General features: G+C 41.6%; 207 protein-coding genes, 5 pseudogenes, 2 riboswitches and 1 other annotated feature (2 of these 215 cut by a window edge). Of the genes and pseudogenes, 189 read left to right on the plus strand and 23 right to left on the minus strand.

Annotated features, from left to right (window positions below; genetic code table 11):
* The 57 genes from rlmN to ACDD58_RS12085 form a co-directional block, all read left to right on the plus strand.
* Positions 1–596: the 3' portion of a 23S rRNA (adenine(2503)-C(2))-methyltransferase RlmN gene (rlmN, locus tag ACDD58_RS11805; protein ID WP_370777588.1), read on the plus strand. Its footprint begins 454 nt before the window's first position; 596 of the gene's 1,050 nt are visible here — the last part of the coding sequence; its start codon lies beyond the left edge, outside the window; its stop codon occupies positions 594–596.
* Between the two features lie 12 nt (positions 597–608).
* Positions 609–1,355 carry a Stp1/IreP family PP2C-type Ser/Thr phosphatase gene (locus ACDD58_RS11810; RefSeq protein WP_117918661.1) on the plus strand — a complete coding sequence of 249 codons (747 nt, stop codon included), beginning with the start codon at positions 609–611 and terminating at the stop codon, positions 1,353–1,355.
* Positions 1,349–3,457, plus strand: a complete 2,109-nt coding sequence (gene pknB, locus ACDD58_RS11815) for a Stk1 family PASTA domain-containing Ser/Thr kinase (RefSeq protein WP_186899494.1) — start codon at positions 1,349–1,351, stop codon at positions 3,455–3,457. Before ACDD58_RS11810 ends, pknB begins: the two co-directional genes overlap by 7 nt.
* Positions 3,458–3,465: 8 nt before the next feature.
* On the plus strand, positions 3,466–4,344 hold the full coding sequence (gene rsgA / locus ACDD58_RS11820) for a ribosome small subunit-dependent GTPase A (protein WP_118209108.1): 879 nt from the start codon (positions 3,466–3,468) through the stop codon (positions 4,342–4,344).
* 27 nt (positions 4,345–4,371) lie between these two features.
* Positions 4,372–5,025, plus strand: a complete 654-nt coding sequence (gene rpe / locus ACDD58_RS11825; protein ID WP_117918655.1) for a ribulose-phosphate 3-epimerase — start codon at positions 4,372–4,374, stop codon at positions 5,023–5,025.
* A gap of 14 nt (positions 5,026–5,039) precedes the next feature.
* Positions 5,040–5,714: a thiamine diphosphokinase gene (locus ACDD58_RS11830; RefSeq protein ID WP_370777590.1), complete on the plus strand. Its 675-nt coding sequence runs from the start codon at positions 5,040–5,042 to the stop codon at positions 5,712–5,714.
* Positions 5,715–5,851: 137 nt separating this feature from the next.
* Complete coding sequence (locus tag ACDD58_RS11835) at positions 5,852–6,211, plus strand: Hpt domain-containing protein (RefSeq protein ID WP_118590951.1); 360 nt, start codon at positions 5,852–5,854, stop codon at positions 6,209–6,211.
* A gap of 126 nt (positions 6,212–6,337) precedes the next feature.
* Positions 6,338–7,036 (plus strand): FapA family protein, encoded by a 699-nt coding sequence (locus ACDD58_RS11840; RefSeq protein WP_118590949.1) that lies wholly within the window; start codon positions 6,338–6,340, stop codon positions 7,034–7,036.
* The gene (locus ACDD58_RS11845) at positions 7,026–8,114 is read left to right on the plus strand and encodes an HD domain-containing phosphohydrolase (protein ID WP_370777592.1); all 1,089 of its coding nucleotides are present in this window, start codon (positions 7,026–7,028) and stop codon (positions 8,112–8,114) included. Before ACDD58_RS11840 ends, ACDD58_RS11845 begins: the two co-directional genes overlap by 11 nt.
* 135 nt (positions 8,115–8,249) lie before the next feature.
* Positions 8,250–8,660: a hypothetical protein gene (locus tag ACDD58_RS11850; protein WP_118209103.1), complete on the plus strand. Its 411-nt coding sequence runs from the start codon at positions 8,250–8,252 to the stop codon at positions 8,658–8,660.
* A 200-nt stretch (positions 8,661–8,860) separates the two neighbouring features.
* Positions 8,861–9,694: a hypothetical protein gene (locus ACDD58_RS11855; RefSeq protein WP_370777594.1), complete on the plus strand. Its 834-nt coding sequence runs from the start codon at positions 8,861–8,863 to the stop codon at positions 9,692–9,694.
* Positions 9,691–10,791 (plus strand): redox-regulated ATPase YchF, encoded by a 1,101-nt coding sequence (ychF, locus tag ACDD58_RS11860; RefSeq protein WP_117918645.1) that lies wholly within the window; start codon positions 9,691–9,693, stop codon positions 10,789–10,791. Before ACDD58_RS11855 ends, ychF begins: the two co-directional genes overlap by 4 nt.
* A gap of 64 nt (positions 10,792–10,855) precedes the next feature.
* Positions 10,856–11,116 carry a YlmC/YmxH family sporulation protein gene (locus tag ACDD58_RS11865; RefSeq protein WP_117918643.1) on the plus strand — a complete coding sequence of 87 codons (261 nt, stop codon included), beginning with the start codon at positions 10,856–10,858 and terminating at the stop codon, positions 11,114–11,116.
* A gap of 169 nt (positions 11,117–11,285) precedes the next feature.
* A complete protein-coding gene (nrdR, locus tag ACDD58_RS11870) occupies positions 11,286–11,738 on the plus strand; it encodes a transcriptional regulator NrdR (RefSeq protein WP_006858655.1) in 453 nt (150 codons plus the stop codon).
* Positions 11,739–11,827: 89 nt separating this feature from the next.
* A complete protein-coding gene (locus ACDD58_RS11875) occupies positions 11,828–12,202 on the plus strand; it encodes a hypothetical protein (RefSeq protein ID WP_370777598.1) in 375 nt (124 codons plus the stop codon).
* 174 nt (positions 12,203–12,376) lie between these two features.
* Positions 12,377–12,895: a YqeG family HAD IIIA-type phosphatase gene (locus ACDD58_RS11880; RefSeq protein WP_117918639.1), complete on the plus strand. Its 519-nt coding sequence runs from the start codon at positions 12,377–12,379 to the stop codon at positions 12,893–12,895.
* A gap of 82 nt (positions 12,896–12,977) precedes the next feature.
* The gene (rpiB, locus tag ACDD58_RS11885) at positions 12,978–13,424 is read left to right on the plus strand and encodes a ribose 5-phosphate isomerase B (RefSeq protein ID WP_117918637.1); all 447 of its coding nucleotides are present in this window, start codon (positions 12,978–12,980) and stop codon (positions 13,422–13,424) included.
* A gap of 126 nt (positions 13,425–13,550) precedes the next feature.
* On the plus strand, positions 13,551–14,108 hold the full coding sequence (efp, locus tag ACDD58_RS11890; protein WP_015560810.1) for an elongation factor P: 558 nt from the start codon (positions 13,551–13,553) through the stop codon (positions 14,106–14,108).
* A 105-nt stretch (positions 14,109–14,213) separates the two neighbouring features.
* The gene (locus ACDD58_RS11895; RefSeq protein WP_370777601.1) at positions 14,214–16,136 is read left to right on the plus strand and encodes a diguanylate cyclase domain-containing protein; all 1,923 of its coding nucleotides are present in this window, start codon (positions 14,214–14,216) and stop codon (positions 16,134–16,136) included.
* Between the two features lie 3 nt (positions 16,137–16,139).
* Positions 16,140–18,299 carry an alpha/beta hydrolase family protein gene (locus ACDD58_RS11900; protein ID WP_370777603.1) on the plus strand — a complete coding sequence of 720 codons (2,160 nt, stop codon included), beginning with the start codon at positions 16,140–16,142 and terminating at the stop codon, positions 18,297–18,299.
* Between the two features lie 63 nt (positions 18,300–18,362).
* Entirely contained in the window at positions 18,363–19,685 is a 1,323-nt protein-coding gene (locus ACDD58_RS11905) for a M14 family metallopeptidase (protein WP_117918631.1), read from the plus strand.
* A 135-nt stretch (positions 19,686–19,820) separates the two neighbouring features.
* Positions 19,821–20,789 carry a GTP-binding protein gene (locus ACDD58_RS11910; RefSeq protein ID WP_117918629.1) on the plus strand — a complete coding sequence of 323 codons (969 nt, stop codon included), beginning with the start codon at positions 19,821–19,823 and terminating at the stop codon, positions 20,787–20,789.
* Between the two features lie 8 nt (positions 20,790–20,797).
* A complete protein-coding gene (locus tag ACDD58_RS11915) occupies positions 20,798–21,817 on the plus strand; it encodes a leucine-rich repeat domain-containing protein (RefSeq protein ID WP_117918628.1) in 1,020 nt (339 codons plus the stop codon).
* Between the two features lie 53 nt (positions 21,818–21,870).
* Positions 21,871–23,190 (plus strand): VWA-like domain-containing protein, encoded by a 1,320-nt coding sequence (locus ACDD58_RS11920; RefSeq protein WP_370777611.1) that lies wholly within the window; start codon positions 21,871–21,873, stop codon positions 23,188–23,190.
* Positions 23,180–23,608 (plus strand): hypothetical protein, encoded by a 429-nt coding sequence (locus tag ACDD58_RS11925; RefSeq protein ID WP_370777614.1) that lies wholly within the window; start codon positions 23,180–23,182, stop codon positions 23,606–23,608. Before ACDD58_RS11920 ends, ACDD58_RS11925 begins: the two co-directional genes overlap by 11 nt.
* 584 nt (positions 23,609–24,192) lie before the next feature.
* Positions 24,193–27,162, plus strand: a complete 2,970-nt coding sequence (locus ACDD58_RS11930) for an extracellular solute-binding protein (protein WP_370778741.1) — start codon at positions 24,193–24,195, stop codon at positions 27,160–27,162.
* Positions 27,163–27,194: 32 nt separating this feature from the next.
* A complete protein-coding gene (locus ACDD58_RS11935; RefSeq protein WP_241070948.1) occupies positions 27,195–28,127 on the plus strand; it encodes a carbohydrate ABC transporter permease in 933 nt (310 codons plus the stop codon).
* On the plus strand, positions 28,120–29,025 hold the full coding sequence (locus tag ACDD58_RS11940; protein WP_182432249.1) for a carbohydrate ABC transporter permease: 906 nt from the start codon (positions 28,120–28,122) through the stop codon (positions 29,023–29,025). Before ACDD58_RS11935 ends, ACDD58_RS11940 begins: the two co-directional genes overlap by 8 nt.
* A 15-nt stretch (positions 29,026–29,040) precedes the next feature.
* Positions 29,041–30,519: a gluconolactonase gene (locus ACDD58_RS11945; RefSeq protein ID WP_370777619.1), complete on the plus strand. Its 1,479-nt coding sequence runs from the start codon at positions 29,041–29,043 to the stop codon at positions 30,517–30,519.
* Positions 30,512–31,132, plus strand: a complete 621-nt coding sequence (locus ACDD58_RS11950; RefSeq protein ID WP_370777623.1) for a Yip1 family protein — start codon at positions 30,512–30,514, stop codon at positions 31,130–31,132. The genes ACDD58_RS11945 and ACDD58_RS11950 overlap by 8 nt, the downstream gene beginning before the upstream one ends.
* Positions 31,133–31,159: 27 nt before the next feature.
* Entirely contained in the window at positions 31,160–33,724 is a 2,565-nt protein-coding gene (locus ACDD58_RS11955) for a DUF5696 domain-containing protein (protein WP_370777626.1), read from the plus strand.
* Positions 33,724–34,632 carry a carbohydrate ABC transporter permease gene (locus tag ACDD58_RS11960; protein WP_370777628.1) on the plus strand — a complete coding sequence of 303 codons (909 nt, stop codon included), beginning with the start codon at positions 33,724–33,726 and terminating at the stop codon, positions 34,630–34,632. Before ACDD58_RS11955 ends, ACDD58_RS11960 begins: the two co-directional genes overlap by 1 nt.
* A gap of 15 nt (positions 34,633–34,647) precedes the next feature.
* The gene (locus ACDD58_RS11965) at positions 34,648–35,616 is read left to right on the plus strand and encodes a carbohydrate ABC transporter permease (RefSeq protein WP_117918610.1); all 969 of its coding nucleotides are present in this window, start codon (positions 34,648–34,650) and stop codon (positions 35,614–35,616) included.
* A 51-nt stretch (positions 35,617–35,667) separates the two neighbouring features.
* Complete coding sequence (locus tag ACDD58_RS11970; RefSeq protein WP_370777632.1) at positions 35,668–37,155, plus strand: ABC transporter substrate-binding protein; 1,488 nt, start codon at positions 35,668–35,670, stop codon at positions 37,153–37,155.
* A 419-nt stretch (positions 37,156–37,574) separates the two neighbouring features.
* Positions 37,575–38,219 (plus strand): YesL family protein, encoded by a 645-nt coding sequence (locus tag ACDD58_RS11975; protein WP_147350137.1) that lies wholly within the window; start codon positions 37,575–37,577, stop codon positions 38,217–38,219.
* A gap of 22 nt (positions 38,220–38,241) precedes the next feature.
* Positions 38,242–39,255: a LacI family DNA-binding transcriptional regulator gene (locus ACDD58_RS11980; RefSeq protein WP_117918604.1), complete on the plus strand. Its 1,014-nt coding sequence runs from the start codon at positions 38,242–38,244 to the stop codon at positions 39,253–39,255.
* A gap of 205 nt (positions 39,256–39,460) precedes the next feature.
* Positions 39,461–40,483, plus strand: coding sequence for a glycoside hydrolase family 130 protein (locus ACDD58_RS11985; protein WP_186899480.1), 1,023 nt, complete (start codon positions 39,461–39,463; stop codon positions 40,481–40,483).
* Between the two features lie 23 nt (positions 40,484–40,506).
* The gene (locus tag ACDD58_RS11990; protein ID WP_243006709.1) at positions 40,507–41,859 is read left to right on the plus strand and encodes a glycoside hydrolase family 5 protein; all 1,353 of its coding nucleotides are present in this window, start codon (positions 40,507–40,509) and stop codon (positions 41,857–41,859) included.
* Between the two features lie 263 nt (positions 41,860–42,122).
* On the plus strand, positions 42,123–43,610 hold the full coding sequence (locus ACDD58_RS11995; protein ID WP_370777641.1) for an AAA family ATPase: 1,488 nt from the start codon (positions 42,123–42,125) through the stop codon (positions 43,608–43,610).
* Between the two features lie 43 nt (positions 43,611–43,653).
* Positions 43,654–45,105 (plus strand): nicotinate phosphoribosyltransferase, encoded by a 1,452-nt coding sequence (locus ACDD58_RS12000; RefSeq protein ID WP_186899477.1) that lies wholly within the window; start codon positions 43,654–43,656, stop codon positions 45,103–45,105.
* Between the two features lie 111 nt (positions 45,106–45,216).
* Positions 45,217–46,680 (plus strand): Wadjet anti-phage system protein JetA family protein, encoded by a 1,464-nt coding sequence (locus tag ACDD58_RS12005; RefSeq protein ID WP_370777646.1) that lies wholly within the window; start codon positions 45,217–45,219, stop codon positions 46,678–46,680.
* Positions 46,680–47,432: a DUF4194 domain-containing protein gene (locus ACDD58_RS12010; protein WP_370777650.1), complete on the plus strand. Its 753-nt coding sequence runs from the start codon at positions 46,680–46,682 to the stop codon at positions 47,430–47,432. Before ACDD58_RS12005 ends, ACDD58_RS12010 begins: the two co-directional genes overlap by 1 nt.
* Positions 47,407–50,763, plus strand: coding sequence for an ATP-binding protein (locus tag ACDD58_RS12015; protein WP_370777651.1), 3,357 nt, complete (start codon positions 47,407–47,409; stop codon positions 50,761–50,763). The genes ACDD58_RS12010 and ACDD58_RS12015 overlap by 26 nt, the downstream gene beginning before the upstream one ends.
* Before the next feature lie 4 nt (positions 50,764–50,767).
* Positions 50,768–52,471 carry an ABC-ATPase domain-containing protein gene (locus ACDD58_RS12020; protein ID WP_370777654.1) on the plus strand — a complete coding sequence of 568 codons (1,704 nt, stop codon included), beginning with the start codon at positions 50,768–50,770 and terminating at the stop codon, positions 52,469–52,471.
* A gap of 130 nt (positions 52,472–52,601) precedes the next feature.
* The gene (locus tag ACDD58_RS12025) at positions 52,602–53,282 is read left to right on the plus strand and encodes a DUF3990 domain-containing protein (protein ID WP_117918584.1); all 681 of its coding nucleotides are present in this window, start codon (positions 52,602–52,604) and stop codon (positions 53,280–53,282) included.
* Complete coding sequence (locus ACDD58_RS12030; RefSeq protein ID WP_117918582.1) at positions 53,257–53,898, plus strand: helix-turn-helix domain-containing protein; 642 nt, start codon at positions 53,257–53,259, stop codon at positions 53,896–53,898. The genes ACDD58_RS12025 and ACDD58_RS12030 overlap by 26 nt, the downstream gene beginning before the upstream one ends.
* Before the next feature lie 257 nt (positions 53,899–54,155).
* On the plus strand, positions 54,156–55,181 hold the full coding sequence (locus ACDD58_RS12035) for an AraC family transcriptional regulator (RefSeq protein WP_186899474.1): 1,026 nt from the start codon (positions 54,156–54,158) through the stop codon (positions 55,179–55,181).
* A 113-nt stretch (positions 55,182–55,294) separates the two neighbouring features.
* Positions 55,295–56,167, plus strand: a complete 873-nt coding sequence (locus ACDD58_RS12040) for a hypothetical protein (protein WP_241070950.1) — start codon at positions 55,295–55,297, stop codon at positions 56,165–56,167.
* A gap of 83 nt (positions 56,168–56,250) precedes the next feature.
* Positions 56,251–58,044 (plus strand): ABC transporter ATP-binding protein, encoded by a 1,794-nt coding sequence (locus tag ACDD58_RS12045; RefSeq protein WP_370777659.1) that lies wholly within the window; start codon positions 56,251–56,253, stop codon positions 58,042–58,044.
* Positions 58,044–59,795, plus strand: coding sequence for an ABC transporter ATP-binding protein (locus tag ACDD58_RS12050; protein ID WP_186899472.1), 1,752 nt, complete (start codon positions 58,044–58,046; stop codon positions 59,793–59,795). Before ACDD58_RS12045 ends, ACDD58_RS12050 begins: the two co-directional genes overlap by 1 nt.
* A 640-nt stretch (positions 59,796–60,435) precedes the next feature.
* Positions 60,436–62,931, plus strand: a complete 2,496-nt coding sequence (locus ACDD58_RS12055; protein WP_370777662.1) for an excinuclease ABC subunit UvrA — start codon at positions 60,436–60,438, stop codon at positions 62,929–62,931.
* 262 nt (positions 62,932–63,193) lie between these two features.
* Entirely contained in the window at positions 63,194–64,615 is a 1,422-nt protein-coding gene (gene mgtE, locus ACDD58_RS12060; RefSeq protein WP_186899470.1) for a magnesium transporter, read from the plus strand.
* Between the two features lie 16 nt (positions 64,616–64,631).
* The gene (locus tag ACDD58_RS12065) at positions 64,632–65,663 is read left to right on the plus strand and encodes a hypothetical protein (RefSeq protein WP_370777663.1); all 1,032 of its coding nucleotides are present in this window, start codon (positions 64,632–64,634) and stop codon (positions 65,661–65,663) included.
* Between the two features lie 56 nt (positions 65,664–65,719).
* Positions 65,720–68,431 carry a translation factor GTPase family protein gene (locus tag ACDD58_RS12070; protein ID WP_186899468.1) on the plus strand — a complete coding sequence of 904 codons (2,712 nt, stop codon included), beginning with the start codon at positions 65,720–65,722 and terminating at the stop codon, positions 68,429–68,431.
* 64 nt (positions 68,432–68,495) lie between these two features.
* Positions 68,496–68,744, plus strand: coding sequence for a hypothetical protein (locus tag ACDD58_RS12075; RefSeq protein ID WP_117918567.1), 249 nt, complete (start codon positions 68,496–68,498; stop codon positions 68,742–68,744).
* Between the two features lie 76 nt (positions 68,745–68,820).
* A complete protein-coding gene (locus ACDD58_RS12080; protein ID WP_243096641.1) occupies positions 68,821–69,147 on the plus strand; it encodes a hypothetical protein in 327 nt (108 codons plus the stop codon).
* 35 nt (positions 69,148–69,182) lie between these two features.
* Positions 69,183–69,326 (plus strand): hypothetical protein, encoded by a 144-nt coding sequence (locus ACDD58_RS12085; protein WP_006858593.1) that lies wholly within the window; start codon positions 69,183–69,185, stop codon positions 69,324–69,326.
* Positions 69,327–69,495: 169 nt separating this feature from the next.
* Here the strand turns inward: ACDD58_RS12085 and ACDD58_RS12090 are convergent, their stop codons facing one another.
* Positions 69,496–70,179, minus strand: coding sequence for a transcriptional regulator (locus ACDD58_RS12090; protein WP_022112282.1), 684 nt, complete (start codon positions 70,177–70,179; stop codon positions 69,496–69,498).
* Between the two features lie 243 nt (positions 70,180–70,422).
* Between ACDD58_RS12090 and ACDD58_RS12095 the strand changes: the two genes are divergently transcribed.
* The 8 genes from ACDD58_RS12095 to ACDD58_RS12130 all read left to right on the plus strand — a co-directional run bounded on the left by ACDD58_RS12095 (position 70,423) and on the right by ACDD58_RS12130 (position 78,329).
* Positions 70,423–70,800, plus strand: a complete 378-nt coding sequence (locus ACDD58_RS12095; RefSeq protein WP_370777668.1) for a RidA family protein — start codon at positions 70,423–70,425, stop codon at positions 70,798–70,800.
* Between the two features lie 59 nt (positions 70,801–70,859).
* Positions 70,860–72,344, plus strand: coding sequence for a Na+/H+ antiporter NhaC (gene nhaC, locus ACDD58_RS12100; protein WP_370777669.1), 1,485 nt, complete (start codon positions 70,860–70,862; stop codon positions 72,342–72,344).
* Positions 72,345–72,367: 23 nt separating this feature from the next.
* Positions 72,368–73,546, plus strand: a complete 1,179-nt coding sequence (locus tag ACDD58_RS12105; RefSeq protein ID WP_015522323.1) for a MalY/PatB family protein — start codon at positions 72,368–72,370, stop codon at positions 73,544–73,546.
* The gene (locus ACDD58_RS12110; protein WP_006858626.1) at positions 73,547–73,681 is read left to right on the plus strand and encodes a hypothetical protein; all 135 of its coding nucleotides are present in this window, start codon (positions 73,547–73,549) and stop codon (positions 73,679–73,681) included. It begins immediately after the preceding gene.
* A gap of 105 nt (positions 73,682–73,786) precedes the next feature.
* Positions 73,787–74,941, plus strand: a complete 1,155-nt coding sequence (locus tag ACDD58_RS12115) for a YhcG family protein (protein WP_370777671.1) — start codon at positions 73,787–73,789, stop codon at positions 74,939–74,941.
* A 1-nt stretch (position 74,942) separates the two neighbouring features.
* Positions 74,943–76,424: an RsmF rRNA methyltransferase first C-terminal domain-containing protein gene (locus ACDD58_RS12120; protein WP_370777673.1), complete on the plus strand. Its 1,482-nt coding sequence runs from the start codon at positions 74,943–74,945 to the stop codon at positions 76,422–76,424.
* Positions 76,425–76,574: 150 nt separating this feature from the next.
* On the plus strand, positions 76,575–76,976 hold the full coding sequence (locus ACDD58_RS12125) for a hypothetical protein (RefSeq protein ID WP_370777675.1): 402 nt from the start codon (positions 76,575–76,577) through the stop codon (positions 76,974–76,976).
* On the plus strand, positions 76,977–78,329 hold the full coding sequence (locus tag ACDD58_RS12130) for a diguanylate cyclase domain-containing protein (protein WP_370777677.1): 1,353 nt from the start codon (positions 76,977–76,979) through the stop codon (positions 78,327–78,329).
* A 223-nt stretch (positions 78,330–78,552) separates the two neighbouring features.
* Here the strand turns inward: ACDD58_RS12130 and ACDD58_RS12135 are convergent, their stop codons facing one another.
* Positions 78,553–79,134, minus strand: coding sequence for a folate family ECF transporter S component (locus tag ACDD58_RS12135; protein ID WP_370777679.1), 582 nt, complete (start codon positions 79,132–79,134; stop codon positions 78,553–78,555).
* A gap of 63 nt (positions 79,135–79,197) precedes the next feature.
* Positions 79,198–79,307: riboswitch (THF riboswitch) on the minus strand.
* Between the two features lie 188 nt (positions 79,308–79,495).
* On the opposite strand from ACDD58_RS12135, the gene ACDD58_RS12140 reads away from it, so the two are divergent.
* The 4 genes from ACDD58_RS12140 (at position 79,496) to ACDD58_RS12155 (ending at position 85,018) form a co-directional block, all read left to right on the plus strand.
* Entirely contained in the window at positions 79,496–81,382 is a 1,887-nt protein-coding gene (locus tag ACDD58_RS12140; RefSeq protein WP_117918555.1) for an ATP-dependent endonuclease, read from the plus strand.
* Between the two features lie 138 nt (positions 81,383–81,520).
* Positions 81,521–82,867, plus strand: coding sequence for an MATE family efflux transporter (locus ACDD58_RS12145; RefSeq protein ID WP_117918553.1), 1,347 nt, complete (start codon positions 81,521–81,523; stop codon positions 82,865–82,867).
* A gap of 80 nt (positions 82,868–82,947) precedes the next feature.
* Complete coding sequence (locus tag ACDD58_RS12150) at positions 82,948–83,802, plus strand: YitT family protein (protein WP_117918550.1); 855 nt, start codon at positions 82,948–82,950, stop codon at positions 83,800–83,802.
* A 10-nt stretch (positions 83,803–83,812) separates the two neighbouring features.
* Positions 83,813–85,018 carry a GGDEF domain-containing protein gene (locus ACDD58_RS12155; protein ID WP_370777682.1) on the plus strand — a complete coding sequence of 402 codons (1,206 nt, stop codon included), beginning with the start codon at positions 83,813–83,815 and terminating at the stop codon, positions 85,016–85,018.
* Here ACDD58_RS12155 and ACDD58_RS12160 read toward each other — a convergent pair.
* The gene (locus ACDD58_RS12160) at positions 84,966–86,069 is read right to left on the minus strand and encodes a transposase (RefSeq protein WP_370778743.1); all 1,104 of its coding nucleotides are present in this window, start codon (positions 86,067–86,069) and stop codon (positions 84,966–84,968) included. The genes ACDD58_RS12155 and ACDD58_RS12160 overlap by 53 nt on opposite strands.
* Positions 86,070–86,697: 628 nt before the next feature.
* Here ACDD58_RS12160 and ACDD58_RS12165 point away from each other — a divergent pair.
* Positions 86,698–87,051 carry a TnpV protein gene (locus ACDD58_RS12165; RefSeq protein WP_370777684.1) on the plus strand — a complete coding sequence of 118 codons (354 nt, stop codon included), beginning with the start codon at positions 86,698–86,700 and terminating at the stop codon, positions 87,049–87,051.
* A 166-nt stretch (positions 87,052–87,217) separates the two neighbouring features.
* Positions 87,218–88,196 (plus strand): annotated as a pseudogene (locus tag ACDD58_RS12170) (hypothetical protein).
* Positions 88,197–88,275: 79 nt separating this feature from the next.
* On the opposite strand, the gene ACDD58_RS12175 reads toward ACDD58_RS12170, so the two are convergent.
* The 3 genes from ACDD58_RS12175 to ACDD58_RS12185 form a co-directional block, all read right to left on the minus strand.
* A complete protein-coding gene (locus ACDD58_RS12175; protein ID WP_370777686.1) occupies positions 88,276–89,178 on the minus strand; it encodes a hypothetical protein in 903 nt (300 codons plus the stop codon).
* A gap of 215 nt (positions 89,179–89,393) precedes the next feature.
* Positions 89,394–89,654, minus strand: coding sequence for a hypothetical protein (locus ACDD58_RS12180; protein ID WP_370777688.1), 261 nt, complete (start codon positions 89,652–89,654; stop codon positions 89,394–89,396).
* A gap of 99 nt (positions 89,655–89,753) precedes the next feature.
* Positions 89,754–90,059 carry a hypothetical protein gene (locus tag ACDD58_RS12185; RefSeq protein WP_370777690.1) on the minus strand — a complete coding sequence of 102 codons (306 nt, stop codon included), beginning with the start codon at positions 90,057–90,059 and terminating at the stop codon, positions 89,754–89,756.
* Positions 90,060–90,283: 224 nt separating this feature from the next.
* Between ACDD58_RS12185 and ACDD58_RS12190 the strand changes: the two genes are divergently transcribed.
* From ACDD58_RS12190 to ACDD58_RS12300, 23 genes and pseudogenes are all read left to right on the plus strand, one after another.
* A complete protein-coding gene (locus ACDD58_RS12190) occupies positions 90,284–90,526 on the plus strand; it encodes a transposon-encoded TnpW family protein (protein ID WP_118096732.1) in 243 nt (80 codons plus the stop codon).
* A complete protein-coding gene (locus tag ACDD58_RS12195; RefSeq protein ID WP_370777691.1) occupies positions 90,523–91,779 on the plus strand; it encodes a recombinase family protein in 1,257 nt (418 codons plus the stop codon). The genes ACDD58_RS12190 and ACDD58_RS12195 overlap by 4 nt, the downstream gene beginning before the upstream one ends.
* 102 nt (positions 91,780–91,881) lie before the next feature.
* Positions 91,882–92,349 (plus strand): DUF4368 domain-containing protein, encoded by a 468-nt coding sequence (locus ACDD58_RS12200; RefSeq protein ID WP_370778744.1) that lies wholly within the window; start codon positions 91,882–91,884, stop codon positions 92,347–92,349.
* A gap of 546 nt (positions 92,350–92,895) precedes the next feature.
* On the plus strand, positions 92,896–93,249 hold the full coding sequence (locus tag ACDD58_RS12205) for a hypothetical protein (protein ID WP_208888369.1): 354 nt from the start codon (positions 92,896–92,898) through the stop codon (positions 93,247–93,249).
* 94 nt (positions 93,250–93,343) lie between these two features.
* Complete coding sequence (locus ACDD58_RS12210) at positions 93,344–94,084, plus strand: LytR/AlgR family response regulator transcription factor (protein ID WP_370777693.1); 741 nt, start codon at positions 93,344–93,346, stop codon at positions 94,082–94,084.
* A gap of 3 nt (positions 94,085–94,087) precedes the next feature.
* A complete protein-coding gene (locus tag ACDD58_RS12215) occupies positions 94,088–95,380 on the plus strand; it encodes a sensor histidine kinase (protein ID WP_118590885.1) in 1,293 nt (430 codons plus the stop codon).
* 114 nt (positions 95,381–95,494) lie between these two features.
* The gene (locus tag ACDD58_RS12220; protein ID WP_243096639.1) at positions 95,495–95,872 is read left to right on the plus strand and encodes a hypothetical protein; all 378 of its coding nucleotides are present in this window, start codon (positions 95,495–95,497) and stop codon (positions 95,870–95,872) included.
* Positions 95,869–96,633 carry a hypothetical protein gene (locus ACDD58_RS12225; protein WP_055231197.1) on the plus strand — a complete coding sequence of 255 codons (765 nt, stop codon included), beginning with the start codon at positions 95,869–95,871 and terminating at the stop codon, positions 96,631–96,633. The genes ACDD58_RS12220 and ACDD58_RS12225 overlap by 4 nt, the downstream gene beginning before the upstream one ends.
* Before the next feature lie 43 nt (positions 96,634–96,676).
* Positions 96,677–97,261 (plus strand): hypothetical protein, encoded by a 585-nt coding sequence (locus ACDD58_RS12230; RefSeq protein ID WP_370777694.1) that lies wholly within the window; start codon positions 96,677–96,679, stop codon positions 97,259–97,261.
* Positions 97,262–97,270: 9 nt separating this feature from the next.
* A complete protein-coding gene (locus ACDD58_RS12235; protein ID WP_055231201.1) occupies positions 97,271–97,858 on the plus strand; it encodes a hypothetical protein in 588 nt (195 codons plus the stop codon).
* A 40-nt stretch (positions 97,859–97,898) separates the two neighbouring features.
* Positions 97,899–97,988: a DUF3879 family protein gene (locus ACDD58_RS12240; RefSeq protein ID WP_118096728.1), complete on the plus strand. Its 90-nt coding sequence runs from the start codon at positions 97,899–97,901 to the stop codon at positions 97,986–97,988.
* A gap of 17 nt (positions 97,989–98,005) precedes the next feature.
* On the plus strand, positions 98,006–98,518 hold the full coding sequence (locus ACDD58_RS12245; RefSeq protein WP_370777697.1) for a hypothetical protein: 513 nt from the start codon (positions 98,006–98,008) through the stop codon (positions 98,516–98,518).
* A 19-nt stretch (positions 98,519–98,537) separates the two neighbouring features.
* Positions 98,538–99,614, plus strand: coding sequence for a hypothetical protein (locus tag ACDD58_RS12250; RefSeq protein ID WP_055231202.1), 1,077 nt, complete (start codon positions 98,538–98,540; stop codon positions 99,612–99,614).
* Entirely contained in the window at positions 99,614–100,279 is a 666-nt protein-coding gene (locus ACDD58_RS12255; RefSeq protein WP_055231204.1) for a hypothetical protein, read from the plus strand. The genes ACDD58_RS12250 and ACDD58_RS12255 overlap by 1 nt, the downstream gene beginning before the upstream one ends.
* Before the next feature lie 164 nt (positions 100,280–100,443).
* A complete protein-coding gene (locus ACDD58_RS12260) occupies positions 100,444–101,157 on the plus strand; it encodes a LytR/AlgR family response regulator transcription factor (protein ID WP_370777699.1) in 714 nt (237 codons plus the stop codon).
* Positions 101,154–102,524, plus strand: a complete 1,371-nt coding sequence (locus ACDD58_RS12265; RefSeq protein ID WP_370777701.1) for a GHKL domain-containing protein — start codon at positions 101,154–101,156, stop codon at positions 102,522–102,524. The genes ACDD58_RS12260 and ACDD58_RS12265 overlap by 4 nt, the downstream gene beginning before the upstream one ends.
* A 334-nt stretch (positions 102,525–102,858) precedes the next feature.
* Positions 102,859–103,659 (plus strand): FlxA-like family protein, encoded by an 801-nt coding sequence (locus tag ACDD58_RS12270; RefSeq protein ID WP_370777703.1) that lies wholly within the window; start codon positions 102,859–102,861, stop codon positions 103,657–103,659.
* Between the two features lie 21 nt (positions 103,660–103,680).
* On the plus strand, positions 103,681–104,436 hold the full coding sequence (locus tag ACDD58_RS12275; protein WP_227061396.1) for a hypothetical protein: 756 nt from the start codon (positions 103,681–103,683) through the stop codon (positions 104,434–104,436).
* A 65-nt stretch (positions 104,437–104,501) separates the two neighbouring features.
* Entirely contained in the window at positions 104,502–105,098 is a 597-nt protein-coding gene (locus tag ACDD58_RS12280) for a hypothetical protein (protein ID WP_006859435.1), read from the plus strand.
* Between the two features lie 27 nt (positions 105,099–105,125).
* Complete coding sequence (locus tag ACDD58_RS12285; protein ID WP_155219730.1) at positions 105,126–105,884, plus strand: hypothetical protein; 759 nt, start codon at positions 105,126–105,128, stop codon at positions 105,882–105,884.
* Between the two features lie 33 nt (positions 105,885–105,917).
* Complete coding sequence (locus ACDD58_RS12290; protein WP_370777704.1) at positions 105,918–106,103, plus strand: hypothetical protein; 186 nt, start codon at positions 105,918–105,920, stop codon at positions 106,101–106,103.
* 37 nt (positions 106,104–106,140) lie between these two features.
* Positions 106,141–106,533, plus strand: a complete 393-nt coding sequence (locus ACDD58_RS12295; protein ID WP_182002540.1) for a DUF6033 family protein — start codon at positions 106,141–106,143, stop codon at positions 106,531–106,533.
* A gap of 4 nt (positions 106,534–106,537) precedes the next feature.
* Positions 106,538–106,963: pseudogene (locus ACDD58_RS12300) on the plus strand (DUF6033 family protein); the annotation flags it as partial.
* Between the two features lie 279 nt (positions 106,964–107,242).
* Here ACDD58_RS12300 and ACDD58_RS12305 read toward each other — a convergent pair.
* A complete protein-coding gene (locus ACDD58_RS12305) occupies positions 107,243–107,869 on the minus strand; it encodes a DUF3879 family protein (RefSeq protein WP_117918782.1) in 627 nt (208 codons plus the stop codon).
* A 305-nt stretch (positions 107,870–108,174) separates the two neighbouring features.
* Between ACDD58_RS12305 and ACDD58_RS12310 the strand changes: the two genes are divergently transcribed.
* A complete protein-coding gene (locus tag ACDD58_RS12310) occupies positions 108,175–109,533 on the plus strand; it encodes an ATP-binding protein (RefSeq protein ID WP_370777706.1) in 1,359 nt (452 codons plus the stop codon).
* Between the two features lie 118 nt (positions 109,534–109,651).
* Here ACDD58_RS12310 and ACDD58_RS12315 read toward each other — a convergent pair whose 3' ends face one another.
* Positions 109,652–110,527 (minus strand): helix-turn-helix domain-containing protein, encoded by an 876-nt coding sequence (locus ACDD58_RS12315; RefSeq protein WP_370777707.1) that lies wholly within the window; start codon positions 110,525–110,527, stop codon positions 109,652–109,654.
* Between the two features lie 198 nt (positions 110,528–110,725).
* Here ACDD58_RS12315 and ACDD58_RS12320 point away from each other — a divergent pair, with 198 nt between their 5' ends.
* Both ACDD58_RS12320 and ACDD58_RS12325 read left to right on the plus strand, forming a co-directional pair.
* Positions 110,726–112,480, plus strand: coding sequence for an ABC transporter ATP-binding protein (locus ACDD58_RS12320; RefSeq protein ID WP_117918488.1), 1,755 nt, complete (start codon positions 110,726–110,728; stop codon positions 112,478–112,480).
* A 1-nt stretch (position 112,481) separates the two neighbouring features.
* The gene (locus ACDD58_RS12325) at positions 112,482–114,266 is read left to right on the plus strand and encodes an ABC transporter ATP-binding protein (protein ID WP_118209064.1); all 1,785 of its coding nucleotides are present in this window, start codon (positions 112,482–112,484) and stop codon (positions 114,264–114,266) included.
* Between the two features lie 167 nt (positions 114,267–114,433).
* On the opposite strand, the gene ACDD58_RS12330 is transcribed toward ACDD58_RS12325, so the two are convergent.
* The gene (locus tag ACDD58_RS12330; protein ID WP_370777710.1) at positions 114,434–115,987 is read right to left on the minus strand and encodes a response regulator; all 1,554 of its coding nucleotides are present in this window, start codon (positions 115,985–115,987) and stop codon (positions 114,434–114,436) included.
* A 243-nt stretch (positions 115,988–116,230) separates the two neighbouring features.
* Here ACDD58_RS12330 and yicI point away from each other — a divergent pair, with 243 nt between their 5' ends.
* From yicI to ACDD58_RS12375, 9 genes are all read left to right on the plus strand, one after another.
* Positions 116,231–118,570: an alpha-xylosidase gene (gene yicI / locus ACDD58_RS12335; protein ID WP_370777711.1), complete on the plus strand. Its 2,340-nt coding sequence runs from the start codon at positions 116,231–116,233 to the stop codon at positions 118,568–118,570.
* On the plus strand, positions 118,570–120,747 hold the full coding sequence (locus ACDD58_RS12340) for a beta-glucosidase (protein ID WP_370777712.1): 2,178 nt from the start codon (positions 118,570–118,572) through the stop codon (positions 120,745–120,747). Before yicI ends, ACDD58_RS12340 begins: the two co-directional genes overlap by 1 nt.
* A 93-nt stretch (positions 120,748–120,840) precedes the next feature.
* The gene (locus tag ACDD58_RS12345; RefSeq protein ID WP_370777714.1) at positions 120,841–123,027 is read left to right on the plus strand and encodes an EAL domain-containing protein; all 2,187 of its coding nucleotides are present in this window, start codon (positions 120,841–120,843) and stop codon (positions 123,025–123,027) included.
* 6 nt (positions 123,028–123,033) lie between these two features.
* Complete coding sequence (locus ACDD58_RS12350) at positions 123,034–123,390, plus strand: Hpt domain-containing protein (RefSeq protein ID WP_117918476.1); 357 nt, start codon at positions 123,034–123,036, stop codon at positions 123,388–123,390.
* A gap of 5 nt (positions 123,391–123,395) precedes the next feature.
* On the plus strand, positions 123,396–124,082 hold the full coding sequence (locus tag ACDD58_RS12355) for a 4'-phosphopantetheinyl transferase superfamily protein (protein ID WP_243006704.1): 687 nt from the start codon (positions 123,396–123,398) through the stop codon (positions 124,080–124,082).
* A gap of 58 nt (positions 124,083–124,140) precedes the next feature.
* Positions 124,141–124,644, plus strand: a complete 504-nt coding sequence (gene greA, locus ACDD58_RS12360) for a transcription elongation factor GreA (protein ID WP_015560761.1) — start codon at positions 124,141–124,143, stop codon at positions 124,642–124,644.
* A gap of 15 nt (positions 124,645–124,659) precedes the next feature.
* Positions 124,660–125,532, plus strand: coding sequence for a methylenetetrahydrofolate reductase [NAD(P)H] (gene metF, locus ACDD58_RS12365; protein WP_006859631.1), 873 nt, complete (start codon positions 124,660–124,662; stop codon positions 125,530–125,532).
* Between the two features lie 81 nt (positions 125,533–125,613).
* The gene (locus ACDD58_RS12370; protein ID WP_022113237.1) at positions 125,614–126,090 is read left to right on the plus strand and encodes a hypothetical protein; all 477 of its coding nucleotides are present in this window, start codon (positions 125,614–125,616) and stop codon (positions 126,088–126,090) included.
* A 75-nt stretch (positions 126,091–126,165) separates the two neighbouring features.
* Positions 126,166–127,005 (plus strand): DUF4300 family protein, encoded by an 840-nt coding sequence (locus ACDD58_RS12375; protein ID WP_370778747.1) that lies wholly within the window; start codon positions 126,166–126,168, stop codon positions 127,003–127,005.
* Between the two features lie 158 nt (positions 127,006–127,163).
* On the opposite strand, the gene ACDD58_RS12380 is transcribed toward ACDD58_RS12375, so the two are convergent.
* From ACDD58_RS12380 to ACDD58_RS12390, 3 genes are read right to left on the minus strand one after another with little or no spacing between them, the layout of a single operon-like run.
* The gene (locus ACDD58_RS12380; RefSeq protein ID WP_370777717.1) at positions 127,164–128,072 is read right to left on the minus strand and encodes a TlpA disulfide reductase family protein; all 909 of its coding nucleotides are present in this window, start codon (positions 128,070–128,072) and stop codon (positions 127,164–127,166) included.
* Between the two features lie 48 nt (positions 128,073–128,120).
* Positions 128,121–129,020 (minus strand): 4Fe-4S binding protein, encoded by a 900-nt coding sequence (locus tag ACDD58_RS12385; RefSeq protein WP_022113240.1) that lies wholly within the window; start codon positions 129,018–129,020, stop codon positions 128,121–128,123.
* Positions 129,013–129,153 carry a CD1871A family CXXC motif-containing protein gene (locus ACDD58_RS12390; protein WP_006859626.1) on the minus strand — a complete coding sequence of 47 codons (141 nt, stop codon included), beginning with the start codon at positions 129,151–129,153 and terminating at the stop codon, positions 129,013–129,015. The genes ACDD58_RS12385 and ACDD58_RS12390 overlap by 8 nt, the downstream gene beginning before the upstream one ends.
* A 134-nt stretch (positions 129,154–129,287) precedes the next feature.
* On the opposite strand from ACDD58_RS12390, the gene ACDD58_RS12395 reads away from it, so the two are divergent.
* From ACDD58_RS12395 to ACDD58_RS12405, 3 genes are all read left to right on the plus strand, one after another.
* Positions 129,288–129,935, plus strand: coding sequence for a response regulator transcription factor (locus tag ACDD58_RS12395; protein ID WP_015520501.1), 648 nt, complete (start codon positions 129,288–129,290; stop codon positions 129,933–129,935).
* A complete protein-coding gene (locus tag ACDD58_RS12400) occupies positions 129,932–131,080 on the plus strand; it encodes a cell wall metabolism sensor histidine kinase WalK (protein ID WP_118209058.1) in 1,149 nt (382 codons plus the stop codon). Before ACDD58_RS12395 ends, ACDD58_RS12400 begins: the two co-directional genes overlap by 4 nt.
* A gap of 127 nt (positions 131,081–131,207) precedes the next feature.
* Complete coding sequence (locus ACDD58_RS12405) at positions 131,208–131,387, plus strand: hypothetical protein (protein WP_147345366.1); 180 nt, start codon at positions 131,208–131,210, stop codon at positions 131,385–131,387.
* Between the two features lie 177 nt (positions 131,388–131,564).
* Here ACDD58_RS12405 and ACDD58_RS12410 read toward each other — a convergent pair.
* Positions 131,565–132,395: pseudogene (locus ACDD58_RS12410) on the minus strand (transposase); the annotation flags it as partial.
* Positions 132,396–132,699: 304 nt separating this feature from the next.
* Here ACDD58_RS12410 and ACDD58_RS12415 point away from each other — a divergent pair.
* The 15 genes from ACDD58_RS12415 to ACDD58_RS12485 all read left to right on the plus strand — a co-directional run bounded on the left by ACDD58_RS12415 (position 132,700) and on the right by ACDD58_RS12485 (position 148,941).
* Positions 132,700–133,707, plus strand: coding sequence for a DUF5692 family protein (locus tag ACDD58_RS12415; RefSeq protein WP_330418356.1), 1,008 nt, complete (start codon positions 132,700–132,702; stop codon positions 133,705–133,707).
* A 172-nt stretch (positions 133,708–133,879) separates the two neighbouring features.
* Positions 133,880–134,542 carry a response regulator transcription factor gene (locus tag ACDD58_RS12420; RefSeq protein ID WP_117918772.1) on the plus strand — a complete coding sequence of 221 codons (663 nt, stop codon included), beginning with the start codon at positions 133,880–133,882 and terminating at the stop codon, positions 134,540–134,542.
* Positions 134,532–135,356, plus strand: a complete 825-nt coding sequence (locus ACDD58_RS12425; RefSeq protein ID WP_117918467.1) for a sensor histidine kinase KdpD — start codon at positions 134,532–134,534, stop codon at positions 135,354–135,356. Before ACDD58_RS12420 ends, ACDD58_RS12425 begins: the two co-directional genes overlap by 11 nt.
* An 86-nt stretch (positions 135,357–135,442) precedes the next feature.
* Positions 135,443–136,126: an ABC transporter ATP-binding protein gene (locus ACDD58_RS12430; RefSeq protein ID WP_117918465.1), complete on the plus strand. Its 684-nt coding sequence runs from the start codon at positions 135,443–135,445 to the stop codon at positions 136,124–136,126.
* A complete protein-coding gene (locus ACDD58_RS12435; protein ID WP_370777721.1) occupies positions 136,123–138,114 on the plus strand; it encodes an FtsX-like permease family protein in 1,992 nt (663 codons plus the stop codon). The genes ACDD58_RS12430 and ACDD58_RS12435 overlap by 4 nt, the downstream gene beginning before the upstream one ends.
* Before the next feature lie 124 nt (positions 138,115–138,238).
* Positions 138,239–138,847 carry a TetR/AcrR family transcriptional regulator gene (locus ACDD58_RS12440; RefSeq protein ID WP_117918461.1) on the plus strand — a complete coding sequence of 203 codons (609 nt, stop codon included), beginning with the start codon at positions 138,239–138,241 and terminating at the stop codon, positions 138,845–138,847.
* Between the two features lie 89 nt (positions 138,848–138,936).
* Positions 138,937–139,725 carry a class I SAM-dependent methyltransferase gene (locus tag ACDD58_RS12445; protein WP_117918459.1) on the plus strand — a complete coding sequence of 263 codons (789 nt, stop codon included), beginning with the start codon at positions 138,937–138,939 and terminating at the stop codon, positions 139,723–139,725.
* A 335-nt stretch (positions 139,726–140,060) separates the two neighbouring features.
* Positions 140,061–141,749, plus strand: a complete 1,689-nt coding sequence (locus ACDD58_RS12450; RefSeq protein WP_370777723.1) for an ABC transporter ATP-binding protein — start codon at positions 140,061–140,063, stop codon at positions 141,747–141,749.
* Positions 141,750–142,311: 562 nt separating this feature from the next.
* A riboswitch (TPP riboswitch) is annotated at positions 142,312–142,418 on the plus strand.
* A gap of 1,382 nt (positions 142,419–143,800) precedes the next feature.
* Positions 143,801–144,601, plus strand: a complete 801-nt coding sequence (gene thiD, locus ACDD58_RS12455; RefSeq protein ID WP_370777724.1) for a bifunctional hydroxymethylpyrimidine kinase/phosphomethylpyrimidine kinase — start codon at positions 143,801–143,803, stop codon at positions 144,599–144,601.
* Entirely contained in the window at positions 144,598–145,782 is a 1,185-nt protein-coding gene (gene cytX, locus ACDD58_RS12460; protein WP_370777726.1) for a putative hydroxymethylpyrimidine transporter CytX, read from the plus strand. Before thiD ends, cytX begins: the two co-directional genes overlap by 4 nt.
* 36 nt (positions 145,783–145,818) lie before the next feature.
* Positions 145,819–146,364 (plus strand): energy coupling factor transporter S component ThiW, encoded by a 546-nt coding sequence (gene thiW, locus ACDD58_RS12465; protein WP_370777728.1) that lies wholly within the window; start codon positions 145,819–145,821, stop codon positions 146,362–146,364.
* Between the two features lie 96 nt (positions 146,365–146,460).
* Positions 146,461–147,174 carry a hypothetical protein gene (locus tag ACDD58_RS12470; RefSeq protein ID WP_370777730.1) on the plus strand — a complete coding sequence of 238 codons (714 nt, stop codon included), beginning with the start codon at positions 146,461–146,463 and terminating at the stop codon, positions 147,172–147,174.
* A 154-nt stretch (positions 147,175–147,328) separates the two neighbouring features.
* On the plus strand, positions 147,329–147,766 hold the full coding sequence (locus ACDD58_RS12475) for a MarR family winged helix-turn-helix transcriptional regulator (RefSeq protein WP_370777732.1): 438 nt from the start codon (positions 147,329–147,331) through the stop codon (positions 147,764–147,766).
* Between the two features lie 12 nt (positions 147,767–147,778).
* The gene (locus ACDD58_RS12480) at positions 147,779–148,231 is read left to right on the plus strand and encodes an MATE family efflux transporter (RefSeq protein ID WP_330414572.1); all 453 of its coding nucleotides are present in this window, start codon (positions 147,779–147,781) and stop codon (positions 148,229–148,231) included.
* A gap of 5 nt (positions 148,232–148,236) precedes the next feature.
* On the plus strand, positions 148,237–148,941 hold the full coding sequence (locus tag ACDD58_RS12485) for an MATE family efflux transporter (RefSeq protein ID WP_370777734.1): 705 nt from the start codon (positions 148,237–148,239) through the stop codon (positions 148,939–148,941).
* Positions 148,942–149,201: 260 nt separating this feature from the next.
* Here the strand turns inward: ACDD58_RS12485 and ACDD58_RS12490 are convergent, their stop codons facing one another.
* A complete protein-coding gene (locus ACDD58_RS12490) occupies positions 149,202–149,396 on the minus strand; it encodes a TetR-like C-terminal domain-containing protein (protein ID WP_370778749.1) in 195 nt (64 codons plus the stop codon).
* Here ACDD58_RS12490 and ACDD58_RS12495 point away from each other — a divergent pair.
* The 7 genes and pseudogenes from ACDD58_RS12495 (at position 149,380) to ACDD58_RS12525 (ending at position 153,774) form a co-directional block, all read left to right on the plus strand.
* Positions 149,380–150,066 carry a reverse transcriptase domain-containing protein gene (locus ACDD58_RS12495; RefSeq protein WP_370777736.1) on the plus strand — a complete coding sequence of 229 codons (687 nt, stop codon included), beginning with the start codon at positions 149,380–149,382 and terminating at the stop codon, positions 150,064–150,066. The two genes, ACDD58_RS12490 and ACDD58_RS12495, sit on opposite strands and share 17 nt — an antisense overlap.
* Positions 150,053–150,412: pseudogene (locus ACDD58_RS12500) on the plus strand (helicase); the annotation flags it as partial. The gene ACDD58_RS12495 and the pseudogene ACDD58_RS12500, both read left to right, overlap by 14 nt.
* Before the next feature lie 107 nt (positions 150,413–150,519).
* A complete protein-coding gene (locus ACDD58_RS12505; RefSeq protein ID WP_117922566.1) occupies positions 150,520–150,921 on the plus strand; it encodes a Fur family transcriptional regulator in 402 nt (133 codons plus the stop codon).
* A 17-nt stretch (positions 150,922–150,938) separates the two neighbouring features.
* Positions 150,939–151,219 (plus strand): annotated as a pseudogene (locus ACDD58_RS12510) (peroxiredoxin).
* Positions 151,219–151,971 carry a peroxide stress protein YaaA gene (gene yaaA / locus ACDD58_RS12515; RefSeq protein ID WP_117922567.1) on the plus strand — a complete coding sequence of 251 codons (753 nt, stop codon included), beginning with the start codon at positions 151,219–151,221 and terminating at the stop codon, positions 151,969–151,971. Before ACDD58_RS12510 ends, yaaA begins: the two are co-directional and overlap by 1 nt.
* Before the next feature lie 37 nt (positions 151,972–152,008).
* Positions 152,009–153,058, plus strand: a complete 1,050-nt coding sequence (locus ACDD58_RS12520; RefSeq protein ID WP_370777738.1) for a diguanylate cyclase — start codon at positions 152,009–152,011, stop codon at positions 153,056–153,058.
* Positions 153,059–153,105: 47 nt separating this feature from the next.
* Positions 153,106–153,774, plus strand: a complete 669-nt coding sequence (locus ACDD58_RS12525) for a SulP family inorganic anion transporter (RefSeq protein ID WP_118209045.1) — start codon at positions 153,106–153,108, stop codon at positions 153,772–153,774.
* A gap of 903 nt (positions 153,775–154,677) precedes the next feature.
* Here ACDD58_RS12525 and larC read toward each other — a convergent pair.
* Positions 154,678–156,021 (minus strand): nickel pincer cofactor biosynthesis protein LarC, encoded by a 1,344-nt coding sequence (larC, locus tag ACDD58_RS12530; RefSeq protein ID WP_370777740.1) that lies wholly within the window; start codon positions 156,019–156,021, stop codon positions 154,678–154,680.
* 108 nt (positions 156,022–156,129) lie between these two features.
* Positions 156,130–156,882 carry a nickel pincer cofactor biosynthesis protein LarB gene (larB, locus tag ACDD58_RS12535; RefSeq protein ID WP_117919046.1) on the minus strand — a complete coding sequence of 251 codons (753 nt, stop codon included), beginning with the start codon at positions 156,880–156,882 and terminating at the stop codon, positions 156,130–156,132.
* 286 nt (positions 156,883–157,168) lie between these two features.
* On the opposite strand from larB, the gene ACDD58_RS12540 reads away from it, so the two are divergent.
* The 21 genes from ACDD58_RS12540 to ACDD58_RS12640 all read left to right on the plus strand — a co-directional run bounded on the left by ACDD58_RS12540 (position 157,169) and on the right by ACDD58_RS12640 (position 181,883).
* Entirely contained in the window at positions 157,169–157,738 is a 570-nt protein-coding gene (locus ACDD58_RS12540) for a TetR/AcrR family transcriptional regulator (RefSeq protein WP_117919048.1), read from the plus strand.
* Positions 157,739–157,759: 21 nt separating this feature from the next.
* Positions 157,760–160,198 (plus strand): glycoside hydrolase family 2 TIM barrel-domain containing protein, encoded by a 2,439-nt coding sequence (locus ACDD58_RS12545; protein ID WP_370777742.1) that lies wholly within the window; start codon positions 157,760–157,762, stop codon positions 160,196–160,198.
* Positions 160,199–160,252: 54 nt separating this feature from the next.
* Positions 160,253–161,722, plus strand: coding sequence for a hypothetical protein (locus ACDD58_RS12550; RefSeq protein ID WP_370777744.1), 1,470 nt, complete (start codon positions 160,253–160,255; stop codon positions 161,720–161,722).
* A 117-nt stretch (positions 161,723–161,839) separates the two neighbouring features.
* Complete coding sequence (locus ACDD58_RS12555) at positions 161,840–163,213, plus strand: glycoside-pentoside-hexuronide (GPH):cation symporter (protein ID WP_370777746.1); 1,374 nt, start codon at positions 161,840–161,842, stop codon at positions 163,211–163,213.
* Positions 163,210–165,624: an alpha-galactosidase gene (locus ACDD58_RS12560; protein ID WP_370777747.1), complete on the plus strand. Its 2,415-nt coding sequence runs from the start codon at positions 163,210–163,212 to the stop codon at positions 165,622–165,624. Before ACDD58_RS12555 ends, ACDD58_RS12560 begins: the two co-directional genes overlap by 4 nt.
* Positions 165,625–167,242: 1,618 nt before the next feature.
* The gene (locus ACDD58_RS12565) at positions 167,243–167,848 is read left to right on the plus strand and encodes an aldo/keto reductase (RefSeq protein ID WP_370777748.1); all 606 of its coding nucleotides are present in this window, start codon (positions 167,243–167,245) and stop codon (positions 167,846–167,848) included.
* A gap of 101 nt (positions 167,849–167,949) precedes the next feature.
* Positions 167,950–169,332 carry an AAA family ATPase gene (locus ACDD58_RS12570; protein WP_370777750.1) on the plus strand — a complete coding sequence of 461 codons (1,383 nt, stop codon included), beginning with the start codon at positions 167,950–167,952 and terminating at the stop codon, positions 169,330–169,332.
* The gene (locus ACDD58_RS12575) at positions 169,333–170,058 is read left to right on the plus strand and encodes a hypothetical protein (protein WP_370777752.1); all 726 of its coding nucleotides are present in this window, start codon (positions 169,333–169,335) and stop codon (positions 170,056–170,058) included.
* Positions 170,059–170,101: 43 nt separating this feature from the next.
* A complete protein-coding gene (yqeC, locus tag ACDD58_RS12580) occupies positions 170,102–170,761 on the plus strand; it encodes a selenium cofactor biosynthesis protein YqeC (protein ID WP_370777753.1) in 660 nt (219 codons plus the stop codon).
* A 682-nt stretch (positions 170,762–171,443) separates the two neighbouring features.
* Entirely contained in the window at positions 171,444–172,865 is a 1,422-nt protein-coding gene (gene trpE, locus ACDD58_RS12585; protein ID WP_370777755.1) for an anthranilate synthase component I, read from the plus strand.
* Positions 172,862–173,431: an aminodeoxychorismate/anthranilate synthase component II gene (locus ACDD58_RS12590; protein WP_370777757.1), complete on the plus strand. Its 570-nt coding sequence runs from the start codon at positions 172,862–172,864 to the stop codon at positions 173,429–173,431. Before trpE ends, ACDD58_RS12590 begins: the two co-directional genes overlap by 4 nt.
* A 12-nt stretch (positions 173,432–173,443) precedes the next feature.
* Entirely contained in the window at positions 173,444–174,214 is a 771-nt protein-coding gene (trpC, locus tag ACDD58_RS12595) for an indole-3-glycerol phosphate synthase TrpC (RefSeq protein WP_117919062.1), read from the plus strand.
* Between the two features lie 88 nt (positions 174,215–174,302).
* Positions 174,303–175,034 carry a hypothetical protein gene (locus ACDD58_RS12600; RefSeq protein ID WP_370777758.1) on the plus strand — a complete coding sequence of 244 codons (732 nt, stop codon included), beginning with the start codon at positions 174,303–174,305 and terminating at the stop codon, positions 175,032–175,034.
* Between the two features lie 31 nt (positions 175,035–175,065).
* The gene (trpB, locus tag ACDD58_RS12605; RefSeq protein WP_370777760.1) at positions 175,066–176,277 is read left to right on the plus strand and encodes a tryptophan synthase subunit beta; all 1,212 of its coding nucleotides are present in this window, start codon (positions 175,066–175,068) and stop codon (positions 176,275–176,277) included.
* A 108-nt stretch (positions 176,278–176,385) separates the two neighbouring features.
* Complete coding sequence (trpA, locus tag ACDD58_RS12610; protein ID WP_370777761.1) at positions 176,386–177,180, plus strand: tryptophan synthase subunit alpha; 795 nt, start codon at positions 176,386–176,388, stop codon at positions 177,178–177,180.
* A gap of 166 nt (positions 177,181–177,346) precedes the next feature.
* Entirely contained in the window at positions 177,347–178,357 is a 1,011-nt protein-coding gene (gene trpD, locus ACDD58_RS12615) for an anthranilate phosphoribosyltransferase (RefSeq protein ID WP_370777763.1), read from the plus strand.
* An 18-nt stretch (positions 178,358–178,375) separates the two neighbouring features.
* Entirely contained in the window at positions 178,376–179,413 is a 1,038-nt protein-coding gene (locus ACDD58_RS12620; protein ID WP_118209013.1) for a low specificity L-threonine aldolase, read from the plus strand.
* A gap of 17 nt (positions 179,414–179,430) precedes the next feature.
* Positions 179,431–180,450, plus strand: coding sequence for an asparaginase (locus tag ACDD58_RS12625; RefSeq protein ID WP_370777764.1), 1,020 nt, complete (start codon positions 179,431–179,433; stop codon positions 180,448–180,450).
* A 186-nt stretch (positions 180,451–180,636) separates the two neighbouring features.
* Entirely contained in the window at positions 180,637–181,188 is a 552-nt protein-coding gene (locus ACDD58_RS12630) for a biotin transporter BioY (RefSeq protein ID WP_370777766.1), read from the plus strand.
* A gap of 13 nt (positions 181,189–181,201) precedes the next feature.
* Positions 181,202–181,624 carry a DUF1284 domain-containing protein gene (locus ACDD58_RS12635; RefSeq protein WP_370777768.1) on the plus strand — a complete coding sequence of 141 codons (423 nt, stop codon included), beginning with the start codon at positions 181,202–181,204 and terminating at the stop codon, positions 181,622–181,624.
* Positions 181,596–181,883, plus strand: a complete 288-nt coding sequence (locus tag ACDD58_RS12640) for an Ig domain-containing protein (RefSeq protein ID WP_370777770.1) — start codon at positions 181,596–181,598, stop codon at positions 181,881–181,883. The genes ACDD58_RS12635 and ACDD58_RS12640 overlap by 29 nt, the downstream gene beginning before the upstream one ends.
* A 183-nt stretch (positions 181,884–182,066) precedes the next feature.
* Here the strand turns inward: ACDD58_RS12640 and ACDD58_RS12645 are convergent, their stop codons facing one another.
* The gene (locus ACDD58_RS12645) at positions 182,067–183,326 is read right to left on the minus strand and encodes a chloride channel protein (protein WP_370777772.1); all 1,260 of its coding nucleotides are present in this window, start codon (positions 183,324–183,326) and stop codon (positions 182,067–182,069) included.
* Between the two features lie 312 nt (positions 183,327–183,638).
* On the opposite strand from ACDD58_RS12645, the gene ACDD58_RS12650 reads away from it, so the two are divergent.
* The 8 genes from ACDD58_RS12650 to ACDD58_RS12685 all read left to right on the plus strand — a co-directional run bounded on the left by ACDD58_RS12650 (position 183,639) and on the right by ACDD58_RS12685 (position 193,220).
* The gene (locus ACDD58_RS12650) at positions 183,639–185,084 is read left to right on the plus strand and encodes an ABC transporter substrate-binding protein (protein ID WP_370777774.1); all 1,446 of its coding nucleotides are present in this window, start codon (positions 183,639–183,641) and stop codon (positions 185,082–185,084) included.
* A gap of 286 nt (positions 185,085–185,370) precedes the next feature.
* Positions 185,371–186,213 (plus strand): carbohydrate ABC transporter permease, encoded by an 843-nt coding sequence (locus ACDD58_RS12655; protein WP_117919294.1) that lies wholly within the window; start codon positions 185,371–185,373, stop codon positions 186,211–186,213.
* The gene (locus tag ACDD58_RS12660) at positions 186,213–187,079 is read left to right on the plus strand and encodes a carbohydrate ABC transporter permease (RefSeq protein WP_015520530.1); all 867 of its coding nucleotides are present in this window, start codon (positions 186,213–186,215) and stop codon (positions 187,077–187,079) included. The genes ACDD58_RS12655 and ACDD58_RS12660 overlap by 1 nt, the downstream gene beginning before the upstream one ends.
* A gap of 86 nt (positions 187,080–187,165) precedes the next feature.
* Entirely contained in the window at positions 187,166–188,185 is a 1,020-nt protein-coding gene (locus ACDD58_RS12665) for a LacI family DNA-binding transcriptional regulator (protein ID WP_186899527.1), read from the plus strand.
* Between the two features lie 30 nt (positions 188,186–188,215).
* Positions 188,216–189,745 carry a 4-alpha-glucanotransferase gene (malQ, locus tag ACDD58_RS12670; protein ID WP_370777777.1) on the plus strand — a complete coding sequence of 510 codons (1,530 nt, stop codon included), beginning with the start codon at positions 188,216–188,218 and terminating at the stop codon, positions 189,743–189,745.
* A 162-nt stretch (positions 189,746–189,907) separates the two neighbouring features.
* Entirely contained in the window at positions 189,908–190,840 is a 933-nt protein-coding gene (locus ACDD58_RS12675; RefSeq protein ID WP_118209009.1) for a diacylglycerol kinase family protein, read from the plus strand.
* A 76-nt stretch (positions 190,841–190,916) separates the two neighbouring features.
* Positions 190,917–192,488, plus strand: a complete 1,572-nt coding sequence (locus tag ACDD58_RS12680; RefSeq protein ID WP_370777779.1) for a stage IV sporulation protein A — start codon at positions 190,917–190,919, stop codon at positions 192,486–192,488.
* An 84-nt stretch (positions 192,489–192,572) separates the two neighbouring features.
* A complete protein-coding gene (locus tag ACDD58_RS12685) occupies positions 192,573–193,220 on the plus strand; it encodes a YitT family protein (protein WP_118209007.1) in 648 nt (215 codons plus the stop codon).
* Here ACDD58_RS12685 and ACDD58_RS12690 read toward each other — a convergent pair.
* On the minus strand, positions 193,113–193,784 hold the full coding sequence (locus ACDD58_RS12690) for a hypothetical protein (protein ID WP_370777781.1): 672 nt from the start codon (positions 193,782–193,784) through the stop codon (positions 193,113–193,115). The two genes, ACDD58_RS12685 and ACDD58_RS12690, sit on opposite strands and share 108 nt — an antisense overlap.
* A 203-nt stretch (positions 193,785–193,987) precedes the next feature.
* Between ACDD58_RS12690 and ACDD58_RS12695 the strand changes: the two genes are divergently transcribed.
* From ACDD58_RS12695 to ACDD58_RS12735, 9 genes are all read left to right on the plus strand, one after another.
* Positions 193,988–194,824, plus strand: a complete 837-nt coding sequence (locus ACDD58_RS12695) for a purine-nucleoside phosphorylase (RefSeq protein WP_117919093.1) — start codon at positions 193,988–193,990, stop codon at positions 194,822–194,824.
* A 68-nt stretch (positions 194,825–194,892) separates the two neighbouring features.
* Positions 194,893–196,194 carry an amidohydrolase family protein gene (locus ACDD58_RS12700; protein WP_370777783.1) on the plus strand — a complete coding sequence of 434 codons (1,302 nt, stop codon included), beginning with the start codon at positions 194,893–194,895 and terminating at the stop codon, positions 196,192–196,194.
* Between the two features lie 56 nt (positions 196,195–196,250).
* Positions 196,251–197,006: an MBL fold metallo-hydrolase gene (locus ACDD58_RS12705; protein ID WP_186899530.1), complete on the plus strand. Its 756-nt coding sequence runs from the start codon at positions 196,251–196,253 to the stop codon at positions 197,004–197,006.
* Positions 197,007–197,223: 217 nt separating this feature from the next.
* Positions 197,224–197,376 carry a vanadium nitrogenase gene (locus tag ACDD58_RS12710; RefSeq protein WP_370777785.1) on the plus strand — a complete coding sequence of 51 codons (153 nt, stop codon included), beginning with the start codon at positions 197,224–197,226 and terminating at the stop codon, positions 197,374–197,376.
* 65 nt (positions 197,377–197,441) lie between these two features.
* The gene (alaS, locus tag ACDD58_RS12715) at positions 197,442–200,102 is read left to right on the plus strand and encodes an alanine--tRNA ligase (protein ID WP_370777787.1); all 2,661 of its coding nucleotides are present in this window, start codon (positions 197,442–197,444) and stop codon (positions 200,100–200,102) included.
* Between the two features lie 74 nt (positions 200,103–200,176).
* Complete coding sequence (locus tag ACDD58_RS12720) at positions 200,177–201,466, plus strand: methyl-accepting chemotaxis protein (RefSeq protein WP_006856187.1); 1,290 nt, start codon at positions 200,177–200,179, stop codon at positions 201,464–201,466.
* A gap of 33 nt (positions 201,467–201,499) precedes the next feature.
* On the plus strand, positions 201,500–202,384 hold the full coding sequence (locus tag ACDD58_RS12725) for an Ig-like domain-containing protein (protein ID WP_370777790.1): 885 nt from the start codon (positions 201,500–201,502) through the stop codon (positions 202,382–202,384).
* A 142-nt stretch (positions 202,385–202,526) separates the two neighbouring features.
* Complete coding sequence (gene rpsU / locus ACDD58_RS12730) at positions 202,527–202,703, plus strand: 30S ribosomal protein S21 (protein WP_006856185.1); 177 nt, start codon at positions 202,527–202,529, stop codon at positions 202,701–202,703.
* A gap of 257 nt (positions 202,704–202,960) precedes the next feature.
* A complete protein-coding gene (locus ACDD58_RS12735) occupies positions 202,961–203,515 on the plus strand; it encodes a PilZ domain-containing protein (protein ID WP_006856184.1) in 555 nt (184 codons plus the stop codon).
* 171 nt (positions 203,516–203,686) lie between these two features.
* Here the strand turns inward: ACDD58_RS12735 and ACDD58_RS12740 are convergent, their stop codons facing one another.
* Positions 203,687–204,328, minus strand: coding sequence for a lactate utilization protein (locus ACDD58_RS12740; RefSeq protein WP_117919105.1), 642 nt, complete (start codon positions 204,326–204,328; stop codon positions 203,687–203,689).
* 207 nt (positions 204,329–204,535) lie between these two features.
* Between ACDD58_RS12740 and ACDD58_RS12745 the strand changes: the two genes are divergently transcribed.
* The 3 genes from ACDD58_RS12745 (at position 204,536) to ACDD58_RS12755 (ending at position 208,662) form a co-directional block, all read left to right on the plus strand.
* On the plus strand, positions 204,536–206,272 hold the full coding sequence (locus ACDD58_RS12745) for an ABC transporter ATP-binding protein (protein WP_186899536.1): 1,737 nt from the start codon (positions 204,536–204,538) through the stop codon (positions 206,270–206,272).
* A 153-nt stretch (positions 206,273–206,425) separates the two neighbouring features.
* On the plus strand, positions 206,426–207,610 hold the full coding sequence (locus ACDD58_RS12750) for a CobW family GTP-binding protein (protein WP_117919109.1): 1,185 nt from the start codon (positions 206,426–206,428) through the stop codon (positions 207,608–207,610).
* Positions 207,611–207,720: 110 nt separating this feature from the next.
* Positions 207,721–208,662, plus strand: a complete 942-nt coding sequence (locus ACDD58_RS12755) for a GTP-binding protein (protein ID WP_370777795.1) — start codon at positions 207,721–207,723, stop codon at positions 208,660–208,662.
* Between the two features lie 174 nt (positions 208,663–208,836).
* On the opposite strand, the gene ACDD58_RS12760 is transcribed toward ACDD58_RS12755, so the two are convergent.
* Entirely contained in the window at positions 208,837–209,679 is an 843-nt protein-coding gene (locus tag ACDD58_RS12760) for a bacteriohemerythrin (protein ID WP_370777796.1), read from the minus strand.
* Positions 209,680–209,852: 173 nt separating this feature from the next.
* Positions 209,853–210,094: a binding site (T-box leader), on the plus strand.
* Positions 210,095–210,206: 112 nt separating this feature from the next.
* On the opposite strand from ACDD58_RS12760, the gene ACDD58_RS12765 reads away from it, so the two are divergent.
* The 6 genes from ACDD58_RS12765 to ACDD58_RS12790 all read left to right on the plus strand — a co-directional run bounded on the left by ACDD58_RS12765 (position 210,207) and on the right by ACDD58_RS12790 (position 218,409).
* A complete protein-coding gene (locus ACDD58_RS12765) occupies positions 210,207–211,322 on the plus strand; it encodes an ABC transporter substrate-binding protein (RefSeq protein ID WP_370777798.1) in 1,116 nt (371 codons plus the stop codon).
* 36 nt (positions 211,323–211,358) lie between these two features.
* Entirely contained in the window at positions 211,359–212,321 is a 963-nt protein-coding gene (locus ACDD58_RS12770; RefSeq protein WP_370777800.1) for an ABC transporter permease, read from the plus strand.
* On the plus strand, positions 212,321–213,130 hold the full coding sequence (locus ACDD58_RS12775) for an ABC transporter ATP-binding protein (protein WP_117919121.1): 810 nt from the start codon (positions 212,321–212,323) through the stop codon (positions 213,128–213,130). Before ACDD58_RS12770 ends, ACDD58_RS12775 begins: the two co-directional genes overlap by 1 nt.
* A gap of 188 nt (positions 213,131–213,318) precedes the next feature.
* Positions 213,319–214,197 (plus strand): sulfide/dihydroorotate dehydrogenase-like FAD/NAD-binding protein, encoded by an 879-nt coding sequence (locus ACDD58_RS12780; protein WP_117919123.1) that lies wholly within the window; start codon positions 213,319–213,321, stop codon positions 214,195–214,197.
* Positions 214,198–214,227: 30 nt separating this feature from the next.
* Positions 214,228–215,613: an NADPH-dependent glutamate synthase gene (gene gltA / locus ACDD58_RS12785; protein ID WP_118208999.1), complete on the plus strand. Its 1,386-nt coding sequence runs from the start codon at positions 214,228–214,230 to the stop codon at positions 215,611–215,613.
* Positions 215,614–215,871: 258 nt separating this feature from the next.
* Positions 215,872–218,409 (plus strand): cation-translocating P-type ATPase, encoded by a 2,538-nt coding sequence (locus ACDD58_RS12790; RefSeq protein ID WP_370777802.1) that lies wholly within the window; start codon positions 215,872–215,874, stop codon positions 218,407–218,409.
* 106 nt (positions 218,410–218,515) lie between these two features.
* Here the strand turns inward: ACDD58_RS12790 and ACDD58_RS12795 are convergent, their stop codons facing one another.
* Genes ACDD58_RS12795 through ACDD58_RS12805 form a run of 3 tightly spaced genes read right to left on the minus strand, consistent with a single transcriptional unit; the run spans position 218,516 to position 220,409 of the window.
* Positions 218,516–219,349, minus strand: coding sequence for a hypothetical protein (locus ACDD58_RS12795; protein WP_370777803.1), 834 nt, complete (start codon positions 219,347–219,349; stop codon positions 218,516–218,518).
* Entirely contained in the window at positions 219,343–220,041 is a 699-nt protein-coding gene (locus tag ACDD58_RS12800) for an ABC transporter ATP-binding protein (protein ID WP_199536174.1), read from the minus strand. Before ACDD58_RS12800 ends, ACDD58_RS12795 begins: the two co-directional genes overlap by 7 nt.
* Positions 220,041–220,409 carry a GntR family transcriptional regulator gene (locus ACDD58_RS12805; RefSeq protein WP_117919133.1) on the minus strand — a complete coding sequence of 123 codons (369 nt, stop codon included), beginning with the start codon at positions 220,407–220,409 and terminating at the stop codon, positions 220,041–220,043. The genes ACDD58_RS12800 and ACDD58_RS12805 overlap by 1 nt, the downstream gene beginning before the upstream one ends.
* A 310-nt stretch (positions 220,410–220,719) precedes the next feature.
* Between ACDD58_RS12805 and ACDD58_RS12810 the strand changes: the two genes are divergently transcribed.
* The 11 genes from ACDD58_RS12810 to ACDD58_RS12860 all read left to right on the plus strand — a co-directional run.
* Positions 220,720–221,481 carry a hypothetical protein gene (locus tag ACDD58_RS12810; protein ID WP_370777805.1) on the plus strand — a complete coding sequence of 254 codons (762 nt, stop codon included), beginning with the start codon at positions 220,720–220,722 and terminating at the stop codon, positions 221,479–221,481.
* On the plus strand, positions 221,481–222,191 hold the full coding sequence (locus tag ACDD58_RS12815; RefSeq protein ID WP_370777806.1) for a hypothetical protein: 711 nt from the start codon (positions 221,481–221,483) through the stop codon (positions 222,189–222,191). The genes ACDD58_RS12810 and ACDD58_RS12815 overlap by 1 nt, the downstream gene beginning before the upstream one ends.
* Before the next feature lie 311 nt (positions 222,192–222,502).
* The gene (locus ACDD58_RS12820) at positions 222,503–223,402 is read left to right on the plus strand and encodes a hypothetical protein (RefSeq protein ID WP_370777808.1); all 900 of its coding nucleotides are present in this window, start codon (positions 222,503–222,505) and stop codon (positions 223,400–223,402) included.
* 430 nt (positions 223,403–223,832) lie between these two features.
* Positions 223,833–224,312, plus strand: coding sequence for a DUF2975 domain-containing protein (locus ACDD58_RS12825; RefSeq protein ID WP_117919139.1), 480 nt, complete (start codon positions 223,833–223,835; stop codon positions 224,310–224,312).
* Between the two features lie 93 nt (positions 224,313–224,405).
* Positions 224,406–224,624, plus strand: coding sequence for a helix-turn-helix transcriptional regulator (locus tag ACDD58_RS12830; RefSeq protein WP_117919141.1), 219 nt, complete (start codon positions 224,406–224,408; stop codon positions 224,622–224,624).
* A gap of 101 nt (positions 224,625–224,725) precedes the next feature.
* Positions 224,726–226,237: a DUF4153 domain-containing protein gene (locus ACDD58_RS12835; RefSeq protein WP_241070968.1), complete on the plus strand. Its 1,512-nt coding sequence runs from the start codon at positions 224,726–224,728 to the stop codon at positions 226,235–226,237.
* Between the two features lie 111 nt (positions 226,238–226,348).
* Complete coding sequence (locus ACDD58_RS12840; protein WP_370777810.1) at positions 226,349–227,566, plus strand: BMP family ABC transporter substrate-binding protein; 1,218 nt, start codon at positions 226,349–226,351, stop codon at positions 227,564–227,566.
* A 14-nt stretch (positions 227,567–227,580) separates the two neighbouring features.
* Positions 227,581–229,287, plus strand: coding sequence for a methyl-accepting chemotaxis protein (locus tag ACDD58_RS12845; RefSeq protein ID WP_370777812.1), 1,707 nt, complete (start codon positions 227,581–227,583; stop codon positions 229,285–229,287).
* 42 nt (positions 229,288–229,329) lie between these two features.
* Entirely contained in the window at positions 229,330–229,839 is a 510-nt protein-coding gene (locus tag ACDD58_RS12850; RefSeq protein ID WP_186899542.1) for an NUDIX domain-containing protein, read from the plus strand.
* A gap of 192 nt (positions 229,840–230,031) precedes the next feature.
* Complete coding sequence (locus ACDD58_RS12855) at positions 230,032–230,511, plus strand: methylglyoxal synthase (RefSeq protein ID WP_117919149.1); 480 nt, start codon at positions 230,032–230,034, stop codon at positions 230,509–230,511.
* 15 nt (positions 230,512–230,526) lie between these two features.
* Positions 230,527–230,686: the beginning of a DegV family protein gene (locus ACDD58_RS12860; protein ID WP_370777814.1), read on the plus strand. Its footprint extends 716 nt past the window's final position; 160 of the gene's 876 nt are visible here — the first part of the coding sequence; its start codon is at positions 230,527–230,529; the stop codon falls past the right edge of the window.

The following is a 230,686-nucleotide window of genomic DNA, read 5'->3' on the forward strand; positions in this document are numbered from 1 at the left end:
GAGTTTCTAATGTTGTTGTGATGGGAACCGGAGAACCAATGGATAATTTTGACAACCTGCTCAGATTTATTGAACTTCTGACGGATGAAAACGGTCTGAATATCAGCCAGCGGAACGTGACAGTTTCGACATGCGGCATTGTTCCAAAGATGAGAGAACTGGCAGATAAAAAGCTGCAGATCACACTGGCACTTTCACTGCATGCATCTTCACAGGAGAAGAGGTTAGAACTGATGCCGGTTGCCAATAAATATGAGATTCATGAGGTGATCGAGGCGTGCCGGTATTATTTTGAACAGACCGGAAGGCGCGTTACATTTGAATATAGTCTGGTTGGCGGTGTCAATGATACCGAGGAGGACGTAAAAAGGCTTGTGGAGCTGATCCACGGTATGAATTGTCATGTAAACCTGATTCCGGTCAATCCGATCAAAGAGCGTTCTTATGTGCAGCCGGATCATGAAGCAATTCTTAAATTTAAAAATAGGCTTGAAAAAAATGCAATTCAAGTTACAATTAGAAGGGAAATGGGCAGGGATATAGACGGTGCATGCGGACAATTGCGCAAACGTTATATCAGTCATGCAGAAAGGTAGGAAGTAGAGAAGATGAAGACGTTTTCCATGACGCACATCGGGCAGCGACGGGAAATGAATCAGGATTATATGTTTACATCAGAGACTGCTGTGGGAAATCTGCCGAATCTTTTTTTAGTAGCGGATGGAATGGGTGGTCACGCTGCAGGTGATTATGCTTCCAGATTTACAGTAGAAAAACTGGTTGAATTGATTGGTAAATCAGTAGAGAACGAGCCGGTGGCAATTATGAAGAGTGCTGTTTCAATGGCAAACAGTCTGCTTTTGACAGAGGCACAGGCAGATCCGGCAAAAAATGGAATGGGAACAACGATTGTCGCAGCAACGGTGATTGGGAATACACTTTATGCCGCAAATGTTGGAGACAGCAGACTGTATGTGATCAATCAGGAAGATATTACACAGATTACAAGGGATCATTCCCTGGTTGAGGAAATGGTCCGCTTAGGTGAAGTAAGAAAAGAAGATGCAAAAGATCATCCGGATAAAAATATCATTACACGGGCAGTTGGTGTATTGCCGGAGGTAATAGCTGATTTCTTTGAGATCAGTCTGAAACCGGGAGATGAGATTTTGATGTGTTCCGATGGACTGACAAATATGATTGAAGATGATGAGATCAGACAGATTGTGCTGGGACAGAGGGATATTGTTGAGAAAGCAGAAAAGCTAGTTGAGACTGCCAATCGAAATGGTGGCAAGGATAATATTACGGTTGTATTGATAGAACCATTTTCTGATGAGGTGAAAGAATGTTGACAGAGGGTATGTACATAGCAGACCGCTATGAGATTTTAGGTAAAGTTGGCGCTGGCGGAATGTCAGATGTATATAAAGCAAAAGATCTTACACTGGGAAGATTTGTAGCGATTAAAGTATTAAAGGCAGAGTTTTCCGAGGATATTAATTTTGTAACGAAATTCCGTTCCGAGGCACAGGCAGCTGCAGGGTTAGAACACCCGAATATTGTAAATATTTACGATGTCGGCAGTGAGAATGGTCTGCATTATATCGTGATGGAATATGTGGAAGGAATTACATTAAAGACATACATTGAGAAAAAGGGACAGCTTTCTTTTAAGGAAGCAGTCAGTATTGCAATCCAGGTGGGCAGAGGTATAGAAGCTGCACACAATAAAAACATCGTTCATCGTGACATCAAACCGCAGAATATCATGATCTCTACAGAGGGAAAGGTAAAAGTAACGGATTTTGGTATTGCGAGGGCAGCGACATCTAATACGATCAGTTCAGATGTGATGGGATCTGTGCATTATTCATCTCCGGAACAGGCGAGAAATGGATTTGTGGATGGCAAGAGTGATATCTATTCACTGGGTATCGTGATGTATGAGATGGTGACAGGACGGGTTCCGTTTGATGGTGATACGACGGTTGCAGTTGCAATCCAGCATCTTCAGGAAGAAATGGTGCCGCCAAGTGTCTATGCGCCGAATCTTCCGATCAGCATGGAAAAGATCATCTTAAAATGTACACAGAAGAATCCTGACAGAAGATATTCTTCCATGACGGCTCTTTTGGCAGATCTGCGAAAAGCACTGATCAGCCCGAATGAAGATTTTGTTGTAATGGTTCCACTTGCAAATCAGGATAAAACCAGAGTGATCGGAGCAGATGATTTAAACCAGATTAAAAAGCAGACTGCAAATGTTTATGTGGATCCTGCGTCTATCAAGATTCAGGAACCGGTTATTGATGATGACGACGATGACGATGATGATATTGATGATGAGGATGGCGATATCAATCCGAAGATGGAAAAGGCGATCACGATCATGGGAATCGCAGCAGGTGTGGTGATCATTATCATTATTATTTATCTGTGTATTACGTTAGCAGGCGGTATGAAATCCGGTAAGAATACTTCTTCGAATACAGAGACCACAAAGACGGAGACACAGACAGGGGACAGCCAGAGTACCCAGATCAAGGATGGCGTGGTAGTACCATCCCTGACCGGAAAGACTATGGATCAGGCAAAGCAGGAGTTGAACGGAACAGGACTCGGTATCAGACAGGCAGGAACTGCATCGTCAGATACGGTAGAAAAAGGACAGATCATCAGCCAGGATCCGGCAGATGGAAAGACTGTGGAAAAGAATACAACGATCGAGGTTATCATAAGCAGCGGAGCTGCTGACGGCAGCAGTAAAAATACGGTCGATATACCAAATGTTGTCGGACAGAGTGAAACAGATGCAAGTGCGGCATTAACGGCAAAGGGATTTAATGTTACAAAGACAACGTCCTATAGTTCTTCTGTTGCGGAAGGATATGTGATTTCCCAGACACCAAATGGAGACACACAGGGAAAAGAAGGCGATACGATCACACTTGAGATCAGTCTTGGATCTGAGAAGATTACAGTGCCGGATGTATCGACAAGCTATAAGTCTGAAGAACAGGCGCGGGAAATGTTATCACAGTTTAATGTTTCAACAACGACAAAATACAGTGACACGGATGCCGGAATCGTAATCGGACAGTCTCTTGCAGTAGGAACACAGGCTGATCCGGGTGCGTCCATCACGATCACCGTCAGTCTTGGACCGGAGCCGGCACAGCAGATTACAACAAAGACCTATAAATTGAATGTCAGTCTGCAGCTACCGTCGGATACATCTAATATTTCCGGGGCAGACATTGTTTTATATGATGATCAGGGCAATGTTTTACAGACCTGGTATGGAAAGACACTTGCAGATTTTGGTACCGGAGGATTGCTTTTATCAAAGACAGGTATCCTTTCGGACAGCGGTAAGATTGTAGTTACCTGGCTGGATCTAAACGGTAATGATTTAAAAGATCAGACCATTGATGTACAGTTTCAGGAAGAGTAAAAGTATTTATGCGGGGAAAGATTATCAAAGGAATTTCCGGATTCTACTACATTCATGTAGCAGAATCCGGAATTTATGAGTGTAAGGCAAAAGGCATATTCCGAAATCAGAATATCAAGCCTCTGGTTGGGGATAATGTTGAGATTGCCGTGTTGGATGAGGAGAACAAAAAAGGAAATATTGAAAAGATCCTGACACGGGAAAATGAACTGGTACGTCCGGCTGTTGCAAATATTGATCTTGCACTGATCATTTTTGCTGCTGCAAAACCGCAGCCTAATTTTAATCTGTTAGACCGTTTCCTTGTTATGATGGAATATCAGAAGGTACCAGTTGCGATCTGCTTTAACAAAACAGATCTGGTTACAGAAGAGGAACTCCATGCGTTTGCAGATATCTATACAGCATGCGGTTATCATACTCTTTTTGTGAGTGCAAAAGAGGAACAGGGTGTGAATGGACTGTTAGAACTTCTGAAAGGGAAAACAGCAGCGGTGGCAGGCCCATCCGGGGTTGGTAAGTCTTCACTTGTGAACCGTCTGCAGCCAAATATCACGATGCAGACAGGGGAAGTCAGCCGTAAGATTGAGCGCGGAAGGCATACAACACGGCATTCTGAAATCATACCGATCGGTGGGGATACTTATATTATGGATACTCCCGGTTTTTCCACACTCTATATTCCGGGTATGGAAAAGGAAGATTTAAAAGAATTTTATCCGGAGTTTGGCAGATGGGAGCCATACTGCAGATTTAAGGGATGTAATCATATCAGTGAGCCGGACTGTGGCGTCAAGCAGGGATTAGAAGAAGGAAGCATCAGCCTGCTGCGGTATGAAAATTATAAATTGCTGTATGAGGAATTAAAGTCAGTCCGGAAATATTAAATAAACAACAAAATTACGGAGGAAGAAATGAATTGTTTATCACCATCTATATTATCTGCTGATTTCAGCCGGCTTGGAGAACAGATACGAGAACTTGATGAGGCGGGAGCACAGTATGTGCATATTGATGTTATGGACGGAATGTTTGTTCCGAGCATTTCATTTGGAATGCCGGTTATCCGTTCTATCAGAGGATGTACAGACCGTATTTTTGATGTCCATCTGATGATCGAAGAACCGGGACGTTATATTGATGAGTTCGCTGAGGCGGGGGCAGATCTGATCACTGTCCATGCAGAGAGCTGCAGACACCTTGACCGCACGATAGAAAAAATCAAAGAAAAGGGACTTTTGGCGGGAGTTGCGTTAAATCCTGCAACACCTGTGTCAGCAATATCCTGTGTACTTGAAAAAGTGGATATGGTTCTTATTATGACGGTAAATCCGGGATTCGGAGGACAGAAGCTGATTCCTTATACAGTGGAGAAAGTCCGTGAATTAAGAAAAATCGTAGATGAGCAGGGATTAAAGACAGATATCGAAGTAGATGGAGGCGTTAATCTTTCAAACGTTGGGGAATTGATGGATGCAGGAGCAAACATCATTGTTGCCGGCAGTGCCGTTTTCTCCGGAGATGTGACTGAGAACACGATCCGCTTCTTAAATATTATAAATGCATGATGGGAGCAGAATGTATGAAACGTTTTTTTATCATATCGGGTGGAAAAATTGAGGATGCATTTGCGAAAGCAGTTTTAAATGGCGTTGCTGAAAAAACGGTGATCGCAGCAGATTCAGGAATGGAATTTCTGCGGAGAAACGAGATCATTCCCCAGATTATTATCGGTGACTTTGATTCAGTGAGCAGCGGGACTTTGGAGTGGTTTCAGAAGAAAGATGATATTATCTGGCATAAATTAAATCCGGTAAAAGATGATACCGATACGGAGTCTGCAATTCGCCTTGCGATTTCAATGGGGGCAGAGCTCATTACAGTACTAGGTGGAACCGGTTCGAGATTAGACCATGTGCTTGGAAATATTGAGCTTTTGGGCATAGGTCTGGAAGCGGGCGTTAAAATTGAGCTGCTGGATGCAAATAACCGTATCCGCATGACAGACTGTGGCATGATTTTAAAGAAAGAGGAGCAGTTTGGAAAATATGTTTCACTGATCCCGTATACTGCGAAGGTGGAACATCTTTGTCTGACAGGATTTAAATATCCGCTGGATGATTATTGCTTAAAGGGTTTCTGTTCGCTTGGAGTAAGCAATGAGATTACAGAAAAGCAGGCAGAAATTACATTTGAAAAAGGGATATTGATCGTCATTGAGTCGAGGGATGATGCGGCAATGACATATGAAATATAAAAAAAGACGGAATCTGTAAATTTTACGACAGATTCCGTCTTTTTGGTAAAAAAGTACTAAAAAAATGGTAGACATTTACTGTAAAAATACTTAAGATAAATATAATAGGTAAAAGGTACTTTGAGAAGAGGATGGACATGACAATTAAAGAATGTTATGAACAGTTAGGACAGAACTATGAGGAAGTGCTTGACAGACTGGGAAGTGAAGTAATTTTAAAAAAATTTGTGATTAAATTTTTAGATGACCCGAGTTTTCAGATGCTGGAGGATGGTTTAAAAGAAAAAAATGCAGACCAGGCATTTCGGGCGGCACATACCATAAAAGGAATTTGCCTGAATCTTGGATTTGACAAACTGTATCAGGCAAGTTCAGATCTGACTGAACAGCTGCGGGGAAAAGATACAGTAGAGGAAACAGATGACCTGTTTTTGAAAGTGAAAGAGCAGTACACCAAACTTGTAGAAGTCGTTCGTAAGATGGCAATGGAGGGGTAAATTACTGAATATAGAAGAACTTACTTTTACGCAGGATCAGAAACATGAGATTGAACTGGGGCACCGTCTTGGAATCGAGATGAGTCTTCCGGTGGAACAGTATTCAAGTCTGATGTATACTGCGAGATGGAAGCATATATACTGTTAACCGATGAGAACGCAGTACTTACAAGAGAGCAGATACTTTCATCGTTAAAAGAAAAAGGTGTTGTGTCAGGAATCAATGAGGAGGCAATTAAGGAACTCGGAAATGGAAAGGTTGAAGTGACCAATATCATTCTGCGAAAAGGAAACAATTCGCGAAACAGAGGACATATCAGTGCCGGAAAAATGGGAAAGATCGTCGGAGGCATTACACAGGCGGGGCAGAACTTAGAGGTGTATGATCTTGGTAATAAAGCAAGGTTACATACCGAGGTTTGTGTCGGCAGGGAAGATAAATATATCAATGATAAAAATCAGCTTGTATTGCAGATGAAATCAGTAGGAAAAGAATTATCGCTGCTAAGAAGTGCTTATCAGAATTTTCAGAAAAGATATATGCCGGAGGAGCGGAATGTAAATCCGATGTATCTGAAGGTTGAAGATACGATTTACACAAAGGAACTTGAAATGAAAGAGATACAGAAAAAAGATGTGTATCTGGATGAAGAGATTGAAAAGAGCAGACATGCGAAGCTGATCGTAAAAGGAACCATATATCAGGGTGTAAAGATAGATGTAAATGGTGCAAGATGGTTTTCTGATGAAGTTACAAATGTTACGGTCCGAAAAACAGATGAACGTGTAGCGTTATATACGAGGAGGAGCAGATATGAGATATAAAATTCTCATTGTAGATGATGCATATATAAACAGGGAACTTCTGAAAGAAATATTAAGAGATGATTATGATGTTTTAGAAGTCGAGAACGGCAAAGAAGCATTAGAGGTCATTGAGAAAGAAAAAGGAAATATCAATGCAGTGCTTCTTGACCTTATTATGCCGGTCATGGATGGATTTGAAGTATTAGAGCATATGCAGAGTAAAAAAATCTTAGATAAAATACCGGTTATCGTAATCAGCGGTGAGACGAGCATGCAGATCGAGAAAAAATGCTTTGATTACGGTGTTTCTGATTTTATCGGCAGACCATATAAAACAGCACTGGTACAGAAACGTGTACAGAATATGGTAAATCAGTATGTATACAAAAACCAGCTTGAAGAGAAAGTGGCAGATCAGACAGCCGTATTGCGCAAGGCATATGATAAACTGCAGCAGCAGACGAAGATGCTTGAAAAGCGCAACCAGGATATCATCGATATGCTTGGTACGATCGTTGAGTACCGTAATTTAGAGAGTGGAGAACATATCCAGCGGGTAAAAGGTTATACGAGGATACTTGCAGAGGATTTTGCAAAAAATTATCCGGAGTATGAACTGACACCGGATATGATCAATACGATCGTGTCAGCGAGTGCATTGCATGACCTTGGAAAAATCGCCATTCCGGACAGCATTTTATTAAAACCGGGAAAACTGACCAAAGATGAATTTGAGTATATGAAATCTCATACATTGCGTGGATGTGAGATCTTAGATTCCATGAAAGATGACTGGGATCCAGTCACACAGAGGGTAACTTATGAGATCGCAAGATCCCACCATGAACGTTATGACGGAAAAGGATATCCGGATGGATTAAAAGGAGAAGAGATTCCGGTATCTGCACAGTTGGTATCAGTAGCAGATGTATATGATGCACTGATCAATAAGCGTTGTTATAAAGATGCCTTTTCGAAGGAAGATGCATTCCATATGATCGTAAATGGAGAATGTGGGGTGTTTTCACCGAAACTGATGCAGACATTCCGCAATGTAAGAACAAAATTTGAACAATTTGCAGACGGACTGGAATAATTAAGAAACAATAGTACACGTTTCCCAGACTGATCTGTTGAGAGAACATAAGAGGTGCAAACGTGATTACAAGTAGCAATATAGCCGATTTCTTTGAAAAGTATACGAAAAACCTGGAGCGGGAAGCATATTTAAATGAGACGGCACTCAAGGCCTTTTATCGAACATGAAGACAGATTAAATGATGAACTTGCGGATGAGTTTTATAAGCAGCTGGACAGAATGAATGCGTCAGGGTATTGTGACAGGCTGATATGTATTGGTATGGCGCAGGTTGTTCAGAAATATTATCAGAAAACAGGAGTCTGGGAAAAGTATCTTCTGACCACACATATACTTGGCGGTTTTTACAGCCGTTACAGTGAAGTGGAAGATGCAAAGAAAAGTATTGCATGCTTTGAGATTGAACGGGAGGCGTTTGACCGGTATTTTGAAATAGAAGACTGGGAAATCCGAAAAAAGATACTGTTTGCCTATTATAATTATGTTGTGGTTCAGGTAAACATGCGTGCTGGTTTTGGACACGGTGAAAAAACGAGAGTGTAGAATTTCAGAAACATCTGATCGAACAGACAGACCGTGCGATCGCTGTTTATGATGATCCAAAAGTACGGGCATTAGATGGGGATAAATATGACTTTGACGGTTTAAAGGAAGAACTGGAATATGATGTTTACGGCAACTGGATCTGCGGTACGGATGAGAGGGAAGATTTAAGCGAGGATATGTTCTGCCGGTCACAGGATGTGATCGAAAAGCTTTATAATAACGTATTAAAGGAAAACGAAAATCCGCTGGATATGGAGGACGAGATCTACTGTAATTACTGGCGGGGCATGTATTTTGCAGGAAAAGTGGAGCTTAGGGAATATGTAGAAAAAATGATAGAGTATTTTGACTACGTATTAGAGCACTCGGATTTAGATGACGCTGAACAATATGTAGATGGAAAACTTTACCAGATACATATGTTTCAGATGCCGACGCTGGCAAGTGTGAAAGAATTAAACGAGGCACCGGAGTTAAAAAAGAGATATATCTTTCTGAAGGTGCTTAATTTGTTACTATTTTTCACTATTAATATGTTGGGAAAAAACCAAAGTGAAATTTTGTGGTTACAAAATTGCAAGACTTATGATATAATACTAGACTGTATCAAACTCTTTATGCTTACACAGCAGAAAGGAGTTGATTTTACGGGCAAAGATTTAAAAGGAAGAGAGCTTGGCGTAGGAATATGCCAAAGAAAAGACGGATTGTATACAGCGGGATTTGTCAGCAAGCGTACAGGAAAGTCCGTTCAAAGATATTTTCCGAAACTTCAAGAATGCCGTAATTGGTACGCAGACGCTAGGTTCGAGGATGAACATGGTGGAATCAATGCTTGTGGTGATATGACAGTCAAAGCATGGTTTGAGTATTGGATTGAAAATATAAAGGGGGATAGTATTAGACCTAACACAATAACAAATTACAGAGAAAGCCTTAAAAATTGTGTAGTAATTTGTGTAGTAAAAAACAATAGAAAGGCGAAAATCCCTACAAATCAAGGATTTTCGGACAGGTATAAGATAAAATGAAACTAGGAATCGTTGGACTTCCGAACGTCGGAAAGTCTACATTGTTTAATTCACTCACAAAGGCGGGAGCACTCTCCGCAAACTATCCATTTGCAACGATTGATCCAAATATCGGAATCGTATCCGTTCCGGATGAGAGAATCGTAAAGCTTGGTGAACTCTATCACACAAAGAAAGTTACACCTGCTACGATCGAGTTTGTAGATATTGCGGGTCTTGTAAAGGGCGCAAGCAAAGGAGAGGGACTTGGAAACCAGTTTCTTGCCAATATCCGTGAAGTAGATGCGATCGTACATGTAGTACGTTGCTTTGAAGACACGAATATCATTCATGTTGATGGATCGGTTGATCCGGCAAGGGATATTGAGACGATCAACCTGGAACTTATTTTCTCAGATGTAGAGATTCTCGACAGAAGAATTGCGAAAATTGCAAAACAGGCGAGAATGGATAAAACTCTTGCAAAAGAACTTGAACTTGTAGAGGCAGTAAAGGCACATCTTGAAGAAGGTAAAATGGCAAGAACATTTGAAGTGCCTGATGATGAGGATGCACAGATCTGGTTTAAGGGCTATAATCTTCTTACTGCAAAACCTACGATTTATGCTGCAAATGTATCTGAAGATGATCTTGCAGATGACGGAGCTTCAAATCCACATGTTGCCAAAGTAAGAGAAATGGCAAAAGAAGAAGGGGCAGAAGTATTTGTTATCTGTGCACAGATAGAGCAGGAACTGGCAGAACTCGACGAGGATGAAAAGAAAGAATATCTTGAGGATCTTGGTGTAGAGTCAAGTGGTCTCGATAAGCTTGTGGCAGCAAGCTACAGCCTGCTTGGATTAATCAGTTTCCTTACTGCAGGGGAGGATGAGTGTCGTGCATGGACGATCAAAAAAGGCACAAAAGCTCCGCAGGCGGCAGGAAAGATTCACACCGATTTTGAACGTGGATTTATCAAGGCAGAAGTAGTAAACTATCAGGATCTTTTAGATAATGGAAGCCTTTCCGCAGCACGTGAAAAAGGAATCGTGGGCATGGAAGGAAAAGATTATGTCGTCAAAGATGGGGATGTGATCTTATTCCGCTTTAATGTATAAAATATAGTCTAAAAATATGCAAAGACGCATATGGTTTTCTAAACGAACTGGTTTGGAAGACTGTATGCGTTTTTGTGAATTTCAGAAAAAAGAAGTGATCAATGTCTGTGACTGCAAGTGCCTTGGAAATGTATGTGATCTGGAGTTTGATGAACATGACGGATGTATCCGGACGATCATCATTCCGGGGCCGGCTAAATTTTTTGGATGTGTGGGACGAGAATTTGAACTGCACATTCCGTGGTGTAAGATCGTAAAGATCGGGCCGGATATCATACTGGTTGAGGTAGAAGAAAAGGAAGTCCGTAAGAAAATACAACAATAGAATATAGGACATATAGGAATTTTATTGTCAAAATAAAACGAAAACGTTTCGAAAAATTTCGTTGAAATGACCAAAAACAGGCGTATCTGACAGGGAAAATTATGTTGACAATTACAAAAACAATGGATATACTTTTAATAAATGGGGATCTGTGCATAGGAGGTAGCTTATGAAGTGTCCGTTTTGCAGCAGTGAAAATACAAGAGTTATTGATTCGAGACCGGCAGACGATAATAATTCGATTCGCCGCAGACGGTTATGCGATGAATGTGGGAAGCGTTTCACGACTTATGAGAAAGTAGAGACCATACCACTTATCGTTATTAAAAAGGACAATAACAGGGAACAGTATGACCGTTCTAAGATCGAGGCAGGTGTATTGCGTGCATGTCATAAGAGACCGATTTCCGTAAATCAGATCAATCAGTTAGTTGATGAGGTTGAGACGGAGATATTTAACCGTGAAGAGAAGGAAATACCAAGCAGCCTGATCGGAGAGCTTGTGATGGATAAGCTAAAGGATCTTGAGGCAGTTGCTTATGTGAGATTTGCTTCGGTATATCGGGAGTTCAAAGACGTGAATACATTTATGAGTGAATTGAAAAAGATGTTAGACAAGTAACAGAACATTAAAATTGTGCTAAAGTATTTACAAAGGCAGACCGATATATTTTTTATCAAGTAGAAGATGCAGATAGATGGGGTAGTGGTATGAATATTTCAGGTATCCGCATACAGGCGGGATTTTATGATTACAATACCATAAAGAATACTCAGATTCAGGAGGAGACGGTACCGAATACCATAGATGAGGTGGTAAAAGACACCCGAGTGGCGGAGGTTACGGAAAGAGAGAGAGATAACAAACCGGATCATGGTGCCACGGAGTATGCGAAACAGTATCAGCCGGATGCCGAATATGAGTTGAAAGGAATGGCGAGTGATATTGCAAGTCTCGATGTTGAGAAGGCTGTTTCTGAAATGAAGAAAGATCAGGTATTGCAGCAGTATCAGTTCTTTGTTGGAGAGCGCATGAGCCAGACCGGATTATTATATATCCGTCCGAATGAGAATTTTTCATTATAATTATAGAATATAAATGATGATAAAAAGAGGATTGCAGGTGAGCGATTCTCTTTTTTACTGGATATTTTTTTCAAAGTATAGTACACTGTATCTCGTATAAAAAATATCAATGAGCATGTATGCAGTATCATGCGGCAGATATGAACTTAACTGAAAATGAAAAAGAGGAAAAATATGATGGAAAAGTTCTATCCGGATGAATATCTGGATTCAACCTATGAGATAGATTTTGATCAATTATATGCGAAAGGGTACCGGGGGGTGATATTTGACATTGACAATACACTGGTACGGCATGGAGCACCGGCAGATGAGCGTGCATGTGCCCTGTTTGCACATTTAAAGGAACTGGGATTTTCGTGTATGCTTTTATCGAATAATAAAGAGCCACGTGTGAAAATGTTTAACGATGCAGTGAACGTTTCATATATTTACAAGGCAGGCAAACCGAATCCGGCAAATTATAAAAAAGCAATGGAAGAGTTAGGTACAGATACCGGCAATACCATTTTTGTCGGGGATCAGATCTTTACAGACGTATACGGTGCAAAGCGTGCCGGTATCCGTTCCATTCTGGTAAAACCGATTCATCCGAAAGAAGAGATACAGATCGTGTTAAAACGCTATCTGGAAAAAATCGTGCTGTTTTTTTACAGAAGGGATCTGGCAAAGAAAAACAAAGCAAAACAATAGATTGCATGTTTTTGGGCAAATTTATTGTTTGGAATAAAATGTTTCTATAAGAGCAAATAAATAAAAGGAAATGAGGAGAACAATGAAAATCGCTATTGGAAATGATCATGCAGCAACTGAGTTAAAATTTGTTATTATGGACTATCTGAAAGAATTAGGACATGAGGTTATTAATTTTGGAACAGATACGTCAGATAGCTGCAACTATCCGGAGTATGGAGAAAAAGTCGGACGCGCTGTTGTGGCAGGTGAGGCAGACTGTGGAGTGCTGATCTGTGGAACAGGTGTCGGTATTTCAATCGCAGCAAATAAAGTAAAAGGCGTGCGTGCAGCTGTATGCTCGGATTGTGCAACGGCAAGACTTGTAAAAGAGCATAATAATGCGAATATTATTGCATTCGGTGCAAGAATCGTTGGAACAGAGCTGGCAAAAGATATTGTAAAAGCGTATTTAGATGCTGAATTTTTAGGTGGAAGACATCAGACCAGAATTGATATGATCCATGAGATTGAGGAACGAAATTCATAAATATAAGTCTTTTTTGTCAATTTGATGGAGCAAAACGAAAAAAAACTTGAAATGTACAGGCATTTATTATAAAATAGAAAAATCAGAGAGTCCAAAACTCGGGCGTATGTTTAAGGAGGAAGTTACATGATTTCAGCAGGAGATTTCAGAAATGGTATTACCATCGAGTTAGAGGGGAACATTTACCAGATTATTGAATTCCAGCACGTTAAACCAGGTAAAGGTGCAGCGTTTGTTAGAACTAAGTTAAAAAATATTAAGAGTGGCGGTGTTGTTGAGAAAACATTCCGTCCTACAGAGAAATGCCCACAGGCACGTATTGACAGAAAAGATTATCAGTATCTGTATGCAGATGGTGATTTATTCTACTTCATGGATGTTGAGACATATGACCAGATCGCTTTATCCAAAGACGATATCGGTGATGCCTTAAAATTCGTAAAAGAGAACGAAATGGTAAAAATGTGCTCTCACAACGGAAGCGTATTCGCAGTAGAGCCGCCTCTGTTCGTAGAGTTAAGAATTACTGACACAGAGCCAGGTTTCAAAGGTGATACAGCAACAGGTGCTACAAAACCGGCAGTTGTTGAGACTGGTGCAACTGTATCTGTTCCATTGTTCGTTGAGCAGGATGATGTGATCAAGATTGATACAAGAACAGGTGAGTACTTATCCAGAGTTTAATGGGTGCGAGTGCTGATTTGGCATAAAAGGCCCCGGAAGCATTTTGTTTCCGGGGTTTTTCGTCTAATATAGTGCTTTTAGGATTAAGATGGACAGGAGAGAATCATGAAGAAAATTGCGCTGATCATGGATGGCTGGAAAAGGTGGTTTACTTTTGCATGGCCGGCAGGTATTCTTCAGAGAATCAGGCAGACTGGCGAAGAAGTGAGTCTGTATATCTTTAACAGTTCCGGTGGATGGAGCTGCGATAATGAATACAATATCGGGGAATATAATATTTACCGGCTTCCGGAATTGTGCGAATTTGACGGTGTTATTCTTGATCTGAATAATATTGCTTATCCGAAGGTACGGGAAGAAGTGATACAGCGGGCAAAAGAGTCCGGTGTACCGGTTATTTCCATTGCAAATGAGATCGAAGATTTTTATTATGTCGGGATCAATAATGAAAAAGCAATGCGGATGATGATCGAACATCTCCATGAGAAACACGGATGTAAAAAATACTGGTTTGTCATGGGATCGGAAGATAATTATGAGAATGTAAAAAGAATATCTGCCTTAAAGACATATATGGATGAAAAACAGCTTGTATATTCGGAATCTGATTTTTATTGCGAGAGTTTTGAATATCAGTGTGGGGTAAATGGCTTTGAGAGGTTGCTTGAAACGCATGATGCACTGCCAGAGGCGATCATCTGTGGAAATGACAATATCGCCGTCGGTGTATGTGAGGCGGCAGCGGCACATGGATATCAGGTTCCAGAGGATTTCTGTGTGACAGGTTTTGATAATTTTGACAAGGCAGCATATTATGAGCCGAGGATTTCAACGATCGGTCATATCCGGGAAAATGTTGGAATTGCATGTGCAGATTTATTCTTACGCATCTGGAAAGGGGAAGATTCAGAAAGGTTTTATTATACGGATACAGAAGGCATTTTCTGGGACAGTTGCGGCTGTAAGGCGGCGAAAGTGCCGGATCAGGCAAATTATCTCAAAGGGCAGATCATGTACGGAATTGAAACTGCCCGGTTTGAGGATGAGGTATTTTCACTGGAATACGAACTGCTCAAATGTAATACGGTCCGTGAGATGATGTACTGTATCCCACAGTGTATTCCTTCCCTGAAATGTGACGCAATGTATCTGATCCTTGATTCACACATGGATGCGTATAAGGAGCAGGTAAAAGCACACCGGAGTCTTCGTTTTTTTGATGAAGAAGATTTTCATGTAGAAGGCTATCCGAAATGTATGCAGGTGAAATTTGCATATAAAAATGGCAGGATGATTGATACAGACCAGATGGAGATTGAAGGTATTTTTCCATTTTTTGAACCACAGGCGGGTGGCACGGATTTCTTATTCCTTCCGATGCATTTCAGAAATCGTACAGTCGGTTATCTGGTCATTGAAAATGCTGTTTATCTGATGGAAAAACAGTATCTGTTCCAGGTGGTAAAAACGCTGACGAATGCGATGGAGAACCTGCATAAAAAAGAAAAATTAGAATACATGAACCAGATTTTATCGGGTCTGTATATCAAAGATTCCATGACAGGGCTTTATAACCGTATGGGATATCAGAAGCTGTCGGAGAGCTACTTTTCTATTATGAGAGAGAAGAAGATACCCGTGTTAGTCATGTTTGTTGACCTGGATCGTTTGAAATATATTAACGATACCTTTGGACATGAATATGGTGACTTTGCGATTGTTTCTATTGCAAAGGCTATGCAAAAACACTGCGATGCAGATGCGATCACAGCGCGGACGGGCGGCGATGAATTTATTGTGCTGGAAAGTGCGAAAGATGAGGAAGCCGGCATGCTGTTAGCAGATAAGATCAGGGCAGAACTGAGTGCGCTGCGGAAAAAAATGCAGCTACCGTTTGACTTAAGTGCAAGTATTGGTGTTGTTGTTGCACAACCTGGCGGGGAAAATGCGCTGGAAAGCTATGTCAAACGGGCTGAGATGCTGATGTATGAAGAGAAAACGGAGAAAAAAGTAAGCAGGGACAGTTGACAGATGAAAAAAAATTTGTGCGGCAGACTGCTCGAATATGGCAGAGCGTGCCGGTGTGAATTGAAAGATACCGGATGGGGAATGAAATTAGTGGTGCTGGTGATCACAGGCTTTTTCTGTGGTGCACTGGCAACCGAGTATTTTGGCAACAGGATATATTTTTTTTCCGGTGGCGTGATATTAAGTGACATGCTGCTTGTGGGTATAGTATGTCTGTTTTCACGTATCGGTGACCGCATCTGGCATAGGAATATTAGAAATATTCTGTATGGGATTGCAGGAGCTTTGATATTCGTCTTTAGCTGTGTATATGGAAGTGTTGGCAATGAACATATGGTCAGCACTTTTTTTGCTACATTGATTTATATTTTACTGCTCTTATCGGGACGCTTCATCTGGGCGTGGCTGGTAAAACGCCATCATACGCCGTTTTGTGGAATCCACTTTGCGGCAGGATGTGTTATCTGGTGTGTATTTCTGGTATTTCTGTTCGGGCAGGGATTTGTGGATGATTATATTTCGGAGTATCGGAATCATAACACTTATGTGACGCAGGCAGGCGAGGTGGATGGGTTTGTGGATTACATTGCACAGGGAGAATATACACCGGTCTGTGTGACTTATGGTCCGGATGGTGAAACAGATATGGCAACCGGCACTGTGGATTTAAGTCCATATGTGGCAAAAGAGAAGAAGTGGCACAGAATCTACCGGAATTTTTTTACGAAGCATACCAGAAAAGATGCGCCGGTTGCGGGAAAGATCTGGTATCCTGCGGAGGCAGAAAACTGTCCTGTTGTGTTTATGGCGCATGGCAACCACAGCATTACAGCAGAATCTTATCTGGGATACGATTATCTCGGTGAATACTTAGCATCGCACGGCTATGTATTTGTGTCAGTGGATGAAAATATCTTAAACGAGAGAAGCGGGGAAAATGATGCGCGTGCCGTCCTGCTGCTGGAAAATATCGGGGAAATCTTAAAGAAAAATAAAGATGAGTCACTGCCGGTATACGGTAAGATCGATGAAAATCATATTGCACTGATGGGACACTCAAGGGGCGGAGAAATGATCGCAGATGCTTACCTGTTCAATGAGTATGATGCATATCCAGGCAATGGGATGTTTACATTTGATTATCATTATTCGATCCAGGCACTTATTGCAGTGGCACCCTCGGTCAACCAGTATCTGCCTGCAGGACATGAGACGGAACTCTCAGATGTTGATTATCTGGTTTTACAGGGAGCAAATGATCAGGATATCAGTGTTTTCCTTGGAAATGAGCAGTATGAAAATGTTTCCTTTTCAAAAGACGGGGCTTACATTGCATCTTCACTCTATATTGCCGGGGCAAATCATGGACAGTTTAATACGGAATGGGGCGGGTATGATATCGGAAGACCGTTTTCGCTGTGGCTGAATGTAAAAAATTTCATTACAGCGGAAGATCAGCAGGAAATCTTAAAGATCGCATCGCTTGTTTTTTTAGATAAGAGTTTAAAAGAAAATAATACTTATGCGGATTTTCTGACTGATTATGCAAAGTATGCGGCATATCTGCCCAAAACGCTTTATGTGCAGCAATATGAGACTTCAGATGCTTCGTTTATTACCGACTACGAGGAGGATTCTGATTTAGAGACAGCGCCGGGGGGAAGCATATCTGCAGAACATTTTACGATGTGGACGGAGGAAGAATTGGCGGATTCTGAATCGGCGATGGGAAAGAGGGAGAACCATGCCGTGCGGCTGAAATGGAAAGATACGAATGATGCATATTATGAGATCATGTCAGATGGACAGATGGCGATGGAAGATGGAGGAATCTGTTTTGATGCCATGGATTTGAGGGAGAAAGCGGAGAATGAACCGATTGATTTTTCTGTGGTGCTGACAGATATCCATGGAAATCATGCAGTCAGTTCTGTGAGTGATTCTGTGATCCTTTATCCGGCATTTCCAGTAAAACTTTCCAAAATCCAGTATCTCACAGGAAAAAGTGAATATAAAAGACAGCTTCAGACCGTGCATATCACAGCAGATCAGTTTGTGGCGGAAGATGGATTTAACCGGGAACAGATCAAAAGTATCCGGTTTGTATTTGACAGGATAGAAAATGGTGCCATAAACTTAGATAACATCGCTTTTGTGAAGTAGGGAAAGAAAATTTTTACTGTAAGCTGCATATAATAGCAGAAAGAATGATACAAAGGGGAGTTCATGCAATTTTTAATACAGGGGGACCGCGGCGTATGGGTGGAATATTTACAGCTTGCACTGACCAGAGCGGGATATCCGGCTAGAATCGACGGAATTTTCGGGGAGCGTACCTGTCAGGCACTGAAAGATTTTACCGGGGATACTGATAATTGTACGGTAAACCGTGTGGTATGGGAAAATTTAAAACCTTATCTGACCGGATACCGTATGCATACGATTAAAAAAGGAGATACGGTTTTTGGACTGGCGCGCAGATATGGGACAACGGAGGAAGCGATTCTTACTGCGAATCCGCTGATTGATCCGGATGAGCTTGTGATCGATGCCATTTTAGCGATTCCACTTGGATTTCCGCTAGTTCCGCAGATGGTAAAATATACTTCGGTTCTGACAAGGTGGATCGTAGAAGGTCTTGTAGTGCGCTATCCGTTTTTATCTGCCGGTGTCATAGGAAAAAGTGTGATGGGAAAAGATATCTGGAGCATCTGGATCGGAACTGGTGCAAAACAGGTATTTTACAGTGCATCCTACCATGCAAATGAGAGTATTACAACCCCGGTGCTGTTAGCATTTGCGGAGGAATATGCGGCATCTTACGCTTCAGGTGGAAACATTGTTTTTTCATCTGCTGCCGGTGCGGAAAATGATGGACAGACGGATATGGGACAGGAGTCGGTGGATGCGCGTACTCTATATAATGAATTTCAGTTATGCATGGTGCCGCTTGTGAATCCGGATGGTGTGGATTTAGTCAATGGTTTGTTAAACAGTGGTGTTTATTACCGCAGGGCGAGACTGATCGCAGAGGATTATCCTGCAATTCCGTTCCCGGACGGATGGAAGGCAAATATTGAGGGGGTGGATCTGAACCTGCAGTTTCCGGCAGGATGGGAGATGGCAAAACAGATCAAGTTTTCGCAGGGGTATGACAAACCTGCACCGCGGGACTATGTGGGGGAAGCACCGCTTACGGCGCCGGAGAGTGTAGCAGTGTATGAGCTGACAAGAGAAAATGACTTTCTGCTGATCCTGGCATATCACACACAGGGTGAGGTTATTTACTGGAAATATCTGGATTACGAACCGGCAAGGTCAAAAGAGATCGCAGACTACTTCGGGCGTGTGAGCGGATATGCGGTGGAAGAAACACCTGGTGCGTCAGGTTATGCCGGATATAAAGACTGGTTTATTAAGGAATATGACAGACCAGGTTATACGATCGAGGCTGGCATGGGAGAAAATCCGCTTCCGATGACACAGTTTGAGAGAATTTATCACGATAATAAAGGAATTTTAGTTGGCGGCATGATGCAGCTGCGGTAAAATCAGAAGAAAAGAATGGCAGATGCAGAAAAAGTTGCAGTTCACAGATTACCCTGTGAACTGTAACTTCGCAGCCCCATATAAAGTTTTGCGCATGCTGCCAGCAGAGATTTACATGGAAAAGGGGAGAATGCAATGGTGAAAATAGATCTGATCACCGGATTTTTAGGCTCCGGGAAAACAACTTTTTTAAGAAAATATGCTTCTTATCTGATCACACAGGGACAGAATATCGGAATTTTGGAAAACGATTTCGGTGCAGTCAATGTGGATATGATGCTGCTTGGTGATCTAAGGGGAGATAACTGTGAACTTGAGATGATATCGGGCGGCTGTGATGCTGACACGCACAGGAGACGTTTTAAGACGAAACTGATATCCATGGGCATGTGCGGATATGACCGTGTGATCGTGGAGCCTTCCGGGATCTATGATGTGGACGAGTTTTTTGACACACTGCATGAGGAGCCGTTAGACGGATGGTATGAAATCGGAAATGTGATCACAGTTTTAGATTCGAATCTGGAAGAAAATCTGCCGGAAAGCGCAGAATTTCTGCTGGCATCACAGGCGGCAGATGCAGGATGTATTGTTTTAAGTAAGACACAGGAAACAACCGAAGAGGAACAGAAAAAAGCAGTTTCCCATCTAAACAGAGCATTGAAAAATATTAGGTGTAAAAGACAGTTTGAGGAGGTCTTTTCTAAAGACTGGGAGCAGATGACAGATGAGGACTTCAGGCAGATCGTATCCTGTGGCTACCGTATGGAAAATTACCGCAAACCGGATTTGACACAGGAGGAAACGTTTCAGTCTCTCTACTTTATGAATATGCATATGACAGAAGAACGATTACAGGAAGTAACCCAAAAACTGTTCTTAGACAAATCCTGTGGAAAAGTTTTTCGTATCAAGGGATTTATGAAAAATGAAAACGAACAGTGGATCGAGCTGAATGCGACAAAAAACAATCTGGTGGTTTCACCGATCGGGATGGGACAGGAAGTCATTATCGTCATAGGAGAACAACTGTCGGAGGATGCGATACGCAGTTGTCTGGAAGAGAAGCAGGGTGAAAAAAATATTTTTCACACACAGGAATAAGGAGCAATATGCAGACATATTATCAGTTTTACTGGGAAAAAAAAGATGGGGAAAACATAAAGATTCTGCGCGTTTTTGGTGAGTCAGAAGAAGCTGTCATACCGGATACGATAGAGGGATATGCAGTGACGGAAACTGGCGATTATTGTTTTGCTGCGTCAGCGCATTTGAAAACGGAGTATGAGCACACAGTCTGTATCTATGACACGGAGAAAAAAACATGGCAGAAAATGCCGGCAGATAGTGCGGACTGGAGCATGCGCCTTGTGGAACTTGGCGGGGAAAGATTAAAAAAACTGACACTGCCGGATACAGTGCATAAAATTGGAAATTATGCATTTTATAATTGTAATGCATTAGAAACACTTGAGATCGGGAAATATCTTGAGGAGATCGGAAGCGACGCTTTTATGAACTGTAAAAAGTTTCATTTTCTGATGATACGCTGTGATGTTTTTGAAGGCAGTGGGGCAAAACAGATCTTAAGCCGGATTTCGGCAGATATGGAAGTGACGTTTGCGGGAGAGAGCAGACAGACGGCGGTATTTTATCCGGAATATTATGAGAGCTATGATGAGATCGCACCGGCTCATATTTTTGGACGGAGCATTGAGGGAGAAGGCTTCCGGGCAAGGCAGTGTTTTAAGGAGGGAATCCCGGACTTAAGTCAGTATGACCTCATTTTTCCAAAAGCATGTGCAGAAGAAAAGAAAAGCACACTGCTTCACATATTAAGCCTGCGGTTACGGTATCCGGTCAGTCTCACAGAGGAGGCCAAAGAACGCTATGTAAAATATTTAAAAGAGCAGGAATCATATATGATACCGAAACTTGTGGAGCAGAAAAATATGGAAATGATCACTTTTTTCTGTGAAAATGGCTGGATCACGCAGGGGGCAGTGAAGGCAGGATTAGAACAGGCTTCCCGGATGGAGTGGGCAGAAGGAACGGCGGAGCTTTTGCGTCTAAAGAGTCAATATTTTACGGAACCCAAAAAAGAACGATATACATTTGATGAGTTATGGTAACAGCGCGTCATGTTTCGCATGGCATATAGTTTATTGTATCAGAGGAGAAAAACGTGGCACATATACAGACGGAGTCAGAATGGCAGGAAGAGATGTCGGCAAAGATCATGGAGTTTGTACGGCATGAATTATATATGGAACTGCGGTATTTAAAACTGGCATTGTCGCAGTTACAGTTAAAAATTGATCCGAATCTGCGGGCATTTGCAACAGACGGTGCATATCTTTATGTAGCACCGGAATGGCTGATCGGGATTTTTGAAAAGAATGCGCTGTATTTAGACCGTGCATATCTGCATACGGTACTGCACTGCATTTTTTCGCATTTGTGGATTGGAGGAAGCAGGGACAGAAGGACATGGAATTTAGCATGTGATATCGCAGTGGAATATACGATCGACCAGATGCAGGCGGAATGTACAAAACGTATTTTAAGCTGGACGAGAAAACAGATGTATGACAGATTAAAAGAGCAGAAACAGGGGATCTCTGCAGCTGTGATATACCGGATGATCGAGGGGGATGAGTTAGAACAAAAGATTCTGCTGCAAAAGGAATTTTACACGGATGACCATTGTTACTGGCCGAAAAAAGAGGATGGACAGGCAAAGCAGGAACAGGCGGTAAGAAACCAGGATCAGTGGAATAAGATCGCAAGACAGACGAAGATGGAGCAGGAACTGCGTGGCGGTGAGACAACGGACGGTGAGGATTTATTTTTGGCACAGGCAACAGCAGAAAAGAGCAGAAGAAGTTATAAGGACTTTTTACAGCGTTTTTCGGTACTGCGTGAGGAAATTGGTGTAAACCAGGATGAGTTTGATCTGAATTATTATACATATGGATTGAAATTGTATGGAAATATGCCGTTAATGGAGCCGCTTGAGAGCCGGGAAGTCAAAAAGATCCGGGAGTTTGTGATCGCTATTGATACCAGCTATTCCACAAGCGGCACACTGGTGGAACAGTTTTTAAAGGAGACATTTTCGATACTGACACAGAAAAACAGTTTTTTTTCGCAGTCTAGGATACGTGTCATCCAATGTGATAACCAGATCCGGTCGGATATTGAATTAAAAAGTGAACGTGATATTACGGCACTGATGCAGAAGTTTACAGTTGCAGGAGGCGGCAGTACGGATTTCCGGCCGGTATTTTCCTATGTCAATGACCTGATCGAATGTGGGGAGTTAAAAAATATTGGCGGTTTATTGTATTTTACAGATGGCAGGGGGACTTATCCGAAAGCAAGACCGGACTATCAGACAGCATTTTTATTTTTGGAGGACTATGATGATGCGGTGGTTCCGCCCTGGGCAATCCGGCTAAGACTTGAGCCGGAAGAATTTAAAGAAAAACGCAGTGCATCATGAAAATTGTGAAACAGGAAGCGGCATAGAGAATAAGTATGAGAAATTAAAACATGCGGTGGCAGAGGGCAGAAAAGTTCTGTTCTTCGGTACCGGAATCCGGGAAAAGTATACGATTCCCGAAACTTACTGCACGGATTTCTGGTGTTATCCGATGTTTGCGTCAATCTCCGAGAGCATGAACAGATCAAAACCGGTAGGAACGATGGGACTTTATATTCAGTCAGAACATCCGGCACTGGCAGAGTTTGTGACAGAAGAATATGAGACACCGCAGTGGTGGGATATCATAACGGATGCAAAAGCTGCAATTTTAGACGGAACAGATATCGAACCGATCGTCTGGGTGATCGATAATTTTAGATTGAAAAATTGTATGGATGATAAAATCAAGAATCTTGAAGAAAGACACAAAAAATAATTAAAAGCATGCGGTTTTTATAATTTTAGAAGCTGCATGTTTTTTTGTGACAGGAAATTTTACAATCTGATAAAAATGTATTTTCGCAGAAAATTCATGCAAAAAAAGTCCAGAAATTACAGTATTTGAGAAAAACGACAACTGTTATAATAAATTCTGCGTCAACAAATTAAAAATTATATGTTGTAATGCATAAAATTTTTTAAATTTAATTGTCAGACAACATGTGAAATACAACGAAAATAAGCGAAAATACATAGAGTAGTACTTATTTACCACACAACAGTTTCTGTGGATATTGCCCGAAAAGCAGCGTGGAAATAACTTAAAAAATTAAAAATTAAGTAAATATAAACAAAATGTGAAAATTTGGTGAAATATATTCTACAAAAAAAGAAGTAGAAAAATGTGCAGATTATACAAAAATAATTGAAAATATTGACGCAAAATAGTACAATATATATAATAAAAATTAAGTTAACGATAACTTAAATATTAACAAAGTTATCAAAGCTAACAAAGTTATCTTGGAGGGTTCGAAGGTTAGAAACACTGTTATAAATAAGAGGGGGATAGCTGTGAAGATGGGATTTTTGAAACAGGGGGTTTCGGGTGCACTGGCGGCAGTGATGATTTTTACATCCGGAGGGCTTTGTATAGGGCAGAGTGTGACACTTCATGCACAGACAAAGGCAAAGACATATGAGGATTATAAAAAGATCCTCAATTATACGGCGGAATATCAGGGGTATGAAGCCTATAAGGAAGGGCTTGAAAATATAAAAAAGCCGGAAAAGTCTTATGAGATCAACGGTGCCGATTATATTGACTGTGCAGGTATGGAGCCGGAAGTTCTTACCGATTACGAGGGGATGGAAGGAACTTCTGTTTATACCGGAGAGAGCGGGATGCTTACCTATGAGGTAGACATTGCTGATGAGGGAATGTATGAATTTGGTATCTCTTATTATCCGGTAGAGGGAAATGGTTCTTCCATCCAGCGAAGTTTTTTTGTTGATGGAGAGCTGCCTTACCGGGAACTTTCACTGATCGAATTTTCCAGAGTCTGGGTAAATACCTCAGATATCTGGGATGAGGACAATCAGGGAAATGATTTAAAACCTACGCAGGTGGGGGCACCTGAATGGCTTTTTTCACGGTTTTATGATCAGGATGGGTATGTGACGGAGCCGCTTTCAGTTTTCCTTACAAAGGGAAAACATGAGATTACCATCGTTTCACGCAGAGAGCCGATGATCCTTCATTCGATCTGCTTACAGAATGAAGAAAATCTTTTAGATTATCAGACGGTATATGAGCAGCAGCAAAAGGACGGAGCAGCCGATACCAGTGGACAGTCCATTGAGATTCAGGCAGAACATGCGACAAAGAAATCATCCAGAATGCTCTATCCGGTACAGGATCAATCCTCACCGGCGATCACACCGTACAGTGCAAAAGTATTGAAAAATAACTCCATCGGTGGTAACAGCTGGAGACTGACAGGTCAGTGGATCGAATGGGAATTTGATGTGGAGGAGAATGGTTTTTACAATATCACTTTACATTCTAAACAGAATTTCGTTAAAGGAATCTATGTTTCCCGTAAGATCATGATCGATGGAGAAGTACCTTTTGAGGAATTAAACCATTATGGTTTTACTTATGACAGTACCTGGAAAATGACAACGCTCTCTGATCATGCAGGAGATGCATACCGGTTTTATCTGGATAAAGGACATCACACACTGCGCATGCAGGTGGTACTTGGAGATTTCGCCGGAGTTATCAGCGATGTGCAGAGCATTGTGACGGAGTTAAACAGTGAATACCGCAAGATCATAAGAATTACTGGTGTTTCACCGGATGAGTACCGTGATTATCAGATAGAAAAACGTCTGCCGGAGCTGGAGGGAGAACTGAAAGTGATCCGTGATGAACTTGATGAGGTGTTAGATACACTTGATACATTAGGAGTTGCCGGAAGCGAGGAGACAGTCATCATTACCATGAGGGATCAGCTAAATGAGATCCTGCGTGATACAGAAAAGATCACGAAAATGGTGAAGGCATTTAAAACAAATGTCAGTGCACTTGGAACCTGGATCACAAATGCACAGCAGCAGCCACTGCAGTTAGATGCCATCTATATTACTTCACCGGACCAGAAAGTGACGGAAGATAAGGGTTCCGTGGCAGCAGGTGTCGTGCACGAGTTTAAGAAATTATTTTATTCTTTTATCGTAGATTACAATGCAATCGGAAATGTTGCAGAGGAGGGCGAGGACAGCCGGACGATCACTGTGTGGATCGGAAGCGGACGTGACCAGGCGAATGTTATAAAAGCACTGATCGATGAGACATTTACGCCGGAGACAAATATTAATGTCAATGTACAGCTTGTAGATATGAATACATTGCTGCAGGCAACGTTAGCCGGACAGGGACCGGATGTGGCACTTCAGGTAGCCAATGGCACGAATGGAACGGTAGCGACATCATCCACTGGAACGACTGCATCATCAAATGATCTTCCAGTCAACTATGGACTCAGAAGTGCAGTTGTGGATCTGACACAGTTTCCAGATTATAAGGATGTGGTGAAGCGCTTCCGTGAAAGTGCAGTGGAGTCGTTTATGTATGATGGGGCATTATACGCACTGCCGGAGACACAGTCATTTGAGATGATGTTCTACCGGAAAGATATTCTGAATGAACTTGGAATTGAGATACCAAAGACATGGGATGATATGAAGGTTGTATTATCCGAGCTTTCCAAAAATCAGATGTCACTTGGCATGCTGCCAACGGAGCTGACATTCACCAGTCTTTTATATCAGCACGATGGAGAACTTTACAATGAAGATGCGACAGCATCTGCATTAGATTCGGATGAGGCAGTCAATGCATTTAAGACATACTGTGAGTTCTATACAGATTACAAATTAGACCGTGAGACTTCTGTGGAACAGCGTTTCCGTACCGGAGAATCACCGATCATCATTGCTGACTATACGACTTACAACGTACTTGAAGTATCAGCACCGGATATCAAAGGTTTATGGGGATTTACGGCACTGCCGGGTGTAAAAGAGGAAGACGGAACCATCAATAATACCTCTGCAAGCACAGGACTTGCATGTATGATGATGAGCGGAACAAAGGATAAGGAAGCTTCCTGGGAGTTTATGAAATGGTGGCTTTCTTCAGAGATACAGACTTCTTATGGCGAAGAGATGGAGGGGCTGATGGGTGAGGCAGCGCGTTATCCGACAGCAAACATTGAGGCATTTGCAAATCTGCCGTGGCCGACGGATGACTATGAAGCCTTAGAAGCCCAGTTTGCAAATGTAAAAGGAATCCGTCAGGTTCCGGGAAGCTATTTTACATGGCGAAATGTAAACAATGCGTTCTATACAGTTGTAGCTGCAGATGAAGATAAGAGGATGCAGCCAAGAGAAGCACTTTATGAATATCTCGAATACATCAATGCTGAGATCACAAGTAAACGCGAGGAGTTTGGTATGAAAACCGCGTCCGATACGAAACAGTAAATGTATATCGGACAAAGGGAATGGAGATTGGGATGGGAGAAACAAAGAAAATGCAAAAAAGGAGTAAGTGGCAGCAGACAAAACTGGAAATGAAAAAATACAAAATGTCCTATGTGATGATCGCACCGTATTTTATTCTTTTCTTCTTATTCACAGTTTTGCCGGTACTTGCCTCGATCGGGATCAGTTTTACCGATTTCAACATGTTAGAGACACCGAATTTTGTCGGCTGGAGAAATTACATCAAACTGCTTTTGGATGATGATGTTTTTAAGAAAGCATTCAAAAACACAATCATTTTTGCGGTGGTAACAGGACCGTTAAGTTATATCATGTGTTTCCTGTTTGCGTGGATCATCAATGAGTTTAAAGGAAAACTAAGAGCATTCCTGACATTGATCTTTTATGCACCGTCGATTTCAGGCAACGCCTTTATGGTATGGTCGATCATTATCTCCGGTGACCGTTACGGTTACTTAAATGGATGGCTGATGAAATGGTCATTTCTCTACGAGCCGATCCAGTGGATGAAAACAGAAAAATACGTACTGCCGATCCTCATTATCGTACAGCTATGGCTGAGTCTTGGAACCGGATTCTTAACCTTTATCGCAGGTTTACAGACCGTTGACAAGAGCCTTTATGAGGCGGGAGCGATGGATGGAATCAAAAACCGCTGGCAGGAATTGTGGTATATCACGATCCCGTCCATGCGGCCGCAGCTCATGTTTGGTGCAGTTATGCAGATCACACAGTCATTTGCAGTGGCGGATATTTCCATCAATCTTGCAGGAAATCCGAGTGTGAATTATTCCGGTGCGACGATCGTGACACATCTGATCGATTACGGCAGTGGTACCCGTTATGAGATGGGTTATGCATGTGCAATCGCAACTGTCCTGTTTGCATTGATGGTTGGAACGAACCAGCTTGTACAAAAAGCAATCAGAAGGGTGGGTGAATAGTTTGAAGCGTAAAAAAGATTACTATAAAAAACCATCCCGGTGGAAAATAAAACACACGAAACAGTTAAACCGTTCCATGGCGGGAAACACGATATTGTTTGTGATCATGGGAATCTGTGGTGTGTTCATGGCACTGCCGTTAGTAATGATCTTAAACAATGCATTAAAACCGTTAGATGAATTATTCCGCTATCCGCCGCAGATCTTTGTGCGGAACCCGTCACTGGATAACTTCAGTGATCTGTATGTACTGATGTCAAGTTCCTGGGTGCCTTTTACCAGATACGTGTTAAATACCCTGATCATTACAGGACTTGGAACCGTAGGACATGTGCTGTTTGCATCTTTGGCAGCATATCCGCTTGCAAAACACGATTTTCCGGGAAAGAAATTTTTATTCTCGATGGTCGTATTATCATTGATGTTTTCCTACAATGTTACCGCCATCCCGAACTACATGATCATTTCCTGGCTGGGGATCAACAATACATATTTAGCGGTAATCTTACCGGCATTTGCATATGGACTCGGACTTTACCTGATGAAACAGTTCATGGAGCAGATCCCGGATTCACTGATCGAATCGGCAAGACTTGACGGAGCCGGAGAGTTCCGGATCTTCTTTTCCATTATCATGCCGAATGTAAAGCCTGCATGGCTGACACTTGCGATCTTCCAGTTCCAGACATTATGGGCAAATACAGGAAGCGGATTTTTAAGAAGTGAGCAGTTAAAGCCTCTTCAGTATGCACTGTATCAGATCGTTGCAGGAGGGCCGGCAAGACAGGGAGCTGGTGCGGTAGTACAGCTTATTATTGCTGCAATACCGATCACGTTCTTTATCATATGCCAGAGTAACGTCATCGAGACGATGACCACGTCCGGTATGAAGGACTAACAGGGGGAGAAGAAAATGCCAGAAAAAGGAATGCGAAAGTGCATATTTGCGGCGGCAGCAGCAGTTGCAGTACTTCTTTCCGATATCGGGGGGACGGCTGTTTATGCCGGAGAGAATGTGCCTTATGAAACTTATAATTACGACTATTACGAAGATATCAAATACACACCGGCAGCTTATGTGCCGGATGGCACGGTAACGGGGGATGCCATCGGGTGCGGGAATTTTTCCAGTCCGCAGGACTTAAATACCGATGCAGACGGAAATGTCTATATCGCAGATACCGGAAATAACAGGATCGTTGTGACAGATGCCGGTTTCCGGTTAAAGACGGTGATCGAAGGGTTCTTAAATGATGGAAAGGAAGATACTTTTTCCTCTCCGAATGGAGTTTATATTTCAGAAAACGGATATCTGTATGTTGCAGATACCGGAAATTACCGTGTGGTAGAGTTAGGTAAAGATGGAAATCTGATCCAGATCATTGAAAATCCACAGTCAGATATCCTTGGAGAAAATTATGTGTTTTCTCCGCTCAAGGTGGCTGTTGATTATGCAGACAGAATTTATGTCATAGCACAGAATCAGTTTGAGGGAATCATGGCATTTGATGCAGAGGGAAACTTTACCGGTTTTACCGGAACCATCAATGTGCAGATCACAACAGCAGAGATCATCTGGAGAAAGCTGTCCACAAAAGCACAGCGTGCCAAACAGCAGCTTTTTATTCCGACAGAATTTACCGGAATGGAGATCGACTCTGACGGTTTCGTTTATGCAACGAACGTGGACGCAGAGGGAGAACAGTCTGTACGCCGATTAAATCCAAGTGGTGAGGATGTGATCCAGAAAGGGGCTGCCGGAGTATCCGGAGATCTTACATGGCGGCTTACCGGAGACTATTCAGGAGCATCCCGCATCACTGATGTCGTGGTCAGGGATAAGGGAATCTATTCAATCATTGATTCCACGAGAGGAAGGATCTTCACCTACGACCACGAAGGCAATCTTCTCTATGTTTTTGGCGGTATCGGAAGCCAGGAGGGAACTTTTGACACACCGACTGCGATCGATACGATCGGAGATGAGATCATTGTATTAGATGGTTCAAAAAACCTTGTGGATAAATACAGAGCAACAAATTATGGCTCCCTGATCAATCAGGCGGTCGGTCTCCGTTACGACGGTGACGAGGTAAGTGCTGTGGAGTGCTGGAAGGAAGTTTTAAAATTAGATTCCAACTTTGAGCTTGCCTATGTCGGAATCGGAAAAAGTTACCTTGCCGCAGGGGAAAACAAAAAAGCAATGGAGTGCTTTAAGACCGGAAACAACAGACAGTATTATTCCATCGCATATAAGCGTTACCGGAATGAAATCTTAAAGGAAAACCTGGCAGGTTATCTGACCGGAGCACTGATCCTTATTATTCTTTTGATACTCTGGAATAAGATAGGAAAGAAGAAATGGAAAGAGAGGAGGGCGTCTCATGTTTAAGGAAAAAGTAAAGTATGCATTTTATACACTGGGGCATCCGTCCGATGGTTTTTACGAGATCAGACACCGTGGCAGAGGAAGCGTGGGACTCTCTATTCTGTTTGTTTTTCTGTTTGCAGTCTGTTTTTCGGCAAACAGACAGTATGCGGGGTTTGTGGTCAATCATGTGAATCCGATGGAGATCAACAGCCTTGCTGAGATCTGTGCAGTATTTCTTTTATTCCTTTTATTCTGTGTCGGAAACTGGTCGATCACCTGTCTGATGGATGGGGAAGGAAGATTTAAGGATATCGTTACAGTGTGCGGTTACGCAATGCTTCCAATGATACTTACATTTATTCCGGCAATCCTGTTTTCACAGGTAGTGGCAGAAGATGAAGACGCATTTTATTATCTGCTCTTAGCAGTCGGGATCGCATGGTTTTTGTTCCTGGTGCTGGTGGGTATCATGACGGTACATAATTATACACTTGGAAAAACACTTGCAACCATGATACTGACTTTTATTGCAATGCTGATCATTATTTTTGTGGTAATGCTTTTATTTTCACTGATCGGTCAGGTGGTCGCATTTGTAGAGAGTCTCTATAACGAGATCATGCTGCGTATATAGAAAATGGGGGCAGAAATGGAGTTTACTATGAAACGGAAAATAAAATGGAAAGTGGTTGTAGCCGCAGGGGCAGCGGTCATAGCCGTGGGAGTGATCGCAAATGTCGTATTCCGTTATTTCAGATATGATGCGTACAAACAGTATCTTTCTTCCTATGAAGTGGAAAGCGGAAGCGAATTTCAGGCAGCAAAAGATGATAAAACATGTGTACCTGGTATGGTCTTAGTTGCAGAAAACGATACGTTAAAACTTTATACCAACACAGAGACGACAGAGATCGCGGTTTATGAAAAAGAATCCGGTAATATTACTTATTCCAATCCGGTGGGACGTGATTCTGATGCGATCGTTTCCGGGGTAAATGCGGCAGAACTGAACGCAACACTGACACTTACCTATTACAATGCGGCAAGGAACAGTGCTACGATGAACAATTATGATATGAGCATCGAAAAAGGACAGTTCACAGCAGAGAGCATTGAAGACGGTATCCGCTATACATATACACTTGCGGATCTTGATTCGGCAACCGGAATCGTGCCGTTACAGATCACAGAGGAACGTCTGCAGACACTGGTGTTAGATAAGCTGGATAAGAAAGATGCCAGGACGGTAAAAGCAAAGTTCCGTCTGAAAGACGGGGTATATAAACTGAATGAAAAGGCGCAGTCCTCAAAAGTCGGAATGGGAAAATTAAATAAATTATTCGAACAGGCAGGATACACTGCAGATGACTATGCAGTAGATATGGCAGAGACGGATGAGAAAGAGAATATTTCCTTTACCATTCCACTTGAGTACCGCCTGACAGACAATGGACTTAGCGTATCTGTTCCGACAAAAGAGATCGAGGAAAAAGGCGGAGCTGTAATTTCAAGAATAAGGGTTCTGCCATTCTTCGGGGCAGCGGGAACAGATGCGGATGGTTATATGTTTGTGCCGGACGGATCAGGAGCACTGATCAATTTAAATAATGGATGTAAAAATGCGGCATACAGCCAGAACATCTATGGAATCGATCCGGTTGTGCAGAGTTACGTTGTGACAGAATACACGGAGGATGCAAGGATTCCGGTATTCGGAATGAAAAACGGTGACAGCGCATTTTTAGGCAGGATCACAGGTGGTGATGCACTTGCGATCGTAAATGCAGATGTATCCGGAAAACTCAACAGTTACAATTATGTTTATCCGGAGTTCTGCGTCAGAGAGATTGAGCTTTTAAATATGTTTGGCGTCAGCGGAAACCAGGCAGACGTACCGGTACTTGAAAATAATATTTACGATGAAAATCTTACCGTATGTTATTCCTTCCTTTCCGGAAATGAGGCAGATTATTCCGGCATGGCAAAATGTTACCGGGATCAGCTCATCAAAGAGGGTACCTTAAAAGAGACAAACGAAACCGGAGATATTCCATTGTACTTAGATGTTCTTGGCGGAGTGGAAACGAAAAAGCATGTGATGGGAGTTCCTTACACCGGAATTTCGGCAATGACCACATACGGGGAAGCAGAAAAGATCTTAGAGGAGTTTTACGGAGAGGATATCACAAAGATCCGCATGAATTATGAGGGCTGGTTTAACGGCGGTATCTATCATGATGTGGCAGATAAGATCAGGCTGGTTAAGAAAGTCGGAAGTAAAAAAGAACTTGAACATTTAAGTGATGTTTTAGAGGAAAACGGCGGAGCTTTATATGGAAATGTTTCATTCCAGAAAGTACCTTATACTTCGAAACGTTTTAATGATGTGCTTGAGGCATCCAAATATTATTCCGGTTATGTGGTAGAACTCGGAGCCGTAAACCCGGCGACAATGCGTCAGACAAGTACCTTAGAATGGTATGATGAGCTTGCATATTATATGATCTCACCGAAGTTTTTAAACCGTTATGTAGATCAATTTACAGGTAAGATCACAAATTACGATATCAGCGGTATCTGTTTAAGGGATCTTTCCAATGTTCTTGCCTCTGACAAAAAGAGAACAGAACTGATCGACAGACAGGCAGCGAAACAGATTGTGGAAGCACAATATGGAAAACTTGCGGCGACAGAAAAGACACTGATGGAAGAGGGCGGCAACGCATACACATTTGGTTATGTATCCGACATCATTGACGCGCCGGTAGAATACAGCCAGTTTTATATCATTGACGAGCAGATCCCATTTTACCAGATGGTCATTCATGGAAGTATTGATTACTCCGGGGAGGCACTGAACCTTCGGGATGAAGATATTGATGATGCGCTTCTTCTTACTTATATCGAGTATGGATGTGCACCGAGATTTACATTTTCCTGGGAAGATTCCAGCATTATGAAATATACTTCCTCGGCAGACCAGTATTCCACTTGTTATCAGACCTGGATGGAAGATGCCATAAATGCATACCAGACGATCAATGGGGCATTAAAACAGGTGCAGGGAGCAGCAATGGTTCATCACGAAGTGACAGATGACGGTCTTGTTAAGACAGAATATGACAACGGCGTTTCTATTTACATTAATAAAACAGATAAGAGTATCACAGAGGGCGGTGTGACCGTAGATGCAATGAGTTATCAGGTAAAGGGAGGTAAGGCATAATGAAGAAAAAGAAAAAGTTATCGTTATTGCAGAAACGTGCCCTGACAGGTTTTGCATTTATCACACCGTGGCTGATCGGATTTTTATGGTTTTATGTAAAAAGCCTGATCCAGGCAGTGCGGTTTAGTTTAAGCAAAATGGAGATGCTTGAATCCGGTGGATATACGTTAAAGTTTACCGGACTTGATAATTTCAAATATGCACTGTTTCAGGACCCGACTTACAACCAGATCTTAGCAACTTCCATTCGGAATATCATCATTGATGTTCCGTTGATCATCTTTTTCAGTCTGTTCATCGCGATGATCTGTAATGGAAAGCTTAAGGGGAGAACACTTGTCCGTGCAATCTTATTTTTGCCTATCATCATGAATGCCGGAGCGATCAATAATGCAATCGAGATGGCAAGGGAGGCAGTTACCGGCGGTGTTGCAGCAGTATCTGCGGAGGCGGCAGTTGCATCGGGCGTAAATGTAGATTATTTTATGAGCCTGTTTATGGATCTTGGATTTCCGGTCGCATTGCTCGACTACATCACAGCGGCAGTCGGAAGGATTTTCGATATCGTGCAGGCATCCGGTGTGCAGATCATCATCTTTATTGCAGCATTGCAGTCAGTGCCGGGAGCGTTATATGAGGTTGCAAAGATCGAGGGTGCAACAGGATATGAGACATTCTGGAAAGTAACTTTCCCGATGGTATCTCCTCTTATCATCACAAATGTTGTGTATACGATCGTTGATTCTTTCGTAGACAGTGATGTTGTGGAAAAAGCATATGATATGGCATTTGTCAACTTTGACTGGGGTGTGAGTGTAGCGATGAGTTTACTTAGCTCCGTGATCGTCATCACATTGCTGATCATTGTATGTAAGCTGATTTCAAAGAAAGTATTTTACTATAATTAGGGGGTGGCAGAGTATATGAATATCAGAAATTTAAAAGACCAGCCTCTCGACGAGATTCAGGTAAAAAAAGCAGGAAGACAGATCAAAGGTTTTCTGATCGGGCTGCTTAAAGTTGTGATCATTATCGGTATTTCCTACATTATATTAGGACCGCTGATCACGATCATTGCAAATTCATTTTTTACGGCAAATGACCTCTACAATCCGGTCGTCATGCTGCTTCCGGCAGAGGGTACGCTGCAGAATTACATCACTTCTTTTACAAGAATGACGTATCCGAGAACACTTGCGACAACATTTGCATATGTGATCTCACTGACACTGATCCAGATTCTGATCTGTTCCATGGCAGGGTATGGATTTGCAAGATATGAGTTTCCGTTTAAAAAAGTATTGTTCGGCTGTGTGATCTTAACGATCGTCATTCCAAATGATACATTGATGCTTCCGCTATACACACAGTTCCGTAACTTTGATATCTTTGGAATATTACATCTTGTGACAGGACATGGCATCAATCTTTTAAGCACGGAAGTCCCGATGTATATTATGACAGCATTAGGCTGTGGACTGCGGTCAGGACTTTATATTTATATTTTTAACCAGTTTTTCCGCGGGCTGCCAAAGGAGATTGAAGAAGCAGCGGTTGTGGATGGTGCAGGATCGTTTTACACGTATTTTCGTATCATGTTAGTCAATGCGATGCCGTCTGTACTGACTGTCAGCATTTTCTCACTGGTATGGCAGTACAATGATACATTTTATGCAAAATTATTTTCCATCAACTCAAAACTTTTAATGAGTATGAGAATTTCTACTTTAAGGGCATCGATCGAGTTTATCGATCAGATCAAAGATACAGCGGTATCACAGCTTTATCTGTATGCCGGAATCGTGCTGATGGTAATACCGATCGTCATTATTTACATTTTATTACAGAAGCGTTTTATCGAGGGAGCCAGCCGCAGCGGTATCGTTGGCTAGCATGGTAACTTCGGAAACATATATTTTTATTTATAAGAAGGAGGTTTTCACATGAGAAGGAAAACAGTTGGAAACAAGGTGGTTTCAGTACTTTTGGCAGGTGCACTTGCAGCATCACTTACAGCATGCGGCGGAAATACTGCTAACACGGGGGCAGATGCAGGAAATAACGCAGCAGATGCTGGCGCGAAGGAAGAAACGAACAGTGCAGAGAGCGAAACAGCAGCAGATACTGAGGAAGGCTCTGATGCAGCAGTGGCTGACAGCGGTTATGAGGCAAAGGATTTAGGAGGAAGAACCATAAAGATCGGTCTCTGGTGGGATGAATACTGGGACAGCAATTATCAGTCTCTGGATGATATTGAGGCAGCAGGCGGCTCCTGGACAAATGAGGAGACTATGCAGATGAAATTGGATGCAGTCCGTGCCGTAGAGGAAAAATGGAACTGCAAGATCGAATGGGTAAATCTTGGCTGGGATGGAATCATCGACAGTATCAATACCTCTGTCACAGCAGGTACACCGGACTGCGATATCTATCTGACAGATCTTCAGTTTGGTATCTCACCGGTTGCAAACGGATATGTACAGAAAATTTCTGATTATGCACCGGCTGATTCTGATATCATGACAGACGGAACCGTATTTACAAAACAGAACCTGCTTGGTAATGATGATTATTTATTCCATGAATCAACCACGATCCCATCCGGCGCAATGTATATGACATACAATGCAGCCATGATCGATTCCTTAGGTTTAGAGGCTCCGGAATCCCTCGCAGAAAAAGGAGAGTGGACCTGGGATAAATTCGCAGAATACGCAAAAGCATGTACACAGGATACTGACGGTGACGGCAACATGGATGTATATGGATACGGCAGCGCATGGACACTGACAGTTCAGGGCTTCTGCGCATCGAACAATGCTACGATCGCAGATTCCGACACAGAAGGTTTAAGTGATCCTAAGACAGTTGAGGCATTCAACTTTATCGATCAGTTATACAATGTAGATAAATCTGCAAGACCTTATCAGGATGACTGGAACAACGATCTTTTAGCTTTCTCTTCCGGAAAAGTAGCTTTCGCATTTGCACAGCCATGGATCTTAATCCAGGAGATCGACAATCATGATTTTGATATGAGAATCTGCCCGGCACCGGTTGGACCAAGCGGAGATGGAAGCATGACACCTGCTATGATCACAAACAACTACATGATCCCGGTTGGTGTTGAAGATGCAACTTCTGTTTACTGTGTATTCGAGGAAATGATGAACTGGTACCATGATGATATTTCTTACCGTGATGATCCTGAGTGGTTTGAGTCCGGTTTCGTAGATGAGGATCAGGTTGCACTTGCAAACAAACTCGGTGCACTTGCAAACAGTGATCTCTGGAACAGCATTGACTCTGAGGGTGCAGTCAGCAAAGTATTTTACGGTGATATCGTAAATGGTGACAGCACAGTATCACAGGCAATCGAGTCTAATAAACAGATCTTACAGGATGAGATCGATACATTAAAGATCCAGTAATATGTGATTCTGATTCGGATGACAAATGGTATACCATGTTGAGTGATTGGCAGATTGATAAAGTCACTGCTGATTTTGTTCCAATGTACGAGAATAAGAAAAACTAAGTATACCTGATATAGTTTATGGCAGAGTGACGTGTACGTCTTAAATGTGCCTTCCATGGCACATTAAGACTTGCGCTGCTTTCCGTGGCAGCACAACACTGTATGTTGACAGGTATACTAAGATTTTCTAATTCTCTTCCAAAGTCACAAAATAATCTGTGCCTTTATCAATCTGCCAAACGCTGCGTGGTATAACTAACCATTTGTAATCCGGATCGGAATTAAAATATTCCGGCGAAAAGAATTGTGCAAAACAAATATCTGACCGATATTTATCTTGCAGAATTTTTTTCAGGGAAAGGGACAGAAAGTATGAATAGTATGTTTGGACCGGAGACGAAGTTTTTTAAGGTAACGAATAAGATTGGAAATATACTTCTGGTGTCGGTCTTATGGCTGATCGGATGCATTCCGGTTGTTACGATCGGAACATCGACGATCGCAATGTATTATGCAATGGTAAAAGCTGTGCGGTGTGAGGAAGGATATGTTTCAAAAGAGTTTATCCGTTCTTACCGGCAGAATTTAAAAACGGGGATACTGCTGACAGTTATCTTTCTTGTGTTAGCGGCAGTGTTGTGGCTTGATCACAGTTATACGGTAAAGCAGATATCGATCATGGCAGGGGCGCTTGAAATGGTATATCTGTTACTTGCGTTTGTGATCGCAGGGATCGTGCTTTATCTGTTCCCGGTGTTGTCGAGATTTACGATGGATGCATTTTCGTGCTTTAAACTAGCATTGTTTATGGTCTTTAAACATCTTCCGACGACTATTTTACTTTTACTGATCGTAACAGCCGGCATAGTGTCTGCATTATTGATCCCGGTTCCGATGATCTTTGTTATGCCGGGTGTATGCTGTTATGTGGGAAGTTTCCTTATGGAGAGGATTTTGAGAAAATATATGGCAAAACCGGAAACAAAAGAAGACGAAGAAAAATGGTATTACCGGTAAGCGGTTTTTAGGAGGAATTCAGATGGCAAACGTGACTATGCGTGATATTGCGGAAAAGCTGGGAATAAGCATCGTTTCCGTATCGAAGGCACTCACGGGAAAAGCTGGAGTCAGTGAGGAACTTCGTGAAAAAATAAAAAAAGAAGCCGACAGGCTTGGATATCGTTATAACCTTGGGGCAAAAGGATTGAAAGAGGGGAAAAATTATAATGTTGGTGTAATTATCCCTTCCTATTATACAGATGATACGAGCAATGCTTTTTATGTGAAAATGTATCAGTGTGTTGCAAAATGTCTGACCAATTATGATTATGCGACAATGCTTGAACTGGCTGATACGCGGATGCAGGAAATGATGATCCTGCCACAGATCGTGGACGACAACCGGTTAGACGGGATGATCTTAATGGGGGAGCTGGATGAATCGTATCTGGAAAAACTCAGACAGACTAATCTACCGATGATCTATATGGATTTCTATGATCTTTCCATGGAGACGGATTCCGTCAGTATGGACAATATCAGTGCAGAATACAAGATGACAGAGTATCTGATTGGACTTGGACATAAAAAAATAGCCTATGTTGGTTCTATTGATGCTACCACGAGTATCATGGACCGGTATTTGGGATACAGAAGGGCATTACATCATTACAACATCCCTTACAGGGAGGACTATCTGATAGAGGACAGGGGAGCAGATCGGTTATTTAAAGAACTGGTTCTGCCGGAAGATATGCCGACGGCATTTGTCTGCAATAATGATGAGATAGCATGTATATTGATCGAAAAGTTAGAAAAGATGGGGTATCGTGTGCCGGAGGATATTTCGGTCACAGGTTTTGATAATTATCCGTTCATCCGGCGTAATGCGTCGGGACTCACGACTGTGGATGTGGATATCGCTATGATGGCATCTGAGGGAGTAGAACTTTTATTAGAACGCCTCAATGAAAAAAGAGAAACATTTGTGAGACGTGTGGTAAGTGGTCATATCGTGATCCGGGAATCAACCGGAAGAGTGGCGGAGCCGTAACGGTTTCGAAATGACTGTTAATCGGCGACAGAGCCGTAAATCAGTCAGAGATACCGTAAAAAGCGGTTGACAGGGGTATAAATGAAATGAATCAGAAACGGCAGAAAACAGATGCCGCTATGAATAAAAATGGAGAAGGATCGCACAGGTTTTAGAGACAAAATAAAAATATAAAATGAAAGTCTGTGCAGAATGGAGGAGCAAGATGGGAAATGTAAAAATGATCAGTCCGGCAGTGCCAAACATGCCGTGGCAGGAGAGACCGGAGAAAATCGTGAACGCGCCGGTATGGCGTTATAAGGAGAATCCGATCATTGGAAGAAATCCGGTAGAAGGGGTGGCAAGGATTTTTAACAGTGCTGTCATACCGTATGAAGGAAAGTTCATCGGTGTGTTCCGCGGGGAGCAGACAAATGGAATACCATATGTTTATTTAGGAAGAAGTGAAGATGGTATTCACTGGGATTTTGAGAAAGATAAAGTACGCTTTGTCGATGAAGACGGAAACGATTTTATGCCGGTATATGCATATGATCCGCGGCTGGTAAAAGTAGAAGATACCTATTATATTATCTGGTGTGGCGATTTTTATGGTGCAGCGATCGGAATGGCTAAGACAAAGGACTTTAAGACATTTACCAGGATTGAAAATCCATTTCTGCCATTTAACCGGAATGCAGTGCTGTTCCCGCGTAAGGTAAATGGAAATTTCCTGATGTTGTCAAGACCGTCCGACAGCGGACATACACCGTTTGGTGATATCTTTATCAGTGAGAGCAAAGATCTTACTTACTGGGGAAAACACCGTCATGTGATGGGACGCGGCAATGAATGGTGGGAGTCTTTAAAGATCGGCGGCGGAGCAGCACCGATCGAATTGGAAGATAGCTGGCTGCTGTTTTATCATGGTGTCAGTGGAACCTGTAACGGATATGTATACTCGATCGGCGGAGCAATCTTAGATAAAGAAAATCCATCTATCGTAAAATACCGCTGTACGGATTTCCTGTTGACACCGGAAGAATGGTATGAGGAACGCGGATTTGTTCCGAATGTCTGCTTCCCATGTGCAACGATCCACGACTTTGCAACCGGAAGAATTGCAATTTACTACGGTGCTGCGGACAGTTATGTCGGTCTTGCATTTACAACAGCAGACGAGATTGTAACATATATCAAGGAACACAGTGTAACAGGGGAATCCGATACGGAGATCGGAAGAAGATAAGTTCCTCTGAAATGGAGATTGTTATGAAGTTAAATAAATTGGGAAAGTTAGCCGCCTTGTGCGTGGCAGGATGTATGCTGCTTAGCGGCTGTGGAACAGGAGATCCGGCGGATAAAGTAACAGAGACCGGAAGTGCTGCTGATGTGGCGGCAGAAAAGAATGAAAATGCAGAAGATACAGAAGTGAAAGACGTGTCAACAGAAGATGTGGTGGCAGAACAGGATAATTCAGAGACAGAAATGGAGGATGCTGGGGTGACAATACCAGAAGTTGTGATCGAACCGAAGGAGATACCGGATACAGACGGAATGGCATTTGTGCGGAATATGAAAGTCGGCTGGAATCTCGGTAATACATTTGATGCAATTACAAATGCGCAGAAAGAGGATGAACTTAGTATTGAGTGGTCATGGTGCGGTGAAAAGACAACAAAAGAGATGATCGATGCAGTGAAAGCAGCAGGATTTCAGACGCTGCGTCTGCCGGTATCATGGCATAATCATGTATCCGGGGATCAATATACGATCAGTGCGGCATGGCTTGACCGTGTGCAGGAAGTTTTAGATTATGCGATAGATAACGATATGTATGTGATCTTAAATATCCATCATGATACGGATCTCGAATACTGTTATCCGGATAAAGAGCATTTAGAACAGTCTCTTTCCTACATGACATCCATCTGGGAGCAGCTTGCCGACCGCTTTGGAGGTTATGATGATCATGTGATCTTTGAGAGCATCAACGAGCCGCGGCTGAAAGATACTGATCATGAGTGGTGGCTGGATATGAATGCTGCGGAATGTGTGGAGGCGGTAGAATGTATCAATGAATGGAACCAGAACTTTGTGGATGTTGTGCGGAAAACCGGAGGCAATAATGCTATACGCTATCTGATGGTGCCGGGTTATGATGCGTCGGCGGACGGAGTCTTAAATGACAAGTTTGTACTGCCGTCAGATACTGCCGGAAATGATGGGAAGATCATTGTTTCTGTGCATGCTTATATCCCATATCATTTTGCACTGCAGGCTGCAGCGGAAAATGAGAGCACAGATCATTTTGATGCTTCCGACAAGACAAGTACCAATGATATCGATCAGATGATGGAAAAACTGTATGCAAAATACATCAGTAATGAGATACCGGTTATGATCGGAGAGTTCGGTTCCCGTGACAAAAACGGAAACCTGCAGAGCCGTGTAGATTGTACTGCATACTATGTTGCTGCAGCACGCGCTTACGGCATGAGCTGCAACTGGTGGGATAATAATGCATTCACAGGGGACGGAGAGTTATTTGGACTTCTTGACCGTAAGACAGTTACCTGGAGATACCCGGAGATCGTGGATGCAATGATGAAGTATGCTGAATAAGGTGTTGTTGATTAGGAACAGAAATGTTCTCGATGTAAGAGCATCGTTAAAAGTTGGGTTGCAGATGGCACCGGAGTATGATATGGATGTGATTCTTAAGAATCTTGAAGGAAGATAAGGGTATAGTATGAAAAAGCAGGCAGGCAAATCGTAAAGATTGTGTTTGCCTGTCTTTTTTTGAAATAAAATCCAAAAATGATTGGAAAAACAGCAAAAATGTATTAAGATAGTAGGCGAACAAATAAAGGAACGAGATTTCGAAAATGAATATAAAACAGGCAAAAGAAGAAATTAAGCATACGGTGATGGCGTATCTTGCGAAAGACGCACAGGGAGAGTACCGTATCCCTGCGATCAGACAGCGTCCGATCCTTCTGATGGGACCGCCCGGCATTGGAAAGACGCAGATCATGGAACAGATCGCCGCAGAGTGTAAGATCGGACTGGTCGCCTATACGATCACTCATCATACGAGACAGAGTGCAGTCGGACTTCCGATGATAAAAGAGGAGTCTTTTGAAGGAAAGACATATTCTGTTACGGAATATACCATGAGTGAGATCATTGCAAGTATTTACCGCAAGATGAAGAAAACCGGGCAGAAAGAGGGAATCCTGTTTATTGATGAGATTAACTGTGTCTCAGAGACATTGGCGCCGACGATGCTGCAGTTTTTACAGTGTAAGACGTTTGGCAACCAGGCGATCCCGGAAGGCTGGCTGATCGTTGCAGCCGGAAACCCGCCGGAATACAACAAGTCAGTCCGCGATTTTGATATGGTCACCTTAGATCGTGTGCGTTATCTGAATATTGAGGCTGATTATAAGGTATGGAAAGAATATGCGAGGGAAAAACATCTTCACAATGCCATTTTAAGTTATCTGGAACTCAGACAGAAAAATTTTTACCGCGTGGAGGCAGATGTGGATGGTATCCGCTTTGTGACAGCGCGTGGCTGGGAAGATCTGAGCAATCTGATGCAGGTTTATGAGGAGATGGATCTGCCGGTGGATGAGGGTGTCATCCGTGAGTTTATCCATCATGAGGATGTGGCGGAAGATGCAGCGGCATATTTTGAACTGTACCGCAAGTACCGGGATGACTATGGGATCACAGATATCCTTGCGGGCAGGATAAGACCGGAGACATTTGCAAGGATTTACGCGGCATCATTCGATGAGAGACTGAGTGTGGTCAATCTTTTGCTGGATGGTCTGTCTGCATTTTTTGTAAAAGTGCAGGAAAAGAAAAAGATCACGGATAACTGGTATGAATTTTTAAAAGAATATCAAAGACATCTGAAAGAGGGCGAAGCACCGGCAGACTGTTATCAGGCATTGCTTGAGGAGAAAATGGCAATGGTAGAAGCAGAAAAACAGGCGGAGCTTTGTACGAAGGCACAGGCAGCCGGATGGGAACAGATATTTGCTCTCTGGAAAGAAAATATGCCGGATAAAGGTCTGGATGCAAAGGAAAGTTTTGCGCAGGCGAAGACAGGATTTGATATCCAAAGAGAGACATTAGAGGAATCAGAGCAGGATGCATCGGATGCGTTAGAGCATGCATTTGATTTTATGGAACAGGCGTTTGAGGATGGTGAGGAGATGGTTGTGTTTGTGACAGAACTGACCTTGTCATCGGAAGCGGCAATGTTTTTGGCGGAGCATACCTGTGATCGGTATATGACATATAATGAACAGCTTCTGATCGGAAAACGGAAAAGAGAACTGTTATCGGAATTGAAACGATAGGAAATACACCCTGCGCAGCAAGGTGCAGGCATGGAGGATTATGATGAAACAGAGTGAAACAAGAAATCTTACAATGATGATGGATCTGTATGAAATGACGATGGCAAATGGTTATTTTAACGATCAGGACAAGGATACGAGAGTTGCATTTGATGTATTTTACCGCAGTAATCCGGACGGCGGTGGATTTGCGATCTTTGCAGGATTAGAGCAGATTTTGGAGTACATTGAAAATCTTCATTTTGATGAGGAGGACATTGCATATTTCCGTTCACTTCACATTTTTACCGAAGATTTTCTCACTTATCTGAAAGATTTTAAATTCAGCGGTGATATTTATGCGTTCCGGGAAGGAACGATCATGTACCCGAATGAGCCGGTCATTACGGTAGTTGCACCGTTAATCGATGCACAGCTTATTGAGACAGCACTGCTTGCACAGGTCAATCATCAGTCGCTGATCGCAACAAAAACAAGACGTATCGTGAGTGCGGCAGAGGGACGTGCAGTTTCTGATTTTGGTGCACGCCGTGCCCATAATATGGATGCTGCAGTTTATGGCGCCAGAGCTGCTTATATCGGAGGCGCTGTCGGAACGGCAACTGTGCTTGCCGGTCAGATGTTTGATATTCCGGTCAGCGGGACCATGGCACATAGCTGGGTGATGTATTATAAGGATGAATTTGAGGCATTTAAACATTATGCAGAGAATTATCCGGATGGGACAGTGCTTTTAGTGGATACTTATGATGTCATCGGTTCCGGTATCCCGAATGCGATCCGTGTGGCAAAAGAAGTTTTAGAGCCGATGGGAAAAAGATTAAAGGGAATCCGTATCGACAGCGGTGACCTTGCATACCTTTCCAAAAAAATCCGTAAGATGTTAGATGATGTGGGATTAGAGGATTGCAAGATCGTTGTTTCAAACAGCTTAGATGAGTATACGATCACATCCATTTTACAGCAGGGCGGAAAGATCGACAGTTTTGGTGTCGGTGAACGTCTGATTACTGCAAAATCAGATCCTGTCTTTGGTGCCGTATATAAGATTTCGGCAGTGGAGGAAAACGGTACATTTGCTCCGCGTATCAAGATCTCAGAAAATGTGGAGAAGATCACAAATCCGGGACTCAAAGATGTGTACCGTATCTATGATGAAGCAGGACATTCCGTTGCAGATCTGATCACAAAGGCAGGAGAGAAAGTTGATATGTCTGTGCCATACCGCTATGCGGATCCGGAAAAACCATGGAAAAACCGTTCTTTTGAAAACTGCACAGCGAAAAAACTTCAGCAGCAGGTCGTAAAGGCAGGAAAACGTATCGTGGAGCCGGAAACCTTAGAAGATATCAGAGCTTATGTGGAAAAACAGCTTAATACCGAAGTGTGGGAAGAAGAACAGCGTTTTGAAAATCCACATGAACATTATCTGGATATGAGCCCGGCATATTACGAGATGAAGATGGATATGCTGCATGAATCACGCACCAGATAAAGTGTGTGCAGACGGATATGCTGCATGCATTGTGCAAAAATAAGACGTGTGCAGATACAGATAAGCAGTGTATCATGAGATTGTAAGAAATGATAGTAAGGAAAGAATAACGTGAAATTGATATACGACATCCCAGCATCTTTCTGGGGCCTGTTCCGGTCCGTAAACCGGGACATCTATATAGAAGCACTTCTGACCATCAATGACGAATACCAGTACAACAATTACTTTTTAAGCAGAGAAGCATGTGTCCAGATTTTAAGTGACATGTGCTCCTCTCGTCGTTATGCCTTTATGAGAGAGGATAATGAGACAGAGGAAGATGTAGAAACTGCATTGCCGGGACGAATTCTAAACTGGCTGGTACGCACAAAATGGCTTAGAAAAATTGAAGATTATGAGGCAATGACTACCAATATCGTCATACCGGATTATGCGGCAGTGATGATTGAGGCATTTGAAAAATTAGCGGACGAACCGTTAGATGACACGGATCTTTATATCCAGAATGTTTATGCGACTCTTTTTTCTTTTAAGAATGACCACCGCATGAATCTTGCCATGTTAAAGACAGCACTTGTCAATACCAGAAAACTGAATAAGGCACTGCAGGATATGCTGCACAACATGGATAAATTTTTTGAACGCCTTTTGAACAAACAATCTTACGACGAACTGTTAAAGGAGCATTTAGAGGGCTATGTGGAGGAAGTTGTCAGACGCAAATACCACATTTTAAAGACGAGTGACAATTTTTATATTTATAAAATGGACATTAAACGCTGGTTAAAGGAAATGCGGGAGGATGACGTCTGGGTGGAGCGCATCCGGCAGAAACAGCGCATGGAGCAGAAAAATGCAGGAAGCAGGTCTTCTGTACTTGAACCGCAGCGGTCAGAAGAGGATCTGCCATTTTTACATGCGAGAAGAAACAGACAGGAAGATGTGTTGGATCTGATCGACCAGATCGAGCGTGGATTTGATGACATTGAACACCGGATCTCAAACATGGACAAAGAACACAGCAAGTATATCCGTGCAACTGTGAGCCGGCTAAATTATCTGCTCAGTGATGAGACAGAGCGTCACGGTATGCTGATCCTGCTTTTGAACAGACTTGGAGCGGCTGAGACGGAAAGTGAACAGAGTGAGATGTTAAAAGAAGTGGCGGGGCACATGAATCTGTCATCTTTTGATGTTTTGAGTGATAATCCTCTTTATAAGAGAAGACGCCGCAGAAAATTTGAGGATGATCTGCAGGAAGAGGAGGAGCCGGCAGAACTTTCACGGGAAGATGTCCTGCGCTTAAATAAGATTGAGCACCGTTATACGGCAAAACAGATCGAGGAATTTATCGACGAACAGATGACAGATGGCATTTTAGAGACAGACCGGATGGATATTTCGGATGACGAATCCTTTGAAAAGCTGATCCTTGCCTACGATATCAGTATGCGCAAAAACAGCAGATACCGGGTACAGGTGGAGGAGAAACAGGTTCAGAATGGAAACTATTGTTATCCAAAGATGACTTTTAGTGTAAAACAAAAATCAATAGAAAGTGAACGGAATTAATGTTTGAAGGTTACGAAGAGTTAAACACGCAGGATGTGGAACGGATGCAGGAAGTGATAAGAACCTTACTTGCCCAGACATTTCTGCCGGAACGAAAATATGATAAAAAATACGGACGAATGATGCCGGACCGTATGTATGATTTCAGTGACAGGCATTTGGAATTTCTGACGGAGTATTTTGCGGTTGCAGGGATAAAACTTTGTCAGGATACGGAGCTTGGCATCATTTATTTAGAGGGAGCAGACGGAATCGGTGAGAAACTGCCGAAACTTGCGACCATTTATCTGCTGCTGTTAAAACTGATCTATGATGAAAAAATGGCGGCTGTTTCTTCCAGTGTCAATGTAATAACTACGTTTGGAGAATTAAATGGAAAAGCGGGAGAATTCCGTCTCATCAAGGGACCGTCATCGATGACGGAGATCAAAAGAGCGTTTGCCATTCTGAAAAAATATCAGATGGTAGAGTTTCTTGATGTGTTTGACGAACAGCTTGAAAATACGAGGATCATGATCTATCCGTGTATCAATTTAGTATTGATGAGAGAAGATGTGAACGGGCTTCTTGGCAGTTTTTCCGATGAGGTAAAAGATAACGAGGTAGACGGGCAGGAGAATCTGGAGTGGAGCAGTGAGGAAACACTTTCAGAAAATGATATGACGGATGAAGAAAGTGATCTTGAACAAGAAGAAGTGAATGTGGATGAGGAAGGAGAGACAGAAGATGGAACAGATGAATCAGGCATATAAAGTTTTTACCAGAATCTGCCTCAACAACTGGCATTATATTGACCGCAAGGTGTTAGGCTTAAATGAGAGCATCAACTTTTTTACCGGTCATTCCGGAAGTGGAAAATCAACAGTGATCGATGCAATGCAGATCGTGCTTTATGCGAACACGGACGGACGTGGATTTTTCAATAAGGCGGCGGCAGATGACTCTGACCGAAGCCTGATCGAGTACCTGCGCGGTATGATCAACATTGGCGAGAATAATCAGGCGGAATATAAGCGGAACAAAAACTTTTCCACGACGATCGTTCTTGAGATGGAACAGACGATCACGAAGGAAAAAGAATGCATCGGGGTTGTGTTTGATGTGGAGACAGCGACCAACGAGATCAATCGTTTATTTTTCTGGCACAAGGGTGAACTGATCCCGGGGGATTACCGGACAGAGAGCCGTGCAATGACGATCAGTGAGGTGCGCAGCTATTTGCAGCAGAATTTCTCGAAAGATGAGATGTTTTACACCTCAAATAATGAGAGATTCCGCAGAAACCTGTATGACGTCTACTTAGGCGGATTGGATATGGAAAAATTCCCGCGCCTGTTTAAGCGTGCGATCCCGTTTAAAATGAATATCCGGTTAGAGGACTTTGTAAAAGAATATATCTGCATGGAGCAGGATATCCATATCGAGGACATGCAGGAGGGCGCGATGCTCTATGGCAGGATGTGCCGCAAGATCGAAGCCACGATGCAGGAGATCGAAGAGTTAAAGCAGATAAGTGCGCAGTATCAGGCGATGGAAGAGAAGAAAAAAGAACTGTTAAACTGCCGTTACCGGATGGACAAACTGACGATCTTACAGTTAGAGCAGACCATAGAGGAAATGCAGCAGCGTGTGGAAAAATGGAAAAAGGATGTCGTACTGCAGAATGAAAGTCTTACAGAATTGCTTCAGGTAAAAGAAAATTATGAAAAAGAATACGGCGAGATCAATGAGCAGATCGCCGGAACCGGTTATGCAAGATTAGAAGAGCAGTTAAAGAGTTTGGAAGAAAACCTAAGCCTTCTGGAGCGAAGTAAAAATAAATGGGACGGTATCTGTGCAAGATTAAACGGCTGGGAAGATGTAGATATCGTTTCGAATCAGATTCTATGGGATATCGAGAAGTTCAAAGAAGGCACGATCACCGGAGAGGAGATCGAACGTTTGAAACGAAGCCTGGTCGAAGTACAGAAAGAGGCAGAAAAGGACAGGCAGGAGGCTTCCTCGGAGCTCCGTTCCATGAATAAAGAAGCGGATGTGTTAGAGAAAGAACTCACAGAGTTAAAACTTGGTAAAAAAGCATATCCGAGAGAGTTAGAACTTGCGAGATCCGAAATTGCAAGAAAACTTTCTGAACAGACCGGAAAAAATATCCAGGTCCGTATTTTTGCAGATCTCATTGATATTAAAGATGAAACATGGCGTAATGCGATCGAGGGTTATCTTTCCTGGAACAAACTTGCGCTGATCGTGGAGCCTGCCTATGTCAAACAGGCGATGGAAGTATACGAAACACTCGACGAGAAGCGTTTCTTCCGTGTATCTTTAGTGGATACGGAAAAACTGATGCAGGAGGATTGGCGCGTAAAAGACAATGCGCTTGCAGAAGAAGTAGAAGCAAAAGAGCCATATGTGAGGGCATTTGTGGACTTCTTACTCGGAAATGTCATCAAGTGTACTTCGGTGGACGAACTGCGCCAGTGCAAGATCGGTGTGACGGCAGACTGTTTATTATACCAGAGTTATCAGTTACGCCGTTTAAATCCGGACAATTACAAGAAACATGTCTATATCGGTGAAAAGAGTAAAAAACAGCGTCAGAAGGAACTTGCCGCCAGCCTTGAGAAATTAGAGCAGGACAGAGCGGAATATAAGGAGCGTGAGACAGAGGCGAGAAATATCCTTGCCCAGGAATTTTTAAATGATACGGTTGAGGAATACCAGAACCTGATATCAGATCTTTCGGAGAAGAAGGAAAAAGAAAAACAGAAAATCAAAACAGAAAAGAAGATGGCAGAGATCGGTGCCGGTACTGTTGAGATCTTAAAGAAACAGGCAGAAGAGATTCACGAAAAACAAAAAGATCTGGAAGATAAGATCGATGACTTAAAATACCAGATCCGGAAAAAAGAAGATGCCATTGAAAAAGACAGCAGTGATTTCATTACAAAAAATGAGGAACTTCTTACGAAAAAAAGAGAACTTCGCGGTTCCGCTGCGGAAGAAGAGGCATTTGAGGTTTATATTGCCGGGCAGAAAAATAAAAAATATGACAGCCTGAAAGCATCGACACAGGAAGAAATGGAACAGGTGTCCGGTCAGTGCGATGTACAGAAAAATAAACTGGTGGATGTACGTATGAATTATCTTCAGAATCATCCAAAACGTGATTTCTCAGCGAGCGCAGAGAATAATGACGATTATGACAGCCTGCTCTCGGAGCTTTCCTGCAATGAACTGGAAGAATACCAGAAAAAAGCGGCTGAGCAGGCAAAGGCAGCAGTGGAGCATTTTAAGGAGGATTTTGTATACAAGATCCGCAGCGCTATCAAAGAAGCCTATGTGCGCAGGGATGAATTAAACCGTATCATCCGCAACCTGAATTTTGGTAAAGACCGCTATCAGTTTAAGATCACGAGAAATAAGGGAGCCGACGGCGCATTTTATGATATGTTTATGGATGAGGACTTAGATATCGATCCGTCCTCACTTGCATCGCCGATGGAGCATCAGATGAATCTGTTTTCGATGGAGCATGAAAATAAATACGGTATGTTGATGAGTGATCTGATCCATATCTTTATTCCGCCGGAAAATGCCACGCAGCAGGAACTTGATGAGGCAAAACAGAACATGGTGAAGTATGCAGATTACCGTACGTATCTTTCATTTGAGATGGAACAGATCGTGGAAGGTGATGAACGTCTTGTCATTGGTCTTAGCAAAATGATCAAGAAAAATTCCGGTGGTGAGGGACAGAACCCGCTTTACATTGCACTACTCGCAAGTTTTGCGCAGGCATACCATATCAATCTGTCTGCAAGACTGACAAGACGTCCGACGATCCGTCTTGTTGTTTTAGATGAGGCATTTTCCAAGATGGATGCAGAGAAAGTGGCGAGCTGTATCGAACTGATCCGCGGGCTTGGTTTTCAGGCGATCATCAGTGCAACAAACGATAAGATCCAGAATTACATTGAAAATGTAGATAAGACATTCGTTTATGCGAATCCGAATAAGAAGAGCATTTCGATTCAGGAGTTTGAGAAAAAGGATTTTTCACAGTTGGTTGTGGAGGAGGAGTAAGACTATGCAGACAGCAGCAGAGTTAAAAAATTTATTACAGCGTATCGACCATAAAGGTTATCCGGCATATAAGGACACAAGGGGGACTTATGAGTTTCCTGGATATGTGCTTTCCATTGACCATGTGCAGGGAGATCCGTTTGCAGCACCATCGAAGGTAAGCATCCATGTCCGTGGAAAACAGGCGGGATTCCCGGAACATCTTTATCAGAAAGACTGCAGAAGAATCGCTGTGCAGGATTATCTGCTGCGCCAGTTTGCGCGCCAGGTCGAGAAAGTTTCCTTTAAAGCGAAAGGTTCCGGAAAGAGCGGTCTTATGGCGGTCAGCCGTCCGGGACAGGAAGTGTTAGAGCGCAGTGCCTGTCAGATGGATGTAAAAAACGGCGATATTGTGCTGCGCATGGAGATTGGGTTCCCGGCAAATGGAAGAACAGTCAATTCCAGAGAACTCGAAAAGATTTTCTTTGATTTTCTGCCGGAGTGTGTGAAAGGTTCTCTATATTACCGCTCACTGAAAAAAGAAACGGTAGAGACAGCCGCAGATCTTGCCGAGGATCAGGCGTATATCAGGGAGCAGTTAGATCCGATGGGGCTCTGCGCGTTTGTGGCAGACGGTGCGATCCTGCCGCGGGAGTCCGGTGTCTCCGGCAGACCGATGAAGGATGCAGTGCGTTTTCAGTCACCGGAAAGTCTCTCCGCCACGCTGACGCTGCCACACCACGGAAAGCTGACCGGAATGGGAATAAAGAAGGGCATCACGCTGATCGTAGGCGGTGGTTACCATGGAAAATCAACACTGTTAAAAGCGCTTGAGACAGGTGTCTATAACCACATTGCAGGGGATGGCAGGGAGTATGTCATCACGGACGATACAGCGATGAAAATCCGTGCCGAGGATGGCAGAAGCATCCGTGACGTGGATATTTCCATGTTTATTCATGACCTGCCGAATGGAAAAGATACGGTATCCTTTTATACGGAAGATGCCAGCGGAAGCACGTCGCAGGCGGCAAATGTGATCGAGGCGATGGAGGCGGGCACAAAAGCATTTCTGATCGACGAGGATACCAGTGCAACAAACTTTATGATCCGTGATGAGCTGATGCAGCGTGTGGTCAACCGTGATGCCGAACCGATCGTGCCTTTTATTGACCGTGTGGAGGAGTTGTATCACACATACGGTATCTCGACGGTCCTTGTTGCCGGAAGCTCCGGTTCTTATTTTCACAAGGCAGACTGCATCATCCAGATGAACCGCTACGAGCCGTTTGAGATCACAGAGTCAGCAAAGCAGGCAGCGGCAGAGTTCCCGCTTCCAAAACAGGACATTGCCCCGTCAAAGCAGCCTGATTTTGACAGAAAAGTAAAGCCTGACCGGATGTTTCGCGAGGACAACCGCTTAAAGATGAAAACGATGGGAAAGGATTCTATTTCCATCAACCGGGAAGTCATAGACGTCCGCTATGTGGAACAGCTTATGGATACGGAACAGCTTGCGTCACTGGGGTATATGTTAAAATATATGCAGATCCATTTTTTTGATGGGAAACACACACTGACACAGGCGGTCGATGCGCTTTGGGATGTTTTGCAGAAGAGGGGGATCGCAGCAGTCTGCGAGAGCAGTTATCTGCCGTGCGGACTTGCAATGCCAAGAAAGCAGGAAGTGTTTGCGTGCGTGAACCGGTACCGGAAGCTGGGACTGTAGCTGTAGGCAGTCATGATATACAAACCATTGAGGGAAACTGGTCTGAAGGTAGCCATGCTTGAAAAAGTATCGCAATAGCGATATAATTATATACAAGCCGTTGAGGAATACAGGTCTGGAGGGTGCTCACATGAAATTAAGATTATATCATGGTTCAGAAAACATTATAGAAGTTCCGGAATATGGAAAAGGCATGCGTAATAACGACTACGGCAGAGGATTTTATTGCACGGAAGATATAGAATTAGCCAGAGAGTGGGCATGTGCGAAAAATCATGACGGATATGTGAATATCTATGAATTTGATATGTCGGGACTGAATGTACTCAATTTGAATGACCCAAAATACAATATTTTAAACTGGCTTGCGATTCTTGCGGATAACAGAACCTATTGGCAAAATGGAACGATAGCGGAAGAAGCAAAAGAATATGTAAAAAAACATTTTCTGATTGATATATCAGCGTATGATGTGATCAGGGGATACCGGGCAGATGATTCCTATTTTTCTTTTGCACAGGATTTTGTGGCGGGTACGATTTCGTTGGAAAAATTATCAGAGGCCATGAGACTTGGAAAATTAGGGGAACAAATTGTCCTCAAGAGTGAAAAAGCATTTCGACAGATCAAATTTATAGATAAAGAAAATGTTTCCTGTGAGATCTATTATTCTAAAAAGAGAGAAAGAGAACGGGAGGCAAAGAAAGAATACAGGGTCAGAAAAAGAGCCGATGCTACGTATCATGAGCTGTATATCATTGACATTATGAGGGAGGGCATGGAAAATGGAGATGCGCGCCTATCCAGATGATTATATTAATCTGGCACAGAGAATATTAGGGGATATGTTTGACTTTGCCGTTAATACATGTGACATGGACATAGATGAATATTACAGCATGTTTCTGGTGTCAGATGTTTCACGGCAGTTTCAGGAGGGAAATCCAACCTATATTGCGGGAAAGACAGGCTGCGAAATAGTTAAGGAAGTTGTGGTAAGCGTTGGTCTTCCATATTTACAGCAGGAAGATCAGATGTTTATAGATAAGTCACCGGAATATTGGACAGGGTGGGCTCTTGCATATTATCAGTGGTATACCGTCAGAACATTTGCAAGGATTAACAATGTGATAAAACCAAGCCAGATATGTGATATGTATGAGGTATATCATGAGATGGATATTATGCATTTTGTTGAACGGTTGAATGAATTGTGGAAAGAATATTATGTTGATACAAATTTGAAAAGGCTCAGAAAAGCATCAGGGCTTTCGCAGAGCGAACTGGCAGAATTATCAGGCGTTTCTATCAGACAGATACAGCTTTTTGAGCAGAGACAAAGAGATATCAACCATACGAAAGCCATCGATGTATTCCGGCTGGCACGGGTATTAGGCTGCAGGGATGAGGCACTGTTAGAGATATAAATGGATTCTATTAAGAAGTATAAAAAAATGAGAACAAAATTGAAGGCAGGGGACTTGGCAGCGCCCTGATCTTAGAGTTCTTGCTCTATTATATGACAAAACCTGAGTATCAGTTAAAGGTCAGGGAAGAAATATATCTGGATAATATGCTGGATCTGTTCTGAATGTGTCTGATACTTAGAACATATGGAAGTCTGTAAATAAAAGCATTGGAAACAGTTATTTAATGGCAAACGAAAGCTGCAAAGGAGGTTCGGATGAACAATCCCTACGAACTTGCAAAAAATATATTACAGCAGGATAAGGACAAGTCTGACATTTCACCAGCCGCAGACGGATTTACCAGCATCGGTTTATATGGAGCTTCGGTGCATGAAAAGAGCGAAGACGATGGAAGCAGCAGTTGTTTTCATCTTGAAAATGAGAGTGGTACGGGAGATATCACGCTGTACCGGGTGTTTCCCGGCATGGAGTTAGTCTACAATGACATGCACATGGCGTACTGCAACAAACAGCAGGAACCTGCTTCTGATGTGATGGAGATCAACTATTGCAGGGAGGGACGGAGTGAGTGTCTGTTTGGAGAGCATCAGTATTGCTATATGTCTGCCGGAGATCTGTCTTTTTGTTCCCTGCAGGACAATTCGCACCAGTCGGAATTCCCGACCAGCCATTACCACGGTATTACCGTTACCATTGATTTTTCCATGATCACAGATGAGATGAAAAATGTGTTGGAGCTTCTGGCAGTAGATTTAGAGCGGATCAGGGAACTTTCCAGGATGCGTGATTTTACGATCATTCGGGCAAATTCAACCATAGAACATATTTTTTCAGAGTTGTATACGGTCCCTGAAAAAATCCGGCATGGTTATATCCGGGTAAAAGTTTTAGAGCTGCTTTTGGTGCTGACAGAATTAAACCCCATGGAGGACAGGGAAGAGCATGTACATTTTTCTGAGACCCAGATCGAAGTGATCAAACAGATCCATGCTTTTCTCACGGCACATTTCAGTGAACATTATACGATCGACGTGCTTTCCGGGCGGTTTGAAATTTCGCCGACGGTCATGAAAAAATGTTTCCGGGGCGTTTACGGAGATTCTGTCTATGCCTACATGAAACGGTACCGCCTGCAGGTGGCGGAGCGGCTGTTAAAAGAGAGCAGCCTCACGGTGGGGGAGATTGCTGCGCAGATCGGTTATCTGAATCCGAATAAGTTTACATCTGCCTTTTGCGCGGAGTATGGGATGCCGCCGAGGGAGTATCGGAAAAAAGTCTGAATGGATAGAAAAAAGACCGTTCAGTAATTGTAAATCAAAATTGAATCCTTTAGAATGAGTGCTGCAGTTAGAAAATACTAACTGCAGCATTTTCAGTTTGAGGAGGATCTATCATGAAAAAGAAAAAAATTATGAACCTGTTTTTGGCAGCAACATTGGCATTTTCCATGGCAGCCGGATGCGGAAATTCCGGTAACGGGGCAAATGCGGACACTGGTGATGCGAGTACAGAGGCAGCCGGAACTTCGGCGAGTGTAGCGGAATCAGAGAGTGCAGCAACAGAAAGCACAATGGAATCAGAGAGCATAGCAACAGAAAACACAGAGGTATCAGAGAGTACGGCAGCAGAAGAAGTTGCAGATGCGACGGAGACAGCGGATGACAGTCAAACAGCAGAGCAGCTTCTTGTTGACCTGACGGGTACATATCAGGAACTCTGGCCGGTGATCCTTTCAGATGAGTATGAAAAACTCTGGATTGACAACTGTGGCGAGCTCGTTGGTGAGGAAAATGCTAAGGCAGCGTATGAAAAGCTGGCATCTATGGTTAGTGGAGAGATTTATGGTGAGAAAGCTGTGGAAGCCTATACGGATGGCAATGGAGTTTATGACTGTTCTTTCACACAGGGTGTAGACACATTGGAATTTGACGGTGATTCTTCGATGATCAAGGGTTATGATAAAGACGGAAAAGAATTGTTTGCACATACCTATCACTATGTAGGCATGGAAAAGATCCGTGGTCTGTACGAGTATGAGAGCGATGATGCTGATTCCGGAGAGTTTACTTATTTTTGCATCGCGCCGGATACTTCCGATACGACCTATCATATTGAGTTACGTTATGGCAGCGATCTGGATGCATTAGGTCAGTATGATGCCGGAGATTATGCTTACTGGCTTGCTTCCGGTATTTCAACGGATTATGATCAGACGATGATCGAGAACTGCATTCAGTTATTCTGTACAGAAAATTTGTCTGAGTAAAGAAACACGGCAGAATCATTTTCGGCAGGAATCAGGAAAGTGTCGGATTCCTGCCAGTTTTTAGATAAGGAGGATATTTTTTCATGAAAAAGAATTCTGAGATATCCAGAATGTTTCAATATGCCGGAAACCGCCACTGGCTGACAATCGCAGGTATGATCTTTGCGGGACTGAGTACGGTGTTGTCCATGATCCCGTTTGTCTGTATATGGTTTGTTGTCCGTGACATGTTAAATGCGATGATGGAAGGAGATATCAGTCTTGCTTTCCATAGCAGTACTTATGCGTGGTGGGCAGTTTGTTTTTCGGTCTTAAGTATTTTACTTTATTTTATTGCACTGTGCTGTTCGCATCTGGCGGCATTCCGCACTGCAACAAATATGAAAAAGGCAGCTATGCATCATATCGTCACACTGCCGTTAGGATATTTTAGTGCAAATGCCAGTGGACGCCTAAGGAAAGTGATTGATGACAATGCAGGACTGACTGAGAATTTTCTGGCACATCAGCTTCCTGATCTTACCGGGGCAGTGGTGATGCCGGTCGCAGTGTTCGTGCTGATCTTTGTTTTTGACTGGCGGTTAGGTCTTTGCTGCATGGTTCCGCTTGCCATCAGTCTTTTCTTTTTAAAGCAGATGATGGGTGGCGACAATGCAAACTTTATGGAAGGTTACATGACAGCACTTGAAACCATGAATAAGGAAGCCGTCGAATATATCCGTGGAATCCCGGTTGTAAAAGTGTTCCAGCAGACGGTCTATTCCTTTAAAAATTTCCATGCAGCGATCGGGGAGTACGAAAAATATGCTTCCGGGTATGCGTTAAAATGCCGTATCCCTCTGACCGGTTTTCAGGTTGCATTAAATGGCACATTTATCCTGCTGATTCCGGTTGCGTGTATGATTATGACGGGAGTAAGCGGTCAGGCTGCATATCAGGACGTTATTTTGGATTTCCTGTTTTACAGTCTGTTCACGCCGGTCTGCACAACGATGATGAACCGTGTCATGTTTGCCAGTGAGCAGTTGATGGCTGCAAAAAGTGCAGTGATACGTATTGAGGAAGTGTTAAAAGAACAGCCGTTAGCGGAGCCCTCCAACCCAATGCAGCCGAAAGATGCTTCTGTAGCATTTGAAAATGTGTCATTCTGTTACGCAGAAACAAAAGAAAAAGCACTCGACCAGATCACATTTGAAATCCCAGAAGGAAAGACGGTTGCGCTTGTGGGTGCATCAGGCAGTGGTAAATCTACGGCAGCAAAACTGATCCCACGGTTTTATGATGTGACGGATGGAAGTGTCTGTGTAGGAGGCGTTGATGTCAGACAGATGGATAAGAAAACCCTGATGAACCAGATCGCGTTTGTATTCCAGAACACAAAACTATTTGGGGATACTCTGCTTGAAAATATCCGCGCTGCAAGACCGGAGGCAACACGCGAAGAAGTGATGTGTGCCGTGGAAGCTGCCCAGTGCAGAGAGATCATTGACCGTCTGTCGGACGGGATTGATACGGTTGTGGGAAATGGCGGCACTTATTTATCCGGTGGAGAAAATCAGAGAATCGCATTAGCGAGAGCGATTTTAAAGGACGCTCCGATCATCGTCTTGGATGAGGCGACTGCCTTTGCAGATGCGGAGAACGAGCATCAGATACAGCTTGCTTTTGAAAAACTGACAGCAGAAAAAACGGTTCTCATGATCGCACACCGTCTCTCGACGATACAGAATGCGGATCTGATTTTAGTGTTTGATGGAGGAAAAATCATTGAGCGCGGCACACATGATTCACTGCTGGCTGCAGGCGGCAGATATGCGTCCATGTGGAACGATTATCAGACCTCGGTTCATTGGAAAGTCGGAAAGGAGACGAAATAATGACAAAATATTTTCAAAACAAATATGCATTGAGTAAGCAGGGCGCAAAAGACCTGTGTAAAGGAATCCTTTATTCAGTTCTGGCTTATGTCAGCCTGATGCTTCCGGTTGCACTGCTTGCATGTGTGCTTGATTCTTTCCTTATAGCATTGTCCTGGGACAGCGGGCAGGGTGGAAATATTTTACTGTACACGGTGATCGGAATCGTCATTTTAGCAGTCATATTTGTGATGCATTATCTGCAGTATACACTGACCTATATGGGAACCTATCAGGAGAGTGAACGCCGCAGGATTTCAATCGCGGAAAAGTTAAGGACGATGCCGCTTCGGTTTTTCCATGAGCGTGATCTGTCTGATCTGACGAGTACGATCATGGGGGACTGCGCAGGTTTTGAACACGCATTTTCGCATACCGTACCGCAGTTCTGGGGTTCGATCCTGTCGACTGCGATCGTGTGCATCGTGCTTTTGATCTATGACTGGAGAATGGGACTTGCGCTGCTTGGGGTAGCGCCGGTGGCGTTTGCAATCGTTCTTTTTTCCAGAAAGCTGCAGACAAAGCAGGGGCAGAAACATATCGATGCAAAACTTGCACTGGCAGATGGAATACAGGAATGCTTAGAGACGGTGCAGGACATTAAGGCGTGCAATCAGGAAACGGTATATCTGAAAAAGCTGGATGAAAAAATGGATGCCGCGGAAAAGGCACAGATCTCTTCGGAGATGGTAACGGCAAGCCTTGTGACCACAGGGCAGATGTTTTTGCGGCTTGGACTTGCGACGGTCATTGTTGTCGGAAATACTTTGATGATCAACCATCAGACCACACTGTTTTCCTACATTTTATTCCTGATCGCAGCTTCAAGACTATATGATCCACTTTCCGGGGCAATGGCAAATATGGCAGAGCTGTTTTCCGTGGATCTTCAGGTAAAGCGCCTGAAAGAAATCCAGGATTATAAAGAGGAAAATAAGAAGAAAGAGTATCAGACAGACGGCTATGATATTACATTCGACCATGTAAGTTTTGCCTACGAACCTGGCAAACCGGTGTTGCGGGATGTTTCTTTCACTGCAAAACAGGGACAGGTAACAGCCCTTGTCGGACCGTCCGGCGGGGGAAAGAGTACGGTGGCAAATTTAGCGGCTGGTTTTTACGATGTGAACGGTGGAAAAATCACACTTGGTGGCACGGATATTGCACCGATCGATTCAGTTGCCATGATGAGAGATTTTTCCGTGGTATTCCAGAACGTAGTTCTTTTCAACAATACCATTATGGAAAATATCCGTATAGGGCGCAAAGATGCGACCGATGAAGAGGTGATCGCTGCTGCAAAGGCGGCGCGCTGTCATACGTTTATTGAAAAACTGCCGGACGGCTATCAGACCGTGATCGGAGAAAACGGCTCCACACTTTCCGGTGGCGAGTGCCAGCGTCTTTCCATTGCCCGTGCACTTTTAAAAGATGCGCCGGTTATTCTGTTAGACGAAGCGACAGCGTCCCTTGATGTGGACAATGAGACAGAGATCCAGGAAGCGATTTCTAAGCTGATAAAAGGAAAGACAGTCCTTGTCATTGCACACAGAATGAGAACCGTTGAAAATGCAGACAAGATCGTTGTCCTTGACGGCGGTGTTGTCGCAGAGAGCGGAACACATGCTGAGCTGATGAAAAAGAACGGACTTTATGCAAGACTGGTGGAGCTGCAGACAGCTTCGGCGGACTGGAAGCTGAATGGCAGGTAAAAGTTGAACTGAAAAACGATAAAATCATAAGAAAGACAGGTTCTTTTAGAGGAATTTTTAAGATGCCTGTCTTTTTTATGGGGATAGAGGGGAGTGCAATCCATTATTTTATGTTATACTGTGTCAGGAAAGTTTTTTGATTCATAGGATTCGGGTGTCAAAAGGTGGCTTCCAAATTTTTGATTGTCAAATTGTACAAAGCCGGGGCTGTTTTGTTCCGTTGTCCGAAAATAAGAAAATCTAAGTCTGCCTGTGTTAAATTCTCTCAAAGTGACGTGTACGTCTTAAACTCGCGCCAGTTATGGCACGATGACGTCCATGGGACATTAAGACTTTTGCTGCCGTCCATGGCAGCAAAACACTGCGCATCGACAGGCAAACTAAGATTTTCTAATTTTCTCTCCAAGTCACAAAAACAGTCTCTGCTTTGTGCAATTTGCCAGCCACTAAATTAAAATCCACCTTTTGACACCCGAATCTTCATAGGAAATTACGTCCTATGACTCAAAAAGCCCTACGGGCGGGATGCGCTCTTCGCGGAGAAGAGTTTGCTGTAAACAGCACCGCTCGGGCGCGAAAGAGTCGCAAGCGACTCTTTGTTCTGTGAGCAGGATAAGACGAATAAATAAGGAGTACCATCATGGAAACCAACCATAATGAACCAAAATATATCAGGGTAAAAGGGGCGAGAGTCCACAACCTGAAAAATGTAAATGTGGATGTCCCCCTGCATCAGATCGTGGGGGTCGCAGGTGTGTCAGGTTCCGGCAAATCTTCGCTGGCACTTGGTGTTTTGTATGCGGAAGGATCCAGACGTTATCTGGAGTCACTTTCTACCTATACAAGAAGGCGCATGACAGGAGCAGCGAAAGCACAGGTGGATGAGGTGCTGTATGTCCCAGCGGCTTTAGCACTTCATCAGCGTCCGGGAATACCGGGGATCCGCAGTACCTTCGGGACAGGAACCGAACTTTTGAACAGCTTAAGATTGATGTATTCGAGACTGGCATCCCACAGGTGTCCGAATGGACATTACATAGAGCCTACGTTAAAAGTAGCGGCGGAGCAGGAAATCTTATGTCCGGTGTGCGGGGAAAAAGTACATGCGCCGGGTGCGGAAGAACTTGCCTTTAATTCACAGGGGGCATGCAAAAGATGTGGCGGAACGGGAAGTGTGCGGACGGTGGACATAGATTCGCTGGTACCGGATGATTCGATCAGCATTGATGAGGGAGCAGTTGCACCGTGGAACAGTCTGATGTGGTCACTGATGACGGATGTCTGCCGTGAGATGGGCGTGCGCACGGATGTCCCATTCCGGGAACTGACGGATGCAGAGAAAGAGATCGTCTATCACGGTCCGGCTGAGAAAAAACATATTTTTTATAAGGCAAAAAAATCCAACCAGGCGGGTGAACTGGATTTTACCTATTATAACGCTGTGTACACCGTGGAAAATGCGCTTGCAAAAGTAAAAGATGAGAAGGGCATGAAGCGTGTGGAAAAATTTTTAAAGGAAGATATCTGCCCGGAATGTGGCGGCAGCAGGCTTTCTGAGACTGCGAGAGCACCGAGACTTCGGGGGATAGGTCTGGATGAAGCCTGTAAAATGACCTTGAAAGAACTGGTGGACTGGGTGGCAGGAGTGCCGGATTCCCTGCCGGAAGAAATGCGTCCCATGGCAGAATCCATCTGCGAATCGTTTCAGACTGTTGCAAAAAGGCTGATGGATTTGGGACTGTCTTATCTGTCGCTTGACCGGGCGGCCTTTACATTGTCGACCGGAGAGAGACAGCGGATGCAGCTTGCCAGAGCTGTGCGAAACCGCACGACAGGCGTTTTGTATGTGTTAGATGAGCCTTCGATCGGTCTGCACCCGTCGAATATCAAAGGGCTTAATGCCGTGATGCATGATTTGGTCGCGGACGGCAATTCCGTTCTTCTGGTAGACCACGATACGCAGATATTATCGGAGGCGGACTGGCTGATCGAGATGGGACCCGAAGCCGGTGTGGGAGGCGGATATGTGATCGCGGAGGGCAGCATTCCGCAGATTATTTCCAATAAAAAATCCATGATCGGTCCTTTTCTGGCGAAAATGGCAGATATGCGTGTCCGCACGCAGGCAGGGGAAGAGGAAGTTTTTGCGTTGGGAAAGCTGCATTTATCTACGGATCATATTCATACGGTAAAGCCATTGGAGGTGGATATTCCAAAGGGAAGGCTTACCGTTGTGACCGGTGTGTCCGGTTCCGGGAAGACCACGATGGTTTTAGAAAGTCTGATTCCCGGACTGGAAGCTTCTTTTCGCGGAGAACATCTGCCGAAACATGTGAAATGTATTTCGGCGGAAGGGATTTCCCATGTGAAACTGATAGATGCCTCACCGATTGGAATCAATGTCCGGTCAACGGTGGCGACTTATGCCAATATACATGATGAACTCCGCAAAATTTATGCAAAAACAGCGGATGCAAAAAATCGGGAATACAAAGCAGGGGATTTTTCCTACAATACCGGAAAGCTGCGCTGCCCAGTCTGTGACGGAACCGGGCAGATCAGTCTGGACGTACAGTTCTTACCGGATGTGGACATCCCCTGCCCGGAGTGTGGTGGGTCGAGGTATGCGAAAGAGGCATGGGAGATCGGCTATGAAAATAAACAGGGAAACAGGTATTCCCTGCCGGAACTGATGGAGATGGATGTCAACACGGCGCTGCAGGCGGTCACAGATCTGAAACTGGTGCATCAGAGGCTTAGTGTTCTGAAAAATTTAGGACTTGGTTATCTGACACTGGGTGAGGAGACACCGAGTCTTTCCGGTGGCGAGGCACAGAGACTGAAACTTGCCAGTGAAATGGGAAAAGGACAGTCGGATTCTGTCTTTGTGTTTGATGAGCCGACCATCGGACTGCATCCGTTGGATGTACAGACGTTACTTGGCGTATTTCAGGCGTTAGTCGACAACGGGGCGACCGTGCTTGTCATCGAGCATGATCTGGATGTGATCCGAAATGCAGACTATATCATTGATATGGGCCCCGGCGGTGGAGAGGAGGGCGGCAGAGTGGTCGCCTGCGGGACACCGGAGCAGATTGCAGCAAATGAAAAGAGCGTTACGGGAAAATATCTATAAAGAACAGGGGTTGTGTTTCTCATTCATTTCTGCTACAATGACCACGTCATTTTTAGATATATCAAAATTCAAATTTTAATGGAGGTGAATTTTCATGGACAGTTGCGATAGCGTAGGACGAAGTAAAATATGCGATGTACGAAGATGTAAAAAGAGAATGTGGCTGTCTGTGAGAGTCTGACCGCCATATTCTATATTGTTGTGCACCTTTTATACATCGCATCAGAGGATCCTTGCAATCACAATGAAGCGATGTATTTTTATGCCCATTTCAGGCGAAAAGGAGGTCACAATGAGAAAAGTATTAATCCCGAAAAAAGACTATGTAAAAGAACTGATAAAGATCATCCGTGTTACAAAAGATGAGCAGAAATTACGGAATCTGCTGTCAGATTATCATGAGAAAGATATCGCGGAGGCGATCACATTTCTGACGGAGACTGAGCGGAAGCATCTCTACCATGTGCTCGGTTCTGAAAGGATCGCAGAGATATTTTCCTATTTTGATGATGCGGAAATGTATTTGGAGGAACTGTCTTTAGAGCAGGCAGCAAAAGTAGTTTCCTACATGGATGCGGATGATGCGCTTGATGTGTTAGATGATCTGTCCGAGTCAAAGAAAAACGCGATCGTGAGTCATCTGGATGCAGACGCACAGAAAGATGTGCAGAAACTGCTCTCCTATGAGGAGGATGAGATCGGAAGCTGCATGACGAACAACTTTGTCTGTATTTCAGAGAAATTGTCCGTCCGGGAAGCGATGAGCGAACTGGTCCGTCAGGCGGGGGAACATGATAATATTTCAACGATCTATGTTACCGATGAAGAGGAAAAGTTTGCCGGTGCGATCGATCTGAAAGATCTGATCATTGCAAGAGAAAACACACCTTTGCAGGAAATCATAAGCAGTTCCTATCCATATGTGTATGAAAATGAAAAGATCAGTGAATGTGTGGAAAAGATTGCAGATTATGAGGAGGATTCCATTCCGGTATTGACGCAGGAGAAAAAGATTGTGGGTATTCTGACTGCGACGGATATCGTCGAGTTAGTAGATGATGCGATGGGAGATGACTACGCAAAACTTGCAGGTCTGACCTCCGAGGAGGATTTAAAGGAACCGACGATTGTGAGCATGAAAAAGAGACTGCCATGGCTGATCATACTGTTGTTCCTTGGGATGGCAGTGTCCTCTGTTGTCGGAATATTTGAATCTGTGGTTGCAGTTCTGCCGATCGTGATCTGCTTTCAGTCGCTGGTGCTTGATATGGCAGGAAATGTTGGTACGCAGTCGCTTGCAGTAACGATCCGTGTACTTGTGGACGAGGATTTGGATACCAGAAAAAAACTGGCTCTTCTCGGAAAAGAAATGAAGATCGGCTTTTTAAACGGAGCGAGTCTTGGCGTCATGGCACTTGTATTTCTTGGCATTTACATCCACCTGTTCAAAAAATATGCCTGGATGTCAGCATTCCTGATCTCCGGATGTGTTGGGATTTCTCTGGTCGTTGCGATGGTAATCTCTGGTTTTGTAGGTACGATCATCCCGATGTTCTTCCACAAGATCCATATTGATCCGGCAGTTGCATCCGGTCCGCTGATCACGACGGTGAATGATCTGGTTGCAGTGATCACTTATTATGGATTGGCGATGGTATTTCTGATCGATATTTTTCATATTTAGGAGGAACGGAGATATTATGAATACACAAAATTTAAGAACCCTTTTTCCAACTGTAACGAAACAAAAAATACTGAATCTGTCATATGGCGAGGGAGAACATTATACAGTGCTTCCCATGATTGCAAAAAAAGAGGATACATTTTATCTGTGGGAAATTTCAGCCATGTCGGAACAGGAATATGAACACAGAAACAGAACATACAAAGAAGCGAAGACAAACCGGGCAGAGTTAAAGCAGAATCTGGAAGAAGCAGACCAGGTGTGGATCGAAAAAATTGTAAGCGGTGGCTGCTGTTTTGAGACCGCTTCAGCAACAGGCACCTGTCTTGGCGAGAGATATAATATAGAGGAACAGATACAGTTTTTATATATGCTTGGACAGGGAGCGGAGTTAGGGGAGTTAGAACAGGTGGAGCTTGACAGGCTGTTTATCACCTGCTATGAACTGACGGGAAAAGACGGGCAGGAATTGTCCGAAGAAGCATTCTGGAATATGGGAAATGAGGATGTTACGGTTACGCTGTCAGAACAGCACCGATCTGTTCTGGTACAAAAAAGATCCCGCTTAAAGACGGGGGAATATACAAAACCCAAAGTGCTCCATCTGACCGGAGAGGCAGAAAGCAGTGTTTATATTCATGGCATCCGTTTCCATGATGTCTGGAAAGAGGCAGAGACACGTTTTGAAGATAAACACTATCTGGAACATTTCAGCAAAGAACAGATTGCACAGATGAAGAACGAATTTATGGAACTTCTGCCGCAGATATGTCCCAAAGGCTGTGTCCTGCCCATGATCGAATATGAGTGCGACAGGGATTATCAGATGCAGTTTTACACGACGGAATATCTGAAACGCGCACCAAAGCATCATTCTACGGCATTATTTTTAGCGATGCGTCCGGACACGCAGATCGGACCGATGGGATACAAAAACAGGGTATGCCAGTTAGAAGCAGTGGAGGAAGGCTTTGAGGGGGAGATATCCGTTGAATTATTTTTGTGTCATAAAACAATACCGGGAGAAGAGAAAAAAGCAAGGCATTAATGCAAATTTTGTGTTATCATGAGTGCAGGTGAAAGAAAGCAGGAGTGGAGATTTTTATGACACAGACTCATATAAATATTGCAATGTTAGCACATGTTGACGCCGGAAAGACGACATTATCAGAGGCGTTATTATATAAAAGCGGCAGCATCCGCAAAGCCGGACGTGTGGATAATAAAGATGCATTTTTAGATACAAATGAAATGGAAAGAAACCGTGGAATCACGATTTTTTCCAAACAGGCAGTTTTTTCCTATGGAGGATGTGAATTTACGCTGTTAGATACACCCGGACATGTGGATTTTTCTGCGGAAATGGAGCGTACCTTGCAGGTGCTTGACTATGCTGTGCTGATCATAAGCGGGGCAGACGGTGTGCAGGGACATACGAGGACATTGTGGCGGCTTTTAGCGCGTTACAATATCCCGGCATTTATTTTTGTCAATAAGATGGATCAGCAGGGAACAGACCACGACAAATTATTGGCACAGATCAAAGATACATTGGGCAGTGCCTGTGTGGATTTTTCAAAAAATACAGATGGAACATATCTGGATGAGGATTTTTATGAGAACGTGGCTGTCTGCAATGAAAAAGTCTTAGAAACATATTTAGAAGGCGGCAGTATCGGGGAAGAAGATATCCGTCAAATGATACAGAAAAGGGAATTGTTTCCATGCTTTTTTGGTTCAGCACTTAAGATGGACGGGATTGACGAGCTGCTGGCGGCACTTTCTGAATATACCAAAATTCCGGATTATCCGGAGAAGTTTGGCGCAACTGTATTTAAGATCACGCGCGACGCAGGGGGCAGCCGCCTTACGCATTTAAAAGTCACAGGTGGAACATTAAAGGCAAGAAATCTGCTGACCGGATATAAGCAGAATAAGGAAGATGATATCTGGGAGGAAAAAGTAAACCAGATCCGCATTTATTCCGGTGAAAAATTTGAGACCCAAGATGAGGTAAAAGCAGGAACAATATGTGCTGTGACAGGGTTATCCTATACTTATCCGGGAGAGGGACTCGGAATCCAGACGGAGTCAGAACTGCCGATTTTAGAACCGGTGCTGACATATGAACTGATCCTGCCGGAGGGGGTACAGCCACAGGCAATGATGCCGAAACTTACGATGTTAGAGGAAGAAGATCCGGAGCTTCACATTGTGTGGAATGAACAACTGCAGGAGATCAAGATACAGATCATGGGGGAAGTGCAGATCGAGATTTTAAAAGCACTGATCTTTGAGCGTTTTGGTGTGGAGGTGGAATTTGGCACAGGAAAGATCCTTTACCGTGAGACGATCGCAGATACCGTGGAGGGAGTGGGACATTTTGAACCACTGCGTCATTATGCGGAGGTACATCTTTTGCTGGAGCCGGGAGAAAACGGCAGCGGTCTTACCTTTGCAGCGGATGTCAGTGAGGATATGCTGGCAAGAAACTGGCAGAGACTGGTGCTTACCCATTTAGAGGAAAAAGAACATGTCGGTGTGCTGACAGGCTCACCGGTTACAGATATGAAGATCACGTTGGTTGCCGGACGTGCACATTTAAAACATACAGAGGGCGGCGATTTCAGACAGGCTACTTACCGTGCCTTAAGGCAGGGATTAAAACAGGCACAGTCCGTTCTGTTAGAGCCATGGTATGATTTCAGGCTTGAACTACCGAATGAATGTATTGGACGTGCCATGAATGATATCGAAGGAATGTCAGGTAAATTTGATGCTCCGAACCGGAACGGAGAGATGGCAGTACTCACAGGGATCATTCCGGTTGCATCGATACGTGATTATGCAAAAGATGTTATGGCATATACCAAGGGACATGGAAGCCTTACCTGCACGCTGCACGGTTATCTGCCATGCCATAATACAGAGGAGGTTGTCGAGGCGCTTGGTTATGATTCAGAGCGTGATCTGGCAAATCCGACAGGGTCTGTATTCTGTGCCCATGGAGCAGGATTTGTTGTCCCATGGGATCAGGTTATGGATTATATGCATTTGGAAAGTGTGCTAAAGCCGGCAAAAGAAACAGAGGAATGGCAGCCAAAGCAGGTTTACATGCAGCAGCAGAGCAGGGAAGAAGAATGGATTGGCACGGATGAGATTGACAGAATCTTAAATCAGACATACAATGCTAATAAACGGGAAAAATCTGCTCCGGGACGCAATGTCTGGAAAAGGTCAGGAGGGAGCAGTGCAAATGTACCGCCGGTGACAAGAACTTATACGCCGCCGCTGTCGGAAAAAGAATATCTGCTTGTGGATGGCTACAATGTCATTTTTGCATGGGATGAGTTAAATGAACTTGCCCGTGATAATGTAGACGGGGCGCGTGGAAAACTTCTCGATATTATGTGTGATTATCAGGGTATGCGCGGATGTGAGCTGATCGTGGTGTTTGACGCATACCGTGTGCAGGGGCATAAGACAGAAATGTTTGATTACCACAATATTCATGTGGTTTATACGAGAGAGGCAGAGACTGCCGATCAGTATATCGAGAAATTCGCACATGAAAATGGCAGAAAATACCGTGTGACGGTTGCGACTTCGGATGGTTTAGAGCAGATCATCATCCGGGGAGCCGGATGTGTGCTGATCTCCGCAAGAGAGCTGGAAAAAGAGATCGCACGCAAACGCGGGGAAATGTTAGAGACATATCATGCAAAACGTGAGCCGGAGAAGAAGGTACATATGGCAGAGCATATTTCTGCTGAGGTAGCAGAAGCAGTCAGAAAAGCGGATCAGTGTGAAAAATAACATTTTTCACAGGTAAGATTTGTGCTTATGCATCAGCTTGATATGCGCAGGAATGGAGATTCTCATGAATAAAAAGGAAGAAGTAAACTTTACACAGTCCGGATTTTTAAAGATCGATGGGAAAAAAAGAGTGTCTGTGAGATTTGAACGAGGAAGTGATATTGCAGAAGGCATGGTTCCGCCGGGAAAAATTACAAAGAATCATGGATTTTCCGATAAGGAAGTAGCAGGATTAGAAGTCTATCTGGAGATGAACTGTGATGAGATCTACAAAAAAGCGAAGGAAATTGGTAAATTTACCAACTTACTATAAAAGAATATTTCCATTATTATTCGCATGGATGATCCTGCTTACGACCTGTGTTGGTAGTCAGTCGGATGCCTTTCAGATGATATCAATCGAAAAGGCGTCCGGTCAGACTATGTTCTCAGGCGAGCGGCTGGCAAAAACGTATGATGCACTGTTAGAGACAGCCAGAGGACGCAGCGAAACATTAGAGAGTGGGAGGGCAAAAGAGTTTGCATCCGTAAACTGGCGCAGAATGGCAGGCGTTACAATAAGGATTCTGCTTGTCATACTCCCAGCGCTGATTTTGCAGTTTTGGAGCATCTGGTACCGCAGGGCTGATGAGATCGTGCCGCGTGGACTGCTCTTAGTAAAGTTTGTGAGGAGGGCGGACGGAAAAAAGAATGGCATTTTAGCTCTCATGAAATAAAAAATAAAAATATTATTTTATGAGAGGTAGAAAAAATGCAGATTCTTATTTGGGTTATGATGATCGTTGGTGGTGCCGCAGGACTTTTGTCCACGGCTTATCTTGTTTTGGCTATGCCGATAATTCTGGTGTGGAAGATTTTCCGCAAGGTGAAATACCATATAGCGATTTGTGACTGATGAAGTGGATTTAAAATAACGGACCAAAATGCCAAAATCCTGTATTTATGCAGGATTTTGGCATTTGTTTTGTGAAACTATTGTGCTGGACAAGAAGAACTTATGCGATTCTTTTGTGAAGAAGCAGATTATAGTATGAACAATCAGAAAAATCCGATTGGGATTCTTTCTAATTGGATGGAGATGAAACTTTGAAATTTCGAATGTGCATATAGACAGTATTTTTTGAAATATTTAACTGGTTGGCAACTTTGATCACAGCATCTTTAAGATTAAATATGCCTTGTTGATACAGACGGAAAATAATTTCTTTATTTTTATTGGAAGAAGAAATGCCGGGATCATTGTATACGGATTCTTTGGTTTCTGTAAGTGAAAAAAGTATCAGGTCATCAATATTGTCTGAAAAAGTTTCAGAGGAAGCCTGTGTTACAGAAGAGGAGTCCTGTGAAGGAAGCATTCCTTGCAGAAATTCGGAGAGTGGCATTTCCATATGAAAATTTATGCAAAGTAAACCGATAATCCGGCCGTGTTCGCCTGTAATAGGAATTGTACAAGAGCGAAGCATTGAATCAGAACTGCTTTTATTGAAATAAGGAGAAACAGTACGTGAAGGATCCTGTTCAAGCTCCCCTAACATTTTTAAAGCGAGATCGGTAATGGGAGAGCCTTCTTTCCTTCCAGTAAAATGTCCGTTGATGATTTTTATGACAGAGTGATCAAGACTTTCTAAGCTGTGAAGTACTAATTCGTATCCGTCACCAAGGTATGCACCAAGTCCGTTTAACATGAGTGCATAAGAGTTAAGAATTTGTCGGTCTGTTACAGTAAGTTTTAAAAAAGGATTATCCATAATAAATACCTCTTTCTTCATAGTTCATATCATTTGTGTTTACTGGTTCATACAATCATGCATGAACTAAAATATATTTTATCATAAAGTAAAGTTTGATACTACCTTAATCATTATAAGTAAAAAAGAAATAATGTGCAAGAAAAAAATGAATAAAAGTTTATTAAATGAATAAAATTCTATTGACTAAAATATATTTTATTGCTATAATCAAATTATCAAAAAATAAAGGAGATGGATGAAATGATAAAACAAATTTTTACAAAAAATGCTCCGGAGGCAATTGGATGTTATTCACAGGCTGTACAATACGATAAACTTTTGTTCAGTTCAGGACAAATTCCTGTAAATCCGGAAAATGGGGAAATTGTTTCTGGAGGTATTGTTCCTCAGGCAGAACAGGTTATGGAAAATATTGGGGCTATTTTAAAAGAGGCCGGAACGGACTATCGTTCGGTTTTAAAAACAACATGTTTCTTGAATGACATGAAAGATTTTGCTGCTTTTAATGAGGTATATGCAAAATATTTCACAGACAAACCGGCAAGATCTTGTGTAGCAGTAAAAACACTTCCGAAAAATGTATTATGTGAAGTAGAAGTAATTGCGGTGGTGAAATAGAGAAAAACAAATGAAGATTAGCTGGAAAAAATGTATCCAGCCATGAGGAGGATTTATCTATGGGTAATCAAAAAGTGAGAGAAAAGAAAAAACCAACATTTTTTCTGGCAGTACTTCCTATTTTAGCGATGATTTTACTGCTCGGAGTTGGTTATGCAGTTATGGGACTGAGTCCAGAGGTACTGATGCTGGTTTCGGCGGCAGTGGCGGCAGTCATTGCTATCGCGTTGGGATATACATGGGATGATATCATGGATTCTATTGTTGGTAAACTTTCAAAAACAATGCCGGCAATATTTATTTTAATCATTGTTGGTTTTTTGATTGGTTCGTGGATGATTGGTGGAACAATCCCGATGATGGTATATTATGGACTTAAAATTATAAGTCCCCGGTACATAGCGGTTACATCATTTCTTGTTACAGCGGTTGTATCAGTTTGTACAGGCACATCGTGGGGTTCAGCCGGAACGATAGGAGTAGCTTTGATGGGAGTAGCAGCAGGTATGGGGGCTCCACTTCCGATGGTAGCAGGTGCAGTGGTATCAGGAGCATATTTCGGAGATAAAATGTCTCCGTTGTCAGATACAACGAATCTTGCACCGATTGCAGCAGGTTCGAAATTGTATGATCATATAGGGCATATGTTTTATACGACAATTCCGGGATGTATCATTTGTATTATTGTATATACAATAGCCGGTTTTTCAGCAGCAGGTGGAGGTACTGTGGCAACACCGGAAAAAGTAGAAACAATATTGACAACATTAGAGAGCCTGTTTCGGTTTAATCCGCTTGTAATATTACCGCCACTCATTGTTTTATATGGTTCAATTCGAAAGAAACCGACGATCCCGGTCATGTTGATATCAAGCGTTGTTGCGTTTTTTAATGCGACTGTTTTTCAAGGATTTTCCTTACAGCAGTGTTTTACGGCAGCAATCAGTGGATTCAGTCTTGACATGGTAACAAAGACAGGGTTTGATGCAGCAGCATTGATACCAGATATTCCAAGACTTTTAGAGCGTGGTGGTATGATTTCCATGTTAAACACGGTTTTGATTGCATTCTGTGCGTATGGATTTGCAGGAACGCTGGCAGTAACGGGATCATTAGATATTGTTTTAAACAAGTTGATGAAAACAGTAAAAACGACTGGAGGATTGATTGTTGCAACGATTGTTTCATGTATTACGGCTGTTTTTGTGACGAGTAACGGTCAGTTATCCATTTTAATACCGGGAGAAATGTTTGCAAAAACCTATATCAAAAAGGGATTACAGCCTAAGAATTTATCAAGAACTCTGGAAGATTCTGCAACAGTTGTAGAACCGATTGTTCCGTGGACAGCAGCAGGTGTTTATATGGCAACAACACTTGGAGTGCCTACATTATCCTATCTTCCTTGGGCTGTTATTTGTTACACAGGTGTTATATTTGCGATTATATGGGGATTTACAGGCTTTGGTATTGCAAAGATAAAACCTGGGGATGAGTATTATGATGAGTATCTGGCACTTCAGAAGGAAAATGAAACAGTATAACCAATATGACGAGGAGATTGTATATGGAAACACAGTATGATTTTGATGATATAGTGAATCGTAGAAACACAAATTGTGGCAGATGGGATACCATGGATAAAAAATATGGGACAAGAGATATGATTCATTTGGGTGTTGCTGATATGGATTTTCGGGCACCTGTTGAAATCAGAGATAGTCTGCATAAAATTTTGGATATGGGTGTTTTGGGATATACCGATTTAAGTGATAAATTTTTTCTCAGTATTCAAAGATGGTATAAAAAACAATACAATATGGATATCCCTAGAGAATGGATCGTTTTTTGTCCAAGAATCAATATTGCATCCAGTATATGTGTGGAAACATATACAGAAAAAGGTGACGGTATTATTATGCATACACCTGCATATGGTCCATTGCAGAATTCAATTTTAAAAAATAACAGAAAAATGCTGTCCAGTCCGCTTAAAAAAAATGGGGAACATTATGAAATGGATTTTGCGCAAATGGAGTCAATGGTGGATGAACATACTAAAATGATGATCTTGTGCAATCCGCATAATCCAACAGGACGGGCATGGACGAAAGAAGAATTGGTGCAAGTTGCAGACTTCTGTAGAGAACACGATCTGATTTTATTTACGGATGAGATTCATGGTGATCTGATGAAAGCGGGAGTGAGACATCAGACAGCGTTGGATGTTACAGAAGAGATGAATGACAGACTGATTTTAGCAAGTTCGCCGACAAAGACATTTAACATTCCTGGAGTTATTGTTTCCTATATGATAATTCCAAACGAAAAATTAAGAAAAGAGATAGAGGTTACTATTGATCGTATTGGGATGCATAATCCGACAATTTTTGCAGTAACTGCGGTAGAAAAGGCATATACAGAATGTGATGACTGGTATGAGGCTGTCAAAAAATATATAGATGCGAATGAAGTGTTTACAAGAGATTTTTTCGCAAAACATTTTCCAGAATTTCATGTTTATCCGAGAGAAGGAACATATCTGCTCTGGATAGATTATCAGAAAACCGGACTAACCGAGCAGAAATTAGAAGAGTGGTTTTTGAAAAAAGCAAATGTGTCAGTTTATATGGGAAGTGTATTTGGGGAAGATGGAAGAGGATGTATAAGGCTGAATCTGGCATCACCAAGGAAGGTATTGGATGAAGCATATAACCGGATGTTGAAAGTCTGGAAAGAATGGTAAATGAGAATAAAAGGCTGGTGTTCTATAGATGAGAATGCCAGCTTTTTGCGTGCATCTGGGAATGTACTGATTTTACGATTAGATTATGAGAGGGGAGAAAACTGGTGTAAATACGGTGGGGATATGGTACAATAAACGGGTATTGAAAGATTAAGAACAAATATACAACCAGATCTAGTACAGGTCAGGTCTATACAGAAAAATAAGGCAGATATTATCTCCCGGAAAGGAGACTGGCAGATGAATGATGCATTGAAAATTGAAAATAATGATATTATGAACAAATTTCAAAAAACGGAAAATATCTTAAATGATGTTCAAAATATCATAGAAGTTTCACAGAAAGAAGCCTATCGTGCAGTTAATACAATATTGTCACAGAGAAACTGGCTGATCGGGTATCGGATCGCAGAGGAAGAACTGGCGGGTGAAGATCGTGCAGAGTATGGGGTAGAGATTATCAAAAAATTGTCAAAAGAACTTACAGATAAATATGGAAAAGGTTATGACAGAAGTAATCTTTATCATTGTGTACGATTTTATAAAGCTTTTCCAGAGATTGTCGACACACTGTGTCGACAATCTAATATTAGACTTTCATGGTCTCATTATAGAACTTTATTACAGGTGCATGATAAGACAGCGCGTGATTGGTATGAAAAAGAAGCATATGAGCAAATCTGGAGTGTGCGTACTTTACAGCGGAATATAGATACACAATATTATTACAGATTACTGCAGTCGAAAGATAAAGATGCTGTAGAGCATGAGATGCAGGAAAAGACGTTTGAGTATCAGCAGGACAAGTTAGAATTTATAAAAAATCCAGTTGTGGTAGAATTCTTAGGATTGACATTGGACGCTTCTTTTAATGAGACAAAATTAGAATCGAGCATTATCTCAAATTTGCAGAAATTTCTTATGGAAATGGGAAAAGGCTATGCGTTTGTTGCAAGACAACAGCATATTCACACTGAGAAACAGGATTATTTTATAGATTTGGTATTCTATAATTATATTTTAAAATGTTTTGTATTGATTGATCTGAAAACAACCAGAATTACCCATCAGGATGTAGGGCAGATGGATATGTACATTCGCATGTATGATGAATTAAAAAAGTCACCGGATGACAACCCTACGTTAGGCATTGTTTTGTGTTCGGAAACAGATGAGGATATTGCAAGGTATTCTATATTGCATGGAAATGAACAGCTATTTGCCAGCAAATATAAATTATATCTGCCAACGGAAGAGGAATTGCGAGAAGAAATAGAAGCACAAAAGGCGGTTTTTTATTTACAGCAGAAAGAAACGGAAAAGCAAAACAAGGAGGAAAATCCTCTGCTCCTGCAAAGGCAGTCGCATTTTGCTCCGCAAAACAAGGAGGATTAAAATGCTTCCACAAGCGTTTTTAAACAGAATGGAATCAATGCTCGGAAATGAATATCCGGCATTTTTAGAAAGTTATGACAAGGATAAATATCAGGCATTACGGTTAAATAGTATCAAGGGAGATACTGCGCAGATGAAGGAAAAAGTACCTTTTTCCCTGCAGCCGATAGCCTGGGCGAAAGATGGATTTTACTATGAAAAAGATGACACTCCGGGCAGGCATCCGCTTCATGAGGCGGGCGTGTATTATATCCAGGAGCCGAGTGCCATGGCGCCGATTTCCTATCTGATGGAAGATTTTGATGTGGTGCAAAAAGAAGCGGCAGACTGTCAGGAACGGATCTTAGATTTGTGTGCGGCTCCTGGCGGAAAAAGCACACAGATCGCAGCAAGAATGCATGAAATGTACACATCAGGGAAGTGGAAGGAGCAGGGACTTCTCATCTGCAATGAAATCCATCCGGCACGCGCGAAGATTTTATCTGAGAACGTGGAGCGGATGGGGATTGCAAATGCAATGGTGACGAACGAGACGCCGCAGCGTTTAGCGGAGGGGTTCGAGGATTATTTTACCCGTATTCTGGTGGATGCGCCGTGTTCCGGGGAAGGCATGTTCCGCAAAAATGAGGCGGCATGTGAAGAGTGGAACCCTGAGAATGTCAGCCTTTGTGCCGAAAGGCAGGATGGAATTTTAGACTGTGCGGCTTCAATGCTTGCACCGGGCGGCAGGATTGTGTATTCGACATGTACGTTTGCGCCTGCGGAGAATGAGGGCAGTATGACACGCTTTTTGCTGCGTCACCCGGAGTTTCATATTGTGGAAGTGAAAAAGGCAGAGGGTATGTCGGCAGGAGTACCGGAATGGGCTTATTTCGGGGAAAAAATGGGACAGATATTGCCTGAGATTGCACAGACGATCCGTCTCTGGCCACAGCATCTGAAAGGAGAGGGCCACTATCTGGCTGTCCTTGAAAAAGAGGGAACACTAAGACAGGGTTATTGCCGGAATGGGGAAGAAAAAGGAATCCCTGCAAAAGATCTGAAAGTACCGGGCAAAGGAATCGTGGAATTTTTGGATTTTGCGAAAGATACATTAGATCCACAGACATTAGACGGACTGGAGAAAAATGGTACATATCTGAAATTTGGAGATCAGCTTTACCTTGCACCGAAAGGTATGCCTTCTGTAAAAGGTCTTAAAGTCCTGCGACCGGGACTGCATCTTGGAACGGTAAAAAAGAACCGCATGGAGCCGTCACATGCGCTTGCACTGGCACTAAAAAAAGAACAGGTGCGCTATACGGCAGATCTGGCTTCGGACGGAGAGGTGATTCGTGGTTATTTAAATGGCGGAACTTTTTCTTATGAGGGAGAAAAGGGATGGTATCTGATCATGGCAGACGGATTTAGCAGCGGCTGGGGAAAACTGGCGGGTGGAATCATGAAAAACCACTATCCGAAAGGACTTCGAAAAATGTGGTAGTGTGAAAATGAGATTTTTGTCGGGGCAGAATGCCATTGTGCAGGGTGGAACGCTGTTTCAAGGCACTTTACAAGCAGAAAAATGTGATTGATGCTAGAATTTATTATAATAGTATCGTTATCGTTGATTATATGGAAAGCGAAGATGTTTATGAAAAAGAAGACAATCATTCTGCCGTTACTTGTATTTTTGGTGGGAATCAGTGTTTTAATGGGAACGGTGTACAGCGTAAGGGAAAATCAGCAAAAACAAAGCCGGTCAGCTGCAGAATTAAATGCCATGACATATGCGGAACGCATGAAGACGGAAGTCATGGGAGGAATAGGAATTACGGATACACTCGAACAGATTTTAATCAGTGAGGATGGGAAATTTGAAAAATTTCAGCAGATAGCCGGGAATCTGATGAGCGATTCCATTCAGAGTATTCAGCTTGCGCCAGATGGCGTTGTGACGGATATTTATCCGGAAAAAGGAAATGAGACAGGTAAAATTGATCTGCTGAATGACAAGAATCGTGGGGAAATCGCCCGTTATGCGAGAGATCATTAGATGACGGTTATGCAGGGACCGTTTCAGTTAAAACAGGGGGGATATGGAATTGCGGTAAGAAATCCGGTGTATCTGGATCAGAAAGACGGACAGGAAACTTTCTGGGGATTTACGATCGTGATCATTCGTGTACCGGACATTTTTGCGGACTCGGTAAAAGCACTTTCGGATTTTGGCTATCAGTACCAGCTTTCAAAGACTGTTTCTCCGTGGGAGATGTCCTACGAATATGTCTATGGTTCCGGGAAAAAGCTGACCAATCCGGTGTCCTACGTTTTTGATATGGGAGGAAATCAGTGGAAGCTTGAGGTAATGCCAGAACATGGATGGTACAATATATATTTGTATGAAATTCTGATTGGTGGAACGCTGATCGTACTGCTTTTGACAGGGCTCACCAGGACACTCTTAAATCTTGATGAGCATCGTAAAAAATTCAAAAAACTTGCGGTGACAGATCCACTGACCGGAATCTATAACCGCCATGGATTTGATGAACTGGTGGAACGGTATCTGAAACAAAATACGGAGAATCATTGTGTCGGGGTGCTGCTTGATATTGACGATTTTAAATCTGTCAATGATATGTATGGGCATGCTTCCGGTGACCGTGCTCTGCAGATTCTGGCAGAGAGCATGAAGAAGTTCTTTCCGGAAAAGGCTGTGCTTGGACGTAATGGAGGCGATGAATTTTGTATTTTTCTCCCAGATTGTACATGTGGTGAAGTAAAGGAACAGATGGAGCAGTTTACGAAGCTGGTAAGAACTTTTCCATATGAAAGTGAGCAGGAAAAGTTCAGTATTTCTCTTGGTTATGCGGAGTATCCGCGAGATGCGGAAACTCTCGAACAACTGATGCACTGTGCGGATACTGCTCTCTACGAAGTAAAACTGCGTGGAAAACAAGGGTGCATGGAATACCGGGAAGGACTTCGCCTGGAAATCCGGACACAGCTTGGGTTTGTGCTGAAAGATGTCTCAGAAAATCTTCCGGGAGCTTTCATTATATACAGAGCAGATCATGAGACAGATGAAATTCTGTTTGCAAATCGTGAGATGATCCGTCTTACCGGATGCAGGACGATGGATGATCTGCTTGCTTATACGGACAGAAGCTTCCGAAATCTTATTTTAGAAGAAGAAAGAGATGCAGTGGAGCAGAGTATCTGGCAACAGATCAATGCGGGGCATGCCAACGATTACGTGTATTTTCATCTGGTAAAAGCGGATGAAACCAGTCTGCCTGTGCTGGATCATGGAAGAATCGTAGAGAGTGGGCGTTATGGAAAGATCTTTTATGTACTGCTTATGGATCAAAAATCAATGAAATGGCATTATGGCGAGAAGTATTAAATGTAATCATTACAATTACATCGGCTTTCTGATATGATTACTGCCAGAGAGAGGTGTTTAAGCAGTTTCAATAAAAAAAATAATGCAGAGATGTATATTCATTTACGGATACACATCTCTGCATTTTGTTTACGATCATAGCTATGTCTGCGCAGGATACAATCTATGATTCTGAACTTTGACATTGCAATTCTAAAAAGAATCCACTATCAGATTTTACCCATCAGGCACGTTCCTTCGCACCTGATTTTACCGTGAAAAATCCAAACTGTGCTGCGATTTTTCTGGCGTAAGTCAGGGCGAAAAATAAGATAAAGCTGTCGATCGGCAGCATGATCACGTTTTTGATCACACGCGGGCCGAGCAGTGCAATAAATCCTTTGCCGTAAAGCATGGAGATCCAGAGCGTATTCAGACCGCAGTTGATGACCAGCTTTACAAAAAACTCGGCGATCACGATACGCTTGATGGAGACTGGACGACGGTAGAGCAGGCTGCCGTAGATCAGACCGGAAAGCATGGCATTAAAGGTGAATCCAAAGAAAAAAGGACCATCCGGCTTTAAGACATACTTTAACAGGTCAAGTGCACCGCCAAACAGGCATCCGACAACCGGACCAAACAAAAATTCGACAATGCGGTTCGGCAGACCGGAAAAGCCGATCTTGATGTAGGGACCAAGCTGGATACTTGCCACAAGACTAAGCACGATGGCGAGTGCAGCTAAGAGTCCACAGAGCACGATCGTCTTTGTGCGACACAGCTCTTTTAGTGATTGTTGATACAGTTCTTTTAATTTTTTCATAAAAAAAGCCTCCTTCCTTAGCAGTTTCCTAAAACCGCATAGAGGAGACATATACCTTTATGCAGCAGCGGGATGCGAATTCTGTACCGCAAACAAAAGCATTGCTTTTGTTTTTCGTCCGTGTGACAACTCCCTGTTCACATGGCACTTAACGCACAGAGTTCTACTCTGCTAATATGAAATATTAGTTTTGACAAGTTCTGTTATAGCACACTGCTATAACATTGTAAAGAAGAACTTATATTTCATACTATATTTTTTAATATGACTGATAAGTTATGGAAGGAAAAAGATGGATGACGGACGGGTATTTCGGTGTTAAAATAAAAAAGAAAAGAATGATGCAGGAAGGGAGACGGAAATGAAGCTGACCGGTATCCATATTAAAAATTTTAAAGCAATCCATGAGATGAAGATCGATAACATTGAAAATGCGCTGATCTTAGTAGGGCAGAATAATACCGGAAAGACGACAATCTTAGAGGCGATCCGTGCGGCTTTTGGAGACTATCGCATTTCTTCGGAAGATTTTGACGGGGACAGCGCCAATATCGAGATGGATCTGTCACTGGAATTTTTGGATGAAGATCTGAAATGGCTGCATCAGAATGGCGTGGTCAGCCAGTATAAAAGATATGAGACATGGTTTGAAGATTTCTGCAAAAAGCTGCCTTCTTTTTCGGTAAAAGAAAATAACGAAGAAGGCGGTGCGCTGCAGTTTACCTTTATCGCGCACAGGGATGGATGGGTGCGGTATCAGGATAAGGAGCACAAAAATAATTCCTGCATCCCACAGATATTTCCAAAGATATACTATCTGGATGCAGAGCGTGATCTAAATCAGCTTCAGGGAGATCTTTTAATGCTTCAGGAGGATGAGCTGTTAAAGCGGATGCGCGCGGACACCTGTATGTTTAATCAGGCAAAAAAATGCGGCCACTGTTTTTCCTGTATTGGTCTGATCGAGAAAAAGTCGCCTGCAGAGCTGGATGCATTTGAGACAGCAAAGCTGTTAGATTATAAACTTTACCAGTTGAATCTGGATGAATTTGCGAAAAAAGTAAACCAGAATTATAAGAAGAACGGCGGACAGGATGAAATCCTTTATTCCATGAACCGCGATGTGGAGCGGATGTTAAAAGTTACGACGGAGATCCATAATCCGGCGCAGAATCTGACCAGACCGGTAGCGAAGATGGGAAAAGGCATGCGCAGCATTTATATGTTGTCTTTACTTGAGACTTATACGGGGACGAAAGGGCGGATTCCAAGTATTCTTATGATCGAAGATCCGGAGATATTTCTTCACCCGAAACTTCAGAAGGTTTCCGGTGAGATTTTATACCGTCTGTCCAGAAAAAATCAGGTGATTTTTTCCACGCACTCGCCGAATTTGCTGGCAAATTTTAACAGCAGGCAGATAAGACAGATTGTTTTAGATGGCGAAGGATATTCAAAGATGTGTGCAAAGACGGATGTGAGTGCGATCCTTGAAGACCTTGGTTATACGGCAAATGATCTGATGAATGTGAATTTCGTATTTATCGTGGAAGGCAAGCAGGATAAGAGCCGTCTGCCGCTTCTGATCCGGAAGTATTATTCAGAGACTTATGATGAAAATGGAAAACTTTCAAGAATTGCGATCATCACGACAAACAGTTGTACAAATATCAAAACTTATGCCAATCTGAAATATATGAATCAGATCTATCTGCGTGACCAGTTTCTGATGATACGTGACGGAGATGGAAAAGACAGGATGGAATTAGGAAAACAGCTCTGCCGTTATTATGAACAGCGGAGTTTAGAGGATGTCGACACACTGCCAAAGGTAAGACCGGAGAATGTTCTGATCTTAAAATATTATTCCTTTGAAAACTATTTCTTTAATCCGAAAGTGATGGCGGAACTCGGAGTGGTCGCATCTGAGGAGGCATTTTATGAGACGCTGTTTGATAAATGGAAGGAATATCTGTATCGTCTCAGCAGTGGCAGACATCTGACAGAAGTATTAGGATATGAGATGCAGAGTGTATCCGACATTAAAGAACATATGGAGGAGATAAAAATCTATCTGCGCGGGCATAACCTGTATGATATTTTTTATGGAAGATACAAAGATCAGGAAGAGGAGCTTTTAAAACGTTATATTGACCTTGCGCCGCAGGAAGATTTTTCCGATATTTTAGATGCAATCGATCATTTTATTTATTTTGAGAGCAGAAAAAAGGACGGAGATTTCAGATAATATGAAGAACATAGTGTGAAAAATACATTTTTCACACGCAAGATTTGTGCTTCTCACAAACTTGTGATGCAAATAAAAACGCTGTTTTTATTGAAAAAACAGCGCAAGAATGGAGATTAATATGGAGATAAAAATAAAATGAAACGAAATGGTGCAAATCTGACAGATGGAAAACCGGTAAAACTGATCTTACAGTTTGCGATTCCGGTGTTTTTAGGCAATTTATTTCAGCTTTTTTATGGGTTGATCGATACAAAAATCGTTGGGAGCACGCTTGGCGAGGGCGCACTTGCAGCAGTCGGTTCTGTCTCAATCCTTTATAACCTGTTAACCGGTTTCTTTAATGGAATGACACTTGGATTTTCGGTTGTGACTGCAAGGTATTTTGGAGCAGGAGACACAGAAAAATTAAAAAGAAGTGTTGCGGGAACGATTCTCTTAGGATTTATAACGGCAGCCATACTGGTAACAGGAGTGTTTGTATTCTTACGACCGCTTCTTACGGTAATGCATGTGCCGGCAGAACAAAAAGAGATGGCGTATACTTATATCAGTATTCTGGTGCTCGGCATGTTCGTAACGCTTGCTTATAATATGTGTGCAAATGTCCTGCGCGCAATCGGGGATTCCATGACACCACTGATCTTTTTGATCTTAGCGGCGGTGCTGAATGTGATTTTAGATTATGTATGTATTCTGGTATTTTCCATGGGCGTTGGCGGAGCGGCAGTGGCGACTGTGATCTCGCAGGTCGTATCGGTGGTACTCTGTGTGATACATATCAAAAAGCATTTCCCAATCCTTCAGGTGGAGCGCAGACATTTTAAACTGAACAAATCAGAAGTATTTGCGATGCTGTCCGGCGGGCTTTCCATGGGAATGATGTCGAGCCTTGTAAATCTTGGAACACTGATCTTACAGACCGGGATCAATACACTTGGAACATCTGTGATCGTGGCACATACAGCGGCAAGAAAAATATTCGAGATATGGGGACTCCCGGTCACAGTACTTGGTTCTACCATGGCAACATACAGCGGGCAGAATTATGGTGCCGGAAAATATGACAGGATTACTTCTGGGTTAAAGGCAGCGTTGCTGCTCGGATGTGGCTGGGCAGTGATGGTAATGATCATGGCGTATACGATTGCCGGTTATCTGGTCAGTTTTATCGCAAGTACACAGAATGCAGAAATCTTGTACTGGGGAACGACCTATCTGCGGGTGGACATGCTCTTTGAAATGGTCTGTGTGTGGATCGTGATCCTGCGGAATACGATGCAGGGCGTGGGAGATTATAAGACACCGATACTTTCAAGTTTTATAGAAATGATATGTAAGATCGTGTTTACAGCGGTCTTTGTCCGGTATTTCGGTTACTGGGGTGTCATCTGGACAGAACCGGTCACATGGATCATCATGGTGATACCTTTGATCGTAATGCTGATAAAAAATCCCGTGTTTCATCAAAGGAAAACAAAGTAGAAAAGCTAGTATGATCAGAAAAACAGCAATTTGCATTGGCAAATATCTTAGCAGTAAATTGCATGGAAATGAGGAGCATTATGAAAAAACAAGTGAATTATATAGAGATTATGAAGGAGACTGCGATCTTAACAGCAGCAGTGGCGATCATTGCGGCGGCAGTGTATTTTTTTCTGGTGCCAAGTCATGCATCTGTCAGCAGTATCTCCGGTCTTGGAATCGTGCTTTCAAATTTCATTCAGCTGCCGTTGTCGGCGATCACCATGATTTTGAACGTGGTGCTTCTTATCATCGGCTTTTTTACCTGTGGAAGGGAATTTGGAGTGAAAACTGTCTATACAAGCATCATGCTTCCGGTATTTTTAGGTGTATTTGAAAGAGTTTTTCCTGATTTCGGATCGATGACAGACAGTCAGGAACTGGATGTATTATGCTATATTTTAGTAGTCAGTGTGGGGTTAAGTATTTTATTTAACCGTAACGCATCGTCAGGAGGACTCGATATCGTGGCAAAGATCATGAATAAATATCTGCATATGGATCTCGGAAGGGCAATGTCTGTATCAGGAATGTGTGTTGCACTTTCAGCAGCCTTTGTTTATGATAAAAAGACAGTGGTACTCAGTATTTTAGGAACTTATTTTAATGGAATTATCTTAGATCATTTCATTTTTGATTATAATATCAAACGCCGTGTATGCATTATTACAGAGAAGGAAGAGGAACTCCGTAATTTTATCATCAATGATCTGCACAGCGGGGCAACAATCTATGAATCGATCGGTGCTTACAATATGCAGAAACGCAACGAGATCATTACCATCGTGGATAAGAATGAGTACCAGAAATTAATGAATTATATGAATCATGAAGATCCGAAAGCATTTATTACGGTGTATCATGTGTCGGATATCCGGTATCAGCCGAAAGGGTAAGGTGCAGTTAATGGAAAAATGGGATGTTACCATACATAAGTTATTCAGTAAAGATCCAGATGATGAAAAAGAGAATGTGACACAGAATATTTATGTATTCCGTTTTATTATATTCTGCATTGCTGTCTATTCTGTGGAAATGTTGTTAAACTGCGCTGGAATTTTTATTGTTGATAAAACGATTTTTGCAAGAGGTTATTTTACCGGGTGTTTTTTAGCTGTCCTGTATATTGTGATTTTGCTGTTGTTAGGACTTGAGCATCCACTGACAAAGTATGTCAGTATAACATCGATCAGCCTCATTATCATGGCTGCCAGTATTTCACTGACATATCACATGGTCATTATTATTGTGGTGCCGATCATCATAGCAGGCATGTATACGTCGAAACGTCTATCCATCTATACATTTGTGCTTACAGTTTTTTCGATTATAGTCAGCACTTATGCCGGGTATTATTATGGTGTTTGTGATGCAAATATGGTGCTGCTTACCACGAGCTCTTTAGATAATTCTTCACAAAACGGTATTTTTCTATTGAATCAGGTTAACGATGATCCGGGTATGACGCTTGCGTTATATTATGTACTGCCGCGTTGTCTCATGGCGATTTCATTTGTGTTTGTATCGAATATTGTAAACAAGGTGATACGGAAATCATTGAAAAATGCAATGAAGATGGAGCAGAAGGCTGCAACGGATGAGATGACCGGACTCTATAATAAAAATAAACTTCTTTCGATCATTGAGAAAAGGACGTATGATTACCAGCAGATCGCTGTTATTTACTGGGACATTAACCGCTTAAAGCATGTGAACGATACTTATGGGCATTTTGCAGGCGACCAGATGATCGTAAAAACAGCGCAGTCAATACGGATTGCTTTAGGTGACACCGGTATGGCATTCCGGTACGGTGGTGATGAAATGCTTGCACTTATTCCCGGAGAAACCGGTGAAACGGCAGAAAAGATGATAAAAATCTGGAAACAGACACTTGCAGCCGTGCAGGTGGACTGTGAAATACCGATCACCGCAGCAGTCGGTTATTCGATTGGCGAACATGAAAAGTTAAAAAATGTGATCGCGGCGGCAGATCGGAATATGTATGTATGCAAGGCTGCAGACAAAAAAGTATCTGAAAAATCACCAGTTTACAACTTTATAAATGATAGACTTGTTGATGAATCAGCTGTTTTAAGGTCTTTGTCATAGCATTTGATTTTATATGTGTTTCGATATTTTTCACGAAAGTGGCAAAAAATATCTGACTGCGAATGCCCTGACTTAATTCAAAACGAAACTCCTGTACGCTTTTTGTACGGTACTCAGAAAAATGTTCGTTCTGATAGGGCAGAATCTTCATGGCACAGTAACTGATGTTGATCAGATTAACCAGCATTTCAATCCCTTTGCAGCTTCGCACCATATAGTTGCAAAAAGACCAGAACGTTTTCTGTTCATAATAGCTTGTTTCAATATTCCAGCGAAACGAATATAGCAACAGTGGAATGTATTTCATACAGTCACTTCCGGTCTGGTTCAATGGTGCTTTTTCCTGCCATGCACAGAAAATCTGCAGATCTTCCGGGAAAATGGTACTAAAAAACAGTTGTTTTGTACCATGTTCTTTTTCTGTGGCAGTGACATAGGCAAGGATTTCCCTGTTGCCGCAGATCTTAGCGAGAACCCGGCGGACACCGGTATAATAATCACCGATCTTTTCATTGGAAAACGTAAAATCTGTTTCAACAGAAAGACGTTTTCCATGTTTGGCAGGACGTCCCCGATGACCGGTCTGTGCAGGTGCAAGATCATACATGACAGAATCAATCCTTGCATTGCCAATCAGATCCAGATTCGGATATTCATCAATGATGGATACCAGGTTCTGTTTTGTATACCAACTGTCACAAAGGATGACGACATGATCTTTGCTGTGAAATTCAGGCATAACCTGCCGGATCATGGAGGTTGCCAGTTCCAGTTTAGACTCTTTTTTCTGCCACATACGATAACCAAGAGGAACGGAAAGATAAGAAACTTTATCCCTATTCCAGACAGGTATGCAGAGCATGACACTCACAAAGCAGTGTCCATTCAGATAGTTGGAACCGTTGTGTGCGGCATGGTCAAACAGTTTTGAAACATTTTCAAATTTTGTGCCAAATTTAGATACCATCGTATCATCCACACACAGAAACACAGGCTGCGTCTGCAGTGAATCTGGTACCAGCTTCAAAGCAATCCTGACAGTAGTATTCATAAATCTGGAATAATCAACCTTTGCATAGGAACATGCATAATAAAATACATTCAGTGATTTCTCCGTTATTCCGGATAAAAAATGCTGATACAGAAACCGGATAGAATGTGCGGATTCTAAGGTCAATATGGATAATATCAGCAGAAATAAGGTATCTGCTGTCGGAACAGAAAAAGTTTCAAAATAAATCAAAAAATATTGATGAAGTCTACCAATCAGTGTTTTTTCGTTGTATAATGCTTTTGTCGTACAGGGTCACTTTCCTTTGTAATGTTTTCAGCAAATTCATTATACATCAGAAAGCCCTGTGCGATATTTTTTTATGAAAAAGTTGTAAAGTGGTGTGAAAAATAAAAAGTGAAAAAATTGAAAGAAAATACTTGACTTGAAGTTCACTTCATGGAATATGCTCTTCGGAAAAAGGAGGTATCATTTATGGTGACAGATAAAATGATAACATTAAATAATGGTGTAAAGATTTCACAGCTTGGCTCATTGTTCGCGGATATAACACAACATAGGCGGCTGGCTCATTTGTGGTGAATGATAGATTGCAGACGTTGTATTAAGAAGGTGATACTCTTTTAATTGAAACTGTAAACATTTAGCACAAAGGAAGGAGCAGTGTATGGAGTTAACATATCATTGGGAAGGCGATGTATTGATTCCAGATTTGGAATTGGAAGATGGAAGCAATTATCAGATTGGCAAATATGGCAGAATGCGACAGAGGTATTTGTTTGAAAATCATCATGCCATGTATACACATCTGGTTCTTACGGAAAAATTGTGGAAACATCTAGAAGAAGTAGATATGGAATGCAATGACATGATGGATATGCTTACGGTAAGAATGGCTGAGCGTGAAGGTGTGACGGAGCATCTGAAGTCAGTAGATCAGCTCGGATGGGTGCGGAAGATGAATAACATCCGGAGCAGAGCAGAGGAAGTAGTGTTGCATGATATGATTTATATGGATTAAAAATAGCGGGAAATCTTAATTGGTTTCCCGCTGTTTGGCATATGAAAAAGTTCATAGAAAATTCAGTTGATTCCGTAAAGTTCCTCGCTTATAATGATATTGAGGCAGAGAGCCTTTTGCGGAATATTAGAAGTGTTATGCACAATACAAAAGGAGGGATGCCGACTTGAATACAGAAATAGCAAATGCTGTGAATGCAGCAGGAGATAAGGCACAATATGATACTCGTGTTAAAAGGTTACTGGCACAGAAGAGTATATTAGCACATATTCTGGTGAAAACAGTCGATGAATTTAAAGGAATGAAGCCGGAAGATGTTGTAAAATATATCGAAGGTGAACCGAGTATTAGCGTTGTTCCGGTTGAGCCGGGATTAGCAAATATGGAAAAAACAGATGCTACAGGACAGCGTATTGTAGGTCTTAATACAGAAAATGCTGAAATTAATGAAGGATTAGTCAGATTTGATATTATTTTTTATGTCCGCATGCCATCCATAGTTGGCAGGAAAAATGGACTTTCGCAGATTATTGTGAATATTGAGGCTCAAAAGGATGAGCCAACGGAATATAAAATTTTAAATAGGGCAATCTTTTATGTGAGCAGGCTGATTTCGTCACAAAAGGAAAGAGATTTTGTAAATACTAACTTACGACGACATTAAGCAGGTATTCAGCATATGGATATGTATGAACAGGGATGATAACAGCTTAAGCCACATCCATTTGACAAAAGATGAGATGTTAAAACCATGTAACTGGAAAGGTAATCTCGATCTGTTAAACATTGTGTTAATAGGAATCACAAATGAGATTTCGGAACATGATGAAAAATATGAAATGCACCGGTTGATTGGAGCATTACTTTCAAGTGAATTGAAAGAACAGGAAAAATTGGATATTATAGAACATGAATATAATATTCCAATCAGTCAAGAATTCAGAGAGGATGTGAGAATTATGTGTAATCTGAGTACAGGAATCGAAGAAAGAGCTACTGAAAAAGCTACTGAAAAAACAAGCGAAAAGTTTATTCTGAATATGTATAAAAAGGGTTATACATTGGATCAGATCGCAGATGTAGCTGAAACAGGTGTTGATGAAGTTGAGGCGATTATTAAGAAGAGAGAGTCTGCAATGGCATAACTATCATTAGCAAAAATAAGAGACGGCAAATCGTCAACAAGTTGTTGATGATTTGCCGTCTTTGTTTTGTATATTGGAGCTATTCTTCTTTTTTCTTAGCTCTTGTCTTATAGACATTATACTGATTCTTGCATTTTGGAGAGCAGAACTCATTTCCCTTACGGCTTGCGATAAATGCCCTGCCACAGTGCTTACACAGCTTCATATCGCAGTCAGAATCCGTAAGCATAAAAGAAAAGCACATCTGGATCATGACGAGCAGGGAATGGAAGTTCCATACGATGACCGGGGCATTTTCCGCTAATGAGATATGGTAAGTCGGGGATATTCCGCCAAATGCAGACATACCCTGACGATACAGGTTTTTTGTCTGTTCATCAAGACTGTCGTAGTCCATATAATATAAGAAACTTGTGGTAAAGGTAAATGCCCAGTCAGAAAATTCTTTCACCAGCCAGTCATAGCGTTCTGCATATTCCTTCTGAAAACGCATCGTAACAGCCTGTGGATTCTTTCCCGTTGCAAGTGCGATTGCAATGCCATTCCTGTCAGATACTGACCAACTGGATTCTATCCCTTTTTTATGAAAATCCATCTTATCAAACGGATAAAAGTAATCGAGATAACTTTCTGTTGATAGAGATTCTTCTTTAATAAAGTGGTTTTTCGGAAGATATACAGATTCATAGGTGATAAATTCCGCAGTTGTCGGAAGTGCAGTCATAAAGCCTAAAAATCCGTAGGAATTGATGAAACGAAGTACCATACTTTTCAGTTCATCTTCAGGCGCTTTATGCATGACCTGCAAACCGATGTTGACAGCATCCAGTACAAGTGATTCTGCATCTTTCATAGGATTATACATTTCTGGTTTGGCATCCGCAGATACTACAATATACAATGTTCCATCTTCGGCAGTGCTGTATTCATAACTACTGTACCGTATCCATGGGGAACTGGTATGTTCAAATAGATTTTTCATGAAAAGACTCCAATCTGATTTAACTGGAATCAGAGCAATCGTCTGAAATTCAATTCGTATAACTTCTATATAAAGAAACTGTAATCTATTAACAATTCTATTCGATTACACATTATAGGTCAAGGGTTATCATTCTGAAATTTCAACGCAATTTTTTTTTTTGACAAAACATTAAAAGTATCATATTACCCTGTTATATATTTCAGGCAGCATAGTCACTGTTTTTCAGAATTCTTTTCGTCTTTAGTTCTTACCCCATTTTCAAGAAAATATTTTTCGTCCAATGTAAGTGTCCAAGGCAGATGAAGCAGCCTTGTTTCAAGTGCAATCTTATATTTCTTTCTTATCTGCTTTATGGCAGTTTCCCTTACACCACGCACATTGCGGTCAGTCTTTCCATTCAGCTCAGCGTATTGGAGAGTGGAGTATGACCGGACAATCACATAGTACAAAAGCTGTTTCTGGTGTTCCTTCATATTCTTTAATATCAGGCATAAATCCTGACTGCGTACAAGCTCATGGATGTAATCCGGCTCATCAAAGATATAATCAATAAAATCGCCGGCAAGTATCTGTTACCACAGTACCATGTCATAGTGGTCATTACCGGACAGGACATAATCAGAGGCGTGCCATTCAAGCGGTACTTCAGAGCGTCCGATTTCATGGTATCGCTCTCTGCGTTCCCTGTTGTCATCAAGTTTATCCCAACACGATATAACATTTGCAAATTCTTCCTCGGTTCGTGCAGTTTCTTCAAGACGGCTGATTGCTAATGCACGGGCTTCCCTGTGCAGCATAGTTTTCTCACTGGAAGAATCGTTGTATGCCGGTATTAAGTTTTGTTTGCGGAAAGCTTTTAGTTCCTCATATTTTGGCAATTTAATCAGTCCTTAAAAATTTTTTCAAAAATAATTTCAAAACACTTCCGATTTTGTAGCCGTATTTCTCCTATTAGTGAAGAGAGTAATCCTTTTTATCACTAAAGTAATTACAGAAAGGAGCAAAAAGGCTATGAAGTATGGATAAAATACAGCTTCGGTTACACGAAGCGGAAGCATGAAACAATTATAATTTTTATCAGAGAGAAAGGCAAGGATTGATTATGGAGGCAGAAAAACTAAATAATGGCGATAGAAAGTCCGGCTCATGTGAAGCTGGATTTTTTTATCGCAGGATTGGTGGGACAGTTTACAAAATCAGGGTATTAACGAGTGAAAACAGTACAGATACCTTTTCGGACAAGATTTCCCACATTATTTCAAGAGAGGTGCTGACAGAGAAAGCGGATTATGATAAGATAGAGCTACCACAAATAAGTCAGTTGCCGGAAGGGAGTTCGGCATGAACAGAACCAGACAGACAACTGACAAATCGAAAAACAGAATAACTGCTCTTTATGAGCGACTCTCAAGGGACGATGAGCTTGCGGGAGACAGCAACAGTATAGTGAACCAGAAGAAAATGCTGGAGGACTATGCAAAGAGTAATGGATATACCGATTTGGTGCATTTTACAGATGACGGATATTCCGGTGGAAATTTTGACAGACCGGGATGGAAGGAAATGCTCCGACAGATTGAAGACGGAAGCATTGGCACAGTCATTGTAAAGGATATGAGCCGAGTCGGGAGGGATTACCTACAGGTAGGATTTTACACGGAGGTATTCTTTCGGGAAAAAGGTGTCCATTTCGTTGCTATCTCTAATGGTGTTGACAGTGATATTAACACCAGCAGCGAATTCGCCCCTTTTTTAAATATCATGAATGAATGGTATCTGCGTGACTGCAGCCGCAAGATAAAGGCGGTATTGCAGGCAAAGGGCAGGGACGGGAAACCAATTACCAACAATCCGCCATACGGATATATCAAAGATCCGGAAGATAAGAACCGGTGTGATATGTCAAAGCCATATGAATGGGCAGGAGTAAGTGTCGTAAGAATGCTTGAAAAACCGGAGTATATGGGAGATACTGTGAACTTCCGTACAAAGAAGCTTTCCTATAAGGATAAGGTTGCTGTAAAGAATGACAGTGACGAGATAGTGGTCTTTACGGATACCCATGAGGCGATCATTGACAGAAAAACATGGTATATGGTGCAGGAGCTTAGAAAGACCAAACGCAGGATAAACACAGAAGGCGAGTCAAATCCGTTTGTGGGTAAGATTTTCTGTGCGGACTGCGGTGGAAAGATGCATTATCGTAATGAGGGAAAGCGTGCCGGAAGAAAATGGAGAGGACTGCCGGATGGCAGTGTCAGAACAACTCCAGCCTGTTATAACTGCGGCAATTATAATAACAGCCATGACCAGTCAGGAAAGGTCTGCTGTTCGCACAATATACAGGCAAAGGTGATTGACCAGTTTGTGCTTGAAACCATTCAGTATGCGTGTAAAAGTGTAAGGATGGATGAGAGAGCATTTGTCGAAAGAATCCGCAGTGCATCAGAAATCCGGGAACAGAGTGAGGCGAAGAAGCTGAAGGCTGCGTTAAAGCATCAGGAGAAGCGGTATGCAGAGCTTGATATCCTTCTTAAAAAAGTGTATGAGGACAATGCCCTTGGCAGACTGCCTGACAAAAGATATGAAATGCTATAGGCAGGGTATGAAAAAGAACAGGCAGAACTGGAACAGTCCATTAAGGCATGCAGGGAGCAGCTTACGCAGTATGACGAGGATACAGACCGGACGGAGGAATTTCTGGCATTAGTCCATAAATACACGGATATCACGGAATTAACACCTGTCATCATCAATGAATTTGTGGATAAGATACTTGTCCACAAAGCGGAAAAGATTGATGGCGAGCGTGTGATGGAGATAGAGATTTACCTTAACTTCATCGGTAAAGTGGAACTTCCGGCACAGGAACTGACGGAAGAAGAACTGGCTGAAATAAAGGAAAAACAAAGACTTCGTGAGCGCAATGCCATGTATCAGAGGCGGCGCAGGGCAAAGTTCATGCCAAAAACAAAAGCAATCCGTGCAAAGGTGCAGGAGGCTGAGATAAAAGAAGCTTTGGAGAATGCGAGTGCAAAAGCGGAAAAACTGCTTATGGCAGATAATGATGCACATATCGCAGAGGTTGTTGCAGGGGAAAACAAAGTATATGTTGATACCGGGATTTTCCCAACAGCAGAAGAGGTAAAAGAAAAGTATGCAATTTAAGAAAGAGAGGATTTTATTATGACAGAGAAGATCAGAGAATATAATGTTGTCCGTCAAATTAGATGCACCTGATTTAGATCTTATTTGTTATGCATCCGCAGATTGTCTGCACCAACATCTGCAAGTTATCTGATCGACATAAAAAATGATGCAGATTAAGAGATCAGGGAAAATACAATAAAAGCAGGCTGCCCTGCTTTTACTGCTAAATCTCATTATTATTGATTGCCTGCATGACGATCTCTGCAGTAATCATGTCACTTTTTCTAGAGTCTCCAATCAGAAGACAACTATTGCATAGAATATCTGAAAAAGAAGGAAAAGAGCAGACTGGAGTATGAACGCATAAAGGCTGATATCGAACAGGAATCCGGAAGATATGATGATTATGCGGAATGGGATATATCTGATGTTAGGGAAAGTGTCGGTATAGATACAGCAGGGAGTGTTCAAAAGGAATATGAAAAGACAGAAGGGGATATCAGTGTATATGAGGGCTTTGACCGGTTCTGTGAGAAAGAGAACATTCGTGATGACGAGGAGGAAGTGTTCTATGGTGCTGCGTTTGATGAATTTAACCGGGAGTGGCAGGGAATAGCAGCGGAAGAACAGACAGAACCGGCTTCCCATAAAGAAGAGCAGGAGATACCACCGGATTATACAAAGATGTCCATACAGGAGCGTGTCAGACAGCTCCCAACGCCAACAGATGATACTTCACAGGAATTTGAAGCATATAAGAACAGGATGGGATATGATGCGGCTAAGATGAAGAGTATCCGTTATAAGATGAGTGTATATGATGAATTCTTAGAGGAACTGGAAGCCAGAAAGAAATATCATGGAACGAAGGCATATGGCAGACGGGGTACAAGGAAACGAGGCAGAGAGGGAAGGTAAAAATAATTTTGATGACCATACCATATCGGCAATTATAAAAAGTGCCGATATGGTATAATAGAAAAACAAAAGTTATTACAGGGAGGAGAATGGATTGTTAGAAGTAGCAATATGCGATGATGATAAGGAAGATCTTGACAAAGCGGCGCTGATGCTGGATAAAATTCTTTCAGAATATCAGGTTCAATATCAGATTCGGCCATTTCTATCGGCGAATGAGCTGCTGAACAATAATGACAAGATTGATATCGGAATACTGGATATTTCCATGGAAGAACTGGGCGGAATTACGCTCGGAAGAAAGCTGAAAGAAAAAAATCATGATATAAAAATTATATACATTACCAGTTATGAAGAATACATGGCACAGGCGATTAATAAGGTACATGCGTTTTCTTTTTTGTGTAAACCGATCAATGAAGAAGAAATGAAAACGCAGATTATGGAAATTCTGGGGCAGGAGAAATGTCCGGAAATAGAAAAGGAATTTGAAATACTAGATGAATCAGGAACAAAAGCAGGTTGTGTGCGTTTGAAATTAAACGAGATATTATATTTTGAGTACATAAAAAGATCCAGAAAAGCAGCAATTATTCTGGAAGATTGCAGATATGAATGTGAATGTACATTTGAAAACCTTGTGGAAGAATTACAACCATATGATTTTGTGGTAAATCACAGAGGCTGTCTTGTAAATCTGAGACATATTGAGAAGATACAGGGATTTCATATTTATCTGGACAATGGGAAAGAACTGTCCCTTGCACAAAAAAGAAGCTCTGATTTCCGGGAAGAAATGAATGAATTTTTGCAGAAAACCCAGAGGAGAGAATAGAAGATGGATAAGATTTTACTTGTGATATGTAATGGGCTTTCCTGTTTTATTATCTGTACAATTCTTTTTCAATTTATGAATGAAAGATATAAGAAAAGTTACAGCAATAAAATTTTGTATATAGCGGCAGAGGTAGCGATGGGAAATACTGCATTTTGCATAAATATGCTGAACTTTGCAATATTGAATCTGCTGATATGGTTTGTCGGAGTTGGTGTAACGGTATATTTTTTGTATTACGAAGCTGCAGACAGACCAATCCGCAGAATTACAGAGTGTGAAGTATTGGTTTTGTGTATGTCTGTATGTGAAACTCTGGGAGTGTTTCTGTTACATTGCTTTTTGCAGATTTGTGGAATATCAAATATTGATGTTGTCATGCAATATTGTCTGGAAGTGACATTTTCAAAACTAATAATGATATTCCTATACTATGTTTTGATAAACAGATTGATAAAAAGGACAGAAGCAGCCTGTTCCAGAGAACAATATATCATATATGGAATCCTGTTTTTTTACAGTCTGGTCAATATGCTTGTGATTGTGCAGAATTTCAGGGATGGGCAGAAAAGCTATCTGTCAGCGGTAAATATGGGCTGCATCGTTTTGGCTGACCTGTATCTTTTGTATTATGTCAAAATGGCAGACGAAAAGAGATACTATGAAAACCGCGTAAAGGCATTGGAGCAACAGGCAAAAATGCAGTATGAGTATTATCTTGCACAGACTGAAAAATATAGTCAGACAGTACGGATATTACATGATGTGGATAAGCATATCAGGGCTATCGAGAATTTGTATGGAACAGAGAGGGAGCATACGGCTGGCGAATATGCAGAGGCAATCAGAAGTACACTGGCACCACTGATTCCTATATCTTACACAGAGAATCCGATATTGAACATTTTGCTGACAGATAAAAATGCTGTCATGCAGGAGAAAGGGATACATTCGGACATTAAGATAGACAATGTAGACTTATCTTACATAGAGCCGATAGACATAACAACTATTTTCGGGAATCTGCTGGACAATGCGATTGAAGCTGCCGCAAATGCTGACGGAGACAAATACATTTTTATTAAAATCAGTGCCTATCATAAGATGACGGTAGTTCATATAGAAAACAGTTGTGGAAAGGTAAAATGGAAAAAACGTATGCCGGTATCAGATAAGGGAAAAGGCAGAGGGATAGGACTCTTAAATGTGAAACAGAGCATAGATAAGTATGATGGGGATTTACAATTAAAACAGGATGGAAACAGATTTGTAGCAGATTTGTTTCTGAATTCATGAAAAGGGCGGTTTTGTCCTTTTTTTGTGCTCAAATCGTAGTTGGTGCAAAAAAATCGTAGTTGGTGCAGAGCGTATAAAATATGTGAAGAATAGTGCCGATGAAATTATAAAAGAATGGAACATGATATAAGTCATATTAAGGATATAGGTGATATTATGAATATTTTCTTTAACAGCCGAATTTATACCAATCAGTCATTCGTTAATGCGCTGTTTGGAAAACAACAAAAGACTACAAGAAGTCAAGATGCAGGTTGCAGCGGTACAAGAGATACTTTAACGATAAGTGCATCAGGAAAGGAAAAACTTGTAAAAAATACGAAAGGAAGAACACATAATACAAATGTTGACAAAAGTATTGATTTGAAATCCTATATAGCTTCAGCCCAAAAAACAAATCAAAAAATAATTGATAATGCAGGGACACAGATTAATGCGAAAACAAGTGAATATATGAGTACAGGTAAGGCTTTTAGGGGAGACCAGTTATGAAGATTTATAATAATATGAATATTACATATTCTGCAATCGAACAAAACAGCAGAAAAAATACAAAGCAAAATATTCCGGCAGATTTAGAAAAGAAAATGACACAGTACACAGATACACTTTCTATTTCAAAGACAGGGCAGGAAATCTTTAAGCATTTATCATCAGTTAGTTTTATGGATTATGTCAATCGGTTTGAAAATGAAGTAACAGAGGTATTTGCAAAGGAAGATACGACACAGGGGGTGAAGTCAGATACTTTTGAACATCATGTAAACAGAATGGCAACAGCATATAACAAAATGAAAAACAGCATTGAAGAAAAATATGCGGCACAAGATTATGAGCAAGAGTATTATGTGACGGAATCGGGCAAAATTGAGGAATTAACCAAAGAAAAAGAACTGGATATGCTAAATCAGGCATATGAAAATCACAGTAATTTTATGGCAACTTCCACAGAAATCTGGTCAGAATTACAGGATTTTACACCATCGGTAGTTTACCATAAAGGAAGTGAACAGACAGCAAATGAACAGAACATAGGTGAGAACCAGGAGAATACTGCAAGATCTAAAGAAAATGGGGTTATCCAAAATTCGGCATATCAGGCATTTTTATCCGCCATCCAGTCGGATAACCAGAAATTATCGCAGCAGTATTCGGGTGATTGGAAAGATTTAAGGCTAAATCTGAATGTATCAGATGGTGATCGGAAAATGCTTAATGGTATTTGGGATTATTATGCTATGGAGAGTGAATAGATTCCGAATGACAGAGGAATGAAAATAATTGGAGGAAACGAAAATGAGTATAGCAGGAATTAACGGTTATAATTATTCAAATTATTATACAGGAACAAAAAGAAACACTGCGAAAGCAAACGGTATGAATTCCGGTTTGTTATCAAATGTAAGTAGTACATCTTCTAATATTACATTACATATGTCAGGAACAGAAGATAGTGGAAATGCATTAACAGCAGTAGGATTTCCGGATGGCAGTAGTGCATCTGTATATAAATCAGATGCATATGATTCGGCAAACCCAGAATACAGGGTAAGATATTGGGACAAAGAAGGAAATTACACAGATACAAATGTACAGATAAATGATGTTGATCCAAGAAATGCAAGTTATTTGGAAATGCTTGCATATACAACATATAGTGATGTAGAAGGCTTTACGAAAAATGCTTTTGGAGATTTCATGAATGCGGCTAGTGGTGTGAATGGCAACATCACTTATGATTCTGACAGCATAAATGAAAAGAAAGACTATATGAGCATGATTAAAGAATTTATGCAGTTACAATATGATTCGAACAACTTATCAGGTTATCTGTCATATAAGGAATTGTATGATTACATAAATGACAGAACAGAGAGGTGATTCAATTAAATGGAAATATCAAATAATTATAGCACAGCAAAAGTGTGGAACACATCGAATAAAAATGTTTCTAAATCTTCTGAAAAAAACAAATGGAAATTAACGGATTCTTTAAAAGAGAAGATTGTTGATCTGGCAAAAAAAGATGCACAGGACAATGTATATATGGGAAATGCATTTATGAATTTGAGAAAGACGGAAGTAAGCAAAGTAGCCCCGAATAGAGCTGCTTTAATTGGAAAGTTTAGTCAATCAATGAATTCAGGTAATATGTCAGCAATGAAAGAAGTTGAGGAAGCAGACAAAAAATGGCTCTGTATGCTGTTTGGAATACCTTATGAGGCAAAATATCAGGGAACAGGGACAGGCTCGGCAATTCATGTATACAATGAAGATGGCGAAGAAGTTTTGACCTATACAGGGGGAGTAGGCTGGCAGGAAAAAGAAACAAAAGCAGAGTCACAGGTTCATTCAGCATTAAAAATGACATATTATGAGGCATTTAGTGAGGCGAGAAAAGCATTAAATAGTGAAGAAAAGGCTGGCAGTATAAACGAAGACATAATATCACAAGGCAACTTCGATATGAAAGCGTAAAATGTGTGATTTAATAATGTGTCTTATATGGGAATGAGCAATGTATGGCAATGTTCAGGGAACAAAAAATCTAATGAGTCATTATGAAAGTGACGGTGATTATGTTAATTATAAAGTGTCACGTGATTAATAAGGAGGACTTGCACTATGCAGATTAATGCTAATTATTCTGTGAATGGCGTGCCGTATGATAATAAACGTAAGCAGAATAATATCCCTCAATTTAGTACGGAATGTGCGGTTCAGGAAAATGAAAATATAAATCCATATATGGCAGAAGCAGACTTTGATGAAAAAGCATTTGATATGATTGGACCGAATGCTCCACAGGATGTAAAAGATGCATGGATGGAAGCTGCTAAGGATATAAATGCAAACGGCATGGGAATAAAGAAAAATGGAATGTTGAGTCATATATCGCAGATGATGGTACAAAGGCTGAATAAACAGCTTAAAGGAGATGGAGATGCTGATAACATCGACATTTTGGGAAATACAACAGAGTCTGCAATTCAGGCAACGAGTCGGGCTCTTTACGATTTAGATCACCCACGGGAATATGTTCCGAAAAGTATCGAAGTTCAGCGAGCTTGTATGAAAGAAAGAGAGGTTTATGTTGCTTTTCTGGAAAAATTAGAAAAACTAAAAGTAAGTTGGTAGCAGTTAGAGAGGATAATGTATGAGAGACAGTACACTTTACATCGGAGCGCTTGCTTCAAACAACGTAAATAATATTGTAAATGATGCGGGCAAATATGATGAATACAAAGAAAAGGTAAAGGATTTGACAGAAGAAATCCAAACCAGAAAAGACACTTTTGAGAAAATGGCAGAACCACTGGTATATGTATGTGACTGTTATCAAAAATTTAATGTAGTGACAGGGATGCCCAAGAGTAACTTCGGAGATTCTTTTGGCTATGATATGCAGAAAGATATATCCAGTCATATGACCGATTTTTATGCCGGAAAGGTGAGCAGGGGTGAACTTAATTCCTATTTTGAGGAATGTTGTACTTCCATGCGTACCTATCGGACAAGTCAGCATCAGACATCCGGAACCAATGAAGCAGATAATACACAAATCGTAAGTGAGATGTATGAGGTATTTGCAAAAGAAAATGCAAGGGCAGCAAGTCAGGCAAACTATCAGGAAGGAAAAGCATTGAATGAGAAATACTATTCTGATAGTCACAGTGACTGGACTTATTATAATTCAGATTATTACTATCAATGCAATGAAACCAATGCGGCATTGAGGGAATCTGTCAAGCAAATGATCGAAAAATGGGATTTGGATGAGATTGACTGTGATAAAATCGAAGCAAATTCCAGCCTTACATTAGACGGTGGTTTTGATTTTAACAGCACATGGAATTTTGAATTTAGAAATCAGGCTGGCAGGAGCAGTCTGGCAAAGGAATCAGCGATACCGCCTGAGAATTTTAAGATGTTTTTCAAGGAACAGGTAACATCTTTTACAGAGGACAATAAATTTAATGGAAATCTGAAAATAACAATCGGAGAGAATAATTACGATTTAAAGGTTCCATTTCAGACGTTACGCACCGGATCGGAAGGGGAAATTTGTAATGTCTGGGATTTGATGGAAGATTATTATCCGAAGTCAGAAGATACCTCTAAAGTTAAAAATTTCCTGGGGAATATGTCTGTATTTACACGGTGGTATGCATATGAAACAAGAATTAATGACATATTTGGTGATTATGAAGTGTCACATAAGGAGTTGAGTTAATGGGTATATCATTGTCAGGTATAGGAACTGTTGGAAAAGAGCAATTAATTTCCTCATGCAGTAACGGAGAACCGAATTGGCTTTATATTCCAACAAAAGGGAAAAGTTCAAAAACGCATGCGGAATTTGTTAGTGAAATTAAAGAACTGGCACGACGAGCAGCTACGACAGCAAATAAGACAGAGTACGAATATATTTCCAGACAGGTTCTTGGTTTACGGGCAGAATATCTATCAGATGTTGCACCTGATAGAAAACAATTATATGAACAGGCTAAAAATACTATAAAAAAACAAACTGGCAATTCGAAATGCAAAGGATGTGGAGAATTATCATTATTGGATTTTTTGGAGAAGGCAGAAGGAAAAAGCAGTAATTTTGCTGAAAAGAAGTTTGCACTGGCGGGAGGAGGAACATTGAATTGTCCAATTCTAACTACTGGTGGTTATGGTGCTGAAATTCAGTATCAGGGAGTAACGGTATTATCTAATCTTGGAAATGGCTGGGGCTATGAGATGACACCAGCGGAACTTGCAAAAAAAGATGAATTTTATTCTATTTATTGGAGCGAATATAATTTCGTAAAAGAGAATGGAAGTTCAGAATTGAGAGAGATGCCGGATTATTTGGATCAGGATAGACCGTCTTTTGAAGCTAGAGCATAAAATAAATATTGTGCGCAAGGAAAAAATGAGCATAGGAGCAGTGCCAGGTGGCACTTTTGATTTTTCACAACAAAAAAAGGTCATTTCACAACATTCCAGATAGATATTGCATGAACTTATCCGATATAATAGCTATAAATATATGTAAGCAAGGAAGTGACAATATGCAAATAGCTATCTGTGATGATGAAGTATCTATGGTTCAGATACTGGAAGAAAAGATAAAAAAGTTATTGCCGGATGCGGTTATAGATAAATATTTATCGGGTGATGAACTGATCGCAAGTGGCAGTAAGCCGGATATTCTTTTTCTGGATATTCAGATGCCGGGAATGGATGGGATGGAAACGGCAAAGATGCTTCGTCAGGACAATGAGAATATGATACTCATTTTTGTGACAGCAGCAGAGGAGTATGTTTTTCAGGCATTTGATGTCGGAGCATTTCATTATCTGGTTAAGCCATTTTCCGATGAGAAATTGAAAGAGGTTGTGACAAAGGCAGTCCATAACATAAAAAGGAGTTCCAGACTTGAAAAAGACGAAAAGTATATTATGGTACAGACCGCCGGAAGTCATATAAAGATTTTTCTGCGTGATATTGTGTATGCCGAGGTGTATAACCGGAAAGTTATTATCCATACACGAAGTAAGGATATTGAATACTATGGTAAATTACAGGAATTAAGTGATATGGCAGGAACAGATTTTTTCCGAACACACAGAGCCTATCTTGTACATTTTAAATATGTAGAAAAATATGATGCAACTTGTGTAACTATGAAAAATGGAACTGCATTGATTGCAAAAAAGAATTATCCGGAGTTTGTGAGGAGGTATCTGAAGTATAACCAGAGGAAAGGAAATGAAGTCAGATGAGTTTAGTGGAAAGATGTTGGATGATCACATCGAAGTTTTCTGTTATTGCAATTTTGATTATTACAGGAATCTGTTTTGGTGTTTTTGTATATCCATATATGAAAAAGAAAAGGGAAGCTGCTCTGGTCAGTATTGTTTATATTGGAATTATGTCTGTGCTGTATCTGATACCGCAGCAGATTGGCAATTTTTCTGCATATATGCTGGGGGTTGTGGCTGCATTTCTTGTGATGTATATACAGGACAGAAGAAACATCTATCAGAAAATATTTCTTGCAGTGACATTTTTTTCTATCCGTTGGCTTGCGGTTGCAATGGCAGACAGACTGGATGATTTTATCACAAAAGCTCTGGTTTTTGGGAATACGATTGCAGGAAGACAATGGCTGCAATATGGACTTTATGCTGGAACGAGAATTCTGGATATTGTGCTTTGTATCGTTTTCCTTGCAGTTGCAATCGGTCTGATCAATAAAGCATATGTATACAAAAATGATGAAATGAACGTTAAAGAGCTGGTAATGCTCATCATACCTTCTCTTGTGGGAGTTACAGGATATGGCATTCTACAATATTATCTGAATATTTATGAAAATGATACAGGAAAGAGCTTGATTGATACATATGGATTTTATGGAGCTTTAAGCTTTGTGCATTATTTTATCTCTATCATAGCAATTCTTGTTATGACTACGATGTTTCAAAACTGGAAGGTGGCACAGGAAGAACAGACAGGGCAGGAGCTGGTATTAAATCAGGTCAGTGATATGAAAAAGCATATCGGGGAAGTGGAAAAGCTGTATCAGGATATCCGCAGCCTGCGTCATGACATGGGGAATCATATACAGATGCTGGAACATCTTGTGGCAGAGAATCATATGGATGATGCAGCAGAATATATGGAGCATTTGAAAAAGGAGTGGAATGAAATATCTCCTGAGATAAAAACGGGGAGTCCTGTCATTGATGTGATTCTGATGGAAAAGTTAAGGGAAGCAAAGGAAAAGCAGATTCGTTTTATATCAGATTTTCATTATCCGGGGGATACGAAATTAAATGCATTTGATTTAAGCGTGATCTTAAACAATGCACTGGATAATTGCATGGAAAATGTAAGTGGAGAAAATCCTTATATCAGTATCTCTTCTTTTCGGAAAAACAGTATTTTTATGATAACCATAAAGAACAGATATGAGGGGGAGTTAAATTATAAGGACAGTGATCTGCCTGAAACAACGAAATCCGGGAAGGAGCATGGAATTGGACTGCATAATATCCGAAGGGTTGCAAGGATGTATATGGGAGATATATCTTTAGAGAAGGAGAATCAGGAAGTGGTTCTAAGTATTATGTTACAGGTAGAATAAGGACAAAAAGCACCTTCGAGGTGTTTTTTATTTGCTTCACAACAAAAAAAGGGCGGTTCACAACATCGCTGTTTATTGTAAAGAAAGATATGCCGAAAGAATCAGTAAAGAGAAATCATGTTGTACAGATTTTTAAGGAAACGGATTTCAGAATTTAAGCTCAAGGAGGCCAAATCCTCTCCTCGCCATGGGGCTCGGATTTTGCTTCGCAAAACAAGGAGGCTAAATCCTCTCCTCGCCATGGGACTCGGATTTTGCTTCGCAAAACAAGGAGGCTAAATCCTCTCCTCGCCATGGGACTCGGATTTTGCTTCGCAAAACAAGGAGGATTAAAATGAGAATCAATGGATTTAGTGGGACAAATACGCAGACAGGAACAATGGGAATGACACAGGGGAATGATTCTGTAAGTAAAAATATTCAGAATCAGATTGCAAATGCACAGCAGAAGCTACAGGATTTATCTTCGAATGAAGAAATGTCATTAGAGGATAAGATGAAAAAGCGTCAGGAGATACAGCAGGAGATTAACAATCTCAATCAGCAGTTAAGACAGCACCAGATCGAGCAGAGAAATAAGCAGCAGAGTAAAAATTCGTCATCTATGGATGATATGGTGGCTGGAACAAGTAACACTTCAAAAAAGAAAGACACCGGATTGTCACAGGCAAGTATGCAGGCGATGATCTCAGCAGATTCTTCCATGAAACAGGCAAAGGTGCAGGGAAGTATGGCAACACAGATACAGGGACGTGCCAGTGTGCTTGAATCTGAAATCAAACAGGATGCCGGAAAAGGAAATACTGAGAAGAAGGAAGAAGAACTGGCAGAGCTGCAGGCAAAGGCACAGTCTGCGACAGCAGCACAGATGTCTACACTTGCAGATGCAAATAAATCAGTAGAAGAAGCTGCAAAAGCGGAGAACAGCAATACAGAAGACACTGCAACAAAGAACAATACTGATAAATCCGAGAAAACACAGGAATCTGCGGGGGCTGCGGCAGAGGAGACAGACAGCGTAAAGAATACGGATATCAAAGGGGAAACACAGGTGACAGTAGAAACACCGACTCTGGAAAATGCACAGAATGCAACACAGCAGGCAGTGTATACACCGATTGATATTCGTTTATAGTTGGTAAAGGAGAATGGTATTATGTCAGAGATTAAGAGTTTTAGTGATTACACAAGTAAATATAACAGCAATGTAGATTATTCCGCATTATTTGGAGGAACTTCCGACAGTTCATCCGTAGGAAACACCAATATGCTTTCTGATTATGCTGCGATTAAAAACGGAAGCTATGGAAAACTTATGAAAGCATATTATGCAAAGCAGGATGCAGAAAAATTATCGGGGAAAGGCGATACTTCACAGAAGCTTACACTGATGAAAACAAGTGCGGATTCCCTGAAAAAATCAGCAGATGCACTAAACGATGCGTCACTCTGGGAAAAAAAGAAAATAAAAAAGAAGGATGAAAAGACCGGGGAAGAAACAGAGGTAGAGGATTATGACTGGGATGCAATTACCAAAAAAGTGAAATCTTTTATTGATGATTATAATGATGTTGTTAAGGAGGCAGGAGAATCCAATACAAAAGATGTCCTTAGAAATGCTTCATGGATGACAGGCATGACAGACAAAACCAGTCATTTACTTTCTAAAATAGGTATTACCATAGGAAAGGGTAACAAGCTGGAGCTGGATGAAGATGAATTGAAGAAAGCAGATATCAGTTCATTGAAAACGGTTTTTACAGGTTACAATTCCTTTGCAGGCAAAACAGCCCAGAAAGCAACTGGTATATCAAATGCTGCGAACCGCGCAAGTGCGACTTATACAAACAATGGTACATATTCTAAAAAGGATTCCTCTCTAACGTCAAGTAAGATAGATAAGGAAGTATAGTATGTTAAGCCTAAATGACAAGAAGAAAAATCTTTTGTATTAATTTGTCGGGAAGGAGGAACCAGATGAGTTTTACAGTCAATTTATCCGGTGGAGGTTTACTGATAAATAGATTTAATAGTTCTAATATGTTGAAAAGTACACAGGAAAAATTGCAGCGACAGCAGGAACGGGATAATAAGGTGGCTTTTTTTGAAGCACAAAAAGAAAATTTGAAAAACCGAAAGGCTGACAGTTTGGAAGAAATCTCTGAAAAGCTGGAAATGTTTCATAATTATGAGGATGAAATTGCGGCAGCAAATCAGGAGTATAATAATTCACAGATGTTTCATGTCATGGACGAGGCAGAAGAACATGGCGAAAAGATTGCGGAAGCTGCTGAGAGGAATAAGCCTAAAACAGAAGAAGAACGAAAGGAAGAAATGGTGGATGAAGCTCTTGGAACAGAGGAAAACAAGGGCATGATGTCTGAAATCATGGACGAACTTTCGGAGACAACCGAAGAAATGACAGAGCAGATGACGGAAAAAACTGTGGAGAATATGGAAGAACTTCCAGACGAGGTTTTGCAGGAGCAGCTTGCTACAGATAGTTTAGAGGCAGCAGAAATGGTACAAACAGACACAATTAAAAGGTATGTGCCGATTGATATTAGAGTCTGATGGTATTTATCTGGGAAGGAAACAGCTATGAAGATTTACAATAATACAAATATTACATATTCTGCAATCGAACATAACAGCAGGAAAAATACAAAGCAAAATGTTCCGGCAGATTTAGAAAAGAAAATGACACAGTATACAGATACACTTTCCATTTCCAAAACAGGGCAGGAGAGCTTTCGACATTTATCTTCTGTCAGTTCTATGGATTATCAGAACCGTTTTGAGAAGGAAGTGACGGATATATTTGTCAAAGAAGATACAGAGAGTGTAAAAACTGATTCCTTTGAACATCATGTAAACAGAATGGCAGAAGCATATAACAAAATGAAAAACAGCATTGAAGAAAAATATGCGGAACAAGATTATGAGCCGGAGTATTATGTGACAGAATCGGGCAAAATTGAGGAATTAACCAAAGAAAAAGAAATGGATATGCTGAATCAGGCATATGAAAATCACAGTAATTTTATGGCAACTTCAACAGAAATCTGGTCAGAATTACAGGATTTTACCCCATCGGTAGTTTACCATAAAGGAAGTGAACAGACAGCAAATGAACAGAACATAGGTGAGAACCAGGAGAATACTGCTAAATCTAAAGAAAAGGGGGTTATCCAAAATTCGGCATATCAGGCATTTTTATCCGCCATCCAGTCGGATAACCAGAAATTATCGCAGCAGTATTCGGGTGACTGGAAAGATTTAAGGCTAAGTCTGAATGTATCAGATGGTGATCGGAAAATGCTTAATGGTATTTGGGATTATTATGCTAATAAAAGGTAATGAAAGCTTTGTAATACGAAAGGAGATGTTAGTATGGCAGTTACAGGTGTAAACAATTACTCTAATATTTACACAAATGCTTATACCGGTAATATACAGAAAAATAATGCTAAGGAAACCACAGAAAAGCAGGTTGTGGAGCAAACAGAAGATGTAAAGACAGGGACAACCCGAAAAACTGCAGCGGATGAACTTTCCTATCTTTCTAAAAAAAAATGACAATTATAGTTTTGTATCAGCAAATTATAGTCCGGGGATGAAATATGGTAAATCAACTACCACGAATGTAGCGATTTCTCCTCAGTTTTTAACAAAAATGGCAAATGATTCAGACTTAGAAGATGAGTACATAAAAGAAATTGGTAACATGAAAAAACTAGATGAGCAGTTTGCAAAGCAACAAGCAGATATTGGATGGAGAGTTGAACAGGGATGGGCAATAGATAAAGATGGAAATATTAGTTCATGGGCAATAGGACATAAAGATTCAAAAGTAAAATCCTTTCTCCAGAATATGAGTGAAAAAGCCGAAGAAATCCTACAGAAGCAGTTGGAAAAAGCAAAGGATACAAAGGAAGAAAAAGAAGTATTCTCGATGAAAAAGCATAAAGAAGTTATAAAAAAGAACAAGGTTGATTTGAAGGTGTAAATAATCAGATTCGAAGTATTATGCAGAAAAAATGCATAGCATTGAGGGAGCCTTGCGTATGTCAGATGAAATCAATGCCCAGTTCGGATTTGAAAGAGTATTCGGTAAGACTAACGGCAATGCAGATACTGATACAAAAATTACAAAATTTGGCATCTCTTTTAATAGTGACGGAATTACAACATTCTATGCAGAGTTAGAAAAATCATCAGCCAGTCAGAAAGAATATCTTGAAAAAATTCAGGAAAAGAAAGCTGCTGAGAAGAAAGAGATAAAGAAAAAGGAACAATCCAAGCAAATCGAAGTACGAAAAACTACGGTTCAGGCAAATTCAAAAGAAGAACTTTTGGATAAGATCAAAAACGTTGACTGGGATTCCATCAAGTCGGAGGAGAATAAAATCGGCGGAAGATTTGATTTTTCAGTTTAGTTTATTCAGATGAGAATAGAAGCAATTTCATAAAATCTTACATACACACTTGACAATATTCCGCCGAGCGCGGCGTCGGTGAAGGGGTTCGCACCTGTGGTGTGCCAACAGAGGTATCGCGGATGCACTCATGGAAAAAATGACACCTTTAATAATGAAGAATAGTGTACAGAAATAGCAAATGCTGTGAAATCAATGGTGTAAATATCAGAAATAAGGAAGCTAAAAGTTGGGCGGCAGATTAGTTAATAATTTGCCGCCTATATACATTTCTCTCCTTTATACCGATACATCAATAGAATTATGAACGAGTCTGTTACCATTTTGGACAAGTGTAGCTTCTACGGATTCTCTTGTGACATTATCAAGAATGCTTGCATCAAATGCTTGTCTGGGCTTCCAATTTGGATTGGCTGATTTTACTGCCGCATACATAGCAGCTCTATACTGTCCTTCATATTGTTCTAAAGTCCATGTACCACTTAAACGCTTATCTTTGCTGACGCTCAACTGATAATCTTTGAAAATATCGGAACGCTTTGTTGTGTCACCATTTGAAAGACCTTTTTCCTGAATAAATTCCCGCTTCACATTATCAAACATTTTTTGACGATGATCTTCGGATATATTTGTAAGTTTCTGCCATGATGTACCTTTTCCAGTAACATCCATACCTGCAACACCATTTGAATTTAATAAATCTCCGTCCGAATCAAACTGCTTCATCAGATTTTTAATAATCGTATCCCTTCCACCGAATATTTCATATATCATCTTTTCTTCCGGAGACATCATGGATTCATTTTCAATTACTCCAGATAACCAGCTTTTTTCTTTCAATGCCTTATACTGTTTACTATTTGTATTGATACTATTATAGGTATTACCTAAACCGTTAATATTCATTGACATATAAAAGCCTCCCTGCAAATAAATTCAAAATCCGTTTAGAATCAGTACTATATAATATATCATCGCAAATTCCAGAAAATTAATAACACAGTATATAATATAAAATGCTTTTCCCGATATAATTAGGTAAGATTTATGATTGGAAATGAGGAAAAGCATGAACATATGACTTTATAGAATGTGCGTATAATCATAAAAAATATGGTTATAATACTTGCGTATAATCAAAAAACAATTTACAATATGTGTATAATCATAAAATATAGAACAAATATATATGCGCATAATCTGGAGGAGCTATGATATTAAAAAGAAAAATATATAAAAAACTACTGGAATGGAAAAAGGAGTGTCAGGGGAAAAAAGCTTTACTGATAGAAGGCGCCAGACGTATTGGAAAGTCTACCATCTGCGAAGAATTTGGAAAAAGCGAATACAAAAGTTTTCTTCTGATTGACTTTGCTAAAAAAGATAAGGAAGTTGAGGGGTATTTTGAGAAATATCTGAATGATCTGGATACATTTTTTATGTTATTACAGACACATTTTGGAACAAAACTGACAGAGAGAAACTCTCTTATTATTTTTGATGAGGTGCAGATGTTTCCACAGGCAAGAGCAGCGATAAAATATTTAGTGGCAGATGGAAGATATGATTATATCGAAACTGGTTCATTGATATCTATCAGAGAAAATGTAAAGAACATCGTCATACCGTCAGAAGAAAGACATATCAATATGTATCCATTGGATTTTGAAGAATTTGCAATAGCATTAGAAGAAGATTTGCTGGTTGAATATATAAAAAAATGCTTTGAAAAAAGAGAACCTTTGGAAAGAAGTATGCATAATCAGGCAATGCTTTTGTTTCATCAGTATATGCTTGTTGGTGGGATGCCTATGCCTGTAGTAACATTTATTGAAAGCAAAAAAGATTTTACAGAAGCGGATAGAGAAAAAAGGGACATTCTTAAATTGTATCGGGAAGATATTATGAAAATAGATGCAAAGTATCGAAGTAAGGTACTTGCAATTTATGACCAGATTCCGGGATTTCTTTCACAGCATGAAAAAAGAGTGATATTCAAAAAGCTGCAGGATGGAAGTTACGCAGACCAGTACGAAGGAACATTTTTCTGGTTGTCGGATTCTATGATATCTAATGAGTGTTTTTTGTGTAATGCCCCTAATGTGGGTTTATCATTAAATGAGACAAGGAGCTATGTAAAGTGTTATATGGGAGATACCGGGCTTTTGGTAAGCCATGCATTTGATGAGAATGAATTACTCGAAGATGAAGTGTATAAACAGATATTGGCAGGCAAATTACAGATTAATGAAGGAATGCTTTATGAAAATGCAATAGCTCAGATGCTGGTGGCAAATGGACATAAATTATATTTTTATACACACTATAATGAAAATAAGCATCGAAATGATATGGAAATAGATTTTATCATTTCCAATAACAGCAGATTAAAATATAAGATGTTTCCGATTGAAGTGAAGTCAGGAAAGCAATACAAAACGACCTCATTAAATAATTTCAGAGAAAAATACAAGGAGCGCATAGGGGAAAGTTATATTATTCATCCAAGAAATTTAATTGTAAAAGATGGAATTATATGCATTCCCCCATATATGACGATGAATATATAAAAATCTGACATACACACCAAGTTTTGGAGAGGATGGCATTATCAGTAAAAGATTCCAGAATGGCAAGGAACTGGAATTCGCAGGCTCGAAAGATTTCTGGAAAAAATTTTTAAATGAATCATAATAATTTACGGATCTTTGACGGCGGCATCCCAAATCGTTTTTTAAACAGCTTGCTGAAATGATAGACATCATCATAGCCGACTTCGGCTGCAACTTCCTGGATGCTGCCGTCAAAGCCGTTTTCCAACAATTCTTTTGCTTTTTCAAGGCGGATATTGATCAGGTGGCGGATCGGTGTATCGCCTGTCTCACTTTTAAAAATACGTGAGATATAAAAAGGACTTAAGTACATATTTTCTGCAATCTGATCTAAAGAAATCTTTTCACTGTAATGATCCTCAAAATAATTTACGATCTGGTCAACTACATATTTTTTGCTGGTAGATTCAAAAGAGCAGCCGGTATTAATTTTTACCGGTTCACTCTGTTCCCGCAGCAGCAGGATCAGCATCTGCATCAGATAACTTTTCAACATGATATAACGTCCGCTGCGGCAGACGTCATTTTCTGCGCTCATGGCTGTGCAGATCTTAAACAGCTTCTGGCGCAGTTCACCGGAGGTATGTAAAATAGGAGACTGTGTGGCTGGATTGGATGTCAGATCTTTTAAATGCAGCGGCAGATAATTTTCCGGGAAATCCCCAAAACGGACGTCACATAATCCAACAAAAAATTCCGTAGCCGGATTGGAAGGGTCTGTGCAGAGTGCCTGATGCTTCTGCCCCGGATTTAAAATAATGATATCGCCCTCGGAGATATCATACAAGGAGCCATTGATCCGGTATCTTCCGTGACCGGACAAAATAAAAGCCATCTCGATGAAATCATGGCTGTGATAGAGTTCCTCGTCTTTCAGACGGGTGCCTTTCCAGGTAAATAAAAAAGTAGGATTCAGTTGGTCAAGCAGTTCTTCCCGGTTGTCACAGCACATAGTGATCTCCATTTCTTTGTATAAGTCTGAAAAATTATTTTGTCAATCATGTCATAGTATATCACATTCCCCATCAGAAACCATCCCCTCCGTTGCAAAAAATAACATGAACGGTGCAAGATAGTACATTCCTTTTTACCCCAGAAGTACTATACTGAAAATCCGAAAGAAAAACAAAAAGGGAGTAGGAGGGTTATTATGACACCAATGAAATGGTTCTTTTCATTTCTGAAAAAGTACCGGGGACTGATGATAATTGGTATTTTACTGACCACAGCGGTATCTGTGTTATCGGTGGTCAATCCGTACATATCCGGGCAGATCGTGGATCAGGTCATAAGCGGGGGCAGATATGATAAGCTGATGCCGTTTATCGGCTGTCTGATCGGCGTTACGGTCGTGATGGGGATCTTACGTTTTCTGTTTCAGGTAGCATTTGAGACAGCGTCGCAGGGTGTTTTGTACGATATGAGGGATAAGGTTTACCGAAAACTTTTGGAAGAGGATTTTGCATTTTATAACAAGAAGCGTACCGGGGATCTGATGAGCCGGCAGACCGGAGATATGGATGCGATCCGTCATTTTGTGGCGTATGTGGTCTACATGGTTTATCAGAGTGTGCTGATGTTTGTGTTTGCGCTGCTTATGATCTTTACCGTCAATACAAAACTGGCACTTGCCATGCTTGTGGTACTGCCGTTTACTGCATTTGCAACTTATCGTCAGACAAAAGAGGTACGTCCGGCATTCAAGCGCAACCGTGACTGTTTTTCTTCACTCAATGCGTTTGTGCAGGAAAATGTCAGTGGAAACCGCGTGGTAAAAGCATTTGCAAAAGAGGATTTTGAGATTGAAAAATTTAATAAGGAAAATGATAAATTCCGTGCGGCACAGATTGATGCGTCAAAGATCTGGATGAAATATGTGCCGGTATTTGAGGTGCTTTCGTATGCACTGACGATCATTCTGATCCTATATGGCGGCTATATGGTGATTCAGGGAGAAATCACGTTAGGGCAGCTTGTTACCGTAAACGGATATTTATGGATGTTAAACAACCCGCTGCGTCAGGCAGGATGGCTGGTCAATGATATCAGCAATTTCACAACTTCCGTGGAGAAAATCTATGCGACCTACAGTGAGGAACCGCATGTAAAAACACCGGTATCCGGAGTGGTAAAGAAGCATTTGAAAGGTGAGATCGAGTTTAAAAATGTATCTTACCGTGCAGATGATGAAGACATTGTCATGGATGTCAATTTTAAGGTAAAACCGGGGCAGACCGTCGGTATTATCGGTTCTACCGGAGCCGGAAAATCAACGATCATGAATCTGCTCTGCCGGTTTTATGACACGACTTCGGGAGAGGTACTTGTGGATGGTGTGAATGTCCGCGACATGGATCTTTATAACCTGCGGGATAATATCGGTATGGCAATGCAGGATGTATTCCTTTTTTCGGACACGATCGAAGGGAATATTGCATACGGAAGACCATCCTGCTCCTTTGATGAGGTAAAACAGGCTGCAATCATGGCGGATGCCAATCATTTTATCGGGGCACTTCCGGATGGTTATGAAACAATTGTAGGTGAGCGTGGTGTCGGACTTTCCGGCGGACAGAAACAGCGTATTTCGCTTGCAAGGGCGTTGTTAAAAGATCCGTCAATTCTGATCCTGGATGATACGACGTCAGCGGTGGATATGGAGACGGAGAGTTATATCCAGAGCCAGTTGAAAAAACTGGATAACAAATGCACGATCTTTGTCATAGCATACCGTATTTCTTCCATCAAAGATGCAGATCTGATCCTTGTCATGGATAACGGACGTATCATTGAACAGGGAACCCATGAGGAATTGGTGGCAGCAGGCGGTTATTATGCGACAGCTTTCCATAACCAGTATGGTGAGATCCCACAGGAGATTTTAAGCGGAAAGGGGGAAAAATGAGATGGCAAGAAACAGATATGATATGGATGAAATATTAGAGGACAGCTTTGATGTAAACCAGCTCAAACGTCTGGCAGGCTATATTGCCCCATACAAAAAGAAGATGGCAGGCGTTATACTTTTAATGCTTTCTTCCTCGGCGCTTACCATGGCAATCCCGATCTTTTTTCAGAATGTCATGGATAACAGTATTCCGCAGAAAGATATGAGCTCCATTATCTTTTACAGCGCTGCAACATTGCTGATCGCACTTTATTCCGGTCTTTCCCTGCGGATCAAGATTAAGACCATGAGTGTGATCGGACAGGACATTGTGCATGATATCCGTTACGATATTTTCTGTCATCTGCAGGAACTCCCGTTTTCCTATTATGATGACAGACCACACGGAAAGATACAGGTGCGTGTGGTTAATTACGTGAACAGTTTAAGTGATCTTTTAAGCAATGGTATTGTCAATACATTTACAGATCTGTGCAATCTGATCTTCATTCTGATCTTCATGTTTGCATTAGATGTACGGCTGACATTAGTCTGCCTGTGCGGACTGCCGGTGCTTGTATTTGTGATCATCCTGATCAAGAAAAAACAGCGCAGGGCATGGCAGATCCAGAGCAATAAACAGTCAAACCTGAATGCTTATATTGCGGAAAGCATCAACGGAATCCGTGTGACACAGTCTTTTGTGAGGGAAAATGAAAATACAGGTATCTTCAACAACTTAAGTAAAAATTACCGGAAATCCTGGATGCGTGCGGTAATGTTTAATTTTACAATGGGACCGAGTGTTGATATTATCTCTACATTTACGACGGCACTGATCTATGTGCTGGGTGTCCGATGGATCTTAGCACCGGATATGACACTGACGGTCGGTGTGCTGATCGCATTTACCGCATATATCGGGCGTTTCTGGGCACCGATCAACACGCTGGCAGGATTTTATAATTCACTTTTGACAGCAATCTCTTATCTGGAGAGGATTTTTGAGACGATCGATGAGCCGGTTGGTGTCAAGGATGCACCGGATGCAATTCCGATGCCGGAAGTGGTGGGAGAAGTGAAATTTTCCCATGTGTCTTTTGGGTATGAACCGGGGCAGAAGATTCTGGAAGATATTAATTTTACGGCAGAACCGGGTGAAACTTATGCGATCGTCGGTCCGACCGGGGCAGGAAAATCCACGATCGTGAACCTCATCAGCCGTTTTTATAATGTAGATTCCGGAGTGATCACGATCGATGGCATTGATATCTCGAAGGTGACATTGCACTCCTTAAGAACCCAGATGGGGATCATGATGCAGGACAGCTTTATTTTTGCAGGAACGATCATGGATAATATCCGCTATGGCAACCGCAGTGCAACGGATGAGGAAGTGATCCGGGCAGCAAAAACAGTCTGTGCACATGATTTTATCATGGAGATGGAAAACGGTTATGAGACAGAAGTGAATGAAAGAGGAAGCAGGCTTTCTGCCGGTCAGCGACAGCTTATTTCCTTTGCAAGGGCACTGCTTGCAGATCCGAAGATCCTGATCTTAGATGAGGCGACTTCGAGCATTGATACCGAGACGGAACTGCTTTTGCAGAAAGGATTGAACGAACTTTTGAAGGGACGGACTTCTTTTATCATTGCACACAGACTTTCTACGATCAAAAATGCAGACTGCATCTTATATGTGGATAAAGGCGATATTTTAGAGCGTGGAAATCATGACGAACTGATGGAACAGAAGGGTGAGTATTATAAACTTTATATGTCACAGTATGATTTCTTAAAATGACAGGCAATGCGGTGCCATTTGCCAATCGAAAAACTTAAAGCCAGCGTTTGACACTCGGATCTTAAAAATAAAAACTGCCGCCTCACGGTGATATGCCCCCCTTTTTCTGAACTTACAGAGAAAGGGGGACATCTATTCACCCGTAGGGCGGCAGTTTTTATGAAAATTTATTCATTTTTATGTTCTTTCCGGTATTCTGCCGGACTTTTTCCAACATATTTTTTGAATTTGATATGGAAATAATCGACATTCCGGTAACCGACTTTTTCTGCGATCGCATAAACTTTTAACTCTGAGGAACAGAGGAGCTCCATCGAGTGTTTGATGCGGACATGGTCGACATAGGAGTTAAAGTTTTCGCCCATCTTTTTGCGGAAGATCTTTCCGAGATACGAGCTGTTGTAACCAAACAGCGGTGCAATATTTTCCAATGTGATATTGCTTGCATAATTGTGGTTGATGTAATGTAAGATATCATCCAGCACGCTTTCACGGGAAGAGTTGCCGATCGAGGACATGATCATTTCAAACTGTTCCGTGAAGAAAAGGATGATCTCATAGAGATAATATTTTTCTTCAATCAGCCGGATGATGTCTGCATTGCTTGGAAATGGGATATTTGCGCCATTATAAAGGCGGTTTGTCTGTTCCTTGATCTGCAGATAAAGGTCTGTCAGAAAAAGCCGTATGGAATCGATCGTATCGGCAGCATGGTAAAGCTCATTGGTAAGCTGTGTTAAGTTTTCCGCTAACATGTTGCGGTTGAATGCCTGAAGATATTCAAACAAACTGGTGGCATAACGGTTTAAAAAAGCATCGTTTAAGATCAGTTTTAAACTGTCTGGTTCCGGCAGCTCATCATAGCCGATGGTATGTTGTTCCTGTTCGCAGAAGAAGCGGCGCTCTAAGAGCTGTTTTGCCTGTATATAAGAAGTATGGACTTCTGAAAGCTCTGACACGCATGCACCGTATGTAATAAAAAGACTGTCGAGCGGCGAGTTCTCCTGAGGGCGGCTTTCCCTCTGGTAACGCTCTAAAAAATCATTAAATTTCTGGATCGCAAAAGTTCCTTTCAGCAAAATAACTTCCTGATACTGCAAGGTGATATTATCGTAGGAATTATTATCCTGATTGGTCACACGTAAAAGATCTGAAAAGCGGTAGGAGGCATCTGCAGTGTTATGACTGTATTTCTCATAGATCACAACCTGGTAAGTGTCTGCTGTCAGATGCAGATCTGCAGCATTTACGTGGGAGAGATCGATTTCATTCGTTAAAAGATCCCGGATGATGGTTTCCCTTGCTTTTTCACGGTAATGCTCCCTTGTATTTGCAGTTGCAGTGTCTTTGTCTAAAGTTTCTTTGATCGAGCAAAGAATCTCTTCTAGTTCATCCTCGTCAATAGGTTTTGTCAGATAATACTGCACGCCATAACGGATGGCCTCCTGCGCATATTTGAAATCAGAATAGCCGCTTAAGATAATGACTTTTCCGGTAAAACCCTGTGCCCTTGCTTCACGGATGACATCAAGTCCGAGCATTCCCGGCATGCGGATATCTAAAAGAACGACATCCGGCTGTAAGGCAAGGAGCTGTTGATAAGCAACCTCACCGTTAGCAGCTTCACCGGCGATCGTATAGCCGAGAGCCTCCCAGTCAAACAGACATTTGATACCTTCACGAATAATGGATTCGTCATCTGCGATTAAAACCCGATACATACTATAACCTTCCTGTTCCAGTGATAAAATAACTAAAAGTAAGTATAAATGTGAATGTTTTGTTTGTCAAATTTACGGAGTGTTTTATGTATAATTTAGAGGGTATTTTTTGTGGGGCAGGTATAGTAAGATGAGATAAAATAAGAAAACTACAGGGAGGAAAATCCTCTGCGCCTGCAAGAGGCAAATGCTATAAAAAACATAGCATGCATTTTCCTCCGGAAAACAGGGAGGATTTATCATATGAAATTCAGTAACGGATGCTGGCTGCAGAAAGAGCGTTGTGAGTGCTTTTCTCCGGCAGAGGTATATTTTTCAAAGATTGAGAAGGATCAGGTAACGATCTGTGCACCGACAAGCAAGATCACGCAGCGTGGAGATACGCTTGGAGGAATTAATCTTACCATCGTGATCTCAGCTCCATATGAGGAGGTTTTAAGAGTTCAGACTTATCATCATATGGGTGTGCAGAAGAAAGCACCATCCTTTGAGATCGCACCGGCAGAGAGCGGACATTTAAAGGCGGAAGAGAAAGCAGACAAATTGATTATTTCAAGCGGATCACTGCGTCTGGAGGTGCAGAAAGAGAATGGGGCACTGACTTTCTACCGCGGTGAGGAGAAAATCACGGCAAGCGGCTGGAGAGACCTTGCATATATGAAAACCGACTGGAAAGGTTTTGCTTATGACAAAGGACCGGAAGATGCTTATATGAGAGAGCAGTTATCTCTTTCCGTGGGTGAGCTGATCTATGGTCTTGGTGAACGTTTTTCCGCATTTGTAAAAAATGGACAGAGTGTGGATATCTGGAATGAAGATGGCGGTACTTCCACAGAGCAGTCTTATAAGAATATTCCGTTTTATATTTCAAACAAAGGATATGGTGTATTCGTAAATCATCCGGAGTGCGTTTCTTTTGAGGTTGCAACAGAGATGGTGACAAAAGTAGAGTTTTCCGTACCAGGCGAAAATCTTGATTACTTCCTGATCAACGGACCTACGATGAAAGAAGTGCTGATGCGTTATACAGATATCACCGGAAAACCATCGCTTCCGGCACCGTGGACTTTTGGACTCTGGCTGTCCACATCTTTTACGACCAACTATGATGAAAAGACAGTCAACAGTTTTGTCGATGGAATGTTTGACCGCAAGATCCCGTTATCCGTATTCCATTTTGACTGTTTCTGGATGAAAGATTTTAACTGGTGTGATTTTACCTGGGATTCAAGAGTTTTCCCGGATCCGGAGGGAATGCTAAAACGACTGAAAGCAAAAGGTTTAAAGATCTGTGTATGGATCAACAGCTATGTGGGACAAGAGTCCTCCATGTTCCAAGAAGGCGTTGAGGGTGGTTACTTCTTAAAACGTCCAAACGGTGATGTATGGCAGTGGGATATGTGGCAGCCTGGACTTGCCATCGTTGACTTTACAAATCCTGCGGCATGTGAGTGGTATGGAAAAAAATTAGAGGCACTTCTTGATATGGGTGTGGACTGCTTCAAGACCGACTTTGGTGAGAGAATACCGACGGATGCAGTATATTATGACGGATCTGATCCGGTTAAGATGCATAACTACTATACATACCTTTACAATAAGGTGGTATTTGATGTATTAAAGAAGAAAAAAGGCGAAAAAGAGGCAATTCTTTTTGCACGTTCTGCAACTGCGGGCGGACAGAAGTTCCCGGTTCACTGGGGCGGTGACTGCTGGTCTGATTATGAATCCATGGAGGAAAGTCTTCGCGGCGGTCTGTCACTGACAAGTTCCGGTTTTGGATACTGGAGTCATGATATCGGAGGATTTGAGAGTACTTCCACATCGGATGTATACAAGAGATGGTGTGCGTTTGGACTTCTTTCTTCCCATTCAAGGCTGCATGGATCTACTTCTTACCGTGTGCCGTGGGCATATGATGAAGAAGCAGTGGATGTGGTACGCTACTTTGCACAGCTTAAGGCATCTTTGATGCCATATCTGTACCGCAATGCGATCGAGACGTCCAAAACAGGTATTCCTATGATGCGCAGCATGGTACTTGAATTTACCGAAGATAAAAACTGTGCATATTTAGCAACACAGTACATGTTAGGTGATTCCCTGCTCGTTGCACCGATCTTCCGCGAGGACAGTATCGCAGAATATTACCTGCCGGAGGGAACATGGACATCCTTACTGACCGGAGAAGTCAAAGAGGGAGGTAAGTGGTACAAAGAGAAACATGGTTACTTAAGTATTCCTCTTTATGTCAAAGAGGGTAGTATTGTGGCTATGGGAGCAAGAAATGATAATGCAGTTTATGACTATGCAGATGGTGTGACATTCCGTGCATATGCATTAAAAGATGGCATCAAGGCAGAAACTGTCGTATATGGAACGGAAAATGAAAAAGAAGCATCTGCAAATGTTGTAAAGAACGGATCTTCTTATCAGATCGCGGTAGAGAGTAATAAGGCATCCAAAGTGGCATTGATGAACGTTGGCACTCCAAAGCAGGTAACCGGTGCATCCTATACACAGGATGGGGAAAATGTCATCGTAGCATTTGACGGTAACGGCAAGGCAGAGGTTGTATTTTAATGCAGGAAACATATATTGAACAGATTTTAAATGAACTGACTTTAGAAGAAAAAATCGGTATGATCCACGGTGCGGGGTTATTCCGCACCGAAGGGGTAAAGCGGCTTTCCATACCGCCGCTTTACATGTCAGATGGTCCAATGGGGGTGCGGGCAGAATTTGCAGACAATGAATGGCGCAATATTGGAACGACGGAAGATTATGTGACCTATCTTCCATGTAACAGCGCCATCGCATCCACGTGGAACCGCAATCTGGCGAAAAAAGCAGGCAGGGTTTTAGGCGAAGAGGCAAGAGGCAGGGGTAAGGATGTGATCTTAGCTCCAGGTATTAATATCAAACGAAGCCCGCTCTGTGGAAGAAATTTTGAATATATGAGTGAAGATCCAAGACTCATCGAAGAACTGGTGGTTCCGATGATCGAGGGAATCCAGGAAAATGATGTGGCAGCATGTGTAAAACATTTTGCAGCAAATTCGCAGGAAACAGAAAGACTCTGGGTTGATACGATCGTTGATGAGGCTGCACTGGAAGAAATTTATTTTCCGGGATTTAAAGCAGCAGTACAAAAAGGACACACGCTTGCACTGATGGGAGCTTATAATCTGTTAAACGGCGAGCACTGCTGTATGAGTAAGTCCCTGCTTAATGAGAAGCTGCGGAAAGACTGGAAATTTGATGGAGTCGTGATCTCCGACTGGGGAGCAGTACACGATACGAAAATGGCAGCAGAATCCGGTCTGGATATTGAGATGGATGTCAAATATCAGTTCCATGAGCAGTACATGGCAGATCCGCTCTTAAAAGCTGTGAGAGATGGAGACATTGAGGAATCAATGGTTGATGAAAAGGTGCGTAATATTCTTCGGATGATGCTGCGTCTTAAGATGATCGGACCAGAGAAAAAGAACCGTAAAACCGGTGCATATAATACGGAAGAACACCGCAGGGCAGTGCTTGATGTGGCACGTGAGTCAATGATCCTGCTGAAAAATAAAGATCATGTACTGCCTCTTTGCACAGAATCCGGCTGCAGGGTTGCCGTGATCGGTGCAAATGCCGCAGCAATCCATTCGAATGGAGGCGGAAGTGCAGAGATCAAGGCATTGTATGAGATTTCGCCGCTCATGGGAATCAAAAAACTGCTCGGCGGAAATGTCAATGTTTCCTACGCACCGGGATATGTGATCCCGGACAAAGAGGAAGCGTCTGAGATCAACTGGCAGGCGGCAAGTACAGAGAATGCCGGGGATACGGAAAATGAATGTACTGTAAGTGGAAGTACGCAGGGAAAACAGCAGAAAGCCACAGCGGATGCATATCACAAAAAACAGAAAGAAGCCTTAGAGGAAGCAGTTGCACTTGCAAAGGCGAGTGATATCGTTATTTTTGTGGGCGGATTGAATCACGATTTTGATGTGGAGGGACTCGACCGCACAGACATGAAGCTGCCTTACGGGCAGGATGCGGTGATAGAGGCTCTGTTAAAGGCTGCACCGGATATGGCAGTCTGCATGTATGCAGGGTCACCGGTTGAGATGCCATGGACAGAAAATGCAAAAGCAATTCTCTGGAGTTATTATGCAGGTATGGAAGGCGGAACTGCGATAGCAGAGACTTTGTTTGGAAAGGTAAATCCGTCCGGAAAACTTGCAGAAACGTTTATCCGGGATGTGTCACAATGTCCGGCACATACGATCGGAACTTTTGGAAAGAAAGACCGTGTGGAATACCGGGAAGGGGTAATGGTTGGCTACCGTTATTATAATACAGAAAAAACAGATGTATTGTTTCCGTTTGGACACGGACTTTCCTATACAGATTTCGTTTATGATGATCTTAAAATCGCACAGCAGGAGAGTGAAAAACAGACTGTTAAGGTTTCATGTACTGTGAAAAATAAAGGTGTCCGGGAGGGTAAAGAAACTGTTCAGATTTATGTTGCACGGGAGCAGGAAAAAAACAGAATATTTCAGGAATTAAAAGCATTTGAAAAAGTGGAACTGGCTGCTGGTGAGGAAAAACAGATCTGTTTTACTTTGAATAAACAGGATTTTGCACATCATGATGTGCAAAAAAAGATGCTTTTGCCGGTGAGTGGGACTTATGAAATTCAGGTTGGAGCGTCATCGGCAGATATCCGTCTCAGTAAAAAAATCAATGTTATTTTTGAATAAGGATAAATTATGGCTATTGAAAAGAAACTCTGACTTTGCTATGATAAAGTCAGGGTTTTTTTGTGGATTTTTATGGGGCAGATAGGTGAGTGTATGGCTGAAAAGGGTAAGGTATTAATTGTAGATGACAAGCAGATTGAACGTGTCATGTTGAAAAAGATTCTGAGTGACACATACGAGGTTGTTGAAGCAGAGAATGGCAAAAAAGCATTTGAGATACTTTATGAACGAAGCGAGGAGATAACGGCAGTGCTTTTGGATATCGTTATGCCGGAGTATGATGGTTATTATTTCTTAGAGCGATATTATAAAGCACAGATGTATCAGGCAATTCCTGTGGTCGTGCTGACGATGGAGATTGATATTGAAACAGAAGTCAGATGTCTTAGTATGGGGGCATGGGATTTTATACGGAAACCGTATAATGTGGATGTTGTCAGGTTTCGTTTGAAGAACGTGATCGGCAGCAGCAGTAAAAACATCAGCAAAGCGTTAAAGTACCGTGCGGAATATGATATTCTTACCGGCATCTACAATAAAACGAATATGTTTCAGGCAACATCTGCCATGTTAGAGCGATATCCGGACAGACATTTTGCATTTGTGCGGATGGATATTGAAAAGTTCCAGCTGATCAATTCATTTTTTGGAATGAGTGCCGGGGACGAGCTGTTAAAATATATTGCAGATCTTCTGATACGCGCAGTAAAAAACCGCAATGACATCACTTTCGGCAGGATGGATGCGGACATCTTCTGTTTTTGCATGTCCTATGAAAATACAAAAGAACTGGTGGAGAGTTTTGATAAGATGAGGGATATCTTGAGCAGATATCCGCTTGATTTTGATATTGTACCGATATTTGGTGTTTATCTGATCGCGGGGAAGAAAATAACACCAAACCATATGTATGACAGGGCAAACCTTGCTGCAAAACACTGTAAGGGTAATTATATCCGCAATTATGCATTTTATACACGGCAAATGAGTCAGGAGATCGAAAAGGAACAGCGTATCGTAAACAGTATGAAAAGCGCACTTGAAAATCATGAGTTTGTCGTTTATTACCAGCCGAAATACGGACTTAGCGATAATCAGATTGCAGGTGCAGAGGCGCTGGTGCGCTGGAAACATCCGGAACGGGGGATGATCTCGCCGGGAGAGTTTATACCGGTATTTGAACGGAACGGTTTTATCACAAAACTGGATTATTATGTGTGGGAACAGACCTGTATCCAGCTCAGAAGGTGGTTAGACGAGGGAAAACAGCCGCTTCCGATATCGGTAAATCTTTCAAGGATTAGTCTATATAATAAAGAAGTAGTGGAAGTGATCTGCGATCTGGTAGACAAATATCAGATTCCGCGCAGACTTTTTCAGGTAGAGCTGACAGAGAGTGCGTACAATACCAATCCAAAAGCGGTGCAGGAAATGATGCAGCGATTGCGGGAAGAGGGATTTTATATTCTGATGGACGATTTTGGAAGCGGATATTCTTCTTTAAATGTTTTAAAGGATATAGTGGTAGATGTTTTAAAGATGGATATGAAATTCTTTTCCGGGGATGATAAGGAAGGACGCGGAGAAAATATCATGGCTGCCGTGATACGTATGGCAAAATGGCTGAATATGCCGGTTGTGGTAGAAGGTGTCGAACGGATCGAGCAGGTGGAGTTTTTAAGAAGCATAGGATGTGAGTATGTACAGGGATATTATTTTGCAAAACCTATGCCGGTGGAAGAGTATGAAAAGCTGCAGTTTGACAGACCGCATTCACAGAGGGAGAAAGATACAGAACGGTTAGTTGATATAGATAGCCTGTGGATGCCGGCATCCCAGCTTGAAACCCTCTTTTTAAATGCAAAACAGGGGGTGGCTGTCTATGAGTACAGCAAAGATCAGATTGAGACCATTCGCGTAAATAATGCATATTATGAAATGTTTGGATATCAGGATATCAGCCAGAAAAAAGATATTTTCCAGGAAATTCCCAAACGGTATCATAAACGTGTTCTGGATGCATTTTCTCATACAGCAGATACCGGACATGAAACACAATGTGAGTTCTCAAAGAAAAATGAGGCAGGGGAAGAATTTTATATTTTTTTAAAACTATATGATGTTGGGATCGTAGGAAATAAACATATCATATATGGTGTATTTTTGAATGTGACAGAACCAAAACAACTGGAATGGGAATTAGAAAAATACAGACTGCTGTTATCCGGAAAGCGTAAATCCGGGGAGAGGGAACAGACAAAAGAACAATCGGAGGAATGATAGAAAATGAATGAGGTATTGGAAGGATTAAATGCGTGGGGATGCGACTTAGAAGGAGCTTTAGAGCGTTTTTTAGGGGATGAAAAATTATATCAAAGCTGTCTTCCGATGGTGGTAGAGGACGAGTCTTTTGATGGTTTGAAAGAGGCACTTGCAGCAGATGAGAGAAAAAAGGCATTTGACTGCGCACATACATTAAAGGGTGTATTTGCAAATATGGGTATTACCCCGATGTTTGAGACGGTTGTAAAAATCGTAGAGCCGCTTCGTGCTGGGAAAAATGATGGACTGATGCCGGTGTATGAGGAATTGCTGGATGAAAGGGAACATCTTAGAAGCATTATCCAGACAAAGGGAGAATAAGATACGTGAAGATTTATATGACAGATACGCTTCCATTGGAGGATGAAAAGATATTTTCGCAGATGCTGCCCTTTATTACAGAAGACCGGAAAAATAAAATCGTTCAATTAAAGAAAAAAGAAGACCGGTGCAGATCACTGGCAGCAGGGATACTGTTAGAGTATGCGTTGCGGGAATATGGAATCAGTCTGTTACCTGGGAAAATGCAGCAAATGGTTCTTACATTCGGAGAGAATGGAAAGCCGGTATTAAAAGAAAATATCGGCATATATTTCAACCTGTCACATTCGGGAAGATATGTGGCAGGTGTTTTTTCGGACAGTGAAGTGGGAATTGATGTGGAACAGATCCGGAAAGGACAGATGAAAGTGGCAGAACATTTTTTCTGTCCGGAGGAATATCTGGCATTACAAAAGGGAAAAATGAAAAAAGCAGACTGTTATTTTACAGAGTTATGGACAAGAAAAGAAAGTTATATCAAAGCGGTTGGAAAAGGGATAGCATTGGATCTTGCATCGTTTTGTGTACTGCAGGATCAGGTTAAATTTTTAAAAGCGGGGCAGACGGGAGAATGGTATCTGCAAAGCTATGATCCCGCAAGTGGATATATATTGTCAGTATGTGCGAAAAAATGTACAAAATGCGAAATTCAATGGATCAGTAAAGAGATGTTTACACAGAAATTTATTTGACGGAAAACTGGAAAGAATTTATAATAATCGCTGAAATGACAAGTAAGGAGGAAGATTCATGTACGACGAATTGACCGAACAGGATATAAAAAAGATGGAAGAGGAGATTGAGTACCGAAAACTTGTGGTGCGCAAAGAGGCCTTAGAGGCAGTGAAGGAGGCAAGAGCGCAGGGAGACTTAAGTGAGAATTTCGAGTACCATGCGGCAAAGAAAGATAAGAACCAGAATGAGAGCCGTATCCGCTATTTAGAGAGAATGATCAAAACAGCAAAAGTGATTTCAACGGATTCTGCAGAGGATGAAGTTGGTATGAATAATACGGTGACGGTTTATTTTGAGGAGGACGACGAGGAAGAGGTTTATAAGATCGTGACAACAGTCCGCGGTAATTCTTTAAAAAATTTAATCAGCAATGAGTCACCGCTTGGAAAGGCATTGCTTGGACATAAGGTTGGTGACCGCGTGGAAGTGGCTGTCAATGAGAATTATTCTTATTATGTCGTAATACGGAAGATCGAGAATACCGTGGATGACGGTTCCGATAAAATAAGACGCTTTTAGCAGAAAGAGGGATTTATGAGACTTACAGAATTATTAAATACAGAGAATGTAACGATTTCCTGTGAACTGTTCCCGCCGAAACAGGGTGCACAGTTAGACAACTACAAAAAGATTGTCGGAGATATGGCAGCATTGAAACCGGCATATATGAGTGTTACTTATGGTGCAACCGGCGGAACTTCTGATTATACGGTAGAACTTGCAAATGAAGTGCGAAATGTGAATCATATTCCGGCACTGGCACATCTCACCTGTGCATCTTCGACTAAGGAGAAAGTTGCCTCTGTGATTCAGGAGTTAAAAGAAAAGCAGATTGAAAATGTACTTGCACTGCGCGGAGATATCCCGCAGAACGCGGATTTCCCGCTGCCAAATCAGTATAAACATGCAAGTGAGCTGATCTATGATATCAAATCACAGGGAGATTTCTGTATCGGCGGAGCCTGCTATCCGGAAGGACATCCTGAGTCACAGACATTAGAGGAAGATCTGATCCATCTGAAAGAAAAAGTGGATGCCGGATGTGAGTTCCTCACAACACAGATGTTTTTTGACAATAATATTCTTTATAACTTTATGTACAAAGCACTAAAACATGGAATCGATGTACCTGTTGTGGCAGGAATCATGCCGATCACTAACGCAAATCAGGTAAAACGGAGCATTGCATTGTCGGGAAGTTTGGTGCCACGCCGTTTCCTTGCAATCGTCGACCGCTTTGGCAGTGACCCGGCTGCTATGAAACAGGCAGGTATCGCCTATGCGACAGACCAGATCATCGATCTGATCGCAAACGGTGTCAACCATGTACATATTTATACGATGAACAAACCGGATGTTGCAGGAGCGATTCTTGAGAACCTTTCGGATATTTATGTGAGGGACTAGTACGGCTATTTGTTTCCGGGCAAAATATATGGCTTTTATGAAAAAAATAATATCATTAGCTGCTTAGAAATGGAGATTAATATGAAAAAACAGGAAGAAATTTTCCATGAGATCCAGGATATGATGGGAGAGACAAAAGAGGGAAGAATCCGCTGGAGTGTAGAGGTTCAGACTACGGAGGCAAATCCGGTAGAAGAAAAACCCGTTGAGCATGAAGATGGATTGGATTGGACGATTGATGAGTGTTATGTTTCTTATTATTGCAAATACAAAGGAAAAGATTTCTGTCTGATCACTTATGAAATGTTAAAGACTGCAAACAGCAGCACAGGAGAGCAGAAAGTAAAATCCAGCAATATGGTATTTTTACCACCACTTGGGATGCGTTTTTTTGATATTCATGCGCTGCTGCCATACAGCATAGAGGTATCGAATGTATTACTTGATGCAATACACCGTCTCTGGGTAATGCTGCTTGATATGTATAAAGTGGACAAGGGCAGTATCTATTTGAATGTAAGACCCGGAACACTCACGATCGAGGATGAAAAGAATTGACAGGAACGATTTTTACGTCATGATCATTTAGGGGAGAAGAGGTAATATCTGTTGAAAAAACAAACCAAAACAGCCATGAAGCTGTCTGTTATTGCTATGATTGTGTCTGCATTTATGATGCTGGCAGCCTGCACAGAAACAGTGCAGAAACAAAAGATACCTGGTGCAACATATATGGGAGGGAACAATACGATTACTGAGATCTGTAAAGAACTTGACTCTGCGGGAGCTGCTCATGTAGATATATTTCGGGAATGGGCGGTTGATTTTGCAGATTCCGCAGGAAAAAATGCGAAGCTGGAAGATACATGGTCAGATCCTGGGAAAATGAAAGCGGATATCGGTAAATGTATGGATGGCTGGGAACAGAATCATGATTATTCAGATGCGGACTGTAGAATGACAGCTTTTCTCCTGTTAGATGGGGTGATCCACTCAGAATTAACGGAAGATCATTATGAGGGAACCTATCTGATGTTTGACACAGAAGCGATAGATAATGTGGACAGATATGAAATCATAAAAGAGAACAAAGACATGTTTACCACACTTTATGGTGAAAAGAGTGTTACGGATGACAGACATCCGGAATCTGCATTTTGCGACAGCTGGAAAGAATATGGATTTCAAATAGATAATGACAGAATATCACTTCTTAGTATCGTAATATATGATCCATATACGGATGCTGTTTTTGTAGGTCATACTGGTATCCTGATAAAGTATAGTGATTATTATTTGTTTGTAGAAAAGATTGCATTTGAACAGCCATATCAGGCAACTAAGGTGCAGACGATTGATGAACTGCTCGATATCTTGTCCTTAAGACCGGAATATTTTGGAGAAGAGGGAGAACCCGGACCATTTGTTTATCATAATGGAGATTATATTGGAACGTTAAAGAGAACGACTTAAGAAAGCATAAGGAGAATTCAGATAAAAAGAAAGCTATACCGGTAATGGGAGAGACTTTCAGATACCTGCCGGGAGGTATCTGAAAGTCCGGGAGTGAATGAAAATAGAACCGTTGGGTATGATGTGCCGGTTATGTACAAAAGAGTATCATAAAAGGGTTATTTATTTGAGCTGTCTGCATCGATTACAGATTGGATCTGTTTCATCAGAGTATCATAGTTATCCTGATTATCGATTCCACCGAGCATCGGATCACCCACGATGTTACCATTTCTGTCGACGAGTATTGTGGTAGGAAATGCCATGATATTGGAGGCATATTTGCCTGCATCTGAAGATGAATCAATAGAAAGATTGCGGTATTTAGCACCTTGGCTTTCAAGAACAGAGGCAGCTTCTTTGATAGCCGATTCATTTCCATCGAAGGTTTCTGTGTTGATGCCGACTACTTCTCCTCCCATTGCCCTGACTGCATCATTTAATTCATTCAGTTTGGATAACTCAGCAACACAAGGCTTGCAGCCGGTAAACCAGAAATTGATGACAGTTACTGCATTTTCGGAAAAAAGACTTTCGTCAACAGAATTACCATCGAAATCCTGACCTGAGAAATTTTTGAATGGTGATGCATCTTCAGAATTAGTATTCTGCCCATTTTTATCGGATTCTGTAGTTTCTTTTTCAATTTCTGCGATCTGTTCTTCGATTTTTCGTATGGTTTCAATATCATCAGTAAGTGTTTTGAATTCGTCATCAGTAAAAGAATCTTTGTTTGATTCAGCGGTATCAGCCAGATAATCAGCATAATTTCCGTTTGAATCTGCAGTGTTTTTATTCATCAGACCAAATAATTTGTCCCATATATCTTTATGCTCTGCAAAGATCCGGTTCTCCTGCTGATATAAATCATCCAGCTTTGTGTTGGAATTGTCCGCTGATGCCGTGCTGTCTTCAGCCGTGGTATTCTGTGGTTCTGTGGTGCTTACAGTTTCTTTTCCGCTGCAGGATGTAAGCAGCAGTGCGATGCTGAGTGTGACAACTGAAATAAATGTAATTTTTGTTTTCATGGATAATTGCTCCTTTTTTAAATTGTAATAAGATTGATAGTTACTGGTTTATGACTGCTGGTTACTGTTGTTCTTTTTTTTACATGATTTCCCCATAAACTGGTAGTGGATCGCATCTTTAGGACAGGCTTTTATACAGGCTCCGCATCGTATGCATTCCGGATGATCTGGAGTTTTACACACATCCACATCCATTTTACATGCCTTTTGGCATTGCCCGCATCCGATGCATCTGCTGTTCTCAATTTTAATAGAAAGAAAGCTGACTTTATTAAATAATGAGTAGATTGCTCCAAGAGGACAGATCCATTTACAGAATGGTCTGTAAAACAAAATACTTAACACAATAACTGTGATTAAAATAAGGCATTTAAAAGAAAAAAGTTTTCCTAGTGCAGAACGTATAGCGGCATTTCCAAGTGCGAGAGGGATAGCTCCTTCCAGGACACCCTGAGGACAAATATATTTACAGAAGAAAGGATCTCCCATTCCGATAGAGTTCGTTACCAGCATCGGAAGAAGTATAACAAAAATGATCAGGATGATGTATTTTAAATAGCGCAGCGGTTTGAGCCGGGCTGTAGAAAATTTTTTCCCAGGTATTTTATGAAGTAAATCCTGAAACCATCCAAACGGACACAGAAAACCACATATAAATCTTCCGAGTGTTACACCGAGTAAAATAAAAAATCCGGTTATGTAGTATGAAAATTTAAATCCTGATGAACCAACAACCGCCTGAAAAGCGCCAATTGGGCATGCTCCTGTTGCCGCCGGACAGGAGTAACAATTTAATCCTGGTACACATACGTTTTTTACGCTGCCCTGATATATTTTTCCTTTCCATAAATTAGGAATATGGATATTCGTGAGCAGTGTGGCAGCTGCCTGTATCCATCCGCGTAGTACAGCTATTTTTTTTGATAGAAAATTCTTTTTTTTATCCAATTCCGACACACTCCAGACATAATTTTATTGCTTTACCGAGCACGACAGCTGCTTCTCCTCTGACCGCACCGTAACTTATCATGGTGATACCTGAGATGAGCAGGATCGACTGATAGATTTTTTTGCACTTCAAGATATTTTACTCCTTTCATTTGTTGTATTTATTGACCAGCTGATGTTAGTATTATACAATAGCTGTTGTAAAATTTGTGTTAAGAAGCGGGTGAATGAATTTTGAGATTATTGATAGTTGAAGATGAGAAACAAATGTGTGACATGGTTGCAAAACGGCTGTATGATGCAGGGTACGAGGTGGATACCTGTTATGATGGGGAAGAGGCTTTTGAAAGTGTCCTGACGGAGAATTATGATCTGATCGTTCTGGATCTGAATCTGCCCGGTATGGATGGAATGGAGATCTTAAAGGAACTCAGACAGAGAAATGAGGAGACAAAGGTTCTTATATTATCTGCAAGAGGGCAGATTGCGGATAAGGTTGAAGGACTGGATGCAGGGGCAAATGACTATATGGAAAAACCATTTCATCTGCAGGAACTTGAGGCGCGTATCAGAAGTCTGACAAGAAGAAAATTTGTGCAGAAAGATGTGTGTCTGGAAAGTGGTGGGATAAAGTTCGATACGGTAAGACGTGAGGCATATGCAAAAGGGAAAATGATTTCCCTGACAAGAAAAGAAAATGGCATTTTGGAATATTTACTTCTGAATCCTGGAAGACCGGTAAGTCAGGAGGAATTGATGGAACATGTCTGGGATGCATCCGTGGATAGCTTTAGTGGTGCCATCAGAGTACACATGTCTTCGCTTAGGAAAAAGCTTAAGGCTGAACTTGGATATGATCCGATTTTAAACAAGGTGGGAGAGGGATATAAAATACGGGAGGAGTCTGAACGATGAAAAGAATATCACTGCAGTGGAGGCTTACCTGTATCATTACAGTATATATTGCAGTTATATGTGGATGTCTGACGATGTTTGTCTATAAAAATGGCGTGTATTATATCGATTCCCTGCAGGAGACTGTGGATGCCCAGGGAGAGGATAACGGGGAGGATACGGATGAAATATATATCAGCATTCCAGATGATAAGTGGGATGAGTTTGCCAATGATTTTTCTATCCAGGCATATAATAATAAGGAAGATTACAAAAAAAACAGTCTGCTGATATCAGCCATATTGGCTCTTATTGGCGGGGTAGTTACATATTTTATAAGTGGGCATGCACTCAGACCAATCCGTGAATTTTCTGATAAAATTGAAGAAGTACAGGCGCAAAATCTGGCAGCTTCACGAATAGAAGAAAATAAAGTTAAAGAATTGAACCAGCTTAGCGTTTCGTATAATAAGATGCTTGAACGTCTCTCGGACGCATTTGAGATACAGAGGCAATTTACCGCAAATGCAGCACATGAACTGCGGACGCCATTATCTTTGATGCAGGTACAGCTTGATCTTTATAATTCTACACGGCATCCGGATAATGATGCTGATACATTGCAGACAATAAAGATGGTTACCGAGCAGAATGGAAGACTCAGTAAAATGGTAAAAACGCTCCTTGATATGAGTGAACTCCAGACTGTGGGACGGGATGATGAAATTATGGTTGACGCGCTTGTTGATGAAGTGTTAGCAGATCTGGATCCTCTTGCACAGGAAAAAAACATAAAACTTACTGGAAAATGTAAAAATATAACGATGGTTGGAAGTGACATTCTTATTTACAGGCTGGTATACAATCTTGTTGAGAATGCCATAAAATATAATCATTCGGGCGGACAGGTTACAGTAACTGCATACCGGAAGGAAAAACATGTTTATCTGTCCGTGGAGGATACGGGAAACGGAATCCCTGAGGAACTCAGGGAACGCGTGTTTGAACCATTCTTTCGTGTGGATAAATCCAGAAGCCGGGAACTTGGCGGTGTAGGACTTGGACTTGCGCTTGTCCGTGAAATCGTGAGAGTGCATGATGGCAGTATTGCAGTCAGATCAAATCCGTCTGGAGGAACGGTTTTTGACGTAATATTACCACTGTGATCGATCATAACTTATTAGTTACATCTGGCTGTCTCGTGCCTGGGGTATTTAATTCTTTTCTATTGAATTATGCGGATATCTGGTTGTTTTTGTAGTGTCGAATGTATTGCTGAAAGTTTTGATGCAAATGAAAGAGAAAGTCCTTAATCATGAGGAAATGTTAAATCATTATCTGATACGCGGATTTATGGAACTGGTCATATTCCGCGTGGAAAGGCAGTTTCCGAATGAGATCATGATGGCACTGGAAAAGGTGAATCTTTCCTGCCCGGTTCGTGATTCTGCCAGGGGACTTTTGAGAAACTGATGAAGTAAGATCCATATTTTGCGGAACTCTATATGGCTCAGGATAAAAACCTTGCATTTTGAGAACAGGCGTGTATAATCTCATTTTTGACAGTTGATTAGTTAATAAAGTGCCACAATCCCTGTAAATACAAGGGGTGTGGCACTTTTATCTGCATACACGAAATATAGTAATGTTTTATCTCCGCTTACTTTTTTTCTGAATTCCTTTTATTTTCCGTTTTGTTATGAATTGATAGTCCGTTCTGAATCCGCAGGTTTCATGGAGATCGTCAGTGATTTCCTGACGCTCATATACCGGCATGAAGCCCTGTTCTTCTATATCCGTAAATTTTATGTCTTTTAAAGTGTGAAGTAATTGTTCTGTGGTATAAGTCCCTTTCAAGGAGCGGTTTAATAACCGGAAATGTAACAGAGCAAGAAAACAGGTAAGAAAATGAGCCTTAATTCGGTCTTCACGGTTTAAGTAAACGGGTCTGGCTTCAAAGTCTGTTTTCATAGTTCTGAAACAGTCTTCAATCTGCCATCTTCCTTCACTGACTTTTAAGATATCTGCAACGTTATCATCAAGCAGGTCTGTACATACCGCATAAAGCCCGTCATACATTTCTTCTTCAGCAATCTTATCCGTATCGAGATAATAGTGGATCTTAGCTTTTTCTCCTTCGTTGGTTACAGCTGCCTTATTTACAAATCTTGCAGGATCATTTGGATTTTTGCGCTGTTTTTTTAGAGAGCCATTTGCAACCATTTTTTCTGCCCGACAGATCTGCTCCGCACGGATGGATTTCTGATAAGCGGCATATTTAGGGGAGTAGGTTATGATCAATCTTTGATCCAGTTTTTTTGTTGTAAATGGTTCGTCTTTATAATAAAGCTGGTTCTTGTCATCATCTGTCAGTTTTGTGAGGTCAACAGGTTTATCATCTGAGAGAAGTTTAAAGCCCGTTTTCTTTAAAGCCCATGCCCGGTCTTCAGCAGGCAGCTTTTTGATGGACTGAGTGACAATATTTGACAAAAAAATAAGCCTATTTCAAGGCTTTGCGGTACTTTTTTGCATTTCAATGTGTCAAACTCCCGATAAAGGCAGTATCTATCTGAACGTGAGACCTGGAACGCTTACGATCGAGGATGAAAAATAAAACTGGTTATACCACAAGAAATAAATGGCACTTTTTGGTTCAAAAGGACGAAAAAGTGCCATTTTTGCAGAAAAACATAAATTATATTGAAACTTTATAAAATTAATGTTAAAATTATAACAATGTCTGGTATGACCAGATAAAACTAATCTATATAAGGGAGGAATGTATATGTTTACATTTCATGAAGGCCCTTCAGGATTTACCGCAGCGGGAAATGGATTTTCGAATCTTACGGTAATTCTGATCTGGGTAGCAGTATTTGCAGCTTTGGTTCTGCTTAATGAAGTATCAAGAAGATGGAAGTGGAGCGGTTTCTTTTTCTGGTTCATACTTCCGGTCATTGGAACAGTTACATGGTTTACGGTATTAAAAGGTATTGCCTATACCGACTGGTTCCACCTTGCAAAGTATTATTCATCCACCGCAGGCTGTATTTTCTTCTGGTGTTTCCGTTATGTCAAGGGAACAAGAAAAGACGGTACGACCTGGGAACTGAAAAACAACAAGATCTTCATGCTTTTAATTCCGGCAATCCTTGCTATCAATATTTTCGAGGCTTGTTCCCGTGATTTCCAGGTTGCAATGCAGTACTGGGGCAATATCACAGAACTCGCCGATGAGCCGGGCATGTTCGTACTTGGCGGACCATGGAATATTATGAATGGTATCGCAGGTATTTTAAATGCGGTTACGATCGCAGGCTGGTTTGGTGTATGTGTACGTAAAAAGAGCGACAAAGACAGTTCACGCGATATGATCTGGCCGGATATGATGTGGTTCTGGATCGTTGCATATGATTTATGGAACTTTGCTTATACATATAACTGTCTGCCGAGCCACGCATGGTACTGCGGACTTGCATTACTGTTAGCTCCGACAACAGCAGCATTTCTTATCAACAAGGGTGCATGGCTTGAGAACCGTGCCAGAACACTTTCCATCTGGTGCTTCTTCGCGCAGTGCTGGCCGATGTTCCAGGATGAGGTAGTTGTTGTAAACTCTACCTACAATCCGGTAATCTACAACATCGTAAGTGCTTTAGCATTGATCGCTAACGTTACAGTATTTGTATTTATGATCTACAAATCTGTCCAGAAGAAAAAGAATCCATGGACAAACAGCATCTATGATGACATGGATGGATATAAGAAGATCGCAGAGCAGGCTGAGGCATAGGGACATAATTGCTATGCTGCTGATGCAGGAATGCCTGTGATAATAAAAAATTGAAAAATAAAGAGAAGCCTGTCGCAGCGGATGCGGTAGGCTTTTTCTTTATTTTGTGTTATTATTTTACAGTGGATTTTTTGAAAAGCAGTGACTGGTCAGAATGAGAAAGGGGTTGCAGATGAATTATATTTTACTGGTAGAAGATGATACTATGATCGCATCGGGAATTATATATGCACTGGAAATGGAAGGCTATGAAGTCTGTCATGCTGTGACCGTTGCGGATGCGTGTGGTTTCATCGAAAAAAGATATTTTGATCTTGCAATTTTAGATATGCAGCTGCCGGACGGACTGGGGGCTGATATAGGCAATAAATTAAAAAATACAGATACATCCGTCATTTTTCTGACTGTAGTTGATGATGAAAATACGATTGTCAGGGCTTTTGATGAAGGTGCAGCAGATTATGTCGTAAAGCCTTTCCGGATCAGGGAACTGCTTGCGAGAGTAAGGCGTGTGTTATCGGTTCAGAATAAGCAGACGGGAAAGAATCATATCATTTGCATAGGACAGGTCAAGATCAATACGGATGAGGCAAAAGTTTATGTGGATGACAGGATTGTTGATCTTACTGCGTTAGAATACAGACTGCTTCTTATTTTTGCTAATAATCAGAGAGTCTTATTATCCCGACAGCAGATTTTAGATAAAATCTGGGATATAGATGGTAATTTTGTGGAGGATAATACACTCACTGTTTACGTGAAAAGACTGCGTGAAAAACTCGGGGCGGCATTACAGATCGAGACTGTGAGAGGAATGGGATATCGTGTGGATTAAGAAAAAAGAAGTAGAAAAATTGTCTGAGTTTGTAAAAGGCTATATTTCCGGTGAGAAATTTGATATCCGTGATAACAGAGAGGGTGCATTTCAGATTTTAAAAAATGACATCTATGCTCTGGTTAACAGGAAAAATGAACAGATCAAGGTGATCGAATCGGAAAGAGACATTCTTTCTGACTATATGGCAGATATTTCTCATCAGCTTAAAACACCTATCACTTCCATGATGATCATGGCAGATTTATTAGAAGATGCAGAACCGGAAAAACAGGCGGAATTTATTCATAACATCAGAGTTTCTTTAAACAAGATGGAGTGGCTTGTAGGCGCACTGCTTAAGATGGCAAAGATTGATGCACATGCCATTGAGTTTATAAAAAAAGATATAAAGACATCAGAATTGCTTGAAGCTGTAAATCCTTCGGTTGCGATACTTTTAGATATTAATAATCAGAAACTTATACTGAAAAATGACAGCGTTATCAGTTGTGATAAGCAATGGACGGTGGAGGCACTTACGAATCTTGTAAAAAATGCGATCGAGTATTCTCCGAAAGATAGTGAAATCGAAATAGACAGCGGTGGAAATCCGTTGTATAGCTGGATCTCGGTAAAGGATAGCGGTGCAGGAATGAGTAGAGAGCAGTACGCAGCCCTTTTTAAAAGATTTGAATATTCCACAAATGAAAATGGCTTTGGGATTGGGATGCCGCTTGCGTTATCAATTGTCAAAGGACAGGGCGGAGATATAGATATTGATTTTGGAAACTATGGATGCGGTACGACGTTTATCATAAAATTTTTTAAGTGACAGAATTGTCATAATTGATTTTGGTTTTGTCACGGAACAGTCATTTTACATTGTTAAGATCAGTAGTGAAAAGGGAGGATAATGCGATGGCTGTTTTAGAAGTAAGAGAGCTGACAAAGAAATATGGTCAGGGAGAAGCGGAAGTGACCGCACTTGATCATGTTTCTTTTTCTGTTGAAAGAGGAGAATTTGTTGCGATTGTCGGAGCTTCCGGTTCAGGAAAATCTACCCTTATGAACATGATCGGAGGACTTGATCATCCAACCAGTGGTTCTGTCGTGATCGAGGAAAATGATATTGCTGCAATGAACGAGGATGAACTTGCTATTTTTCGAAGAAGAAATCTGGGAATTATTTATCAGTTTTACAATCTGATTCCTACGCTTACTGCAGAGGAAAATATTATGCTGCCATGGAAACTGGATGGAAGAAAAGAAAATAAAAAACGATTAACAGAAATGATGCAGCTGCTTGGGCTTTTGGAACGGGCAAAACATCTTCCGGGACAGATGTCCGGTGGACAGCAGCAGAGAGTATCAATCGGAAGGGCACTGATCAATGAGCCGGCTTTTATACTGGCGGATGAACCGACTGGAAACCTTGACAGTAAGACGGGCAGAGAGATTATGGATATTTTAAAGCTTGCCAATCAAAAGTATAAGCAGACGATTCTTTTAGTTACGCATGATGAAAAAATTGCCTTGCAGGCGAGCCGGATCATTACGATCGGAGACGGGAAAATTGTAAAAGATGAGGTGATGAAATCATGAAAATTACATCACAGCTCGCACTCAGTCAGCTAAAATTAAATAAAAAAAGAACAATGGCAGGGATTTCTGCTATTTCACTGGCAACAGCACTTGTTACGGCAGTTATGTGTTTTGTAACCAGTGGCAACAGGATGCTTACGGTTTTTTTAGAACCGGGATATGGAGACTATAGCAGTGTGTATTTTCTTTTGATTTTCGTTCCGGTTTTAATTTTAGGGATATTGATCGCTCTTATGTCGGTAACGGTGATATCAAATATTTTTGTGGCAAGTGCCAATAAAAGGATTCAGGAATTTGGTATTTTAAAATGTGTAGGTGGAACCGGAAAACAGATCAGAGCATGTGTTATCTGTGAAAGTTTGTGGCTTTGTGTGGTTGGTATTCCGCTTGGACTTATGGCAGGAACTTTGCTTGGATATATTGGTATAAAAATCACAGGATATTTTGTTTCGAATATCGATCAACTTTCAAAAAGTATTATTATGAGACCGTTTTCCTTTTCTTTGTCATTTCATATTTCGGTATGGACATATCTGTTTGCTTCCTTTTTTTCATTTTTGATTGTTCTTAGATCTGCGTACAAGCCTGCAAAAACTGTTGGAAGGCTTACTGCAATACAGTGTGTAAAAGGTATAACGACAGACATAAATCTAAAAGAGCTTGCTGTAAAAGGTGGATTGGCTGGAAAAATTTTTGGATGTGAAGGAGAGATTGCATGGAAAAATATTAAAAGGAATCAATCAGGATACAAAGCAACAGTACGGGCATTATCACTTGCAATTTTACTGTTTTTGATGACAGGTGGACTGGCAGAACAAGCGAAAGAGTTTCAGGAATGGATGACGCCGGATTCAAAAGAGATGGATGTGGATTATTGTTCAATTCGCAATATAGAGGTGAATAAACGAACCGGACGTACCGAAGAAAAGATCGTATCACCAATATCCTCTATAACTTATAACGAAATAACAAAAAGATTAGCTGAATATGGTAATATAGAAGTATATGGAGTAGGAAATGATGCATGTACATATCAGGCAATCCTGGATAAGAATTTCCTGTCTAAGGATATGTCAGAGGCTCCAGACATTTTTGATGAGAATGCAGAAGCAGGGGTTTCTCTCATATCGGTGGATGAAAAATTATATCAGAAGCTGTGTGACAGAGCAGGAGCTCCTTACGGCAGTAATCTTTTGATAAACAGTTACCAGTATAATGATAATGGGAGAACAAAGAGCATAAAACCCTTTGGAGAAACGGTTACGGAAATCACTTTGATAAATGCAGCCGAAGAGAAGAAAAGGATTGAAATTGGAGGTTTTTTATATCAGGAAGATCTGAAAGAACCGGGATTTCGTGATATGTCTCCTGATCCGGTAAGGATTGTTGTGCCGGATGTTACTGCCAGATATTTCGACTGGTTTTGTACACCGGATGATGAACAGGCATTTGCAGAATATGCCAGAAAAATCATGGATGAATATTATCCGGTACTTACAGAGGATTCCTATGTGGATCAGGGATATACGGTGAGAATAAGCCGCATGGATACGATGGCAAAAATGTTAAATATCGCAATTATCCTTGCGGAAATTATTCTATATGGATTTGTTATTCTGTTGATTTTTATGGGATTTGCAAGTGTGATCAACACGCTTGCGGCAAATATCAGGATCAGAGGACGAGAGTTTGCAATTTTAAAAAGTGTTGGAATGACAAATGCTTCCATTCAAAAAATGCTTTACTGTGAAAGCCTGATATGCATTATAAAAGCACTGATACCAGGAACTGTACTCGGAATTGCAATACCATTTGCAATGAATCTGTCTATACGAAAAGCGTTTCCGGTGTTATATCATATTCCATGGGGAATATTAATAGCAGGAGTGGTCGTCTTGACTGTGGTAGTGATGATTATCACATGGGCTGAAACAACTAAGCAAAAGGATAAGAGTATCATTGATGAGATCAGAATGGATGTCATGTGATGTAATGGAGATTTGCATTTATATGGAAGAAAGAAATAAATATGGGATATATATATGGTGATGGCGTGAGTGTTCAGATCAAAAATTGACAAAACAGTTAGTTTGTGCTAACATATCTTGTATTATGGAAGATGAGCGCAGAAAACAGACAGAACAAAAACTGATCAGATCCGGCAGGGCAGAGTTTCTAAAAAAGGGTTATGTAAAAGCCAGTCTCCGGGATATCTGCAAAGCAGCCGGTGTCACGACTGGAGCATTTTATTTCTCATTTGAGAGTAAAGAAGCGTTAATGACAGCCATTTTAGATCCGGTGATCGCTGATTATGAGCATATGTGCGCCGAACTGGCGCAAAGGGAAGAAGAGGATCCCGGTACAGCGGATGATAATGAACGGCAGATCATGGAATATTTATCGGAGCACCGGGCGGAGGCAATCATTCTGATGGAAAGATCAGAGGGCAGCCGTTATGAGGGCTTCCGGCAAAAAGTATACAGCCAGATGCAGGCGGCATTTACCAGCTATTTTTCAAAGTTTATGGGAAGTGAGCCGGATTCGGAAATGATCCGGATTTTGGTTGCAATGCGGCTTCGCGGATACATGGAACTGATAGAAGGAGATTATACCGTGGAAGAAAGACTAAAGCTTGCGAGGGAGATAGGCATACATGCCGACGCAGGATCGATGGCATTAATTCAATATTTAAAAGAACAAAGAGAAGTCTATCGCAGATGATGCGGTAGGCTTTTTCTATTGCAAAACATAACAGATCAGAAAAATTGTTATGCGCTCGCAAAACAAGGAGGAAAAAGGAGGATTTCATCATGAAAGAAAAAACAAATTATGGAAACTGGGTGCCGGAGAAGGCTCTGTATCTGCTGTTTGGACTGGCGGGGGTATTTCTTGTGGTCACGGTACTGCTTGGAGTTATGGTACAGATACCGGTTATCACGGTGATCGCGGGAGTGGTTTGTGCGCTGACATTTGCGATGGCGGTCTATATGCTGGTCTGCCATGAAGCGTTTGCATTTGGAAAGGGAAATATGATGGCAGGTGTGCATAAACATCTGGTAGAGCATCTTGACTGGGATGGAGAAGGGAAAATGCTCGATATCGGATGTGGTGCTGCTGCACTTACGGTCCGGTGCGCGAAGGCTTTCCCGAAAGCGCAGATCACGGCGATGGATTACTGGGGAGCAGAGTGGAGTTACGCAAAGGAGCAGTGTGAGAGAAATGTAAGACTAGAGAGTGTTGCAGACCGCGTGTCATTTCAAAAAGGAGACGCAGCAAAGCTGGATTTTGCGGATGAAACATTTGATGCGGCAGTGAGCAATTTTGTGTTTCATGAAGTACGGTCGACGAAAGATAAGCGGAATGTGGTGAGAGAGGCACTCCGGGTGGTAAAAAAAGGAGGGGTATTTTCATTTCAGGATATGTTTTCACAGAAAGCGTTGTACGGAGATATGGATGCATTTGTTGAGGTATTAAAAGCCGAAGGAATCTCTGAGATACACTATATCGGTGATCTGGAAAAGAAGCTTGATTTTATTCCGGGATTTGTGACGACGCCGTGGATGATCAGTGGGATGGGGATATTATATGGAAAGAAATAAATGTGATAAAATAAAATCTGAAATTTACAGGTGAAACGTGGATGGAATGTATGTAATTTTAGTAAAGAAAAAGTCTTGTGATTGGAATGGCTTGCAGTTTTTCGCATCATTATGGTAAGATAAAAATACATGATACAGAATCGAGGTGAATTCATGATGAAATTTGTTCGAGGTAACTACTCAGTACAGTTGAAATGATCTGTTAGCAGATTGTACTGAGGTTAATTCATAATCATAGAATGTTCGCGGAGCGTGCATTCTATAATATTAATATGCTGACAGTCACAACTGTACTGTTTCGTAGGTAAAAAATATGCGATAAAAGGAGTACAGTTATGCGTTACATAAAAGAAATACTAAAGAAAAATTTATTGGTTACATCTGGCTATCTCGTGATTGGGGTATTTAATTCCTTTCTTTTGAACTATAAGGCAGATTATTTTCAGAAAATCATTGACGGACTTTCCGGTGGAACCCTGACGATCATTGGGATTGTCGCATATGGGATCATTTTGCTTACCGGTTATGTTTTGGAGTATGTGGACGAATATCCGGCAAAAAAACTGGAACATGGGATTTATCTGGACTTTAAGCTGTTAGCGCTTCAAAAAATCAGTATCATAGAGTATCTGGAATATGTGAAGCTGGGAACAGGAAAACTTGTTCAGAAAATTGAAAATGGTTCAACAGCGGGACGGGATGTGATATTTAATTTCTGGCTGGTTTTGATTCGCCAGTTATTGCCGTCCATACTATTCAGTATGTATTTTATTGCAAAAATCAACAGAAATATCATGTATATTTTGATGAGCGGATATCTGGTCGTTTTTGTAGTGTCGAATGTATTGCTGAAAGTTTTGATGCAAATGAAAGAGAAAGTCCTTAATCATGAGGAAATGTTAAATCATTATCTGATACGCGGATTTATGGAACTGGTCATATTCCGTGTGGAAAGGCAGTTTCCGAATGAGATCAGGAAAGCAGATGATGCAAAAAGGGAGATCGTATCTTCAAAAGTAAAGATGAATCTGATCCATGAGGCTTTTTTTACGATATTTGCATGGATGGTTGCATTTTTAAATATAGGGATTATATTTTATGCATGGAAAAGCAAAAATCTCACGGCGGGCGAAGTGGTGGCACTGATTTCGCTGGTGGAAAATGCGTATGTCCCAATCGCAATATTCAATGTGATCTATGTGCAATATAAGCTGGATAAGTCAGCTTATGCAAGATTTGTCCGGTTTTTGGAGTTAAAAAATGACGAGCAGCTCCAGAAAGGCAAGATTCCGGCTGGAAATGCAGGTGAGATCTGTGTCAGGAATCTTCACTTTGAATATGAAGAAAAGACGGCCTTGGATGAGGTGGCATTTACAATCACAAGAGGACAAAAAGTTGCCCTGGTCGGTGAGAGCGGTTCAGGAAAGTCGACACTGATAAAAATTCTTTTGGGATTTCTAAAGTATGACAGAGGTCAGATCAAGGTTGGAGGAGTGGAACTGAAAGATCTATGCCTTGATAAGTTCTATGACAAAATTGTTTATTTATCCCAGGATTCTCCGATTTTTGATGGGACGATCAGAGAAAATATTTTATTTGACAGAAATGTCCCAGACGATGAGATTATGATGGCACTGGAAAAGGTGAATCTTTCCTGTCTGGTTCGCGATTCTGCCAAGGGACTGGATACGCAGATCGGTGAAAAAGGTACGCGTCTGTCGGGCGGAGAAAAACAGCGGCTTGCACTTGCAAGATTGTGGTTTGAAGATCCGGAACTTGTTATTTTGGACGAAGCCACATCGGCGCTTGACAATTTAACAGAAGAGGCAGTTATGCAGGAAGTTCTTGATCGGTTAAAAGATCAGACGATGATCGTTATTGCCCACAGGCTGAATTTTATTGCAGCTTTTGATAAGATCATTGTATTTCGGAATAGTAAAATTACCAGTCAGGGGACTTTTGAGGAACTGATGAAATCAGATCCGTATTTTGCGGAACTTTATCATACAAGTAGTCAGATCTGATTGTCTGGATACATTTGTTGACTGGCAAAGGAAGAGATTTAGAAACATAAAATACGATTTTAAATTTTTGAAGTTGTCCATAGGAAAAAACTATGGACAACTTTTATTTTGTGTGCCGAGCATGGCGCTAATCTTGCTGGTGCAAGTCCAGTCATGGGTATTTACCGCCAAGTGTAGCGAACCACAAGTCGGTATCGGTAACGGTATGGATGGAGGAAGTGGTGTAGCAAAGTTCTTGAGCCTACGAACAGAAACTTGATAAGGCGATTAGGTGGGTAAGATTGCAAATCAAATCGAAGCCCAAATGGTAAACGTAAACCGAAATTGTAAATCAATGGAAAAAGCCGGGAACAAAGGTGCGTAACCTAATAAAGATGTGGGTACCAGAAGACTTGGCAAGACAGGCTGGAAACAGTTGCCGAGGATATTGGTTCACGACACATGCAGTTGCCATAAATATGGCAATGACAACAGCAATTTATGTAGAAAAAACTTGCATTTTGGGAACAAGTGTGTATAATAAAGCTGTTATAAAAAAGACCATCACAAAAGTGATGTGGAAAACAAAAAAATGGGGTGCTCGCACAGGCGGGCTGAGAGTAAGCGGACGCTTTAACCCGGAACCTGATTTGGATAATGCCAACGTAGGGAGATAATGGATCACAAGTGTGTTTTTTGTGCAGGAATCTTTGGTTGGGTTCCTGCACTTTTTATGGATAAGATATCTGCAAATGCTGGTTTGTGGGTGATATGAGTTTCCCTGTGTAGGGTGGTTCTGGGGGGTTACGATTGGCAAATCGCATCAAGCCGGGACTGTTTTGTTCCGTTGTACGAAAATAAGGCAAGTCTAAGTCAGCCTGATTTAATGTTTCTCGGAGTGACGTGTGCGTCTTAAACGCCCCGTCCGGGGGCATTAAGACTTGTGCTGCCGTCCGTGGCAGCACAACACTGTGTTACGAACAGGCGGACTAAGATTGCCTAATTTTCTCCCAAAGTCACAAAACGAATCCCGGCTTGATGCGATTTGCCAGCCACTAAGTTGTGAGCCACCCTTAGCCGGGAAACTCATTTTACAACCTTGGGGGTGCGTAAACTTTTAGTGTTTTGTGTCTGAATCTGATTAAAAAATATTTCTAAATAACTATATTCAATAATTTATTATTTGTTTGATAACGCTGGCAAAAAACTCAATATATTCCACTATGCTCATGTTTATTGCCATACACATTTGAAGAATATTTTGTGTTATTGGTCTGACAATTTACGAAACAATTCATGTAGTACAATACAGCAGCTGAAAATTTTGGAAAGTCATCAGGCTAAATATTAATGATACAGCACATTAGGATTTTAAGCATATTTCCATTCGTGCGAATATCAAAAATTCACACCCGCGCCCCCATTTTGAGATGAACCGCCCACCCAAATGGTGTTCACAACCTGGAGGTGGGCATCTTGCGCAAAGCCGGAGCTGATTTTGTGACTTTGGGAGAAAATTAGAAAATCTTGGTGTGCCTGTCTACATACAGTGATGTTCTGCCACGGATGGCAGAACAAGGCAGCATCGAGTCATGGATGACTCGTTGTTGCCGTTCACGTCACTCCGAGAAAATCTAATTCAGGCATACCTAGACTTTTCTTATTTTCGGACAACGGAACCAAAATTACTCCGGCTTTGCGCAAGATGCCACTCACAAGCCTACGATACACCATTTGGGGAGATGATTTATTTCATAAACAAACCAGCATTTGGAGGACCGTTTATTCATACATCACTTGTGTCACAGCGGCAGATTGGGGGCACCACCTTAGGTCGCTATATAAAATTAATGCAAAACAAAGGAGGCAAATCCTCTGCTCCTGCAAGGGCGCATGCTATGCAGGCATAGCAGACATTTTGCTTCGCAAAACAAAGGAGGCAAATCCTCTGCTCCTGCAAGGGCGCATGCTATGCAGGCATAGCAGACATTTTGCTTCGCAAAACAAAGGAGGCAAATCCTCTGCTCCTGCAAGGGCAGTCGCATTTTGCTTCGCAAAACAAGGAGGATTTTATGTACACAGCATTAACAATCGCTGGAAGTGATTCCAGTGGAGGCGCCGGAATCCAGGCAGATATCAAGACAATGACCGCAAACCGCGTTTATGCGATGAGTGCGATCACAGCTTTGACTGCCCAGAATACGACCGGCGTAACAGATATTATGGAGGTAACTCCAAAGTTTTTGGCAGAGCAGCTGGATAGTATTTTTACGGATATTCATCCGGATGCGATTAAAACCGGAATGGTCTCTTCTAGTGAACTGATCGAGACGATTGCGGAAAAGCTGACAGAGTATCACGCAAAAAATATCGTGGTGGATCCCGTCATGGTGGCAACCAGCGGAGCGAGACTGATAAACGAGGAAGCCATCAGTACATTGAAAAGTAAATTATTGCCTCTTGCAACTGTTATCACTCCAAATATTCCGGAAGCAGAAGTGCTTTCTGACATGGAGATAAAGACAGAAGCAGATATGGAAAAAGCAGCAGAAATCATTTGTAATACCTTTGGTTGTGCCGTGTTATTAAAGGGCGGACACCAGTTAAATGATGCGAATGACCTTCTTTTCCAGAAGGAAAAAGAGCCGGTATGGTTTCATGGCAAACGAATTGACAATCCAAATACCCATGGAACCGGCTGTACGTTATCTTCTGCGATTGCATCGAATCTTGCAAAGGGAAGAGACTTAGAAACTTCCGTCAGATATGCTAAAAATTATATTTCCGGCGCACTTGCCGCCATGCTTGACCTTGGAAAAGGAAGCGGCCCTATGAACCATGCATTTGCGATCGAAGGAGAGTACAGACAATGAATGAAAAGAAAACTTCCGTTTTTTCTAATGGATTAATCTGGTTTGGTGCAGGTGTATCCTTAGCTGAGATATTGACCGGTACTTATTTTGCACCGCTGGGGTTTGGAAAAGCAATGCTTGCAATTCTGCTTGGACATCTGATCGGAGGTCTGATGATGTTTGCTGCAGGAATGATCGGGGCAAAAGAGCGAAAAAGTGCCATGGAAACTGTAAAAATGAGCTTTGGTGAAAAGGGAAGTCTGCTTTTTGCCATATTAAATGTGTTACAGCTTGTGGGATGGACTGCGATCATGATCTATGATGGTGCACTTGCGGCAGATGGTGTTTTGCATGCCGGAAACTGGGTGTGGGCGATCATTATTGGTGTTCTGATCGTTGTGTGGATTTTCATTGGACTGACCAACCTTGGCAAATTAAACACGGTTGCCATGACCGCACTTTTTATTTTATCACTGGTACTTTTTAAAGTGATCTTCTTTGGCAGCGGAAGCATGACAACGATCGTGGATGACGGAAGTTTAACGTTCGGAGCTGCCGTAGAGCTCGCGGTAGCAATGCCGCTTTCCTGGCTGCCGCTGATCAGCGATTATACAAGAGAAGCCGAAAAACCGTTTGCTGCAACACTCGCAAGTGTGATCGTCTATAGTCTGGTCAGCACTTTTATGTACATGATCGGCATGGGAGCAGCTATTTTTACCGGCGAATATGACATTGCACAGATTATGTTAAAAACCGGTTTCGGCGTTGTAGGACTTCTTATTATTGTATTTTCCACGGTTACAACAACCTTTCTGGATGCTTATTCCGCAGGAGTTTCAAGTGTTTCCATTTCCTCAAAGATTCAGGAAAAATGGGCAGCAATTGTTGTTACTGTGATTGGAACTGTCGCAGCGATCGTTTATCCAATGGATAACATTACAAACTTTTTATACCTGATCGGTTCTGTTTTTGCTCCGATGATCGCAGTGCAGATCGCAGATTACTTCATTTTAAAGAAAGCAGATGCCGGAAAATCTGCATTTCAGTGGCGTAATCTGATTGTATGGCTTGCCGGATTTGTGATTTACCGCATACTGATGCAGGTGGATACGCCGGTTGGAAATACGCTGCCGGATATGGTGGTCACAGTCATTCTCTGCCTGATTGTGGAAAAAGCTGCAGGGGCAGTAAAATCAAAATAGGAACTGTTGCAGTCAGACCATTTTTTAGAAGGCAGGATGTGGCAGATTCCGGGAAAAGAGGACAAAAGAATGAATAAATTTAATTTAAAGAAATTGACAGTTACAGCAATCTTAGCGGCAGTAGCGGTGGTGGGAAGCTTATTTTCCTTCCCGGTATTCGGTTCCAAATGTGCACCGGTACAGCACCTGGTAAATATTTTATGTGCAGTTACCGTAGGACCGTGGTGGGCGCTGGCTCAGGCTTTTATCGCAGCGTTGATCCGTAACCTGTTAGGACTTGGAAGCCCTTTGGCATTCCCGGGAAGCATGTGCGGTGCATTGCTTGGCGGACTGTTTTATCAATATGGGAAAAAACTTCCGTTTGCTTATATTGGTGAAGTGGCAGGAACCGGAATCATTGGTGGAATGCTCTCTTATCCGGTGGCATATCTTGTCATGGGGAATAAGGCAGCAGCTTTATTTACATTTGTTGTTCCGTTTCTGATCAGTACCTGTGGCGGAACGATCATTGCCATTATTATTACACTGCCGTTGAAAAAATCAGGAATGCTTGGCAGAATGAAAGACAGTCTGGAAGAGTAAGGCAGTCTGAATGATGAAAGATAAAGAAGAATATTGTGAAAAAACAGGGCATGATGTAAAATTAAACTATAAATTTTACAAAAGGAGAACTTTGTTATGAAGAATGTGAAAATTATGTTTTTGGAAAGGAAATTTTCCGGGAGATATTTCCTTATGTTGTTGGTGGCTATAGCATCTGTTGTAGCAATCCAGCTATGCAGTCCGATTGAGGCAAAAGCGAAAAGTACAGCTCCGGAGGTAGGGTACAGCGAAAACAGACAGCTTATGTTTGTACCGGAATACAAGACATTTGGTGAATTTGTGGTAAAAGACATGAGCAAAAATGCAAAAGTCACATTGAAAGTCAGCAATAAAAAGATTGCAAGCGCAAAATGGGACAAACGTCAGAATATAGTCTGGGTTACCGCAAAAAAACCGGGCACCGTCAAGGTAACCTTAAAAATTGTACAGAATAAAAAGACGTATACCTATACTTCTAAGATGACATGGGTAAAATATAATAACCCGTTAAAGAGTCTGTCTGTTGGAAAGACAAAATATAAGGTGTCTTATTTTGATAAAAATACGACAGCAGCAATGAAGAAAGTAAAAGGTTCACAGACTTTAAAGGTATCTTTAAAGAAAGGATATAAGCTTAAAAATCTTGCAATATCCCGTGGTGGAAAATATACCGCAATACAAAATGGTGCGAAGATCAATTTCACCCAAAAAGGTTCGAATAATACGGTTGTATTTATTAGCTATCAGGATCCGGAAGGAAATTACGGAACACTCAGATTGTTTGCAGATAAATCCAATCATGAATGGTAATATAAAATAAAAAACGAGTTGATGTATATGAATGAAAGTATACATCAACTTATTTTTTTGTCATTTTGTGTCGTATGCGGTAAAAAAATGTTGACAAAGGTATGAAATCATACTATTTTATAAAAGGTACGATTTCATACCTTTGGAGGAAGAAATGAATAAAAATTATAGAAATGAAGTTCATAAAATGAATTATCTGTCATCAGAGATAGATTCATTGTATCATCTGTCATCGTTAAAATTTGGAATCAGTGACAGTGCGTCAATCGTGCTATATACCATATATGATGCAGGCGGTGAGTGCCTGCTCAGTCATATATATAAAACATCAGGTATCAGTAAACAGACGATCAATTCTGCAATCAGACACCTTGAAGCGGAGCATTTTATCAATTTAAAACAGATGGATGGCAGGTCAAAAATGGTTTCATTTACCGATGAGGGAGAGAGATTTGCAGAGAATACCGTTGCAAGACTTTTTGCTGCAGAGACGGGTGTATTTGAATCCTGGACAAAGGAGCAGGTTGAGATATTTATGGATCTGATGGAAAAATACCTCGATTCATTCAGAAAACAGATAGAAAATTTATAAAGGAGTTTTTCGGTGAAAATTCAATTATCAGATCATTTTTCTTACCGGAAATTGTTGAAATTTACACTGCCTTCGATCGCAATGATGATTTTTACATCTATTTATAGTGTGGTGGATGGTTTCTTTATTTCTAATTTTGCCGGGAAAATACCGTTTGCAGCAATTAACCTGATCATGCCTGTACTTATGATCCTTGGAACTGTTGGTTTTATGTTTGGAACAGGTGGTACAGCATTGGTAGCCCTGACCTATGGGGAAGGGGACCGGAAAAAGGCAAATGAATATTTTTCATTACTGGTATACAGTGCTGCGGCACTTGGAATTATTTTAGCGTTGCTTGGATTTTGTTTTATCCGCGATATTGCAGGTATGTTAGGAGCTAAGGGAGAGCTGCTTGAAAATTGTGTGATTTATGGAAGGGTCATTCTGATCGGATTGCCATTTTATGTATTGCAGGAGGTATGATCCCGTTGATTTATTTTCTGAGAAAAAATTCAAGTATATTAAGACTTGGAGAGACGAAGTTTGAAGGAAAAGTATTGATTAAGGCAACTTCCAATGGACTTTCTGAATTTATGACGAACATATCCATGAGTATTGTTGCAATCTTATTTAATTCCCAACTGATGAAATATTCCGGCGAGAATGGTGTTGCAGCATATGGTGTCATGATGTATGTCAGTATGATCTTTACAGCAGTATTTGTTGGTTTTTCAATCGGGGCGTCACCTGTGATCAGTTTCCATTTTGGAGCGAAAAATACAGATGAACTTAAGAACCTGATACGTAAAAGTATTGTGATTGTTGGCACATTTGGTATAATTATGGTGATTGCTGCGGAGATATTTGCCGGAGGACTTGCAAAGATTTTTGTTGGATATGATGAGGAGCTTTACCGGCTTACCTTGTCCGGGTTCCGGGTTTTTGCACTGTCATTTGGCTTTATGGGATTTGGTATACTGACCTCCGGATTATTTACTGCATTAAATGATGGGCTGACTTCCGCACTGATTTCATTTTTGCGTACCCTGGTATTTGAAAGTGGAGCAGTCATGCTTCTGCCGTTAATATTTGGAATACATGGGATATGGTATTCGGTGGTTGTTTCAGAATTTTTAGCACTTGTTCTGGGTGCAGTCTTTTTGGTGATCAATCGAAAAAAATATCATTATTGATGTGAAAAATCACAATATATCATATGGAAAATATTATAAAAAATGTCTTTTGCAAGAAAAGTATTTAATTTGATAAAATAATATCTGCGCAAGAGGAAACGATATTTATGGAGATATGACACAGAGGTGCATATCTCTTTTTTGCGCATTTTAAGGAAACAGGAGCTTCCTGTATACTTTAAGAGCTATAACAAAATCATTTTGATAGAACTCTTGGCTGGACTTTTTTTTTCAAACCTATTTTAGGATTATAAATTGTATTAAATTCTATTTTTGTATTCGCTGTCGATAATTTCCATAATCTCTTCTGGTGTTTCTTTACAACCGTTGTTAAGCCATTTTTTGATGATAGCAGTTATTCCGGCACGAAAAAACTCACTATGATAATCGATAAATTTACTATCATATAACTGCTCTGCTAGCGACTTGTCATAATAAATGACTTTTTTCGACAGAGTAAATCATGATAAGTTAATCCAGATACTAAGAGAGCAAGTAAACGATAGTACCACATTAAATCTGATTCGGAAATATCTGAAAGCAGGAGTAATGGAAAAAGGACTGGAAAAAGCGACTATCACGGGAGTACCGCAGGGTGGTTCGCTTTCGGTTGTATGTTCTAATGTCTATCTTGATAAGTTAGATAAAGAACTGGAGCAAAGAGGACTTCGTTTCACAAGGTATGCCGATGATGTGTTGATATTCACCAAAAGTGAGATAGCAGCCAATCGAGTAATGAAATCCATTTGTAGCTGGTTAGAAAGGAAGCTATTCCTGAAAGCAAATGCTACGAAAACGAAAGTGGTAAGACCGACAAGAAGTAAATATCTTGGATTCACATTCCTGAAGAATGGTTCAGAATGGAAAGTCAGACCGACCAATGAAAAGAAAAAGAAACTGAGCGAATATCTGAAAAGAGGTAAAGCGGTAGCGAGACCACTTGCAGTTACAATTAAAAGAGTAAACGAGATTGTACGAGGGTGGATAAATTATTTCAGAATTGGAATGATGAAGCAGTTTCTGGAAGAGTTCGGGGAATGGTTGAGACATAAAATCAGAGTAATTGTCATGAAACAATGGAAGAGACCTAAAACCATTTATCGAAATCTATGGCAACGAAAATGAAGAGGTGGCAATCTACAGATATGTCACCAAAGGAACATTTGATGCATACAACTGGTCACTTGTGGAAAATAAGCAGCGTTTTATCAGTCAGGTAATGACAAGCAAGGCGGTAAGCCGAAGCTGTGAGGATATCGACGAAGCAACACTTTCCTATGCTGAAATTAAGGCGGTTGCCACAGGCAATCCGTTAATCAAGGAAAAGATGGAGATTGACAATGATGTGCAGAGATTGAAGCTGTTAAAGGCATCGTATGATAATCAGAGGTATGGCTTGCAGGATAACTTTATGATCAGGTACCCGAAGCTGATTAAGACTGCAACGGAAAAGCTTGTCAATGTAAGGGAACTCTGAAAGTTTGACATTAGAATCTAGCAATTAGAGTTCGGTTACTGTTGACAAAGTAAGAACCACAACATAAAATCTAAATTAAGATTAAATCTTATTAAGGAGGACTGAGAACAATTAGAAATACGATTCAAAGAGATATGGTACTAAGTGCAGTAAATGAGATGCATCGTCATGTAACAGCTGATCAGATATACACATTTATAAGGGATAAATATCCATCAATTGGAAGAGGAACCGTATATAGAAATCTTGGTATACTTGTAGAGGAAGGAAAAGTCAGAAAAGTAGAAGTTCCGGATGGCTCTGATCGCTTTGATTTTACACTTGAGAATCATTATCATGTTGAATGTGTAAAATGCGGAGAAATATTTGATGTTGACATGGATGTTATATCAGAAATTGAAAAGAAAATAAAAGATGCACATGGTATGAAATATATAAGCCATGACATATTTTTTAAAGGAATTTGCCCAGAATGTCAGAATAATAAAATGAATGACCTGTAAGATTGGAGGATAATATAATGTTAGAGATAGGGACAAAAGCACCAGATTTTGAATTACCAGACCAAAATGGAGAATTACATAAATTGAGTGAGTATCTTGGGAAAAAAGTGATACTATATTTTTACCCAAAAGATAATACACCGGGCTGCACAAAGCAGGCGTGTGGATTTTCAGAAAGATATCAATGGGTGTGGTCAGAACAACATACCTTATTGATGAAGAAGGTGTTATCATAAAAGCCAATGATAAGGTAAAAGCTGCTGACGATCCAGAAAAAATGTTACAGGAATTAAGCTGATGAAGATTATATTATCACCCGCAAAAAAGATTAAAGTGGATACGGACAGTATAGAAAGCTTAAGTGAACCGGTATTCAAAGAAAAAACAGATGAGATTCTTAGATGGCTACAGGGCAGGTCTGAAAAAGAACTCAAGGAAATGTGGAAGTGCAATGACAAGATTGCTGAACAGAATATAGAAAGAATTAATTCCATAAAAATGGAAAATAATCTTACACCAGCAATTTTAGCATACGAAGGAATTGCATATCAGTATATGGCACCGATAGTTTTTGAAGAGGAACATTTTAACTATGTTCAGGAACATTTGAGAATATTGTCAGCATTCTATGGAGTATTAAAGCCTCTGGATGGCATTACTCCATACCGCCTTGAGATGCAGGCAAAGGCTGCCATAGGGGGCTCAAAGAATCTGTATGATTTCTGGGGAGATAATCTATATAGGGAATTGATAGATGACAGCAGAATCATTGTTAATCTGGCTTCAAAGGAATACTCTAAATGTATTGAAAAATATCTGTCGCATAAAGACAGGTATATAACGATTACATTCTGTGAGAAGTCAGAAGACAAGCTTATCACAAAAGGCACATATGCAAAGATGGCACGAGGCGAAATGGTAAGATATATGGCAGAAAACCATATAGAAAAACCAGAGAGCATCAGTAACTTTAACAGACTTGGCTATGTGTTCAGAGATGACATATCATCAGATCATGAGTACATATTTGAAAGAAAATCTGAAAAATAGAAAATAATAATGGGAATTATTTGAAGGTGATAGAGATATGAAAGAAAAGATAGCTAATATATTAAAGACAGTACTTGTACTGTTTCTGGCAGTTTTGGTTATTATTATGATGTTGGAAATACGAAAAATACAGGGAACTGCAAGAGTTATCAATTATGCGGGATTAGTCAGAGGAGCAACACAGCGGGAAGTAAAGCTGGAAATTACCGGAACGTCAGATGATGAAATGATTGCGGATCTTGATGATATTCTGAATGGACTTAAATATGGGAATGGAGGATACAGTCTTGTGAGCCTCCCAGATAGAACATATCAGAACAAGCTGGATGAACAGATATCATATTGGAATAAGTTAAAAGAAGAAATTTTATCAGTAAGGGAAAATGGATATGAAGCAACAGATGTTATTGCTATAAGTGAAACATATTTTAATATGGCAGATGAAACAGTCACATCAGCTGAAATATATTCTGAAAGAGTTGCTGGAACTATCAGAGTGGTTGAGATACTATCAATTTTAGATATTATTATGCTTGTCCTGATAATTATCCAGCAAACAATAGCGGATATTAGAATTAAAAACAAAAATAAAGTTCTGGAGAAAAAAGCTTATGTTGACCTGCAGACGGGACTTCCTAATAAGAGCAAATGTGAGGAAATGCTTCGTAGCTGTGAGTATATAACGGAACCTATGGGATTTGTAATGTTTGACTTGAATAATCTGAAGCTGGCAAATGATACTTATGGACATGCGGTAGGAGATCAGATTATAACTAATTTTGCAAAACTGTTAAGAAATTCCATACCATCGAAGTATTTTGTAGGAAGATATGGTGGAGATGAATTTATAGCTGTTATCACGCAAACAACAAAGAAAGAGATTTTGGCTATTATGGAAGATGTGCATAGTGAAGTAAAGCGTTTCAATGAGAATGTTCATAAGGTAGAAGTCAGTTATGCATATGGATATGCTTTCTCAGAAGATTATTCAGAATGTACTATGAAAACCTTATTTGATAAGGCAGATAAGCATATGTATGAGAATAAAGCGATTGAAAAAGCAAAATTAAAGGTCACTGCTCAATAGTATATTGTAAAAGATTAAAAACCCAAAAGTGAAATTCATAGATAGTAATGAATGATATCATAACAGATTTATTAGCAATCATAGGTGTCGTTTTGAATGGACTGCCACAAGGTCTGTTAGCATTAGCTTATGGTTTTGCATCAGTTCCTACGGCATTAGCATTCTTTGTCGGTGCAATAGGAAATACGGTGACTCAGAGTGTTGCTCCAATATCGTTTCAGGCAGAAACAATCACATATGCAGGTACTGCCGGAAAGAACCGGTCAGAAAGATGCACTATGATTTTTATAGGCGGAGCAGTCATGGCACTTATAGGAGCCTTTGGTTTGCTGACAAAGATTGTAGATTTTATAGGTGAGGATGTTGCATATGGTATGATGGCTGGAGTCGGAATTATTTTGACTAAAGCAGCGATAGATATGATAAAAAGCGATAAAATCTCCGGTGGAGTGTCTCTGGCAGCGGCTTTAATTACATATTTTATTACTAGAAATAATGCACCTCATGCAGTCTGGGCAGGAGTTGCAATGATGGTTATAATCGGAGTGATTCTTTTAACAAAATTATTACCTAAGATTGGGAAATATGTTCCGGCATCGGTGTATCGTAGGCTTGTGAGTGGCATCTTGCGCAAAGCCGGAGTAATTTTTGTTCCGTTGTACGAAAATAAGAAAAGTCTAGGTATGCCTGAATTAGATTTTCTCGGAGTGACGTGACCGGCAACAACGAGTCATCCATGACTCGATGCTGCCTTGTTCTGCCATCCGTGGCAGAACATCACTATGTATAGACAGGCACACCAAGATTTTCTAATTTTCTCCCAAAGTCACAAAATTAGCTTCGGCTTTGCGCAAGATGCCAGCCTCCAGGTTATGAACACCATTTGGGTGGGCGGTTCATCTCAAAACTGGGGGCGTAGGTGTGGATTTTTGATATTCGCACGAATGGAAATATGCTTAAAATCCTAAGGTGTTGTATCATTGATATTCAGCCTAATGACTTCCCAGAATTTCCATCTACTACATTGTATTACATGAATTATTTCGTAAATTGTCAGACCAAATAACACAGAATATTTTTTCAAATGTGTATGGCAATAAACATAGGCATAATGGGATATATTGAGGTTTTCCAGTATTATCAAACCAATAATAATCTATTAAATATAGTTATTTGGAAATCTTTTTTTAATCAGATTCAGACACAAAACACTAAAAATTTACGCCCCCAAGGTTGTAAAATGAGTTCCCACGCGAAGGGTGGTTCACAACCTTGCGGCTGGCAAATCGCATCAAGCCGGGATTGCTTTTGTGACTTTGGGAGAAAATTAGAAACTCTTAGAATGCCTGTTCGTAACATAGTGTTGTGCTGCCATGGACGGCAGCACAAGTCTTAATGTGCCCGGATGGCACATTTAAGACGCACACGTCACTCCGCCACAATATAAATCAGGCATACTTAGACTTTCTTATTTTCGTACAACGGAACAAAACGAGTCCCGGCTTGATGCAATTTGCCAATCGTACCCCCCCAGAACCACCCTACACAGGGAAACTCATATCACCCACAAACCAGCATTTGTTGAGTAGCTTATCTTCCTGAAAAATGAAGAGTCGAATTTATTTTATCATTCGTCGGATCTGATCAAGCGATATCTCATAGTTGTTGTCTGCAGCAATTTTTTTTAAGTCTTCAAATTCAGCTTTTTCTTTTGTAACACCATATCCACAGCTTTTTTTAACCTGCACGTCACCATAAAGGGTATGACGGTTTTCAATTTCAGAAGTAAGTTTGGCACGGTCAAACACCTGATAGCGCACGCCGCGCGTTGTGGTGTGCAAAAAGAATAAAGAGGTCATACGTTCCCGGTTCTTTGGCTCACAGATACAGGTCAGAAGAATACCGGGACGATTTTTTTTCATCTGTATCGGTATCGTGTATACATCTAAGGCACCTGCCTGTAAGAGAAGCTCTGTTGCAAATCCGACAGCCTCACCTGTCATATCATCGAGATTGCAGGAGATGGACAGTACAGAATCATCATAAGATGGCGCCGATTGGGAAGGCGCGGAGGATTCACCGAAAAATACACGTACACAGTTGGCGGCAGGAAAATCTTTTGTTCCCATGCCGTAACCAATCTCTGTTACATTCATAGGCGGCATGGATTCAAACGATGTCACAAAATGCTTTAAAATGGCAGCGCCTGTTGGTGTGCAGAGTTCTCCTGAAATATCTCCACTGTAAAAAGGAATCCCTTTTAAAAGTTCAGCGGTGGCAGGTGCCGGAACCGGGAGTGTGCCGTGGGCACAGTGTACGAATCCACTTCCGACATGAACCGGGGAACAGAAAATAGTTTCCGGGGCAAGCATTGACAGAAGGTATGCACACCCGGTCACATCCACAAGTGCATCTATTGATCCGACTTCATGAAAATGGATCTGATCTAACGTGGAGTGGTGTACCTTTGATTCCGCTTCCCCAATCAGACGGTAGATCGCTGCAACAGAGTCTTTTACCGGTGATGGGAATGGGAGAGTGTGGATCTGATCTAAAATCTGAGTGTAACTGGTGTGTGCGTGATGATGAGGATGTTCATGTGAATGCTGTTGCATATCTTCATTATGAGTGTGTTTATGTAAATGCTGTTGCGTATCTTCATTATGAGCGTGTTCATGAAAATGCTGTTGAACCCCCTCTTTATGGATATCCGCTTGTCCAAGTATATGCTCAGGGAGTACATCATGTGAATGTTCTTCATTTCCATCTACAGTTACTTTCATATGAGTACCACGGATACCACATTTTACCGCAGGTTCCGCAGAAAGCGTCACGCCATAAGTTGTAAAAGCGTGGTTCATGTCAGATAAAAATTTTTCTTTCTGATCGCAGAGTTCGTAAAGTGCGCCCATTAACATATCACCGGCAGCACCCATATTACATTCGATATAAAGTGATTTCATAGATAATACCTGTCCTTTTTATAAAATTCATAGATTGATGCGATTTGCCAGCCTCCAGGTTATGAACACCATTTGAGCGGGCGATTTATTTCATAAATAAACCAGCATTTAAGATGCCTGATGGTTGATCATACTGGCAAGATAACCTGCACCGAAGCCATTGTCAATATTTACGACTGAAACGCCGCTGGCGCAGGAATTAAGCATTGACAAAAGTGCAGAGAGTCCGCCAAAACTTGCACCGTAGCCAACGCTTGTCGGAACACCGATGACAGGACAGTCTGTCAGACCACCGATGACACTCGCAAGTGCGCCTTCCATCCCGGCAACTGCAATGACTGCATTTGCTTTTGATAAAAGTTCCATATTTGAGAGCAGACGGTGCAGACCGGCAACACCGACATCATAAAGGCGGATGACATGATTGCCGAGTACTTCGGCGGTCAGTGCGGCTTCCTCTGCGACCGGGATATCACTTGTACCTCCGGTGGCAACAACGATCGTGCCGTCAGCAGAAAAATGCTCCGTGCGGTTTACGATACCGATCTTTGAGAGTTTATCGTAAAAGAGATCAAACCGCTTGGAGAGATATTCGGCAGATTCAGCAGAAAGCCTTGTGATCAGAATATTTTCTTTGCAGTGGAAGAGCAGGCTGTCTATGATGCCTTCCATCTGTTCCTTTGTTTTGGAGGCACCGTAGATCACTTCCGGTGCTCCCTGTCTGACTTCGCGGTGATGATCTACCTTGGCATAACCAAGATCCTCAAAAGGTGCCAGCTTTAGCTGGTCATAAGCATCAGAAGCAGTAAGTTTTCCTGATTCTAATTGTTCTAATATATGTTTGATATGGTCGTTTTCCATAGTATGAGTTCTCCTTCATTACAATCCACTGCCTATTATACTCACATCCTGCTATATTTGCAAAAACAAAATCTTAACGTGCCTGCATTTTATCGGAAATCCGTTACGGTTCACAGTTTACCTGCGAACTGTAACGGAAATTCCTGTTTTTTGGAAGAAATAGATAAAAAACGGAAACTATTTTTAGTAATTTAGTTTCTTGCGAACACGGAACCGGGATGATACAATATAGGAAACGGAAACAATAAAAATAGTTTCCTTGTACAAAAAAGAAACGGAGACTGTGATGGAATTAAGGGAGAGTATTTTAGAGGGAACGCTAAAGGCGTTTAATCAAAAGGGGTTAAAATTTACCATGGATGATCTGGCAGGAATCCTTGGCATGAGTAAGAAAACAATCTATACCGTATTTCGTGATAAGGAATCACTTTTTCTTGCGATGGTAGATTATTTGTTCGATTCGATCAAGGAGAGCGAGAGAAGTGTGATAGAGAATGAGAGCCTTTCCACTCTTGAGAAAATACGTGCGATCTTAGGCGTTCTGCCTGAGAGTTACAGGGAAGTTGATTTCAGACAGCTTTATCTGCTGCGGGAAAAGTACCCGAATATTTACAAACATGTGGAAGAACGGTTAGAGACAGGATGGGAGACCACTATTTCTCTGTTAGAACAGGGAATGAAAGAGGGTGTGATCAGACCGGTGCAGATTCCGATTGTAAAAATGATGTTAGAAGCAGCATTAGAGCAGTTTTTCCAGAGAGATATTCTGATTTCGAATGGAATTTCCTATCAGGATGGTCTTGATGAAGTAGTTACCATTTTAGTGCAGGGAATTGTTGCAGATGGAAAAATGTGATCAAAGGAAGTGAAAGGGACGATGGAAAAACGCATTTACTGGAATGATGGATGGAAATTTCATGAATCCTATGAAAAGCAGATGAGAGAGAATGCATATCCGGATGATGGATGGGAGAGTGTGAGACTGCCGCATACCTGCAGGGAGACACCATTTCATTATTTTGATGAGAGCAGTTATCAGATGCAGTGTTGTTACAGAAAACACTTCTTCGCACCGGAGGAATGGAAAGATCAGACTGTGATCGTAACGTTTGAAGGAATCGCACATGAGAGTGAGGTGTTTTTAAATGGAGAAAAGATCGGAGAACACCACTGCGGCTACACGGCATTTTCTATCGAACTCAGTGATAAGTTACGGATCGGGGAAGAAAATGTGCTTGCGGTTCGCGTAGATAGCAGAGAAAACCTGAATATCCCACCATTCGGATATGTGATCGATTATATGACTTATGGTGGAATTTACCGTGAAGTTTATGTGGATCTTAAAAATGAAAATTATTTAGCAGATATTTTTCTACACAGCGATATCGAAAAAAGTAAAATACAAAAAAACGGAGAGCAGATAGCAGATACTAAGCTGATCTCTGAAATAAATGTTTTTAGCAGCGGAAAAACCAACCGTCTGAAAGATCTGTTTATCCGGCAGAGCATCAGAGAGCGCGGCACGGAAAACTACAGACTGCTTGGCGAGAGCCCGGCAGCAGCAAAAACGCAGCTTTCCTTTCCGATATCGGACATAAAACTCTGGGATCTGGAAACACCGGTACTCTATGAAGTGAAAACAGAACTTTTGCAAAATGGAAATATTCTGGATGAGAACGTTACGCTGTTTGGATTCAGAACAGCGGTATTTTTAAAGGATGGTTTTTATTTAAACGGCAGGAAAGTAAAGCTGCGTGGTCTGAACCGCCATCAGAGCTATCCGTATGTCGGTTATGCAATGCCGGAATCCATGCAGAAACTGGATGCAGATATATTAAAAAATGAACTGGGAGTCAATGCAGTAAGAACCTCCCATTATCCGCAGAGTCAGTATTTTATGGAGAGGTGTGATGAGATCGGACTTCTTGTATTTACTGAAATACCGGGCTGGCAGCATATTGGGGATGAAAATTGGAAAAAACAGGCGGTAGAAAATGTAAAAGATATGGTGCTGCAGTACCGTAATCATCCGTCTGTGATACTGTGGGGTGTGCGGATCAATGAATCAGGTGATGATGATGCGCTTTACCGGGAGACAAACCGCATGGCACATGAACTGGATCAGACAAGACAAACCGGGGGTGTACGGGCACATAAAAAGAGCAGTCTGTTGGAGGATGTTTACACATACAATGATTTCAGCCACAACGGAACAAACCACGGATGCGAGAAGAAAAGTGCTGTTACGTCTGACAATGACAAACCGTATCTTATCAGCGAATATAACGGACATATGTATCCGACGAAAAGCTATGACTGGGAAGAACACCGTGTGTGGCATGCGATGCGCCATGCAAGTGTGCTGGATGCGGTTGCCGGGGAGGCGGATATCGCAGGAAGTTTTGGATGGTGTATGTTTGATTATAATACACATAAAGATTTTGGCAGTGGCGACCGTATCTGTTATCACGGTGTGATGGATATGTTCCGCAATCCGAAGCTGGCAGCGGCTGTCTATGCATGTCAGCAGGATAAGGAACCTGTGCTGGAACTTAGTTCTTCCATGGATATCGGGGAACATCCTGGATGCAACCGGGGAACAATCTGGATCTTTACAAATGCAGACAGCGTGAGGATGTATAAAAATGACCGTTTTATAAAAGAGTATGACACATCCGGTTCACCATATAAAAATCTTTTGCATGGTCCGATCGCGTTGGATGATTTTATCGGGGATGCCATCGCAGAAGGGGAGCAGTTTAAACCTGCACAGGAAAGGGAAGTAAAGTATATCCTGAATGCGGCAGCACGGTATGGGCTTTCTGATCTGCCGAAAAGAGTATACCTTGCGGCACTGAAACTGATACTCATTTATCATATGAAACCGACCGATGCGGTGGCTTTATATAACCGTTATATCGGCGACTGGGGAGGTACTTCGACGAGCTACCGGTTTGAGGCGCTAAAGGATGGAAAAGTGGTAAAAACGGTGAGAAAAGAACCGGTCACATCCATGCATTTATATGCAAAAGCGGATCATCAGAGCCTGTTTGAAGAACATACTTATGATGCCGCAGAAATCCGTATCCGTGCACTGGATCAGAATAATAATATCGTTAACTTTTATCAAGAGCCGGTTGTGTTATCCGCGGAGGGACCAATCGCAATTATCGGTCCGAAGATCATTTCCTTGCAGGGAGGCATGGGCGGTGCTTATATCAAGACGACAGGAGAAGAGGGCGTTGGTATTTTGAGGGTCAAAGCGGCTCAGATGGATGAACAGACTATTAAATTTGAAATCAAAAAAGGCAGATGACTGCCGGATATAAAAAATAACGACACACTATGAAAAGAAAGGATAGATCGTACCATGACAGAACGATCAAAACAGATTTTTGGAAACAACATTGCACCGGGAGCTTATAAAAAAGCAGTCCGGTCAAAACAGAAATTTATTCGTAAATTCGGAGATGACAGCACAAAAATTTATCCGACCTCGATTCAGGCAAATCCGTATATCGGACCGGAGCTCGGTGTTTCAGATATCCGTGTAGGCGAAGAAGGTACAGCGGATTTTAATACGGAAAAAGGAATCATTGTCGGAAACATCCGTATGGGATTTGGTCATTACCGCATTTCCATGGCGATTGCTTCCGCAGCGCATGCGCTTGGGTATGAGCCATACTGGATGGATTTAAATTCTTATGGTCAGACAACCTGCACAAAGGTGATCAGTGCGCAGAATGATCTTTATTCCATGGGTTCCCGTTTGTCCCAGAAGAGCAGACTTTTTAACCGTCTGGTATGGGAGCCGATGAACTATGAGGGATTCCGTAAACTGACTTATAATGCCGCTGACCAGAAAAATGCGGAACTGATGGCTCCGGTGTATGCAAATATCCCAAAAGATATCCCGGTTGTCGCAACGCATGTATGGCCGGCACAGGCAGCACTTCACGCCGGAATGAAATATGTGGTCAATGCAATTCCTGACAACTGGCAGATGGCACTTCATCTGGCAGAAGGCAGTATCCACACAGTGCAGACACATTATGCATATCAGGGATACCGTATTTTAAACGGCATGCAGGAAAATGATGTGTTAAGTCCGATGCCGGAAGATGCACTTTTTTACACGGGACATTACATCGACCATGAGCTTGTAAGCAATATTGAAACAGACTGTGCTGTAAGAAAAAAGAGAAAAGAAGAAGGAAAGCCGATGCGTTTCCTTTTAACCATCGGCGGTGCAGGTGCACAGAAAGAGATTTTTGCAGAAATCATCCGTTATTTACTGCCACAGATCAAGGAAAAGAAAGCAGCACTTTATGTAAATGTCGGTGATTACCGCAATGTATGGGAAGAACTTTTAAAAGAGATCCCGGAGATGAAACATTATGCGAAGGAACATTTCAATGACTGGGAAGATACGAAAAAGTTTGCAGAGGATGCACTTACGGGTGATGTTATTGGAATCCACGGCTTCTGGCATGAAAATATTTTTGAAGCGGTATACTGCACGAATCTTCTGATGCGAAGCTGCGATGTGCTCGTCACAAAGCCGAGTGAACTTTCATTTTATCCGGTACCAAAACTTTTTATCAAACGTGTTGGCGGTCATGAACAGTGGGGTGCTATCCATTCAGCAGAGATCGGGGATGGCACATTAGAGTGCAGGGATATTCCACACACACTTCAGATGATGAAGCTGTTTTTAGAGGAAAAAACAATGTTCTGTGATATGTGTGACAACATTGTCAAAAATAAAGAAGCAGGAATCTACGATGGGGCGTATAAGGTCGTGGAACTTGCATTTTCGATGAAGCAGAAAAAATTTTAGGAAGGAAAAAAATCCTCTGCTCGCCAGAGGACTCGCATTTTCCTTCGGAAAACAAGGGAGGAAAATCCTCTGCTCGCCAGAGGGCTCGCATTTTTCTCCGAAAAACAAGGAGGATTTATGAAATTAACAGGAAAAGAAAAAGTCTCATACGGACTTGGGGCAGTCGGAAAAGATATGGTTTATATGTTTTCGGCAAGTTATGTTTTATATTATTATCAGGATGTTTTAGGGGTCAGTGCGATCGCGATGGGAATCATTCTTATGGCGGCACGTGTGTTTGATGCCTTTAACGATCCGATTATGGGTGTGGTGGTTGCTAAAACGCGTACAAAATGGGGGAAATTCCGTCCGTGGCTGTTTGTCGGAACACTGACAAATGCAGTGATCTTATATCTGATGTTTTCTGCTCCGCCAAAATTTGATGGAAACGGATTAGTGGCATATGCAGCAGTGACCTATATTTTATGGGGCGTCACATATACCATGATGGACATTCCGTACTGGTCTATGATCCCGGCTTTCACGGAGGGCGGAAAAGAGAGAGAAGGACTTTCCACACTTGCGCGTTCCTGTGCCGGAGTTGGTTCTGCGATCGTGACGATCATTACGATGAAGTGTGTCTATGTCTTAGGACAGGGAAATGAGCGTGTTGGTTTCAAATGGTTTGCACTTGTGCTTGCAGTTTTATTTTTCCTGTTTATCCTGATCACATGCTTAAATATCAAGGAAAAGTCTACTGTGGATGTGGAAGCACCATCGGTTGGTCAGATGTTCCGTTCCCTGCTGCAGAATGACCAGGCAATGACCGTTGTTGTGACGATCGTTCTGATCAACTGTTCGATTTACATTACATCAAATCTTGTTATTTATTTCTTCAAGTATGATTTTGGCGGTGACGGCTGGTACAACGCTTATACATTATTTAATACATTTGGCGGGGCAATGCAGATTCTTGCAATGATGCTGTTTTTCCCGTTACTGCGTAAATTTTTGGGAACGATCCAGGTATTTTATGCAAGTTTTGTGATGGCGATTTTAGGATATGCGGTTCTTCTGATTTTAATGTTTGTCAATATGTCAAACCTGTACTTGCTTTTCCTGCCGGCATTTTTTATCTTTTCCGCAAACGGAATGTTATCTGTACTTACAACAGTATTTCTTGCCAATACGGTCGACTATGGTGAGTGGAAGAATCAAAGAAGAGATGAGAGCGTGATCTTTTCCATGCAGACATTTGTTGTAAAACTTGCTTCCGGTGTAGCTGCTCTTGTTGCATCCATCTGCCTGACTGTCTGCAATTTAAGTCAGAATACGGAAGGGGCGGCAGTTGCAGTGGCAGGAAGCTCTGTTGCAGGGCTGCGTCTGACGATGACAGTATTCCCGATCGCAGGTTTACTTGTTGCAGTATTTTATTTTCATAAGAAATATATTTTAAGTGAGCAGAAAATAGAAGAAATCGCAAAAGAGATCAAGGAGAGGAAAAAAGCATGATCAAAGTTGACAATCAGTTATTTTCCCTGCATACAAGGCACACTTCCTATTTGTTCCGCGTGATGGAAACCGGACATTTAGAGCATTTATATTATGGAAGAAAAATACATTCTGCAATAGATGGACTGACAGAGCAGCATGCATTTGCTCCGGGCAATACCAATATTTATGACAGCAGGCATCCTGAGTTTTCCTTAGAGGATGTCTGTCTGGAGATGTCTTCTTTCGGGAAAGGTGATATCAGGGAACCGTTTGTGGAACTTACGCTTTCAGATGGAAGCATGACATCTGATTTCCTGTTTGAAAAATTTGAGCAGGGAACCGGAAAGGATGAATTTGAGACGCTCCCGGGATCGTATGATGAAACGGGCGAAGTGGAGTGGCTTTGTGTAACACTGCGTGATAAAAACAGCGGCGCTGTATTAGAACTTCATTATTATGTTTATGAGGACTGCGATGTGATCACAAGATGTGCTAAACTGATCAATGAGAGTGAAGATACAGTAAAGTTAAACCGTCTCATGAGTTTACAGCTTGATTTAGAGCCTGCCGACTATATATTTACATCATTTCATGGAGCATGGGCACGTGAGATGGGGCATACAGATGTAAAACTGGTGCCGGGAAAATATGTAAATTCTTCTTATACGGGAACATCGTCAAGCCGTGCGAATCCATTTGTGATGCTTGGAACGGAACATACCACAGAGAACGAGGGAGAATGTTTTGGATTTAACCTGATCTACAGTGGCAACCACTATGAGGCTGCTGAGGTAGGAAGTTTTGGAAAAGTAAGAATTGTATCCGGGATCAATCCGCAGTCTTTCTGCTTTACGCTTGAAGCAGGGGAAAGCTTCGAAGCACCGGAGGCAGTGATGACCTATGCATGGAAAGGCTATAATGTCATGAGCCAGAATATGCACCGGTTCGTGCGGGAGCACATTGTAAGAGGTGTCTGGAAGAAAAAAGAGCGTCCGGTACTCTTAAATAGCTGGGAGGCTGCCTATTTTGACATCAATGAAAGAAAACTGCTCTCACTTACAAAAGCAGGAAAAGAAGCAGGCATTGAGCTGTTTGTCATGGATGACGGCTGGTTTGCAAAACGTGATGATGATACAAAGTCGCTTGGTGACTGGCAGGCAAATTCTAAAAAGCTGCCGGGTGGTTTGAAAGGGATCGCGGATAAGATAAAGGCACTGGGCATGGATTTTGGTATCTGGGTGGAACCGGAAATGGTCAATACAGACAGTGATCTTTACCGCAGTCATCCGGACTGGGTGATTGAAATTCCGGGAAAGGCACATTCGGAAGGAAGAAATCAGAGAATCCTTGATCTGACCAAAAAAGAAGTGCAGGATCATATCATTGAAGAGATGAGCCGTGTTTTTTCCTCCGCAGATATTTCCTATGTAAAATGGGATATGAACCGCACGTTTTCAGATTATTTTTCACAGGGTATCAGCCCGGAGAGACAAGGGGAGACAGCTCACCGCTATGTGATGGGGCTTTACCGCTGTATGAAAGAACTGACGGCAAGATTCCCTGATATTTTATTTGAGGGCTGTGCAGCAGGCGGTAACCGCTTTGATCTCGGTATCTTATGTTATTTTCCACAGATCTGGGCAAGTGATGATACGGATGCACTCTGCCGTGCCGAGATTCAGACTGGTTACAGTTACGGTTACCCAATGTCGGTAGTCAGCGCACATGTCTCAGGCTGCCCGAACCATCAGACACTGCGCACAACGCCGCTTGAGACAAGATTTGCAGTGGCTGCATTCGGTGTGCTTGGATATGAGTGTAATTTTTGCGATCTGAAAAAAGAAGACTTAGAAGCTGTTAAAGCGCAGATAACTCTCTATAAAAAATGGCGCAGCGTACTGCAGCAGGGAACTTTTTACCGTGGCAGAAGTTTTACGGGAAATGGTAGTGCAGATACATTTGGAAAAAACAGCGTGCTATGGAATGATGACGGCAATGTGACGGAATGGACATGCGTCTCGCCGGATCAGTCGAAGGCGGTCGGCTTCGTCATGCAAAAGCTTGTCGTGCCAAACACGCAGTATGGATATTATAAACCACAGGGACTCTGCGAAGAAAAAGAGTATCATTTTTACAACCGTCCCCTGAAATATAATGTCAAAGATTTTGGAGATCTGGTCAATACCGTTTCACCGGTTCATATCAGACAGGATTCCATTGCACACAATCTGGTTGCAAAGTTTGTGAAAATGGATGGAGAGACAGAGAATATCACAGCATACGGAGATACCCTGATGTATGGAGGTGTGAAGCTGAAACCGGCATTTTCCGGCAATGGATATAATGAAAATGTGAGGTATTTTCAGGATTTCGGGGCACGGATGTATTTTATGGAGGCAGTGGATAAAGAAAATATAAAAGCGCAATAGATTTTTGAAAGCGGACTGCAGCATTTATGAGTGCTGCAGTTTTTTGATTCATAGGATTCGGGTGTCAAAAGGTGTTTTTTAATTTTTTGATTGGCAGATTGCACAAAGCCGTGCCTATTTTGTTCCGTTGTCCGAAAATAAGAAAATCTATGTTTACCGGATTTTAAACTTCTTATAAGTGACGTGTACGTCTTAAATGCCCCGTCCATGGGGCATTAAGACTTGTGTTGCCATCCGTGGCAACGCAACACTGTATTATGAACCACCTTTTGACACCCGAATCTTCATAGGAAATTATGTCCTATGAATCAAAAAGCCCTCTGGGCAGGATGCGCATCTCGCGAAGAAGAAGTTAGCTGTAAACAGCCCGATCGAGCGCGAAAGAGTCGCAAGCGACTCTTTGTTATATAAAATGGGGGAATCAGGAATTTACTATTACATTTTAGAAATCAAATGTTGACTTGAAGTGGACTACAGGTATTATAATGTAAATGATAGGAATTGTTCAATAAATGCTGGTTTGTGGTTGACATGCGTCGCCCGTCCAAATGGTGTGTCGCAGGTCTGTGAGTGGCATCTTGCGCAAAGCCGGAGTTAATTTTGGTTCCATTGTACGAAAATAAGAAAAGTCTAAGTGTGTCTGAGTTAGATTTTCTCGGAGTGACGTGACCGGCGTTCAACGAGCCATCCGTGGCTCGTGAAGCCTTGTTCTGCCATCCGTGGCAGAACATCACTGTGTATCTACAGACACACTAAGATTTTCTAATTTTCTCCCAAAGTCACAAAATCAGCTCCGGCTTTGCGCAAGATGCCAATCGTCAGGTTGTGAACACCATTTGGGTGGGCGATTCATTTCAAAATTCGGGGGCGTAGGTGTGGATTTTTGATATTCGCACGAATAAAAATATGCTTAAAATTCTAATGTGCTGTATCATTAATATTTAGCCTGATGACTTTCCAAAATTTTCAGCTGCTGCATTGTATTACATGAAATTTTTCGTAAATTGCCAGATTAATAACGCAGAATATTTTTTCAAATGTGTATGGCAATAAATATGGGCATAGTGGTATATATCGAGGTTTTTGCCAGTGTTGTCAAACAAATAATAAACCATTGAATATAGTTATTTGGAAATCTTTTTTTAATCAGATTCAGACACAAAACACTAAAAATTTACGCACCCCCAAGGTTGTAAAATGAGTTCCCCAACGAAGGGTGGTTCACAGCCTTACGGCTGGCAAATCGCATCAAGCCGGGATTCGTTTTGTGACTTTGGGAGAAAATTAGGCAATCTTAGTCTGCCTGTTCGTAACACAGTGTTGTGCTGCCACGGACGGCAGCACAAGTCTTAATGCCCCTGGACGGGGCGTTTAAGACGCACACGTCACTCCGAGAAACATTAAATCAGGCTGACTTAGACTTGCCTTATTTTCGTACAACGGAACAAAACAGTCCCGGCTTGATGCAATTTGCCACTCAAAGACCTGCAAAACCACCCTTCGCCGGGTAACTCAAGCTAACCACAAACCAGCATTTGTCGGGCAATTCATTTATGATTTTATACAAAAATTCTTTGGGCACACAGAAATATATTTCAATACAGGAGGGATAAGCGAGATGTATTTTGATGAGGTAAAGAAAAATTTTGGATTTGGCTGTATGCGGCTTCCGATGATGGAGAACGGAACAGATGTTGATATTGCAGAAACAACAAAAATGGTAGACTTATTTTTGGAGCAGGGATTTAATTACTTTGATACTGCACATGGGTATCTGGGTGAAAAGAGTGAACTTGCATTAAAAGAATGTCTGACCAGCAGACATAAGGAGGGAGGAAATCTGGTAAATCTGCCGGATGACGCAAAAAAGATCCTGGATGATCTGCATGGAGGCAGTACAGCGAGCTATGCAGTTCGCTTTGCAGCAAGTTTTGAGGGTATCCGCATGGTGCTTTCCGGCATGAGCAATTTAGAACAGATGAACGACAACTTGAGCTATATGAAGGATTTTAAGCCGTTGGATGAGAGGGAGATGGCAGCAGTAAAAGCGGTTGCAGATGTGTTCCATGACTGGAATGCTGATTATTACTATAATCAGGTACATACGGTACATAACGGGAAGGCACCTGCATGTATCCGCTGTGGCAAGTGTGAAAAAGTATGTCCGCAGCATCTTAAGATCCGGGAACTGTTAAAAGAAGTTCCAAAAGAGTTTGAAAAATAGGCATAGAGGATGGAAAGAAAATTTATAATTGTCTAAAATAGGAAGAATGAGTTATAATATTAAAAAAGATTCAATAAAATTAGAAATTTAAGGAGAAAAGGATGCATATTTGGATAGGCGTAGAGAATTTTGCAAAAATTGAACGTGCAAAAATTTGTACAAATAACTACACTGTTTTAGTTGGTCCAAATAATAGTGGAAAGACTTTTCTAATGCAGCTTGTGCAGGGGATAAATAAAAAAATTTCATATATGCTGGACGAAACAATATTTGATTCCTTATTAATGAATAAAGGAGAGGCATATAAGGAATATGTGTTAAATTGTCAAAATGCAGAGAAGTTAACGGAGTATATTAACGCGAAACTGGCATTAGAAAAAGAAAATATTGTCAAAGAAATATTTGGAAAGGAAATTCCTATTGGAAGATTATATATTGATATTTTAATGGAAGAAACAGTATATAATATTGCTTTGATTGATATTGAAAAAGAAGAGTCTGCGGAGCATATAGAGTGGTATGAGAAACTTAATCCTGTGACGGTTGACTTTATTCATAAATTGAATAAGGGAATTGTTTGTATTGTTAGTAAAAAAGATACAGAACAAACAGTATTGAAGCCAATATCCATCAGTGGTTCGATTGTCAAGGATGAAATGAGATTACTAAAAAATTCATTTTGTTCTATTATTGAGCCTGATAGTCTGTTTTTACCTGCATCAAGGACAGGATTATTACTTTTATATAGAGAATTTTTTGCAAACAAAACAGACAGGGAATTGTCATTTACAGTAGAGGAAAATCAGATCGTTGAAAATCAGAAAAATTTTGCAAGCCTGACACAGCCGATATATGAATTTTTGCGTTTTTTACAAACCTATACACAAAAGGATGTAAGAATCAAAAGATTTCAAAAGGAATTAGATTTTTTTGAAGAACATATCATAGAAGGTCGGATAAATGTAGACAAACAGGGAATTTTTTCTTATAGTTCAAAAGATAAAAAAGACAAGGTACCGATGTATTTAGCTTCCTCCATGATTAATGAGGTGGCACCGCTTATTCTGGCAATTACATCACAAAATGCATATGGCAGATTAATTATAGATGAAGTAGAGGCAAGTCTGCATCCACAAAAACAGTTAGAATTAGTACGTTTTTTTAATCGTCTGAATAATAATGGCATGCAGCTTATGATAAGTACGCATAGTGATACGTTTGTATCAAAATTAAATAATTTATACGTTTTATCAGAAATCGCCAAAATAAATGGAGAGGATATAGTACGGCGATTTGGCATGGAAAAAGAGGATCTGGTTTCTCCAGAGAAACTTTTTGTATATGAATTTATAAATCAGCCAAATGGAAAAAGTGTCGCAAAGGAAATAAAGCCGGATAAAAAAACGGGGTATCAGTTTGATTTGTTTACAGAGTCGGCGTTACGTCTTTACGAAGAAGCAGAACAGTTAGGAGAAATGCAATAGATGATAAATCTTAGCTTCCGTTTATATAATCCGTCCAAGGTTATCGAGAAGAATAATTTATACAGAGTGAATGAAACTGAAACTGTGAAATTCATTGAACAGCATCAGAGTGCAAAAGAGATTGTTAACATGGAAATTGTTTTACGGAAAGGGCAGTATGGGATTTATGCAAATGAGTATAGACGACCTGGAACAGAAAAAGAAGGCTGTAAAACAACAGATGTTTTAGCATGTATTATTGATGAAAATAATAAAAAAATAAGGTCTATTGTTTTTGATGTGAAAAGTAATATTTCAGCGTTTAGTGATAATTTAATGAGAGATGAAGCAATGATAACAGCTATAAATGAGGTTCATGATTTTGTAGAGCAGATTCATGCAGAGTTACTGCATAAAAAGTCGTTTCTGATATATTACAAAGATGCTGGATACATAGAACAGGAGCATGTTGGGATTGTGACGAAAAGTTTTGAACCAGAGAAGTTCAGGGCAGTTGCACAGAAGCTTGAGAGATTAATTTCTGAGGAAAAAAAGAATATTTCAACATTGGTTTCATTGAAATTAAAAAATAGTATCAGACCTTATGAACCCGAAATTAAAACACTATATAATTTTGCTGATAAAAAAATTATTATTCATGAAAGAGAATATCCATTGCAAGTATATATTTTACAAAAAGCAAATAGTACAGATTATGAAATAACGATAAAATGGATGATACAGTAGAATATTGTTTAATTGTTATGGACGGTTAGTGGGATAGAAAAGAATGTCTTATATCATATCTTATGTCGGAGCCGGCGGAAAGACCAGCAGCATCTATCAGGATGCTACTGTATTTGCAGGTGAAAGAAAAAAAGTTCTTATCACAACCACAACGCATATGTATATACCAGAAGACATGCCGTTTATTGATGGCAGGACGAAAAGCTGTGAACTGCTGCAGAAGGAAGTCGCTGCGGTGTTTAAGAACAGCAGAATATGTGTGTGTGGTACGATTTTAAGTGATAGTGAAAAAAGGGATACTCATGTGGTTGGAAATGAAGCTGCTATAGAAAAGTACAAAAGAGAACCGGAAAAATTTAAAGCGTTAATCACGGAGCAGCTTACAGCAATATGTAAAGAGGCTGATATTGTTCTGGTCGAGGCAGATGGTGCTGCACATAAAGCTGCGAAAGCACCGGAAGAATGGGAACCGGCAGTGTATGAGGGCAGTGACAGGGTAGTAATAGTCATGGGACTTCATGCCGTAGGGAAAAGGGTGGATGAAGCATGTCACAGGACTGAGTGTGTAAAGAGAGTGTTAGGCTGTGACGGAAGTCATTTGTTGACAGAGGCAGACTTAGATGTGCTGATGGAAGTTTATGAAAAAAAGATCGGACAGCAGTTTCCGGGGATGGAGATCGAGCGAAGATACTGGAAACATTAGAAAAAAGTGTTATCTATCAGAATAAGTTATAAATGGAAGATATTTTATAAAAAAGTTCTTGACACTACCACTTTACCATGCTAAACTTATGACAACTTAGAAAACAAGAAACGTTAAATCATTGAGCAAAGAGAGTACTTCATAGGATATCTCACAGAGAGTCTGCGGTTGGTGGAAGCGGACAGATGGATATGAAAGGAATGGGTTTGCGAGAGCAAAGTGAACAGCGTGCCGGATGGCATGGTCAGTAGCGGATGCCGTGTCCTCACGTTACAGAGGGAAGACATCGGACAGTAAAAGATTGTTCTGTGTCGGATAAGGTCAGACATGATTGGTGGCGGATATTTCCAGTTCCTGGGAGTATCCGTTTTTTAATTCATAAGGATTTATATTCTATAAATTAAAATGTACTTTGGGCGTGATGCGTTTAAGTACAATCGTAAATGTCTGGCGAAGCAGGGTGGCACCGCGTGAGAACGCCCCTGACCGGAAGAAATTCCGGTCAGGGGCGTTTTTTTATGTAATAGGAAATTTGGTTGAAATTCCCTATTACATAAAAAACCCTCCGGGCAGGATGTGCATCTCGAGGAGAAGAAGTTAGCTGTAAACAGCACTGCTCGAGCGCGAAAGAGTCGCAAGCGACTCTTTGTTCCATTAATAACAAATAGCAGGTGATTTAAGAATGGAGAAGGATATGAAAAGAATTTACAGAGTCTACAAAAAAACAGTCAGTATTGTAAATGAGACAGCAACGGGGATGTACCGGAATCTGGTCGGAAAGAAAAAAGGTTTTTTACTGGAAAGTTATGATAAGAATTATGATCGGTATACATTTTTCGGTGTAGAGCCGGAGGAGATCATTTCTTCAAAAGGACAGTCACTTGTGATCACAAAAAAGGACGGTACAAAAGATATCAGAAAGGGAAATCCGCTCGTATTATTAAAAGAATATTATAACAAATTTGAAATCCGCAAGGATAACGAAGAACTGAATTTTTCCGGGGGACTCGTAGGAAGTGTTGGTTATGATTTTGTACGATACAGTGAGGTGCTGCCGGAAGAAAATCCGGATGAGATCGGGATCGAGACAATCCAGCTTATGCTGATGAAAGAATTTATCGTGGTTGATCATGTGGCGGAGACACTTACGGCTGTGATATTAGAATCGGATGATGAAGCAGGAAAAGCAGCAGCGGGAAAAAAGGCAGCAAAACTGATCGAGACAGCTATGCAGGAACAGAAAGAACCGGAAGTACGGTTAGTGCCGGATGGCGTGATCACAAAGAAATCAGATACCTTAGAGGAATACAGCGGGAAGGTTAATAAGATCAAACAGTATATCCGTGATGGACATATTTTCCAGACCGTGTTATCACAGCGCTGGACGATCGAAACAGGACAGGATGGATTTGATCTGTACTGTGAACTTCGTGAATTAAATCCTTCCCCATACCTTTATTATTTTAATTTTGGGGATTTTGAGGTGATCGGAAGCTCGCCGGAGATGCTTGTAAAACAGCAGGGAAAACGTGTATTTACCTGCCCGATCGCCGGAACAAGACCAAGAGGAAAAACAAAAGAAGAGGATGATGCACTGCACAAAGAACTGCTTGCAGATGAAAAAGAACGCGCAGAGCATGTGATGTTAGTCGATCTTGCCCGCAATGATATGGGACGTATTTCCGAATTTGGCACCGTAAAGGTTACAGATTTTATGAGCGTCAAAAATTATTCGCATGTCATGCACATCGTCTCAATGGTGGAGGGACGGAAAAAAGGCAGTTTTCATCCGTTTGATCTGTTAGCATCCTTTCTTCCGGCAGGAACATTAAGCGGGGCGCCAAAGATCCGTGCAATGGAGATCATTGAGGAATTAGAGAGTGTGAGAAGAGGACTTTACGGAGGTGCAACCGGATATGTGGACTTTTCCGGTGATATGGATTTCTGTATCACGATCCGTACAATGATCAAAAAAGGAAAAAATGTTTATTTACAGGCAGGAGCCGGAATCGTTGCAGATTCTGTTCCGGAAAATGAGTACAGAGAGTGTTGCAATAAGGTCATGGCTTTAGCAAAAACGCTTGTGGAGGAGGAAAACTTATGATATTGCTGATCGACAACTATGATTCATTCACATTTAATCTTTATCAATATATTGGAACTTTTACACAGGATATAAAAGTTGTCCGCAATGATAAGATCACGATTGAGGAGATACGAGGGTTACAGCCGGATAAAATCGTTCTTTCTCCGGGACCGAAAAGTCCGAAAGAAGCCGGGATCTGTATGGATGTGGTAAAAGAATTTTACAAAGAAATCCCGATCCTTGGCATCTGTCTCGGACATCAGTGTATCGGGGAGGCATTTGGCGGAACAGTTTCCTATGCGAAAGAGTTATTCCACGGAAAACAGTCAGAGATCATGCACAACGGAACTGGAATTTTTGCAGGAATTACATCGCCGGTTAAAGTGGCAAGATATCACTCCTTAGCAGTGCAGATGGATGATCTGCCGGAGTGCCTTACGGTTACGGCGCAGACAAAAGATGGCGAGATCATGGCAATGCAGCATAAAGAATATCCGGTGATCGGTTTACAGTTCCATCCGGAATCGATTTATACGGAACATGGAAAACGAATGGTGGAAAATTTCATCAATGGAATCAGTTAAGAGGAGGAAGTCATGATACTGGATGTCATCGTAGAGGATAAAAAGAAACGTCTGCCGGAGCACAAAAAGAATATCAGTGAGATAAAAATGCGTGAGCTGGCAGAAATATATGAAGGGAAAAAACACAGTTTCCATGATGCGTTAAGTAAGAGCGGGATCTCCATTATCGGAGAATTTAAAAACGCATCTCCAAGTCTTGGTAAAATAAAAAGTAAGATAAATTTACTGGACCGGATTGATGAATACAATGAATCAGTGGATGCGATTTCCTGTCTGACAGAGGAAGATCATTTTGATGGAAACGTGGATTATCTGAAAAAAATAAGAACGATCACGGAGCTTCCGATTTTAAGAAAAGATTTTATGATCGATCCTTATCAGTTTTATGAGGCAAAGGCAATCGGTGCGGATGCGGTGCTTTTGATCGCAGCGATTCTGGATGATGCACAGATGAAAGATTTTTATCAGCTTTCGAAAGAACTGGAACTGGATGCACTGGTAGAAGTGCATGATGAGGCGGAACTGGAGCGGGCGCTGAAGATGGATGCGGATATCATCGGTGTCAACAACCGGAATTTAAAAGATTTTACGATCAGCCTTGACACGACAGTGCGGCTTTCAAAGCTGGTACCAGAGGATAAAGTGTTAGTGGCAGAGAGCGGCATCTTAGAGGATGCGGATGTAGAGCTTTTAAAGGAGTGTGGTGTGGATGCATTTCTGATCGGCAGGGCGCTGATGGAGGCAGAGCATCCAAAGGAGGTTGCAAAGCGCTGGAAGGCATGAACAATATCCTTGCTGGAAGATACAAATCTGAAGTGGTTTTGAAATGGAGATTAAAATAAGCTGCATTTTAGAAAAGAGGGGGTGCGTGATGCCGGAACAAAAAAGTGTGCAGATTAAGATCTGTGGGATCACAGGAAAAGAAGAAATTAGATGGCTGAATGAGGAAGATGTTTCTTATGCCGGATTTGTCCTGTATGAGAAAAGCAGCCGGTATGTTCCGATTCGTAAAGTAAGTGAGCTGTTTGAGAAATTAAATGAAAATATAAAAAAAGTTGCCGTCACGGTAAGTCCGGATGTAAAGCTGGTAGAACAGATCATGGATGCAGGATTTGATATCTTGCAGGTACATGGAAGTCTGACAGAAGAAGTCCTTACAGCGGCAGAAATTCCAGTCTGGCAGGCAGTCAATATGACGGATGAAGGTATATTTGAAAAAATTGCACGGGAATATACGAATCTGTCTTTGAATAGAAAAAGTCCTTTCACGCAGGAAAAAAAGCTGATGGGGAAAGAAAAGATTACAGCGCTTCTTATGGATGCAAAAGAATTTGGAAGCGGAAAAACGTTTGGATGGGATGCCTTTTTGCAGGGAGAAGGAGAGGAAAAATTCAGACATTTCCGGCAGATACTTAAGGCATGGAATATCCAGTTTGTACTTGCGGGAGGACTGAACCCGGATAATGTCAGCCGTGGAATCCATATTTTTGCACCGAATATTGTAGATGTAAGTTCCGGAGTGGAGAAAAAGCCTGGAACAGGAAGCGGAAAGGACAAAGAAAAAATACAGAAATTTGTACAAAAGGTGCAAAGTGTTATATAAAGCAGATCAATCTAAGAAAGGAAATAAAACTATGAACCAGAAAGCATATTATGGAGAATTTGGAGGACAGTATGTAGCAGAGTCTCTGATGAATACATTAGAGGAATTAGACAAAGCATTTGAGGAGGCAATCCATGATCCAGAGTTTATGAAACAGTATTACTATTATTTAAAACAGTATGTGGGACGCGAGACACCTCTTTATTTTGCAGAACGTCTCAGTGAAAGATATGGCACAAAGATCTATTTAAAACGTGAAGATTTAAATCACACCGGGGCACATAAGATCAACAATGTCATCGGACAGATATTACTTGCAAAACGAATGGGAAAAAAGAAGGTAATTGCAGAGACCGGTGCAGGACAGCATGGTGTGGCAACAGCGACAGGTGCAGCTTTGTTTGATATGGAATGTACGGTTTATATGGGTGAGGAAGACATTAAGCGTCAGGCATTAAATGTTATGAGAATGGAAATGTTAGGCGCAAAGGTCGTCAGCGTCCGTTCCGGCAGCAATACATTAAAGGATGCCACCAATGAGGCAATCCGTACCTGGGCAAAGACAGCCGAAGATACATTTTATATCATCGGTTCTGCGGTAGGTCCATATCCATATCCGAAGATGGTCAAGGAATTTCAGAGCGTGATCAGTAAAGAGGCGAAAAAACAGTTCCTGGAAGTAGAACATAAACTGCCGGATGCTGTGATGGCATGTGTGGGAGGCGGTTCTAACTCCATCGGAATGTTTGCAGATTTTATTGAGGAGCCATCGGTAAAGCTGATCGGTGTCGAAGCAGCCGGAAAAGGAATCGAGACAGGGGAGCACGCTTCTGCAATGGCACTTGGTGAGCCGGGAGTTTTACACGGAATGCGTTCTTATCTCCTGCAGGATGAAGATGGAAATGTAAAACTGGCACATTCCATCTCCGCAGGACTTGATTATCCGGGTGTCGGACCGGAACACGCTTATCTCAGGGACACAGGAAGGGCAGAATATGTTTCCGTTACCGATACAGAGGCAATGGATGCGTTAATGGAACTCTGTAAATTAGAGGGTATCATTCCTGCGATCGAGAGTGCGCATGCCGTAGCTTATGCATGTAAATATGCGAAAGAGCTTACCGAAAAACTGGGAGCAGAGGAAGCAAAGAATAAGACAATGATCATCTGTCTGTCAGGACGTGGAGATAAAGATGTCAATACGATCGCTGATTATCTTGCTGGAAAAGGCTACCTGAACTGATATAAAAATAGTAAATAATAGAATGTACGATTCGCAGACATTCTATTGTCATGGATCAGAGCGGAAATATAGAAACATGGTTTCAGAAAAGAAAGGAAAATAGCAGATATGAATCGTATTGAAGCAAAAATGAAAGCCTTACAGGAAAAGGGAGAAAAGGCATTTATTACCTATATCACAGCGGGACTTCCGGATCTGGAGGGCACAAAGAAACTTTTAAAAGCGCAGGAGGAGGCAGGACTTGATGTGGTGGAACTCGGAATCCCGTTTTCCGATCCTGTGGCAGACGGTCCGGTTATCCAGGATGCGTCCTATAAAGCAATCTGTAACGGTATTAATCTGAAAAAGGTATTTGTGACGGTAGAAGAGTTAAGAAAAGAAGGCTCTGAACTTCCAATCGTTTTTATGATGTATTACAACACGGTACTGCATTACGGAGTAGAGGCGTTTGTAAAAAAATGTAATGAGGTTGGTGTAGATGGACTGATCATCCCGGATCTTCCTTTCGAGGAGCAGGAAGAAATAAACCAATATTTAAATCAGGATGATACGACGATATTAATTCAGCTTGTTTCACCTGTTTCAGGCGATCGTATTCCAAAGATATTAGACGGTGCAAAAGGATTTGTATACTGTGTGTCATCCATGGGAGTGACAGGTCAGGGAGCAGAGTTTCATAAGGAGGTTTTAAGTTATCTTAAGAGAGTTAAGGAGGCATCAAAGATCCCGGTTATGATGGGATTTGGCATCCGTACGGCAGAGGATGTGAAGCCGATGAAGGATACGATCGATGGTGCGATCGTCGGAAGCCATTTTATCCGTCTGATGGAGGAAAATGATTACAGCACAAAAGTGGCAGCAGAATATTGCAGCACATTTAAGAAAGAATTAAATCAGCTTTAAATAAAAACAGGGAGGAAAATCATGCACTGCATGCTGGGCATTGCTCCTGCAAGAGGCAAATGCTATAAAAAACATAGCATGCATTTTGCTCCGCAAAACAGGGAGGAAAATCCTCTGCTCCTGCAAAGGCAGTCGCATTTTGCTCCGCAAAACAGGGAGGATCATCATGAAAGAATACATAGCAAAAGTTGTAGATGGAAAAGATTTAACTGAAGAAGAAGCAAAAAAAGCAATGGAGATCATGCTCAGTGGAGAGGCGACACAGGCACAGATCGCAGCATTTTTAACAGCGATGCGTATGAAAGGGGAAACATTAGAGGAACTGATCGGTCTTGCATCGGTATTGCGGGATAAAGCCGAGACGATCACACCAAGGGCAGAAAACTATGTGGATCTGGTCGGAACAGGTGGAGACTGTACCTATACATTTAATATTTCAACAACATCTGCCTTCGTTGTTGCAGCGGCAGGACTTCCGGTCGCAAAGCATGGAAACCGTTCGATTTCCTCGAAATCCGGTGCCGGGGATGTGCTTGAGGCACTTGGAGTCAATATCATGGCAGAACCTGCACTGGTTCAGAAATGTGTTGATGAAGTTGGCATCGGTTTCATGTTTGCCCAGCTTTTCAATAAATCCATGAAGTATGTCGGTCAGGCGAGAAAAGAGATGCGAGTCCGTACCGTATTTAATATTTTAGGACCGTTAGCGAATCCATCGCGTGCAAAAAATATGGTCGTTGGTGTATACAGTCCGGCATTGACGGAAAAAATAGCAAAAGCAATGAGTAAACTTGGTGTAGAGCGCGGATTTGTCATCAGTGGAAATGACAATATGGATGAATTTACATTAAGCGGCACGACTACCGTATCCGAGATCAATGGCGATGATGTTAAAACTTATGAAGTAACCCCGGAACAGTTTGGATTAAAGAGGGTTTCCTTAGAAGAGCTGCGCGGTGGGGATGGTGTGCAGAATGCAGCCATTACGAAAGCAATTTTAAGTGGAGAAGAAAAAGGAGCGAAAAGAGATATCGTTCTTTTGAATGCCGGAGCTACTCTTTATATCGGAGGGGTTGCAGATTCCATAGAATCTGGTGTAAAATTAGCTGCAGAAACGATCGACTCCGGAAAAGCAATGAAAAAACTTGAGGAATTAGTCAGAGTTTCAAATTCATAATGAAACAGGAGAGAAGCAATGATACGATTTAACAGCGATTATACGGAAGGCTGCCATCCGGCAATTTTAAAAAAACTCGAAGAGACAAACATGGAGCAGACAGCAGGATATGGAGAGGATGAATATTGCAGAGAGGCGGCAGAACGGATAAAAGCTGTCTGCCTTGCACCGGATGCAGATGTGCATTTTCTGGTGGGAGGAACACAGACAAATGTTACGGTCATTGCATCCGCATTAAAATCATATCAGGGAGTCATCACGGCGACAACCGGACATATCAATGTACATGAAACAGGTGCACTTGAAGCGTGCGGACACAAATGTCTGACAATCGAGACGCCGGATGGCAAACTGACAGCAGAACAGGTTTTAAAATATACAAAAGCGCATTTTGCAGATGAGAGTTTTGAACATACAGTGCAGCCCAAAATGGTATATATTTCCAATCCTACAGAACTTGGTACTATTTATAAAAAAGCAGAACTTGAGACATTATACCGTGTGTGCAGGGAAAATGACCTGTATCTGTTTTTGGATGGTGCAAGACTCGGTTACGGTCTTGCATGCAGGGAAAATGATCTGACGATGGCTGACATTGCAGCGAATACGGATGTTTTCTATATTGGAGGAACCAAAGTAGGCGCATTATTCGGAGAAGCTGTTGTGATCACCAATCCGGAGTTAAAAAAGGATTTCCGGTATAACATCAAACAGCGTGGCGGTATGTTAGCAAAGGGAAGACTGCTGGGCATCCAGTTCCTGACTTTATTTGAAGAAAACCGTTATTTTGAGATATCGGCACATGCAGCACATCTGGCAGAAAAATTAAAAGATGAACTGACAAAAATGGGGGTAACATTTTATATTGATTCCCCGACAAACCAGCAGTTTCCGGTCTTGCCGGATGATGTGTTAGAGAAACTGGGAGAAAAATACAGTTTTGCATATCAGGCAAGAGTGGATGAAACACACAGTGCAGTCCGTTTTTGTACCTGCTGGGCAACGAAAGAAGAAAATATCGATGCACTTCTTGCTGACATAAGAGCGATCATATAGGAATGGAGACAGATAAAATGCCGGCAAAGAAAAAGATATTATTACTTGCAACAGGAGGTACGATTGCTTCTAAAAAATCTGAAAATGGTTTAAAACCGCAGATCACACCGGAAGAATTATTAGAGTACATTCCACAGGTAAAAGAATTCTGTGAGGTATCCGCGATACAGTTATTAAATCTTGACAGTTCTAATATGGAGCCAAAGCACTGGAAAAAGATCGTGCATGCGATCCGGGAATATTATGATGCTTATGATGGATTTGTAATTGCCCATGGCACAGATACGATGGCGTATACAGCAGCAGCGTTATCATATATGATCCAGAATTCAACGAAGCCGATCGTGATCACGGGAGCACAGAAACCGATCGATCTTGAGATCACGGATGCAAAGTCAAATCTGATTGATAGTTTTTTGTATGCGTCAGATGAAAAATCACAGGGTGTGCAGATCGTTTTTGATGGTAAAGTTATCGCCGGAACGCGTGCAAAGAAGGTCAGATCCAAAAGTTATAATGCGTTTTCGAGTATTGATTTTCCGTCACTGGCAGTCATTCAGGATGGGAATATTATGCGTTATCTGCCGATGCTCCCTTATGAGGATGAAGTACGGTTTTATGAAGAACTTGATGAAAATATTTTTTTGATGAAACTGATCCCTGGCATCAGACCTAGAGTTTTACAGAGTATTTTTGAAAATTATGACTGTATCATTGTGGAAAGTTTTGGTGTGGGCGGCATACCAAAATCAATAGCTGATGAATTTTACCGGTTATGCAGGCAGTACCCTGACAAACTGGTTGTTATGGCGACGCAGGTGGCTCATGAGGGAAGCGATATGACAGTATACGAGGTCGGTCATGATATGAAGAAGTACTGCCGTTTTTTAGAGTCCTATGATATGACATTAGAATCTGTGATCGCAAAAACGATGTGGATGCTTGGAAATTTTGATCTTTGCAGCGTAGATCCGAACGATATTTTTTATAATAATATTAATTATGATGTGATCTTTGGAAAAAACAGGAAGTGCTGAAGCTGTTTTTGCTGTGATCTGGTAAAATATAGTCTTTGGAGTATAGCTTGACAGCGATTGAACAGTGACCTGCAAATGATGAAATGTAAACAATATATATGAAAAGGTTGACAATAAAAGAGAATCGGAATAGACTGTAAAGAAACAAAAGCGGAAAATGTTTTGTCCGCAGAAAAGAGGAGAAACATGAAAATTTCAACAAAAACAATCGTTACCGTTGGAATGTTTACTGCGGTTCTTGCAGTTCTTTCCATTCTTCAGATTCCGATGCCGACAGGTGTTCCAATCACGCTGCAGACATTTGCAATGGCGTTATGTGGGTATGTGTTAGGATGGCAGCTTGGAATTTCAGCAACATTGCTTTATATTGTACTGGGAACTGTTGGTGTTCCGATTTTTGCAGGAATGAGTGCAGGACCGGGCGTGTTATTTGGCTATACAGGTGGATTTATTTTTGGATTTATCTTTCTGACTTTATTATGTGGTATTTCTGTGCACAGAAAAAATGCAGCAGTAAAGATTGTCCTTGGATTGGCAGGACTGATCATCTGTCATCTGCTTGGTGCGATCCAGTATGCAGTTTTGGCGAAGATTACACTTGGTGCATCTTTGGTTGCTGTGTCACTGCCGTATCTTGTAAAAGATGTGATTTCCGTGGTTGGTGCTTATCTGGTTGCGATCGCTGTGCGTAAGGCACTTCGCGCAGGAAATATTTTGCAGGATGCAAAAGCAGCTTAAAGGCGACATATCTATGAAAAAGTTTCGCGTTCACCATATTTTATGCACCGTTCTTTACCAGGGGGAAGGGTATAGTGGGGCATTTTGTGATAATATGACACAGAAAGTGCATGAACTGAAAGATAATTTAGATGGAGCACTTATTCTTGTGACAGATCCTGATATGATCTGTGCGCGCTGCCCGAACCGGACACCGGATGATACATGTCTTGATGAAAAAAATCATGTGAAGATCAAAGATCTGGAGCTGTTAAAGTTATTCGAATGGGAAGAAAATAAAAGCTATTCTTATTACGAATTATTACTGGATGCAGCCGGAAAAATGGATGCAAAAGAGTTTACGAGAAGTTGTGGAAAATGTAGATGGTATAAGGAAGGATTATGTAGTTATGAAATGTGGCGGAAAAATGCAGAAGAAATATTACGCAAAAAATAGGCAGACGAGGTTCTGCCTGTTTTTGCGCCAGGCTATGGCATGGGCACTGATCGTTATGCTTGTTGTTTCCGGAATGGTGGGATGGCAGACAGAGAAAGTGCAGGCTGCAACCAGGAAACCGGTCAAAATTACATTAAGTAAAAAAGCGGTCAGTACTACGGTTGGAAGCAAAGTAAAACTGAAAGTAAAGAGTGTCAGTCCCCAAAAAGCATCTAAAAATGTTACATGGAAAAGTTCAGATAAAAAATTGCGATCGTAACATCAAAAGGAGTCGTAAAAGCAAAAAAGAAAGGAACTGTTACGATTACCGCAACAATGGACTCTTGGATATAAGGCTTATATTACTTACAAGTGATCAATATACTTTAAAAATATTCTATATCGTCAATAAAAAAGGCAGATCAATTTTTCCAATGGATTGATCTGCCTTTTAAATATAGCGTTATTCCGTCCGCTTATTGATATAATTGGTCTTATATTTTGAATAAATGATCTTCTGGCTGTGATACAGTCCGAAATAGCCGGAAAGCATATAACTGAAAGCAACTGCAAGTAAAAAATATGGCATTCCATCATAACCAAACAGCTCAAAACTGATCAGAAGAGAGGTGATCGGGCAGTTGGTCACACCGCAGAATACAGCAGCCATGCCGACAGCGGTGCAGAGTGTAGGGGAAAAACCAAGCAGGTTTCCGAACAGACATCCAAAAGCTGCGCCTGTGAAAAAGGAAGGTACAATTTCACCGCCTTTATAGCCGGCACCAAGTGTGGCGGCTGTAAAAATCATTTTCAGTAAAAATGCTTCCGGGCGTACGGTGCCATCGATGCATTGCGCAATGATATTGACGCCTGTTCCGTTATAATTCTGGTTGCCGACGAGAAGCGTGAGCACGATCACAATACATCCACCGACGAAAACCCGGACATATGGGTTCTTAAAAAAGCGTTTATAAAGTGCCTCGGATTGGTGCAGCATCACGCAGAAAAGGATGCTGATGCCGGCACAGAGAATTGCTAACACACAGATTCGGACAGCGTTGCCAATTCCAAAGGATGGAATGGAATCGATCAGAAAAAGTTCCTGTGAGATTCCGAAAGAAACAGCAATCCCGTGAGCGACAAGGGAAGATATCACACACGGAACCAATGCCGCATAATACATAATGCCGACGCTGACAACTTCCATGGAGAAAATAGCAGCAGCCATAGGTGTGCCAAACAATGCGGAGAAACAGGCACTCATGCCGCACATGATCATAATATGTTTGTCCTTGTCGTCAAAATGAAACAGTTTACCAATTCCGTTACCGATGCTTCCGCCAAGCTGCAGAGCAGCACCCTCACGGCCTGCAGAACCGCCGAACAGATGTGTGATCAGTGTGGAGATAAAAATTAACGGTGCCATTTTAAGCGGCAGATTATCGTCAGAATGGATCGCAGAGATTACGAGATTTGTTCCTGTGTCATGTTCGTCATGCAGCAGACGGTAACAGCCAACGATCACGAGACCTCCAAATGGAAGCAGAAAAATAAGCCATGGATGTTTGATGCGGATGAGTGTAACTAATGTCATACCAAAATAAAATAATGTTCCTGCACCGCCGGCAACAACACCGGAGATGATCGCAAATAAAACCCATTTAATAGAAGTTTCGATTCGTTTTAAATTATGCTTTATCTTATGTCTGATGATTTCTTTCATAATAATCCCCATTTCTGAGCAACTTGCTGCGAAGAGATGCCATCACACGAGTTCTCATTCTGAATATTTCCTAACAAAATCTTAGCATTTTCCTTCCTTTTTTACAATATAAAACAATAACAAGTGCAATATGCACAAAAACAGGATGCAATATTTAGATAAAACATTGAAAATGTCAAAATGGTATTGCGTTTTTTTGAATAGCGTCTTATAATCTGACTATCAAATGAAAACGTTACCGGAAGCATTACCGCAAACAATACCGGAAACGTTTCACGAGATATCATACACAATTTCAGGAGGGTAAAAAAGATGAAAAGAAAAGTTTTATCAGTGATGTTAGCATCCGCTATGTTAGCAACCATGTTTGCAGGATGTGGTAACGGAAATACGGGGAATACTTCCGGAACGGCAAACGCAGGAAACAAGACAGAAGAGGCTGCAAAGACAACAGAGGCATCTGATGCAGGGCAGACTGCAGACAGTGCATCGGGAAGCGGTTCTGTATATTATCTGAACTTCAAACCGGAGCAGGATCAGGCATGGCAGGATTTAGCAGGTATCTATACTGAGCAGACCGGTGTACCGGTAACGGTTATCACGGCTGCAGATGGTACATATGAGCAGACATTAAAATCTGAGATGGCAAAGAGCGAAGCTCCTACATTATTTCAGGTAAATGGACCGGTAGGACTTGCAAACTGGAAAGATTACTGCTACGACTTATCTGACAGCGAGATCTGCAAACAGCTTTCAAGTGAAGATTTTGCATTAAAGAATGATGCCGGCGAGGTTTCCGGTGTCGCATATGTGCTCGAGACATACGGTATCATTTACAATAAGAAGATTTTAAATGATTACTGTACCATGGATAACGCAGTGATTTCTTCTCCGGATGAGATCAACAGCTTTGACAAATTAAAAGCAGTGGCAGATGATATTCAGGCGAGAAAAGATGAGATCAACAGCCAGTTCGGATACGATCTTCAGGGTGCATTCACATCCGCAGGTATGGATGGATCTTCTGACTGGAGATTTAAGACACATCTTGCAAATCTTCCAATTTACTATGAATACAAAGACAAAGGCATCACAAGCACAGATGCGATCGAGGGAACATACCTTGATAATTACAAACAGATCTGGGATTTATACATCACAGATTCTACCTGTGAGCCGGGCGTTCTTTCAAGCAAAACAGGTGATGAAGCTGAGTCAGAGTTCGGTATGGAAGAAGCAGTATTCTATCAGAATGGTACATGGGAGTATGGCAATCTGACAAACGAGGATAATGGATATTTAGTAACAGCAGATGATATGGGCATGATGCCGATTTACATTGGTGCTCCTGGTGAAGAAAATCAGGGACTCTGCACAGGTTCCGAAAACTACTGGTGTGTAAACAAACAGGCTTCGGAGGAAGATATTCAGGCAACACTTGATTTCTTAAGCTGGGTAATTAATTCGGATGAAGGACGTGACTCCATGGCGCATGCAATGGGATTTACAACACCATTCTTAACATTTACCGGAGATTATGTAGCTGACAACGTATTCATTCAGGATGCAAACCAGTATATTGCAGATGGCAAGACTCCTGTTTCATGGAACTTCTCAACCATTCCTTCTGAGACATGGAAAGATGGCGTTGGTTCTGCATTACTTGAGTATGCACAGGGTACCGGTGACTGGGATGCAGTTGTAAGTGCATTCGTAGACGGCTGGGCAACTGAGTATGCAGCAGCAAACGGACAGTAAATAATAACTCCTCTTTTAGAAAATAGTAAATTTGTGGTTACTGTTCACTCGCAAGCTTGACACTTGCTGTCAAGCTGTGCGCCAAAGACTATATCATGCCAGATTACAGCCCTATGCATCGAAGATGCATTTAAAATGGGCTGTAATCGTTACTGCTCACACAGTATGTGTGAACAGTAACAATTTGTGCGGTATCTGTGCCGATACCGCACAAACCATATATAAAGGAAATTTTCTGAAAGAACTGCATTTAGAGATTGAACGGATTTATGAGAGGTTAAAGACTATGGAGAAATCAATAAAAAAATATTTTCCAATTTTTGCGCTCCCGACTTTAGTGGCATTTACCATAGGTTTTATAGTTCCTTTTCTTATGGGTATCTATTTATCATTTTGTGAATTTACCACAGTAACGGATGCGTCATTTGTCGGACTGAAAAATTACCTGCGTGTATTTACCGATCCAACATTTGTACATGCGCTGTGGTATACCGCATTATTTACGGTGGTATCAGTGCTTACGATCAATGTATTTGCATTTACCATAGCGATGCTTTTAACAAAGGGAATTAAGGGAACAAATGTGTTCCGAACTGTATTTTTTATGCCGAACCTGATCGGAGGTATCGTTTTAGGATATATCTGGCAGATCCTTTTAAACGGAATTCTGGCAAACTTCGGAAAAACATTGACCTATTCTTCCTCATATGGTTTCTGGGGACTGATCGTTTTGATGAACTGGCAGCAGATCGGTTATATGATGATCATTTATATTGCGGGTATCCAGAACATTCCGGGTGAACTGATCGAGGCAGCAAAGATGGATGGTGCAAACAGCTGGCAGCTGTTAAAGAAAGTAACGATTCCGATGGTTATGCCATCCATCACGATTTGTACATTCCTGACACTGACGAACTCCTTTAAGCTGTTCGACCAGAACCTTGCATTGACAGCAGGAGAGCCGTCAAACAATTCACAGATGCTTGCGTTAAATATCTTTGATACATTTTATGGAAGAAATGGATGGGAAGGTGTCGGACAGGCGAAGGCGGTGATCTTCTTTATCATAGTGGCAGTTATCGCACTGGCACAGAACCGTCTGACCAGAAGTAAGGAGGTACAGCAGTAATGGCAAAACAGACAGACAATCAGGTAAGTGCAGTAAGGCGTGCAAAACACGGATGGATACTGACACTGTTTTTCAGCATTTTAGCTGTATTTTATCTGTATCCGATTTTTTTGGTGTTGATCAACTCGTTAAAGAAAAAAGGATTTATTATGAAAAGTCCTTTTGCACTTCCGGATGAGCGTTCTTTCTTCGGTATGACAAACTTTGTAAAGGGAATTGAGAAGACGAATTTCTTTGCAGCGTTCGGTAACTCGGTTATTATCACGGTAGGTTCCGTGGCAGTGATCATATTCTGCACATCCATGTGTGCATGGTTTATCACCAGAGTACATAATAAATTTACCATGGCACTTTACATGTTATGTCTTTTCTCCATGATCGTGCCGTTCCAGATGGTAATGTTCCCGTTATCTAAGCTGGCAAACATGATGCATTTGAGCAACCCGATCGGTATTATATTAGTATATCTGGGATTTGGAGCAGGGCTTGCGGTATTTATGTTCTGTGGATTTGTAAAGAGCATTCCGTTAGAGATCGAGGAGGCCGCCATGATCGATGGCTGTACACCCATCCAGACCTTCTTCCAGGTCGTATTCCCAATCATGAAACCAACGGTTATCACGGTTGCAATCTTACAGGCAATGTGGATCTGGAATGATTATCTGTTGCCGTATCTGGTACTTGACCTGAAAAAATATAAGACGATCCCGATTGTAATCCAGTATTTAAAAGGCGGTTACGGTGCGGTAGACTGGGGTACCATGATGGCGATGCTGGTACTCGCAATCATCCCGATCATCATTTTTTATGGAATCTGTCAGAAATATATTATTGAAGGAGTAGTTGCAGGAGCGGTAAAAGGCTGATATATTATTAAGAAATGTATATTTTTTGTTGAAATTTGACAAAAATTCAAATTTTACGAAAAAATACGAAAAAATAGTAGACAGGAATGAAAAATATGGTTACGATAAAAGACATAGCCAGGGAATCAGGATATTCCGTCAGTACCGTGTCACGTGTGCTGAATCACAGAAATGATGTCAGTCCGGATGCAAAAAAGAAAATCGAAAAAGTAGTCGCAGCGTATAATTTTGTGCCAAACAATAACGCGAAACATCTAAAACAGAGTAATTCCAAATCCATTGGTGTGCTGGTAAAAGGTATCCAAAATATGCTTTTTGCCAGCATCGTGGAAGAAATCCAGTGTATGATTGAAAATACAGACTATACGCTGATCGTATCCTATTTAGATGAGGATGCAGATGAGGTGGAGCAGGCAGTTCTCCTCTGCAGGGAGAGAAAGCCGCTTGGACTGCTCTTTTTAGGAGGTAATCCGGAGTATTTCAAAAAAGAATTTGCGCAGGTCGATGTGCCGTGTGTGCTTGTGACAAACCTTGCAGACCAGATGGATTTTCCAAACCTTTCTTCTGTTGCGACAGACGATATTGCCGCTGCAAAATGTGCAGTGGATGCGTTATTTGATGCAGGGCATACAAAAATCGGTATTTTAGGTGGTGATATTGAAAAATCATACACCAGTCATCAGCGGTTTATTGGCTGTCAGCAGAGCTTTCTTGAGCATGATATGGTGTTTGTGCCAGAGAAAAGTTACGAAAAAGCACGATTTTCCTATGACAGTGCATATCGTGCGATGAAACGTCTGATCGCACGATGCCCGGATATCACAGCGGTGTTTGCTATGTCAGATGTCATGGCGATCGGTGCGATCCGTGCATTGCGGGATTTAGAATACCGTGTGCCGGAGGATGTGTCGGTTATCGGATTTGACGGAACTGCACTGGCAGAATATTACAATCCAAAACTTGCAACGATCAAACAGCAGTATCAGACGCTTGCAACCAGAAGTGTTGAGATCCTGTTTGGACAGATTGAGTTAAAAAGGAGTCAGATCCATGAGATCGTCCCGTTTGAACTGGCGAGTGGAGAGAGTATTCAAAAAATCAGGTAACACATATAGATAGTAGGAGGAACAAATATTATGAGGACCAGCGGTGTGCTGATGCACATATCTTCCCTGCCGTCTCCTTACGGAATCGGTACTATGGGAAAAGAAGCAAGAAAATTTGCAGATTTTTTGAAAAAGGCAGGTCAGAAATACTGGCAGATCCTGCCAATCTGTCCGACCAGCTACGGAGATTCCCCGTATCAGTCTTTTTCCAGCTTTGCAGGTAATCCTTATTTTATTGATTTAGAATATCTTTGCAAAGAAAAATTACTGACAAAAAAAGAATGTGAATCATTTTCGTGGGGAACCAATCCGCAGTATGTGGATTATGGTCAGATGTATGTCTCACGTTATCCTTTGTTAAAGAAAGCATATGACAGGTTCAGGAAAAATGAGCCGGAAGATTTTGCAGCATTCTGCAAGGATGAAGCAGAGTGGCTGGATGAATATGCACTTTTTATGGCATTAAAAGATGCTAACGGCGGTGTTGCATGGTTTGAGTGGGAAAAAGACTTAAAAACCAGAAAAACGGAAGCCTTAAAAGAAGCGCGGGTTACCTATGCAGAAGATATTGCGTTTTATAAAATGTTACAGTATCTGTTCTTTAAACAGTGGTGGGATTTAAAAGCGTATGTCAATGATCTTGGCATTGAGATCATCGGTGACGTGCCGATCTATGTTGCCGGAGACAGTGCTGATGTCTGGGCAAATCCGGGACAGTTTTATCTCGATGAGGAGTTAAATCCGATCGATGTAGCAGGCTGCCCGCCGGATGCATTTTCGGCAGACGGACAGCTCTGGGGTAATCCGTTATTCCGCTGGGATGCTATGAAAAAAGACGGCTACAGCTGGTGGACGAAGCGTGTAAAAGCAATGTCAAAATTATACGATATCGTCCGTATCGATCATTTCCGCGGTTTCGATTCTTACTATGCGATCCCGGCAAAAGACGATACAGCAAGAAACGGTGAGTGGAGAAAAGGCCCTGGCATGGATCTGTTTGAGACCTTAGAGAAAAAACTCGGCAAGTTAAATATCATTGTGGAGGATCTTGGATTTTTAACACCATCTGTTTTGAAGCTGGTAAAAGATTCCGGTTTCCCGGGAATGAAGGTCATCCAGTTCGCATTTGATTCAAGAGAGGGCAGTGATTATCTGCCACACAACTATGAGAAACATTGTGTCGTATATACCGGAACACATGACAATGATACGTTGATGGGCTGGATGAAGACAGCACCGAAGGCAAGTGTTAAATTTGCGAAAGAGTACTTAAATCTCACGGAGGAAGAAGGTTTTAACTGGGGTATGATGCGCGGTGCATGGGCATCAGTCGGAGATATGGCGATCGTTCCGATGCAGGATCTGATCGGAATCGGTTCCGAGGGACGTATGAATACACCGTCCACACTCGGCGGTAACTGGGAGTGGAGAGCAACTTCAGACCAGATCACCGGAAAACTTGCAAAACGTCTCTATAAATATATGGAGATGTATGGACGACTGAACAAGGAGCCGGAAGAAGAGGCAGATGAAGCAGAAGTGCCTGCAGTGGAAAAATAATAAATCAAAATGTTTATAAGTGAAAAAGGTTTTTGGGGATCTCAGCATGTAGCAGGCTGTGATCCCCTTTTTATATTGTGGGTTCCTTTTTGTCGGAAAATGTTTTAAAATAACATTCATAAAGGCAGAAAATGCCATAAAAATATTATACGTGGGGGCTACATGCTGTATTTTATTGTCAATGAAAAGTCAAAGAGTGGAAATGCAAAGCAGATCTGGAAAGATATAGAGGAAGTGCTTAAGGTAAGAAATGTTTCTTATCAGGTATTTGTATCCGAGTACCGTGGACATGCCGGAAAACTTGCGGGCGAGATATGTGCCATGGATGATGACGATATCTGTCTGGTTGCAGTCGGTGGAGACGGAACGGCAAATGAGGTGATCAATGGGATCACAGATTTTGAAAAAGTACGTTTCGGAGTGATACCGACCGGTTCCGGCAATGATCTTGCCAGAGGATTAGCACTTTCGAAAGATCCGAAAAACGGAATTGTACATATTTTAAATGCAATGAAAAAAACACGTGAGGATACCTGGTGTATGGATTTAGGTGAGGTAATCTTTGGTGATAAAAAAAGACTGTTTGCCATCAGTTCAGGAATCGGGCTTGATGCCTTAGTCTGTAAAAAAGCATTAAAATCAACGATTAAAGATATTTTAAACAAAATCCGGCTTGGAAAGCTGACATATCTGGTTTTGACAGTACAGTCTTTATTTACAATGCAGACCGCAGATATGGAAATTGTTTTTGACAAAGAGGAAAGCATACAGAAAAAAAGAATGATATTTACCGCGGCAATGAATTTTAAGGCCGAGGGAGGCGGTGTGCCAATGGCACCGGCAGCATCTGCCTGTGATGGGAAACTGTCATTCTGTGAAGCAGCAGGAATCCCGAAATGGAGAACGTTTCTCTGCCTGCCATTTCTGGTGGCAGCGAAACATACCTCTATTCATGGGTTTTCAGTGACGGATGCAAAAGACTGCACGATACACTTAAGCCGTCCGATGGTTGTGCATGCAGATGGAGAATACTGTGGTGAAGTTGCGGAAGTCCATTTCCGTTGTCTGCCGGGAAAACTTTGCGTGCTCAAATAACGGGATTTGGTATGCTGCCGTCATAAACAGGCATTCTTCTTCATAAAATGTTACAACATATGGAGGAGAATATCTGATGGAACATTTCAGTGATAACAGAGAATTTGACTTATACCGGGATATTAATACCCGTACCAATGGAGAAATTTACATAGGAGTTGTAGGTCCGGTGCGAACCGGAAAATCCACGTTCATTAAGCGTTTTATGGATCTAATGGTACTTCCTTTTATGGAAGATGAACATGCGAAAGAGCGTACCATGGATGAACTGCCACAGTCCGCAGCAGGAAAAACAATCATGACGACGGAACCGAAATTTATTCCACAGGAAGCAGCAGAGATTGTTTTGCCGGAACTGTCATCCGGCAGCACCGGCATGTCACAGCCGGCACTTCCACAGTCTGTACTGCAGGGGACTGCAATACAGGGAGCTGCCGCACAGACGAAGATAAAGGTACGTCTGATCGACTGCGTCGGATTTATGGTGGAAGGTGCATCCGGGCATATGGAGGGAAATGAAAGCCGCATGGTAAAAACGCCATGGTCAGAGCAGGAGATTCCTTTTACAACAGCGGCATCAATCGGTACCCAGAAAGTGATCCGGGATCATGCAACGATCGGAATTGTTGTGACAACCGATGGCTCAATCGGGGAACTGCCACGCAGTGCGTATGTGAAAGCGGAAGAACAGACAATAGATGAGCTGAATGCGATTGCAAAGCCGTATGTCATTCTGTTAAATTCGCAGAAACCATACAGTGATGAGACAAGGGAACTGGCATCAGGTCTGAAAGAAAAATATCAGACTGCTGTTTTACCTGTGAACTGTGAACAACTGCGGAAAGATGATATTGTCCGCATTTTAGAGAATATCCTCTGTGAGTTCCCGGTGACACGTGTCGAATTTTTTATTCCGAAATGGACAGAAATGTTAAAGCCGGAGCACCCGATGAAAGCGGAGATCATTAAAACTGCCACAGGGATCTTAGACAGCATGCATAAGACGGGAGATGTAAGGGCACTTACGTTTACGCCGGAGCAGTATGTATCGCAGATCAAGATCGACGAGACGGATCTTGCAACCGGGCGGGTGACGGTGCGGATGGACTTAGACGATAAATATTACTATGAAAATATGAGTGAACTGACCGGTGTGCCGATCGCAGGCGAATACGAGCTGATTTCTATGATAAGAGAAATGGCAGGACAGAAAGAGGCTTATGAAAAAGTGTCAGATGCTTTTAAATCAGTACAGGTAAAAGGCTATGGGGTTGTCAGTCCGGGACTTTCCGATATTCAAATGGAAGAGCCGGTTCTGATCCGGCATGGCAATAAATTTGGTGTAAAAATGAAAGCGGTATCACCATCGATCCATATGATACGCGCCAATATTGAAACTGAGATCGCACCGATCGTCGGAAGTGAGGAGCAGGCAAATGATCTGATATCCTATATTAAACAAGGACAGCAGAGTAAAGAGGGCGCATGGGAAACAAATATTTTCGGTAAATCGGTCGGAGAACTGATGGAAGATGGCATCCGCAATAAAATTGCAATGATGGATGATGAATGTCAGATGAAATTGCAGGATACTATGCAGAAAATTGTCAATGATAATAATGGTGGCATGGTATGCATCATCATTTGATGCGGTATTATTATTCATGATCGTAGAATGTTCATGGAATGTACATTATATAGACGAAAAATAAGAGAGAAAAGAGAAAAACAGATGAAAAAATTCATTCAGGGAATGTATCAGAAAAAGAATTTTGGACTAAGACTGACAGCGGTGACCTTAGCAGTGATTGTAATGGGATTTTCCTTGTCATTGCTGGTACTTGTGGATCTGGGAACAGATCCGTGTACCAGCATGAATCTTGCCATTTCTGAAAAACTGGGGATGGGAATCGGAAACTGGCAGGCACTGCTTAATACGGTCATATTTATTTTTGTCATTTTTTTAGGCAGAGAAAATATCGGATTTGGAACACTTGCAAATATGTTTCTGGTCGGCTATTCGCTGCAGTTTTTTTCTTGGGTATGGGAAAAGACATTGCCGGTGGGATTGTTTGATTCGATGGCAGTGCGCATTTTAGTACTGATTCCGGCATTGGCGATATTTGTTGTGGCGGCAGCAGTGTATATGGATGTGAAATTAGGAACAGCACCGTATGATGCGATTGCATTTATCATTGCAAAATGGGTGCCGAAGGTGCCGTTTCGGCTAGTGCGGATGGCATTTGACTTTACTATCATCGTGATTGCATTTTTATTTGGTGGCAAGATCGGAATCGTAACGATCCTGATGGGATTTACCCTTGGACCGGTCATCGGTGCTGTCGGTGAAAAGATCAGCAGGTTTATTGAGTGTGACTAAAGGATCAGATTTATTATCATCGGATGATTTTTGCGGGAGATGCTGGTATTTCCCGCTTTTTTGAAATTCGTTGTAGGCATCCTGATAAGCGGCGACAATGTATTCTTTCATGGGATCCTTGTCACTCACCATCGACATGGTATCTGAAAATATTTTGGCAGCCTCTTCCTTGCTTTTACAGTGTTCTAACTGCTGTTCAAGAGAGTCGCGCATCGCCTGGATTCTGGCTGCCTGCATATAGAGCTGGGGATCTACTGCCTGAAGAAAACGCATTTCTTCTTCGGTCAGTTTTTTCCCGCTTTTTAATTTTGCCTGGATCCTTGCTAATTCTGCCTGCTTTTCCTCGTCGGTCATGCCGCAGGCGGGGCTTAAAAGCTCGGAGATGTTCTGCGTCAGGTCAAAGGCATCCATGCCGGAAACACTGCCTGCATTTAAAATATTATCACCGGAAGAAAGACCGATGGAAGATTTTGATAAACGGTCTGTGATCTGGTCGACCACATTTCTTTTGCCGGAAGATGGGTTTAAAATCTTTTTTAAGCCGGAAAGATTGAGCTGAGTCATAAATTTTCTCCATTCCTATGTTATTTTCTTACAAAATATATCGGGGAAAATCAGCTTTTGTTTAGGATGGAGATTGGATTTTATGATTTCTTCTGTTATAATCGAAAATGACAGTGTTGCGAACAACAAAAAGAAAAATGGGAAGAATATAATGAATCCTGAGTTGACAGAAAATAGAGGGCAGGCAGAAGAATGGAGGTATTATGAATCCTGTATATGAAAAATTATTAAAATGCTATGATAGTTATAAGTCAAAAATTGATTTCACTCCAAAGGTGGCATTGATCTTAGGTTCCGGTCTTGGCGATTATGCGGATGATATCCGCGTGGTGGACACGTTAGATTATCGTGATATCGAAGGCTTCCCGGTGTCGACGGTTCCGGGGCATAAGGGCAGATTTATCTTCGGATATGTGGATGATGTTCCGGTTGTGTGCATGCAGGGGCGTGTGCATTATTATGAGGGATATGAGATGAGTGATGTTGTACTGCCGGTACGTCTGATGAAAATGATGGGCGCAGAGGTACTGCTCCTTACGAATGCTGCAGGCGGTATCCAGCTTGGCATGCGTGCCGGAGATTTCATGCTGATCAAAGACCAGATCGCAAGTTTTGTACCGTCACCGCTCAGGGGAGCCAATATTGAGGAACTCGGTGTGCGTTTCCCGGATATGAGCCAGATCTATGACTTAGATCTGCAGGAGACTGTAAAACATACAGCGGCAGCACTTGATATCCAGATCAAAGAGGGGACTTATATCCAGCTTTCCGGACCGCAGTTTGAGACACCGCATGAAGTCGCTATGTGCCGCACATTAGGTGCCGATGCAGTCGGCATGAGCACTGCCTGTGAGGCGGTCGCAGCAAAACATATGGGAATGAAAGTGCTTGGAATTTCCTGCATTTCCAACCTTGCAAGCGGGATCTCGGCAATTCCATTATCCCACGCGGAAGTCCAGGAGACAGCGGATGCCGTTGCTCCGAAATTCAAGGCACTTGTGACCGGGACGATCAAAGCAATCGGGGCACAGCAGAATTAAAGTTACTACGATTCAGCAGATCAAAAGATATGATCCGTTGAACAAAGACAATAAGAAAAGAGGAAAAAATGAACATACGTTTCTACAATGCAAAAATATTAGTACCGGCAGAAAACCACAAATTTCAGATCACAGAGGGCGAACTCTGGGTAAAAGGAAAAGAGATCTGCTACATCGGAGACGGTAAGACCGGCATCGATGCAGTCTGCCAGAATGGTGAGGCTTTCGTATGGGAGCGTGAGATCGACGCAAAAGGCAATCTTTTGATGCCTGGATTTAAAGATGCACATACGCATACAGCGATGACATTTTTACGTTCCTATGCAGATGACCTGCCGCTGCAGGACTGGCTGAACAAACAGGTATTTCCGAAAGAGGGACAGCTTACGGAGGATGATGTATACTGGCTCAATATCCTTGGAATCATGGAATACTTAACCAGCGGTATCACGTCCAACTTTGATATGTACTTCTTCCCGCCGGTCGATGCAAAGGCATCGGTAGATACTGGATTCCGTACCGTTCAGACCAGCGGATTGAACAACTTTGGCGGCACGGTAGAGTTGATGGAGGAAAATTATCACATTGTCAATGAGATGAGTGACCTGACAAGCTTTATCGTGGGATTTCATGCAGAATACACGACATCAAAAGAACTGATGGAGGGCGTGGCAAAACTGGCACAGAAATTAAAATCCCCGGTATGGCTGCACAATTCCGAAACAAAACTGGAAGTGGCAGAGTGCAAAGAGCGCTGGGGTATGACACCGACACAGCTTACGGATGCACTTGGTATGTACGAGTACGGCGGCGGCGGTTACCACTGTGTATGGTTTGAGGATGCTGATTTTGAAATTTACAAGAAGAAAAAACTGACAGCAGTGACAAACCCGGCTTCCAACTTAAAACTTGCTTCTGGTATCTGTCCAACCAAACGTTTTGTGGATGAGGGAATCTCCATGGCGATCGGAACCGATGGCCCGGCAAGCAACAACTGCTTGGATATGTTCCGTGAGATGTTTTTGACATCCGCACTTGCAAAGGTGCGTGAGATGGATGCAGAGTGTGTCAGTGCAGATGAAATTTTATACATGGCAACCACAGGCGGTGCACATGCCATGCAGTTATTTGACTGTGACAGCCTTGCAGTCGGCAAAAAAGCAGACCTTGTCATGATCGACTTAAATCAGCCAAATATGCAGCCGGAAAATAATATCGTGAAAAATCTTGTATACAGCGGCAGTAAGCAGAATGTAAAACTGACTATGGTAAATGGAAAAATTTTATACGAAGACCAGAAATTTGACATCGGATTTGATCCGGCAGACATTTACCGTCGTGCAAATGAGATCATCCGTCGGATGAAATAAAAATACATGCTTTGCAGATATTCGGTTGCTATGAATAAAAAGTCAGAAGGAGAAATATGCAGGTAATATTTATACATCACAGCTGTTTCCTTGTTGAAGTAGATGAAAAAGTACTGATTTTTGACTGGTTTGCAGGAGACAGGATCAAAGGATACACATTTCATGGAGTGATTCCGGAATATGAACCGGACACGCCAATTTATGTGTTTGCAAGCCACAAGCATCAGGATCATTTTGATATGGATGTGTTGCACTGGGCAGAAAAATATAAAAATATTCATTATATTTTTTCGAAAGACTGCAAAATGAGTCCGCATTTTTTACAGAAACATGGATTTTTGGAAAATATCAGAGAGAAGATCACCTATGTTTCTGCAGGGGAAAAATACCAGGTAGATGATGTGAAGATTGAGACATTGCGCTCAACGGATGCAGGAGTTGCATTTTATGTAGAGACACACGGTGCTACATTTTTCCATGCAGGTGATTTAAACGACTGGACATGGGAAGGTGCGGGAGATCTGATCAACGGCAGGATGAGAAGAGAATACCGGACGCAGATCAAAAAACTTGCGGGAAAACCGGTCAATCTTGCATTTGTTCCGATGGATCCAAGACAGGGAACCAATCAGGAACTTGGCATGGACTACTTTTTAGAGACAACATCTGCAGAATATGTATTCCCGATGCATATGTGGCAGGATTATTCACATATCCCGGTTTATAAAAAGAAAATATGGAATCCGGGGATGGCGGAGCGTGTGGTGGAAATCACACATGAAAATCAGGTTTTCCTGATTGAGGAACAGTAGTGTTAACGCTACTGTTCACAGGCAGGCATTTTCTGAACTGAAAATGCCGTATGATACAGTGGTGGCAGCAGATTTTGCCGATTTGGAATGCGAAGCATCGGCAAAATCCGTTGCTGGAACGAGGTACGAGTGAATAGTAACATGTTAACGCTTGACGCATAGGAAAAAAGTGCGTTATACTGAATAAGTTATAGAAGATAGAAAGGCAGGGGTATCTATGGCAGTATTTGGATGGTTTGTACATTATGTGTTAATCATGGTAATTCTTGCAGCAGTTGCAGTCGCAGGAGTATTTGCCGGCAGAAAATGGGCAGAGAAAAGCAAGACAAAAAAAGATGCTGCAGCATCCGGAAATACCGGAAAAGAATAACACCGTCGTGACCCGGCAAAAGAGCAGGGTATGAAATAATTTATACAACGTTGGAGGAACTTGTCGTGAAGAAGTTTTACGGAGAAAATGAATTGCGCAGAATGTATCTTGAGTTTTTTGAGAGCAAGGGACATCTTGCAATGAAGAGTTTTTCATTGGTACCACACAATGATAACAGCTTACTTTTGATCAATGCGGGTATGGCACCGCTTAAGCCATATTTCACAGGTCAGGAGATACCGCCGAGGAGAAGAGTGACCACTTGTCAGAAGTGTATCCGTACCGGCGATATTGAGAATGTCGGTAAGACAGCACGTCACCTGACATTTTTTGAGATGCTTGGCAATTTCTCATTTGGTGATTACTTTAAACATGAAGCGATACACTGGTCATGGGAGTTTTTAACCCAGGTTCTTGGGCTTGAGGAGGACAGACTTTATCCGTCTATTTACGGGGAAGATGATGAGGCATTCGAAATCTGGAACAAAGAAGTGGGTGTTCCGGCAGAGAAGATCACCAGATTTTACCGTGATCCGGAAACCGGAGAATGTGATAACTTCTGGGAGCATGGCGCTGGTCCTTGCGGTCCTTGTTCTGAGATCTATTATGATCGTGGAGAAAAATACGGCTGTGGCAAACCGGACTGTAAAGTAGGATGCGACTGCGACCGTTTCATGGAAGTATGGAACAACGTATTCACCCAGTTTGAGGGTGACGGTAAGGGCGGTTACACAGAACTTGCACAGAAAAATATTGATACCGGTATGGGATTGGAGCGTTTAGCTGTTGTTATGCAGGATGTAGATTCTGTATTCGATATTGATACCATGAAAGCAATCCGCGACAAGGTATGTGAGCTGTCCGGTAAAAAATATCAGGTAGATGCATTAGACGATGTATCCATCCGTCTGATCACTGATCATATCCGTTCTGCAACGTTTATGGTTTCCGATGGTATCATGCCTTCAAATGAGGGACGTGGATATGTACTGCGCCGTATCATCCGCCGTGCAGCAAGACACGGAAGAATGCTTGGTATAGATGGCATCTTTATGGCAAAACTGGCTGCTACCGTAATCAATGAGAGTAAGGATGGTTATCCGGAACTTGAAGAGAAAAAAGATTTTATCTTTAAAGTATTATCTCAGGAAGAAGAAAAATTTGGAAAAACAATCGATCAGGGACTTTCCATCCTTTCTGATATGGAAAAACAGATGGAAGCAGACGGCGTAAAGGTTCTTTCCGGTGAGAATGCATTTAAACTTTATGATACTTATGGATTCCCGATGGATCTGACACAGGAGATCCTTGAAGAAAAAGGATTTTCTGTCGATGAAGAGGGATTCAAAAAGGCGATGGAAGTACAGCGTACCACAGCGAGAAAAGCCCGCAAAGTGACAAACTACATGGGCGCTGATGAGACAGTATATGAGTCTGTCGATCCTTCTGTTACCACAGAGTTTGTAGGCTATGATTCCTTAAACTGCAAGTCAAAAATTACCGTACTTACCACAGAGACGGAGATCGTTGAGGCATTATCTGATGGAGAGGTTGGAACCGTGATCGTAGAACAGACTCCATTCTATGCTACCATGGGTGGACAGCAGGGAGATAAGGGTATCATCCGCACTGCAACCGGAGAATTCCAGGTAGAGGATACGATCAAATTACTTGGCGGAAAAGTAGGACATGTCGGAAAGATGATCTCCGGTATGATGAAAACAGGAGATGAGGCAGATCTTTCGGTAGATGCAGCACTCCGTGCAAAGATCTGTAAGAACCATTCCGCAACACATTTACTGCAGAAAGCATTGCGTGAAGTATTAGGAACCCACGTAGAGCAGGCAGGTTCCTATCAGGATGGCGAGCGTACCCGTTTCGATTTCAGTCATTTTGCAGCCATGACACCGGAGGAACTTGAAAAAGTAGAAAAGATCGTCAATGATAAGATCGCAGAGGCAATTCCGGTACGCACAGATGTGATGACTGTAGATGAGGCGAAAAAGACAGGAGCCATGGCGTTATTTGGCGAAAAATACGGTGAGACTGTCCGTGTGGTATCCATGGGAGATTTTTCCAAAGAATTCTGTGGTGGTACTCATGTAAAGAATACATCCGAAATAGCAGCATTCAAGATCATCTCTGAAAATGGTGTTGCAGCAGGCGTCCGCAGAATCGAGGCACTGACCGGAGACAACGTATTTGCTTACTATCGCAATTTAGAGAAAGAACTTTTAGAGGCAGCGAAAGCGGCAAAGGCAACACCGGCGACATTAACAGAGAAAATCGAGCATATGCAGGCAGAGATCAAAGCACTGACCAGCGAAAACGAGTCCTTAAAGAGCAAAGCAGCAAAAGAGGCGCTTGGAGATGTCATGGATCAGATTGTGGAAGTAAAAGGTGTGAAATTACTTGCTTCTGCCGTAGACGGTGTAGATATGAACGGTCTGCGTGATCTTGGAGACCAGTTAAAAGAACAGCTTGGTGAAGGTGTGATCGTACTTGCTTCTTCCTGTGAAGGAAAAGTAAATCTGATCGTTATGGCAACTGATGCAGCAATGAAACAGGGAGCGCATGCAGGAAATCTGATCAAGAGCATTGCCGGCAAAGTCGGCGGTGGCGGCGGCGGACGTCCAAATATGGCACAGGCGGGAGGCAAAAATCCGGCTGGTATTTTGGAGGCGATCGCAGAGGCAAAAACAGCACTTGAGGCACAGCTTTCCTAAAAGCTGTTTAGCATGATTGTCCCGCAACTGAAGAATCACGGAAGATGACAGCTTTTTAGCTATGGAGGCAAAAGATGGATAAAGAAATGGAATTTAAAAATAAGAGTATTAAAGAAAAGGTAAACGGAAGCTTTGAAATGATCATAGTTTTATATGTGGTCAGCGTGGCGTTTGCAGTATTTTTAATGTTTGCAGTAAAAATTGTTCCGTCTGCAACAGAGTATTTTGTGCTTGCCGGAGGTATTGTTGTGCTTGCGATTATAACGGTCTGCAGTATTCTGGCAACATTGAAACGGGCTAAGATGCTGATACACTATATTGTAGAACCGGTCAGGGAACTAAGCAGTGTGGCAGAAAAAATCTCTGGTGGAGAACTTGATATTGAAATTGCTTATCAGTCGGAGGATGAGATCGGAGAACTTGCAGAAGATTTTCGCAAAACAGCAACTACGCTGCAACGGATTATAGGAGATCTTAATCATATTCTGGATGCATTTGCAAAAGGTGATTATACGGTAAAATCCGGATGCAGGGATGCTTATGTGGGAGAATTTGATACGGTGCATGCAAAACTGATTGCAACAACAGAACATGTTAGTGATGCTTTAAAATCAATCCGTGAATCTTCGAATCAGGTGGCACAGGGATCCGACCAGCTTGCAGTCAGCGCACAGGATCTTGCCAAAAATGCAACGGATCAGGCAGTGGCCGTTGATTCTTTAGCACAGAGCGTTTCAGAAATCACAGAACAGATTCTTGGAACAAGTAAGTCGATTGATATTGTACATGATAAAGCGAAAGACGTTGGAACAACAGCAGCGGTAAGCCAGCAGAAGATGACAGAACTGACAGAGGCAATGGAGCGTATTTCCGTGACATCCAAGGAAATCGGACAGGTTATCGAAGAAATTGAGAGTATTGCATCACAGACAAATCTGTTGTCCTTAAATGCATCTATTGAGGCAGCAAGAGCCGGTGAGGCAGGAAAAGGATTTGCAGTTGTTGCAGAGCAGATCCGTATGCTTGCTGAGAGCAGTGCAAATTCTGCAGATACGTCAAAACAGCTTTTGACAGAGAACCAGAATGAAGTAGAACACGGTAATCAGGTGACACAGCAGACGGCAGAATCTCTGACGGATGTTCTGAACGAACTGGATGCTATTGTGGGTGAGGTAGCAACGATCCGTACGGCATCTGATCGTGAGGCAGCCTTTGTAAAAGAGATCGAAGACAGCACGAAACAAATCAGCGACGCAATCCAGAGCAACTCTGCAGCATCGGAAGAAACATCTGCTACCAGTGAAGAACTTTCTGCAGAAGCAGATTCCTTAGAGGGCCTTGTAGAGCGTTTTAAACTGCGTTAAATGTTTGTTTAATACAGAGGAGAGAAAATGCAGATGAAAATAAAGGAAAAGATGATTGCTGTGGTTATGGCATTTGCAATGATGTTTACGTTTATTTTTGCAGGTGAAAGCAGTGAAGTAATCGCTGCTGCGAAAACAAAAGCATTAGAGATAAATGTTGATTTTGCCAGGAATGCAGCAAGTGGAGATGACAGCGGGATATATGTAAAGAGCCTGATTTCCAATAAAAAAATTACTTTTGGAAAGACTTATGTATTTCAGACAAAAATTTATGTGCCAGCCGTTTATATGAAAACTGGAAGAATATGGGTAAAACCTGCAGTTAATTTTTTTACAGGCAAAAATGGCGATACATATGCCGGAATGGCACAGTCTTCGAAAGAAGGATATTCTTATGATAAGAATTCGAAAGAAGTAAAAAAATATGGTGATTTTTATGTTGTCAATGTGAAAATACCATTGGATAACTGTGACAGGATTTCTGCATCAAAGGGAAGTGTGTATGGACATCTGTTCATCTCTGGTTTTAATAAGGCATATAAGGGAAGTATTTATGTTGATGATGTGACACTTACTGTAGATAAGAAATCAGTTGTAAAGCAAAATTATGAGAATGGAAAAAACAGTGGTTGCTGGTATTATCTTAACAGATCAGAAAAGGAATATACACCTGCAGTTGTTTCATTCTCAGGAAAAACATTGGATGTGACTAAGACATCGCTTACTATAAAAAAGGGTAAAAAAGCGACGATCAAAGCCACTGCAATGCCAAAAACAAAAATAACATATCAGTCTAAGAACAAGAAAGTCGCTACAGTAAACAGTAAAGGTGTTGTCCGGGGCATTCGGAAAGGAAAGACAACCATTCTTGTCACAGCGAATGGGAAAACTGTTAAAGTTCAGATTACCGTAAAATAATTTCAAATAAAAATCTGAAATTATTTCAAAAATAGGTTGACGAACCGGGAAAATATGTTATAATGCTATATAGTGCAATAAATATTACCCAAACAGTTGAATATGCACAATACGCAACTGGAGGGAGGTTAGGTGTGAGATAATGTCTAGTGTAATTGTAAAAGAAAACGAGACTTTAGATAGCGCTTTACGTCGTTTCAAGAGAAACTGCGCAAAAGCAGGTATCCAGCAGGAGATTCGTAAAAGAGAACACTACGAGAAACCAAGCGTAAAACGTAAGAAAAAATCTGAAGCAGCTAGAAAAAGAAAATACAACTAATAATTAGTTGTAGTGCAAAAAGACTACCGCATGTGTGGTAGTCTTTTTTTTCTCTGAGTGAGGTTATTTACCAGATATATTTTATTGCGATAATAAGTCTATTCGTAAGGTGGATAATCTTTAGAAATATCGTGGAGCAAAGGGCATGGTATTGCAGAAATGCATAAATATGTTTATAATATGAGAAAAGATGTATGAAATACGAATTTAAGATAGAGACAGAATATACGAAATGAGTAGAATGGAGATGATATTTTATGATTAATTTAAAAAACTGCCGGGTAATTATCCGTGAACAGAAAAAAAACAGTGTACTTGCAGACACGGTAATTCTTGGTCATAATCTGCTGACAAATATCATCAAAGTGCGGGCGAGTGCGATGGCATATCGCCCGAAAGAACCAGTGGGACTGCTTGTTTTTCTGGAGAACAAAATATATTCTTATTTAGGTACCGTACAGGGGGCGGTGATCGCAAACGAAATGTCGATTGCGCTATACGATGAAGAACAGAAAAAAGGCAGAAAATTTGAGCGTTATGAGATTGAAGCATCTGGCAAGATCGAAGGTGTCAGGATAAAAAATAACATGATAACGCTCCATAAGCCGATACCGGTTACCATCAAAAATATGAGCGCAAATGGTGTACTGTTTAAAGGAATTTCCGGCTGTCTGGACGTTGGAATGCAGCTACAGCTTTATATGGATGTAACTGATTCAGGAATGCGTTATGAGTATAAAGTGGTTCGTAAGCAGAACAGCAATCCGGAGACCGAAGAGTATGGTTGCAAAATGGTTGCAAAAAAGAAATGACAGAGATGAAAAAAGGAACTGTGAAATATTAAAAAGTAATAGCTCAACTTTCATATTTTCACAGCTCCTTTTTTAGTTCATGATATAATAAGACTGCCGAGCGAAGCGAGTGTAGATCACGATCATGTGCTGATTTTGCACATGATATATTCTATTATTTAGATCAGGTATTTAATAGCCGAAAGTATCTCCGATCAGCAGTACTTTGATACGCCCTTTGATACCGCTTCTTCTGGTGATAACAACCTGGTTGCAGATACAGTCAGGTGAAAGGCAGTCGGCACATGTACCTGTCGTGGAACAAGGTGTCTTTTTATTAAGACGGATGCAGTTCTGTGGTGTGGCAACATTATGAATACGGCTTAAGGCTTCTTCTACATTAGCAGCCACCTTATTCATGCCGGTCAAAATAATAACGGTTTCCGGACCATAGATCAGTGCAGCAACACGGTTTCCGGTTCCATCGATATTCACAAGTTCACCGTTTGCTGTGATCGCATTGGTACTCATGAAATAAACATCACTGGAAAGTGCATCATGATACATTTTTTTTGTTTCCTCAGGTGTTTTTGCAGTAGAACGGTCGATTAAATGGATTGATGGATCGTGGCGGAGAGCCGTTAACATTCCAGTTTCCTCTAAAGTCATGGAGCCGCCGAAAGATACACTCTGTCCGTCTTTTAAGAAAGAAAATGCAAGTTTTTCCGCATCTTCCACAGTTGGACAGTAGTAACCTTCCATCTGGCGTTTTTCAAGATTTTTGATGATTGTTGCAGCAAGTGTTTCGTGGTATTTACTTTTGATTGTATCCATACATGTACTCCTTTTTATCATATTTGACAATGGATATATTTCAGCCGGACATTGGCAGTTATTGCGATAAATTCATTGTCACTGTGTGCTTCTTTTAGTATAGCACATATTCTTGACTTTTGGGACAGGATAGATAAAATAAAAGAATATGTGTTCCGTAAATAATGAATCATTACGAATGAAAAGAGACTGAAATGGAGGAACTTTATGAGTGAAAATCTGAAAAAGATGATTTCATATTATAAACCATATCTTGGAGTATTCTGGGCAGATATGTTTTTTGCTACGGTATCTGCAGCGGTTGCCCTTGTGATCCCGCTTGTGATCCGCTATGTGACTTCCACATTGATCTATTTAAAGCCGCAGGAGATATTAGGACAGATCCGGTGGATCGCTGTTATGCTGTTTGCACTTGTAGCGATAGACTGTTACAGCCGTTTTTTTATTGCAAACCAGGGGCATGTGATGGGCGCTAAGATCGAATATGATATGCGGGCAGAAATTTTTGCGCATTTTCAGAAACTGTCATTTTCCTTTTACGATGACCAGAAAGTCGGACAGCTGATGTCCCGTATTACGACGGATCTCTTTGATATCACGGAGCTGATGCATCATGGACCGGAAAATATTATTCTGTCCCTGATAAAGATTATCGGTGCATTTATAATTTTAATGAGTATTAAACCGGCGCTGGCACTTGCTGCGTTTGCGGTGCTGCCGTTTATGTTTCTGTTTGCCTATTACATGAATGGAAAAATGCGTCGTGCGTTTCGCAGTAATCGTGAACGGATTGCAGATATCAATGCACAGATCGAGGATAACTTATCCGGTATCCGTGTGGTAAAGTCTTTTGCCAATGAGGATATTGAAAAAGAAAAATTCCGTCAGGGAAATGAAGGGTTTTTACGTGCAAAAAAGAACAGCTATTATTATATGGGAAGTTTTTCAGCGGGACTTGGCACTTTTACTACCCTGATCCAGGTCAATGTTATACTTGCAGGTGTGATTCTGATCGCAAAGGGAAGCGTGGATATCAGTGATCTGGTTACATTTTTACTTTATATCAGTGTGTTTACAGATCCGGTGAGAACCCTGATCGATTTTACGGAACAGTTTCAGAATGGTTATACCGGTTTTGAGCGTTTTCAGGAAATTATGGCGGTCGAACCCGATATTGCAGATAAACCGGATGCAAAAGAACTGGTCAATGTAAAAGGAAATATCAGTTTTGAGGATGTTTCTTTTAAGTATGAGGAAAATACAGAATGTGTATTAAACCATATTAATCTGAATGTTCCGTCAGGGGCATATATGGCACTTGTGGGATCATCGGGGGCTGGAAAGAGTACGCTGTGTTCTTTGATCCCAAGATTTTATGACGTGACGGCAGGGGCAGTAAAGATCGATGGATGTGATGTCAGGGATATCAGATTAAAGAGCCTGCGTGACCAGATCGGTATCGTACAGCAGGACGTATATCTGTTTGTTGGAACAGTTTTTGACAATATCCGCTATGGAAAGCCGGATGCGACACGTGAGGAAGTCATTGAAGCAGCAAAAAATGCCAATGCACATGATTTTATCATGTCGCTGCCGAATGGGTATGATACCGATATAGGGCAGAGGGGAATCAAACTTTCCGGTGGACAGAAACAGCGTCTTTCCATTGCAAGAGTATTTTTGAAAAATCCGCCGATCCTGATTTTTGATGAAGCAACGAGCGCTCTTGATAATGAGAGTGAGAAAGTTGTACAGGATTCTTTAGAGAAACTGGCGAAAAACCGGACAACATTTGTGATCGCACACAGACTTTCAACAATTAAAAATGCACAGCGTATACTTGTTTTGACGGAAGAGGGGATTGCCGAGGAAGGAACGCATGAAGAATTGCTGGCAAAAGGTGGAGTGTATGAGAAACTGTATCAGATGCAGTTTCATAAGTAAGGGTTATTGCAACAGATTATCCGGAACTATGGATCAGTGAAAAACAGGGAGCACCGTGTCAAATATAAAAGTTTCATGAAATCTGTGCAAAAAATTGCAAAAGAAGAAAAACTAGAGTAAAATAGTAGTGTTTGTGAAGGGAGAGATAAGACAATGACAAAGATTGATATTATATCTGGTTTCCTTGGAGCCGGAAAAACAACATTTATTAAAAAAATGATCGAGGAAGTTTTTAAGGGCGAGAAGATCGTTCTGATTGAGAATGAGTTTGGTGAAGTTGGTATCGACGGAGGATTTTTAAAGGATGCCGGAATTGAGATTACAGAGATGAACTCCGGTTGTATCTGCTGTTCTTTAGTAGGTGATTTCGGTAAGAATTTACATGAAGTTATCGAGAAGTTCCATCCGGACCGTATTTTGATCGAGCCGTCAGGTGTCGGTAAATTATCTGATGTTATGAAATCTGTGATCGACGTGGAAAAAGATGAGGATGTCAAATTAAACGGACTGATCACAGTTGTCAATGCATTAAAGGCAAGCAAGCAGATGAAAGCATTTGGCGAGTTCTTTAATAACCAGATCGAATATGCGACGACTGTTGTTTTAAGCAGAAGCCAGAAGGCAACACCAGAGCAGTTAGAGCTTTGTGTAAAACAGATTCAGGCATTGAATCCAAAAGCTGCTGTTATCACTACTCCATGGGATGAGATCAAAGGTGAGCAGATCTTAAAAGTAGTAGAGGGACAGGATTCTCTGGAAGTAAAACTTCTTGCAGAGCAGCATGCAAAGGAAGAAGCAGAGGAACATGAGCATGAGCACCATCATGACCATGATCATGACGAGCATGAACATCACCACGATCACGACCATGATCATGAAGAGGATGAACACCATCATGACCATGATCATGACGAACATGAACATCATCATGACCACGATCACGACGAGCATGAACACCATCATGACCATGATCACGACGAGCATGAGCATCATCACGAACATGATGAGAACTGCACCTGTGGCTGTCATGACCATGAACACCATCACCATCATCATGCAGATGAGATATTTACAAGCTGGGGCAAAGAGACTCCTCATAAATTTACAAAAGAGCAGATCGAGGAAGTATTAAAGACGCTTTGTGAGACAGACGATTACGGTGAGATCCTCCGTGCAAAAGGTATGGTTGCAGATGTAAATGGTTCCTGGATCTACTTTGATATGGTTCCGGGTGAGTATGAGATCCGTGAGGGAGAGCCGGATTATACCGGAAGACTCTGTGTGATCGGTACACATATTGACGAACACAGATTAGAGGAGCTGTTTGGAATCGCGTAAAAGCGGAAGATCGGAGACTAGTGTGAAAAATAACATTTTTCACACGCAAGATTTGTGCTTATGCACAAACTTGAGATGCGCTGGATGACAGCGAAAGAATGGAGATTTATATGAACGAAATACCAGTATATTTATTTACCGGTTTTATGGACAGTGGAAAGACGACTCTTGTAAAAGAGACGCTGTTTGATGATGGATTTACCGAGGGCGGAAGAAGCGTCGTGATCTGCTGCGAGGACGGAGATATCGAATATGATGAGGCAGAGTTAAAAAAGATCAATGCAAGACTCATCATGGTAGAAAACGAAGAAGATTTTACAGAAGAATTTTTAAACAAGGTTCAGGCGGAATATCTGCCGGAGCAGGTGTTTATCGAATACAACGGTACCTGGGGCATGGGAACGCTGATGGATATGGAGCTTCCGAAACACTGGGTGATCGTACAGCAGTTAGCAACCGTGGATGCAACAACATTTGATATGTATCTTGCAAATATGCGTACTATGGTAATGGAACAGTTATTCCAGGCGGATGTTGTGATCTTTAACCGTTGTGATGACAGTACGGATAAAGGAAAATGCCGTCGTAATGTTAAGGCACAGAATCGTAAGGCACAGCTTGTTTTCGAACGTGAGGATGGCAGCTTAGATGAGCGCCCGGAGGAACTTCCGTTTGATCTTTCCGCGGATGTTATCGAAGTTACAGATGCAGATTATGCGATCTGGTACATGGACTGCATGGACAACCCTAAGAAATATGAAGGCAAAAAAGTATCTTTTCTTGCTCTGGTATATAATCCGGAAAAACTCAAAAAAGGTGTGTTTGTACCGGGGCGTTTTGCAATGACATGCTGCATTGAGGATGTGACATTTATCGGATTTAAGTGTAAATATGCGGATGAGGACAAGATCCCGCACAAATCCTGGATCAATATCACAGCGGAAGTGCATGTGGAATTTGCGAGGGAATACAAAGGAAAAGGACCGGTGCTTTATCCGGTATCGATTGAACCGGCAGAAAAACCGGAAGATGAGCTGGTTTATTTCTCGTAAACTGAAGATGCATTGAATAGGTGCGATGTGATGTATAAGATAGAACTTTAAATGTAACCTATGCAATATTAATGTGTATATTTTAATAAGGACAGGTATTGGATGATCATTTCGTTTCCAATACCTGTCCTTATGTTTTTAGAAAATCGTAAGATCAACTGCTGGTATTTGCAGCTATTCTTCTTTGATGCCATGTTCTCTCATGTATTCGCCAATTTTTTTGTCGGAACCTAAAATGTGATTAATGAGCCATCCGGCTAAAAACTGGATCAGATCGATCAGATATTCCTGCTGGTTGTCATCCATATCGTCTAACTCGGTCAGATCAATTTCTACAAGACGTTCCACAAAAGCAGTATGTGCACGCTTCTGGGCATCAAGCTCCGGATACTGTATACGTTCCATCAGAGCTTCTTCATCATGAAAATGAATTTCGGTATAATCCTTTAATTCAGCAAGCAGACGCATGATCTCGTCATACTTGTCATGCAGAAGTTCTGCGTGGATCAGATCATTGGTATCATGGATGATCTCAAACAGGCGGCGATGTTCATTATCAACTAAATCAATACCGGTATGGTATTTTTCTGTAAAAGCAAATGGATCTTCCTCATTTACAGAAATAGAAGACATCTTACCGATCATGATATCGCTGCTTAAAATATGGCGGTACAGCCAGCGTACCAGATAGGTAAGCAGTTCGTCGAAAGATTTTTTTGTTGCTTCCGGTGAGGAAGTGTCCAGGGAGAAACTGTTGACGGTTTTCGTAAAATCTTCATGTTCTTTTTTCTGAATCGGAAGTTCCGGATCATGAATACGTTCCATATAAGCCTCTTCATGGGCAAAATGCGTTGCTGCGTAATCCTTTAAGCCAGGAAGCAGATTTTTGGTAATGGCAGATACATCCATATTTTCTTTAGAAAGATCGATCGCTTCATTGATCATGTGGAATAATCTGCGGTGCTCGTTGTCTATTTCTTCAATGCCGATCAGGCAGTCATCTGTAAATTTGTACATGATAGAATCCTCCGTTGTTATTATAGTATAATACTTCAGGGTGCAGTGCACTGTTCATTGCTTACGCACATTATAGCATGAATCCGTGACAGAAAAAAGAAATAAAAAAGAAAATAAAAAAGAAAATAACATATTGACAAAGCCGCTTTAATGTATTAAAGTATACCCATAAAGAAAAACCGTTGAGAAAGAGTAGTAAGCGATTTTTGATATCACAGAGAGCTGCAGGCGGTGGGATTGCAGTATGGATGGATTTGCTGAATGGACTTTTGAGGGCGGCCTGAACAGATACAGTAGGCGTCGCCGGGAACCGGACCCGTTACCCATCCGGCATGTATGGTTGTACATGAAGCGAGTGGACTTTTCAGTCAATATGAGTGGTACCGCGATAATAGATACTATTACCGTCTCAGGCAAGAACCTGAGGCGGTTTTTTGTGTAATAAAAAAGTATTTTTTGTTACGCTGCATGACGAATTCCACCTCTCAAAACGGATTTTCCAAATTTAAAATCTGGAGGAAAAAATAATGAAAAGAAAAATGATGGCAGTAGTATTAATGATGGCAATGACAGCAGGTGTGCTTGGTGGATGCGGAAATAACGCAGGAAGTAATGCAAATGCAGATGGAAATGCACAGAATAATGCAGATACTGCAGAGATAAAAGAGGATGCGGACGGAAATGTGACAGAAGCTGCAAATGCAGATGGAACAGTTTATAAAGTAGGTATCGTCCAGTATGTAGATGATGCATCTTTAAATCAGATTGAGAAAGCAATTGAGGCAGAGCTTGATGCAAAAGGTGCAGAACTTGGTGTGACATTCGATTATGCAGATTATACCTATAACGGTCAGGCAGATTCTTCCACATTAAATCAGATCGCAACAGATCTTGTGGCAGAGAAAGTGGATGTGATCATTCCGATTGCAACCCCGGCAGCCATGATCATGCAGAACGCAACAGAGGATAACCAGATCCCGGTTGTATTTTCCGCAGTATCAGATCCGGTCAGTGCAGGGCTTGTTGCAGACTTAGAGGCACCGGGAGCAAATATCACAGGTACATCCGATGCACTTGACACCACGGCAGTCATGAAGCTGATCATGGCAGCCAACCCGGATGTTAAAAAGATCGGACTGTTATATGATAAGAGCCAGGATTCTTCTAAGGTACCGGTTGCAGATGCGATTTCTTTCTGTGAGGAAAATGGTATTGAGTACATTGAAAAGACAGGAACCACCAATGCAGAAGTATCCGCAGCGGCAGATGCACTTGTGGCAGAAGGAGTGGATGCAGTATTTACTCCAACCGATAATACGATCATGACAGCAGAACTTGCGATTTTTGAAAAATTTGCAGATGCAAAGATTCCTCATTATACAGGAGCAGATTCTTTTGCATTAAACGGTGCATTCTTAGGCTATGGAGTTAACTACACAGAACTTGGAACTGCAACAGCAGATATGGCAGCAGATGTTCTTGTAAATGGTGCGGATCCTGCAACAACAGCAGTCCGTACCTTAGACAGCGGTATTGTGACTGTCAATACAGAGACAGCGGCAGCCGTTGGTATTGATGATGGCGTGTTCAAAGATATGTGTGAGGAATTAAAAGAAGTTACGACTGCAGAAGAATTTGAATAAAAGCGGAATATAAGAAAAAATGAGCCGGAGGGGATTATGGGTTCAATCATTACACTTTCCATTGTACAGAGTGCGTTGGAACTTGGTTTTATCTATGCACTTGTTGCATTGGCATTATTTGTATCATTTTCCATATTGGATATTGCGGATCTGTCAACAGACGGCTGTTTCACGTTGGGCTGTGCGGTCTGTGCGACAGTGACGCTTGCCGGACATCCGGTGTTAGGATTGTTTGCGGCAGCCGCAGCAGGTGTGCTGTCTGGATTTGTTACCGCATTTTTACAGACCAGAATGGGCATTCAGTCAATCTTAGCCGGAATTATTGTAAATACCGGACTGTATACGATCAATATTGCAGTCATGGGGTTTGCATCCAATCTCAATCTTTTTTCCTGCGATACGGTATTTTCATGGGCGAAAGACCACATCGGAGGAACCTGGTATAAACTCATTGTCGCAGCAGTATTTGTTATGATTGTAGGCGTGATACTGGCATGGTTTTTAAATACGAGACTGGGACTTTCCATCCGTGCGACCGGCGATAACCCGGATATGGTAAGGGCATCAAGTATCAATACCGGACTTATGATCACGATCGGACTTTGTGTGGCAAATGCCATGACAGGACTCTCCGGCGGACTGCTTGCACAGTATCAGAAATCCTGCGATATCAATCTTGGAACCGGAATGGTGACGATCGCTCTTGCAAGCCTGATCATCGGAGAATCGATCATTGGAAAAGGCGGAGTGTTAAAGCGTGTGATCGGCGTGGTATTAGGAAGCTGCCTGTACCGCTTTATCGTAGCGATTGCTTTAAGATTAAATGTTCCGGCAGAATGTTTAAAACTGGTATCATCACTCATTGTTGCATTTGCGATCGCACTGCCTTATCTGAAAAAGCAGGCAGCGTTTATGAAACAGCGCCGCCTTGCAAAGGCTGAAAACCAGTTATATATGCAGCAGATCCAGAAACAGAACCAGAAGAAGGAGGAACCGTGATGTTAATTATGAAAAATGTCAGCAAGACCTTCAATCCGGGAACTGTCAATGAAAAATGCGCATTAAAAAATCTGAATCTGGAATTGAAGGATGGCGACTTTGCAACAATTATCGGAAGCAATGGAGCAGGTAAATCTACATTATTTAATGCGATCACCGGAGCATTTTTTATCGACCGGGGACTGATTGTGTTAGATGGGGAGGATATTACTTACCAGAAAGAACATGTGCGGAGCAAGGTGATTGGTCATCTGTTTCAGGATCCTTTAAAGGGAACCGCGCCGCATATGACGATCGAGGAAAATATGGCACTTGCCTATCTTCGCGCAAAAACTTCAAAAAATGCCTACTTCAGCCGTATCAATGCTGCTGATAAAGCAAAATTCAGGGAACATCTTGCATTGCTTGACATGGGATTGGAAGACCGTATGAAACAGCCCGTAGGTCTGCTTTCCGGTGGACAGCGTCAGGCACTGACGCTTCTTATGGCGACGATGGTCACACCAAAAATCCTGCTGTTAGATGAGCATACGGCGGCATTGGATCCGGCAACTGCAAAAAAAGTGCTCGACCTGACCAGACAGATCGTTGCAGAGAGAAAGATCACCTGCCTTATGGTAACCCACAATATGCACCAGGCATTAGAACTTGGAAACCGCACGCTTATGATGGATTCCGGAAATATTATTCTGGATGTGAGCGGGGAAAAACGGGCAGGCATGACTGTGGAGGATCTGTTAGAACAGTTTGCGGTCTGTGCCGGAAAGCGTTTAGATAACGACCGTATCCTGTTTTCACAGGCGCAATAGTGTTTAAAATAAAGAAAATGGAATTTTTTGCAGGATCTGGCAGTAATAATTTAAGAAAAAACAGAAGTAATTGAGAAAAATGGAGGAAAGCCGTTGAAATTTAGCGTGTTTTCCTTTATTATGTTAAAGTATGAAAATAAATACTTTGACGGGCATGTTGATGTATATAAAAATGTTAGGAGGAGAATATGTATCCAATCGTAAGAAGAGAAAAACTGGCAGATAAGATTTATCTTATGGATGTCAAAGCACCTCGTGTGGCACAGTACTGTGAGCCGGGGCAGTTTGTAATTGTAAAGATTGATGAGGAGGGCGAGCGTATACCGCTTACCATTTGTGATTATGACAGAGAGGCAGGTACGATCACAATCGTATTCCAGACTGTCGGAGCATCTACAGAGCGTATGGCATATTTACAGGAAGGAGACGCATTCCAGGATTTTGTAGGTCCGCTTGGATGTGCGTCTGACCTGATTGACGAAGATATTGAAGAATTAAAGAAAAAGAAGATCCTTTTCGTTGCCGGAGGTGTTGGTACAGCACCGGTATATCCTCAGGTAAAATGGCTGCATGAGCATGGTGTGGACTGTGATGTTATCATGGGATCTAAGACAAAAGATCTGTTAATCTTAGTAGATCAGATGAAGGAAGTTGCGACAAATCTCTATGTGACGACTGATGATGGTTCTTATGGATTCCACGGTATGGGAACCAATCAGTTACAGGAACTCTGGGATGCAGGAAAACGCTATGATCACTGTGTAGCGATCGGACCGATGATCATGATGAAATTCGTATGTAAGCTGACAAAAGAGCTTGGAATCCCGACCGTTGTTTCCATGAACCCGATCATGGTAGACGGAACCGGAATGTGTGGCGCATGCCGTCTGATGGTAGGCGGGGAAGTAAAATTTGCATGCGTGGACGGACCGGAGTTTGACGGACATCAGGTTGATTTTGACCAGGCGATGAAACGTCAGGCACAGTACAAAACAGAAGAGGGAAGAGCGATGTTAAAGCTACAGGAAGGTGATACACATCACGGCGGCTGTGGCAACTGTCAGTAGGATTGAGCGTTTGAAAAGGAGATAGAGAGAATGGACGTATTAAATAGAGTACCGGTTCGCGAGCAGGAACCACAGGTTCGTGCGGCTAACTTTGAAGAGGTATGTTTAGGATATAACGAGGAAGAGGCAAAGGCTGAGGCAGCGCGCTGCTTAAATTGTAAAAATGCACAGTGTATGAAAGGCTGTCCGGTTTCCATCAATATCCCTGCATTTATCGCACAGGTTAAAGAGGGGAATTTTGAGGAGGCATACCATATCATCAGCCAGTCATCTGCACTTCCTGCAGTCTGTGGACGTGTCTGTCCGCAGGAGAGCCAGTGTGAGGGAAAATGTATCCGTGGAATCAAAGGCGAAGCTGTTGCAATTGGTAAATTGGAACGTTTTGTTGCTGACTGGGCAAGAGAACACGGCATTAAACCGAAAAAAGCAGAGAAGTTAAACGGACATAAAGTTGCAGTCATTGGTTCCGGTCCTGCAGGTTTAACCTGTGCCGGTGATCTGGCAAAACTTGGTTACGATGTAACGATCTTTGAAGCACTTCATGAGGCAGGCGGTGTATTGATCTATGGTATTCCGGAATTCCGTCTTCCGAAACAGAAGGTTGTTGCAGCAGAGGTTGAAAATGTAAAAGCACTCGGTGTTAAGATCGAGACAAACGTTGTCATCGGTAAATCTGTTACGATCGATGAACTGATGGAAAATGAAGGGTTTGAGGCTGTATTTATCGGTTCTGGTGCCGGACTTCCAAGATTTATGGGTATTCCTGGAGAACAGGCAATGGGTGTATTTTCTGCAAATGAGTTTCTGACCAGAAATAACCTGATGAAAGCATTTAAGGATGAGTATGATACACCGATCAAAGCCGGCAAGAAAGTCATTGTTGTCGGTGGTGGTAACGTTGCTATGGATGCTGCAAGAACGGCAAAGAGACTTGGGGCAGAGGTACACATTGTATACCGTCGTGGTGAGGAAGAACTTCCGGCGCGTGTTGAGGAAGTACATCATGCAAAAGAAGAGGGAGTGATCTTTGATCTGCTCCAGAACCCGACAGAGATCCTTGTAGATGAGAATGGCTGGGTTAAAGGTGCGAAGGTCATTAAGATGGAACTCGGTGAGCCGGATGCATCCGGAAGAAGAAGTCCGGTAGAGATTCCTGGATCTGAATATGAGATCGAGGCAGATACCGTGATCATGTCACTTGGAACTTCCCCGAACCCGCTTATTTCTTCTACTACAAAAGGTCTTGAAATCAACCGCAGAAAATGTATCATCGCAGAAGAAGAAAATGGTGCTACTTCAAAGGCAGGTGTATTTGCCGGTGGTGATGCTGTAACCGGAGCTGCAACTGTAATTCTTGCCATGGGTGCAGGAAAAGCTGCCGCAAAAGGTATTGATGAATATTTAAGCAATAAATAAAAATAACTGCGAAGAAAGATATATTTAAGAAAAATGCCGGAATCAGTGATAAAAAGCTGATATCCGGTACTTTTTTGTTAGAAATTGTATCAGATATCTAATTTTTTTATAAATGTTTCTTAACACATCTAAAATATTCATTAAATCTTACCTAAAACCCACTTTTTTTCAAAATAATGGTTATACTTGTAAGCAAAGTTATGATGAATTGTAAATGCGCCAGAGTGATAGTGAGTAAATACTAAGAGGTATGGCTATATGGAGGAAAACGTGAACCAGACAGAGAAAGAAATGGCAGAAAACGAGAAGCAGAAACAGGCAGAAAAAGCAGTGACAGAAAACAAAAATCAGAAACAGGCAGAAACAATCCGGGGACTGACCGCACAGCAGGTGGCAGAGCGAATGGAAAAAGGTCTCTGGAATAAAAAAGCAGAGTCGGCTACAAAGACGACAAAAGAAATTATAAAATCAAATGTATTTACATATTTTAACCTGATATTTTTAGTGATCGCGTTATTGTTAATCGGCGTTGGTGCTTTCCGTGACCTGACTTTTCTTCCGATCATCATTGCAAATACATTGATCGGTATTGTGCAGGAAATCCGTTCTAAAAAAGTACTGGATGATCTTTCTATTTTAAACAGTCCTAAAACAAGGGCGATCCGGGATGGCAGTAAAAAGGAGATTCCCGCGGATGAACTGGTACTGGATGATATTGTGGAGCTTTCTGCGGGTGGACAGATACCAGCGGATGCGGTTGTGTTAAACGGACAGTTAAATGTCAATGAATCACTTCTTACCGGTGAGTCAGATGAGATCGTAAAGAAAAGCGGGGACGAACTTCTGTCCGGCAGTTTTGTGGTGTCAGGAAGCTGTCTTGCACGACTGACAAAGGTTGGAGAAGAGTCTTACATATCGAAATTGACACATCGGGCAACCCAGACAAAAGAAGGGGAACAGTCAGAGATGATCCGTTCTTTAAACCGTCTGGTACAGGCAGTTGGTATTGTAATCATTCCGATCGGTGTGGTTCTTTTTGTGCAGCAGTTTGTGTATGCAGGTACTCCTTTGCGGGACAGTGTAACAAGCATGGTGGCTGCGATCCTTGGTATGATACCGGAGGGACTTTATCTGTTAGCAAGCGTTGCTATGGCGGTAAGTGCCATGCGTCTGGCAAAACAGCAGGTTTTAATCCACGACATGAAATGTATTGAAACGCTAGCGAGAGTGGATGTACTCTGTGTGGACAAGACGGGAACGATCACAGTTCCCGACATGGAGGTAGATACTTTTGTTCTCACAGAAGATCTGATGAAAACGGTTCCGGATGGAGATGATGGTACCAGGGTTTATGTCGATGCAGGAGACAGGGAAGAACAGGAACAGAAATATCGACAGGTCAGAGAAAAAATCGCTGAATTTGCTGTAAACATGAATGCAGATAATGCAACGATGGAGGCGGTCAAAGCATACTTTAAGACAGGGAATACCGTGAATATAAAAAAAGCAGACAAAGTGTTTGCATTTTCATCCAAAACAAAGTACAGCGGAATCATTTCCGGGGGAGACAGTTATCTGATCGGGGCACCGGAGTTTGTGCTTCGGGAAGATTATGAGCATTATAAAGAAAAAATTGAAACATACAGTGAGAAAGGATATCGTGTCCTTGTGTATGGCAGATACGAAGGAGTTTTAGACGGACAGAAACTTACGGAAAAGGCATTGCCGGTTGCATTTATCATGCTGACAAATGCCATTAGAGAGGGGGCAAAGGAAACCTTTTCCTATTTTACAGAGAGAGATGTTGAGATCAAGGTAATTTCCGGTGATAATCCAAAGACAGTTGCAGAGATTGCACAAAAAGCCGGAATCTGTGGCGCAGATAACTACGTGGATGCTTCCACACTGACGACGGATGAGAGCATTGCGCAGGCAGTGATGAAATATCAGATTTTTGGCAGGGTGACACCGGATCAGAAGTTAAAATTTGTGGAAGCACTGAAAGCACAGGGAAGAACAGTTGCCATGACAGGCGATGGCGTCAATGATGTGTTGGCACTAAAGGATGCGGACTGCAGTATTGCGATGGCATCGGGGAGCGAGGCGGCATCACAGGTGGCGCAGCTTGTGCTGCTGGATAATGACTTTTCGAGGATGCCATCAGTAGTGATGGAAGGCAGAAGAGTGGTAAACAATATTCAGCGTTCAGCAAGTTTATATCTGGTAAAAAACATATTTTCCATGCTGCTGGCAGTATTTTCCATGATTTTTATGATCAATTATCCATTGGAACCATCTCAGATATCATTGATCAGTATGTTTACGATCGGCATACCATCCTTTGTGCTTGCGTTAGAGCCGAATAAAGACCGTATACAGGGACATTTTATGACAAATGTAATGTTAAAGGCGTTGCCAGCCGGACTTACTGATTTTCTGGCTGTCAGCAGTCTGGTGCTGTTTTGTCAGGAATTTGGTGTAAACGAAGGAGATATATCGACGTCCTGTACGATCCTGGTCGCCATTGTTGGATTTATGATCTTATATCAGATCGCAAAACCAATGACAATCGGGCACCACGTGTTAATGGTGGGAATGGTTGCCGGATGGCTGTTCTGCATGATATTTGTCAGCCATCTGTTCGCAATCAGGGATATCTCAAGGCAGTGTATGATGCTGACAGCGGTATTTGCAATCGCAACGGAACCGGTTTTACGTTATCTGTCGAAATTTGTGGAGTGGCTGCGTGGAAGTCTGCTGGTATTGAAAAAGAAGATACACCGGGTAACAGCATAAAATGGGATAATGCTTTGGTAAGAAATAACAAGATACAGAAATAGCCGCCCCGGTTTGAAAGACGGAGCGGCTGTTCAAGTGAAAGTAGTGATTTTGGAATGAACGGTTATTCCAGATTCAGATGTCTTTTAATAATAACCATGCACACGATATAGAAAATCACACATTCGATGATCGAAAAGAGCAATCCGGAAAGCAACATAGAAGAAAAGGCTGTACCGAATGCAGCGTTTTCAGAGACATCATAGACAGCGACATTGATGTTATTCATGAAACCGAAATATCCGGTAAGTACCATGAGGATGGAAGCTGCGATCTGACCTAACATGTAAAACACAATTCCGGCACCGATGGAAGCGCCTATTTTATGTTTTGTAAAAAGCTGGCCGATAGAACCGCTGGCGAATACCATCAGAAGATACTGCAGGCAGGATATGATCATGGAAAGAATCATATAAATAATAAAGGTATGAAATGGTATGCCAAACAGATTTTTGAAATCTGCCATAGCCATATAAAAGTCTGAATCAAACGAAAATCCTCTGTTTGCTGCGCAGCCTAAGAAAATGATCGACAGAAACAGGATGATTAAGGATAACATCAGCCAGCAAAAGGAAACGAACAGTTTTACATTGAACGTCGACATCTGACCAACCGGCAGTGTGTGTGTCAGGTATCCCTGATCGGAATACATGGTTTTATAAAAATGAACACACATATATACGTAGCTTACCACGAAAAGTGCAAATACACCAAGTACATAAAATACCATGGCTGCTGTAAAGAAAATCTCCTGTATCTGGTTCGTCATACCTGCAGGATCACTGTTACTGTACATGGCAATGCAGCCGAGAATGGTGACGAATGCCATGATGCCGTAGATGATGAACATTAATTTGTATGTGTTTTTAAATTCGTATTTCAATAATTTTCCTAACATCTGAATACCTCCCGGAACAGTGCATCGATGGATTTGCCTTCCTCGGCGCGGATATCATCAACGGAAGAGGAAAGACGGATCTGTCCATTCTGGATAAAAACGACCTGATCTAAAATATTTTCGATATCAGCGATCAGATGTGTGGAGATCAGGATGGAAGCGGACGGGTCGTAATTGGTTAAGATCACATCTAAAATATAATCTCTTGCAGCAGGATCGACACCCGCGATCGGCTCATCTAAAATATATAATTCCGCTTTCCGGCTCATGACAAGGATAAGCTGTACCTTCTCTTTGGTTCCTTTTGACATGCTTTTTAGAGAATCATTTGGATTAATATTCAGTTTTTGCAGCATATCGTAGGCGCGTTCCCTGTCGAAATCTTCATAAAAGTCCTGAAAGAAAGCGATGACTTCTTTCACACGCTGGTTCATGTTCAGGTAAGTGTGATCCGGCAGATAGGAAATGTGGCGTTTACTCTCGACACCGATCGGATTTTCTTTGTAATAGAGTGTGCCGGAAGTCGGGGTTAAAAGTCCGTTGATCATTTTAATCAGTGTTGTTTTTCCACTGCCGTTTGGACCGAGAAGTCCTATGATATGACCACTTTCGATCGAAAGATCAATGTGATCGATCGCAGTTTTATTGCCAAACTTTTTCGTAAGATCTTTACATTCAAGTAATGTGTCCATCATTTTTCTCCTTTCATGGTCTGATCGATCATAGCCAGAATTTCATTTTCCTGAAAGCCGAGCTGCTGCATAAATGAGAGCAGTTCTGTAATTTTATCTTTTGCAAGTGTTGATTTTAATTCATCGATCATGGAAGTGTCCTCCGTAATAAAGCGTCCTGTTGTCCGTTGTGAGAAAACAAGACCGGTTCGTTCAAGTTCTGAAAAAGCCTTCTGCATCGTATTTGGGTTTACCGCTGCTTCGGCAGCAAGATCACGGACGGAAGGCAGTTTGTCTCCGGGTTTATATTTGCCGGAAATGATGTCCATTTCGATCCGCTCTACGATCTGTATGAAAATAGGGCGGTCGGAATTAAGGTTCCATGCCATCGTATCACCTCGTTTCTTTGTACTAATGAAATAATACAATAGTACAAGAGGAGTGTCAAGAATTTTTTTTGTAAAGTATTTTTAATTTGTGACGATATAAATGATATAACAGAAGAAAGCTAAGGATGGCGTCTGATTTTCAAGGAATGAAATAACCGGGAAACAGGCGCCATTTTTGCGTTGCTTTCCAGCGCATTTCAAGTTTGTGCGTAAGCACAGATCTTGCGTGTGAAAAATGTATTTTTATACTGAACCCTCCGGGGGAGCGCTTATCTGTTATAAAATGAGTTGTGAAATGGGGAAAATGAGTATGAGAGTTGGGAACAGATTAAACAGCACCATTGTGCGTGCGCGGATGAACCGTATTGCAAAGACAAGAACATTTTCGACAAAACAGCAGAGAACAAAAAAGAGTATTTCAGGAAGTTCGGGTCAGTCGATCAGTCAGCTTCTTTCAAAATTAAATGCAAATAGTGGGAAAACATCATCTGCGGCGCAGTTGATCGCAAACAGAGACCAGACACTTTTATACAGTGGAATGGAGACGGCTGCGGAACGTGTGGAAAAACGGTTGGGGAAGTTTTTAAAAACAGATGGTACTTCTGTATTTGACGGGGAAGATGAGGCAAAAGTGAAAGAGAATGTGACAGATCATATAGAGTCATTTGTAAATGACTATAATTATCTGATGAAACGTCTTACACAGTCCGGCGACAGCGTGGATTCAAATTTTGCCAAAAAGCTGAAGAATTATGCAAATGCGGAAAATAAAGAACTCCGTGAGATCGGAATTACGATAAATGGTGACGGAACATTAGAGCTGGATGAAAAGAAATTAAAGGCAGCCGACATCAGCCAGATAAAGAAAATGTTTGCCGGTGAAGATGGGTTTGCCGAAAAAGTGTCAGATCTGTCAGGACAGATCAGCAAATATGCAAAAGAAAAGGTGACGGAACTCGAAAAATCAAATGTGACGGCGAGCAGTAACTATAACCGTTATGCACGCTATACAAACGGCACACAAAATAGCAGCAGTTATTATAACAATGGCTATTATAACAGTAAGGCATAATGACAGAGCAGTTTTATGGGGATGACTCTGTCAGAATAAAAAAGACCGCAAAAGAAGAATGGGTGCAGTCCGAATTCAGGGAACAGGAGAGATACCGGAGAAATTATTATGGTACGATTTTTCTTGAGATTTTGTTAGATAAGATGCAACAGAAAGAAAGGGTACTGTATATTGAGACGATAAAAGCACCTCGGGTCGTGCGCATAAAGCGGAGAAAAAAAGATCTGGATCCGAAAAAATGTGATGAAGTGGACCGGCAAAAAGAGACTGTCACAAAAAACTGTGATGCGCACAAGCCAAAAGAATCGATGGTATCCGGAACACGGTCTGTGCCGCCTGCACAGAATGTGCAGGATATGCCGGTCGTACCGGAAATAAGATTGTCAAATGGATCGGAAGAGCAGAGAAGGGGTTCGCATGCGGAGCTTATGATAAGTACTGATATGTCACAGGAAAGCCGAAACGCAGGCAGCAGTCCGGGTGGAAATCAATGCTCTACGGCGTATTCCATGGAATGTTGTTCTGTGAAATATTGTTCCATGGAAGGGTGTTCCATGGAATCTTCCGCGAGTGTTTCAAAAACCGGACTTACTCCGGTTCAAAAAGAAACGATTCTTGTGTGGGCGTCGGGAGATATTTTAGAATTGACTGTGATGTCAGAACTGCCGGAAATATCGGGAACTTATAATGCGCGGGCGTGTATGGTGTAGGTGCGGCTTAACTGCCGTTGCCTGCATTACAGGTGCGAACAGTAGCGCTTTTTGTGTAAATTGCACAAGAAAATTCAAATGAGTTGCATACTAAGGATGACGTATGATAAAATAACTCAAAGCATATTTCTACGATGCAGACATCTATCCGGTGCTATAATTACGAATCCGGCAATTCTGTCTGTATGACTATCAGGATGTATACATCCGTCTAAAATTCAAAAAAACATTTCAGAAATCTATGCTTTTTATCCACAAAAATGAAAAGCGGGAGATCTGGATGAGCCTCCTGCACACAGGAGGAACCGAATATGAAGAAGAGCACACAGGTATCAGAAAAGATACCGACAGCCAACCGTCAGTACAAAGACACTGTATTCCGCATGCTGTTCTCAGAGAAAGAGAATCTCTTATCCCTGTACAACGCAGTGACCGGAAACCATTATCAGAATGCGGAAGCCCTTAAGATCGTCACGTTGGAAAACGCAATCTATATGGGAATGAAAAATGACCTGGCATTTATGTTAGAGACGAATATTTATCTCTATGAACATCAGTCAACGATCAATCCCAATATACCATTGCGGGATCTGATCTATATTGGGATTGAGTATCAGCAGTTTGTGAACGATAAGTCACTGTATTTGTCAAAGCTGCAGAAGATTCCGACACCGAAGTTTATGGTGTTTTATAATGGAACGGATGCAGTGGACGACCGGGTCGAACTGCGTTTGTCTGAGGCATATGAGCATCTGGCTGGAGAGCCGGATTTAGAGTTAAAAGTTCTGATGCTGAATGTGAACGAAGGACACAACAAAGACCTGATGGAACAGTGTCAGACATTGAAGGAATATGCCATTTATGTTGCGAGAGTCCGAAAATATGCATCAGCGCTGAATCTGAATGATGCAGTTGAAAGGGCAATCACGGAATGCATCAAAGAAGGAATCTTAGTCGATTTCTTGCGGAAGAATCGCTCGGAGGTAAAGATGGTAAGTATATTAGAGTATGATAAAGAATGGGAAGAAAAGAAACTCCGAAAGGCAGAATATGAAGCTGGTAAAGAGGAAGGCAAAAACGAAGGAATTGAAATAGGCAGAGAAGAAGCTATGGCAGAAATGATTCACAATATGATTAAGTCCGGCTTCCCAATAGAAAAAATCATAGACGCAACTGGAAAAACACTCTCAGAAATAGAACAATATTTATAATCGAGCAGATAAAGACGACGTTATTCGGAATATGTACAGATTGGGTTATTCTACAGAAAAGATTGCCGAAGATGTTGATAAAACTATAGAAGAAGTGGAAAAAATATTTAAGGAATAATCAACGATGATATCGGATTAAAAAATAATGCAATGAGCGGTAAATAACAAAATCCTCTATAAACAGAAAAACAGGTGGCAGGTAGCATCTGGCTGTTTATAGGGGATTTTATTTGTTCTGACGAAAAAGGATGAAAAAGTACAAATATTATTTTATAATAAAACTTTATTGATATACGATAAAAACATATTGCAAAAATAAAATATATGTGTATAATAAAATGCAGGAAGAAGCAAGTTTGGATTCAGCATTTTTGCAGTCAAAAACTTGAAAGCTGAATTGAAAAATGAATCAGAAAAAGGAGAAGTATTTATGCAGCAAAAAGAAATTTCACGATGGTTAAAAGCAATCACAATTGTACTGGCACTGATGGGAGCGGTGTTTTTTCTGTATATTATGCCGGTACTTGCGATATCATGGAGAGATGCGGATGAAACACTGGCGTATCTTTTTATGCCGGGACTGTTGTACGGCTGGTGCATAGGGGTGATCTGTTATGCGATTCTGTACCAGTTCTGGAAAGTATGTGTGCAGATTGGAAAAGATAATTCATTCTCGAAAGAAAATGCAAGATGTTTTCGAAATATCAGCCATTTCGCATTACTGCTTGCGGTTGTGTGGTTTGCAGGAATTGTTTTTCTGGTATTTTTAGCAGTCAGACAGCCGGGAGTCAGTATTTTTATGATTACTGCGGTTTTGATTTCAGTTATGATATCCATTTTGGCAGCAGCATTATCACATCTGATTCTGAAGGCTTATGAATTAAAACAGGAAAATGAACTTACGATATAATGAGAGCAAGAGAGTCAACATGCTTGTATGATTGACGAACGACGAATTGGATCATGTGCTGATTTTGCACATGATATAGTGAAGGAGAGAAAAATGGCAATTATCATAAATATAGATGTAATGCTTGCAAAACGGAAAATGAGTGTGACCGAACTTTCGGAAAAAGTAGGCATTACAATGGCAAATATTTCCATACTGAAAAATGGAAAGGCAAAAGCAATCAAAGTAGACACTTTAAACAAGATCTGCCGGGCATTGGACTGCCAGCCGGGAGATATTTTAGAATATGTTAAAACAGATGAGGAAACTTAACGTTTTGTGTGAAATGAAGCGGAATCATAACAGGTTATGGAAAGATGAAGCGGGAACATGACAGTTTATTGGAGAAGGAAGAAGAGAAGGGAGCATAAAAAATGGATCAGAATCTTACAGTCAGTTACGAGGAGCAAAAAGCGCAGTGGCAGGAAAAAAGAAAACAGCAACAGAAAGAAAATGCGGAGATTTTTAAGAAACTTGCGCCGGCAAGTTTTGTTTACGCACTGATCTATACGGTCTGTATTTACAAAAATATGACAGGAGCTGCAGTGCTTCTGTGGGTTGCGGCAACGATCGGATATATTTGTTACATCGTTAAAACGGTAAAAGAAAGGAAAATTTTTAACACAACAATATTTTTCGCTGCATATATGCTGATTCTGGCGGTCAATACATTTACGACCGGAAATGAGTGGATTATCTGGATGAATTATTGCTGGATTTTTGCATTCACAGTGTGCTTCCTTATACGAAATCTGGCAGATAAAAATCAATGGGATTTTTGGGAGTATCTGTGCAGTGGAGTAAATGCTGTATGTGGAGCGATTAGCAGTATTACAAGACCATTTGGTGATGGAAACGATTTTATCCGTTTACGTGAGAAGAAGGAAAATGGAAAAGTGCGTGAGATCCTGATCGGAATTGCAATAGCAATACCGGTGGTTCTTCTGATCGGTGGATTGTTAGTGTCAGCAGATCTGGTATTTTCAAGTATGATCACAAAATTTTTTGCAGGAATCAGGATTCCGGCAAATCTGGCAGGAATTTGCTGCATGTTATGCTTTGGTTTTATTTCATCTTACTGTGGTGTCAGATATTCGGCATATAGAAAAGAACGGCAGGACAGGAAAACAAAAATTTTTACAGAAACGACAGCGATGCTTACGGTAACAGTCCTGGTTGCAGTATTATATGTTGTATTCTGCGGCATACAGATCATATATCTGTTTGGCGGTGGCGGGGAGCTTCCGGAAGGAGTTACCTATGCCGAATATGCAAGACAGGGATTTTTTCAGCTTCTTTTGGTATGCATCTTAAATCTTGGAACAGTTCTTGTAATGGAACATTTCTTTCAGAGGAGCAGGGCAGCAGATATCGTCTGGACTGTGATCTCCGTATGTACGATGATTATGACGGCATCAAGCGCATGGCGAATGATCCTGTATATCAGGGCATATCAGCTTACATTTCTGCGTGTTGTTGTACTGACGGTGCTGGCAGTGATCGCGTTTCTTATGGCAGGAACGATCTGTTATATCTGGAACCGCAGGTTCCCGTTGTTTACGTATGGAATGGCGGTTGTGTGCATCAGTTATGTGCTGTTTGCCTTTGCCCATGTGGATGCTGGGATTGCCGCCTATGATCTGGCGCAGATTGAAAATGGAAATGCCGCGGGAGATTACAGTTATCTCTCATGCTTATCAACCGATGCGGCACCTGTGATCGCAGAGTACTTAAAAGATCATCCGGAAAACATTTATTATGGGGATGAAATGTATAACTGGAAGTGGGAATATATGCAGGAAAATAACAGAATGAACCAGCCTGTGACACTCCGGACATTTAATCTGTCTTATCTGCATGCCCAAAGAGCATTTTCAGAAAAATAGGTCAAAAGTATCAAATTATTGTCATAAAACTAAGATTTATTTACAAATGTTCTCCTGTTTTGTATAATGAAACAAAGTTGTTGTGAAAATTTGTGATGAGGAGAACAAAGGATGAAAGGAAAAAGAGTTGGAAAGCTGATTGCATTGTTTGCAGTGACAGGCATACTTGCAGGATGCGGCGGAAAAACAGGTGGTACGCCGGATGATTATGCAACAAACGATGGTTATTTAACGACGGAAGCAGTCGGAAACGGCAGCGGCAGTTCGCAGTCGGAAACGGGACAGACATCAGGTACAGCAGGAATTGCCAAAGAAGATATAAAAGTTGGTGTACTTTATATCTCAGACCCGGATGAGGGGAGCGGATATTCTTACACACATGATCTGGGCATCGTGGGAATGCAGGAAAATCTGGGATTAAGCGATGATCAGATCGAGAGAAAAATTGTGGACGATTCAGATGCAAAAGCAACGGAGGAGGCAATCGAAGCCTGTATTTCGGATGGATGTAATATTATTTTTACAACCAGCTGGGGTTATATGGAAGTGACGGCAGAGATGGCGGAAAAATATCCGGATATCTATTTCTCACATGGAACCGGCTATATGTCAAATGGAAAGAATTTTAATAATTATTTCGGCCGCATCTATCAGGTAAGATATTTGAGTGGTATCGTAGCAGGTATGAATACAAAGTCGAATAAGATCGGTTATGTGGCAGCGCAGGATTCGTCAAATTCTGAGGTGACAGGGGGAATCGATGCATTTGCGATCGGTGTGGAATCTGTAAATCCGGATGCAGAGATTTATGTGGCAGTCACAAATAGCTGGTATGATCCGGATAAGGAAAAAGCAGCATCCGAACAGCTCTTAGATATGGGCTGTGATGTGATGGCACAGCATTGCGATACACCGTATCCACAGACACTGGCACAGGAGCGGGGAGTTTATGGGATCGGTTATAACTCGGATATGAGTAAAGAAACGCCGGATGCCTGTCTGACAAGCGTGATCTGGAACTGGAGTGCATATTATACGTCAGCGGTCAAAAGTATTATCAATGGAACGTGGGATGGGTCCAATTATTATGGAGGTATGGCAGAGGGACTGGTACAGCTGACGAATCTGGCTTCATTTGCGGCAGAAGGAACACAGGAAAAAGTTGACGAGGCGACTGCAGAGATCTTAAGCGGTACAAACAATATTTTTGACGGAGTGATGGAGACGAATACAGGGGAGACAGTTGGAACAGAAAACGGAACCTTGGATGATGCAACGATCACAGGTGGTATTGACTGGTATTATAAAAACGTTGTGATTGTGGACTAGGGGAGGATAGAATTATGAAATTAACAATTCGGAAAAAAGTTTTACTCTGTTCTTTGATTCCACTGCTCCTGTTAGGCGGGATTATCCTTCTGATCGCATCAACGATCGTAAAAGGTGCGATCATTGATCAGGTGGAAAATTCGTTAAAGGGAACGGCAATCGCAACGCAGGCCGCTTATGACCAGAATGCAGGAACTTATTTACAGGCAGAAAATGGGGATATCTGGAAAGGAAGTTATAATATTTCCCAGTCGGAAAATCTGGTTGATACGATTAAACAGGAGTCCGGGATGGATGTAACATTTTTCTACGGATCGCAGAGAATCATGACCTCTGCAGTTGACAAAAATGATAACAGGATATTAGGAAGTCCGGCGGGGGATAAAATTGTTGAAAAAGTATTAAATGGCGGCGAGGGGTATTTCAGCGATAATGTATCCATGGATGGTACGATTTACTACGGATACTACGTTCCAGTCTATCAGAAAGATGACAGCAGTACTCCGGTCGGAATGGTATTCGCAGGTGCAGAAAAAGAGAAAATATCCAACAGCGTCATAAAGATCATCAATACGATCGTAGCGATCGTACTTGTGGTACTTGTCATCTGTATTATAATCGTGGAGATCAGCGCAACTTCCATTACACATGCATTAAAAAAGGGAATCGCCAGTGTGCAGGAAGTGTCAGCAGGACATCTTGATGTAGCGTTTGACAGTAAAATTTTAGAGCGGAAAGATGAAGTCGGTGATCTGACGAAAGCAATACAGAATCTGCAGAATGAGCTGCTAAAGATCATTAAGGGTATCAAGGGAAGTACGGATATGCTGATGGAGGCATCCAATACGTTAGAAGATACCTCCCATCAGACTTATGATGGAATGCGTGAGGTGGAGGCAACCGTTGATTCTGTTACAAACGGTGCAAATTTACAGGCAGAGGATGCGAAGAAGGCGTCAGATAATGTGAAATATATGGGAAATCTGATCATTGAGACAGGAAAGGCAGCAGATGAGCTGAATGACAGTGCAGATCAGATGAAGCAGTCAAGCGATGCAGCAGTTGTTACGATCGATGAATTAAAACGTATCAGCGAAGAGGTAAAGGAGGCTGTTGCAACGATCGCAGACCAGACGAAACAGACGAATATCTCGGCACAGAATATTCAGAAAGCATCACAGTTTATTTCTGAAATCGCGTCCCAGACAAACCTGCTTTCTTTAAATGCAAGCATTGAAGCTGCACGCGCAGGTGAAGCGGGAAAAGGTTTTGCAGTTGTGGCATCAGAGATACAGAAACTTGCAGAACAGTCCGATACGGCGAGCGGTAATATAGGTGAAATTGTAAATACTTTGATCGCAAATTCCGAACGTGTGGTTGAGACGATGGGCAGGACACAGGAAATTATTGAAAAACAAAATATGCATATTGAGAGTACGGAACAGATGGTAAACGGTGTCATGGGTGAGATTGATGCATCTATCGAACGGATCCGTCAGATTGAGAGCCGGACAAGAAAATTAGAGAGTGCAAGAGCAGAGATCATAGATGTCATCGATTCCCTGTCGGAGATTGCACAGCAGAACGTTGAGGGAACTATGCAGACGAGTGCATCTATTACCGAAATAACGGACAGCTTTCAAAATATTGAAGATTCCACAGAAAATCTGCGTAATATGGCAGATATGCTTGCACACAATATCAGACATTTTAATATATGATAAAAATACGACCCTAAGCTGCAGAATACGGAGGCAGAAAAGATGGAAGTGCTTGCTGTTTTTGATGAGAATAATTATGATGACACAACGAAGGTATATGAGAAATATAATGTGCGTGGAGTAATCTTCCGGGATGGAAAGATTGCAATGCAGTGCAGTACGGATGGCGAATATAAGATGCCGGGCGGTGGAATGGAAGAGGGGGAGAAGTTGTCAGAAACCCTGAAACGCGAGATCAGTGAGGAAACCGGACTTACAGTTTTAGAGGATTCATGGCATGAACTGGGAGAAATCCTTGAGATGCGCCGTGACATATTTGATCCGTCCTGTAAATATATCTGCCATTCATATTTCTTTTATTGTAAGGTGTCAGAGAAAGAAGGAGAACTTCATCTGACTCCAAGTGAAGTGGCAAAAGGGTATTACCTCAGATGGGAGCAGCCGGAAACAGTATATGAAACGAATATGCGGATGGCGAAAGATCCATGGATCATCCGGGATACGGCGTTTGTGAAAATGATACTGGATGGAAAAGTAAAGCTGCCGGAATAAAAGATTTCGTATCATAATAATAGAATGGCTGGTGTTCACATATCGCTACTGGTCACACAGTATGGGTGAACACCGGTCATTCTATTATTTTTTTGTGGAAGAACGAAGAAAAATATGTTATACTTAACGATATGTATTGCAGAAAATTTAAATTGGTATGCAATAGATACAGGCACAGACAGATAACGGAGGATGGCGCATATGAATGAAAATTATGTAACACTGACCATTGGAAAACAGAAAAATATAGCACTGATCGCGCATGACAATAAAAAGGCAGAGCTGATCGCATGGTGCGAAACAAATAAAGAAATCTTGAAAAATCATTTCCTTTGTGGAACAGGAACCACGGCACGCATGATCACGGATCAGACAGGACTCCCGGTTCGTGGATATAACAGCGGTCCTCTTGGTGGAGATCAGCAGATCGGAGCAAAGATCGTTGAGGGAAAAGTTGACTTTGTCATTTTCTTCTCTGATCCATTGACTGCACAGCCACATGATCCTGATGTAAAGGCATTGCTTCGTATTGCACAGGTATATGATATCCCAATCGCAAACAATAAAGCATCTGCAGATTTTATGATCAAATCAGAGTACATGAATGAAGAGTACGAGCATGAGGTGATCAACTTCAAAGAAAACATCAAAAAACGTTCGGAGACATTATAAGGGGGAACATTTTTCATGAGCAACGTAGCAATCGTATCAGACAGCAATAGTGGAATCACACAGAGTATGGCAAAAGAACTTGGAATTACCGTGATGCCGATGCCTTTTTTTGTGGGAGATAAGACGCTGTATGAAGATATTGATCTGTCACAGGAAGAGTTTTACCAGATGCTAT

It is taken from the genome of Roseburia sp., assembly GCF_041325975.1.
In the GTDB taxonomy this organism is placed as follows: domain Bacteria; phylum Bacillota; class Clostridia; order Lachnospirales; family Lachnospiraceae; genus Roseburia; species Roseburia rectibacter.

Bases quoted from the DNA above. Each gene is read 5' to 3' on its own strand.
- ACDD58_RS12555 (WP_370777746.1), top strand. From the start codon at position 161,840: ATGAAATTAACAGGAAAAGAAAAAGTCTCATACGGACTTGGGGCAGTC.
- ACDD58_RS12495 (WP_370777736.1), top strand. From the start codon at position 149,380: ATGACTTTTTTCGACAGAGTAAATCATGATAAGTTAATCCAGATACTA.
- ACDD58_RS12630 (WP_370777766.1), top strand. From the start codon at position 180,637: ATGAAAATTTCAACAAAAACAATCGTTACCGTTGGAATGTTTACTGCG.
- ACDD58_RS12165 (WP_370777684.1), top strand. From the start codon at position 86,698: ATGGAGTTAACATATCATTGGGAAGGCGATGTATTGATTCCAGATTTG.
- mgtE (WP_186899470.1), top strand. From the start codon at position 63,194: ATGCCCATTTCAGGCGAAAAGGAGGTCACAATGAGAAAAGTATTAATC.
- ACDD58_RS12820 (WP_370777808.1), top strand. From the start codon at position 222,503: ATGAAGAAGAGCACACAGGTATCAGAAAAGATACCGACAGCCAACCGT.
- ACDD58_RS12030 (WP_117918582.1), top strand. From the start codon at position 53,257: ATGGAGATGCGCGCCTATCCAGATGATTATATTAATCTGGCACAGAGA.
- nhaC (WP_370777669.1), top strand. From the start codon at position 70,860: ATGGGTAATCAAAAAGTGAGAGAAAAGAAAAAACCAACATTTTTTCTG.
- efp (WP_015560810.1), top strand. From the start codon at position 13,551: ATGATTTCAGCAGGAGATTTCAGAAATGGTATTACCATCGAGTTAGAG.
- cytX (WP_370777726.1), top strand. From the start codon at position 144,598: ATGAATGAAAAGAAAACTTCCGTTTTTTCTAATGGATTAATCTGGTTT.
- trpC (WP_117919062.1), top strand. From the start codon at position 173,444: ATGATACTGGATGTCATCGTAGAGGATAAAAAGAAACGTCTGCCGGAG.
- ACDD58_RS11935 (WP_241070948.1), top strand. From the start codon at position 27,195: ATGGGAGAAACAAAGAAAATGCAAAAAAGGAGTAAGTGGCAGCAGACA.
- ACDD58_RS12340 (WP_370777712.1), top strand. From the start codon at position 118,570: ATGCAGGAAACATATATTGAACAGATTTTAAATGAACTGACTTTAGAA.
- ACDD58_RS12640 (WP_370777770.1), top strand. From the start codon at position 181,596: ATGCAGAAGAAATATTACGCAAAAAATAGGCAGACGAGGTTCTGCCTG.
- ACDD58_RS12180 (WP_370777688.1), bottom strand. From the start codon at position 89,654: ATGAAGGAACACCAGAAACAGCTTTTGTACTATGTGATTGTCCGGTCA.
- pknB (WP_186899494.1), top strand. From the start codon at position 1,349: ATGTTGACAGAGGGTATGTACATAGCAGACCGCTATGAGATTTTAGGT.
- ACDD58_RS11930 (WP_370778741.1), top strand. From the start codon at position 24,193: ATGGGATTTTTGAAACAGGGGGTTTCGGGTGCACTGGCGGCAGTGATG.
- ACDD58_RS12795 (WP_370777803.1), bottom strand. From the start codon at position 219,349: ATGTTAGGAAAATTATTGAAATACGAATTTAAAAACACATACAAATTA.
- ACDD58_RS12855 (WP_117919149.1), top strand. From the start codon at position 230,032: ATGGCGCATATGAATGAAAATTATGTAACACTGACCATTGGAAAACAG.
- yqeC (WP_370777753.1), top strand. From the start codon at position 170,102: ATGTCTTATATCATATCTTATGTCGGAGCCGGCGGAAAGACCAGCAGC.
- ACDD58_RS11830 (WP_370777590.1), top strand. From the start codon at position 5,040: ATGAAACGTTTTTTTATCATATCGGGTGGAAAAATTGAGGATGCATTT.
- ACDD58_RS12685 (WP_118209007.1), top strand. From the start codon at position 192,573: ATGAAAAAATTCATTCAGGGAATGTATCAGAAAAAGAATTTTGGACTA.
- ACDD58_RS12710 (WP_370777785.1), top strand. From the start codon at position 197,224: ATGGCAGTATTTGGATGGTTTGTACATTATGTGTTAATCATGGTAATT.
- ACDD58_RS12285 (WP_155219730.1), top strand. From the start codon at position 105,126: ATGAAGATTTACAATAATACAAATATTACATATTCTGCAATCGAACAT.
- ACDD58_RS12575 (WP_370777752.1), top strand. From the start codon at position 169,333: ATGATAAATCTTAGCTTCCGTTTATATAATCCGTCCAAGGTTATCGAG.
- ACDD58_RS12075 (WP_117918567.1), top strand. From the start codon at position 68,496: ATGAATAAAAAGGAAGAAGTAAACTTTACACAGTCCGGATTTTTAAAG.
- larB (WP_117919046.1), bottom strand. From the start codon at position 156,882: ATGGAAAACGACCATATCAAACATATATTAGAACAATTAGAATCAGGA.
- ACDD58_RS12240 (WP_118096728.1), top strand. From the start codon at position 97,899: ATGTATGGCAATGTTCAGGGAACAAAAAATCTAATGAGTCATTATGAA.
- ACDD58_RS12145 (WP_117918553.1), top strand. From the start codon at position 81,521: ATGAAACGAAATGGTGCAAATCTGACAGATGGAAAACCGGTAAAACTG.
- ACDD58_RS11895 (WP_370777601.1), top strand. From the start codon at position 14,214: ATGAAGAAAATTGCGCTGATCATGGATGGCTGGAAAAGGTGGTTTACT.
- ACDD58_RS12800 (WP_199536174.1), bottom strand. From the start codon at position 220,041: ATGGACACATTACTTGAATGTAAAGATCTTACGAAAAAGTTTGGCAAT.
- greA (WP_015560761.1), top strand. From the start codon at position 124,141: ATGTACGACGAATTGACCGAACAGGATATAAAAAAGATGGAAGAGGAG.
- ACDD58_RS12675 (WP_118209009.1), top strand. From the start codon at position 189,908: ATGCTGTATTTTATTGTCAATGAAAAGTCAAAGAGTGGAAATGCAAAG.
- ACDD58_RS12770 (WP_370777800.1), top strand. From the start codon at position 211,359: ATGGGTTCAATCATTACACTTTCCATTGTACAGAGTGCGTTGGAACTT.
- ACDD58_RS12830 (WP_117919141.1), top strand. From the start codon at position 224,406: ATGGCAATTATCATAAATATAGATGTAATGCTTGCAAAACGGAAAATG.
- ACDD58_RS12545 (WP_370777742.1), top strand. From the start codon at position 157,760: ATGGAAAAACGCATTTACTGGAATGATGGATGGAAATTTCATGAATCC.
- ACDD58_RS12435 (WP_370777721.1), top strand. From the start codon at position 136,123: ATGAAAATTACATCACAGCTCGCACTCAGTCAGCTAAAATTAAATAAA.
- ACDD58_RS12775 (WP_117919121.1), top strand. From the start codon at position 212,321: ATGTTAATTATGAAAAATGTCAGCAAGACCTTCAATCCGGGAACTGTC.
- ACDD58_RS12115 (WP_370777671.1), top strand. From the start codon at position 73,787: ATGAATGATGCATTGAAAATTGAAAATAATGATATTATGAACAAATTT.
- ACDD58_RS12315 (WP_370777707.1), bottom strand. From the start codon at position 110,527: ATGTGCTGTGACAACCGGGAAGAACTGCTTGACCAACTGAATCCTACT.
- rsgA (WP_118209108.1), top strand. From the start codon at position 3,466: ATGCGGGGAAAGATTATCAAAGGAATTTCCGGATTCTACTACATTCAT.
- ACDD58_RS12235 (WP_055231201.1), top strand. From the start codon at position 97,271: ATGGAAATATCAAATAATTATAGCACAGCAAAAGTGTGGAACACATCG.
- ACDD58_RS12850 (WP_186899542.1), top strand. From the start codon at position 229,330: ATGGAAGTGCTTGCTGTTTTTGATGAGAATAATTATGATGACACAACG.
- ACDD58_RS12370 (WP_022113237.1), top strand. From the start codon at position 125,614: ATGAAAAAACAGGAAGAAATTTTCCATGAGATCCAGGATATGATGGGA.
- ACDD58_RS12295 (WP_182002540.1), top strand. From the start codon at position 106,141: ATGAAATATGGTAAATCAACTACCACGAATGTAGCGATTTCTCCTCAG.
- ACDD58_RS12805 (WP_117919133.1), bottom strand. From the start codon at position 220,409: ATGGCATGGAACCTTAATTCCGACCGCCCTATTTTCATACAGATCGTA.
- ACDD58_RS12375 (WP_370778747.1), top strand. From the start codon at position 126,166: ATGAAGCTGTCTGTTATTGCTATGATTGTGTCTGCATTTATGATGCTG.
- ACDD58_RS12080 (WP_243096641.1), top strand. From the start codon at position 68,821: ATGATATCAATCGAAAAGGCGTCCGGTCAGACTATGTTCTCAGGCGAG.
- ACDD58_RS12025 (WP_117918584.1), top strand. From the start codon at position 52,602: ATGAAATTAAGATTATATCATGGTTCAGAAAACATTATAGAAGTTCCG.
- ACDD58_RS12085 (WP_006858593.1), top strand. From the start codon at position 69,183: ATGCAGATTCTTATTTGGGTTATGATGATCGTTGGTGGTGCCGCAGGA.
- ACDD58_RS11840 (WP_118590949.1), top strand. From the start codon at position 6,338: ATGGAAGCATATATACTGTTAACCGATGAGAACGCAGTACTTACAAGA.
- ACDD58_RS12645 (WP_370777772.1), bottom strand. From the start codon at position 183,326: ATGAAAGAAATCATCAGACATAAGATAAAGCATAATTTAAAACGAATC.
- ACDD58_RS12000 (WP_186899477.1), top strand. From the start codon at position 43,654: ATGAAACAGAGTGAAACAAGAAATCTTACAATGATGATGGATCTGTAT.
- ACDD58_RS11960 (WP_370777628.1), top strand. From the start codon at position 33,724: ATGAAGAAAAAGAAAAAGTTATCGTTATTGCAGAAACGTGCCCTGACA.
- ACDD58_RS12095 (WP_370777668.1), top strand. From the start codon at position 70,423: ATGATAAAACAAATTTTTACAAAAAATGCTCCGGAGGCAATTGGATGT.
- ACDD58_RS12450 (WP_370777723.1), top strand. From the start codon at position 140,061: ATGCGTTACATAAAAGAAATACTAAAGAAAAATTTATTGGTTACATCT.
- trpA (WP_370777761.1), top strand. From the start codon at position 176,386: ATGAATCGTATTGAAGCAAAAATGAAAGCCTTACAGGAAAAGGGAGAA.
- ACDD58_RS12035 (WP_186899474.1), top strand. From the start codon at position 54,156: ATGAACAATCCCTACGAACTTGCAAAAAATATATTACAGCAGGATAAG.
- ACDD58_RS11865 (WP_117918643.1), top strand. From the start codon at position 10,856: ATGCGTTTTTGTGAATTTCAGAAAAAAGAAGTGATCAATGTCTGTGAC.
- rpsU (WP_006856185.1), top strand. From the start codon at position 202,527: ATGTCTAGTGTAATTGTAAAAGAAAACGAGACTTTAGATAGCGCTTTA.
- yicI (WP_370777711.1), top strand. From the start codon at position 116,231: ATGAAATTCAGTAACGGATGCTGGCTGCAGAAAGAGCGTTGTGAGTGC.
- ACDD58_RS11845 (WP_370777592.1), top strand. From the start codon at position 7,026: ATGAGATATAAAATTCTCATTGTAGATGATGCATATATAAACAGGGAA.
- ACDD58_RS12745 (WP_186899536.1), top strand. From the start codon at position 204,536: ATGAGTGAAAATCTGAAAAAGATGATTTCATATTATAAACCATATCTT.
- ACDD58_RS12070 (WP_186899468.1), top strand. From the start codon at position 65,720: ATGACACAGACTCATATAAATATTGCAATGTTAGCACATGTTGACGCC.
- ACDD58_RS12750 (WP_117919109.1), top strand. From the start codon at position 206,426: ATGACAAAGATTGATATTATATCTGGTTTCCTTGGAGCCGGAAAAACA.
- ACDD58_RS12350 (WP_117918476.1), top strand. From the start codon at position 123,034: ATGAATGAGGTATTGGAAGGATTAAATGCGTGGGGATGCGACTTAGAA.
- trpD (WP_370777763.1), top strand. From the start codon at position 177,347: ATGAAAGAATACATAGCAAAAGTTGTAGATGGAAAAGATTTAACTGAA.
- ACDD58_RS11905 (WP_117918631.1), top strand. From the start codon at position 18,363: ATGCAATTTTTAATACAGGGGGACCGCGGCGTATGGGTGGAATATTTA.
- ACDD58_RS12760 (WP_370777796.1), bottom strand. From the start codon at position 209,679: ATGTACAAATTTACAGATGACTGCCTGATCGGCATTGAAGAAATAGAC.
- ACDD58_RS12020 (WP_370777654.1), top strand. From the start codon at position 50,768: ATGCAGACAGCAGCAGAGTTAAAAAATTTATTACAGCGTATCGACCAT.
- ACDD58_RS12130 (WP_370777677.1), top strand. From the start codon at position 76,977: ATGACGGTTATGCAGGGACCGTTTCAGTTAAAACAGGGGGGATATGGA.
- ACDD58_RS12765 (WP_370777798.1), top strand. From the start codon at position 210,207: ATGAAAAGAAAAATGATGGCAGTAGTATTAATGATGGCAATGACAGCA.
- ACDD58_RS12055 (WP_370777662.1), top strand. From the start codon at position 60,436: ATGGAAACCAACCATAATGAACCAAAATATATCAGGGTAAAAGGGGCG.
- ACDD58_RS11995 (WP_370777641.1), top strand. From the start codon at position 42,123: ATGAATATAAAACAGGCAAAAGAAGAAATTAAGCATACGGTGATGGCG.
- ACDD58_RS11955 (WP_370777626.1), top strand. From the start codon at position 31,160: ATGAAACGGAAAATAAAATGGAAAGTGGTTGTAGCCGCAGGGGCAGCG.
- ACDD58_RS12105 (WP_015522323.1), top strand. From the start codon at position 72,368: ATGGAAACACAGTATGATTTTGATGATATAGTGAATCGTAGAAACACA.
- ACDD58_RS12625 (WP_370777764.1), top strand. From the start codon at position 179,431: ATGCCGGCAAAGAAAAAGATATTATTACTTGCAACAGGAGGTACGATT.
- ACDD58_RS12250 (WP_055231202.1), top strand. From the start codon at position 98,538: ATGAGAGACAGTACACTTTACATCGGAGCGCTTGCTTCAAACAACGTA.
- ACDD58_RS12190 (WP_118096732.1), top strand. From the start codon at position 90,284: ATGGAGGCAGAAAAACTAAATAATGGCGATAGAAAGTCCGGCTCATGT.
- ACDD58_RS12140 (WP_117918555.1), top strand. From the start codon at position 79,496: ATGAAGCTGACCGGTATCCATATTAAAAATTTTAAAGCAATCCATGAG.
- rpe (WP_117918655.1), top strand. From the start codon at position 4,372: ATGAATTGTTTATCACCATCTATATTATCTGCTGATTTCAGCCGGCTT.
- ACDD58_RS11990 (WP_243006709.1), top strand. From the start codon at position 40,507: ATGAAGTTAAATAAATTGGGAAAGTTAGCCGCCTTGTGCGTGGCAGGA.
- ACDD58_RS12620 (WP_118209013.1), top strand. From the start codon at position 178,376: ATGATACGATTTAACAGCGATTATACGGAAGGCTGCCATCCGGCAATT.
- ACDD58_RS12560 (WP_370777747.1), top strand. From the start codon at position 163,210: ATGATCAAAGTTGACAATCAGTTATTTTCCCTGCATACAAGGCACACT.
- ACDD58_RS11975 (WP_147350137.1), top strand. From the start codon at position 37,575: ATGAATAGTATGTTTGGACCGGAGACGAAGTTTTTTAAGGTAACGAAT.
- ACDD58_RS12150 (WP_117918550.1), top strand. From the start codon at position 82,948: ATGAAAAAACAAGTGAATTATATAGAGATTATGAAGGAGACTGCGATC.
- ACDD58_RS12040 (WP_241070950.1), top strand. From the start codon at position 55,295: ATGAAAAAGAAAAAAATTATGAACCTGTTTTTGGCAGCAACATTGGCA.
- ACDD58_RS12725 (WP_370777790.1), top strand. From the start codon at position 201,500: ATGAAAATAAAGGAAAAGATGATTGCTGTGGTTATGGCATTTGCAATG.
- ACDD58_RS11880 (WP_117918639.1), top strand. From the start codon at position 12,377: ATGATGGAAAAGTTCTATCCGGATGAATATCTGGATTCAACCTATGAG.
- ACDD58_RS12660 (WP_015520530.1), top strand. From the start codon at position 186,213: ATGGCAAAACAGACAGACAATCAGGTAAGTGCAGTAAGGCGTGCAAAA.
- ACDD58_RS12230 (WP_370777694.1), top strand. From the start codon at position 96,677: ATGAGTATAGCAGGAATTAACGGTTATAATTATTCAAATTATTATACA.
- ACDD58_RS12275 (WP_227061396.1), top strand. From the start codon at position 103,681: ATGTCAGAGATTAAGAGTTTTAGTGATTACACAAGTAAATATAACAGC.
- ACDD58_RS12420 (WP_117918772.1), top strand. From the start codon at position 133,880: ATGAATTATATTTTACTGGTAGAAGATGATACTATGATCGCATCGGGA.
- ACDD58_RS12330 (WP_370777710.1), bottom strand. From the start codon at position 115,987: ATGTATCGGGTTTTAATCGCAGATGACGAATCCATTATTCGTGAAGGT.
- ACDD58_RS12050 (WP_186899472.1), top strand. From the start codon at position 58,044: ATGACAAAATATTTTCAAAACAAATATGCATTGAGTAAGCAGGGCGCA.
- ACDD58_RS12280 (WP_006859435.1), top strand. From the start codon at position 104,502: ATGAGTTTTACAGTCAATTTATCCGGTGGAGGTTTACTGATAAATAGA.
- ACDD58_RS12430 (WP_117918465.1), top strand. From the start codon at position 135,443: ATGGCTGTTTTAGAAGTAAGAGAGCTGACAAAGAAATATGGTCAGGGA.
- ACDD58_RS12045 (WP_370777659.1), top strand. From the start codon at position 56,251: ATGAAAAAGAATTCTGAGATATCCAGAATGTTTCAATATGCCGGAAAC.
- ACDD58_RS12540 (WP_117919048.1), top strand. From the start codon at position 157,169: ATGGAATTAAGGGAGAGTATTTTAGAGGGAACGCTAAAGGCGTTTAAT.
- rpiB (WP_117918637.1), top strand. From the start codon at position 12,978: ATGAAAATCGCTATTGGAAATGATCATGCAGCAACTGAGTTAAAATTT.
- ACDD58_RS12565 (WP_370777748.1), top strand. From the start codon at position 167,243: ATGTATTTTGATGAGGTAAAGAAAAATTTTGGATTTGGCTGTATGCGG.
- ACDD58_RS12680 (WP_370777779.1), top strand. From the start codon at position 190,917: ATGGAACATTTCAGTGATAACAGAGAATTTGACTTATACCGGGATATT.
- ACDD58_RS12400 (WP_118209058.1), top strand. From the start codon at position 129,932: ATGAAAAGAATATCACTGCAGTGGAGGCTTACCTGTATCATTACAGTA.
- ACDD58_RS12780 (WP_117919123.1), top strand. From the start codon at position 213,319: ATGTATCCAATCGTAAGAAGAGAAAAACTGGCAGATAAGATTTATCTT.
- ACDD58_RS12845 (WP_370777812.1), top strand. From the start codon at position 227,581: ATGAAATTAACAATTCGGAAAAAAGTTTTACTCTGTTCTTTGATTCCA.
- yaaA (WP_117922567.1), top strand. From the start codon at position 151,219: ATGAAGATTATATTATCACCCGCAAAAAAGATTAAAGTGGATACGGAC.
- ACDD58_RS12380 (WP_370777717.1), bottom strand. From the start codon at position 128,072: ATGAAAACAAAAATTACATTTATTTCAGTTGTCACACTCAGCATCGCA.
- ACDD58_RS12090 (WP_022112282.1), bottom strand. From the start codon at position 70,179: ATGGATAATCCTTTTTTAAAACTTACTGTAACAGACCGACAAATTCTT.
- ACDD58_RS12015 (WP_370777651.1), top strand. From the start codon at position 47,407: ATGGAACAGATGAATCAGGCATATAAAGTTTTTACCAGAATCTGCCTC.
- ACDD58_RS11915 (WP_117918628.1), top strand. From the start codon at position 20,798: ATGCAGACATATTATCAGTTTTACTGGGAAAAAAAAGATGGGGAAAAC.
- ACDD58_RS12570 (WP_370777750.1), top strand. From the start codon at position 167,950: ATGCATATTTGGATAGGCGTAGAGAATTTTGCAAAAATTGAACGTGCA.
- ACDD58_RS12135 (WP_370777679.1), bottom strand. From the start codon at position 79,134: ATGAAAAAATTAAAAGAACTGTATCAACAATCACTAAAAGAGCTGTGT.
- ACDD58_RS11875 (WP_370777598.1), top strand. From the start codon at position 11,828: ATGAATATTTCAGGTATCCGCATACAGGCGGGATTTTATGATTACAAT.
- ACDD58_RS12525 (WP_118209045.1), top strand. From the start codon at position 153,106: ATGAATGATATCATAACAGATTTATTAGCAATCATAGGTGTCGTTTTG.
- ACDD58_RS12755 (WP_370777795.1), top strand. From the start codon at position 207,721: ATGAACGAAATACCAGTATATTTATTTACCGGTTTTATGGACAGTGGA.
- ACDD58_RS11810 (WP_117918661.1), top strand. From the start codon at position 609: ATGAAGACGTTTTCCATGACGCACATCGGGCAGCGACGGGAAATGAAT.
- ACDD58_RS12700 (WP_370777783.1), top strand. From the start codon at position 194,893: ATGAACATACGTTTCTACAATGCAAAAATATTAGTACCGGCAGAAAAC.
- ACDD58_RS12195 (WP_370777691.1), top strand. From the start codon at position 90,523: ATGAACAGAACCAGACAGACAACTGACAAATCGAAAAACAGAATAACT.
- ACDD58_RS11980 (WP_117918604.1), top strand. From the start codon at position 38,242: ATGGCAAACGTGACTATGCGTGATATTGCGGAAAAGCTGGGAATAAGC.
- ACDD58_RS12125 (WP_370777675.1), top strand. From the start codon at position 76,575: ATGAAAAAGAAGACAATCATTCTGCCGTTACTTGTATTTTTGGTGGGA.
- ACDD58_RS11945 (WP_370777619.1), top strand. From the start codon at position 29,041: ATGCCAGAAAAAGGAATGCGAAAGTGCATATTTGCGGCGGCAGCAGCA.
- ACDD58_RS12110 (WP_006858626.1), top strand. From the start codon at position 73,547: ATGAGAATAAAAGGCTGGTGTTCTATAGATGAGAATGCCAGCTTTTTG.
- ACDD58_RS12440 (WP_117918461.1), top strand. From the start codon at position 138,239: ATGGAAGATGAGCGCAGAAAACAGACAGAACAAAAACTGATCAGATCC.
- ACDD58_RS12220 (WP_243096639.1), top strand. From the start codon at position 95,495: ATGGAACATGATATAAGTCATATTAAGGATATAGGTGATATTATGAAT.
- ACDD58_RS12550 (WP_370777744.1), top strand. From the start codon at position 160,253: ATGACAGAACGATCAAAACAGATTTTTGGAAACAACATTGCACCGGGA.
- ACDD58_RS11835 (WP_118590951.1), top strand. From the start codon at position 5,852: ATGACAATTAAAGAATGTTATGAACAGTTAGGACAGAACTATGAGGAA.
- ACDD58_RS12215 (WP_118590885.1), top strand. From the start codon at position 94,088: ATGGATAAGATTTTACTTGTGATATGTAATGGGCTTTCCTGTTTTATT.
- ACDD58_RS12255 (WP_055231204.1), top strand. From the start codon at position 99,614: ATGGGTATATCATTGTCAGGTATAGGAACTGTTGGAAAAGAGCAATTA.
- ACDD58_RS12790 (WP_370777802.1), top strand. From the start codon at position 215,872: ATGGAGGAAAACGTGAACCAGACAGAGAAAGAAATGGCAGAAAACGAG.
- ACDD58_RS12345 (WP_370777714.1), top strand. From the start codon at position 120,841: ATGGCTGAAAAGGGTAAGGTATTAATTGTAGATGACAAGCAGATTGAA.
- ACDD58_RS12590 (WP_370777757.1), top strand. From the start codon at position 172,862: ATGATATTGCTGATCGACAACTATGATTCATTCACATTTAATCTTTAT.
- ychF (WP_117918645.1), top strand. From the start codon at position 9,691: ATGAAACTAGGAATCGTTGGACTTCCGAACGTCGGAAAGTCTACATTG.
- ACDD58_RS11900 (WP_370777603.1), top strand. From the start codon at position 16,140: ATGAAAAAAAATTTGTGCGGCAGACTGCTCGAATATGGCAGAGCGTGC.
- ACDD58_RS12840 (WP_370777810.1), top strand. From the start codon at position 226,349: ATGAAAGGAAAAAGAGTTGGAAAGCTGATTGCATTGTTTGCAGTGACA.
- ACDD58_RS12120 (WP_370777673.1), top strand. From the start codon at position 74,943: ATGCTTCCACAAGCGTTTTTAAACAGAATGGAATCAATGCTCGGAAAT.
- ACDD58_RS12475 (WP_370777732.1), top strand. From the start codon at position 147,329: ATGAATAAAAATTATAGAAATGAAGTTCATAAAATGAATTATCTGTCA.
- ACDD58_RS12720 (WP_006856187.1), top strand. From the start codon at position 200,177: ATGGATAAAGAAATGGAATTTAAAAATAAGAGTATTAAAGAAAAGGTA.
- ACDD58_RS12395 (WP_015520501.1), top strand. From the start codon at position 129,288: ATGTGTGACATGGTTGCAAAACGGCTGTATGATGCAGGGTACGAGGTG.
- ACDD58_RS11970 (WP_370777632.1), top strand. From the start codon at position 35,668: ATGAGAAGGAAAACAGTTGGAAACAAGGTGGTTTCAGTACTTTTGGCA.
- gltA (WP_118208999.1), top strand. From the start codon at position 214,228: ATGGACGTATTAAATAGAGTACCGGTTCGCGAGCAGGAACCACAGGTT.
- ACDD58_RS12260 (WP_370777699.1), top strand. From the start codon at position 100,444: ATGCAAATAGCTATCTGTGATGATGAAGTATCTATGGTTCAGATACTG.
- metF (WP_006859631.1), top strand. From the start codon at position 124,660: ATGAGACTTACAGAATTATTAAATACAGAGAATGTAACGATTTCCTGT.
- ACDD58_RS12225 (WP_055231197.1), top strand. From the start codon at position 95,869: ATGAAGATTTATAATAATATGAATATTACATATTCTGCAATCGAACAA.
- ACDD58_RS12160 (WP_370778743.1), bottom strand. From the start codon at position 86,069: ATGAATACTACTGTCAGGATTGCTTTGAAGCTGGTACCAGATTCACTG.
- nrdR (WP_006858655.1), top strand. From the start codon at position 11,286: ATGAAGTGTCCGTTTTGCAGCAGTGAAAATACAAGAGTTATTGATTCG.
- thiD (WP_370777724.1), top strand. From the start codon at position 143,801: ATGTACACAGCATTAACAATCGCTGGAAGTGATTCCAGTGGAGGCGCC.
- ACDD58_RS12325 (WP_118209064.1), top strand. From the start codon at position 112,482: ATGGCAAGAAACAGATATGATATGGATGAAATATTAGAGGACAGCTTT.
- ACDD58_RS12600 (WP_370777758.1), top strand. From the start codon at position 174,303: ATGCCGGAACAAAAAAGTGTGCAGATTAAGATCTGTGGGATCACAGGA.
- ACDD58_RS12815 (WP_370777806.1), top strand. From the start codon at position 221,481: ATGACAGAGCAGTTTTATGGGGATGACTCTGTCAGAATAAAAAAGACC.
- ACDD58_RS12175 (WP_370777686.1), bottom strand. From the start codon at position 89,178: ATGAAAAATCTATTTGAACATACCAGTTCCCCATGGATACGGTACAGT.
- ACDD58_RS12650 (WP_370777774.1), top strand. From the start codon at position 183,639: ATGAAAAGAAAAGTTTTATCAGTGATGTTAGCATCCGCTATGTTAGCA.
- ACDD58_RS12665 (WP_186899527.1), top strand. From the start codon at position 187,166: ATGAAAAATATGGTTACGATAAAAGACATAGCCAGGGAATCAGGATAT.
- ACDD58_RS11985 (WP_186899480.1), top strand. From the start codon at position 39,461: ATGGGAAATGTAAAAATGATCAGTCCGGCAGTGCCAAACATGCCGTGG.
- ACDD58_RS11850 (WP_118209103.1), top strand. From the start codon at position 8,250: ATGAGACGGCACTCAAGGCCTTTTATCGAACATGAAGACAGATTAAAT.
- larC (WP_370777740.1), bottom strand. From the start codon at position 156,021: ATGAAATCACTTTATATCGAATGTAATATGGGTGCTGCCGGTGATATG.
- ACDD58_RS12405 (WP_147345366.1), top strand. From the start codon at position 131,208: ATGAAAGAGAAAGTCCTTAATCATGAGGAAATGTTAAATCATTATCTG.
- ACDD58_RS12655 (WP_117919294.1), top strand. From the start codon at position 185,371: ATGGAGAAATCAATAAAAAAATATTTTCCAATTTTTGCGCTCCCGACT.
- ACDD58_RS12290 (WP_370777704.1), top strand. From the start codon at position 105,918: ATGGCAGTTACAGGTGTAAACAATTACTCTAATATTTACACAAATGCT.
- ACDD58_RS12635 (WP_370777768.1), top strand. From the start codon at position 181,202: ATGAAAAAGTTTCGCGTTCACCATATTTTATGCACCGTTCTTTACCAG.
- ACDD58_RS12010 (WP_370777650.1), top strand. From the start codon at position 46,680: ATGTTTGAAGGTTACGAAGAGTTAAACACGCAGGATGTGGAACGGATG.
- ACDD58_RS12810 (WP_370777805.1), top strand. From the start codon at position 220,720: ATGAGAGTTGGGAACAGATTAAACAGCACCATTGTGCGTGCGCGGATG.
- ACDD58_RS12265 (WP_370777701.1), top strand. From the start codon at position 101,154: ATGAGTTTAGTGGAAAGATGTTGGATGATCACATCGAAGTTTTCTGTT.
- malQ (WP_370777777.1), top strand. From the start codon at position 188,216: ATGAGGACCAGCGGTGTGCTGATGCACATATCTTCCCTGCCGTCTCCT.
- thiW (WP_370777728.1), top strand. From the start codon at position 145,819: ATGTGGCAGATTCCGGGAAAAGAGGACAAAAGAATGAATAAATTTAAT.
- ACDD58_RS12695 (WP_117919093.1), top strand. From the start codon at position 193,988: ATGAATCCTGTATATGAAAAATTATTAAAATGCTATGATAGTTATAAG.
- ACDD58_RS11965 (WP_117918610.1), top strand. From the start codon at position 34,648: ATGAATATCAGAAATTTAAAAGACCAGCCTCTCGACGAGATTCAGGTA.
- ACDD58_RS12310 (WP_370777706.1), top strand. From the start codon at position 108,175: ATGATATTAAAAAGAAAAATATATAAAAAACTACTGGAATGGAAAAAG.
- ACDD58_RS12690 (WP_370777781.1), bottom strand. From the start codon at position 193,784: ATGACTCAGCTCAATCTTTCCGGCTTAAAAAAGATTTTAAACCCATCT.
- ACDD58_RS11950 (WP_370777623.1), top strand. From the start codon at position 30,512: ATGTTTAAGGAAAAAGTAAAGTATGCATTTTATACACTGGGGCATCCG.
- ACDD58_RS12305 (WP_117918782.1), bottom strand. From the start codon at position 107,869: ATGAATATTAACGGTTTAGGTAATACCTATAATAGTATCAATACAAAT.
- ACDD58_RS12155 (WP_370777682.1), top strand. From the start codon at position 83,813: ATGGAAAAATGGGATGTTACCATACATAAGTTATTCAGTAAAGATCCA.
- ACDD58_RS12245 (WP_370777697.1), top strand. From the start codon at position 98,006: ATGCAGATTAATGCTAATTATTCTGTGAATGGCGTGCCGTATGATAAT.
- ACDD58_RS12520 (WP_370777738.1), top strand. From the start codon at position 152,009: ATGAAAGAAAAGATAGCTAATATATTAAAGACAGTACTTGTACTGTTT.
- trpE (WP_370777755.1), top strand. From the start codon at position 171,444: ATGGAGAAGGATATGAAAAGAATTTACAGAGTCTACAAAAAAACAGTC.
- ACDD58_RS12415 (WP_330418356.1), top strand. From the start codon at position 132,700: ATGTTTACATTTCATGAAGGCCCTTCAGGATTTACCGCAGCGGGAAAT.
- ACDD58_RS12445 (WP_117918459.1), top strand. From the start codon at position 138,937: ATGAAAGAAAAAACAAATTATGGAAACTGGGTGCCGGAGAAGGCTCTG.
- ACDD58_RS12270 (WP_370777703.1), top strand. From the start codon at position 102,859: ATGAGAATCAATGGATTTAGTGGGACAAATACGCAGACAGGAACAATG.
- ACDD58_RS12320 (WP_117918488.1), top strand. From the start codon at position 110,726: ATGACACCAATGAAATGGTTCTTTTCATTTCTGAAAAAGTACCGGGGA.
- ACDD58_RS12065 (WP_370777663.1), top strand. From the start codon at position 64,632: ATGAATACACAAAATTTAAGAACCCTTTTTCCAACTGTAACGAAACAA.
- trpB (WP_370777760.1), top strand. From the start codon at position 175,066: ATGAACCAGAAAGCATATTATGGAGAATTTGGAGGACAGTATGTAGCA.
- ACDD58_RS11910 (WP_117918629.1), top strand. From the start codon at position 19,821: ATGGTGAAAATAGATCTGATCACCGGATTTTTAGGCTCCGGGAAAACA.
- ACDD58_RS12705 (WP_186899530.1), top strand. From the start codon at position 196,251: ATGCAGGTAATATTTATACATCACAGCTGTTTCCTTGTTGAAGTAGAT.
- ACDD58_RS12735 (WP_006856184.1), top strand. From the start codon at position 202,961: ATGATTAATTTAAAAAACTGCCGGGTAATTATCCGTGAACAGAAAAAA.
- ACDD58_RS12835 (WP_241070968.1), top strand. From the start codon at position 224,726: ATGGATCAGAATCTTACAGTCAGTTACGAGGAGCAAAAAGCGCAGTGG.
- ACDD58_RS12740 (WP_117919105.1), bottom strand. From the start codon at position 204,328: ATGGATACAATCAAAAGTAAATACCACGAAACACTTGCTGCAACAATC.
- ACDD58_RS12825 (WP_117919139.1), top strand. From the start codon at position 223,833: ATGCAGCAAAAAGAAATTTCACGATGGTTAAAAGCAATCACAATTGTA.
- ACDD58_RS12470 (WP_370777730.1), top strand. From the start codon at position 146,461: ATGAAGAATGTGAAAATTATGTTTTTGGAAAGGAAATTTTCCGGGAGA.